Annotated in this window: 210 protein-coding genes, 1 tRNA gene, 1 pseudogene and 1 riboswitch (2 of these 213 only partly in view); of the genes and pseudogenes, 107 read left to right on the plus strand and 105 right to left on the minus strand. The window is 66.0% G+C overall.

Annotated features, from left to right (window positions below; genetic code table 11):
* The 3 genes from ACTIFP_RS00795 to ACTIFP_RS00805 form a co-directional block, all read right to left on the minus strand.
* A protein-coding gene (locus ACTIFP_RS00795) for a TonB-dependent receptor (protein ID WP_439566820.1) crosses the window boundary here: on the minus strand, positions 1-1,536 show its 5' portion. It extends 792 nt beyond the left edge of the window; 1,536 of the gene's 2,328 nt are visible here — the first part of the coding sequence; it begins with the start codon at positions 1,534-1,536; its stop codon lies beyond the left edge, outside the window.
* A gap of 122 nt (positions 1,537-1,658) precedes the next feature.
* Positions 1,659-2,087 (minus strand): hemerythrin domain-containing protein, encoded by a 429-nt coding sequence (locus ACTIFP_RS00800; protein WP_439566821.1) that lies wholly within the window; start codon positions 2,085-2,087, stop codon positions 1,659-1,661.
* A gap of 181 nt (positions 2,088-2,268) precedes the next feature.
* Positions 2,269-3,423: a hypothetical protein gene (locus ACTIFP_RS00805; RefSeq protein ID WP_439566822.1), complete on the minus strand. Its 1,155-nt coding sequence runs from the start codon at positions 3,421-3,423 to the stop codon at positions 2,269-2,271.
* 139 nt (positions 3,424-3,562) lie between these two features.
* Here ACTIFP_RS00805 and dcm point away from each other — a divergent pair, with 139 nt between their 5' ends.
* The 4 genes from dcm (at position 3,563) to ACTIFP_RS00825 (ending at position 7,152) form a co-directional block, all read left to right on the plus strand.
* Positions 3,563-4,828: a DNA (cytosine-5-)-methyltransferase gene (gene dcm, locus ACTIFP_RS00810; protein ID WP_439566823.1), complete on the plus strand. Its 1,266-nt coding sequence runs from the start codon at positions 3,563-3,565 to the stop codon at positions 4,826-4,828.
* Complete coding sequence (locus ACTIFP_RS00815; RefSeq protein ID WP_439566824.1) at positions 4,821-5,264, plus strand: very short patch repair endonuclease; 444 nt, start codon at positions 4,821-4,823, stop codon at positions 5,262-5,264. Before dcm ends, ACTIFP_RS00815 begins: the two co-directional genes overlap by 8 nt.
* 4 nt (positions 5,265-5,268) lie before the next feature.
* Positions 5,269-6,486 (plus strand): type II restriction endonuclease, encoded by a 1,218-nt coding sequence (locus tag ACTIFP_RS00820; RefSeq protein ID WP_439566825.1) that lies wholly within the window; start codon positions 5,269-5,271, stop codon positions 6,484-6,486.
* A gap of 249 nt (positions 6,487-6,735) precedes the next feature.
* On the plus strand, positions 6,736-7,152 hold the full coding sequence (locus ACTIFP_RS00825) for a PAS domain-containing protein (RefSeq protein ID WP_439566826.1): 417 nt from the start codon (positions 6,736-6,738) through the stop codon (positions 7,150-7,152).
* A gap of 113 nt (positions 7,153-7,265) precedes the next feature.
* Here the strand turns inward: ACTIFP_RS00825 and typA are convergent, their stop codons facing one another.
* The 3 genes from typA to ACTIFP_RS00840 form a co-directional block, all read right to left on the minus strand.
* Entirely contained in the window at positions 7,266-9,110 is a 1,845-nt protein-coding gene (gene typA / locus ACTIFP_RS00830) for a translational GTPase TypA (RefSeq protein WP_439566827.1), read from the minus strand.
* 96 nt (positions 9,111-9,206) lie between these two features.
* Complete coding sequence (locus ACTIFP_RS00835) at positions 9,207-10,208, minus strand: hypothetical protein (protein WP_439566828.1); 1,002 nt, start codon at positions 10,206-10,208, stop codon at positions 9,207-9,209.
* Complete coding sequence (locus tag ACTIFP_RS00840; protein ID WP_439566829.1) at positions 10,136-11,035, minus strand: tetratricopeptide repeat protein; 900 nt, start codon at positions 11,033-11,035, stop codon at positions 10,136-10,138. Before ACTIFP_RS00840 ends, ACTIFP_RS00835 begins: the two co-directional genes overlap by 73 nt.
* A 355-nt stretch (positions 11,036-11,390) precedes the next feature.
* On the opposite strand from ACTIFP_RS00840, the gene ACTIFP_RS00845 reads away from it, so the two are divergent.
* Genes ACTIFP_RS00845 through ACTIFP_RS00855 form a run of 3 tightly spaced genes read left to right on the plus strand, consistent with a single transcriptional unit; the run spans position 11,391 to position 14,306 of the window.
* Entirely contained in the window at positions 11,391-11,927 is a 537-nt protein-coding gene (locus ACTIFP_RS00845) for a GbsR/MarR family transcriptional regulator (RefSeq protein ID WP_439566830.1), read from the plus strand.
* Positions 11,914-13,302 carry a cytochrome ubiquinol oxidase subunit I gene (locus ACTIFP_RS00850; RefSeq protein ID WP_439566831.1) on the plus strand — a complete coding sequence of 463 codons (1,389 nt, stop codon included), beginning with the start codon at positions 11,914-11,916 and terminating at the stop codon, positions 13,300-13,302. Before ACTIFP_RS00845 ends, ACTIFP_RS00850 begins: the two co-directional genes overlap by 14 nt.
* Positions 13,299-14,306 (plus strand): cytochrome d ubiquinol oxidase subunit II, encoded by a 1,008-nt coding sequence (locus ACTIFP_RS00855; protein ID WP_439566832.1) that lies wholly within the window; start codon positions 13,299-13,301, stop codon positions 14,304-14,306. The genes ACTIFP_RS00850 and ACTIFP_RS00855 overlap by 4 nt, the downstream gene beginning before the upstream one ends.
* Before the next feature lie 18 nt (positions 14,307-14,324).
* On the opposite strand, the gene ACTIFP_RS00860 is transcribed toward ACTIFP_RS00855, so the two are convergent.
* From ACTIFP_RS00860 to ACTIFP_RS00870, 3 genes are all read right to left on the minus strand, one after another.
* The gene (locus ACTIFP_RS00860; protein ID WP_439566833.1) at positions 14,325-14,981 is read right to left on the minus strand and encodes a hypothetical protein; all 657 of its coding nucleotides are present in this window, start codon (positions 14,979-14,981) and stop codon (positions 14,325-14,327) included.
* Positions 14,982-15,090: 109 nt separating this feature from the next.
* Positions 15,091-15,648, minus strand: coding sequence for a D-Ala-D-Ala carboxypeptidase family metallohydrolase (locus ACTIFP_RS00865; RefSeq protein ID WP_439566834.1), 558 nt, complete (start codon positions 15,646-15,648; stop codon positions 15,091-15,093).
* 95 nt (positions 15,649-15,743) lie between these two features.
* On the minus strand, positions 15,744-16,394 hold the full coding sequence (locus ACTIFP_RS00870; protein WP_439566835.1) for a 5'-methylthioadenosine/S-adenosylhomocysteine nucleosidase family protein: 651 nt from the start codon (positions 16,392-16,394) through the stop codon (positions 15,744-15,746).
* 195 nt (positions 16,395-16,589) lie between these two features.
* Between ACTIFP_RS00870 and ACTIFP_RS00875 the strand changes: the two genes are divergently transcribed.
* The 5 genes from ACTIFP_RS00875 (at position 16,590) to ACTIFP_RS00895 (ending at position 22,044) form a co-directional block, all read left to right on the plus strand.
* Positions 16,590-17,549 (plus strand): bile acid:sodium symporter family protein, encoded by a 960-nt coding sequence (locus tag ACTIFP_RS00875; RefSeq protein WP_439566836.1) that lies wholly within the window; start codon positions 16,590-16,592, stop codon positions 17,547-17,549.
* 76 nt (positions 17,550-17,625) lie between these two features.
* On the plus strand, positions 17,626-18,837 hold the full coding sequence (locus ACTIFP_RS00880; protein ID WP_439566837.1) for a toxic anion resistance protein: 1,212 nt from the start codon (positions 17,626-17,628) through the stop codon (positions 18,835-18,837).
* A gap of 14 nt (positions 18,838-18,851) precedes the next feature.
* Positions 18,852-19,565 carry a hypothetical protein gene (locus tag ACTIFP_RS00885; protein ID WP_439566838.1) on the plus strand — a complete coding sequence of 238 codons (714 nt, stop codon included), beginning with the start codon at positions 18,852-18,854 and terminating at the stop codon, positions 19,563-19,565.
* A 64-nt stretch (positions 19,566-19,629) separates the two neighbouring features.
* Positions 19,630-20,256 carry a YqiJ family protein gene (locus ACTIFP_RS00890; protein WP_439566839.1) on the plus strand — a complete coding sequence of 209 codons (627 nt, stop codon included), beginning with the start codon at positions 19,630-19,632 and terminating at the stop codon, positions 20,254-20,256.
* 63 nt (positions 20,257-20,319) lie between these two features.
* A complete protein-coding gene (locus tag ACTIFP_RS00895) occupies positions 20,320-22,044 on the plus strand; it encodes a flotillin family protein (protein WP_439566840.1) in 1,725 nt (574 codons plus the stop codon).
* Between the two features lie 19 nt (positions 22,045-22,063).
* Here ACTIFP_RS00895 and ACTIFP_RS00900 read toward each other — a convergent pair whose 3' ends face one another.
* The 5 genes from ACTIFP_RS00900 to ACTIFP_RS00920 form a co-directional block, all read right to left on the minus strand.
* A complete protein-coding gene (locus tag ACTIFP_RS00900) occupies positions 22,064-22,387 on the minus strand; it encodes a hypothetical protein (RefSeq protein WP_439566841.1) in 324 nt (107 codons plus the stop codon).
* Positions 22,384-23,016 carry an RNA polymerase sigma factor gene (locus ACTIFP_RS00905; protein WP_439566842.1) on the minus strand — a complete coding sequence of 211 codons (633 nt, stop codon included), beginning with the start codon at positions 23,014-23,016 and terminating at the stop codon, positions 22,384-22,386. The genes ACTIFP_RS00900 and ACTIFP_RS00905 overlap by 4 nt, the downstream gene beginning before the upstream one ends.
* Positions 22,919-23,521 (minus strand): hypothetical protein, encoded by a 603-nt coding sequence (locus tag ACTIFP_RS00910; protein WP_439566843.1) that lies wholly within the window; start codon positions 23,519-23,521, stop codon positions 22,919-22,921. Before ACTIFP_RS00910 ends, ACTIFP_RS00905 begins: the two co-directional genes overlap by 98 nt.
* A 201-nt stretch (positions 23,522-23,722) precedes the next feature.
* Complete coding sequence (locus ACTIFP_RS00915) at positions 23,723-25,132, minus strand: FAD/NAD(P)-binding protein (RefSeq protein WP_439566844.1); 1,410 nt, start codon at positions 25,130-25,132, stop codon at positions 23,723-23,725.
* Positions 25,133-25,363: 231 nt separating this feature from the next.
* A tRNA-Gln gene (locus ACTIFP_RS00920) sits at positions 25,364-25,437 on the minus strand.
* Positions 25,438-25,593: 156 nt separating this feature from the next.
* On the opposite strand from ACTIFP_RS00920, the gene ACTIFP_RS00925 reads away from it, so the two are divergent.
* Together ACTIFP_RS00925 and ACTIFP_RS00930 are read left to right on the plus strand one after the other, a co-directional pair.
* Positions 25,594-26,898 (plus strand): FAD-dependent oxidoreductase, encoded by a 1,305-nt coding sequence (locus ACTIFP_RS00925; protein WP_439566845.1) that lies wholly within the window; start codon positions 25,594-25,596, stop codon positions 26,896-26,898.
* A complete protein-coding gene (locus tag ACTIFP_RS00930; protein WP_439566846.1) occupies positions 26,895-27,299 on the plus strand; it encodes a DoxX family protein in 405 nt (134 codons plus the stop codon). The genes ACTIFP_RS00925 and ACTIFP_RS00930 overlap by 4 nt, the downstream gene beginning before the upstream one ends.
* Before the next feature lie 97 nt (positions 27,300-27,396).
* Here the strand turns inward: ACTIFP_RS00930 and ACTIFP_RS00935 are convergent, their stop codons facing one another.
* The gene (locus tag ACTIFP_RS00935) at positions 27,397-28,668 is read right to left on the minus strand and encodes a dipeptidase (protein ID WP_439566847.1); all 1,272 of its coding nucleotides are present in this window, start codon (positions 28,666-28,668) and stop codon (positions 27,397-27,399) included.
* A 104-nt stretch (positions 28,669-28,772) separates the two neighbouring features.
* On the opposite strand from ACTIFP_RS00935, the gene ACTIFP_RS00940 reads away from it, so the two are divergent.
* The gene (locus tag ACTIFP_RS00940; protein ID WP_439566848.1) at positions 28,773-29,948 is read left to right on the plus strand and encodes an acyl-CoA dehydrogenase family protein; all 1,176 of its coding nucleotides are present in this window, start codon (positions 28,773-28,775) and stop codon (positions 29,946-29,948) included.
* On the opposite strand, the gene ACTIFP_RS00945 is transcribed toward ACTIFP_RS00940, so the two are convergent.
* Together ACTIFP_RS00945 and ACTIFP_RS00950 are read right to left on the minus strand one after the other, a co-directional pair.
* A complete protein-coding gene (locus ACTIFP_RS00945; RefSeq protein WP_439566849.1) occupies positions 29,945-30,541 on the minus strand; it encodes an HAAS signaling domain-containing protein in 597 nt (198 codons plus the stop codon). The two genes, ACTIFP_RS00940 and ACTIFP_RS00945, sit on opposite strands and share 4 nt — an antisense overlap.
* Positions 30,538-30,864, minus strand: coding sequence for a PadR family transcriptional regulator (locus ACTIFP_RS00950; RefSeq protein ID WP_439566850.1), 327 nt, complete (start codon positions 30,862-30,864; stop codon positions 30,538-30,540). The genes ACTIFP_RS00945 and ACTIFP_RS00950 overlap by 4 nt, the downstream gene beginning before the upstream one ends.
* Positions 30,865-30,939: 75 nt before the next feature.
* Between ACTIFP_RS00950 and ACTIFP_RS00955 the strand changes: the two genes are divergently transcribed.
* A complete protein-coding gene (locus ACTIFP_RS00955) occupies positions 30,940-31,572 on the plus strand; it encodes a hypothetical protein (protein WP_439566851.1) in 633 nt (210 codons plus the stop codon).
* Positions 31,573-31,584: 12 nt separating this feature from the next.
* Here ACTIFP_RS00955 and ACTIFP_RS00960 read toward each other — a convergent pair whose 3' ends face one another.
* Positions 31,585-31,899, minus strand: coding sequence for a metalloregulator ArsR/SmtB family transcription factor (locus ACTIFP_RS00960; protein WP_439566852.1), 315 nt, complete (start codon positions 31,897-31,899; stop codon positions 31,585-31,587).
* Between the two features lie 84 nt (positions 31,900-31,983).
* Here ACTIFP_RS00960 and ACTIFP_RS00965 point away from each other — a divergent pair, with 84 nt between their 5' ends.
* Genes ACTIFP_RS00965 through ACTIFP_RS00980 form a run of 4 tightly spaced genes read left to right on the plus strand, consistent with a single transcriptional unit; the run spans position 31,984 to position 35,271 of the window.
* Positions 31,984-32,943: an acyl-CoA desaturase gene (locus ACTIFP_RS00965; RefSeq protein ID WP_439566853.1), complete on the plus strand. Its 960-nt coding sequence runs from the start codon at positions 31,984-31,986 to the stop codon at positions 32,941-32,943.
* Positions 32,924-34,129, plus strand: coding sequence for a M20 metallopeptidase family protein (locus ACTIFP_RS00970; protein ID WP_439566854.1), 1,206 nt, complete (start codon positions 32,924-32,926; stop codon positions 34,127-34,129). Before ACTIFP_RS00965 ends, ACTIFP_RS00970 begins: the two co-directional genes overlap by 20 nt.
* Positions 34,126-34,371: a GlsB/YeaQ/YmgE family stress response membrane protein gene (locus ACTIFP_RS00975; RefSeq protein ID WP_439566855.1), complete on the plus strand. Its 246-nt coding sequence runs from the start codon at positions 34,126-34,128 to the stop codon at positions 34,369-34,371. The genes ACTIFP_RS00970 and ACTIFP_RS00975 overlap by 4 nt, the downstream gene beginning before the upstream one ends.
* Positions 34,372-34,398: 27 nt before the next feature.
* On the plus strand, positions 34,399-35,271 hold the full coding sequence (locus ACTIFP_RS00980) for an FkbM family methyltransferase (protein WP_439566856.1): 873 nt from the start codon (positions 34,399-34,401) through the stop codon (positions 35,269-35,271).
* Here ACTIFP_RS00980 and nadB read toward each other — a convergent pair.
* Positions 35,268-36,845, minus strand: a complete 1,578-nt coding sequence (gene nadB, locus ACTIFP_RS00985; RefSeq protein ID WP_439566857.1) for an L-aspartate oxidase — start codon at positions 36,843-36,845, stop codon at positions 35,268-35,270. The two genes, ACTIFP_RS00980 and nadB, sit on opposite strands and share 4 nt — an antisense overlap.
* A 73-nt stretch (positions 36,846-36,918) precedes the next feature.
* Here nadB and ACTIFP_RS00990 point away from each other — a divergent pair, with 73 nt between their 5' ends.
* Positions 36,919-37,740 (plus strand): endonuclease/exonuclease/phosphatase family protein, encoded by an 822-nt coding sequence (locus ACTIFP_RS00990; RefSeq protein ID WP_439566858.1) that lies wholly within the window; start codon positions 36,919-36,921, stop codon positions 37,738-37,740.
* A 4-nt stretch (positions 37,741-37,744) separates the two neighbouring features.
* Here ACTIFP_RS00990 and ACTIFP_RS00995 read toward each other — a convergent pair whose 3' ends face one another.
* Positions 37,745-38,665 carry an ABC transporter ATP-binding protein gene (locus tag ACTIFP_RS00995; RefSeq protein WP_439566859.1) on the minus strand — a complete coding sequence of 307 codons (921 nt, stop codon included), beginning with the start codon at positions 38,663-38,665 and terminating at the stop codon, positions 37,745-37,747.
* A gap of 112 nt (positions 38,666-38,777) precedes the next feature.
* Between ACTIFP_RS00995 and ACTIFP_RS01000 the strand changes: the two genes are divergently transcribed.
* The 13 genes from ACTIFP_RS01000 (at position 38,778) to ACTIFP_RS01060 (ending at position 51,045) form a co-directional block, all read left to right on the plus strand.
* A complete protein-coding gene (locus ACTIFP_RS01000; protein WP_439566860.1) occupies positions 38,778-39,338 on the plus strand; it encodes a DUF4402 domain-containing protein in 561 nt (186 codons plus the stop codon).
* A 140-nt stretch (positions 39,339-39,478) separates the two neighbouring features.
* Positions 39,479-39,676, plus strand: coding sequence for a zinc-finger domain-containing protein (locus ACTIFP_RS01005; protein WP_439566861.1), 198 nt, complete (start codon positions 39,479-39,481; stop codon positions 39,674-39,676).
* 124 nt (positions 39,677-39,800) lie between these two features.
* Entirely contained in the window at positions 39,801-40,355 is a 555-nt protein-coding gene (locus tag ACTIFP_RS01010; RefSeq protein WP_439566862.1) for a DUF4402 domain-containing protein, read from the plus strand.
* A 39-nt stretch (positions 40,356-40,394) separates the two neighbouring features.
* Positions 40,395-41,837, plus strand: a complete 1,443-nt coding sequence (gene tldD / locus ACTIFP_RS01015) for a metalloprotease TldD (protein WP_439566863.1) — start codon at positions 40,395-40,397, stop codon at positions 41,835-41,837.
* Between the two features lie 297 nt (positions 41,838-42,134).
* Entirely contained in the window at positions 42,135-43,358 is a 1,224-nt protein-coding gene (locus tag ACTIFP_RS01020; protein ID WP_439566864.1) for a hypothetical protein, read from the plus strand.
* Positions 43,359-43,451: 93 nt separating this feature from the next.
* Positions 43,452-43,856: a hypothetical protein gene (locus tag ACTIFP_RS01025; RefSeq protein ID WP_439566865.1), complete on the plus strand. Its 405-nt coding sequence runs from the start codon at positions 43,452-43,454 to the stop codon at positions 43,854-43,856.
* Between the two features lie 125 nt (positions 43,857-43,981).
* Positions 43,982-44,545, plus strand: a complete 564-nt coding sequence (locus tag ACTIFP_RS01030; RefSeq protein WP_439566866.1) for a DUF924 family protein — start codon at positions 43,982-43,984, stop codon at positions 44,543-44,545.
* Positions 44,546-44,585: 40 nt separating this feature from the next.
* Entirely contained in the window at positions 44,586-45,152 is a 567-nt protein-coding gene (locus ACTIFP_RS01035) for a pyridoxamine 5'-phosphate oxidase family protein (RefSeq protein WP_439566867.1), read from the plus strand.
* Positions 45,152-45,364 (plus strand): putative signal transducing protein, encoded by a 213-nt coding sequence (locus ACTIFP_RS01040; protein ID WP_439566868.1) that lies wholly within the window; start codon positions 45,152-45,154, stop codon positions 45,362-45,364. Before ACTIFP_RS01035 ends, ACTIFP_RS01040 begins: the two co-directional genes overlap by 1 nt.
* A gap of 128 nt (positions 45,365-45,492) precedes the next feature.
* Complete coding sequence (locus ACTIFP_RS01045; protein WP_439566869.1) at positions 45,493-46,197, plus strand: endonuclease/exonuclease/phosphatase family protein; 705 nt, start codon at positions 45,493-45,495, stop codon at positions 46,195-46,197.
* A gap of 299 nt (positions 46,198-46,496) precedes the next feature.
* The gene (locus tag ACTIFP_RS01050) at positions 46,497-46,835 is read left to right on the plus strand and encodes a P-II family nitrogen regulator (protein WP_439566870.1); all 339 of its coding nucleotides are present in this window, start codon (positions 46,497-46,499) and stop codon (positions 46,833-46,835) included.
* Positions 46,836-46,852: 17 nt separating this feature from the next.
* On the plus strand, positions 46,853-48,322 hold the full coding sequence (locus ACTIFP_RS01055; protein WP_439566871.1) for an ammonium transporter: 1,470 nt from the start codon (positions 46,853-46,855) through the stop codon (positions 48,320-48,322).
* 353 nt (positions 48,323-48,675) lie between these two features.
* The gene (locus ACTIFP_RS01060; RefSeq protein WP_439566872.1) at positions 48,676-51,045 is read left to right on the plus strand and encodes a TonB-dependent receptor; all 2,370 of its coding nucleotides are present in this window, start codon (positions 48,676-48,678) and stop codon (positions 51,043-51,045) included.
* A 229-nt stretch (positions 51,046-51,274) separates the two neighbouring features.
* On the opposite strand, the gene ACTIFP_RS01065 is transcribed toward ACTIFP_RS01060, so the two are convergent.
* A complete protein-coding gene (locus ACTIFP_RS01065) occupies positions 51,275-51,784 on the minus strand; it encodes a hypothetical protein (RefSeq protein WP_439566873.1) in 510 nt (169 codons plus the stop codon).
* The gene (locus ACTIFP_RS01070) at positions 51,781-52,155 is read right to left on the minus strand and encodes a VOC family protein (RefSeq protein ID WP_439566874.1); all 375 of its coding nucleotides are present in this window, start codon (positions 52,153-52,155) and stop codon (positions 51,781-51,783) included. Before ACTIFP_RS01070 ends, ACTIFP_RS01065 begins: the two co-directional genes overlap by 4 nt.
* Before the next feature lie 62 nt (positions 52,156-52,217).
* Between ACTIFP_RS01070 and ACTIFP_RS01075 the strand changes: the two genes are divergently transcribed.
* Complete coding sequence (locus ACTIFP_RS01075) at positions 52,218-52,757, plus strand: winged helix-turn-helix transcriptional regulator (RefSeq protein ID WP_439566875.1); 540 nt, start codon at positions 52,218-52,220, stop codon at positions 52,755-52,757.
* 89 nt (positions 52,758-52,846) lie between these two features.
* Here ACTIFP_RS01075 and ACTIFP_RS01080 read toward each other — a convergent pair whose 3' ends face one another.
* From ACTIFP_RS01080 to ACTIFP_RS01125, 10 genes are all read right to left on the minus strand, one after another.
* Positions 52,847-54,442: a GMC family oxidoreductase gene (locus tag ACTIFP_RS01080; RefSeq protein WP_439566876.1), complete on the minus strand. Its 1,596-nt coding sequence runs from the start codon at positions 54,440-54,442 to the stop codon at positions 52,847-52,849.
* Positions 54,443-54,617: 175 nt separating this feature from the next.
* Positions 54,618-55,532, minus strand: coding sequence for a sterol desaturase family protein (locus ACTIFP_RS01085; protein ID WP_439566877.1), 915 nt, complete (start codon positions 55,530-55,532; stop codon positions 54,618-54,620).
* Complete coding sequence (locus tag ACTIFP_RS01090; protein ID WP_439566878.1) at positions 55,525-55,932, minus strand: hypothetical protein; 408 nt, start codon at positions 55,930-55,932, stop codon at positions 55,525-55,527. The genes ACTIFP_RS01085 and ACTIFP_RS01090 overlap by 8 nt, the downstream gene beginning before the upstream one ends.
* Positions 55,929-56,363, minus strand: a complete 435-nt coding sequence (locus tag ACTIFP_RS01095; RefSeq protein WP_439566879.1) for a TIGR01244 family sulfur transferase — start codon at positions 56,361-56,363, stop codon at positions 55,929-55,931. The genes ACTIFP_RS01090 and ACTIFP_RS01095 overlap by 4 nt, the downstream gene beginning before the upstream one ends.
* Positions 56,364-56,408: 45 nt before the next feature.
* Positions 56,409-57,221, minus strand: a complete 813-nt coding sequence (locus ACTIFP_RS01100; RefSeq protein ID WP_439566880.1) for a sterol desaturase family protein — start codon at positions 57,219-57,221, stop codon at positions 56,409-56,411.
* Between the two features lie 77 nt (positions 57,222-57,298).
* Complete coding sequence (locus tag ACTIFP_RS01105; RefSeq protein WP_439566881.1) at positions 57,299-58,369, minus strand: helix-turn-helix domain-containing protein; 1,071 nt, start codon at positions 58,367-58,369, stop codon at positions 57,299-57,301.
* Between the two features lie 70 nt (positions 58,370-58,439).
* Complete coding sequence (locus tag ACTIFP_RS01110; protein ID WP_439566882.1) at positions 58,440-58,745, minus strand: UrcA family protein; 306 nt, start codon at positions 58,743-58,745, stop codon at positions 58,440-58,442.
* Positions 58,746-58,892: 147 nt separating this feature from the next.
* Complete coding sequence (gene recQ, locus ACTIFP_RS01115) at positions 58,893-60,668, minus strand: DNA helicase RecQ (RefSeq protein WP_439566883.1); 1,776 nt, start codon at positions 60,666-60,668, stop codon at positions 58,893-58,895.
* 128 nt (positions 60,669-60,796) lie between these two features.
* A complete protein-coding gene (gene ybaL, locus ACTIFP_RS01120) occupies positions 60,797-62,446 on the minus strand; it encodes a YbaL family putative K(+) efflux transporter (RefSeq protein ID WP_439566884.1) in 1,650 nt (549 codons plus the stop codon).
* Between the two features lie 172 nt (positions 62,447-62,618).
* The gene (locus tag ACTIFP_RS01125) at positions 62,619-63,548 is read right to left on the minus strand and encodes a LysR substrate-binding domain-containing protein (RefSeq protein WP_439566885.1); all 930 of its coding nucleotides are present in this window, start codon (positions 63,546-63,548) and stop codon (positions 62,619-62,621) included.
* 101 nt (positions 63,549-63,649) lie between these two features.
* On the opposite strand from ACTIFP_RS01125, the gene ACTIFP_RS01130 reads away from it, so the two are divergent.
* On the plus strand, positions 63,650-64,399 hold the full coding sequence (locus tag ACTIFP_RS01130) for a 3-oxoacyl-ACP reductase family protein (protein ID WP_439566886.1): 750 nt from the start codon (positions 63,650-63,652) through the stop codon (positions 64,397-64,399).
* A 59-nt stretch (positions 64,400-64,458) separates the two neighbouring features.
* Positions 64,459-65,058 carry an NADPH-dependent F420 reductase gene (locus ACTIFP_RS01135; RefSeq protein WP_439566887.1) on the plus strand — a complete coding sequence of 200 codons (600 nt, stop codon included), beginning with the start codon at positions 64,459-64,461 and terminating at the stop codon, positions 65,056-65,058.
* Between the two features lie 11 nt (positions 65,059-65,069).
* On the opposite strand, the gene ACTIFP_RS01140 is transcribed toward ACTIFP_RS01135, so the two are convergent.
* From ACTIFP_RS01140 to ACTIFP_RS01160, 5 genes are all read right to left on the minus strand, one after another.
* Positions 65,070-66,884, minus strand: coding sequence for an ABCB family ABC transporter ATP-binding protein/permease (locus ACTIFP_RS01140; RefSeq protein WP_439566888.1), 1,815 nt, complete (start codon positions 66,882-66,884; stop codon positions 65,070-65,072).
* A gap of 167 nt (positions 66,885-67,051) precedes the next feature.
* Entirely contained in the window at positions 67,052-67,201 is a 150-nt protein-coding gene (locus ACTIFP_RS01145) for a hypothetical protein (protein ID WP_171003853.1), read from the minus strand.
* A gap of 106 nt (positions 67,202-67,307) precedes the next feature.
* Positions 67,308-67,886: an LptA/OstA family protein gene (locus ACTIFP_RS01150; RefSeq protein ID WP_439566889.1), complete on the minus strand. Its 579-nt coding sequence runs from the start codon at positions 67,884-67,886 to the stop codon at positions 67,308-67,310.
* Positions 67,883-68,521 carry an LPS export ABC transporter periplasmic protein LptC gene (locus ACTIFP_RS01155; protein ID WP_439566890.1) on the minus strand — a complete coding sequence of 213 codons (639 nt, stop codon included), beginning with the start codon at positions 68,519-68,521 and terminating at the stop codon, positions 67,883-67,885. The genes ACTIFP_RS01150 and ACTIFP_RS01155 overlap by 4 nt, the downstream gene beginning before the upstream one ends.
* 15 nt (positions 68,522-68,536) lie before the next feature.
* Complete coding sequence (locus tag ACTIFP_RS01160; RefSeq protein WP_439566891.1) at positions 68,537-69,154, minus strand: ribonuclease D; 618 nt, start codon at positions 69,152-69,154, stop codon at positions 68,537-68,539.
* Positions 69,155-69,417: 263 nt separating this feature from the next.
* On the opposite strand from ACTIFP_RS01160, the gene ACTIFP_RS01165 reads away from it, so the two are divergent.
* Entirely contained in the window at positions 69,418-70,233 is an 816-nt protein-coding gene (locus tag ACTIFP_RS01165; RefSeq protein WP_439566892.1) for a cold-shock protein, read from the plus strand.
* Positions 70,234-70,396: 163 nt separating this feature from the next.
* Here ACTIFP_RS01165 and ACTIFP_RS01170 read toward each other — a convergent pair whose 3' ends face one another.
* Positions 70,397-71,287, minus strand: a complete 891-nt coding sequence (locus ACTIFP_RS01170; protein WP_439566893.1) for a LysR substrate-binding domain-containing protein — start codon at positions 71,285-71,287, stop codon at positions 70,397-70,399.
* A 149-nt stretch (positions 71,288-71,436) separates the two neighbouring features.
* On the opposite strand from ACTIFP_RS01170, the gene ACTIFP_RS01175 reads away from it, so the two are divergent.
* From ACTIFP_RS01175 to ACTIFP_RS01190, 4 genes are read left to right on the plus strand one after another with little or no spacing between them, the layout of a single operon-like run.
* Positions 71,437-72,063: a pyridoxamine 5'-phosphate oxidase family protein gene (locus tag ACTIFP_RS01175; protein ID WP_439566894.1), complete on the plus strand. Its 627-nt coding sequence runs from the start codon at positions 71,437-71,439 to the stop codon at positions 72,061-72,063.
* Between the two features lie 2 nt (positions 72,064-72,065).
* The gene (locus ACTIFP_RS01180) at positions 72,066-72,674 is read left to right on the plus strand and encodes a glutathione S-transferase family protein (protein WP_439566895.1); all 609 of its coding nucleotides are present in this window, start codon (positions 72,066-72,068) and stop codon (positions 72,672-72,674) included.
* Between the two features lie 11 nt (positions 72,675-72,685).
* Positions 72,686-72,907: a tautomerase family protein gene (locus tag ACTIFP_RS01185; protein WP_439566896.1), complete on the plus strand. Its 222-nt coding sequence runs from the start codon at positions 72,686-72,688 to the stop codon at positions 72,905-72,907.
* Positions 72,904-73,359 (plus strand): DMT family transporter, encoded by a 456-nt coding sequence (locus tag ACTIFP_RS01190; protein ID WP_439566897.1) that lies wholly within the window; start codon positions 72,904-72,906, stop codon positions 73,357-73,359. Before ACTIFP_RS01185 ends, ACTIFP_RS01190 begins: the two co-directional genes overlap by 4 nt.
* 7 nt (positions 73,360-73,366) lie before the next feature.
* Here the strand turns inward: ACTIFP_RS01190 and ACTIFP_RS01195 are convergent, their stop codons facing one another.
* From ACTIFP_RS01195 to ACTIFP_RS01205, 3 genes are all read right to left on the minus strand, one after another.
* Positions 73,367-73,771: a GFA family protein gene (locus ACTIFP_RS01195; protein WP_439566898.1), complete on the minus strand. Its 405-nt coding sequence runs from the start codon at positions 73,769-73,771 to the stop codon at positions 73,367-73,369.
* Positions 73,772-73,851: 80 nt separating this feature from the next.
* A complete protein-coding gene (locus tag ACTIFP_RS01200) occupies positions 73,852-74,544 on the minus strand; it encodes a helix-turn-helix transcriptional regulator (protein ID WP_439566899.1) in 693 nt (230 codons plus the stop codon).
* Positions 74,545-74,589: 45 nt separating this feature from the next.
* Entirely contained in the window at positions 74,590-75,033 is a 444-nt protein-coding gene (locus tag ACTIFP_RS01205) for a DUF6265 family protein (protein WP_439566900.1), read from the minus strand.
* An 83-nt stretch (positions 75,034-75,116) separates the two neighbouring features.
* Between ACTIFP_RS01205 and ACTIFP_RS01210 the strand changes: the two genes are divergently transcribed.
* From ACTIFP_RS01210 to ACTIFP_RS01225, 4 genes are all read left to right on the plus strand, one after another.
* Positions 75,117-75,803: a helix-turn-helix domain-containing protein gene (locus ACTIFP_RS01210; RefSeq protein ID WP_439566901.1), complete on the plus strand. Its 687-nt coding sequence runs from the start codon at positions 75,117-75,119 to the stop codon at positions 75,801-75,803.
* A gap of 86 nt (positions 75,804-75,889) precedes the next feature.
* Positions 75,890-76,786, plus strand: coding sequence for a DUF4189 domain-containing protein (locus tag ACTIFP_RS01215; RefSeq protein WP_439566902.1), 897 nt, complete (start codon positions 75,890-75,892; stop codon positions 76,784-76,786).
* 320 nt (positions 76,787-77,106) lie between these two features.
* Positions 77,107-77,817 carry an iron-containing redox enzyme family protein gene (locus tag ACTIFP_RS01220; RefSeq protein WP_439566903.1) on the plus strand — a complete coding sequence of 237 codons (711 nt, stop codon included), beginning with the start codon at positions 77,107-77,109 and terminating at the stop codon, positions 77,815-77,817.
* A gap of 70 nt (positions 77,818-77,887) precedes the next feature.
* The gene (locus ACTIFP_RS01225; RefSeq protein ID WP_439566904.1) at positions 77,888-78,385 is read left to right on the plus strand and encodes a cupin domain-containing protein; all 498 of its coding nucleotides are present in this window, start codon (positions 77,888-77,890) and stop codon (positions 78,383-78,385) included.
* A gap of 18 nt (positions 78,386-78,403) precedes the next feature.
* Here the strand turns inward: ACTIFP_RS01225 and ACTIFP_RS01230 are convergent, their stop codons facing one another.
* Together ACTIFP_RS01230 and ACTIFP_RS01235 are read right to left on the minus strand one after the other, a co-directional pair.
* The gene (locus tag ACTIFP_RS01230; protein WP_439566905.1) at positions 78,404-78,970 is read right to left on the minus strand and encodes a hypothetical protein; all 567 of its coding nucleotides are present in this window, start codon (positions 78,968-78,970) and stop codon (positions 78,404-78,406) included.
* A 220-nt stretch (positions 78,971-79,190) separates the two neighbouring features.
* Positions 79,191-80,114, minus strand: coding sequence for a hypothetical protein (locus tag ACTIFP_RS01235; RefSeq protein ID WP_439566906.1), 924 nt, complete (start codon positions 80,112-80,114; stop codon positions 79,191-79,193).
* 151 nt (positions 80,115-80,265) lie between these two features.
* A riboswitch (TPP riboswitch) is annotated at positions 80,266-80,377 on the plus strand.
* Between the two features lie 43 nt (positions 80,378-80,420).
* Between ACTIFP_RS01235 and thiC the strand changes: the two genes are divergently transcribed.
* From thiC to ACTIFP_RS01250, 3 genes are all read left to right on the plus strand, one after another.
* Positions 80,421-82,313 (plus strand): phosphomethylpyrimidine synthase ThiC, encoded by a 1,893-nt coding sequence (gene thiC, locus ACTIFP_RS01240; RefSeq protein WP_439566907.1) that lies wholly within the window; start codon positions 80,421-80,423, stop codon positions 82,311-82,313.
* An 83-nt stretch (positions 82,314-82,396) separates the two neighbouring features.
* A complete protein-coding gene (locus ACTIFP_RS01245) occupies positions 82,397-83,035 on the plus strand; it encodes a hypothetical protein (RefSeq protein ID WP_439566908.1) in 639 nt (212 codons plus the stop codon).
* A 19-nt stretch (positions 83,036-83,054) separates the two neighbouring features.
* Positions 83,055-83,333, plus strand: coding sequence for a hypothetical protein (locus ACTIFP_RS01250; protein ID WP_439566909.1), 279 nt, complete (start codon positions 83,055-83,057; stop codon positions 83,331-83,333).
* A 417-nt stretch (positions 83,334-83,750) separates the two neighbouring features.
* Here ACTIFP_RS01250 and ACTIFP_RS01255 read toward each other — a convergent pair whose 3' ends face one another.
* A complete protein-coding gene (locus ACTIFP_RS01255; protein ID WP_439566910.1) occupies positions 83,751-84,176 on the minus strand; it encodes a hypothetical protein in 426 nt (141 codons plus the stop codon).
* 217 nt (positions 84,177-84,393) lie between these two features.
* Between ACTIFP_RS01255 and ACTIFP_RS01260 the strand changes: the two genes are divergently transcribed.
* A complete protein-coding gene (locus ACTIFP_RS01260) occupies positions 84,394-84,921 on the plus strand; it encodes a 2'-5' RNA ligase family protein (protein ID WP_439566911.1) in 528 nt (175 codons plus the stop codon).
* A gap of 200 nt (positions 84,922-85,121) precedes the next feature.
* Here the strand turns inward: ACTIFP_RS01260 and ACTIFP_RS01265 are convergent, their stop codons facing one another.
* Positions 85,122-85,361, minus strand: coding sequence for a hypothetical protein (locus ACTIFP_RS01265; protein WP_439566912.1), 240 nt, complete (start codon positions 85,359-85,361; stop codon positions 85,122-85,124).
* Between the two features lie 307 nt (positions 85,362-85,668).
* On the opposite strand from ACTIFP_RS01265, the gene ACTIFP_RS01270 reads away from it, so the two are divergent.
* From ACTIFP_RS01270 to arr, 3 genes are all read left to right on the plus strand, one after another.
* A complete protein-coding gene (locus ACTIFP_RS01270) occupies positions 85,669-85,977 on the plus strand; it encodes a hypothetical protein (RefSeq protein WP_439566913.1) in 309 nt (102 codons plus the stop codon).
* A gap of 78 nt (positions 85,978-86,055) precedes the next feature.
* Positions 86,056-86,610 (plus strand): hypothetical protein, encoded by a 555-nt coding sequence (locus ACTIFP_RS01275; protein ID WP_439566914.1) that lies wholly within the window; start codon positions 86,056-86,058, stop codon positions 86,608-86,610.
* A 5-nt stretch (positions 86,611-86,615) separates the two neighbouring features.
* Positions 86,616-87,035, plus strand: a complete 420-nt coding sequence (gene arr, locus ACTIFP_RS01280; protein ID WP_439567282.1) for an NAD(+)--rifampin ADP-ribosyltransferase — start codon at positions 86,616-86,618, stop codon at positions 87,033-87,035.
* Here arr and ACTIFP_RS01285 read toward each other — a convergent pair.
* Positions 87,032-87,940 (minus strand): aspartyl protease family protein, encoded by a 909-nt coding sequence (locus ACTIFP_RS01285; RefSeq protein WP_439566915.1) that lies wholly within the window; start codon positions 87,938-87,940, stop codon positions 87,032-87,034. The two genes, arr and ACTIFP_RS01285, sit on opposite strands and share 4 nt — an antisense overlap.
* A 62-nt stretch (positions 87,941-88,002) precedes the next feature.
* On the opposite strand from ACTIFP_RS01285, the gene ACTIFP_RS01290 reads away from it, so the two are divergent.
* The 3 genes from ACTIFP_RS01290 to ACTIFP_RS01300 all read left to right on the plus strand — a co-directional run bounded on the left by ACTIFP_RS01290 (position 88,003) and on the right by ACTIFP_RS01300 (position 89,926).
* Positions 88,003-88,488: a nuclear transport factor 2 family protein gene (locus ACTIFP_RS01290; RefSeq protein WP_439566916.1), complete on the plus strand. Its 486-nt coding sequence runs from the start codon at positions 88,003-88,005 to the stop codon at positions 88,486-88,488.
* On the plus strand, positions 88,485-89,315 hold the full coding sequence (locus tag ACTIFP_RS01295; protein WP_439566917.1) for a ThuA domain-containing protein: 831 nt from the start codon (positions 88,485-88,487) through the stop codon (positions 89,313-89,315). The genes ACTIFP_RS01290 and ACTIFP_RS01295 overlap by 4 nt, the downstream gene beginning before the upstream one ends.
* 71 nt (positions 89,316-89,386) lie before the next feature.
* Complete coding sequence (locus tag ACTIFP_RS01300; protein ID WP_439566918.1) at positions 89,387-89,926, plus strand: 2'-5' RNA ligase family protein; 540 nt, start codon at positions 89,387-89,389, stop codon at positions 89,924-89,926.
* Positions 89,927-89,979: 53 nt separating this feature from the next.
* Here the strand turns inward: ACTIFP_RS01300 and ACTIFP_RS01305 are convergent, their stop codons facing one another.
* Entirely contained in the window at positions 89,980-90,876 is an 897-nt protein-coding gene (locus ACTIFP_RS01305; protein ID WP_439566919.1) for an arylamine N-acetyltransferase family protein, read from the minus strand.
* Between the two features lie 245 nt (positions 90,877-91,121).
* Here ACTIFP_RS01305 and ACTIFP_RS01310 point away from each other — a divergent pair, with 245 nt between their 5' ends.
* Positions 91,122-92,033 (plus strand): hypothetical protein, encoded by a 912-nt coding sequence (locus tag ACTIFP_RS01310; RefSeq protein ID WP_439566920.1) that lies wholly within the window; start codon positions 91,122-91,124, stop codon positions 92,031-92,033.
* Positions 92,020-92,568 (plus strand): hypothetical protein, encoded by a 549-nt coding sequence (locus ACTIFP_RS01315; RefSeq protein ID WP_439566921.1) that lies wholly within the window; start codon positions 92,020-92,022, stop codon positions 92,566-92,568. The genes ACTIFP_RS01310 and ACTIFP_RS01315 overlap by 14 nt, the downstream gene beginning before the upstream one ends.
* 2 nt (positions 92,569-92,570) lie before the next feature.
* Here the strand turns inward: ACTIFP_RS01315 and ACTIFP_RS01320 are convergent, their stop codons facing one another.
* From ACTIFP_RS01320 to ACTIFP_RS01355, 8 genes are all read right to left on the minus strand, one after another.
* On the minus strand, positions 92,571-92,999 hold the full coding sequence (locus ACTIFP_RS01320) for an OsmC family protein (RefSeq protein ID WP_439566922.1): 429 nt from the start codon (positions 92,997-92,999) through the stop codon (positions 92,571-92,573).
* Positions 93,000-93,046: 47 nt separating this feature from the next.
* On the minus strand, positions 93,047-93,379 hold the full coding sequence (locus tag ACTIFP_RS01325; protein ID WP_439566923.1) for an Mpo1-like protein: 333 nt from the start codon (positions 93,377-93,379) through the stop codon (positions 93,047-93,049).
* A gap of 41 nt (positions 93,380-93,420) precedes the next feature.
* Positions 93,421-94,110 carry an alpha/beta hydrolase gene (locus tag ACTIFP_RS01330; RefSeq protein ID WP_439566924.1) on the minus strand — a complete coding sequence of 230 codons (690 nt, stop codon included), beginning with the start codon at positions 94,108-94,110 and terminating at the stop codon, positions 93,421-93,423.
* Positions 94,111-94,182: 72 nt separating this feature from the next.
* Entirely contained in the window at positions 94,183-94,647 is a 465-nt protein-coding gene (locus ACTIFP_RS01335; protein WP_439566925.1) for a YaiI/YqxD family protein, read from the minus strand.
* A 13-nt stretch (positions 94,648-94,660) separates the two neighbouring features.
* Complete coding sequence (locus tag ACTIFP_RS01340) at positions 94,661-94,792, minus strand: hypothetical protein (RefSeq protein ID WP_439566926.1); 132 nt, start codon at positions 94,790-94,792, stop codon at positions 94,661-94,663.
* 79 nt (positions 94,793-94,871) lie between these two features.
* Complete coding sequence (locus ACTIFP_RS01345; RefSeq protein ID WP_439566927.1) at positions 94,872-95,630, minus strand: sulfite exporter TauE/SafE family protein; 759 nt, start codon at positions 95,628-95,630, stop codon at positions 94,872-94,874.
* On the minus strand, positions 95,627-96,355 hold the full coding sequence (gene ung, locus ACTIFP_RS01350) for a uracil-DNA glycosylase (RefSeq protein WP_439566928.1): 729 nt from the start codon (positions 96,353-96,355) through the stop codon (positions 95,627-95,629). Before ung ends, ACTIFP_RS01345 begins: the two co-directional genes overlap by 4 nt.
* A 307-nt stretch (positions 96,356-96,662) precedes the next feature.
* Positions 96,663-99,743 (minus strand): TonB-dependent receptor plug domain-containing protein, encoded by a 3,081-nt coding sequence (locus ACTIFP_RS01355; protein ID WP_439566929.1) that lies wholly within the window; start codon positions 99,741-99,743, stop codon positions 96,663-96,665.
* A 182-nt stretch (positions 99,744-99,925) separates the two neighbouring features.
* Here ACTIFP_RS01355 and ACTIFP_RS01360 point away from each other — a divergent pair, with 182 nt between their 5' ends.
* The 5 genes from ACTIFP_RS01360 (at position 99,926) to ACTIFP_RS01380 (ending at position 110,695) form a co-directional block, all read left to right on the plus strand.
* Entirely contained in the window at positions 99,926-100,258 is a 333-nt protein-coding gene (locus ACTIFP_RS01360) for a phosphoribosyl-ATP diphosphatase (RefSeq protein WP_439566930.1), read from the plus strand.
* A gap of 8 nt (positions 100,259-100,266) precedes the next feature.
* Positions 100,267-100,644, plus strand: a complete 378-nt coding sequence (locus ACTIFP_RS01365; protein WP_439566931.1) for a histidine triad nucleotide-binding protein — start codon at positions 100,267-100,269, stop codon at positions 100,642-100,644.
* A gap of 145 nt (positions 100,645-100,789) precedes the next feature.
* Positions 100,790-106,639: an alpha-2-macroglobulin family protein gene (locus ACTIFP_RS01370; protein WP_439567283.1), complete on the plus strand. Its 5,850-nt coding sequence runs from the start codon at positions 100,790-100,792 to the stop codon at positions 106,637-106,639.
* Positions 106,640-106,875: 236 nt separating this feature from the next.
* A complete protein-coding gene (pbpC, locus tag ACTIFP_RS01375; protein ID WP_439566932.1) occupies positions 106,876-109,011 on the plus strand; it encodes a penicillin-binding protein 1C in 2,136 nt (711 codons plus the stop codon).
* A 124-nt stretch (positions 109,012-109,135) separates the two neighbouring features.
* The gene (locus ACTIFP_RS01380) at positions 109,136-110,695 is read left to right on the plus strand and encodes an amino acid permease (RefSeq protein ID WP_439566933.1); all 1,560 of its coding nucleotides are present in this window, start codon (positions 109,136-109,138) and stop codon (positions 110,693-110,695) included.
* A 65-nt stretch (positions 110,696-110,760) separates the two neighbouring features.
* Here ACTIFP_RS01380 and ACTIFP_RS01385 read toward each other — a convergent pair whose 3' ends face one another.
* The 4 genes from ACTIFP_RS01385 to ACTIFP_RS01400 form a co-directional block, all read right to left on the minus strand.
* Positions 110,761-112,005 (minus strand): multidrug effflux MFS transporter, encoded by a 1,245-nt coding sequence (locus ACTIFP_RS01385; protein WP_439566934.1) that lies wholly within the window; start codon positions 112,003-112,005, stop codon positions 110,761-110,763.
* Positions 112,006-112,285: 280 nt separating this feature from the next.
* Entirely contained in the window at positions 112,286-112,585 is a 300-nt protein-coding gene (locus ACTIFP_RS01390; protein ID WP_439566935.1) for a hypothetical protein, read from the minus strand.
* Positions 112,586-112,611: 26 nt separating this feature from the next.
* Positions 112,612-115,497 carry a M16 family metallopeptidase gene (locus ACTIFP_RS01395; RefSeq protein ID WP_439566936.1) on the minus strand — a complete coding sequence of 962 codons (2,886 nt, stop codon included), beginning with the start codon at positions 115,495-115,497 and terminating at the stop codon, positions 112,612-112,614.
* Positions 115,498-115,597: 100 nt separating this feature from the next.
* On the minus strand, positions 115,598-117,754 hold the full coding sequence (locus ACTIFP_RS01400; protein ID WP_439566937.1) for an acylase: 2,157 nt from the start codon (positions 117,752-117,754) through the stop codon (positions 115,598-115,600).
* Positions 117,755-117,900: 146 nt separating this feature from the next.
* On the opposite strand from ACTIFP_RS01400, the gene ACTIFP_RS01405 reads away from it, so the two are divergent.
* The 3 genes from ACTIFP_RS01405 to ACTIFP_RS01415 all read left to right on the plus strand — a co-directional run bounded on the left by ACTIFP_RS01405 (position 117,901) and on the right by ACTIFP_RS01415 (position 123,708).
* Positions 117,901-119,475 (plus strand): leucyl aminopeptidase, encoded by a 1,575-nt coding sequence (locus ACTIFP_RS01405; RefSeq protein WP_439566938.1) that lies wholly within the window; start codon positions 117,901-117,903, stop codon positions 119,473-119,475.
* A 164-nt stretch (positions 119,476-119,639) separates the two neighbouring features.
* Entirely contained in the window at positions 119,640-122,219 is a 2,580-nt protein-coding gene (gene clpB, locus ACTIFP_RS01410) for an ATP-dependent chaperone ClpB (RefSeq protein ID WP_439566939.1), read from the plus strand.
* 22 nt (positions 122,220-122,241) lie between these two features.
* Positions 122,242-123,708 (plus strand): sulfotransferase, encoded by a 1,467-nt coding sequence (locus ACTIFP_RS01415; RefSeq protein WP_439566940.1) that lies wholly within the window; start codon positions 122,242-122,244, stop codon positions 123,706-123,708.
* Here the strand turns inward: ACTIFP_RS01415 and ACTIFP_RS01420 are convergent.
* Complete coding sequence (locus ACTIFP_RS01420) at positions 123,702-124,964, minus strand: aspartyl/asparaginyl beta-hydroxylase domain-containing protein (RefSeq protein ID WP_439566941.1); 1,263 nt, start codon at positions 124,962-124,964, stop codon at positions 123,702-123,704. The two genes, ACTIFP_RS01415 and ACTIFP_RS01420, sit on opposite strands and share 7 nt — an antisense overlap.
* A gap of 113 nt (positions 124,965-125,077) precedes the next feature.
* Here ACTIFP_RS01420 and ACTIFP_RS01425 point away from each other — a divergent pair, with 113 nt between their 5' ends.
* Positions 125,078-126,085 (plus strand): hypothetical protein, encoded by a 1,008-nt coding sequence (locus ACTIFP_RS01425; RefSeq protein WP_439566942.1) that lies wholly within the window; start codon positions 125,078-125,080, stop codon positions 126,083-126,085.
* Between the two features lie 67 nt (positions 126,086-126,152).
* On the opposite strand, the gene ACTIFP_RS01430 is transcribed toward ACTIFP_RS01425, so the two are convergent.
* The 4 genes from ACTIFP_RS01430 to xseA form a co-directional block, all read right to left on the minus strand.
* Complete coding sequence (locus tag ACTIFP_RS01430; RefSeq protein ID WP_439566943.1) at positions 126,153-129,113, minus strand: TonB-dependent receptor domain-containing protein; 2,961 nt, start codon at positions 129,111-129,113, stop codon at positions 126,153-126,155.
* A gap of 318 nt (positions 129,114-129,431) precedes the next feature.
* Entirely contained in the window at positions 129,432-130,373 is a 942-nt protein-coding gene (locus ACTIFP_RS01435; protein WP_439566944.1) for a M23 family metallopeptidase, read from the minus strand.
* Complete coding sequence (locus ACTIFP_RS01440; protein WP_439566945.1) at positions 130,370-130,582, minus strand: DUF2093 domain-containing protein; 213 nt, start codon at positions 130,580-130,582, stop codon at positions 130,370-130,372. The genes ACTIFP_RS01435 and ACTIFP_RS01440 overlap by 4 nt, the downstream gene beginning before the upstream one ends.
* Positions 130,583-130,658: 76 nt before the next feature.
* Positions 130,659-132,086: an exodeoxyribonuclease VII large subunit gene (xseA, locus tag ACTIFP_RS01445; protein ID WP_439566946.1), complete on the minus strand. Its 1,428-nt coding sequence runs from the start codon at positions 132,084-132,086 to the stop codon at positions 130,659-130,661.
* Here xseA and purD point away from each other — a divergent pair.
* Together purD and ACTIFP_RS01455 are read left to right on the plus strand one after the other, a co-directional pair.
* The gene (gene purD / locus ACTIFP_RS01450) at positions 132,085-133,362 is read left to right on the plus strand and encodes a phosphoribosylamine--glycine ligase (RefSeq protein WP_439566947.1); all 1,278 of its coding nucleotides are present in this window, start codon (positions 132,085-132,087) and stop codon (positions 133,360-133,362) included. The genes xseA and purD overlap by 2 nt on opposite strands.
* A 98-nt stretch (positions 133,363-133,460) precedes the next feature.
* A complete protein-coding gene (locus tag ACTIFP_RS01455; RefSeq protein ID WP_439566948.1) occupies positions 133,461-134,156 on the plus strand; it encodes a hypothetical protein in 696 nt (231 codons plus the stop codon).
* Between the two features lie 123 nt (positions 134,157-134,279).
* Here the strand turns inward: ACTIFP_RS01455 and ACTIFP_RS01460 are convergent, their stop codons facing one another.
* Positions 134,280-135,602, minus strand: coding sequence for a hemolysin family protein (locus tag ACTIFP_RS01460; RefSeq protein ID WP_439566949.1), 1,323 nt, complete (start codon positions 135,600-135,602; stop codon positions 134,280-134,282).
* 215 nt (positions 135,603-135,817) lie between these two features.
* Here ACTIFP_RS01460 and ACTIFP_RS01465 point away from each other — a divergent pair, with 215 nt between their 5' ends.
* Positions 135,818-136,507: an OmpA family protein gene (locus tag ACTIFP_RS01465; protein ID WP_439566950.1), complete on the plus strand. Its 690-nt coding sequence runs from the start codon at positions 135,818-135,820 to the stop codon at positions 136,505-136,507.
* A gap of 124 nt (positions 136,508-136,631) precedes the next feature.
* On the opposite strand, the gene ACTIFP_RS01470 is transcribed toward ACTIFP_RS01465, so the two are convergent.
* Genes ACTIFP_RS01470 through ACTIFP_RS01495 form a run of 6 tightly spaced genes read right to left on the minus strand, consistent with a single transcriptional unit; the run spans position 136,632 to position 140,766 of the window.
* Entirely contained in the window at positions 136,632-137,261 is a 630-nt protein-coding gene (locus ACTIFP_RS01470; RefSeq protein WP_439566951.1) for a MarC family protein, read from the minus strand.
* Positions 137,258-137,932, minus strand: a complete 675-nt coding sequence (locus ACTIFP_RS01475; protein WP_439566952.1) for a hypothetical protein — start codon at positions 137,930-137,932, stop codon at positions 137,258-137,260. Before ACTIFP_RS01475 ends, ACTIFP_RS01470 begins: the two co-directional genes overlap by 4 nt.
* A complete protein-coding gene (gene folD, locus ACTIFP_RS01480; protein ID WP_439566953.1) occupies positions 137,932-138,858 on the minus strand; it encodes a bifunctional methylenetetrahydrofolate dehydrogenase/methenyltetrahydrofolate cyclohydrolase FolD in 927 nt (308 codons plus the stop codon). The genes ACTIFP_RS01475 and folD overlap by 1 nt, the downstream gene beginning before the upstream one ends.
* Positions 138,855-139,136 carry a YggT family protein gene (locus ACTIFP_RS01485; protein WP_439566954.1) on the minus strand — a complete coding sequence of 94 codons (282 nt, stop codon included), beginning with the start codon at positions 139,134-139,136 and terminating at the stop codon, positions 138,855-138,857. Before ACTIFP_RS01485 ends, folD begins: the two co-directional genes overlap by 4 nt.
* 47 nt (positions 139,137-139,183) lie before the next feature.
* On the minus strand, positions 139,184-140,083 hold the full coding sequence (argB, locus tag ACTIFP_RS01490) for an acetylglutamate kinase (RefSeq protein WP_439567284.1): 900 nt from the start codon (positions 140,081-140,083) through the stop codon (positions 139,184-139,186).
* Positions 140,084-140,088: 5 nt separating this feature from the next.
* The gene (locus ACTIFP_RS01495; RefSeq protein WP_439566955.1) at positions 140,089-140,766 is read right to left on the minus strand and encodes a queuosine precursor transporter; all 678 of its coding nucleotides are present in this window, start codon (positions 140,764-140,766) and stop codon (positions 140,089-140,091) included.
* 116 nt (positions 140,767-140,882) lie between these two features.
* On the opposite strand from ACTIFP_RS01495, the gene ACTIFP_RS01500 reads away from it, so the two are divergent.
* From ACTIFP_RS01500 to ACTIFP_RS01510, 3 genes are all read left to right on the plus strand, one after another.
* On the plus strand, positions 140,883-142,232 hold the full coding sequence (locus ACTIFP_RS01500; protein ID WP_439566956.1) for a NupC/NupG family nucleoside CNT transporter: 1,350 nt from the start codon (positions 140,883-140,885) through the stop codon (positions 142,230-142,232).
* A gap of 105 nt (positions 142,233-142,337) precedes the next feature.
* Positions 142,338-142,952 carry a beta/gamma crystallin-related protein gene (locus ACTIFP_RS01505; RefSeq protein ID WP_439566957.1) on the plus strand — a complete coding sequence of 205 codons (615 nt, stop codon included), beginning with the start codon at positions 142,338-142,340 and terminating at the stop codon, positions 142,950-142,952.
* Positions 142,953-142,963: 11 nt separating this feature from the next.
* Complete coding sequence (locus ACTIFP_RS01510) at positions 142,964-143,284, plus strand: MliC family protein (RefSeq protein WP_439566958.1); 321 nt, start codon at positions 142,964-142,966, stop codon at positions 143,282-143,284.
* A 12-nt stretch (positions 143,285-143,296) separates the two neighbouring features.
* Here ACTIFP_RS01510 and ACTIFP_RS01515 read toward each other — a convergent pair whose 3' ends face one another.
* The 8 genes from ACTIFP_RS01515 to gluQRS form a co-directional block, all read right to left on the minus strand.
* Positions 143,297-144,439 (minus strand): epoxide hydrolase family protein, encoded by a 1,143-nt coding sequence (locus ACTIFP_RS01515; RefSeq protein WP_439566959.1) that lies wholly within the window; start codon positions 144,437-144,439, stop codon positions 143,297-143,299.
* Positions 144,440-144,467: 28 nt separating this feature from the next.
* Positions 144,468-144,956 (minus strand): hypothetical protein, encoded by a 489-nt coding sequence (locus tag ACTIFP_RS01520; protein WP_439566960.1) that lies wholly within the window; start codon positions 144,954-144,956, stop codon positions 144,468-144,470.
* A gap of 36 nt (positions 144,957-144,992) precedes the next feature.
* Complete coding sequence (locus ACTIFP_RS01525) at positions 144,993-145,859, minus strand: 3-hydroxyacyl-CoA dehydrogenase NAD-binding domain-containing protein (protein WP_439566961.1); 867 nt, start codon at positions 145,857-145,859, stop codon at positions 144,993-144,995.
* 160 nt (positions 145,860-146,019) lie between these two features.
* Entirely contained in the window at positions 146,020-147,006 is a 987-nt protein-coding gene (gene egtD / locus ACTIFP_RS01530) for an L-histidine N(alpha)-methyltransferase (RefSeq protein ID WP_439566962.1), read from the minus strand.
* A 1-nt stretch (position 147,007) separates the two neighbouring features.
* Entirely contained in the window at positions 147,008-148,288 is a 1,281-nt protein-coding gene (gene egtB / locus ACTIFP_RS01535) for an ergothioneine biosynthesis protein EgtB (protein WP_439566963.1), read from the minus strand.
* Between the two features lie 201 nt (positions 148,289-148,489).
* Positions 148,490-149,071 (minus strand): cob(I)yrinic acid a,c-diamide adenosyltransferase, encoded by a 582-nt coding sequence (locus ACTIFP_RS01540; RefSeq protein WP_439566964.1) that lies wholly within the window; start codon positions 149,069-149,071, stop codon positions 148,490-148,492.
* Between the two features lie 26 nt (positions 149,072-149,097).
* Positions 149,098-149,322, minus strand: coding sequence for an HIG1 domain-containing protein (locus ACTIFP_RS01545; RefSeq protein WP_439566965.1), 225 nt, complete (start codon positions 149,320-149,322; stop codon positions 149,098-149,100).
* A gap of 9 nt (positions 149,323-149,331) precedes the next feature.
* Positions 149,332-150,183, minus strand: a complete 852-nt coding sequence (gluQRS, locus tag ACTIFP_RS01550) for a tRNA glutamyl-Q(34) synthetase GluQRS (protein ID WP_439566966.1) — start codon at positions 150,181-150,183, stop codon at positions 149,332-149,334.
* Between the two features lie 184 nt (positions 150,184-150,367).
* On the opposite strand from gluQRS, the gene ACTIFP_RS01555 reads away from it, so the two are divergent.
* From ACTIFP_RS01555 to ppc, 3 genes are all read left to right on the plus strand, one after another.
* Positions 150,368-150,934, plus strand: a complete 567-nt coding sequence (locus ACTIFP_RS01555; RefSeq protein WP_439566967.1) for an HNH endonuclease — start codon at positions 150,368-150,370, stop codon at positions 150,932-150,934.
* Between the two features lie 141 nt (positions 150,935-151,075).
* A complete protein-coding gene (locus tag ACTIFP_RS01560; RefSeq protein WP_439566968.1) occupies positions 151,076-151,498 on the plus strand; it encodes a YbaY family lipoprotein in 423 nt (140 codons plus the stop codon).
* A gap of 63 nt (positions 151,499-151,561) precedes the next feature.
* Positions 151,562-154,240, plus strand: a complete 2,679-nt coding sequence (ppc, locus tag ACTIFP_RS01565) for a phosphoenolpyruvate carboxylase (protein ID WP_439566969.1) — start codon at positions 151,562-151,564, stop codon at positions 154,238-154,240.
* A 96-nt stretch (positions 154,241-154,336) separates the two neighbouring features.
* Here ppc and ACTIFP_RS01570 read toward each other — a convergent pair whose 3' ends face one another.
* The 4 genes from ACTIFP_RS01570 to ACTIFP_RS01585 form a co-directional block, all read right to left on the minus strand.
* Complete coding sequence (locus tag ACTIFP_RS01570; RefSeq protein WP_439566970.1) at positions 154,337-154,855, minus strand: hypothetical protein; 519 nt, start codon at positions 154,853-154,855, stop codon at positions 154,337-154,339.
* Positions 154,856-155,050: 195 nt separating this feature from the next.
* On the minus strand, positions 155,051-155,854 hold the full coding sequence (locus ACTIFP_RS01575; RefSeq protein ID WP_439566971.1) for an SDR family oxidoreductase: 804 nt from the start codon (positions 155,852-155,854) through the stop codon (positions 155,051-155,053).
* A 156-nt stretch (positions 155,855-156,010) separates the two neighbouring features.
* Entirely contained in the window at positions 156,011-157,129 is a 1,119-nt protein-coding gene (locus ACTIFP_RS01580) for an acyl-CoA dehydrogenase family protein (protein ID WP_439566972.1), read from the minus strand.
* Between the two features lie 3 nt (positions 157,130-157,132).
* Complete coding sequence (locus tag ACTIFP_RS01585) at positions 157,133-158,314, minus strand: acyl-CoA dehydrogenase family protein (protein WP_439566973.1); 1,182 nt, start codon at positions 158,312-158,314, stop codon at positions 157,133-157,135.
* Between the two features lie 172 nt (positions 158,315-158,486).
* Between ACTIFP_RS01585 and ACTIFP_RS01590 the strand changes: the two genes are divergently transcribed.
* The 10 genes from ACTIFP_RS01590 to ACTIFP_RS01635 all read left to right on the plus strand — a co-directional run bounded on the left by ACTIFP_RS01590 (position 158,487) and on the right by ACTIFP_RS01635 (position 169,801).
* The gene (locus tag ACTIFP_RS01590) at positions 158,487-159,344 is read left to right on the plus strand and encodes an SDR family NAD(P)-dependent oxidoreductase (RefSeq protein ID WP_439566974.1); all 858 of its coding nucleotides are present in this window, start codon (positions 158,487-158,489) and stop codon (positions 159,342-159,344) included.
* Positions 159,341-160,807: an MFS transporter gene (locus ACTIFP_RS01595; protein WP_439566975.1), complete on the plus strand. Its 1,467-nt coding sequence runs from the start codon at positions 159,341-159,343 to the stop codon at positions 160,805-160,807. The genes ACTIFP_RS01590 and ACTIFP_RS01595 overlap by 4 nt, the downstream gene beginning before the upstream one ends.
* Before the next feature lie 112 nt (positions 160,808-160,919).
* Positions 160,920-162,209, plus strand: a complete 1,290-nt coding sequence (locus tag ACTIFP_RS01600) for an acyl-CoA dehydrogenase family protein (protein ID WP_137751333.1) — start codon at positions 160,920-160,922, stop codon at positions 162,207-162,209.
* Between the two features lie 113 nt (positions 162,210-162,322).
* Positions 162,323-163,414 carry a Zn-dependent alcohol dehydrogenase gene (locus tag ACTIFP_RS01605; protein WP_439566976.1) on the plus strand — a complete coding sequence of 364 codons (1,092 nt, stop codon included), beginning with the start codon at positions 162,323-162,325 and terminating at the stop codon, positions 163,412-163,414.
* Entirely contained in the window at positions 163,411-164,487 is a 1,077-nt protein-coding gene (locus ACTIFP_RS01610) for a phosphotransferase family protein (RefSeq protein ID WP_439566977.1), read from the plus strand. Before ACTIFP_RS01605 ends, ACTIFP_RS01610 begins: the two co-directional genes overlap by 4 nt.
* Complete coding sequence (locus ACTIFP_RS01615; protein ID WP_439566978.1) at positions 164,484-165,260, plus strand: SDR family NAD(P)-dependent oxidoreductase; 777 nt, start codon at positions 164,484-164,486, stop codon at positions 165,258-165,260. Before ACTIFP_RS01610 ends, ACTIFP_RS01615 begins: the two co-directional genes overlap by 4 nt.
* Positions 165,260-166,063 carry an SDR family NAD(P)-dependent oxidoreductase gene (locus ACTIFP_RS01620; protein WP_439566979.1) on the plus strand — a complete coding sequence of 268 codons (804 nt, stop codon included), beginning with the start codon at positions 165,260-165,262 and terminating at the stop codon, positions 166,061-166,063. Before ACTIFP_RS01615 ends, ACTIFP_RS01620 begins: the two co-directional genes overlap by 1 nt.
* A gap of 10 nt (positions 166,064-166,073) precedes the next feature.
* Entirely contained in the window at positions 166,074-167,276 is a 1,203-nt protein-coding gene (locus tag ACTIFP_RS01625; RefSeq protein WP_439566980.1) for a serine hydrolase domain-containing protein, read from the plus strand.
* Between the two features lie 110 nt (positions 167,277-167,386).
* Entirely contained in the window at positions 167,387-169,420 is a 2,034-nt protein-coding gene (locus ACTIFP_RS01630; RefSeq protein WP_439566981.1) for a 3-hydroxyacyl-CoA dehydrogenase NAD-binding domain-containing protein, read from the plus strand.
* A gap of 153 nt (positions 169,421-169,573) precedes the next feature.
* Complete coding sequence (locus tag ACTIFP_RS01635) at positions 169,574-169,801, plus strand: hypothetical protein (RefSeq protein WP_439566982.1); 228 nt, start codon at positions 169,574-169,576, stop codon at positions 169,799-169,801.
* Between the two features lie 103 nt (positions 169,802-169,904).
* Here ACTIFP_RS01635 and mmsB read toward each other — a convergent pair whose 3' ends face one another.
* The 9 genes from mmsB to ACTIFP_RS01680 all read right to left on the minus strand — a co-directional run bounded on the left by mmsB (position 169,905) and on the right by ACTIFP_RS01680 (position 177,647).
* A complete protein-coding gene (gene mmsB / locus ACTIFP_RS01640) occupies positions 169,905-170,825 on the minus strand; it encodes a 3-hydroxyisobutyrate dehydrogenase (RefSeq protein ID WP_439567285.1) in 921 nt (306 codons plus the stop codon).
* Entirely contained in the window at positions 170,782-171,564 is a 783-nt protein-coding gene (locus ACTIFP_RS01645; RefSeq protein ID WP_439566983.1) for an enoyl-CoA hydratase-related protein, read from the minus strand. The genes mmsB and ACTIFP_RS01645 overlap by 44 nt, the downstream gene beginning before the upstream one ends.
* A gap of 87 nt (positions 171,565-171,651) precedes the next feature.
* Positions 171,652-172,710 carry an enoyl-CoA hydratase/isomerase family protein gene (locus tag ACTIFP_RS01650; RefSeq protein ID WP_439566984.1) on the minus strand — a complete coding sequence of 353 codons (1,059 nt, stop codon included), beginning with the start codon at positions 172,708-172,710 and terminating at the stop codon, positions 171,652-171,654.
* On the minus strand, positions 172,707-173,852 hold the full coding sequence (locus tag ACTIFP_RS01655; RefSeq protein ID WP_324070918.1) for an acyl-CoA dehydrogenase family protein: 1,146 nt from the start codon (positions 173,850-173,852) through the stop codon (positions 172,707-172,709). Before ACTIFP_RS01655 ends, ACTIFP_RS01650 begins: the two co-directional genes overlap by 4 nt.
* Positions 173,849-174,268 carry a RidA family protein gene (locus tag ACTIFP_RS01660; RefSeq protein WP_439566985.1) on the minus strand — a complete coding sequence of 140 codons (420 nt, stop codon included), beginning with the start codon at positions 174,266-174,268 and terminating at the stop codon, positions 173,849-173,851. Before ACTIFP_RS01660 ends, ACTIFP_RS01655 begins: the two co-directional genes overlap by 4 nt.
* Complete coding sequence (locus ACTIFP_RS01665) at positions 174,261-174,566, minus strand: I78 family peptidase inhibitor (RefSeq protein WP_439566986.1); 306 nt, start codon at positions 174,564-174,566, stop codon at positions 174,261-174,263. The genes ACTIFP_RS01660 and ACTIFP_RS01665 overlap by 8 nt, the downstream gene beginning before the upstream one ends.
* Positions 174,567-174,589: 23 nt before the next feature.
* Positions 174,590-175,159: a hypothetical protein gene (locus ACTIFP_RS01670; RefSeq protein ID WP_439566987.1), complete on the minus strand. Its 570-nt coding sequence runs from the start codon at positions 175,157-175,159 to the stop codon at positions 174,590-174,592.
* Between the two features lie 46 nt (positions 175,160-175,205).
* Complete coding sequence (locus ACTIFP_RS01675) at positions 175,206-176,144, minus strand: polysaccharide deacetylase family protein (RefSeq protein WP_439566988.1); 939 nt, start codon at positions 176,142-176,144, stop codon at positions 175,206-175,208.
* A gap of 60 nt (positions 176,145-176,204) precedes the next feature.
* Positions 176,205-177,647, minus strand: a complete 1,443-nt coding sequence (locus tag ACTIFP_RS01680) for an aldehyde dehydrogenase family protein (protein WP_439566989.1) — start codon at positions 177,645-177,647, stop codon at positions 176,205-176,207.
* Between the two features lie 141 nt (positions 177,648-177,788).
* Here ACTIFP_RS01680 and ACTIFP_RS01685 point away from each other — a divergent pair, with 141 nt between their 5' ends.
* The gene (locus tag ACTIFP_RS01685; protein ID WP_439566990.1) at positions 177,789-178,676 is read left to right on the plus strand and encodes a LysR family transcriptional regulator; all 888 of its coding nucleotides are present in this window, start codon (positions 177,789-177,791) and stop codon (positions 178,674-178,676) included.
* A gap of 117 nt (positions 178,677-178,793) precedes the next feature.
* On the opposite strand, the gene ACTIFP_RS01690 is transcribed toward ACTIFP_RS01685, so the two are convergent.
* Genes ACTIFP_RS01690 through ACTIFP_RS01705 form a run of 4 tightly spaced genes read right to left on the minus strand, consistent with a single transcriptional unit; the run spans position 178,794 to position 183,637 of the window.
* A complete protein-coding gene (locus ACTIFP_RS01690) occupies positions 178,794-180,119 on the minus strand; it encodes a mannitol dehydrogenase family protein (protein WP_439566991.1) in 1,326 nt (441 codons plus the stop codon).
* Positions 180,116-181,528, minus strand: coding sequence for a glucuronate isomerase (gene uxaC / locus ACTIFP_RS01695; protein ID WP_439566992.1), 1,413 nt, complete (start codon positions 181,526-181,528; stop codon positions 180,116-180,118). Before uxaC ends, ACTIFP_RS01690 begins: the two co-directional genes overlap by 4 nt.
* Positions 181,525-182,841 carry an MFS transporter gene (locus ACTIFP_RS01700; protein WP_439566993.1) on the minus strand — a complete coding sequence of 439 codons (1,317 nt, stop codon included), beginning with the start codon at positions 182,839-182,841 and terminating at the stop codon, positions 181,525-181,527. Before ACTIFP_RS01700 ends, uxaC begins: the two co-directional genes overlap by 4 nt.
* Before the next feature lie 19 nt (positions 182,842-182,860).
* Complete coding sequence (locus ACTIFP_RS01705; RefSeq protein ID WP_439566994.1) at positions 182,861-183,637, minus strand: 2-keto-4-pentenoate hydratase; 777 nt, start codon at positions 183,635-183,637, stop codon at positions 182,861-182,863.
* Between the two features lie 171 nt (positions 183,638-183,808).
* On the opposite strand from ACTIFP_RS01705, the gene ACTIFP_RS01710 reads away from it, so the two are divergent.
* Positions 183,809-185,290, plus strand: a complete 1,482-nt coding sequence (locus ACTIFP_RS01710) for a UxaA family hydrolase (protein ID WP_439566995.1) — start codon at positions 183,809-183,811, stop codon at positions 185,288-185,290.
* Here the strand turns inward: ACTIFP_RS01710 and ACTIFP_RS01715 are convergent.
* The gene (locus ACTIFP_RS01715) at positions 185,287-186,843 is read right to left on the minus strand and encodes a family 43 glycosylhydrolase (protein ID WP_439567286.1); all 1,557 of its coding nucleotides are present in this window, start codon (positions 186,841-186,843) and stop codon (positions 185,287-185,289) included. The genes ACTIFP_RS01710 and ACTIFP_RS01715 overlap by 4 nt on opposite strands.
* 133 nt (positions 186,844-186,976) lie before the next feature.
* Positions 186,977-189,847, minus strand: a complete 2,871-nt coding sequence (locus ACTIFP_RS01720) for a TonB-dependent receptor (protein WP_439566996.1) — start codon at positions 189,845-189,847, stop codon at positions 186,977-186,979.
* A 254-nt stretch (positions 189,848-190,101) separates the two neighbouring features.
* On the opposite strand from ACTIFP_RS01720, the gene ACTIFP_RS01725 reads away from it, so the two are divergent.
* From ACTIFP_RS01725 to ACTIFP_RS01735, 3 genes are read left to right on the plus strand one after another with little or no spacing between them, the layout of a single operon-like run.
* Positions 190,102-191,478, plus strand: coding sequence for a pectate lyase family protein (locus tag ACTIFP_RS01725; RefSeq protein WP_439566997.1), 1,377 nt, complete (start codon positions 190,102-190,104; stop codon positions 191,476-191,478).
* A gap of 2 nt (positions 191,479-191,480) precedes the next feature.
* Entirely contained in the window at positions 191,481-191,876 is a 396-nt protein-coding gene (locus ACTIFP_RS01730) for a cupin domain-containing protein (RefSeq protein WP_439567287.1), read from the plus strand.
* On the plus strand, positions 191,877-192,848 hold the full coding sequence (locus ACTIFP_RS01735) for an alpha/beta hydrolase (protein WP_439566998.1): 972 nt from the start codon (positions 191,877-191,879) through the stop codon (positions 192,846-192,848).
* 39 nt (positions 192,849-192,887) lie between these two features.
* Here ACTIFP_RS01735 and ACTIFP_RS01740 read toward each other — a convergent pair whose 3' ends face one another.
* The 4 genes from ACTIFP_RS01740 to ACTIFP_RS01755 all read right to left on the minus strand — a co-directional run bounded on the left by ACTIFP_RS01740 (position 192,888) and on the right by ACTIFP_RS01755 (position 196,943).
* On the minus strand, positions 192,888-194,414 hold the full coding sequence (locus ACTIFP_RS01740; protein ID WP_439566999.1) for a carboxylesterase/lipase family protein: 1,527 nt from the start codon (positions 194,412-194,414) through the stop codon (positions 192,888-192,890).
* Positions 194,401-195,414 carry a sugar kinase gene (locus ACTIFP_RS01745; protein WP_439567000.1) on the minus strand — a complete coding sequence of 338 codons (1,014 nt, stop codon included), beginning with the start codon at positions 195,412-195,414 and terminating at the stop codon, positions 194,401-194,403. The genes ACTIFP_RS01740 and ACTIFP_RS01745 overlap by 14 nt, the downstream gene beginning before the upstream one ends.
* A gap of 118 nt (positions 195,415-195,532) precedes the next feature.
* A complete protein-coding gene (gene kduD, locus ACTIFP_RS01750) occupies positions 195,533-196,288 on the minus strand; it encodes a 2-dehydro-3-deoxy-D-gluconate 5-dehydrogenase KduD (RefSeq protein WP_439567001.1) in 756 nt (251 codons plus the stop codon).
* Position 196,289: 1 nt separating this feature from the next.
* The gene (locus ACTIFP_RS01755; protein ID WP_439567002.1) at positions 196,290-196,943 is read right to left on the minus strand and encodes an RpiB/LacA/LacB family sugar-phosphate isomerase; all 654 of its coding nucleotides are present in this window, start codon (positions 196,941-196,943) and stop codon (positions 196,290-196,292) included.
* 210 nt (positions 196,944-197,153) lie between these two features.
* Between ACTIFP_RS01755 and ACTIFP_RS01760 the strand changes: the two genes are divergently transcribed.
* Complete coding sequence (locus ACTIFP_RS01760; RefSeq protein WP_439567003.1) at positions 197,154-198,206, plus strand: LacI family DNA-binding transcriptional regulator; 1,053 nt, start codon at positions 197,154-197,156, stop codon at positions 198,204-198,206.
* A 5-nt stretch (positions 198,207-198,211) separates the two neighbouring features.
* Here ACTIFP_RS01760 and ACTIFP_RS01765 read toward each other — a convergent pair whose 3' ends face one another.
* Positions 198,212-199,891, minus strand: coding sequence for a hypothetical protein (locus ACTIFP_RS01765; protein WP_439567004.1), 1,680 nt, complete (start codon positions 199,889-199,891; stop codon positions 198,212-198,214).
* Between the two features lie 32 nt (positions 199,892-199,923).
* Positions 199,924-202,536 carry a TonB-dependent receptor gene (locus tag ACTIFP_RS01770; protein WP_439567005.1) on the minus strand — a complete coding sequence of 871 codons (2,613 nt, stop codon included), beginning with the start codon at positions 202,534-202,536 and terminating at the stop codon, positions 199,924-199,926.
* Positions 202,537-202,901: 365 nt separating this feature from the next.
* On the opposite strand from ACTIFP_RS01770, the gene ACTIFP_RS01775 reads away from it, so the two are divergent.
* The 6 genes and pseudogenes from ACTIFP_RS01775 (at position 202,902) to ACTIFP_RS01800 (ending at position 214,418) form a co-directional block, all read left to right on the plus strand.
* On the plus strand, positions 202,902-204,083 hold the full coding sequence (locus tag ACTIFP_RS01775) for an efflux RND transporter periplasmic adaptor subunit (protein WP_439567006.1): 1,182 nt from the start codon (positions 202,902-202,904) through the stop codon (positions 204,081-204,083).
* Between the two features lie 6 nt (positions 204,084-204,089).
* Positions 204,090-207,279, plus strand: a pseudogene (locus ACTIFP_RS01780) (efflux RND transporter permease subunit).
* On the plus strand, positions 207,276-208,682 hold the full coding sequence (locus ACTIFP_RS01785; RefSeq protein ID WP_439567007.1) for an efflux transporter outer membrane subunit: 1,407 nt from the start codon (positions 207,276-207,278) through the stop codon (positions 208,680-208,682). The pseudogene ACTIFP_RS01780 and the gene ACTIFP_RS01785 overlap by 4 nt, the downstream one beginning before the upstream one ends.
* Positions 208,683-208,901: 219 nt before the next feature.
* A complete protein-coding gene (locus tag ACTIFP_RS01790; RefSeq protein ID WP_439567008.1) occupies positions 208,902-209,690 on the plus strand; it encodes an ImuA family protein in 789 nt (262 codons plus the stop codon).
* Positions 209,596-211,131: a Y-family DNA polymerase gene (locus tag ACTIFP_RS01795; protein ID WP_439567009.1), complete on the plus strand. Its 1,536-nt coding sequence runs from the start codon at positions 209,596-209,598 to the stop codon at positions 211,129-211,131. The genes ACTIFP_RS01790 and ACTIFP_RS01795 overlap by 95 nt, the downstream gene beginning before the upstream one ends.
* A complete protein-coding gene (locus tag ACTIFP_RS01800; RefSeq protein WP_439567010.1) occupies positions 211,128-214,418 on the plus strand; it encodes an error-prone DNA polymerase in 3,291 nt (1,096 codons plus the stop codon). Before ACTIFP_RS01795 ends, ACTIFP_RS01800 begins: the two co-directional genes overlap by 4 nt.
* Before the next feature lie 381 nt (positions 214,419-214,799).
* Here ACTIFP_RS01800 and ACTIFP_RS01805 read toward each other — a convergent pair whose 3' ends face one another.
* Positions 214,800-215,615, minus strand: coding sequence for a flagellin N-terminal helical domain-containing protein (locus tag ACTIFP_RS01805; RefSeq protein ID WP_439567011.1), 816 nt, complete (start codon positions 215,613-215,615; stop codon positions 214,800-214,802).
* 247 nt (positions 215,616-215,862) lie between these two features.
* Between ACTIFP_RS01805 and fliE the strand changes: the two genes are divergently transcribed.
* The 9 genes in view from fliE to ACTIFP_RS01850 are tightly spaced (at most 17 nt apart) and all read left to right on the plus strand, a layout consistent with a single transcriptional unit that may run on beyond the window.
* Positions 215,863-216,216 carry a flagellar hook-basal body complex protein FliE gene (fliE, locus tag ACTIFP_RS01810; RefSeq protein ID WP_439567012.1) on the plus strand — a complete coding sequence of 118 codons (354 nt, stop codon included), beginning with the start codon at positions 215,863-215,865 and terminating at the stop codon, positions 216,214-216,216.
* Positions 216,217-216,219: 3 nt separating this feature from the next.
* Entirely contained in the window at positions 216,220-217,878 is a 1,659-nt protein-coding gene (gene fliF / locus ACTIFP_RS01815) for a flagellar basal-body MS-ring/collar protein FliF (protein ID WP_439567013.1), read from the plus strand.
* A complete protein-coding gene (gene fliG, locus ACTIFP_RS01820; RefSeq protein ID WP_439567014.1) occupies positions 217,871-218,902 on the plus strand; it encodes a flagellar motor switch protein FliG in 1,032 nt (343 codons plus the stop codon). The genes fliF and fliG overlap by 8 nt, the downstream gene beginning before the upstream one ends.
* A complete protein-coding gene (locus ACTIFP_RS01825) occupies positions 218,895-219,491 on the plus strand; it encodes a FliH/SctL family protein (RefSeq protein ID WP_439567015.1) in 597 nt (198 codons plus the stop codon). Before fliG ends, ACTIFP_RS01825 begins: the two co-directional genes overlap by 8 nt.
* Complete coding sequence (locus ACTIFP_RS01830; protein ID WP_439567016.1) at positions 219,488-220,819, plus strand: FliI/YscN family ATPase; 1,332 nt, start codon at positions 219,488-219,490, stop codon at positions 220,817-220,819. Before ACTIFP_RS01825 ends, ACTIFP_RS01830 begins: the two co-directional genes overlap by 4 nt.
* The gene (locus ACTIFP_RS01835; RefSeq protein ID WP_439567017.1) at positions 220,816-221,262 is read left to right on the plus strand and encodes a hypothetical protein; all 447 of its coding nucleotides are present in this window, start codon (positions 220,816-220,818) and stop codon (positions 221,260-221,262) included. The genes ACTIFP_RS01830 and ACTIFP_RS01835 overlap by 4 nt, the downstream gene beginning before the upstream one ends.
* Positions 221,259-222,662 (plus strand): flagellar hook-length control protein FliK, encoded by a 1,404-nt coding sequence (locus tag ACTIFP_RS01840; protein ID WP_439567018.1) that lies wholly within the window; start codon positions 221,259-221,261, stop codon positions 222,660-222,662. The genes ACTIFP_RS01835 and ACTIFP_RS01840 overlap by 4 nt, the downstream gene beginning before the upstream one ends.
* 17 nt (positions 222,663-222,679) lie before the next feature.
* The gene (locus tag ACTIFP_RS01845) at positions 222,680-223,285 is read left to right on the plus strand and encodes a flagellar basal body-associated FliL family protein (RefSeq protein WP_439567019.1); all 606 of its coding nucleotides are present in this window, start codon (positions 222,680-222,682) and stop codon (positions 223,283-223,285) included.
* Positions 223,282-223,979: the 5' portion of a FliM/FliN family flagellar motor switch protein gene (locus ACTIFP_RS01850; protein WP_439567020.1), read on the plus strand. Its footprint extends 235 nt past the window's final position; 698 of the gene's 933 nt are visible here — the first part of the coding sequence; its start codon is at positions 223,282-223,284; its stop codon lies off the right edge, out of view. The genes ACTIFP_RS01845 and ACTIFP_RS01850 overlap by 4 nt, the downstream gene beginning before the upstream one ends.

Below are 223,979 nucleotides of genomic sequence, written 5' to 3' on the forward strand. Positions count from 1 at the left end.
GTCCTTCGCCTCGGTGCGCCCCGCCGCGAGGTTGCCGCGGACGATCGGGGTCGCCAGGTTGGTGACGCGCAGCCCCTTCCACCCGGCGTTGATCTGAACCTGTCCCAGGTCGAGCGTGTCCTGGACATGATATTGCAGCGTCTGGGTGTTGAAATCGAAATTCCACTGGGTTGCCAGCGGGTTTTTGGGGAATTTCAGGCTGCCGCGGCTCGGCGCCCCGACGGTGTCGGCGAGGCCATAGAAACGGCGCGCCTGATTGAAGTCATTATCCTCATACCACATGCCGATTTCGAACTGGTTGTCGCCCAGCGTGAACAGGCTGCTCGCGACGATGCCATAACGTTCGATGTCATATTCGGTGGTGCGGATCGTCATCGGCGCGCCGCCGGGGGTGACGACATAGGGGGTGAACCACAGCCCGCGCCCCTTGTTGCCATGATAATAGCCCATCGCGTTCAGCGTCCAATATTCGTTTAGCGGCGCTTCGACGCCAACCCCCGCGAGCCAGTCCTTGCGCAGCCCCGAGGCGTCGTAATAGGCGTCGTCGACCGTCGCGACCGGCGCCGGAAACGCCTCGCCGACCCCGGCATAAGGCGCCGTGAACACCGCGCCCAGCGGCAGCGAGCCATTGGCGACGCCGGTGTTGAACGCCGCGCGCGCCACCTGGTTCTGATAGACTTTGGCGACGCGAACCGCGGTGTCCCAATCCTTGGCAAAATTGTCCCACTGGTAGCCGAGCCGGTTGATCATCCCGGCGCTCAGGTCCTGATAGTCGTTTTCGGCGCGGTCCGAATAATTGACGAAGCCAAAGAATTGCCCGTCGCCGACCGGCTGGACGATCCGCGCGTTGACCTGATGCTGGCGCTGGACGCCGTCGCCCTTCCACTTGTCGGCATCCTGCCAGGCATAGCTCAGCGACAGGCGCGGGCCGTTCGCGCCGATCGCGCCGCTGTCGATCCGCACGAACGCGCGCTTGGTGTCTTCGCTGCCATAGGTGCCCGACGCCTCGACCCCGAACGCCTCGGCGGGTTCGCGTGCGAAAAATTCGATCGTGCCGCCAAGGTTGCTCGACGACGCGGCGCCCAGCGAACCCGCACCCTGCGCGACTTCGACCCGGCCGACATTTTCGCTGATGATCGCGCGGCTGATGTGCAGGCCGTTGTGGTTGCCATAGCTCATGTCGCCCAGCGGCACGCCGTCGAGCGTGAAGCCCAGCTGCTGCTGCGCGAAACCGCGGATCGAGATGCGCGACGACCATTCATAGGCGCCGAACGGATCGGCGGCCTGGAAATTCACGCCGGGCAGCTTGTCGATGGCTTTCAGCGGGCTGATCCCCGCCACTTCGAGCGCGATGTCGGCGGCGGCGATTTCCTGCACCTGCCGCGCCTGCCCCTGGCCGAGCACGACGATTTCCGCGACATCGCCGCCTTCGGCGGCGGCATCGGCGGCGTTTTCCGCCGCAAACGCCGGCGTCGCGGTCAGCGCCACGATCAAAGCGGGCCCAGCCCGCAGGCGGCTCCTGAACTTGTTGGTCATCGCATATTCCCCCTATCCCGCCGCCGAAATGGCGCGGTGGTCGCGGGGGCTTTAGGGAGGCGATATTGCTGCGCTGCGGCGAAGGCGTGACGCAGCGATGACGATAAAAAGAAGCTTCGGCGTCACGCCAGGTCGAGCTGCTCGGCGGCGGGATACAGATCGCAATTTTCGCGCTCGATCCGCATCCCCAGCACATGCATCACGGCCTCGGTCTCGCGGCAGAACCCCGGCCAATCCTCGGCGATCCGCTCGCCGGTCCATTTCGCGTCATAGGTCGCAAAATCCTGCGCGATATGCCCCATCTCGCGGACGAATTCGCCCGCCATCGCGACGACCTCCGGATTGCCGCTCGCTTTCAGCCGCGGATAAAGAACCCAGTCCTCGCATTTCAGGTGACGCAGCAGCGTGTCGCGCAGCATCCCGCGCACCGACGCGAGCTCGGTCGGGCGCGGCGGCTCGGGGTTGCGAACCAGATCCAGCAAAAGCTGCGACAGCGTCGCCAGCGCCGCATGTTCGGCGCGCAACCGTCGCATTTCGGGACCGATGGGCATCACACGCCTCTCTAAACTTGGTCCCTTCACCCCGCCATATGGGGCCGACATGAAAAGACGGTAAACGCGCATTATCCTTTATCGGCGCGAGCCGCACGCCGCCGCGGCGGCTTAGGCCATATCGATGCCGTCGCGGCCCGTGCGACCGACAAGCCTCCCTGCGGCAAAGCCATGCGGAGGATCACTCCGCACCCCGCGCCGCCTTCGCCTTGCGCGCCAGCCGCCACGAAGGCGGTTTGCGCACCGCCGCGATCCCGTCATCCACGGGCGCCGTCAGCGGCACCACCGGCACCGACCGCCCCTCGGCCTCGGCCGCCGCGATCCATTCGCGGTACACCTCGGGAACATCCGCCCCCGCCACCACCCAGCTCGCCTCGCCGCCGATGCGCGCCGCCGCATCATCACCGACGTCGGCATCGACCAGCCCCGGATGCATTTGCAGCGGCCCGCAATAGGGCGAGCCATGCGCCTCCAGCTGGACCAGCGGCACCGCGGGATCGTCGATCTGCATCGCCACCGCGTCCACATCGTCCTCGTTGATCGCCGCATCCATCGCGCGCTGCCGCGCCGCCAGCGCCAGCAGCGCCGCACCGATCTCGGCCTCCGCCTGCGCGTCGAGCGCCGCCCCCTCAAACCCCTCGATCAGCTGCGCGGCGGCGTCCTGTTGTCCGTGCGTGTCGAGCGAAGTCGAGACACCCCCATGGATCACCGTCCGCACCGTCGTCGTCGAAGCCTCGGCCACCGCCCCGGCGGCCCCACCCTCAATTCCGTTCGTGACACACGCCCCTGATCCGCTCGTGTCGAGCGCAGCCTGTCCCGAGCCTGTCGAGGCGGTCGAGACACCCCGCGCCCCAACACCACCCCCCGAACCGCCGCTCACCGCCCCCGCCGTCGCCCGCGTCGAAAAATAGTTGATCGTCGTGCGCTTGCCCCCCGCATCCTGCCCATAATGGCGCAGGCAGAACATCAGCAGCGCATCATTGTGGCGCCGACGAAAGCCGATCAACTTGCCCGCCACGAACACCGGCACCAGATAGCCGTCGATCGCGCGCTCGAACGCAATATCCTTCAGCCGCGCGACCCCGAAGTCGAGCGCCGCCTCCCACGCCCGCCGAAAGCTCTCCGCACCCGGCGCGCGCCGCAATGTATAGCAATTCGCCTGCGCCATATTGACTTGTCCCGCGGCGCGGCTGACCGACCCGGTATCGGCCAGCGCCGATATGAACGCCTTCTGCCGCTCGGGCGTCCACCCGTCGTGCCGGTACTTGCGCGGCACCGGCGTAAAGTCAGGCAGCGGCGGCCGCGCCTCCTTCGCGATCGGGGTGCGGTTCTGCATGATGTGTCCTCCTGTTGGCCAAACCGAACAGGATATGACGCAGCGGAGGAATGTAGGAAAGAGGTTTGTTTACATTTTGTTCTTGCGCTCTGGGACTCTTCCTGGCATTTTGCCAAAAATCGACCCAGAGGAGTGAAACATGATCGAAAACTTGTCTTTCCATGAGTTTCGGCAGCGCCTCGGCATGTCGGTCGATGAGGTGGCACAGGAACTGGAATGCGACATTAGCACCGTCTATCGCTGGGATCGGGGAGAAACGGCCCCAAAGGCGCATATCTATCGCTCGTTGGAAATGATCGACAGTCTCAAGCCTAAACCGGTTCAAGAAGCTCCGGCCGGTGATCTTTCCTTTCGTTTTATTGATCTTTTCGCCGGAATTGGCGGGCTAAGGATCGGATTTCAGGGCATTGGCGGCCACTGCGTTTTCACTTCCGAATGGGACAAGAATGCGCAGGAAACATATCGAAAAAATTTCAGAGACAATCATGAATTGCACGGCGATGTTCGGCAGTTCTCAGAAAATCCGGACCTGATCCCCGAGCATGACCTTTTGCTCGCCGGTTTCCCTTGCCAGCCTTTTTCCATTGCGGGAGTATCGAAGAAGAATGCGCTTGGCCGCCCTCACGGCTTTCTGTGCGATACGCAAGGAACTCTATTTTATGATACCGCCGAGATCATCAAGCATCACAGACCCAAGGCATTTGTGCTGGAGAATGTGAAAAATCTGGAAAGTCACGACGGCGGCAAGACATTCCGGACGATCATGAATGTGCTGGAAAACGAGCTGAAATATCATGTGCAGAAGCGCGTAATCAGTTCGGCACCTTGGGTCCCGCAAAAAAGAGAGCGCATCTTCATTGTAGGCTTCAGAGAGAAGACTGATTTCGATCTGCTAGGCTTGGAACTCCCCGACGCCGCCGACGGACCGAAGCTCGGCAGCATTCTGGATCGCCACGAAGATGTTGACCCGAAATATACGCTGACGCCCCGACTCTGGGAATATCTCCAGAAATATAAGGAGAAGCATAATTCAAAGGGCAATGGCTTCGGATATAGCCTTTTCGGTCCAAACGATGTCACTCGCACCTTGTCGGCGCGCTATTACAAGGACGGCTCAGAAATCCTTGTGGATCAGCCTGGAGAACGTCCTCGTCGACTGACGCCGACGGAATGTGCCCGGTTGATGGGCTTTGAGCGCGGCGAACGAACATGGAAAATTGGTGTGTCTGATACTCAGGCATATCGCCAGTTCGGAAATGCGGTCGTTGTTCCGGTGGTGGAGTTCTTGGCCAATGCCATGAAGCCGTATCTCGCCGCGGCGCTGTCCAACCGCAGAGAGGTGCCGGAAGAAGTTCCCGAGGCCGATTTTCAGCCGGATCGTGCGATGGCGGAAGCCAATGGCTGACATGGTTCCTCCGGAAGTGCGTAGCCGTATGATGGCCGGCATCCGGGGCAAGGATACCAAGCCTGAAATGATCATCCGAAAGGGACTTCATCGCTTGGGTCTTCGCTTTCTTGTCCACGATAAGCGATTGCCGGGGAAACCGGATTTGGTTTTCCCGAAATGGCGGGCAGCGATATTCGTGAATGGCTGCTTCTGGCACGGCCACGACTGTCGTCTTTTCAAATTGCCTTCAACGAGGACCGAGTTCTGGCGGAACAAAATCGCTACGAACAAAGAACGTGATGCAAACGCGCTACGAAAACTTGACGAAGCCGGGTGGCGCGTACTGTCCGTCTGGGAATGCGAAATCAAAGGCCGCTCGGCGGAAGAAAATGAATCCGTTTTGCAGCGCTGCAAGAACTGGTTGACCTCCAAGGCGGTTCCGGCGCACGAATAGTACAATGGAACGGGGGCACCTTTCAGAATATTTTTCCGGCATTGCCGTCAAGCGACTAAGCGCCGTTGAAACGCGACCTGCAACGTCGAACCAGCACGAGTTTAATGCATCTACAGAGCTGAAAAAACTGCTCGGCGAAGATGATCTGAAAGATATCTCCACCAAGTTTATCTGGATCGGGCACGAGCAGGAAGCGGTCGAAGCCGAGGGTTTTGTAACTTGGTATGACGCCCGTCGGAAACATCCGACCCGATCGGAACACCGTCTCTATTACTCCACCAATGATGTGACGGCGATGATGGACGAAGGCGACGCGTTCTTCCTCGCAAAACGCAAGGCAGAGGGCTGCCTGGTGATCATAACGCCGAGCGACAGCACAATGTACAACCAGTTGCTTTGGTTGTTCGGCGTTGATGTTCAGTCCGAATTTCAGTTCAGCTATCAGTCGGTCGGCGGAAATTCCGATGCGGCGCTCGATTTCGTAGCGCGCTTCATTCTCGAAGCTCTGGATATTGACCCGGAGGAGCCGGAAGGTCCCGATCTGGACCGGCTGATAGCCCCCTTTGGCCTTTTGATGCCCAAGGCACGGACGCTCTCCGATCTCGCCCGCTCATCCCTCGCATTGCCATTCATCCAGGATGCGCCCGACTTGGCGCTCATGAAATGGATGGAAAGGGAGGACCAACTGTTCCGGCGCCTCGAGCGCAAGATTGTAGCTGAACGGCTGCGCACCGGCTTCCAGAACAGCGATGGAGAGGATGTTGAAGGCTTCATTGCTTTTTCGCTGAGCGTACAGAATCGCCGCAAATCCCGCGCAGGTTTGGCACTGGAAAGCCACATTGAGGCGCTGTTGACCGCCTTTGGAATCAGTTATTCACGCGGCGCCGTTACCGAAAACGGGAACAAACCCGATTTCCTGTTTCCTGGCGCGACTCAATATGCCGATCCCGCTTTCGATGTTAATCGCCTTACCATGTTGGGAGCCAAATCGACGCTCAAGGAGCGCTGGCGCCAAGTGCTTTCGGAAGCCGAGCGCATCCAAGTCAAGCACCTGTTGACGTTTGAACCCGGCATCTCGCTGAAGCAGACGGCGGAAATGCAGGCCAAGCAATTACAGCTGGTTTTGCCTCGTGAACTTCACGCAACATATAAACCGGAACAGCAGCCTTGGCTTATGGATGTCTCCGACTTTATTCGCCTCGTTCAGTCCAGACAGAGCTAAGCACTCGGCACAATCTCCCGCCGTTCCCCCACCGCCAACTCCCCAATCTCCCACCCCCCGGTCCGCCACCTTACCAACCGCAGCATCGGATAGCCGCCCGCGACGGACTTGGCGGCCCAAGGCTTCGGTGATCGTCGTTCGATCCAGCTATCGCGCACGCTCCTGCGGTATCGCACCAGCGGCTCGCCGACGTTCACGATGACCTCCCACGTTGTTGCAGGCGCCAGCCATGCAAATTAGTCGGGCGGCATGACCCACAACCTGCCCCCCTCATCACCCGCCGACGATGCTGCGCAAGTGCTCGTCGATCACCAAGGGATCGTCCGATACTGGTCGGCGGGCTGTACGCGCATGTTCGGTCATTCAGGCGCGGTGATGGTCGGGGCGACGCTGGACCGCATCATCCCGCCGACGCTGCGCGCGGGACACCGCGACGGGCTGGCGGCGGCGATGGCGGCGCTCACGCTCGACCGCGATTCCCCGGTCGGCAACATCCCCGCGCTCCACGCCGACGGGACCGTGCGGCGGCATCCGTTCCGGCAGGTTCAGCTGTGCGACGCCTTTGGCGTCGGCACCGGGGCGGTCGTCACCTTCCTGCCCGCGACCGCACCCGGCGGCGGCAACGGGCTGCGCGACGTGTTCGATCTGCCTGACGGGGCGGGGTGATGCGCTGTCGCGAAAGGACGTCGTCCTCGGATACCGGTCACCCCCTGTAACCGTTCGTGTCGAGCGATCTCGCAAAGAAAAACCGGCGGCCTTTGGGGCCGCCGGTTTGTATCTTATGCCGCTTCCTTCTTGCGCGACGCCTTCTTGCGCTCGTGCGGGTCGAGCAGCGCCTTGCGGATGCGGATGTTCTTCGGGGTCACTTCGACCATCTCGTCATCGTCGATATAGGCGATCGCCTGTTCGAGCGTCATCCGCTTCGGCGGGGTCAGGCGGATCGCGTCGTCCTTGCCCGTCGAACGGAAGTTCGTCAGCTGCTTCGACTTCATCGGGTTGACTTCGAGGTCGTCGGGCTTGGCATTTTCGCCGATGATCATCCCCTCATAGAGCGCTTCGCCAGGCGAGACGAAGAGGATGCCGCGTTCTTCCAAGGGGCCAAGCGCGTAGGCGACGGCTTCGCCATTGCCGTTCGAGATCAGGACGCCATTCTTGCGGCCTTCGATCACGCCCTTGTACGGGCCGTATTTCTCGAACAGGCGGTTCATGATCCCGGTGCCGCGCGTGTCGGACAGGAATTCGCCATGATAGCCGATCAGGCCGCGCGACGGGCCGCTGAAGGTGATGCGCGTCTTGCCGCCGCCCGACGGACGCATGTCGGTGAGGTCGGCCTTGCGGACCTGCATCTTCTCGACGACCGTGCCGCTATGTTCGTCGTCGACGTCGATGACGACGGTTTCATAGGGTTCGGTGCGCTTGCCGGCCTCGTCCTCGCCATAGAGAACCTTCGGACGGCTGATGCCGAGTTCGAAGCCTTCGCGGCGCATCGTTTCGATGAGCACCCCGAGCTGAAGCTCGCCGCGGCCCGCGACTTCGAAGCTGTCCTTGTCGGCGCTTTCGGTGATGCGGATCGCGACGTTGGTTTCGGCTTCGCGGAACAGGCGGTCGCGGATCATGCGGCTCGTCACCTTGCTGCCCTCGCGGCCCGCCATCGGCGAATCATTGACGGCAAAGCGCATCGACAGCGTCGGCGGATCGATCGGCTGCGCGGCGATCGGGGTGCTGACGCTGGTATCGGCGATCGTGTTGGCGACGGTCGCCTGCGCGAGGCCCGCGATCGCGACGATGTCGCCCGCGCGTGCTTCCTCGACCGGAACGCGATCGAGCCCGCGGAACGCCAGCAGCTTCGACGCGCGGCCGGTTTCGATGACCTTGCCGTCCATGTCGATCGCGTGGATCGGCTGGTTGACCTTGACCGTCCCCGACTGGACGCGGCCGGTCAGGATGCGGCCGATGAAGTTGTCGCGGTCGAGCAGCGTCGCGAGGAAGGTGAAGGGCGCGTCTTCGGGCAGGCCCGGGGTCGGCACATGGCTGACGATCGTCTTGAACAGCGGCTCGAGCGTACCTTCGCGCGCATCGGGGCTGTCCGAGGCGAAACCGCCGCGGCCCGAGGCATAAAGGATCGGGAAATCAAGCTGTTCGTCATTGGCTTCGAGTGTCAGGAACAGTTCGAACACTTCGTCGAGCACTTCGGCGGCGCGCGCGTCGCTGCGGTCGATCTTGTTGACGACGACGATCGGCTTGAGCCCGAGCGCGAGCGCCTTGCCGGTCACGAACTTGGTCTGCGGCATCGGGCCTTCGGCCGCGTCGACGAGCAGGATGACGCCATCGACCATGCTGAGGATGCGCTCGACCTCACCGCCAAAGTCGGCGTGGCCCGGGGTGTCGACGATGTTGATCCGCGTCAGGTCGGCGCCCCCATTGTCCTTGGGCGCCCACTCGACCGAGGTGCACTTCGCAAGGATCGTGATCCCGCGTTCCTTTTCGAGGTCGTTCGAATCCATCGCACGTTCTTCGACGCGCTGGTTGTCGCGGAAGGTGCCCGACTGGCGGAACAGCTGGTCGACCAGAGTGGTCTTGCCATGATCGACGTGGGCGATGATCGCAATATTGCGCAAAGACATGCGGGATAAGCCTTGATGGAAGGGGGCAGCGCCCGAGGCGCCGCGAAACGCCGCGCCCCTAACAGAAGCGGTGCTGCGGCGCAACAAAATTGCCGTTCAATCGGGCGCCCGCGCGGGGGCCGCGAGGGCACGGCGGAGATAGGCCGGATCGTAGAGCGACGCGGCTTCGCGTTGGCGCAGCCGTGGCACCAGCTTTGCCGCAAAGCGCGCGTGCCATTGATCGAGCGCCGGGCGCCAGCCCGTATCGCCGTCACCAATGCGCGCAAGGTCGCGCGAAGCCGTCACCAGGTCGCGGCGAAGCGCGGCGTGGCGCGGCGCCGCGTACCGTTCGTCGATCAGCCCGAGCTGGTGCCGCGCCGCAGCAATCAACTGGCGCCGGAGCGCCGGATCAGCGGCGCCGGGCGCGCTGGCTGCCAAGAATGATTGATCGATCAACCGCAGCTGGTCGGCGAGTCGGCGCGGCTGCGGTCTGGCATCGGCGGCGGCACAGGCGCCGATCGTCCGCACATAGGCGGCGAGCGCATCGAGCATCGTCGGGCTTGGCTCGGCGCCCGAAAATTCCTCGACCACCAGGGTGCGGATGAAGCGCGCCAGATCGGGGCTGTCCGGCGCGCGCGACACCTTGCCCGGCATGGCGAGGTCGGGGATCGCGACGGGATCGAACCGGCCGTTGCTGCGCTGCGGCCCGAAAAAGCTGTTGGTGACGTCGGCGGTGCCGGGCGCACCCGACAGCTGCGGCATCAGGAAATGCGGATTGTCCCGGCCGCTGCGATGGCACGCGGCGCAGCTGAGCCCCGCTTTCGACGCCTGTCCGCCGAGCAGCGCCGGGCTGTTGAACAGCGCCTCGCCCGCGGCAATCGTTGCCGCCGGTGCGGGCGCATCGGCGCGCGGACATTGGCGCGGCTGTTCGGCCAGCATCGGCAGCGCGGCGCCGGGCGCGGTCCATTGCAGCGCCCGCGCGAACGGGGCTTCGCCGCGCGCGGCAACGGCGGCCGGAACCCCGACCGCCAGGACCAGCGCCGCGGCTAGCTGGCGGATGGCGCGGCCTCGGCGATCCAGCGTCGCAGCTCGTCGGCTTCGTAGCAGCCGAAGCCGCACAGCGCGTCGAGCCGCGCCAGATTGGCGCGCGCGCCGGCCAGATTGCCGCGTTCGATCTTCAGCTCGCCCTGATACTCCAGCGCGCCGCGATGGTCGGGCGCAACCGCCAGCGCGGCGCGATAATAAGCCTCGGCACGATCGAAATTGCCGCGTTTGCGATGCGCAAAACCAAGATAGGTCAGGATGTCGGGATGCGGCCCCGCGCTCCACAGCGCCGAATCGAGCAGGGCGATCGCCGCGTCATACCGCGCCTCGTTGATCAGCCCGACCGCGGTGACGTAGGCGCCATCGACTGCTGTCGTATCGGCCAGGCGCACGTCGGGATGCACGCGCGCCGACGATTGGGTGCCCGCCACGACCGCGGCCTCGATCGCCGCCGCCGCGCTCGCCAGCTTCGCCGCATCGGCGCAGGCGCCCGCACAGCTTGCATCCAGTGCCTTGATCGCGGCCAGCTGCTCCGCTGCGCGCTTGCCGTCGCCCGACCGCGCGGCGGCCACGCCAAGATCGCGGCGCGCCTCGATCAGCTTTCCATCATATTTGACCGCCGCGTCGAGCGGACGGATCGCCTTTTTATACTCGCCCGCGCCGAGCAGGCTGGCTCCGAGCATATATTGCGCCTGCGCGTTGCGCGGCACGACGTCGACAACCTTGCGAAAGGCGCCGGCCGCGTCCTTGAACCGGCCGGCCTGAAAGGCGGCGATGCCCTTTTGATATTCGACCGCGGGGTCATAGGACGGCGCCGACGCACTGGGCGCAGAACCGCCGCCACCGCCGCCGCCGCCCGCCGAAAAGGCAGGGGACGCTACCACCAACGCGGCCGTAAGCATCGAAACGCACAGACCAGATCCAACAGCGCGCCGCATCGCACCCTCCTTCAAGGAAGCATCGCAGCGGCACAGCCGGAAACGCCACCCGTCGCGCCGCTGCGGTTCGGCGGGCCTGACCGATCGGGACGCCGCAGGCGCCGGTCGATCGCCCGCGCAGACTACGCCGATTTGCGCCACCGGGCAATGACCACGCCGCTCGCGTCATTAGTTTCAATAATTATTGAAACTTTAGAAATCATGCTGTATCAACCCCGGCATGGATATGTCTCCCGCCCCCGATTCTCCAACGGCCTCCCCGTCCCTGCCGTTCCGGCTCTCCCCGCTTGCGCAGGCGTTTGTCCTGCATTTCGGCGAGATGGGAAGCCGCTGGGGGATCAACCGCACCGTCGGCCAGATTTATGCGATGCTGTTCCTCGCCGACGCACCGCGCCATGCCGAGGAGATTAGCGAGGCGCTGAGCCTGTCGCGCGGCAGCGTGTCGATGGGGCTGAAGGAGCTGGCGAGCTGGAACCTGGTCCAGCTGCGTCATGTCCCCGGCGACCGACGCGACTATTATGAAACGCCGCGCGACGTGTGGTCGATTTTCCGCACCCTGGTCGAGGAACGCAAAAAGCGCGAAATCGACCCGACGCTGACGACGCTGCGCACGTTGCTGATGGAGCCCGCGACCGACGCATCGGACCGTTTCGCACAGGAACGCATCGCGGCGATGCACGAGCAGATCGAGCTGCTCACCGACTGGTATGCCGAGATGCGGCGGCTCGATAATGAACGGTTGCTCCAGCTGCTGCGGCTCGGCGAGCGGGTGGTGAAGGCGCTCGAGTTTAAGGATCGCATGCTGGGGCGCGGCAAGGCGGTGGCGGCGACGGAGGCCGACAATGGACGCGCTTGACCCGCTGCTCCTCGCGCGCATCCAATTTGCCGCGAACATCAGTTTCCACATCCTGTTCCCGACGATCACGATCGCGCTCGGTTGGGCGCTGCTCGGCTTCAAGCTGGCATATAACCGCACCCGCGACGGCGCATGGATGGACGCGTACCGCCTGTGGGTGAAGGTCTTCGCGCTGAGTTTCGCGATGGGGGTGGTGTCGGGGATTACGATGAGCTTCCAGTTCGGCACCAACTGGCCGGGCTATATGGAAAAGGTCGGCAATGTCGCCGGCCCGCTGCTCGCTTACGAAGTGCTGACCGCCTTCTTCCTCGAAGCGGTATTCCTGGGGATCATGTTGTTCGGGTTCAGCCGGGTACCCAACTGGGTCCACACGCTGGCGACCTTGCTGGTCGCGGGCGGCACCACGCTGTCGGCGTTCTGGATCATCGTGCTCAACAGCTGGATGCAGACGCCAGTGGGTTACGAGATCCGCGATGGCGTTGTCCACGCGACCGACTGGTGGACGATCATCTTTAACCCGTCGATGCCGTACCGGCTGACCCATATGCTGATCGCCTCGGCGCTGACCGTGGCCTTCCTGATCGCCGGCATGTCGGCGTGGCGCTGGCTGAAGGACGGCGGCGGCGAAGGCGTGCGGCGGACGCTGAAAGCCGCGGTCTATGCCGCCGCGCTGCTGATCCCGGTACAGATTTTCGTCGGCGACCTGCACGGGCTCAACACGCTGGAGCATCAACCGCAAAAGATCGCGGCAATGGAGGCGAATTGGGAAACGCGCAGCCATGTGCCGCTGGTGCTGTTCGCTATCCCCGACGAAAAAGCGCGCACGAACCATCTGGAAGTGGCCGTGCCGTCGGGCGCCAGCCTGATCCTGAAGCATGAGGCCGCAGGCGTCGTGCCGGGGCTGAACGACTATGAAGGCAACCATCCGCCGGTCGCGCCGCTGTTCTGGGGATTCCGGATCATGGTCGGGATCGGCGTCGCAATGCTCGCGCTATCCTGGTTCGCGGCGTGGACGATCCGCCGCCGCGGGGTCGATGCGATGCCGCGTTGGCTGGCACGCGCGCTCGTCGCGATGACCTTCAGCGGCTGGGTCGCGACGCTCGCGGGCTGGTATGTCACCGAAATCGGCCGCCAGCCGTGGCTGGTCACCGGGGTGCTCAAGACCGCCGACGCGGTTGGCCCGGTGGGGAACGCAATGCTCGCAAGCTCGCTGACGCTGTACCTCGCCGTCTATGCGGTGTTGCTGACCGCCTATATCGCGGTGCTCTACCGGCTCGCGCGGCTGGGCAAGGCGGCACCCGAGGGCAAGCCGATGTTCCCGCTGCCCGGCGTCGCCGAAGGCCCGGCCGAGCCGCAATCGGAGGCGCCCGCATGACCCCGTTCGTAGACCCCTGGTGGCTACCCGTCATTTTTGCCGGGCTGATGGGGCTGTCGATCCTGCTCTATGTCATCCTCGACGGCTATGATCTGGGCGTCGGCATGCTGACGCGGTTGGAAAAGGACGAGAACCGCGACCTGATGGTCGCGTCGATCGGGCCGTTCTGGGATGCTAACGAAACGTGGCTTGTGCTCGGCATCGGACTGCTGCTGGTCGCCTTTCCCGTCGCGCACGGGCTGATCCTGACCCAGCTTTACCTGCCTGTCGTGCTGATGCTGGTTGCGCTGATCCTGCGCGGGGTGTCGTTCGAGTTTCGCGCCAAGGCGGCGCCCGAGCATAAGCAGCGCTGGGACCATGCGTTCTTTGCCGGATCGCTGCTCACCGCGCTGTGCCAGGGCTATATGCTCGGCGCCTATGTGCTGGGGTTCGACCAGAGCCTCGCCGCCGTCCTGTTCTGCCTGCTCGCCGCCTTGGGGCTGGTCGCCGGCTATGTCTTCGTCGGCGCATGCTGGCTGATCTACAAGGTCGAGGGCGATTTGCAGAAACGCGCGGTGCGCTGGGCCGAGGTCAGCCTGTGGGCCACGGCGTTGGCGATGGCGATCATCTCGATCGCGACGCCTTTGCTCTCCCAGCGGATCTTCGATCGCTGGTTCCGCCTGCCCGAGATCATCGCGTTGTTGCCGATCCCGATCGCCGCCGCGACCTTGTTTATCGGCCTCGCGATCTTCCTGCGCCGGCCCTTGCGCGCCAAGGACGAACTGTCATGGGTGCCGCTGGCGGTCGCGGGCATCCTGTTCGCACTGGGCTTTGTCGGGATCGCGTACAGCTTCTACCCCTATCTGATCGCCGACCGGCTCGACATCTGGCAGGCGGCGGCGAGCCCCGAATCGCTCAGCATCATCCTGATCGGCGCGCTGTTCGTGCTGCCGGTGATTTTGGGATATTCGATCCTGTCGCACTGGATCTTCCGCGGGAAAGCGACGCACCTCAGTTACGAGTGAGGTTCGATACGCCAGCGTTCAGGCGGGCAAATTTCCGACGCGTTCCAGCTCTGACCGGAGGCGCTGTGCGTCGAAGGCATGCTGTTCGAACATCCCGCCGCGTTCGACCCAGAACAGGAACAAATGCGCCGACCATTGGTTGGGGTTGGGCACCGTGCGACCGTGGCGCAGGTCAATGCCGCGATACAGCACCGCATCGCCGGGCTGCATTTCGACCGCCGCATAAGGCTCGTCGCCGAAATCGTCGACGCACGGCCCCTCCTCGGTCACCGGGACCGACCCGACCTGGAGCGGCCAGGGCACCCCCTCGCTGTAGGCCAGCGTCAGCGACACGCTGTGCTCGCACGACGGGCGATCCGAATGGACGCGGCAGATGTCGCCCTGCTGATAGATCCGAAAATAATTATAGCTGGGCAGGATGTCTGCCCCGGTAATCTCGCTGATGATCGGGGTGAGGCCCCACAGGAAGGTGGTGAGCGGCCGGTAGAAATGGCCCGATATATCGACCGTCTGCTGCCGCGACAGCGGATGCGCCTTGGCAAAGGTCTCGAAAGACTTGCCCGCACTCGCCAGATCGATCTGCAGCTGCTTGAACAGGTTCGACGCGACCTCCGGCGGGATCAGACCCCGGATTGTCGCATAGCCGTCTTCCCGATAATCGCCGTCAACTCGCATGGGGTCACTTACCTTGCTTTGGCCCCGTCCCGAAGCCTGATTCTCGTGAGGGTGATTTTTACAGCCGCGTCAATCCCCACCGTCGGTCGATATCGGATATTCGCCAAGTTCAGGATGACGGACCCGGCGGGTTCGTCGGGCAGGGTGACGAAACCGCGCGATAATCGGCCCCCCAGCGGCGGTGACCCGCCGTGTCGATGTGGAAGCGCGTCACCGGGTAGATGCCGAGGCCGACCCTGAAGCGCGCCCCCGTGCGAGCGTGGAGGGGGCAAAGTCTGGCGATCAGTTCTTCGCGCGACAGGTGCCATACCGGCATCAGGTCGAGCGCCGCGAAACGCAGGTGACGGCTTGCCCTTGCACCCTTGAAACAGACATTAGCGATCGGATCGCGATATCCCGACACAATGTGCACCGGACCTACCGCAGGGACGACATGATCGCGGACGTAACGCAGGGTGGGCACCATCGCGGACCACAGACGGCGGGGCGGGACCGCAAAGGGCTGGCCCGCTTCGCAGCGGCGCCAACGCGCATCGCTGCGCAATATATCTGCGAGTGGCAGCACGTCGCCGACGCCTTCGCTTTGAAGATAGGCATCAATCGCGTCGACATCCGATTTGGCATCGCCCATGCGCCATGCCGCGAAAAGGTCGATATCGCGTTCCACCCCGATTCGCGCGATGGGAGCAAACGACCGGGTCAGCAGGATGATCGTTGCGCCTGCCGCAACGGCAAGCAGAAGCACGGCGGCGAGCCAGCGCTTCACAGCACCGCTACCAGGCGCTCGATTTCGGCGGCCGCAGAGCGCGCCGCTCGGATCAAATTGGCCTGAAAATCGCCGCCGCTGGCGTCATTGGCGTCGTCGGTTACCGCCTTGATCGCGGCCCACGGTTTGCCGAACCGCGCCGCGGCCTGCGCCACCGCGCCGACCTCCATATCGACCAGCGTCGCGCCGAGCGATTTGAGGTCGGCGGCGGCATCCGGGCAGGCGACGAAGCTGTCGCCGCTGGCGATGCGCGCGTGGGGCAGGTCAAGGCCGGGGTCGGGCATCGCGGTAAAATGCGCCGCGCCGGCTTCGCCCATCGGCCAGTCCCCCGCGCGGTAGCGGCGGAAGGCGCCGGGATGGGCGGCACCATAATCATGTTGCAGCGCTTCGGCGATCCAATATGCGCCCGGCGCCGCACCGAGCGCGCCGCAGGTGCCGGTCATCAGCAGCATGTCGGCGGCGCGGCCGAGCAGGCCGGCGGCGAGCGCGGCGTTGACCTTGCCGAGACCAGAGGTGGCGATGGTGAGATGGTGGCCGTGCGCGGTGAGACGGCGGATGGGGATTGGGTCAGCATCAAGGGTGCCGATACCCGGAAATAGGGCGTCGGCTTCTTCGGACAGTGCGGCGAGGACCAGAATGTTGGGCATTGGCTCTATCTAACGCCCACCCCGTTCGTGTCGAGCGAAGTCGAAACACGCTGGCACGGCGCCATGTGTCCCTCGACTTCGCTCGGGACGAACGGGGTTGGTTAGGGAAAGTCGGCGACGATCCTCCCTGTCGCGCAGCGATGGGGAGGATCATATTCTTGCCAAACCGCCATCACCCCGCCATCGCTCCCGATCATGCTCGCCCGCATCTTCCCCGACCGCTTCGTCCCCATCCTGCTCGGCACGATCCTGCTCGCCAGCCTGCTGCCGGTACGCGGCGCCGCGGTTCCCATCGCGCAGGGGGTGTCGACCGCCGCGATCATATTGCTGTTTTTCCTGAACGGCGTGCGCCTGCCCCGCGACGAAGTGCTGCACGGCATCCGCAACTGGAAATTGCAGGGCAGCGCGCTCGCCTTTTGCTTTGGTTTCATGGCGCTGCTCGGCCTCGGTGCGCAGCTGGCGACCGCGGCGGTCCTGCCCGCCACGCTCGCGCTCGGCTTCCTGTTCTTCGGCATCCTGCCCTCCACCGTCCAGTCGGCGACCGCGGCGAGCAGCATGGCGGGGGGCAATGTCGCCGCCAGCGTCGTCGCGGCGGCGCTGCTCAACCTGATCGGCGTCATCGCCTCGCCGCTGCTGTTCGCGGCGCTCGCGGGCAGCGCGGGCGAAATCAGCGGCGCGGCGGCGCTGCGTATCGTCGCCATCCTGCTCTTGCCGTTTATCGTCGGCCAGTTCGCACAACGCTGGCTGCGGCCGTGGATGCTGGCGCACAAAGGGCTGACCATCGTGATGGACCGCACCGCGATCGCCGTCGCGGTCTATGTCGCCTTTTCGGCCGCGGTGGTCGCGGGCATCTGGGACCAGCTCGACAGCCGCGAGATCGGCGTCGTGTTCGGCGCCGTCGCGGTGCTGCTCGCGCTGGCGTTCGGCGGCGCCTGGGGGCTGGGCGCGCTGTTAAGGCTGGCGCGGCCCGACCGCATCACCTTGCTGTTTTCGGGCGCGCAGAAAAGCATCGCGGTCGGCGCGCCGCTCGCCGCGACGCTGTTTCCGCCCGCGATCGCCGGCATGGTGCTGGTCCCGATCCTCGTCTATCATATGGCGCAACTGATCCTGTCGGCGTGGATCGCCCCGGGGCTGAACAGGGCAAATCAAGTGTAATGCTTGAATAACACAGTGCTGCATGCCATATAGGCGGGCGACGCCTAACGCACTTGGGTGGCTGGAAGGAAGACGAATGAGCGAGCAGACCGCGACGGCAACCGCAACCGACGAGCTGAAGCTGACCCCGCCAGACCCGGTGCCGCTGGTGTCGCCCGAAAAGGCCGCCGGGCTTGTCCCATTGTCGGGCGAGCAGAAATCGAAGCTGGAGGAACGCGTCGACGGCTTTATCGACGACCTGGTCGCGCAGGACGTCAACTCGCCCGCGTTCGGGCAAAAGGTCGACCAGATCACCAACATGGGCCGCAAGGAAATGCTGGAGGCGGCGAACCAGTCGAACCGCTTCCTCGATCGGCCGATCAAGGCGATGGACCGCGACAGCGACATCGGCATGAACCTGATCGAACTGCGTAACACCGTCGAGCGGCTCGACCCGTCGGCGAACGGCAAGCTGATGTCGAAACGCGGGCTGCTTGACAAATTGTTCGGCAGCAGCGTCACCAATTATTTCGCCAAATATCGCAGCGCCCAGTCGCATATCTCGGGCGTCCTCACCGCCTTGGCCAACGGCAAGGACGAGCTGTTGATGGACAATGCCGCCATCGACGTCGAGCGCCGCAAGCTGTGGGAAGCGATGGGCAAGCTGGAGCAGATGGTCCACATCGCCCAGACGCTCGACGCCAAGCTCGAAGCGAAAGCCGAGGAGCTCGACGGCAGCGATCCCGCGAAAGCCAAGGTGCTGCGCGAAAACGCGCTGTTTTATGCGCGCCAGCGGACGCAGGATCTGCTCACCCAAATGGCGGTGACGGTGCAGGGCTATCTCGCGCTCGACCTTGTCAAAAAGAATAATATCGAGCTGGTGAAAGGCGTCGACCGCGCCAGCACCACCACCGTCGGCGCGTTGAAGACGGCGATCACCGTCGCGCAGGCGATGACGAACCAGAAGCTGGTGCTCGAACAGATCACCGCGCTCAACACCACGACCGCGAACATCATCGACGGCACGTCAAAGATGCTGAAGGACAACACCGCGCGGATCCACGAACAGGCGGCGTCGAGCACGATCCCGATGGAAACGCTGCAGCGCGCGTTCCAGAATATCTATGACACGATGGACGCGATCGACACCTTCAAGCTGAAGGCGCTCGACAGCATGAAGACGACGGTGGGTACGCTCGAAAGCGAGGTCGCGAAGTCGAAGGGCTATATCGCGCGCGCCGAGGGCGCGAGCCAGGCGCAGGCGAGCGTCGGCGGTGCCGACAGCCCGCTCGCGTCGCTCGAAGGCTAAGGCGTACGATGACGATGAGCGAAGTCGACAAGATCCGGCTTTCGGCAGAATCGGCGATCGAACGGTCGCGCGAACGCCGCCGGCCGATCGGCACCAAGAGCGTCGCGCTGCGCCGCCAGCATCTTTACAAGAAGCTGGGCCGGATGCTGATCGCGGGCGGGATCGTGCTGCTCGGCGCGGCGGTGTTCGGAGCGCTGATCCAGCCGCTCGGCTTTACCGGTCTGCTCGCACTCTTCATCCTGTTGATCGGGGTCGCGGTGCTCTTCGGACGCGCGCCCTTTCCCGAACCGCGGCAGGCCGATCTACCCAAAACCGATCTGAAACAGCTCGCGGGGCGCACCGAAATCTGGCTCGAAGCGCAGCGCCCGATGCTGCCTGCCCCGGCTCGCACGCTGGTCGACGGCATCGGGGTCCAGCTAGACCTGCTCGCGCCGCAGCTCCAGACGCTCGACCCGCAGGAGCCCGCGGCGGCGAACATCCGCAAGCTGGTGGGTGAGGATCTGCCCGAACTGGTCGCGGGCTATCAGCGCATCCCCGCGGGACTGCGCACCGAAGCGCATGCGGGGCGCACCCCCGACGAGACTTTGGTCGGCGGGCTCAAGATGCTTGAGGCCGAGATCGGCAGCGCCGCGCGCAATCTGGCGGCGGGCGAACTCGACAAGCTGGCAACGCGCGAACGCTATCTCCAGCTCAAATATCAGGGCATTGAGGGCGAGGACGCGGCGTAGCGCGTGCAGCGGCGCCCCGTCGCGTCGCTTGCCAAGCGGCGCGGGCGCAGCCACATAGACGCTGATGCTCGATCCGTTCCTCGCCACCGAAAATGTCGTTTTCAGCGCGGCGCTGCTGTTGATGCTGCTGATCGGCGCCGTCCAGGCGGTCGGTCTCGCCGGCGATCTGGACAGCGACCTGCATGCCGAAGCCGATGGCGATGTCGGCTTCGCCGATACGCTGCTCGCCTGGGCCGGGATCGGCCGGCTGCCTTTCCTGATGTGGCTGGTGATCTTTCTCGCGCTGTTCGGCGCGCTGGGGCTGGGGCTGCAACAGCTGATGGCGGCGCTCACCGGCGGACCCGGCACGAACCTGCTGATGGTGCCGTTGACCGCGATCGCCGCCGTCCCGGTGACCGGCGCTGCCACGCGGCTGGTCGCGCGCATTCTGCCGGGGCTGGAGACCACCGCGATCGAGCGCGACGAGCTGATCGGCCTTTATGCCGAAATCAGCATCGGAACCGCGAGCGTCGGCAATCCGGCGCGCGCAAGCGTGGTCGATCGGCATGGCCAAGCGCATCAGATCATGGTCGAACCCGACTCACATGATCAGCGCTTTCAGACCGGCGAGAAGGTGCTGCTGGTCAAGATCGAAGGCAATATATTCAAAGCCTTCACCCGCGGCGATTTCTATTTACCCCGGCTCGACTGACCCTAATGTCCGTGCCGGGGCTTCCAATCGCGGAAGCACGAATCGACAGCAACGGGTGGATTCATGATTGAAATCGCTATTTACGCCGGCATCGGGCTTGCCGCGCTCCTGATCCTGGGATTGATCGTCACGCGGCTCTATCATCGCGCGACCAAGGAAATTGCCTTTGTCCGCACCGGGTTTCGCGGCGAACGCGTCATCATGAACGGCGGCGCGCTGGTTTTGCCGGTGCTGCACGAAACGATGCCGGTCAATATGAACACCGTCCGGCTGGCGGTCGAACGCAAGAATGTCGACGCGCTGATCACGCTCGATCGCCTGCGTATCGACGTGAAGGCCGAATTTTACGTCCGCGTCCGCCCCGATGCAGGCGCGATCGGGATGGCGGCGCAGACGCTGGGGCTGCGCACGATGAACCCCGAAGCGCTCAAGGATCTGGTCGAAGGCAAGTTCGTCGATGCGCTGCGTTCGGTCGCGGCGGGGATGACGATGAACCAGCTGCACGAACAGCGCGCCGATTTTGTCCAGAAGGTGCAGCAGGTCAGCTCGAACGACCTGTCGATGAACGGGCTCGAACTGGAATCGGTGTCGCTGACCGGGCTCGACCAGACGTCGATCGAACATTTCAACGCCAACAACGCCTTTGACGCCGAGGGTCTGACGAAGCTGACCGAGCAGATCGAATTGCGCAAGAAAGCGCGGAACGACATCGAACAGGATACGCGCGTCCAGATCGAAACCAAGAATCTGGAGGCCGACAAGCGCAGCTTTGAAATTTCGCGCGACAATGAATTCGCGCGGCTGGAACAGGAACGCGAGGTCGAGATGCGCCGCGCCGCGCAGGCCGCCGAAATCGCCCGCGAGCAGGCCCAGCGCAACCAGGAGGCCGAAGGCGCGCGCATTCAGGCCAAGCAGCTGGTCGACGCCAAGCAGATCGAGGCCGACCGCGCGATCGAGGAAGCACGCATCGCGCAGGAACAGGCCATCGAACTGGCGCGGCAGGAACAGCAGATCCTGATCCAGAACAAGAGCCGCGAGGAAAGCCAGGCGCGCGGCGAAGCCGATGCTGCGCGTGCCATCGCCGTCGCCGCCGAGGAACAGGTCGCCACTGCGCGCGACACCGAGGTTGCCGAGCGTTCGAAACGCATCGAACTGATCGAAGCATCCAAGGAAGCCGAGCGGGCCGCGATTTCGGTTAAGGTCGAGGCCGAGGCGGAGAAAGAGGCCGCAGCGAATCGTGCCGCCGCGCTGCGGCTCGAAGCCGAGGGCCAGGCCGAAGCCGACAAGCTGCGCGCCGAAGCCGCGCGCATCCGTTTCGAGGTCGAGGCCGCGGGCCAGCGGGCAATCAACGAAGCCGCCAACCTGCTGTCGTCGGACCAGATCTCGCTGCAAACCAAGATGGCTTTGCTCAAGGTGCTGCCCGAGGTCGTGCGCGAGGCGGCCAAGCCGATGGAAGCGATCGATTCGATCAAGATCATCCAGGTCGACGGGATCAACCAGACGGGCGGCGGCGGAAGCGGCGGCGCGAATGGCGCAAATGGCGACAATGGCAACCTAGCCAGCAATGCCGTGTCGGCCGCGCTCGCCTATCGCGCGCAGGCGCCGGTGATTGACAGCCTGATGAAGGAACTGGGCTTTGACGGCGGTTCGCTCGACGCGCTGGTCAAGGGCGCGGCGGCGATGGAGCCGCACGCCTCGGCGGCGATCGCAGCGCCGCCCCGCGGGCGCAAGTCGCGACCGGCGGCGGCCGCGGCGCTCGAAACCGACGACAGCGAGGACGACGGCTGATCGGCAGCGCTGGCGCCGCTCAGGCGCTCCGCCAGCGCTGCACCCCGAACCACAGCAGCAGGACGAGCAGCAGCGGCGGCGCGAGACCCCAGTGTCCCGCCGCCGCAAACGGCGCCGGCAGCGGCGCCGCGGACAACAGCCACAGCGCCGCGAGCAGCGCCCCGACCGCCAGCGCCTCGAACCCGAAGCTGCGCCAGAAACGCGCCCGCGCGCGCGCATAGGCAGCGCGCGCATCGATCGCGCGCTCGACCTGGACGGTAAAGCTGCGGTCACCGGGCCGCGTCGGCGGTGCCAGCATCGCGGTCAGCATCGCATCGATGTCCGTCTGATTCGGGGCCGTCATGCGTCCGCTCCTTCGCCGATCATCTTCTGCGCCTTGGCGCGCCCGCGCAAGACCAGCGATTTGAGCGTGCCGAGCGGCACCCCCATAATCTCCGCCGCCTCGGCATGCGACCAGCCATGGCCAAAACACAGCGTAAGCGCGGCGCGTTCCTGCGGCGACAGCGCAGCGAGCAACCGGTCAGCGTCGATCGCCGCGTCGCTGGCGCCACGCGGATCGGTTGCGGTCGGCGCATCGTCGTCGCGGCCCGCCAGCGCCTCGCGCCGCTTTGCGGTGCGCCGCTGGTCGAGGAACAGGCGCCAGCCGATCCCCATGATCCACGCCGCATAACTCCCCTGCCCCCGAAAATCGTCGGCGCGCTGCCACGCGCGGACAAAGGCTTCCTGCGCCAGATCGTCGGCGTCGCACCCCGCGGCGCGGGCGAGGAAGGCGCGCAATCGTCCCTCATGCCGCAGCACGAGGAGCTGGAATGCGGCACGATCTCCCCCGGCAACCCGCTGGTTGAGAGCCCAATCTTCATCGGCGCCTGCCCCATCACGCAGCGGCGCGCTCCTCGGCAGCCGCGGCGCGCGCGAGGCGGCGGCGGACGAGGAGGGCGATGCCGACAAAGATCGGGAAGAGCGCGGCGCCAACCGCGGCGCGGATCAGTTCCTCATGCCCCTGGATCACCCCGAAACCCGCCATCGCCAGGCCGATCGCGATCAGCACCAGCGCGTTACGGTCGTCGCCCGGCGCGTCGGGGCTCTGGCCGCCGATATGTTCATAGGGCTTGTTGAGCTTTTCGATCAGCGGGCTGACCGCCTCGGACTTCGCCTCCAGCGCGCGGCGGATCGAACGGTGGAGCATCCACGCATGAAGCAGCCGCGCGAGCAGGAAAAAACCGACGATGAACAGCGCGACAAAGGTCGCATTTTCGACGAGGCGGAAAAAGCCGTCGCTGATCGCCACCAGTTCGGTGGTGGGCGGCGGCGCGGGGACCAGCGCGGCGATGTCGCGCGGGTCGATATAGGCGGCCACGTCGGCCGGATCGATCACCTGCGGCGGCAGCGTGATCGGCGCCGCGGCGGCCGCAGCAGCGGGCGGGGCAGCGGCAACCGGGTTGGCGGCGGCGGCCGTCGCGGCCATCAGATAATCCATCTTCTCTCTCCTGCATGCCGCATCGACATGGTGAAACACAGGCGGCGGCTTCGGGCAAGGCGGGGATGATCTGCACCGGGGAGCACATATTCAACCGCCGCGCAAAGCCGCCGCCCGGATCGGCGCGCGTCCGATCATCGACTGGACGGCGCGGCGGCCGCCGACGGATGCAGGAGCGAAGAAATTTTTCCGGCGCGCGGCCTAAAGCCCCTCGCCGCCCGTCCAATGGGCATTGACCAGGCGGCGCGCGAGCGCGCTCACCTGACCGCGGATGTCGGGGACCGCGACGACTTCCCACAGGTCGCCGCGCGTCATCGGCCCGATCGCCAGGATATGCTCGGACGGCTGACCCGCGGCGTCGACGACATGGCCGTCGCGATCGATGTCGAGCCCGAGCCGCAGCGCGTCGGGGCGGATCCGCCGCGCCGCGAGCAGGCGCTTCACCAGCGGGTCTGACGAGCGCAGCAGATCGCCCTGCGGTCCGGTGCAGTTGATCATCCGCGCCGCGCGCGTCGTCACCAGATCGGCCTCGCCGCGCGGCAGCCACGACACCGCGAGCGCATCGGGCTCGACCGCCACATCGGCGATCTTGCCGGCGCGAAAACGCAGCTGGCCCGACGCGACCAGCGTATCGATGCGGTCGGCGACCTCGGGTGCCAACCGGTGGCGGTGCACGTCCCAGAACGGCCGCAGGTGGCGCAGGAAGCGCGCGCGCTTGTCGGCGTCGGCGGCCGCCCACATCATCTGGGTGATCGGGCGGATCGAATCGACAACCAGCCGCCAGTCGCGGCTGTGCGCTTCGCCCCGCGCCCAGCGCACCAGTTCGGACAGGTCGGGCGCGGGCCGGGCGAGGACGGGCTTGGGGCGCGGCAGGCCATCGACATGGCGATGCGGGCGCAGCCCGCGCCGCGACAGCGCGGTGATCGGCCCTTCATGGCCGTGCGACGCCAGCCGCAGGATGACGTCGATCGCGGTCAGCCCGGTGCCGACGACCAGCACCGGCGCCTGCTTGCCCAGCCCTTCCTCGAACGCGCTGGCCCAGGGATCGGCGATATAGCGGTGCGACGGCAGCGGCGCGCCGGCGATCGCGGGCGGATCGTGCGGTGGCAGATTGCCGATCGCCAGCACCGCGCGATCGGCCTCGATCAGCCCGCCGTTGACCAGCCCGAGCGTGACCTGGCCGTCCTTCTCTTCGATATCGAGCACTTCATCGTCGACCAGCTTCAACCGACGCCCATAGTGCTCCATCGCCGCGCGCAGCGTTTCGCGCAGGTAGCGGCCATAGGTCGCGCGGGTGACGAACGCAGCCTCGCAGCCCAGCCCATGCGCCGCCAGCCAGTCGCAGAAATGGTCGGGCCGATCGGCAAAGGCGCTCATATTGCCGGCGCGAACGTTGAGCAGGTGCGACGTTTCGGTGCTGCTGTATGCGACCCCGGCGCCCATGCGGTGCCGATCGCGTTCGATCAGCAGCACCTCGACATCAGGCTGTTCGAGCAGGTTGATCGCGAGCAGCGTCCCCGAAAAGCCCGCGCCGACGATCGCCACGCGCGTCGCGGTGCGAAACCGCGGGCGCGGCGAAAGGAGCTGCGCCTCGATCAACGCGTCATCCATTCGATCCTGCCGATTGTAGCATCGAGCCGGTCGGGGATCGGGGCCAGGCTGGCCATGGGGAGACTCCTCTCGTCAGGCAGAACGGGTGAGTTCGGTCGATTCGGCATATGTCCCGAAACCCTCAAGTTAACTCAACTGTTATGATTGACAAGCAAAAGCGCGGCGAGCCGAACGAAACGCACGATCGGTCGCGCCGTCGGCGCGGCAGGCCTGTTCCAGCGATGGAAGGATTGGATGCCCCGCGAGGATTCGAACCTCGATAGGCGGTATCAGAAACCGCAGTCTTACCATTAGACGACAGGGCAATCGTGAGGCGGGCGCAATATGATTGCACGGCCGCGCTGTCAAGGCCGCTGTGCCCGCCCGCACAAGGTCGCTTGCCCTGCCGCATTTCGCCGCTAGCATCGCCGCATAACAGAAAGGGGCCGCGCGCCCGCGCGGACACCCGGAGGAGTGGGTTGATGCGTCATGTCGCGATCGTCGGGTCGGGCCCCGCGGGCTATTACACCGCCGAAACTTTGCAGAAAGCGGAGGATATTGCGGTCGATGTCATCGACCGCCTGCCCGTTCCTTATGGTTTGATCCGCACCGGCGTCGCCCCCGATCATCAGTCGATCAAGGCGGTGTCGCGGCGGTATGAGGGCACCGCGCTGGCCGACAATGTCCGCTTCGTCGGCCATGTGTCCGTCGGCAGTGATGTGACGATCGACGAGCTGGTCGAGCTATACGACGCGGTGGTGCTGGCGACGGGGGCGCCGAACGACCGGCCGCTGGGAATTCCCGGCGCCGACCTGCCCGGGGTGATCGGCAGCGCCGCCTTCGTCGGCTGGTATAATGGCCATCCCGATTTTGCCGACCTGAACCCGCCGCTGGGCGCCGCCGGGGTCGCGGTGATCGGCAATGGCAATGTCGCGCTGGACGTTGCGCGCATCCTGGCGAAGACCGCACAGGAATTTGCGGGCAGCGACATCGTCGCGCACGCGCGCGATCAGCTGGCGACCAGCGCGGTGCGCCATATCCACATATTGGGCCGCCGCGGCCCGCACCAGATCGCGATGACCCCGAAGGAACTCGGCGAGCTTGGCCATCTCGAACGCGCCAGCCCGCGCGTCGACCCCGCCGACCTGCCCCCCGAGGGCGATGACGCGCTGCTCGAACCCGGGATGCGCAAGTCGGTGACGCATTTGCGCAGCTTTGCCGCCAACCCCGTCGCCAAGCCGGTGACGATCGATTTCGACTTTTTCGCGATGCCGGTGGCGATCGAGGGCGCCAAAGACAATGGGGGTGCGGCGCAGCGGGTGCTCGTCGAGCGCACGCGGCTCGATGCTGACCTCAGCAGCCATGGCACCGGCGAGACCTATGCGATCGACGCGGGGCTGGTCATCAGCTGCATCGGATACCAGACTCCGCCGATCCCCGGCGTCCCCTATGAACATGGCCGCGGCCGCTTTGCCAATGACGACGGGCGGATCCTGCCCGGCCTCTATTGCGTCGGCTGGGCGCGGCGCGGGCCGTCCGGGACGATCGGCACCAACAAGCCCGACGGCGCGCGCGTCGCCGAAATGGTGCTGGAGGATGTCGGCCGCGGCGGAGGCAAGGCAGGGCGGCCCGGACTCGACGCATTGCTGGCGAGCCGCGGCGTGACGCCGGTCACCTTCGCCGACTGGCGGCGGATCGAGGCCGCAGAAGTCGCCGCGGCGCTCGACGGCAACCCGCGCGAAAAATTCGTCAGTGTCGAGGCGATGCTGGAAGCCATCGGTCGTTGAAAGACCGCGTGCGCACCGCGTTGCGCTGGCTGCTCGCGCTCGCTTATGGCTATGCCGGCTGGGCGCATCTGGTGCGGCCGACGCCCTTTCTGGCGATCACCCCGCCGTGGGTACCGCAGCCCGACATGGTCGTCGCCGTCACCGGGATGGCCGAGATTTTGGGCGCGATCGGGCTGATGATCCCGCAGATGCGCAAGGCGGCGGGCTGGGGGCTCGCGCTTTATGCGCTGTGCGTGTGGCCGGCGAATTTCCACCATGCGCTCGCCAATATCGCGATCGGCGGCGAGACGTTGAGCTGGTGGTACCACGGCCCGCGGCTGGCGCTGCAGCCTGCCATCATCTGGTGGGCGCTATGGGCGAGCGGAGCGGTCGAATGGCCGTTTGTGAAAGCCGCCAAATGACGTCGCCCCCGCGAAGGCGGGGGCCGCTAGCGGATATTGCCAAGCGCCGCTGCGTAAACCGGCAGCGGCGCCCGCCTTCGCGGGGGCGACGTGCGCCTTACTTCACCACCGGCGTTTCCACCGGCGGCTGCCCCTTCTGGCTCGCGGCATAGGCCTCGACCGCCTTCAGCACCCGCAGCATGTTGCCGCTGGCGATCTTTTCCAACTCGGCCTGCGAATAGCCGCGCCGCGCCAGTTCGGTGAACAGCGCCGGATAGCCCGCGACATCCTCCATGCCGACGGGCGCCGAATCCATCCCGTCATAATCGCCGCCCAGCCCGATATGATCGACGCCGATGCTTTTCTTGAGATGGTCGATATGTTCGGCGACCTGGGCGATCTGGGTCTTGGGCGCCGGGTTGGCGGCGTCCCACGTCTTGAGCGCCGCGGTGACCGCAGCGGGATCGCCCGAATATTGCGCCTTCAACCGTGCTTCGAGCGCGGTGCGGTCGAGCCCGTGCGCGCGCACCGCGGGATCGAGGAAGCCAGGCAGGAACACGACCATCACGATGCCGCCGTTCGCCTTGACCGCGGGCAACACGCTGTCGGGCACGTTGCGAGGATGGTCGTTGACCGCGCGCACCCCCGAATGGCTGAACATCACCGGCGCCTTCGTGGTTTCGAGCGCGTCGGCCATCGTCGCTTCGCTGACATGGCTCAAATCGACGATCATCCCGATCCGGTTCATCTCGCGCACCACCTGGCGTCCGAAATCGGTGAGCCCGTCATGTTTGGGCGCGTCGGTCGCGCTGTCGGCCCACGGCACATTCTTGCTGTGGGTCAGCGTCATATAGCGCACCCCCATGCCGAACATCTCGCGCAGCACGGCAAGACTGGAGCCGATCGACTGGCCGCCCTCGATCCCCAGCATCCCGGCAACCTTGCCCGCCTTCATCTGGGCTTGCAGTTCGCCGCTATTGGCGGCGAGCGACAGGTCATTCGGGTAACGCGCGATCAGACGCTTCGTCACGTCGATCTGCTCGATCGTCTGCTGGATCGCCTGCGGCTCGTTGGTGTTCGACGGCACATAGACCGACCAGAATTGCGCCCCGACCTGGCCCTTGCGCAGCCGATTGAGGTCGGTGTGCATCGCGATCCGCGGCGGGGTCGCATCGGGTTTGGCGGTGTCGGTCGTATCGACGAAATCGAACCCGTTAATCACATTGTCGACATGCGCGCGCAGCGCCCATGGCACGTCATTATGGCCGTCGAACACCGGCGCGCGCTTGAGTGCGGCTTCGGCGACGGCCTCGGGCGCTTTTTGCGCCGCGGCGGGGTTGGAGATGAGGGCGAGAGCGGCCAGGCCGGCGAGCAGGGAGGGTTTGTGCATGGAGCGCGACCTTAAGTCCTTGAGCGGATGACGCAAGCCCGCGGCGCAGGGTGCGCCCGAAACGTCGGCTTGACGTTTACGTCAACCACGCGCAGCATCGCGCCATGACAGCTTTCGACGACTGGCGCGCGCGCTCACCCTATTATGACGAAACCCATGAGGCGCTGGCGCAGAGCGTCCGCCGTTTCGTCAGCCGCGAGATTGCGCCGTACATTGATCGCTGGGAGGCCGAGGGCGAGTTGCCGCGCGAGTTGCACAAAAAGGCCGCCGACGCGGGCATATTGGGGCTGCGCTATCCCGAACAATATGGCGGACACAGCGAAGGTTTCGACAATTTCCACGGCCTTGTCCTGACCGAGGAACTCGCCGCGGTCGGCGCGGGCGGGCTCGGCGCGTCGCTGATGACGCACGGCATCGGACTGCCGCCGATCCTCGCGCTGGGATCGGAGGAATTGAAACAGCGCGTCGCGCCGCCGGTACTCGCGGGCGACAAGATCATCGCGCTCGGCATCACCGAAGCGGGCGGCGGCAGCGACGTCGCCAACCTCAAGACCACCGCGGTCAGGGACGACGACCATTATATCGTCAACGGCGGCAAGATGTTCATCACCAGCGGCATGCGCGCCGACTGGCTGACCTGCGCGGTGCGCACCGGCGGTCCCGGGGCGGCGGGCATCTCGCTGCTGCTGATCGACATGGACAGCCCGGGGGTCGAGCGCACCCGGCTCGACAAGATGGGCTGGCGGTGCAGCGATACCGCGGCGATCCATTTCAGCGATGTCCGCGTCCCCGCGACCAACCTGATCGGCCCCGAGAACGGCGGCTTCATCGGCATCATGCGCAATTTCAATTCGGAGCGACTCGGCATGGCGATGGGCTGCTGCGCCTATGCGCGCGTCGCGATGGCCGAGGCCGCCGAATGGGCGCAGCAGCGCGAAACCTTCGGCAAGCCGCTCGTTGGCCACCAGTCGATCCGCATCAAGCTCGCCGACATGGAGCGCCAGATCGAAGCGACGCAGGCGTGGGTCGACCTCTGCGCCTGGCAGGTCAAGACCGGCAAGGACCGCCCTGCCGACTTCGCGATGCTGAAGGTGCAGGCGACACGGATGCTGGAGGCCGTCGCGCGCGAGGCAGCGCAAGTGCTCGGCGGCGCGAGTTACATCACCGGCAGCAAGGTCGAACGCATCTATCGCGAGGTGCGGGTCAACGCGATCGGCGGCGGCAGCGAGGAAATCATGCTCGACCTGGCGGGTCGGCAATTGTTCGGCGGCAAGCGTTAGCTGGTAAGTCGCCGCGCGTAGCGGTCGAGGCGCGCCAGCTGCGCCATCAGCGCGCCGAGCAGCAACAGTTCGACCAGCGCCGTCGCGACGATCAGCGCATGCGCCGAATCGCCGCTCGCGCCCTGAAAGGCACGGACCAGACTCGCCCCGACCGACAGCGCCAGGCTTCCGGCGGCAAAGTGCAACCAGCGGCGCACCAACGCGATCCGGCGCCGCGACGCCATCCACCAGGCGGCGCCGATGCACGCCAGCGCCGCGAGCAGCCCGCCGCGATCGAACCAGGTCAGCGGATCGGCGCCGCCCGGAATGTCGAGGATGACGGTCCGCAGCCGCATCAGCAGCAAGGTCGCGCCGCCGAGCAACGCTGCGGCGACGCACGAGCGCCGCAGCCGATCGGGCAGCGCCGCCTCGGCATAGGCGCGCGCGATTTCGGCGGGGCGCCCAAAGCGGCGCACTGCAGCGGCCTCGCCCACCTGTTCGGCGGTGTCGCACAGATGCGATTCGATCTCGTCTCGCACCCGCCGCGACAGGCGCGGGTCAAAGGCGAGGACGTGATCGAGCTCGTCGAGATAGGTGGCGATCGGCCCGCTCATGCGCGGGCGCCCAGCACGCGGTCGATGCCGCTGGCAAAGCTCTGCCAGCCCGCGCGCCGCTCGATCAGCGACTGACGGCCCCCGTCGGTCAGCGCATAAACGCGGCGTTTGCGCCCGCCGTCGGGCTGGACCCAGCGGCTCAACAGCAACCCCGCAAGCTCGAGCCGGTGCAGCGCCGGATAGATCGTCCCTTCGGGCAGGTCGAAATGGCCGCCGCTGCGCGCGCGGATCGCCTCGATGATCGCATAGCCGTGCAAAGCCTCGTCGCCGATCGTGGCGAGCAGCACGGCATCGAGATGGCCCTTGAGCATTTCCGCAGACATGTCCGCAGTTTTAGCTTTGCAACGCTAGGTATGCAAGTTATACCTAGCAACACTAGGCTTTAAACGGAGGATGTGATGACGGCGACAACAACCACGGCGACAAATGGCTGGGCCGAGGGCTGGGGGCTGTTCTGGACGCTGACCGCGGCGCTGGCGGCGATGGCGCTCGGCTTCCTGTTCGTTATCGGCTGGGACACCGACGGTTACCGGATGGTGATCCGCACCACCGCGCGCACCTCGCTCGTCCTGTTCCTCGCCGCCTTTGCCGCGTCGGCCGCGTTCAAACTATGGCCCGGTCCCTTCACCCGCTGGCTGCGCCGCAACCGGCGCCAGCTCGGGCTGGGCTTTGCGATGTCGCACTTCATCCACGCGCTCGCGATCATCGCGCTGTGGCAGACCGACCCCGGCACCTTCTGGGGGCTGACCAACCCCAAATCGATCGTGACCGGCGGCACCGCCTATGTCTTCATCGCGCTGCTCGCCGCGACCTCGTTCGACCGCATGGTCAAGGCGCTCGGCCCCAAGGCATGGGGTCGGCTGCACTGGTGGGGCGTGTGGATCGTCGCGCTCAGCTTCATCTTCACCAACGGCAAACGCATCCCGGTGAGCGGCTGGTACGCCCTGCCGGTCGTGCTGGTCGTCGCGGTGATCGTCCTGCGCGTCATCGCAGGGCGAAAGCAGCGCCGGGCGGCGGCGCTGGTGACGTAGCCCGCAGCAGCGCTATTCGCTGCCGCGCTTGTCCGCTAGCGCGCGCGATTCGGCCTTGAGCGGCCGCGACACCGGGCAAACCTCCTGCACATAACCGTTGAGCACATTGGTCAGCGCGTCGGGTACCAAGCGATAAAAGACGAACTGCCCGCGCTTTTCGCTGGTGATCAGTCCGGCGTTTTCCAGCACCGACAGATGCTGCGAGACCGCCGGTTTGCTCATGTCGAAGCGCGCGGCGATGTCGCCAGCGCTGAGTTCGGCATGCGCCAGATAGGCAAGAATCTTGCGCCGCGGCGTCGATGCCAATGCCTGAAAAACCCGTTCCATGATGACCCAAATGGCGACGGACAGCGCCCTTGACAAGAGATTATATATTTAAGTAATTACTTATATTCTGTCAGGAGTCGAGCGATGCGCAACGATCAGGATCCCCATGCCGTCAATTTTCTGATCGATGAGCCTGGCCCCGATCCGCGTCGCGGCCGTGTGCGTGCCGACATGCCCAGCATCATCTGGAATGGCGGGATGGCCGTCATCGCGCTGGCCGCGGGACCGTTTTTCGTGGCGCCATCGACCATCACCCTGTTTTTGCTCACCACCGGCGCCGCGCTGCTGCTCGGGCACAGCATCGGTTACCACCGGATGATGATCCACGGCAGCTTTGCCGCGCCGCGCTGGCTGACGCGCACGCTGGTCTGGTTCGGCGCATTCGTCGGCATGGCGGGCCCCTATGGCATCGTCCGCGCGCATGACACGCGCGACTGGGCGCAGCGCCAAGCCGACTGCCACCCGTTCCTCGCGCACCAGACCCACATCGCCCGCGACGCCTGGTGGCAGATTTACTGCCGACTGGAGCTGGTCCATCCACCGCGCTTCGATTTCTCCGAACTCGACCGCGACCCCTTCTTTCGCTGGCTGGAAGCGACCTGGCGCTGGCAGCAGCTCCCCATCGCGTTGATGTTCTTCGCGATCGGCGGCTGGGGCTGGGTCGTGTGGGGTGTCGCGGCGCGTGTCGCGGTCGCCAACCACGGTCACTGGCTCGTCGGCCATCTCGCGCACAATCGCGGGCCGCAGCATTGGACCGTCGATGCGCATGGGGTGCAGGCGTTCGACGTCCCATGGGCGGCAATCCCGACGATGGGCGAGGCATGGCATAATAATCATCACGCCTATCCCGGCTCGGCGCGCATCGGCCTGCACCCGGGTGAAAGCGACTGGGGCTATGCGCTCATCAGGCTGCTCGAACGCGTCGGCCTGGTCTGGGATGTCCAGACGCCCGACACGCTCGGCAAACGCCCCGGATTGTCCGTGGTCCCTCGACACGCGCGCGGCTTGGCGCCACACTCGCCGCATGGACACGCCATCACATAGCTGGCCCGCCGCGGCCGAAACGCTGCTCGACGACCTTGTCGACCTCCGCCGCGCGATCCACCGCGAGCCCGAGCTTGGCCTGCAAAACCCCAAGACGCTGGCGAAGATCAAACATGCGCTCGCCGGGCTGCCGCTGGAGTTTCGCGAGGGGCCGTCGACGACGGGGTTGGTCGCGATCCTGCGCGGACCCGCCAACGGCCGCACCGTGCTGCTGCGCGGCGACATGGATGCGCTGCCGCTGGTCGAGGATACCGGGCTCGACTTCACCTCCGAAACGGCCGGCGCGATGCACGCGTGCGGGCATGACACGCATGTCGCGATGCTGGTCGGTGCGGCGAAGCTGCTGTGCGCGGCGCGCGATCGCCTGCCCGGCACCGTGATGTTCATGTTCCAGCCGGGCGAGGAAGGCCATCATGGCGCGCGCTTCATGCTGAACGACGGGATCATCGATCCGCTGCCCGACGCCGCCTTTGCGCTGCACATCATGCCCAACGCCCCGCACGGGATTTTTGCGTCGCGCGCGGGGCCGCTGCTTGCCTCGTCCGACGTGCTGTCGATCATCGTCAAGGGCGCGGGCGGCCATGCGTCGATGCCGCACGATGCGATCGACCCGATCCCCGTCGCCTGCGCGATCGTCACCGCGATCCAGACGATGGTGACGCGCCGCGTTTCGGTGTTCGACCCCGCGGTGGTGACGATCGCCAAGATCGCGGCGGGGACGACGAACAATATCATCCCCGAAGCCGCCGAGCTGCTCGGCACAATCCGCACCCTGTCGCCCGAACGCCGCGCCATGGTCGCGCGCGAGCTTAAACGCCTCGCCCCTGCGATTGCCGAGGCGCATGGCTGCACCGCCGAGGTCATGATCGACGAGGGTTTCCCGGTGACAATCTGCGACAGCCGTGCGGTCGCGTTCGGCCAGTCGGTGGTCGAGGCGACGTTCGGCGAGGCGGCGTGGCTGACGATGGACCATCCGGTCATGGGCGCCGAGGATTTCTCCTATGTCCTCGAAAAAGTCCCCGGCGCGATGTTCTGGCTCGGCGCGAGTGAGCAGGGCAGCGACTGGCGCGCCTGTTGCGGGCTGCACAGCAACCGCATGGTGCTCGACGAAAAGGTGATGGCGCGGGGCGCGGCGCTGCATGCGGCGCTGGCAGAACGGTTTTTGAACGAAGGATTCAACGCATGATCAACATCATCGGCGCCATCATCTCCGGCCTGATCATCGGCGCGCTGGCGCGCTTCTTTTATCCCTGCGCGGTGCAAATGGGATGGGTCGCGACGATCCTGCTCGGCATCGGCGGCTCGCTGCTCGCGGGTCTCGCCACCTCGCGCGGCCGCGGCGACTTTCACCGCGCCGGCTGCTTCGCCTCGGTTATCGGCGCGATCGTGCTGATTTTGGTCGGGCGGTTGCTTGGCGTCGGCGGGTAGCGGCCGGGACCGGGCGGGATCCATTTCATGGCAAATGCCATCGGGCATCTCGCGGCATGGGCCAGCCGCAATTACCCGTTCGAAAAGGGGCAGTGGCGGCTCGGCAGCCTGGCCTACGGGCTGCTGCCCGAAGCCGTGGTGCGATCGCAAATCCGCACCACCCGAACGCGGCACGGCTTTGCGATGCGGCTCGACCTTGGCCAGTTTGTCGACCGCACCATCTATTGCACCGGGGGCTGGGAACCGCTGGAAACGCGGGTCATCGCGGCGGCGCTGAAACCCGGTGACAGCTTCGTCGATGTCGGCGCCAATATCGGTTTCTTCTCGCTGCTCGCGCACCGGCTCGTCGGGCCGACGGGCCGCGTTCATGCGATCGAGCCGACCCCATCGACCGCCGACCTGCTCGCGCACAATATCGCGCTGAGCGGCGCGGGCGCGGGCGCGATTACCGTCCACCGCTGCGCGGCGGGCGACCGCGACGGTGCGGTCACCATGGTCGTCCACGACGCGGGCAATATTGGCAGCAACCATGTGTCGTTCGACGGCGCGGGCGCGGCGGTCCCGCTGCGCCGTCTCGACCAGCTGCTCAGCGGCGAGACGATCCGGCTGATCAAGCTCGACATCGAGGGCGCCGAAGCCATGGCGCTGCGCGGAGCCGGCGCGCTGCTCGACGGCGACACCGCGCCGGCGCTGCTGTTCGAATTTTCGCCCGACATGCTGCGCGGCATGGGCGACGATCCCGCGGTGCTGCTCCACGATCTGGAAGCCAAGGGGTACATAATCTATGAAATCCACCCTGACCGGCTGACCCCGCGCGACGACGCCATCCTTGATCGCGCCCAGACCTATCTGCTCGCGCTGAAACCCGGCGATGGCCTGCTCGCCGCGCTGGGCGGCTAGGGCACCAGCACCGTATCGACCGCCTGCGGCAGCAGGTCGGGATAATCGAGCGTGTAGTGCAGCCCGCGGCTTTCCTTGCGGTGGAGCGCGCTTTTCACGATCAGGTCGGCGCATTGCAGCAGGTTGCGCAACTCGATCAGGTCGGTGGTGACGCGGAAATGGCCGTAATAATCCTCGACCTCGCCCGTCATCATGTTGATCCGGTGCTGCGCGCGCTCCAGCCTTTTGGTCGTGCGCACGATGCCGACGTAATTCCACATGAAGCGGCGGATCTCGGTCCAGTTCTGCTTGATGATCACTTCTTCGTCGGAGTCCGTGACGCGGCTTTCGTCCCAGGGGCGGATCGGCGGCGGCGGCTCGAGCTGCTCCCAGCGCGCGATGATGTCCTTTGCCGCCGCTTCGCCGAACACGAAGCATTCGAGCAGGCTGTTCGACGCGAGGCGGTTGGCGCCGTGCAGCCCGCTTTCGGTGCACTCGCCCGCCGCATACAGCCCCGGCAGGTCGGTGCGCCCGGCAAGGTCGATCAAGATGCCGCCGCAGGTATAATGCTGCGCGGGCACCACCGGGATCGGCTGCCGGGTCATGTCGATGCCGAGCGTCAGCAGCTTTTCATAGATGTTCGGGAAATGCCCCGCGACGAAATCGGGATCGAGGTGGCTGATGTCGAGATGGACATAGTCGAGCCCCGAGCGCTTGATCTGGTCGTCGTTGGCGCGCGCCACGACATCACGCGGGGCGAGTTCGGCGCGCGCGTCATAATCGGGCATATAGCGGTGGCCGGTGACGGGGTGCTTCAGGATGCCGCCCTCGCCGCGCACCGCCTCGGTGATCAGAAAATTTTTGACGTCGAGATTATAGAGGCAGGTCGGGTGGAACTGCATCATCTCCATGTTCGACACGCGGCAACCCGCGCGCCAAGCCATCGCGATGCCGTCGCCGGTCGCGCCGCGCGGCGCCGTCGAAAACTGATAGACGCGCCCCGCGCCGCCGCTCGCCAGGATCGTCGCGCGGCCGACATGCGCGTGAACCTTCCCGGTCTTTTCGTCGAGCGCATAGACGCCCCAGACGCGGCCCGAGCCCGAATAGCGCTCCTCGTGGCGCCCGGTGATCAGGTCAACGCACGCCTGCCCGGGCATCAGCGTGATGTTCGGATGCGCCTCGGCGGTCTTGAGCAGCGCCGCCTGGACCGCCCAGCCGGTCGCATCGTCGACATGGACGATGCGGCGGTGCGAATGGCCGCCCTCGCGTGTCAAATGCAGCGCCTCGGCATCCTTGTTGAAGGGGACGCCCATTTCGACCAGCCGTTCGATCGCGCTCGGCGCATTCTCGACGACAAACTCGACCGTCTCGCGCCGGTTGAGCCCGGCGCCCGCGACCATCGTGTCGTCGATATGATTGTCGAACGTGTCGCCCGCATCGAGCACCGCCGCGATGCCGCCCTGCGCCCAGGCGGTCGATCCGCCGGTCAGCTCGCCCTTGGCCAGCACCAGCACCTTGCAATGATCGGCCAGCGCGATCGCCGCGGTCAGCCCCGCCGCACCCGATCCCACGATGATGACGTCGTATTCACTCATGGCGCCTCTGTTGCACAGCGGGCGGCCGCATGACAGGGGGGATCGATGGTCGCCGCCAGGGAGAATAGTCGTCATGCCTAAAGCCGAGCTTCAGCGGCGGACGCTGCTCGCCGGGCTGGCGGCGTTGCCGCTGGCGAGCTGTGCGACCACCCGCCCCACTGCCCCGCGCGGCCTGACCGTCGCCACCTTCAACATCTGGCACGATGCCGGCGGGCGATGGCCCGCGCGGCTGGTGCTGCTCGCTTCGGCGCTGCGCGCCGTCGGTGCCGATGTCATCGCGCTGCAGGAAGTGCTCGAAGACCAGCGCAAGGAACTGCCCAACCAGGCCGACACGATCGCGCGCCAACTCGGCTACCCCCACGTCCATTTCGTCGCGGTCGAGCCCGAGGGGGCACCGAAACGTTATGGCAATGCGATCCTGACCCGCCTGCCGGTGATTGAGGTCGCGCGGCACAAGCTGGCGCCGCTCGCCGATTCGCGCACCGCGATCCGCGTCCGGGTGCAGACCAAGACCGGGCCGGTCGACATCGTCGGCACCCATCTGGCGTGGCAGCCCGAGGCGGGAGCGGTGCGCGCCGAACAGCTCGCCGACCTGATCGCCTGGTTGCCCACCGACGGCGTGCCGCTGATCGTGCTGGGCGATTTCAACGCGCCGCTCGACGATCCGGGGCTGCGCGTCATGGGGCCGCCGCGCTTTGTCTCGGCGCTGCCGCCCGGGGCCGCGGCGACGACGCTCAACCCGGCGCGCGGGCACCAGCCGCGGGTGATCGACCATATCTTCGTCGAACCCGCAGCCTTTGCCGTCACCGAGGCGCGCGTCATCGGCGATCAGCCGGTCGGCGGCGAATATCCGTCCGATCATTTCGGGGTCGTGGCGCGCCTGACGCAACGCTGACAGGTCAGGCGGCGCGGCGCGTCAGGTTGAGGAAAACATCTTCCAGGTCGGCCTCGCGCGTCGACACATCGACGATGCCAAGCCCCATCGCGTTGACCGCGGCGAGTACCTCGCCGGCGTTCATCCGGTCCTTGTTGTAACTGATCGCCAGCCCGCGCTCGCCCTCGCGCTCGACCTTGTCGAAGGCGGGGTGCGTCGGCAGCGCCGTGACATCGGCATCGAGCGTCACCACGACAATCTTTTCGCGCGCCATATCGACCAGCTCGCGCGTCGGCTTGTTCGCGATCAGTCGGCCGTGGTTGATGATCGCGATCCGGTCGCACAGCTCCTCGGCCTCTTCCAGATAATGCGTCGTCAGCACCACCGTCACCCCGCGGTCGTTGAGCGACTGGACATAAGACCACAGCTGCTGGCGCAGTTCGATGTCGACCCCCGCGGTCGGTTCGTCGAGGACGATGATCGGCGGCGAATGGACCATCGCCTTCGCGACCAGCAATCGCCGCTTCATCCCGCCCGACAGGGTGCGCGCATAAGCGTCGCGCTTGTCCGACAGATGCACCGCGGCGAGCAGGTCGTCCGAAATGCGCTTAGCCCGCGGCACGCCGTACAGCCCCGCCTGATTCTCCAGCGTCTCATAGGGCGTGAAAAAGGGATCGAAGACGATTTCCTGCGGCACGATGCCGATCGAATATTTCGCATTGCGCGGATCGGCATCGATATCGAAGCCCCAGATGCTCGCCGATCCCGCCGTCTTGTTCACCAGCCCAGCGAGGATGTTGATCAGCGTCGATTTGCCCGCGCCGTTCGGGCCGAGCAGCCCGAAAATCTGGCCGCGCGGCACGTCGAAACTGACATTGTCGAGCGCCTGCTTGCCGCCGGCATAGGTTTTGGAGACGGCGTCGATGCGGATGGCGGCTTCGGTCATGGCCTGTGCCATAGCCGCGCGTCGCAACGTGTAAAAGCCCCCATCGCCCCGCGCGCTTTTGCCCAGCGCCGCGTTAACGCTATATTCGAAAATCGCCTTTAGGACCGGCGCTGTGAGGACCAGACACACCAATAACCCGCAGTTCGCGCTGCGCGGCGTCGCCGCCTGTGCGCTGATGATGGCCGCGGCCACCACGGCGCCGGCCCGTGCCCAGCAGACCGCGCCGGCCGAGGCCGAAGCCATCGTGCTGCGCCCGCTGTCCTTCTTCAAAGTCAACGACCTCGATTTCGGCGACATAATTCCGTCGGCGACCGCTGGAACGGTGACGCTGGCGCCCGACGGATCGCGCAGCCGCACCGGCGGCGTCACGCTCGCCGGCGACGGCGGCGAACCGGCGCGCTTTGCCGGGCTCGGCACGCTCAATCGCCAGGTCAATATCTCGCTCGGCTCGAACACCATCTGGCTCAACGGGCCTGGGGTGCGGATGCGCGCCCGCACCTTTGAAATCGGCAGCACCCCGACGGCGATCCTGTCGACGTCGCCGACGCGCTTCCGCATCACCTCGCCGCTTGGCAATTATAATTTCCCGGTCGGTGCGACGCTCGAGGTCGGCGCCAATCAGGCGCCGGGCGACTATAGCGGGACGTTCACGATCACACTCAACTATCTTTAGAGCTTCTGTGGGGGAAGAAGCGGCACCGGACGACCACCTATATTCGCGAGAATATTGGCCGGTGCCGCAAACCCACCCTGCCACTCCCTAGCGCAGACCCCGATTGCTCCCGCCCGCGGCGCTTGCTATGGGCGCGGTCGATGACCCAGCCCGCGCCCGAAACCATCCGCACCCCCAAGACCCGCATCGCTTGCGACGGCACCGGCGACGGGCTGGCCGACGCCGCGCTCGGCCATCCGCGCGTGTGGCTGGAAATCGACCCCGATGCGGGCTTTGCCGACTGCGGCTATTGCGACCGGCGCTTCATCCTGAGCGGCGGGGTCGCCGACAAAGGTTAAGCGTCGGCAGTATCGCCGACAAAGGCTGACCGCCGGGGCCAGACGTAAACGGCCCCTTTACCAACCCTGTGCATCAACGACTCATGTCCCGCTGGCATATCTGTGCCAGACAGGAGCAGAATCTGTGGGGATTCGAGGGACCAGAAACTGTCGGGATGCAATACGCGCCCTGACCATCGCCGCCGCCGCGGCGGGCGCGCTGCTATGCGCGCCGGTCCATGCCGCCGACACCAATGTCACCGTCAACGCTGCGGTCGTCCGCCCGAACACGCTGATCAAGACCGACGATCTCGATTTCGGAACCCTCGTCAGCGGCGCAACCGGCGGCACCGTCACCGTCAATCCGGTGACCAACGCGCGCGCATCAGGCGGCGGTGTCACCCTGGTCGGCACCAGCGCCCGGCGTGCGGTGTTCCAGGGCACCGGCGGCATCATCCTGATCACGGTGTCGGGCAGCACATCGGTGACGCTGGCGCGCGTCGGCGGCGGCGCACCCAGCATGACTGCAACGCTGGTCCGCGCCGCCAGCACCAGCGGCGGCGGCATCGCGCTGCTCGGCGGCACGCTGCTGCCCAGCGGAGTGCAGACCTATTATATCGGCGGCACCCTCACCGTCCCCGCCAACCAGCCGGCGGGCGATTACAGCGGCACCTTCACGCTGACGGTCAATTATCTCTGACCGCTGGCGCCGCGCGACGCGCGTGCCTATATCGGGCCAATGACAAGCCCGACCGATCCCCGCCGCTTCCTCTATCGCGCCGACGCGCTCGACCCCGATCTGGCGCAGGCGCTCGCCCGCGAGGCGCTCGCCAAGGCCGACGACGGCGAGCTCTATCTGCAATATCGCGCGACCGAGAGCTTCGGGTTCGACGACGGCCGCCTCAAGACCGCCGATTATTCGACCGACGCCGGGTTCGGCCTGCGCGCGGTGTCGGGCGAGATGACGGGGTTCGCCCACGCCAGCGACATCAGCGCCGGGGCGATCCGCCGCGCCGCCGAAACGCTGGCGCTGCTCGACCCCGCCAGCCAGCCGCACGCCGCGCCGCCGCCGCGCACCAACCGCCATTTGTATGACGAGGCGAACCCGCTCGACCTGATACCCTTCGCAAAAAAGGTCGCGCTGTGCCAGGAAATCGACGCCGCGGCGCGTGCGCGCGACCCGCGCATCGCGCAGGTGTCGGTCAGCCTTGCAGGCAGCTGGTCGGTGGTCGAGATCGTCCGCGCCGACGGTTTCCTCGCGACCGACATCCGACCGCTCGTCCGCCTTAACGTCAGCATCGTGGTCGAGGAAAATGGGCGCCGCGAAACCGGCACCTTCGGCCTCGGCGGGCGCTATATGTACGACCATCTGTTCGAACCGGAACAGTGGAACCGCGCGATCGACGAGGCGCTGGCGCAGGCGCTGGTCAATTTGCGCGCGGTCGATGCGCCCGCGGGCGAATTCACCGTCTTGCTCGGCCCCGGCTGGCCCGGCGTGCTGCTCCACGAAGCGGTGGGCCACGGGCTGGAGGGTGATTTCAACCGCAAGGGCACCAGCGCCTTTTCAGGCCGCATCGGCCAGCGCGTCGCCGCGCCCGGCGTGACCGTGGTCGACGACGGCGCGATGGACAGCCCGGTTGGCGGCGGTCGCCGCGGCTCGCTGAGCATCGACGACGAGGGTACACCGACGGGCGAAACGGTGCTGATCGAGGACGGCATCCTTAAGGGCTATATGCAGGACCGCCTCAACGCCCGCCTGATGGGCGTCGAACCGACCGGCAACGGGCGGCGCGAGAGCTTTGCGCACGCGCCGATGCCGCGGATGACCAATACGTTCATGAAAGGCGGCAACGACGATCCCGCCGAAATGCTCAGCCGCGTCAAAAACGGCATCTTCGCCAAGAGCTTCGGCGGAGGGCAGGTCGACATTGTGTCGGGCAAATTCGTCTTCAGCTGTACCGAGGCGTACAAGATCGAGAATGGCAAGCTGGGCGATTCGATCAAGGGCGCGACGCTGATCGGCGACGGGCCGAGCGTGCTGACCAAGGTCATGGGCATCGGCAACGACATGGCGATCGACGAAGGCATCGGCATCTGCGGCAAGGGCGGCCAGAGCGTCCCCGCGGGGGTCGGCCAGCCGACCTTGCTGGTCAGCGGGCTGACCGTGGGCGGGACGGCGTAAATTTCTTCTCCCTTGATGGGAGAAGGATACGCAGCCTTGCCGCGAAGCGGCTAGGCGGAGTTGGATGAGGGTGATGGCGCGTCCTTACACCATCATTTCAGGCCGAGACCGCACCCCCACCGCTGCGACTAGCCAGCAAGCTGCCAAGTCTCGCTGCCTCCCCCATCAAGGGGGAGGATTTAGAAGTGTGACGCACCTCACTTGGCGTGCCGCCTTCCCGCGCCTATAGTCCTCCAAACAGAAAAGAAATCGGGCCGCATTATCCGCCGGGTCTCCCCGGCAACAGGGAGGATATTCATGCGTTCGACTCTGCGTTTCATCTCCGTCGCGACCATCGCCGCGATGCTCGCCGCCCCCGGTTCGGCCCAGAAAAGCACCGGCCCCAAGGAACGTTATGAAATGGACGTCGCGACCGCGTCGGGCTTTGCCGCGATGGCGGCGGGCGGGCGCGGGGTCGGCAATGTCATGGGAATGATGTTCGGCGGCGGTCCCGACGGCAAGGTGGCGCACACGCTCGAACTGCGGCTGGGATCGACGCAGGCGCCGACCGCGCCGCCGGTGAAGGCCGATCATTTCTTCCTGCCGCAAGCCAAGCTCGGCAAGTCGGTGCCGCTGTGGGGGCCCGAACCCGGCAAGCCGCAACCGCGCGAGGACGGCAATGAAATGCCCCGGGATTTCGAGCGCCCCAAGGGCCGCCTGCTCTTGTTCTGGGGCTGCGGCGCCAAAGCGGGGCCGGGGCAGCCGGTGATCATCGACTTCGCCAAGCTTGCCGCGGGGCAGATGCCGCCGAACCTTTACACCACCACCGTACCGCGCATCCGCGAAGTGATGGCGTCGAACAGCAAATCCTATGCCGGGTGGCCGAACAGCAAATCGTCGAAACAGCCGCCATCGGGATCCTCGCTGCTCGGCGCGCACCGGATCGCGGGCAATGTTGGCCCCGAAATCAACTTCACGCTGGCGCAGGATTATATGGCCGCGCTCAACGCATCGACGACGATGCAGGGCGATGGGTCGGTGATGATCCGCTGGAACCAGCTGGTCCCCGCCACCGGCTATGTCGCCTGGGCCTTCGGCGGCATGGACCGCGGCAGCGCAGGCGGCGATATGGTGTGGTGGACGAGCAGCAACGCGCGCGAGTTTGGCGGCGGGCTGTGGGACTGGCTGCCGCCGGCCACCGTCGCCGGACTGGTGAGCAAAAGGGTGGTGATGCCGCCCGCGCAGACCAGCTGCGCGATCCCGGCCGAGGTCAAGAAAGCGTCAGGCGAGATGATGTTCGGCAACCTCAACGCCTTTGGCCCCGAGGCCAATTTTTCCTATCCACCCAAACCCGCGGGCAATGCGGTGTGGAACATCGACTGGACCGCGAAGGTGCGATTCCGGTCGCACACCAGCCTGCTGATCGGCGCTGATTTCGGCGGCATGGGGGGATCGGGTACCAGCACCAAACCCGCCGAACCGGCGAAAAAGAAGAAGTGCAAGGGCCCGCTGGGCATCCCGCTGCCCGACGGGGCGTGCTGAAGCCGCCGCGAACCGCGCTGAGTCAGCCCCCGTTCACCGGGGCTGGCGCAGGGTGACCGCCGGTAGGGTAATGAGCAAGACAGGAGTCGGACCATGAACCCACGTATTACCGCCATCATCGCCGCCGCCGCGGTCGCGGCCATGCCCGCCGCCGCACCCGCGATGGAGCGGCTGGCACCCGAAGACCGCCTCGCAAAGCTGCTTGAAGGGCGCGTCGCGGGGCAGCCGCAGGACTGCATCCCGCTGTCGATGGCGCGCAGCAGCCAGGTGATCGACGGAACCGCGATCGTCTATCGCATCGGCAGCACGCTGTGGGTCAACCGCCCCGAAGGCGGCGCCGATTCGCTGGACGACGACGACATCCTGATCACCAAGTTGTCGACCAGTCAGCTGTGCAGCATCGACACGATCCAGCTGCAGGACCGCGGCAGCAACATGTACAGCGGCTTTGTTTCGCTCGGCAAATTCGTGCCGTATCGGCGTGTGAAGGGCGAATAGCCGCATCCACCTCTCATCCGTAATCCCGGCGCAGGCCTGGATCTCATCGGCGCGTCCATGCGTTAGGTCGAGATCCCGGCATTCGCCGGGATGACGGATGTCTCTGGCTGAGGATTTGGCCGCGCGTGACGCAAAACAACACCCCGCCCACCGACTGGCCGCAGCAACTCCTCGCCTTCTGGTTCGACGCGCATCGCCAGGACGACTGGTACGGCGGCGGCCCCGATTTCGATGCAGCGGTGCGCGCGCTCGCGGGCGACTGGCACGAAGCCTTGCGGTCGCAACCCGCCGAAACCTTCCTAACCGATCCCGACACCGCGCTGGCCGCGACGATCCTGTTCGATCAGGTGCCACGCAATATCTTCCGCGGGGTCGCCGACGCCTTCGCCACCGACAGCCTCGCCCGCGCCACCGCGCGCGGGATCGTGGCAAAGGGCTGGGATCAGCATTGGCCCGACGCGCGGCGCCAATTCGCCTATCTGCCGTTCGAACATAGCGAGGAGATCGCCGACCAGCGCGAATCGCTGCGCCTCTTCGCGCAGCTCGCGGACCCGATGTTCCATGACTATGCGCAACAGCATTTCGCCATCATCGACCGCTTCGGCCGCTTCCCGCATCGCAACGCCGTGCTGGGCCGCGCGACCCGCCCCGAGGAGCAGGCAGCGGTGGAGGAAGGCAAGAATTGGTGATAGGGCGGGCGCGATCCCCTTCCCGGCGCGGAGCCCAGTCATGGCCGACTTTACCGACACGCTGACCGAAAAACATATCGCCTTCATCGAGAAACAGCCGGTCTATTTCACCGCGACCGCCGCCGCCGATGCGCGGATCAACCTGTCGCCCAAGGGCTATGCCGACAGCTTTCGCGTGTTGTCCGCGACGCAGGTCGCCTATCTCGACCTTGCCGGGTCGGGCAACGAAACCCACGCGCACCTTGCCGCCGATGGCCGGATCACCATCATGTTTTGCGCCTTTGATCGCAGCGCGCTGATCCTGCGCATCTATGGCCGCGGGCGCCCGGTGCTGCCGCAGGACGGTGAATGGAGCGCGCTTGCGGCGCATTTCACCCTGCTGCCCGGCACCCGCCAGATTTTCGTCATTGATGTGGAAAGCGTCCAAACCAGCTGCGGCTGGGGAGTGCCGATGATGGAGCTGCAACACGAGCGCGACACGCTGCAAAAATATCACCGCCAGGCCGACCGCGCGCTGTGGGTCGAAAAGACGCAGGGGCGCACCAAAAGCATCGACGGCCTGCCAACGCGCGCGACCGACCGTTTCATCGAAGGCGAGACTGCCTGATGCCGCTGGTCGAACTGGTGCGAATTCCGAACGGCGCCGAAGCCGAGCTGCTGCGCGGGCGGATCGAAAGCGCCGGGGTTCACGCGGTCTGCTTCGACGCGGGGATGAACATCGCCGAAAGCGTCGGGATGATGATCCCCGTGCGGATCATGGTGCTCGACGAGGATCTGGACGAAGCGCGGGCATTGCTGGCGGAATTTGAGGCGGGCTGAACGCAACCCATCTCCTCATCCGTTCGTCCTGAGCTTGTCGAAGGACCGTTTTTCCCTTTGAAAGGAAGAAGGACAGTGCTTCGACAAGCTCAGCACAAACGGATTCAAGGTCACGCCAAGACTCTCCCATGATCAAAGTTGCCAGTTACAATATGCGCAAGGGCATCGGGCTCGACCGCCGCCGCGATCCCGGGCGGGTGCTGTCGGTGCTGGGCGAGCTCGACGCCGATATCGTCGCGCTGCAGGAGGCCGACCGGCGTTTCGGCACACGCGCCAGCGCCATCCCGCCGCATATGTTCGACGAGCATAGCGATTATGTGCCGATCGGGCTGAGCGGACGCCCGCACAGCATCGGCTGGCACGGCAATGCGCTGCTGGTCCGCAAGGGCGCCGAGGTCGAGGAAAGCCACGCACTGCACCTGCCGACGCTCGAACCGCGCGGCGCCGTCGCCGCGACGATCCGCATCGGCGAGACACGATTGCGCGTCGTCGGCATGCACCTCGACATTTCGGGGCTGCGCCGCCGCCAGCAGGCGCGCGCGATCCTGAACCATGTCGCCGAGGGCGAAGACCTGCCGACGATATTGATGGGCGACTGCAACGAATGGCGCGCGACGGGCGGCTGCCTGCACGATTTCGGCGAGCGTCATCGGCTCGTCGACACCGGCCACAGTTTCCACAGCCGCCGACCGGTCGCCCGGCTCGACCGCATCTTCGCCTCGCCCGACCTTGAGGCGGTCGATGCCGGGGTGCATCGCAGCGCGCTGGCGGCGCGGGCGTCGGATCATCTGCCGATCTGGGCGCGGTTCAGGGCGGCCTCGAAGCACCCATAAAGCCCCTCCCCTTCAGGGGAGGGGTTGGGGTGGGGCCCCGAAACCTTGCGCCAGGCCTTGGCCCCCACCCGCTGCGACTAACGAACAAGTTCGTAAGTCTCGCTGCCCTCCCCTGAAGGAGAGGGCGAATTATTGCGTGCCCAAATTATAGGCAATCCCCTGCCTCGCCTGCCCAGCAAACGACCGATTATTCGTCCTACCCGACAAAAACCGTCACAAAATGTTAACTTTTCCGCACCGTGCGCAATCTGGCACGGCTGTTGCAGTGCAACATGGTGCTATTGGCAAAAGGGGGCATCATGAAATTGATCCTGGCAATCATTAAACCATTCAAGCTCGACGAGGTGCGCGAAGCGCTCACCGGCTTGGGTATCGCCGGCATGACCGTGACCGAGGTCAAGGGGTTCGGCCGGCAAAAGGGACAGACCGAAATCTACCGCGGCGCCGAATATGCCACCAACATGGTGCCGAAGGTGAAGATCGAGCTGGTCTGCAACGACGCACTGGCGCCGCGGGTGGTCGAAACGCTTCAGCAAAGCGCCGGCACCGGTTCGATCGGCGACGGCAAGATTTTCGTCCTCGACGTGGGTCAGGCGGTGCGGATCCGCACTGGCGAGACCGGAGAGGCGGCACTGTGATGACAAAGGGGGACAATATGACGTTCGCAAATAAATTTGCGGCGGGCGCCGGGGCCGCGGGCCTGTCGCTGTTCGCCGCGCTACCCGTCTGGGCGCAGGAAGCCGCGACCGCGGTGGCCGCACCGGCGGCGCCTGCTGCCGAAGCGGCGGCTCCCGCCGCTTTCGTGCCCACGGCCGAGATGGTGAGCAAGGGCGATGTGGCCTGGATGCTCGTCGCATCGGCTTTGGTGCTGATGATGTCGGTGCCCGCGCTGGCGCTGTTTTATGGTGGTCTTGTCCGTGCCAAGAATATGCTGTCGGTGCTGATGCAGGTGCTGACGATCGTCTGCGTCGCCGCGCTGGTCTGGTTCAGCTGGGGCTATTCGATGGCCTTCACCTCGACCGGCACGCCCTTCCCGACGCTTGTCGGCGGGCTCGACAAGGCGTTCCTCGCGGGGGTCGACGTCACGACCTTCGCCGCGACCTTCTCGAACGGGGTGTACCTCCCCGAATATGTCTTCGTGGTCTTCCAGATGACCTTCGCCTGCATCACGCCGGCGCTGATCGTCGGGGCGTTTGCGGAGCGCGTGAAGTTCACGCCGCTCATCATCTTCACGGTGCTGTGGCTAACGCTCGCCTATTTCCCGATCGCGCACATGGTCTGGTACTGGGCTGGCCCCGACTTCCTGCACGCCGCGCCGACCGACATGGGCCTGCTGTGGGGCTGGGGCGCGCTCGACTTTGCCGGCGGCACCGTCGTCCACATCAACGCAGGCATCGCCGGTCTGGTCGGCTGCATCGTGATCGGCCCGCGCATGGGCTATAATTCGGAACCAATGCCCCCGCACAACCTGGTCATGACGATGATCGGCGCCTCGTTGCTGTGGATCGGCTGGTTCGGTTTCAACGCCGGTTCGGGTCTCGAAGCCAATGCGTTCGGCGCGCTGGCCTTTATCAACACGCTCGTCGCCACCGCAGCCGCGGGCGCGACCTGGGCGATCATCGAGCAGATCATCCACAAGAAACCCTCGCTGCTGGGCGGCGTTTCGGGTGTCGTCGCCGGTCTGGTCGCGATCACTCCGGCGGCGGGCTTCGCCCACCCCGGCACCGCGATCCTGCTCGGTGCGGTCGCCTCGCTGGTCTGTTTCTTCTTCGTCACCACGGTGAAGAAGAAGTTCAAATATGACGACTCGCTCGACGTGTTCGGCATCCACGCCGTCGGCGGCATCGTCGGCGCGATCGGCACCGGCTTCGTCGCCAACCCGGCGTGGGGCGGCCAGGGCTGGATCGACTATACCGCGCCCGTCGCCAAGGCCGGCGAGTTCGACCTGACCGGCCAGGTGATGACGCAGATCTGGGCCGTCGGCACCACAGTGCTGTGGACCGGCGTGGTCAGCGCGGTGCTGTTCCTCGGCCTCAAATATACCATCGGCCTGCGCCCGTCGAAGGACGTCGAGCAGGAAGGGCTCGACCTCGCCGAACATGGGGAGCGCGCCTACAACTTCTGACGAGACAGGATACCCGCCGCCGCACGCTCTTTCTCCTTTCAAACGGCGGCGGCGGGATCCTCACCAGGTTCCTCCTGCGAACCACTGGCCGGGGTCTTGTCCCCGGCCATTTTTTTTGTGGCCCGAACGGCCACGGGCCGGGGTCTTGTCCCCGGCCATTATTTTTGTGGCCCGAACGGCCACGGGCCGGGGCCGATGCCCCGGCCATTTTTTATACTGTGGCCGCGGTGCAACATGTCGCGGCGATTTTTTGCGCAACATTCATGCGCCATTGCGAAATTGTTACAAAAGGCGCACCTCTCGCGGCGCGACGCGGCAAGATAGCCGCGCGCTTGTACAGAGAGGATATCACCATGCATGCTCGCACTATGCTGCTGGCCGGGCTTTCGACGCTCGCGCTGGCTACTATTGGCACGCCCGCGCTGGCCCAGGATGCCGGCGCCGAAGCCGACGACAGCAACATCATCATCGTCACCGCGACCAAGCGCGACGCCAATCTTCAGGACATTCCCTTCTCGATCAACGCCCAGACAGCCGAGGATATTCAGAAATCGGGCGCCGTGACGCTGGAAGACCTGTCGCGCAACGTCGCCGGGCTGTCGGTCCAGAACCTCGGGCCGGGGCAGAGCCAGGTGTCGGTGCGCGGCGTTTCCGCCGGCCAGGTCGTCCGCGACCAGCCCGGCGTCAAGGAACAGGTCGGGGTCTATCTCGACGAAAGCGTGATCTCGCTCTCGCTGTTCACCCCTGACATCGACCTCTACGACCTCAACCGCGTCGAAACGCTGCGCGGACCGCAGGGTACGTTGTTCGGTTCGGGTTCGGTCGGCGGCACCATCCGCTACATCACCAACCAGCCCAAGATCGGGGTGATGGAAGGCAGCGTCGAGGCGAACCTCAACCTCGTCGACGGCGACGACATCGGCGGCCACCTGAAAGGCGCGGTCAATATCCCGATGGGTGACAAGGCGGCGCTGCGCGCGGTCGGCTATTACACCCGCTACGGCGGCTTCATCAACGCCATTGGCCCGGCGGGCGGCGACGATGTCAACAGCGGCGAACGCTATGGCGGCCGCCTCGCGCTGACCTTCGAACCCAGCGACAATCTGTCGATCACCCCGCGCGTCATCTATCAAAAGATCACCGCCGACGGCTTCAACCGCCAGGAGATCCACAATCTCTATGGCAACCGCTTCACGACGACGCGGCCGCAGGTCATCTTTGACGAGCGCGAGCAATATCTGCTGCTGCGCGAAGGGTTCGAAGACGAAACGCTGATCGCCGACCTCAACCTCAATATCGGGCTGGGCGGCGCCAAGCTGACCTCGGTGACCAGCTATATCAACCGCGACATCCTGGTCAGCCGCGACGCCAGCGCGCTCACCGGATCGGTGTCGGTCGACCTTGGCTATCCCGCCGCGGGCGTGCTGCTGCCGTCGAACCTGGTCGATACCACCGACCTGGAAACCTGGTCGCAGGAATTGCGCATCGCGTCGGATAACGACAGCCCGTTCCAGTGGGTCATCGGCGGCTTTTATTCAAAGGTCGACCGCGTCTATGCCCAGCGGCTGCCGACCCCCGGCTATGACGCGGTGACCGACGCGACACTCGGCGCCGGCACCTCGGCGGCGACGCGCAACGGCTTCCCCGCCAACTCGCCGTACAACGCCGACCTGCCCTATGACATCAAGCAGTTCGCGATCTTCGGCGAAGTCAGCTACGACCTCAGCGACGCGTTCACCGCGACCGCGGGCGGGCGTTATTACGACTTCAAGGAAACGCGCAGCTTCAAATCGGGCGGGCTGTTCTCGAACCTCGACAACCGCACCGACAGCACCAAATCGAGCGGCTTCACCCCGCGCTTCCTGCTGTCCTATGATGTCAGCGACAGCGTGACGGTCAACGCCCAGGCGTCCAAGGGCTTCCGCCTTGGCGGGGTCAATGATCCGCTCAACCTGCCGCTCTGCACCCCCGCCGACGCGGCGCTGTTCGGCGGTTTCCAGGACTATGACGACGAAACCCTGTGGAATTACGAGCTGGGGATCAAGTCGCAGGGCCGCGGCTTCACCTTCAACGCCGCGGGTTTCTACAACGACATCAAGAACCTTCAGGTGACCCTCGACGCCGGCAGCTGTTCGTCGCGCATCGTCTTCAACGTCGACAAGGCGCATTCGATGGGGGTCGAATTCGAACTCGGGCTGTCACCCGCCGACGGGCTCGATTTCAACCTGTCGGGCAGCATCATCGAGGCGGAGTTCGACACCACCTTGCCCGGTGTGCTCGCCACCGCGACGGGGATTCGCGAGGGCAACCGCCTACCGTCGGTGCCGAAATTCCAGCTGTCGGCGTCGGGCAGCTATGAATGGCCGATCGGCGATACCGCTAACATGTATGTCGCCGCGTCGGTGCAGCATGTCGGCACCCGCTTTACCCAGCCGGCGGATCAGGAAAACAACCCGCGCACCTTTGTCCACGGCCTGCCGTTCGGCGGCGCGCCGGCGGGTTCGGCGACGACGGTCGACCTGCAATTGCCCGACTATCAGCTGGTCAACCTCAGCGCCGGGGTCGACTTCGACAACGGCCTGTCGCTGATCGCCTATGTCAACAATCTCTTCGACGAAAACGCCCTGCTGTCGTTCGATCGTGAACGCGGCGGCCGGGCGCGGCTCGGCTATACCGTCGGCCAGCCGCGCACCTTTGGCATTACCGCGCGCAAGACGTTCTAAGAAAAATGGGGCCGGTTCGGGTGCGAACCGGCCCCTTTATCCTGCACGCTGCACTGCACAATATTTAGGCAGCGCTGCCGCACATTTAGGCCTTCCCAACATGACATTAATATGGCATTCATTGCGTCAACAGTTTCAGGAGGGGAGAGCCTGAAAGGCTGGGCCGGGACGCAAGTCCCGGCCCTCTTTTTTTGTGCGCGACACAGGGCGCGCTAAAAAATGGATGATTTCAGGGTTTTCGCCGAAAACGCAGCGTCGCAAAGACGCGCCAGCTGCCATCATCCTGCAACACCGAATCGCTGGCCAGCAGCCGGTCGGGCGCTTCGAGGACATAGGTCGAGCGGCCGATTTCAACATCGGCGCTACCCCAGAAATTGACCCATTCCGAAACAGCCAGCCGCCCGCCAATCGGGCGCGTGCGGCCTGTGCTGTCGGTCCAGCTGCCGCGCACCCGGCCTTTGCCGTCGACGCGGTAAATTGCCTCCGCGCCGTAAGCGATGGCCGGGGTTCCCGGGATCGCCAGCTGGTAAATGAGCGCCGTCGCGCCGCCCTCTGCCGCTGGTTCGATTGCCAGCGTCGCGGTCGCCGCCCTGCCGAAGGCGGTTCCCTCGCCGACCCATGTCCCATGCCACGCCGCGAGCGACGGCGCGGGCGCCGCGGCGATAGGTGACGCCGGCTCGGTGGCGGCGGCCGGGGCCGCGATCGCCAGCAGCGCCGCCAGCCCCCACCGCACCGTCATGCCGCGATTTCCGAGCGCGAAAACATGAAGGCGTTGCCGTCGGGATCATAGAAGGTGATCAGTTTGACCAGTCCCGGGATATGCCGGATGTCGCCGTCCTGCCGTACCCCTTCGGCGTCGAGATGCGCTTTCGCCGCGTCGATGTCGGCGACCTCGAACACATTGGTCGCGCCGCCACCCTGCCCCACGCTCTCGACCTCGCTCAGCCCGATATTGACCCCCGCCATCGGGCTCGCGAGTTCGCACCAGCCGATCTCGTCGGCGCGGTAGAGCAATTTGCAGTGCATCACCCGTTCGTACCAGGCGATCGACGCGGTCATGTCGGTCACCCCCATCGAGCAGGTGAGTTCGGATCCGATTTCCAATGCCATCTCGCAGCCTCCCTTTGCCAATGCGCTTGCACCTATGGTCCGGTTTGTATAGTTACTTGTAAATGCCGTCAAGCACGCCCGATCCGCTGCTCGTCCAGCTCGGCAGCCACCGCTGGCTGGTGCCGCTGCTCGCCGATCTGGCGGCGCATCGCGGCGCACGTTTCGTCGAGCTGATCCACCGGCTGGCGCTGCCGCGCGACAGCCTGACGCGCACGCTGGAAGCCGCGGCGACAATCGGCTGGATCGCGCGCAACCCCGGCCACGGCCACCCGCTGCGCCCCGAATATATCTTGACCGAAGCAGGAGAGGCTGCCGCCGCGCGCGCCGCGATGATCGCCGCGGCGCAGGGCGCGGTCGGGCTGCCGCCGGGCGCCGCAACGCGCTGGGGATTGCCGCTGGTCGCCGGGATCGGTGCGGGTCACGACCGTTTCAACGCGCTGTCACGGCTGCTGGCGCCCGCCACCCCGCGCGCGCTGTCGCAGGGGCTGGCAGCGCTGGGCAAACACGGGCTGGTACAGCGCGACGTGCTCGATGGCCGGCCGCCAACGAGCCGCTATGGGCTGACGGGGAGCGGGCGCTTGCTGGCGGAGGCGTGTCTCTAAGTTCCGTCATCCCGGCGAAGGCCGGGATCTCTACCTCGCGGTTTTACGCACCGGCGAGATCCCGGCCTTCGCCGGGATGACGAGATCGATCAGGCCAAAGCCGCCTTCACAAAATCCGACGCGCGCTCGCCAATCATGATGCTCGGCGCGTTCGTGTTCCCGGACACCAGCCGCGGCATGATGCTCGCATCGGCGACCCACAGCCCCTCGACGCCCTTCAGCTTCAACGTCGGATCGACCACCGCACCAGCATCACTGCCCATCCGGCATGTCCCTACCGGGTGATAGACGGTGTCGGCGCGGCTGCGGATCAGGCCGTCTAGCGCGGCATCGTCGTCGATGTTCACCGGATGCCGGTCGCTCCCCACATAGTCCGCCAGCGGCGGCGCCGCGACGATGCGGTGCATCATCCGCACCCCGGCCCGCAAAGTCGCGATGTCGCGCTCGTCGGTCAGGAACCCCGGGTCGATCGCGGGCGCCGCGGCGGCATCGCGCGACACCAGCCGCACCGATCCGCGGCTTTCGGGGCGCAGCACACAGGCGTGGCACGAAAAGCCGTGCCCCTTCACCTTGGTCCGGCCATGATCCTCCAGCATCGCGGGGACAAAATGATATTGAATGTCGGGCGCGGGCAGGTCGGGCGACGATTTCCAGAAGCCGCCCGCCTCGGCGAAACAGGTCGTCATGATCCCGGTGCGCCTGAACCGATGCTCGACGATCGCCTTCACCATCCGCCAGCTACCCCCCAGACTGTCGCCAAGCGGCTCGGTCGAGCGGGTTTCCCAGCTCGACACATAATCGATATGGTCCTGCAGATCGGCGCCCACCCCGGCGCGGTCGACGACCACGTCGATGCCCTGGTCCCGCAAGTGCGCCGCCGGACCGATCCCCGATAGCATCAAAATCTGCGGGCTGCCGAACGCCCCCGCCGACAGCACCACCCCGCCGCGCGCGCGCAGCGTTTCGCGCCGCGACCCGCGGCGGATCACGACCCCCACCGCGCGCCCATTTTCGACCAGGATCTTTTCGACCAGCGCCTTTGTGCGAATGTCGAGGTTCGCCCGCCCGCGCAGCGGTTCGACATAGGCGCGCGCCGCCGACCAGCGTTCGCCGTCCTTCTGCGTCACCTGATACAGGCCGAAACCTTCCTGATGCGCGCCGTTGAAATCGGCGGTGCGCGGCAATTGCAGCGTCGCGGCGCTCTCGACAAAGCGGCGGCTGGTCACATTCGGCCAGCGCTGGTCCATCACATTGAGCGGCCCGTCGCCCCCATGAAACTCATCGCCGCCGCGCTCATTGCCCTCGCTGCGCTTGAACCAGGGGAGCACGTCGGCATAGCTCCACCCGGTCGCGCCCAGCGCTGCCCACTGGTCGTAATCGAATTGGTGGCCGCGGATATAGACCATCGCATTGATCGCGCTCGACCCGCCCAGCCCGCGCCCGCGCGGCTGGTATCCGGTGCGCCCGTTCAGCCCCGGCTGCGGCAGCGTGTCATAACGATAGTTTGACGATTTGGGGATGAACGGCATGAACCCCGGCGTCTTGACACGCACGATGTCGTTGGTCCCGCCCGCCTCGACCAGACACACCTTCCGCGTCCCATCTTCCGCAAGCCGCCCCGCCGCCGCGCTCCCGGCGCTGCCGCCGCCGATGACGATGATGTCGAACTGATCCCCAAGACTCATGCGCGCCGCTCCCCTCGCCACCGGTTCGGTGGTCAATCGGGACTTACATGAATGTCATTAGCAAGCGTGGCAAGCCCATACGTCGCCCCCGCGAAGGCGGGGGCCGCGATCAGCCTTGCTCAGCGATGAAGGCGTAAACCTCCAGCGGCCCCCGCCTTCGCGGGGGCGACGGAATTTACTCCGCCGCTTCCTCACTCGCTCGCCCCGCCGCCCAGCGCTCCTTGATCATCGCGCTCGTCGCCCGGCTGCCGTCGTGGCTCCAGCCGGGTTCGCGCCAGATATAGCTCAGCTTGTGCCGCCACGGCGCCGCCCACACATCCTTCGCGATCCCGACCCATTCATGCACCGCCGCCCACAGGATGTTGAAGCTGCCGAGCTGCTTGACGATGCCATAGCGCACCGGCTCGTCGTCGCGTTCGGGGACGAAGCTGCCAAACATCTTGTCCCAGATGATGAACACCCCGGCGTAATTCGCGTCGAGGTAGCGCGGGTTCACCCCGTGGTGGACGCGGTGATGCGACGGGGTGTTCATCACCGCCTCGAACCAGCGCGGCAGCCGCTTGATCGCCTCGGTATGGATCCAGAATTGATAGATCAGGTTCAGCCCGGCGCAGAAGAAGACCATCGCGGGCGGAAAGCCGATCAGGAACAGCGGCAGGCGGAAAATGAAGGCGATACTGATGAAGCCGGTCCAGGTCTGCCGCAGCGCGGTCGACAGATTATAATGCTGGCTGGAATGGTGGATGACATGGCTCGCCCAGAACCAGCGCACCCGGTGCGCACTGCGGTGAAAGACATAATAGGCGAGGTCGTCGAGGAAGAAGCAGAGGATCCACGCCCACCACCAGCCCTTGAAATCGATCCCGATGTCGAACAGCCGGTACTGGTGCAACCACACCGCAAGCCCGACCACGATCCCGCCGACAAGCGCGCTCGCGACCTGGCTCCCCGTGCCAAGCATCAGCGAGTTCAGCGTATCGCGTGCCTCGTACCGGCTTTTGTCGGCGCGCAGCGCGACGATCATTTCGGCGATCAGCAGCAGGATGAAGGCCGGGATCGCATAGGTGACCGGATCGGGCAGCTTATCCACAGTTGAGATCCCGCATCCGGCTCGCCCACATCCCCGCATCCTTCCCCAGTTGCAGCGTCACCGATCCGAAGGTCTTTTCGGGCATGGCCAGGGTCAGAAAATCCTTGTCGAGCCGTCCGACCGTCGCCGCATCGACAGGCCGACCAGCAAAGAAATTGCCGTGCGCACGCACCAGCATCATCCGTCCCTCGGCATTGCGGACGATGGCGGCAAAACCCGCGCGGTCGCGCGCGACCTCGATCCCGCGAAACCCGGCCTCGGCTTCTTCGGCGAGGCTGATCGCATGCGCCTCGTCGGCGATCCGCGGATCGGCGCCCAGCCCCATCTTGCCCACCAGCCACACGACAAACAGCACCGCGACCACCGAGCCGCCGAGCTGGATCAACTCGGCCAGCGTCACCGCTCGCCCGCCAGCGCGTCCAGCATCGGGCGCAGCCCCGACAGGTCATAACCCGCGCCCGCCGCCGCCGCGCAGATCGTATCGACATCGTCGCCCGCCCGCGCGCGCGCCAGCGCCCATAGATGGCTCGAACGCGTCCCCGACCGGCAATAAGCCAGCACCGGCCCCGTCGCCCCCGCCAGCACCGCATCGAGCGCGTCGAGCTGCGGATGGCTGAACCCGGCATGGCCGACCGGGATCGCCGCATAGGCCAGCCCTTCGGCGGCGGCGGCCCCGGCAATATCATCGCCCTGCGGCGCCTCGGGCTCCTCGCCGTCGGGGCGGTTGTTGACGATCATCGCAAAGCCCGCGGCCTTCGCCGCGGCGACATCCGCGATGCTGATCTGCGGGGCGACGCTATAGTCGGCGGACAGGGGTCGAAAATCGCTCATCGCCGCGATGTATAGGACGCGCCGTTTTACTGACAAGCGCGAAAGCTAGGCGGCCGCGGGCACGGCTTCGCGGTCGCGCGCCGCGGGGCGCGACACCACGTCGTGAAAACGCTCCGCATAATGCGGATGCTCGGTCCCCATCATGCGGTCCCACCAGGTGAAATAGAGCCCGTAATTGCGGTTGAAGCCGCCGCTATGGTGCAAATCATGGTGCGTCGTCGTGTTGATCCAGCGCGTCAGCGGGGTCGACAGCCACCAGCGCGGGTGCAGTTCGAACCCCGCATGCCCCATCGCGTTGCGGACGATCTGGAACAGGATCCAGCTCAGCATCACCCATCCGGGGGTCGCGACGAAGGCCAGCCAGATCGGGACGAACGCGATCATCACGAACGCCTCGGGAATGGCAAAGCTGTACGCCGCCCATGGCGTCGGGGTGATCGAGCGATGATGCGCGCGGTGAAAGATCTTGAACAGCCGGGGATGGTGCATCGCGCGGTGGACCCAATAGAAATAGGCATCGTGCGCAACAATCAGCGCCGCGAGCAGCGCGAGATCGCCCGCCCAGCCATAGCTGCCCTCGAACCGGTGCAGCACCCCGGTATCGACGCCCCAGATGATGAACGCCGACACCAGAGTATAGACCCCCACCGTCTGGACCGACTGGGCGAATTCACGGCGCTGGTCGGCCTGCGTCGCCTCGCGCGCCTGGATCTTGCGCGTCCGGAGCGCCGTGCGGCGCAGCCTCCATACGATCGCGGCGACCGCCGCCGCCGCGATCAGATAGCGCCCGAAGTCGAAGGCAAAGACGATCGGGCCTTTCGTGAGCAGGATCTGGAGCGGCGGAATGGCGTCGAGCATCGGAGCGGTCCTGGCGGTTGCGGATGCCCCGATAGAGCACGCCCGCCGCCTCCCCGCTCCGTAATCGTAGAAATCGGCTAGCCGATTTCGGAATCGCCCAGCCGCGCCGCCGCTGCGCGGGCGCGATAGGCGCTCGGCGTCATCCCCTCGGCATCGCGAAAGGCGCGGTTGAATGGGCCGAGCGACCCGAAACCGGCGTCGAGCGCGATGGTCAGGATCGGCACCTCGCCTTGCCCCGGATCGCCGAGCGCGCTGCGGATTTCGTCGAGGCGAAAGCCGTTCAGAAAGGCGGTGAAATTGCGAAAGCCCATTTCGCCGTTGATCGCACGGCGGACGCGATATTCGGGCTCGCCCAGCCGCGCGGCGAGCATCGCGATCGAAAAGCCTTCGGCGCGGTAGGCGCGTTCCTTGGCCATCACCGCGTGCAGCCGCTGCGCAAGCGGCGACGGCGCCGCGGCCGGCTCGGCGCGTTTGGGCAGCGGACCCGGCGCCGCGAACAGTTCGGCCAGCCGAAAGCGATACAGTCCGACCGATACGATGAAGGTGGCGATCACGATCGCGATCAGCGTCAGGGACCGCCCAAGGTCGAGGGCCGTATCGCGGTTCTGAAACATCTCGATAAAGGTTGCGAGCAGGATGAAGCCGCCGATCGCACAGACCAGCGCCGCGCGAAAGCCGCGCCGCGCCTCGATCAGGTCGTTGGCGCGCCCGCGCCACGCGATCCACATGCCCGCCACCGCAAAGGCGAACATGCCGATCCGCACCAGCACCCAGATTTCCTGACTGAACCAGCCGATGGCACCGATCAACGCGATCTGGATCAGCGGCAGCATCCCGAACGCCGCAACCAGCAGCCAGCTGCGCCAGCCGATCCGCTGCTGATCATCGAACCACAGCCGCACGAACAGCCAGAAAAAGGCAGGCACCATCACCGACAGCGCGTCGCAGATCGCATAGGGCAACCGCGCCGATCCCTCGGGCCGGAAGACCGGGACGAGCAGATAGGCGATGATCGCGAGGTTCATCGCGATGGCGACGCGCGCCGCGAGCACGTCGGCATGATCGCGCGCCAGGATTGCGATCCACAGCAGGAACAGCGCGATGGCGCCGCCACGAATCATCGGATCGAGGATCAGCAGCGCCGTCATCGCGCCGTGCTACTGCAAGCGATGCCGGGACGCCACCATCGGCGGCGCCCCAGGGATCGCGCCACGTCGTTCATTGCGCGGCGAGTTGCTGCGACTGGCGTGCGCGCAGCTTTTGCAGCGCCAGCCCGCGCACCGTGTCGCGGCACTGACGCGCCGCGCGGCGCGCCTTGACGGTCAGATGCTCGGTATCGTTGCGGCACGCCGCCTTCGCCGCGCGCGCAATCCGGCGCTGTGCCGTCGTCACGTCGGCGGGCGCGGCCAGATCGAGTGCACGCACATCGATGCGAACGGTCGTGGGGGCGTCGGACGCCTGTACGGTCGTCGGCAGCGCGACAAGACATGCCGCGGCGAGCGTGCGAAAGAGGGGAGAGCGCATGGTTATCGTCCTTTCGTTGGTCGGCGCCGCAAAGGCGAAGCGGCCCGATGAAAGGCGAAGTGGCGATGACGGCGGCGCCGGTCGCGCCGCGTTCCGAATTTGACTAGCCATTTGTGAAATCGATCAGGCGCGCGGCCGACCGCCGGCTCAAAAGTGCCGGATCACCGCCAGAAACGCGTCGCCCCACGCCTCGAGCTTTTTCGCGCCAACCCCCGGAATCGTCCCCATCGCGCCCAGCGTCGCGGGCTTTTCGGTCGCCATCGCGCGCAGCACCGCGTCGTGAAAGATCACATAGGGCGGCACATTGGCTTCGGCGGCAAGCTCGCGCCGGACGCTACGCAGCGCGTCGAACAGCGGATCGCCGACCGGGTTGGCGACCCCCGCGCCGCCGCGAACCTCGCGTTTGGTGCGCTTGACCGGCGGTTCGGCGATCAGCACCGCCGCCTCGCCCTTCATCATCGCGCGCGCGCTGGGGCCGAGCATCAGCCCGCCATGCTCGGTCGTTTCGAGCGCCTCGCGCGCGACCAACGTCCGCACCAGCGGCTTGATCAGCCGCGCCTCGTCGCCCGCAACGATGCCGAACACCGACAATTTGTCATGGCCGCGCTGGGCAATCCGCTCGTCGCTGCGCCCGGTCAGCACCGCCTCGATATGCCCCGCGCCATAGCTTTGGCCGGTGCGATAGACCGCGCTCAGCAGCTTTTGCGCGAGCACGGTCGCATCGACTTGGGCGGCGGGGTCGAGGCAAGTGTCGCAATTGCCGCAGCGGCCCGGCGGGCTTTCGCCGAAATGACGCAGCAGCTGCGCGCGGCGGCACTCGACCGTCTCGACCAGCGCCGCGAGCGCGTTCAGCCGCACCCGTTCACCCGGAACCCGCGCCTCGGGCAGCTCGGACAATCGCATCCGGGCCTTGGCGAAATCGTCGGCGCCCCACAGCATCATCGCCTCGGCGGGGTCGCCATCGCGCCCGGCGCGTCCGGTTTCCTGATAATAGCTTTCGATCGATTTGGGCAGCGCCGCGTGGGCGACAAAGCGCACATCGGGCTTGTCGATCCCCATCCCGAAGGCGACCGTCGCGGTGACGATACCGTCCTCCGACGCGACAAAATCATGCTGCACCCGCGCCCGTACCTCGGGATCGAGCCCGGCATGATAGGCGGCAACCGGCCGCCCCGTCGCCTTCGCCAGTTGCTCGGCCAGCCGTTCGGTGCCGCTGCGCGTCGGGCAATAGACGATCCCCGGCCCGGGGTTGGCGGCGATGAATTCGACCAACTGGCGCGCCGGGGTGATGCGCGGACGGATCGCGTAGCGGATATTCGGGCGGTCGAAGCCGGCGAGGATCAGCCCGTCGTCGGCAATGCCAAGCTGAACAAGAATATCCTCGCGCGTATGCTTGTCGGCGGTCGCGGTCAGCGCCAGCCGCGGCACCCCCGGAAACGCATCGAGCAACGGGCGCAGCAGGCGGTAATCGGGACGGAAATCATGCCCCCATTCCGAAACGCAATGCGCCTCGTCGATCGCGAACAGCGCCGGGCTCCGCGCCTCGAGCAGCGCGCGAAACCCTTCGCCAGTCGCGCGCTCGGGCGCCACATAGAGCAGGTCAAGTTCGCCGTCGCGATAGCGTTGCCGCGTCTCGGCGCCATCGGCGTCGACGCTGGTCAGGCTGGCAGCGCGGATCCCCGCCGCGCGCGCGCCGCGCAGCTGGTCGTGCATCAACGCGATCAGCGGCGACACGACGACGACGCAACCGTTCAGCGCGACCGCGGGCAGCTGATACGTCAGCGATTTGCCCGCCCCCGTCGGCATCACCGCCAACGTCCGCTCGCCCGCCATCACCCGATCGACGACATCGGCCTGCCGCCCGCGAAAGGCGTCGAAACCGAAGGTGGATTTCAGGAGGGGGAGAAGCGCGTCGGCGGACATTGTGGGTGGCGATAGGGCGGATGCGGAAGAGAGGGAAGCCCCATCCGTCGCCCCCGCGAAGGCGGGGGCCGCTGGCACCCTTGCGCTCCGCCGATAGCGGCCCCCGCCTTCGCGGGGGCGACGACAAGCTAACCCCGCGCCAGCAACGCCCGCTCGGCCATCCGCGCCGCGGTTTCGCGTTCGGCCATCACGACATGGTCGGCGCCGCGCCGCACCAGATCGTCGACCTCCTCGTCCGAATGCGCGCGCGCGACAATCACCAGCTTCGGATTGATCGCCCGCGCCCGCCGCACGATCGCCCCAGCCTCGACCCCCTCGGGAATCGCGATCAGCAGCGTCGCGGCGGCGTCGAGCCCCGCCTGGCGCAGGATGCTTTCCTTGGTCGCATCGCCGATAATCACGGTCGCGCCCGCGGCGCGCGCCGTCGCCGCCATGTCGCGCTCGTCCTCGATCACCGTCAGCCCGGCGCCGCGCCCGCAGATCAGGGTGCCGATATGGCTGCCGACGCGGCCGTAACCGATCAGCACCACGCCGGCGTTGCACGGCGCGGGCGCGTCCTCGCTTGCCGCCTCGACGTCTTCGGGCTCCTCGAACCGCATGCGCCTTACCGCGAGCGAAAACAGGATCGGGTTGACCAGGATCGACAGCAGCGCCCCCGCGAGGATCAGGTCGCGCCCCGTCTCAGGCAGCACCTCCAGCCCCACCCCCAGCCCGGCCAGGATGAACGAAAATTCGCCGATCTGCGCCAGGCTGACCGACACCGTCAGCGCGGTCTGCGAATTATGGCCAAACGCGCGGACCAGCGCAAAGGCGGCGAGCGATTTGCCGACGACGATGATCCCCACCGTTGCCAGCACCGGCCCCGGCTGCTCGACCAGCACATGGGGGTCGAACAACATGCCGACCGACACGAAAAACAGCACCGCAAAGGCATCGCGCAGCGGCAGCGTCTCTTCGGCGGCACGGCGGCTGAGCTGCGTTTCGCCGAGGATCATCCCGGCAAAGAACGCGCCGAGCGCGAACGACACATCGAAAATCACCGCGGCGCCAAACGCCACCCCCAGCGCGATCGCCAGCACCGCGAGCCGGAATAGCTCGCGCGACCCGGTGTGCGCCGCCCAGTGCAGCACCCACGGCAGCACCCGCCGCGCGATCACGAACATGAAGGCGCCAAAGCCGACGACCTTGACCAGCACGATCGCCGCCGACTGAAGCAGGCCCGCCCCATTCGCCCCGGCGCCGCCCTCATCGCCGCGCGCGCCGAACATCGCGGGGAGCAGGACGAGCGCAAGCACCATCACCAGATCCTCGACGATCAACCAGCCGACCGCGATCCGCCCCTTTTCGGTCTCGACCATGTCCTGCGCCTGGAGCGCGCGCAGCAGCACGACGGTCGATGCGACCGACAGCGCCAGACCGAACACCGCGCTGCCCGCGATCGACCAGCCAAGCCACAGCCCCAGCATCATGCCGAGCGCGGTCGCGACCGCGATCTGCAGGATCGCCCCCGGCACCGCGATCCGCCGCACCGCCAGCAGGTCTTTCAGCGAAAAATGCAGCCCGACCCCGAACATCAGCAGGATGACGCCGATCTCGGCGAGCTGCATCGCCAGCCCGGTGTCGGCGACGAACCCCGGCGTGAACGGCCCGACCAGCACCCCGGCAAGCAGATAGCCCGCAATCGGCGAAATCCGCAGCCGATGCGCGAGCGCCCCCATCAGGAACGCGACGCCCAGCCCGGCAACGATGGTGCCGATCAGGGAGGTGTCATGCGGCATGATCCATGCCTAGGGGGCGGGGGCGCGGGGGGTCAAGGTCGCGCCGCAGGAAAAGACGCAAGTCCGGCAATATCCTATGACCGGCCAAAATCACGCCACCCAGCCAATCGCGGGCGGTCAGGGAGAATCTGGAAGCGGCGTTCGGCGATCCGCCCACTTGGGATGCCGCGAGCTAGCCGATACTGCCCGCGAATTGCGCGGCGAGTTGCTCGCGCTTGAAATGATCGACGACCGTGTCGACAAAAGCGCGCGTCTTGGCGGGGAGCAAGGTGCGGCTGGCATAATAGAGGGTGATTGCCCCCGCGTCGCCGTACCAGCCAGGCAGCAGGCGGACGAGTGCCCCGCTGCGCAAATGCGGCAAGACGTCGGGCACCGCGAGCAGCGCCGCCCCCAGCCCCATCAGCGCCGCGCGCACCATTGGGGCGGGGTCGCTCATCACGATCGTTTCGCGCTGCGCGGCCGCCAATTCAGTGCCGACCGCGTCGCGCATCATCCATTGCCGTGTCCGCCCGTTGGTCGGAGATCGCATGACGATGCCGTCGAACGCAGCCAGCCCCGACGGGTCGGTCGGCAACGGTTTGCCCGCCAGATAGCCTGGCGCCGCAACCGCAACGACATGCAATGGCGCCAGCGGCCGCGCGATGATTGCGGGCGAGAGCTCGAAGCCGCCGCCGATCGCGGTATCGAAACCCTCGGCGATCAGGTCGACCTGCCGACTGTCGAAATGCAAGTCGGGCCGCACGCGCGGGTAGCGCGCGAGGAAGGGTGCCAGCACCGGCACGACATATTCCTGCCCAAAGGCCAGGCTCATGCTGACCTTCAGCGTCCCGGCCGGTTCGTCGCCCGCTTCCGCGACATCGGCGATCGCCGCCTGCAGCCCGTCGAGTTGACCACCGATCCCTGCCAGAAGGCGCTCGCCCGCCTCGGTCAGCGACAGCTTGCGCGTCGAGCGATGAAACAGCCGCGTGCCAAGGTTGCGTTCGAGCATCGCGACGTTGCGGCTCACCGCCGCCGGGGTCAGCCCCATCAACCGCCCCGCGCCGGAAAAGCTAGCGAGTTCGGCGCTGCGCATGAAGCATTCCAGGTTGGCGAGCGTTTCCATCTTCAATCATTCATTGAAATTTATTGCTCTGATTAGCGACTAATCATCGATGAATCCAGTCGCCATAACCGATCCATCACCCTTTGATGGAGTAAACCAGCATGACCACAACCCTCCCCCTCACCGGCAAGATCGCGCTCGTAACCGGCGGCTCGCGGTCGATCGGCGCCGCCATCGCGCTGCGCCTCGCCGCCGACGGTGCCGCCGTAGCGATCACCTACAATGGCTCGCCTGATCGCGCCGCCGATGTCGTCGCCGCGATCGAAGCCGTCGGCGGCAAGGCGCTTGCGATCCAGGCCGATGCCGGCGACCCCGTCGCGGTCCGTGCCGCCGTCAGGCAGGTCGTCGCCGACTTTGGCGCGATCGACATCCTCGTCAACAATGCCGGTATCGCGATCAACGCCGGCATCGAGGATTATGATTTCGCGGACTATGAACGCATGCTCGCAGTCAACGTCACCGGCGTCTTCGTCGCGACGCAGGAAGCCGCGCGCGCGATGACCGCGGGCGGGCGCGTCATCCATATCGGCAGTTCGATGGCGCGTTACGCCGCCTTCCCCACCGCCTCAGTCTATACGCTGACCAAGGGTGCGGTGTCGGGCTTCAACCGCAGCCTCGCCCGCGATCTTGGTCCCCGGGGCATCACCGTCAACACCGTGCTGCCCGGGCCGACCAACACCGACATGAACCCCAAGGACGGCCCCGTCGCGGCAATCGTCGGCCAAAATATCGCGATCGGTCGCTATGGCGAACCCGACGAAATCGCCGCCGCGGTCGCCTTCCTCGCGCGCCCCGAGGCTGCCTTTATCACCGGCGCCGAAATCATCGCCGACGGCGGCCTCACAGCTTGAACGCCACGAACCCGCCGCTCCCCATCGGGAGCGGCGACCTGCACCGAAAGGACAATCACATGAGCATCGGAATCATCGGATCGGGCGCCATCGGCACTGCCATCGCCACCATTCTGACCCGCGCCGGGATGGGCGCCGTCATCGCGAACAGCCGCGGCCCTGCCAGCCTCGCCTCACTGACCGCCGACCTCGGCCCGTCGCTCCGCGCCGTTACCGTCGCCGAAGCCGCGGCGCAGGACATCGTCTTCGTCGCGGTCCCCTGGACAAAGCTACCCAGCGCACTCGCCGGCCTGCCCGATTTCGCCAGTCGCATCGTCATCGACGCGAATAACCCGATCGAGGCGCCACTATTCAAGCCCGCTAACCTCGGCGGCCGCCTGTCGAGCGAGATCGTCGCTGACCTCGTTCCCGGCGCGCGCCTCGTCAAGGCGTTCAACCACCTGACCGCGCCGCTACTAGCCACTGACCCGCGTGCCGAAAGCGGCCAGCGAGTGTTGTTTCTGTCGGGCGACGACGATGCAGCCAAGGCGGAGGTCGCCGCGATCATCGCGCGGCTCGGCTTCTTCGCGATCGATCTCGGCGCCTTGGCGGTCGGCGGCAGACTCACGCAATTTCCCGGCGGCCCGCTACCGGCGCTCAATCTTGTCAAGTTCGGATAGGAAAGGGGGGACTAAACCGTCCCCTCCTCCACCTCGGCCTGCTGCCTTGCCCACATGTCGGCGTACAGCCCGCGCATCCGCAGCAGCTGGTCGTGCGTCCCCGTCTCGGCGACGCGGCCCTTGTCGAGCACGACGATCCGGTCGGCGCCGGTCACCGTCGACAGGCGGTGCGCGATCACCAGTGTCGTGCGCCGCGCCGCAATCCGCTCCAGCGTGTCCTGGATCGCCGCCTCGGTGCGGCTGTCGAGCGCGCTCGTCGCTTCGTCCAGGATCAGCACCGGCGGATTTTTGAGCAAGGTGCGCGCGATCGCGACGCGCTGTTTCTCGCCGCCCGACAGCTTCAGCCCGCGTTCGCCGACCTCGGTGTCATACCCCTGCGGCAGGATCGCGATGAAACCATCGATCGCCGCGCCCTCGGCCGCCGCCGCAATCTCGGCCGCGCTGGCGCCTTCGCGGCCATAGGCGATGTTGTACCCGATGCTGTCGTTGAACAGCACCGTATCCTGCGGGACGATGCCGATCGCGCCGCGCAGGCTGGCCTGCGTCACCGCGGCAATATCCTGATTGTCGATTATGATCCGCCCGCCCTGCGGGTCGTAGAAACGGAACAACAGCCGCGCGATCGTCGATTTGCCCGCGCCCGACGGTCCGACGATCGCCAGCGTCTCGCCCGCGCCGACCGCAAAGCTGACGCCGTTCAGGATCGTGCGGTCGCGCTCGTAACCGAACACGACATTGTCGAACGCCACCGCGCCGCCGTTCACCACCAGCGGCGGCGCGTCGGGGGCATCGCTGATCTCGGGCGGGGTGTCGATCAGGCGGAACATCGCCTCCATGTCGATCAGCCCCTGGCGGATGACGCGATAGACCATGCCGAGCATGTCGAGCGGGCGGAACAGCTGCGCGAGCAACGTGTTCACCAGCACCACGTCGCCGACCTGAAACTGTCCCTTTGACCAGCCCCACACGGTGTACGCCATCGCCCCCGCCAGCGCGGCGTTGGTGATCAGGCTCTGCCCGATGTTCAGCCACGCCAGGCTGTTCTCGCTTTTCACCGCGGCGCGCGCATATTGGTCGGCGACGTCGCGGTAGCGCGCCGCCTCGCGCTCCTCGGCGCCGAAATATTTGACCGTCTCGTAATTGAGCAGGCTGTCGACGCTGCGCCCGATCGTCAGCGTGTCGAGGTCGTTCATCTGGGTGCGCAGCGCGTTGCGCCAGTCGGTCACCTTGCGCGTGAAGATGATGTAGAGCACCACCATCAGCGCGGTCGCGCTGGCGAGCCCGAAGCTGAACTTGGTCCAGAAGATGATCAGCACCGCGGCGAGCTCGATCACCGTCGGCGCGATGTTGAAGAGCAGGAAATAGAGCATCGTGTCGATGCTCTTGGTCCCGCGCTCGATCACCTTGGTCACCTCGCCCGTGCGCCGCGCGAGGTGGAAACGCAGGCTCAGCGCATGGAGATGCGTGAAGGTCGCGATCGCGAGTTCGCGCGTCGCGTCCTGCCCGACGCGCTCGAACACGACGTTGCGCAGATTGTCGAAGAGCACCCCGGCAAAGCGCGCGCCAGCATAAGCGAGCACCAGCCCGATCGCGAGCGCCACCCCCGCCTGCATCCCCGGCGCCATCTTGTCGATCGCGGCGCCATAGAGGAAGCCCATCGACAGCTGCACGCCCTTCGACGCCAGGATGATGAGCCCCGCCAGGACGATGCGGACCTTGTGCTCGGTGTGCCCCGCGGGCCACAAATAAGGCAGGAAACGCTTGAGCGTCTCAAGAACCGGGGGTTCTTTGGCCGCGTCGGCGGAGGTGAGGGTATCGGGCGGCATGCGCGCCCCATGTAGAGGGGCGGGCGCGGAACGCCAAGCGAGTCTCGCGGTTCTTCGCCGTTCACGCTCATTCGTCATCCCGGCGAAGGCCGGGATCTCAACCGTACTTTAGAACGCGACGGCGAGATCCCGGCCTTCGCCGGGATGACGATCTAAACTGAGAAACGCTACCGCGACTCGCGATACCCCGCGTGGCGCATGATCCGGTCGATCAGGCGCCGTTCTTCGGATGTCGGGGTGGGGATGATCGCCGCGGGTGGTTCGATCCGGCGGCCGAACAACGGACGCCGCGGCGGGACAAGGGGAGAGAAACGCATCGGGGGCTCGCCTTCATTGCGCAGCGTCGCCCCCCGGCACCGCTATGGATCTGGTCCCTGCCTCCTTGGTGAAGGCGCGTGGTTGCAGATCGGTTAAAGGCGCTGGTTACTGTTTTCTTTCCGGTACCGTGAAGGTGCCGGTGACGCGCCCGCCGGTGCCGCCCGCGATCGGATTGCCGTCGGGACCGCGCGCCGCGCCGCGCCCGTCGACCGTCGCGCGGCCGCTGTTCAGGTCGATGACCAGCCGCCCGCCGCGCAGATTGTTGCCGCGCTGGCGCAGTTCGACATTACCGACCATCGTGATCAGGCGGCGGTCGAGGTCATAGATCGCGACATTGCCCGACGCGCGCTCGTCACCCTTGGTCACCACGACCCCGCCGGTCGCGTCGATCCGGTTCACGTCGGTACCGCCGCTGCGGGTGTATGCCGCCGTCAACCGTGCTGCGGTCAGCGTCAAACCCGCCTGATCAACCCGGACGTTGCCCGAAAAAATGGCGCGATCAGCACGATCTTGGACCTCAAAGCGATCTGCTCCGAACGTCACGGGCGCGTTGCTGTTGTGGTTGGCCAGGGCTTGCGCCTGCGCCGCGTCGCCGCCGGTTCCCGTTGACAACAGGGCCAAGCTGGTGAGCGAAAAGCCGACACCGGCCACCGCCACGCTTTTCATCAAAGATAGACGGTTCATTTGATCACTCCCTGATTGATCCGCAGCCGCGCATTTCCCTCCAGCCGCACGATCCGCCGGTCGAGATCGGCCGACAGGCGGTTGGCCGAAAACGTGCCAATGTTCAACGCCCCATCGACGCCGCCCTGTCCGGTCAGCGTTCGCGTCTTGAGGTCGATGGAGACATTGCGGGCATCGATACGATATCCGTTCGCACCCCTGACCTGAACCATGCCCGGCACCGCGACCTTTTCGGTTTCCATATTATAGGCGCTGTCGCGCGCGACGATCGTCGCCGGTCCGTCGGTCAGGCGGATCGCGCCCGACAGGTCGCTCATCCGCACGACGGGTTCGGCCGAACTTTTCTGCACCGCGCTGCCCGCGAGCAGGGCAAAGGGCTGGCCCTTGGCATCCTGGCCGCGATATTCTGCGCGGGTAACCTTCATCCGCTCCTGCGCCACCTCGACCTTGTCCTTGGCGAGCAGGAAGCTGACCTCGGCACGCTGGGTGAAGGGCGAAAAGACCAGCACCGCGGCGACCACCCCGATGACCAGCGGCAACCCAAAGCGCAGGATGCGCACGACGCGGTCGTGGCTCGACCCGCTTGCCGCCCACAGGCGGCGCATCGTGCGGTCAAGATCGGCGCGTTCGGACATCGTCGCTCCCGCGAATCAGCTGTGCGCGAAAATATCGACCTCGGGCCACCCGGCCAGGTCGAGCGCGGCGCGCGTCGGCAGGAAATCGAAACAGGCCTGCGCCAGGTCGGTGCGCCCCTCGCGCGCCAGCCGGACGTCGAGGATCTCTTTCATCGCGTGCAGAAAGCGCACGTCGCTCGCGGCATAGTCGCGCTGCGCGTCGCTGAGCTCGGCGGCGCCCCAGTCGCTCGACTGCTGCTGTTTCGACACTTCCTGACCCAGAAGTTCGCGCACCAGTTCCTTCAGCCCGTGACGATCGGTGTAGGTGCGGATCAACTTCGAGGCGATCTTCGTGCAATAGACGGGCGCGGTCACAACGCCGAGCGCCTGTTGCAGCGCCGCGATGTCGAACCGGGCAAAGTGGAACAGTTTCAACCGGTTGGGGTCGGTCAATATCGCCTTCAGCACCGGCGCGTCATAGGCGCTGCCCGGGGCGAAGCGGACGAGATGCTCGTCGCCCGACCCGTCGCTGATCTGGACCAGGCACAACCGGTCGCGCAGCGGGTTCAATCCCATGGTTTCGGTGTCGACCGCCACCGCACCCGGACCCAGCGCGCCCGCGGGCAAATCTTCTTCGTGGAAATATACCGTCATTGGCCCGCCTTAGGCGAAGCGGCGGTGCCGCTCAATGACTGGTTTTGGCGCTGCCAGCCCATCCGCCGCCAGCCCGCGGCAAAGCGCGCTTCGCCCGGCATCGCGGCGGTGAATTTTCCGTTCGCAGACGGCATATATTTAAGCTATATATTGCGCCGTTAGAGGCACGGGGCGAGTCTGTGCCCATGGTGAACTGCGTCCCCCGTCCGGCGCAAGGCGCCGATCATATGGGGTATGGACGAACCGAAAGCGACTATTAGACAATGAGTTTCAACAAGGATCGCCGCGGCCAGCGGGGGCGCGGCAAGCGCGATGATTTCGGCAATTTCGACAGCTTCGAACCTGCACCCTATGGCGGCGACAGCTATGGCGGCGGCAATCGTGGGGGTGGTTTCGGCGACCGCGGCGGCTTCGGCGGCGGTGACCGCTCGGGTGGCGGCGGCGGCTTTGGCGGCGGCGACCGCGGCGACCGCGGCGACCGCGGCGGCTTCGGCGGCGGCGATCGTGGCGGCGGCTTCGGCGGCGGACGCGGCGGCGGCATGCCGGCGCAGGTCGTCGGCGAGGGCAATGGCACGGTGAAATTTTTCAACGCCGCGAAAGGCTTCGGCTTTGTCGCGCGCGATGACGGCGGCGAAGACGTGTTCGTGCACATCAGCGCGGTCGAACAGGCGGGGCTCCAGGGGCTCGCTTCGGGCCAGCCGCTCGGTTTCACCCTCGTCGAACGCAATGGCAAGGTGTCGGCCATCGATCTGAAGATCGACGGCGAACCGATGCCGGTCGAAGAATTCGCTCCGCGTGCACGTGACGATCGCGGCCCCGGCGCAGCCCCGGGCGGCGCGCGTGGCCGGCGTCAGCTGACCGGTGAACGCACCTCGGGCACCGTCAAATTCTTCAACACGACGAAGGGCTTCGGCTTTATCGCGCGCGACGACGGACAGGCCGATGCCTTTGTCCACATCAGCGCGGTGCAGCGCGCCGGCATGGCGGGCCTCGACGAAGGCGACCGCGTCGCGTTCGACATCGAAGTCGACGACCGTGGCAAATTCGCCGCGGTGAACATCCAGCCGCATCAGGACTGATCGGCGGGACAGCGAAAACGAAAAGGGCGGCTCGCGGGCCGCCCTTTTTGTTTGTTTGGGTGGCGTCTGCTTTCGACCGGAAGCCGCCGCCGCCTTCGCGAGGGCGACGTTGGTGAATCGTCCGCTCCCTACCCCAAAGCCGCCATTCCACCTTTCGTCTACCTCACCCCAACCCTGCCACTCGCGCTCGCTCCCGCATCGCCTCAACGAACGCGCGCACCGCGGGCAGCCCGGCGCGCGACGGTTCGAACAGCAGGTGGACCGGCAGCGCGGGCGGCTGTTCCTCGGTCAGCAGCGCGATCAACCGCCCGCCAGCGAGCGCATCGGCGAGCTGGTAGCTCAGCAGATTGGCGATCCCCAGCCCCGCCTCGGCCGCCGCGAGCGCGCCATCGACGGTGTTGAGCACCAGCCGCGGCCTGGGGTCGAGCCGCCAGCGGCCGCTTGCCAATTGCCATTCGCCGGTCGCGCGCGGCCCCATCGTGCCGATCAGGTCATGCCCCGCCAGTTCGGGAATTGCCTGCGGCGCGCCGCGGCGCGCCAGATAGGCGGGGCTCGCGACCAGCATCTGGTGCACCCAGCCGATCCGCACCGCCTTCAATCCCGAATCGGCGAGTGCGCCGATGCGCACCGCGACATCGATCCCCTCCTCGATAATCCGCACGTTGCGGTCGATCAGCATCATCCGCACCATCAGCTCGCGGTGCTGCGCCATCAGGTCGCCGACGACGGGCAGCACGTGCAGCCGCCCGAACATCACCGGCGCGGTGATATACAGCTGGCCGCGCGGCTCGGCCGCCGCACCGCGCAGCTCGCGCTCGGCGCCCGCCAGATTGGCGAGGATGCGCCGCGCCTGTTCCAGAAACGCCGCCCCCGCATCGGTCAGCGCGACCGCGCGCGTCGAACGATGAAAGAGTATCGTCCCCAATCGCGCCTCGAGCGCCGCAATTCCGCGCGTCACCGCGGGCGGCGAGCTGTTCAGCTTGCGCGCCGCCGCCGCGAAACCGCCCTCGCCCGCGACCGCGACAAACATCTCCAGCGTCAGCAACCGATCCATCGATTATTCCAGTTTTAGGAATAGAGTTCTTCTACATGCACCTGTTATCACGATCGGCGCAACGATCTAAACAGGCCCGGCGAACGAAGCTGTCCCCTCTCGGTCTTCGTTCGCTCCCCCCGCCCCTCCCCCCGCGAAGGTTCGGCATCATGGCGCAAAATTACCGGCACACGCTGTTCAGCGACGACGTCAAAGCCCTGCAGGAAAAGCACGGCTCGCGCGTTTCCTATCTCAAGCTCGACGCCGGCGCCGACGGCACCCCCGACCGGCTGACCGCCAAGGAACTGGACTATATTGCGCTGCGCGACAGCTTTTACATGGCCAGCGTCAACGCCGACGGCTGGCCCTATATGCAGCACCGCGGCGGCCCGGCGGGCTTCCTGCGCCACATCGAAGGCAATCGCATCGGCTTCGCCGATTATCGCGGCAACCGGCAATATATCAGCACCGCAAACCTTGCGGCCAACGACCGCGTCTCGCTGTTCCTGATGGATTATCCGAACAAGGACCGGCTGAAGCTCGTCGGCCACGCGCACAGCGTCGAACTCGCCGACGATCCCGCATTGGTGACCTCGCTGATGCCCGAGGGGTATCGTGCGACGCCCGAGCGCGCCTTTCTGATCGACGTGCTCGGGTGGGAGTGGAATTGCTCGCAGCATATCACCCCGCGCTTCACCGAAGCCGAAATCGCCGCCGCAATCAAACCGATGGCGGCCGAGCTTAATCAGCTGCGCGCCGAACTTGCGGCGCTGCGCGCCCCCGCATCAGGAGAATGACGATGATCCAGCTTCACGGCACCCCGCGATCGGGCAACACGCACAAGGTCCGCATGGCGCTGACCTTCCTCGGCCTGCCATGGGATGAACAGCCGACCGACGCCGCGGCGCGGCAATCGGACGCCTTTCGCGCCCTGACCCCGATGGCACAGATTCCCTTCTTCATCGACGGCGACCTGCATTTGCGCGACAGCCAGGCGATCCTGGCCTATCTCGCAGCGCGCCATCGCCCCGGCGCCTGGGACGGCCATACCCCCGAAGAACGCGGCCGGATTGGCGTCTGGCTGTCGCACGCCGCCAATGAGATCGCCAATGGCCCCGCCACACTCCGCCTCGCGCGCCAGTTCGGCGCCGTGATCGCCGAGGATCAGGCGCAGGCGGTCACCGCCCGCATCCTGCCCGTCATCGAAGCACATCTGGCGACGCGCCGCTGGCTCGTCGGTGACCGGCTGACCATCGCCGACCTCGCCGCCAGCCCCTATCTGGCGCTGGCGGGCGAGGGCGACATCGACCTTGCCGACTGGCCGGCGATCGGCGAATGGACAGACCGGATCGCGGCGCTTCCCGGCTTTCCCGCCATGCCGGGCTGGCCTGTGCGCACCGCCAGCTAAGGAGCCTGCCGATGCCCTATGTGAACATCAAGATTACCCGCGAAGGGGCGACGCCCGAACAAAAGGCCGAACTGATCGGCGGGGTCACCGAATTGCTCCAGCGCATCCTCGGCAAGAACCCCGCCACCACGGTGGTGACGATCGACGAGGTCGATCTCGACAATTGGGGCATCGGCGGCCTGCCGGTCACCGAATTTCGCGCCGCGCAGGCGGCAAAGGCGCCGCCGCAATGACCAGCAGCAACGCGCCGACGTTCGCGATCATCATGCTGCTGACCGGCATCGGCATCCCGATCCTCGCGGCGCTCAACGGCGGGCTTGGCGCGCGGCTCGGCAGCCCGATGGCGGCGTCGATGATCCTGTTCGGCCTCGCCTTCCTGATCGCCACCACCGGCGCGCTGGCGACCGGGTCGGTCGGCCAGATCCGCTTTTCGTCCGACATCCCGTTTCATTTCTACTTCGGCGGGCTGTTCGTTGCCTTTTACGTGATCGCGGTGACCTTCATCGCGCCCAAATTCGGGGTCGGCAACGCGATCTTCTTCGTCCTCGTCGGCCAGCTGATCAGCGCCGCGGTGATCGACCATTTCGCACTGTTCGGCGCCGCGCGCTTTCCGATCGACGCCAAGCGCTTCGCGGGCATCGCGCTGATGGTCGCCGGGGTGTATCTGGCGCGGCGGACCGGTTGAGCCACCTCTACATATGCGCGGTGACCTCCGGCGCATTCCACCAGTTATTCCCCGCGCCGTCCATATGCTGGACCGGCAGCGCCGCCATCGCGGCGTGATCCAGATCGTCGAGGCACGCGATCGCCACCGACACATAGGCGCCGCCGATCTCCTCGACATAGCCATGGCCATAGGGCGCCACGCCGCACGTCGTGCAGAACAGGTGATGCACGCTCGACGATCCGAACTGATAGTCCGACAGCGCGGCGGGGTCGGTCAGCAGGCGAAAGGCGTCGGGCTTGATCTGCGCGCTCCAGCCGCGCTTCTTGGTACAGATCGAGCAGTTGCACTTGCCCGTCCCCGCCTCAAGATCGATGTCGGCTTCGAATTTGACCGCGCCGCAGTGGCACGAACCATGATGGGTCTTGAGCATCGAAAATCCTCCGGTCTGGCGCGCCGTCCGCCGGCGCTCTTCACCCGAAGATTCCTAGCCCACCCCCCTGACAGAAATTGTCAGGAGGATGCCTCAAGGCCGTTCTTGCGCCACCAATCGGCCATCAGCACCGCGCGCCGCCGCCCGTAACGTTCGTCGCCGATCCGTGCCGCGGTCACCCGGTCGATGCGGAAACTGCGGAAATCCTGGCGCAACAGGCACCAGGCGGCGATCACCTGCTTGTCCTCGAAATAGGCGAGCGCCGCGGGCCAGATCGCGCGCTCGGTGACCGCGCCGCGCTCGTCGGCATAGGCGATGTGCAGCACCTTTTCGCCGCGCATCGCCTCGCGCACCGTTGCCAGCAACGGCGCATTCGTTTCGCGCCAGCGGCTGCTCACCGGCCACAGCCCCGCCTCGTCGATCCGCCGCTTGAGCTCGTCCGGACTCGCCGCCGCGATCTTCGCCAGCGCCAGCCCCGCAGCCCGCGACAGCGATCCGTCCTGCCGCCCCTCGACCCAGCGCGCGCCGAGCACCAGCGCCTCCAGCTCGTCGGCGGTGAACATCAAAGGCGGCAGGAAAAATCCCGGGCGCAGCACATAACCGACCCCCGCCTCGCCCTCGATCGGCGCGCCTAGCGCGATCAGCGCCTGAATGTCGCGGTACAGCGTGCGCACCGACACGCGCTGCTCGTCGGCCAATATCTCGGCGGTCACCGGCCGCCGGCGGCGGCGCAGGCTGTCGATGATCGCGAACAATCGTCCTGTCTTGGCCATGCCACCCTCTCGCCTGCCGCGCCGTCGGCCCGGCATAGGGAGGTCTCAGCGGCGGCGAAAGGTCCAGCGCATCGGCTTCGACCCGTCGACCAGCGAAATCGTTGCGGTCATCGCATCGCCGTCGCGGACATAATGGATGCGCTGGGGATAATCATGCGCCGCATTCTCGAACGTCGCGCTCATGCCGTCGCGCCGCACCAGCGGGAACATGACCGGCGCCTGCCCGCCGGGTTGCGCAATATAGGCCGGGACGCCGTCAGCGCCCGCCTGCAGGCGCAGAAACTCGAACTCGCGCAAGCTGTCGCCGCGCCCCGAACGGCTGTGCCCCAGCATCACCCCGCCGCGCGGGGCGGTCCAGCTTTCCTCGGTCCAGCGGTCGCCCTCCTCGCGGCTCCACTGCCCCGCCATCCACGCGAGATCATCGACGCTCGCCGCTGGACTTGCGGCCGCCAGCACCGCCGCCGCCGCCATGGCCAAAATTGCTTTCATACCCGCCTCCTGTCGCACCCCGTCTGACAGCTTCGCCGCATGCCGTCTTGCACCGACACGACAATCATCGTCTAACCGCGGCGATGGACTATCGCGAGACCCCGCCGCCACCGCATCTCGCCGGGCTGGTCAAGGCCCGCTGGACGCTGACGGGCGAGGGCACGGCGGATCTCTGGGCCGAACAACAGGCAACCCCGGACGGCTGTGTCGAGATCATCCGCCGCATCCGCGGGCGCTCGCGCTGGGGCGGCGAGCAGCCCGCCTGCTTCGTCGTTGGACTGGTCGACCGCCCGCAGCCGTTCGAGATCAGCGGCGACGCGGCGTTTCAGGCGCTACGGATATGGCCATGGGCGTGGCGCCTGATCGGTGACATCCCGCTCGCCGCGCTCCACGGACGCTGGCAGGCCCTGCCCTGCCCCGATTTCGCCGCGATCGAAACCCGCCTGTCCGCCGCGACCGAACTGGGGCGGATCGGCACCGCGCTCGTCGCCGCACCGAGCGTCGCGGCGATGAGCGACGCCACCGGCATGAACCCGCGGACGCTGCAACGCTGGTTCGCGCGCCACGTCGGGATGCCCCCGCGCCGCTATCTGCAGCTGCTGCGCTTTCAGGGCGCGTTCGAAACCTTGCCCGGCGAAGCCAGTCTGGCGGGTCATGCCGCGGCGCAGGGCTTTGCCGATCAGGCGCATATGGCGCGCACCTTTCGCGACCTCGCGGGCGTCCCCGCAGGAACCGCGCGCCGCCGCGCGCGCGGACCGTTCCTGACCTGACGGTGCCGCGACACACCCGATCGCGACGATTGCACCAGTACACCGGCGGGTTGTGCGCAGCACCGGGCGGCTGTTATGCTGCCGCGATGTTCGCGCGTCTCGCTCTCGGCTTCGCCGCCGTCTTCGCCCTCATCGCGCTGCCGCAGCCCGCCGCTGCGGCCTATCCCTGCCCCGGCGGCCCCGGCCCCGGCGAGGTGCAGGTCGGTGTATCGGGGGGCAGCCATGGCGTTGCCGCGGTGCCGGTGTGCGAAAGCACCGGTGGCGGGGACAGCGGCGGGGGCGGCGGGGTCTATTATATCTATGGCGCGATCGCCTGGCATCCCCACGCCGACGATGTGTGGATGGATGGCAGCTACGACGGCGCCTACACCGCCGAACGCACCGCGCTCGCCGCGTGCAATCAGGCGATGGGTGGCGGCTGCTCCTCGGTCGGCGAATGGCACAATTCGTCGATGCGGATCATCCGCGACCGCAGCGGCGTGCTGTGGTCGGCATGGCATGGCGACGGCGGCGTCCACAGCAAAAAGGCGCTCGCCGAATGCAGCGCCAAACAGCTGCTGCCGTGCGAGGTGCTCGGCACCTATTCGTCAAGCAAGAACCGCCACTATCCGAAACCCACGGCGCGCAAGCTCTACGCCTTCGCTGCATGGGTCGAGGGGACCGAAGGGTTCGACAGCCGCCTCTATATTGCCAGCGGCCAGCGCGACCCCGCGACGGCCGAACGCCTCGCGCTCGATGCCTGCACCAAGGCGACCCGCCAGCGCTGCGCGATCCTTGCCTTCACCGGCAACGGCTTTATCCAGACCTACCGCCTCGGTACCAGCGACCAGAGCGCGACCGCCGAAACCAGCGCCAAGCGCGCCGGGCAGGCGGCGCAGGTCAATTGCAAGAAACGCAAGCAGGCCTGCACCCTTCAGCGCGTTTACGACAGCCGCATCCCGGGCGAATTCGTCCACGACTTCATGGCACCCGCGGCGCAATAGTACCCCGCGCCAGCTGGCCGCCGGGGCCGCAGCCACCTCAGAACCGCAACCGCCCCGCATCGGCAGGCTTCCGGTCGCCGCGCGGTCCGGCGACCCCGTCGCCCGTTGGCGAACGGCATCGGCCACTCCGAAACCGATATAATGACCCGGGTCTCTGGATCGGTTTTCATCGAACAACGGCCGCATATATAGACAACATCCTCCGGAACATAAAAATAATGATCCAAACGTGAAATAGAATTTCCCCCGAAAATCACTCAGGAGGTCGTGTGACTGTTTCAATAAAAGACCTGATCGAAGAATCTCTAGGCCATCGCGCTGTGAATCATCCCTATCTTGCCGCTCTGGATAATAATGACCTACCCGACACCGACTGGGCATTGCGCGATTTTGCCGACCATTACTACGGTTACTCGCTGCATTTCCCGCGCTATCTGACCACGGTGATTTCCAAACTCGAAACCCCCGCGCACCGTCACAGCCTGCTCCAGAATCTGACTGAAGAATCGGGGATTTACGACGACGAAGAATATGCCGAACTGGCCGCGGTCGGGGTCGAGCGCGAATGGATCGAGGGCATCCCGCACCCGCAATTGTTCCGCCGCTTTCGCGAAGCCACCGGCATCACCGCCCCCTATGTGCCCGAGGATGACGCGATCGAACTGGTGTGCTGGCGCGAATCCTTTCTGACCACGCTGACCCATGGCTCGGCCGCCGAAGCTTTGGGCGCGCTGGGCCTTGGCACCGAAAATATCGTCAGCACGATCTACATTCCCTTTGTGACCGCGCTCGCCCGCACCGATCTCCACCCGCGCGACACGGTGTTTTTCCCGCTGCACACCGCGGTCGACGACCATCATCAGGAAGCGCTCGAGGAAATCTCGCTGGCCTTTGCGACCACCCCGGCGGGCAAGGGCGATCTGCGCCGCGGGATGATCAAGGCACTGTCGCTGCGCTCGTCCTTCTGGGACTGGCTGTACGAACGCGCGCTGGCCCGCGCCGAACGTCCGGCCATGGCGATGGCCTTCTGAGCGCCTCCGCGCGGGGCCGGGCGGCGGTGCCGTCGCCCCCGGCCCCGCGCCCCAACAGGGACACACCCGCATGAACCCCGACCTGCTCACCCTCATCACCAACATCGAAGCGCGCCGGCCGCTCGCCGCCGACGCACCGGTCAGCGCGTTTCATGCCGATCCGGGCAACAGCCACCGTCAGATTTATCGCAACCGCAACGCCAAGCTCGGCATCGATTTTGCTGTCGACGTCCTCGATTTTCCGGGCACGCAGGCGTTCGATGCGCGCGTGGTGCGGATCGCGGCGGGGTGCAACAACGAGCTCCACAAGCACGCGCATGAATCGCTCTTTTACGTCATCAGCGGCACTGCCGAGGTGCGCATTGGCGAGGCCACGCTGACGTTGAACCCCGGCGGGCTCGCCTTTGTCCCGCGCTGGGTATTCCACCAGTCGAAAAACCTGTCGAAAACCGACGAGCTGGTGATCCTGGCGATCACCGATTTCGGGCTGACCAAGGCCGTGCTGGGCGATTATGACAAACGCACCCGGCTCGCCGCGGGCGGCGCCGATGTGCTCGACCACGTCTGACTAAACGCCGCGGCCCGATCAGGGCTGCGGCATCGGGTTGCGGACGTCCTCGACCAATTCCCAGCACGTCGTGGTCGGAAAAAACAGCAACGTCCCGCCGCCGCCGGTGGCGCGTACCAGCTCGCCCAGCCCTTCCTCCAGCTCGGGGGGCGGCGGGGTCTGATGCTTCTGGAAAATCCCCGGCAGCCAGTCGATGCGATGCCGGTTGTCGTTCGCCGTGTTGAACTCCAGCTGGACATAGGACAGGTCGCGCCACGACGCTTCGGGCTTGCGTTCGAAGCGGGCGGCCGATTCCGCCGTCACAAATTCATAGTCCATCGGCGCGATCGGAAACACATTCCGATCCAGATACGAACGGCGCGGTTGGGCGGCGCTTTTGCCCGTCACGCCATGGGTCACCGTCGCCGCGGTATATTTGTCGCGCACCGCCCACGACCCGCTGAACGCCCTGAAAAAGGACGGGAAGTCGACCGCGTTGCACGCACCGTCGGCCATTTCAAGGAAAAGCCGGTCGCTTTCGGTCATCGTCCGCGCCGGGGGGGTGGCGCCGTCCGCGGCGTCAGGCGTACGGGCCGCCTTGCTCACCGGCGGCGCCTCAGGGCTATCTGCCGCCCTGGTGGCCGCCGCTTCCTTACCACACGCCGTGCCACTGAGCAGCAGCAGTGCTGCGACAACCCCTGTACCGTACCGCATGTTTCGCCTGCCTCTTGTCATTCGCTTCATTCCCGATCGCTGCTGATTGCAGCACTTTGGACAACTTTACATCGGCAGGCCGCCGAACGCGTCGGCGGATCGCACCGGTGGTCTATGGCGTTTTCGGTCTGGCGAAATCATGCACGAACACCCCCGACTTGCGGCTGTCGAACACCGCCTGCAATTCGCACGACGTGGCGTTGATCTTCTTGCAATTCGCTTGCGCCGCTTCTTTCGCGCGCTGGGCTGAATTTTCTGCGGTGGAGCTGTCGTCGCTACCGTTCATCCGGTACGCCTGGATAAAGCCGTTTCCGGCGAACGTACTGGCTTCGCACGACCGCGATGTCGCATCGCTGCACGCCTTGATCGCCGCCGCAGTCGCTTCGTCGAGATTGCGATACCCGCTCGCGACATACAGTCTGGAATTATAACCATCCTCGACGCTGCCCTTGACCCACGCCGACGCGGCATAGGATTTGCGCACCGACGCGCCCGGCGACCGCCGGTTGGTGCTCGACTTGATCGTCGCGAACACCTCGCACGGCAGCAGTTGTTTCGCCGAACAATCGGCCATCACCTGCCTGTGATCGCTGCCGTCCCCGCCCATCCAGCTGTTGTAGAAAAATCCGTTGCGGTCGCGGATGATCGCCATCGACGAATTCCACCAGCCCTCCCCCTTGGAGCAGCCGCCGCCCATCACCTTGTTGCACGCAGCGATCGCGTTACCTTCGCCGGGATTTCTCGCGCCCGTGTAGTTGCCTTCGACCCACACATCCGCGGCATCGGGGTGCCAGACGAACACCGCATGCGTCGCCGCGGGTGCCGACGGCCCGGCGGGTGCCTCGCCGCTGTCGCCGCTGTCGTCGCGCACGCACAGCGGCACCGACGCGACGCCGTGGCCGCCCTGCGTCATCCCGACCACCCGCTCGCCCGGCCCGGCATAGGGACAGGTATAGGCCTGCGCCGCCGCCGCGGTCGGCCACAAGCACCAGCCGAGCGCGAGCGCCATCACCGGCCCAATTTGCCATAGATTCACCGCTCGTGTCATATCGACTCTCACATATAATTGATATGATTGACCATAATCGCATCTGTCGAAACGCAAAGTGCCCGCGATCACACCAGTACATCGCGGCGGCAATGCGCACCGCGCCGATGGACAGCGCGTAGCTTGCCGCCTATAGTCCCCCCCATCCCCGGGGAGCCGCGTCTGTGATGGCCGGTTGAGAGCGGAATAGACCGCGACCCGTTGAACCTGATCCGGCTAATACCGGCGGAGGGAGGGTCGGTATTCCATACGCGGAATCTCCGTCTTCGCTCCGAACATATGGAGCGACTGCACATGGCCGACATCGATTCCCGCCTCGACAAGGGCGCCGCCACCCCCATCGGCGTCACCACCGGACCCATTCGTGGCAGCCGCAAGATCCATGTCGCGACACAGACCGGCAGCGGCATCCGCGTCGCGATGCGCGAGATCGACCTCGACCCGCACAGCGGCGAGCCCCCCGTCCGCGTCTATGACACCAGCGGGCCCTACACCGACGCCAAGGCCACGATCGACATCAACGCCGGCCTGCCCGAGATCCGCGCCGACTGGATCCGCGGCCGCGGCGACGTCGAGGAAGTCACCCAGCGCGAGGTAAAGCCCGAGGACAACGGCCAGCTCGGCCCCGACCGCAGCGGCGGCGTCCCCGCCTTCCCCAACGTCCGCCGCACCGTCCTCCGCGCCAAGCCGGGGCAGAACGTCAGCCAGATGCACTATGCCCGCCGCGGCATCATCACGCCCGAGATGGAATATGTCGCCGAGCGCGAGAATCTCGGCCGCGCGCGCCTCGCCGAATATAAGCGCGACGGCGAAAGCTTCGGCGCGAGCATCCCCGACTATGTCACCCCCGAATTCGTCCGCGACGAGGTCGCCCGCGGCCGCGCGATCATCCCCAGTAACATCAACCACCCCGAGAGCGAGCCGATGGCGATCGGCCGCAACTTCCTCGTCAAGATCAACGCCAATATCGGCAACAGCGCGGTCGCATCCGACGTCGCGGCCGAGGTCGACAAGATGGTCTGGTCGATCCGCTGGGGCGCCGACACCGTCATGGACCTGTCGACCGGCCGCAACATCCACGACACGCGCGAATGGATCATCCGCAACTCGCCCGTGCCGATCGGCACCGTCCCCATCTATCAGGCGCTGGAGAAAGTGGGCGGCGTCGCCGAGGATCTGACCTGGGAAATCTTCGCCGACACGCTGATCGAGCAGGCCGAACAGGGCGTCGACTATTTCACCATCCACGCCGGCGTCCGTCTGCCCTACGTCCCCCTCGCGGCCAAACGCATGACCGGCATCGTGTCGCGCGGCGGCAGCATCATGGCGAAATGGTGCCTCGCGCATCACAAGGAAAGCTTCCTCTACGAACGCTTCGACGAGATTACCGAGATCATGAAGGCCTATGACGTCGCCTACAGCCTCGGCGACGGCCTCCGCCCCGGCAGCATCTACGACGCGAACGACGAGGCGCAGTTCGCCGAGCTCTACACGCTCGGCGAGCTCACCAAGCGCGCCTGGGCGCAGGATGTGCAGGTGATGATCGAGGGGCCGGGCCATGTCCCGATGCACAAGATCAAGGAGAATATGGAAAAGCAGCTCGAAGCCTGCGGCGAGGCGCCCTTCTACACGCTCGGGCCGCTCACCACCGACATCGCGCCGGGCTACGACCATATCACCAGCGGCATCGGCGCGGCGCAGATCGGCTGGTACGGCACCGCGATGCTTTGCTACGTCACGCCCAAGGAGCATCTCGGCCTGCCCGACCGCGACGATGTGAAGGTCGGCGTCGTCACCTACAAGCTCGCCGCCCACGCCGCCGACCTCGCCAAGGGTCACCCCGCCGCGCAGGTCCGCGACGACGCGCTATCGAAAGCGCGCTTCGAATTCCGCTGGCGCGACCAGTTCAACCTGTCGCTCGACCCCGACACCGCCGAGCAGTACCACGACCAGACGCTCCCTGCCGAAGGCGCCAAGACCGCACATTTCTGCAGCATGTGCGGCCCGAAATTCTGCTCGATGAAGATCAGCCAGGAAGTGCGGGAGTTTGCGGCGAAGCAGAACCAGCCCGCCGAGAATTTCATTGCCGCCGAGGAAGCCGAAAAAGGCATGGCAGAGATGAGCGAGTTGTTCAAAGAGACGGGGAGCGAGCTTTATATGGGTTCGGGTGGCAGGGAGCACGACTGAGGCTATCTAATCGCCCCCCATTTTTATATGGGATTCTCACCGACTCCTTGAGGCTCTATGCAGAACCTCAAGAGGAGCATCCGATGCAAAATATGTCTCATGCGGTAATGTCGCAGCGCGTAGAGCCTGCCGACAGTCCTGATGATTTTCCTACTCCGCCTTGGGCGACGCGCGCACTTTTGGAACACATCATAGATCATCAAGATACCAAGCAGATGCGCTGCTTGGAGCCGGCTTGCGGTGCAGGTCATATGGCCAAGGTTCTTGAGCACTATTTTTCAGAGGTGCAATCTTCTGACGCCCATGACTATGGATTCGGCGAAGTGCGAGACTTCTTGGATAGTGAGTACGCGCAGAATGAATTTGATTGGGTGATAACCAATCCACCCTTCAGATTGGCCGAAGAATTTGTAATTCGTTCATTGGACATCGCCAAACGCGGCGTGGCGATGTTAGTTCGAAGCGTTTTTCTAGAGAGTGTCGGTCGATATAACCGCCTCTTTCAACAATATCCTCCGTCCCTATTCGCCCAATTCGTAGAACGCGTACCGATGGTTCGCGGTCGTCTTGATGCCAAGGCAACTACGGCTACGGGCTATGCTTGGCTGGTATGGGAACACGGAAATACGAACCACCCGAGAGTAGTGTGGGTGCCACCTTGCAGGCGAGCACTTGAAAGACCGGACGATTATCCCAACATCCAATCCCGTTTCACTTGGTGAAACTGTTTTGGGAGGCCTTATGGCTAAAAATAAAATGACAATCCCGGAGGTTCGGGAACGACTTCGCGAACTTGCTGAGGAACACGGCATAGAAGAGCTGAATGAACTCGTCGATCAGATGTATCGGGAGTATAAAAATGGAAAGGCGCCGGTTCGCAGCCCGACCGTAACTGCTGAGATGGCTGAAGAAATTCGCCAATATGCGCGAGACAACCCTAATGCTCACCAGCAGGACATCGCTAACGTGTTTGGTGTGAATCATGGAAGAGTTTCAGAGGCGCTGAACCACGATCGTTGAACACTTTCTTTGACGTTCATCAAACAAAGCGGGTCCGCCGACATGTCGGCGGACCCGCCGTTGTTATGCGTAGCGGATCAATTTCCAAGTAACCGCTTGCCCCCCATAAGGCGGCATGCGGTTGCCCTTAGCAATCGGCGCGGTCGTGGAGGGAGCGGACAGTGATTGCCAAACTCCCGATTCAGGGCAGATCTCGCCAGTGCGAGCAGTAGTGCCAATTGGCTTACGCGTCATAGTGGTCATAATATGAGCCTTTCGCTCAAGACCGGCCCCCGACATCAAGGGGTTCGGTTGACTTGAAAACGGAGGCCCACTAGATTCCCGTACGCTTGACAAAAGCACGAGGTGGGATGCCTGCCTCCGGTTAGGGCCGCTGCTGATACAGCGGCCCTAATTCGTTGATTCTATTTACATTACCTAAAATGCTACATCATCATCCAAATCGTCCCAGCTTGCTGAATCAAAATTTGCCGACTCTGGCGCTTGCGACTCGCCTTGCTCTTTTGCCGCAAACCAGCGTCCATTGCGGTTGATCACTCTAGACTCTGCCTTCAACCGAGATAGCGTTGACGATACCGAAGCGTCGGAAGTCTGCCTTCCATCGCGGGTCAGGTTATCTGCCAGTTCTTTTGGGGTGCCGCCGGCTTCGCCGGCTTCCGCAAGCTTGTTCAAAACGCTTTGCTTCAAATCACCCGTGCCACGGCCGCTTTTACTAGCAACCGGCTGACCTTCAAGCACGCCAATCGCAGAATCGAGATCTCTAATGCGCGCCCGAAGCGTGCGGATATGCTCCGCAGCATCGTCTCTTTCGCGTCGAAGAATTTCTAATGCGCCGTTCACCATATCACGCCTAATCGAAGGCTCGCCGAGAGTCTATATGGCAAATGCAATTTGCGGCAAATTTTTTTGTTTGCGGCAAATTTGCCGCACGAACGTTTCACTCTTCCGACAGCCGGGCTGCTCCGGGATTGCGACGACAGTCCACTGAATCCCTAAATTCCGGGCCGGATGGTGCGGCCGCCAGTCGGCCTCACCACCACTCCATGCTACACTCCCACCCATGCGCGCCCGGAACCCCCTCTACGTCATGGCCAAGCCGCCGCCGGAGGTGCAGGCGGCGATCGCCGCGCTGCCGCGCAACGACCCCGGGCGCGGCCCCGAGCTGCTCCATGTCACGCTCATCTCGCTTTACGACCTGCACTATGCGCCGCCCGAGTGGCTGCCCGCGACCATCGCCGCGCTGGACGGCTTCGCCGCGGCGCCCTTTCCGCTCGCCTTCGACCGGATCGAGAACCGCAAGGCGGTGACGCTGCGCACGCGCGATCCGCTGGCCGAGGCGCGGGCGTTCCAGAAGGCGCTGGTGAACCATCTGCTCGCGCGAAAAGCGCCGATCATGGACGGCACCACCCCCGAACCGCACATCACGATCAACTATCGCGGCGACCGCCTGGGTTCTCAGACGTTAAACGCGCTAAAATTGCCGCCGATCGGCTGGACGGTGGGCGAAATAATCCTGATGGAAAGCATCGTCGGCAAGACCACCCATGTCGAACACGGCCGCTGGCCGCTGCGCGCGGGTGCGGGTTGAGGGAACAACGGTTCGAGAGTCGGGAGCGGGCGTCGCCACTCACACTGTCGACATCCCGGGCTTGAGCCCGGACCCGCCTTCCTTGCCATGCCCCAAGACAAGGCCGGCCCCGGATCAAGTCCGGGGTGACATATGGATATGGTTGCAGACGACGGCGCGGCCTGAGACCAGCGACCGGCCCGCACCCGCCGGACGCCCCCTCAACCGAACCGACGGCGAAACCAGCCGCGCTTTTTCGGCACCATCGGCGTCTGACCCGAAATCCGCACCAGATAATGGCCCAGGATCGCCGCTTGCTGCTTGGTCATCAGGACGCGGAACAGGTCGGGGTCGTGCTGCTTTGCCGCTTCCGAAGACTGCACGCTTTCGATCCGCAGCATGATGCGGTCGCCCGCATCATGATGGTCCCAGCCGACCAGTGCCCCAAAACTCTCGATCATCTCGCCCTGCCCTCCCGCTTTTCGCGCGACCGACGCCCACAACCCACGCGAGGCGTTTACCAGACCGTCGGCGTCCTGTCGTGTCAGGACGCCCGAATTTGCCCGATTTGCCCGCCCGCTGCACCGTCCGACCCTGTTTTTCACCGCGCGGGCCAGAAACCTCTTTCCTACAATTTATACATCTGCTTCACCGGTTTGGACGCTGTGGAGGCGCCGCTGGCCGCTTCCCCTCTGCCGCCGCCACCGCATCGCCACTGGGCTGAACTTTCCTGAACTTTGGCCGCTAACCCGCCCGCAAAGGCACCCCATGTCCCATCCCTCGAACATCGTCCATTGTTCCGGCCCCCACGATCCGCACGCGCTCGACGGTATTTCGGTGCGCCACCGCACCGGTGAACTCGACGTCCGCTGTCCGGTCTGCGCCGGCCATGGCCAGTGGAACAGCCAGATCGACCTTGTCAGCCACCGCTCGATCCGCGTCCCCTGCCCCAAATGCGACGGGCGCGGCTGGATCGAGACCGGGGCCGACATGGTCCCCAGCCACGACATCGCGCTGTCGCCCGACGGTCATCCGGTCTGGGTGGTGCGGCTCGACCCTTCCGACGACATCGAGTGAGTTTTGCGCCCCGCCGGGTCGACTCGCGCCCTCTCCCTCGATAGAATGACATCGGTTACCGACACAAGGAGAGCAGCGATGCGGAAACGGCTTTGGTTGATGGCAGGCGCGCTGCTGGTGAGCGCAGGGTGCGGCAAAGCGGAGGCGCCCGCGGACCCCGCAACCGCAGCCCCCGAAAAGGCGGTGCTCGCCGATGGCCCCGCCGCCGAGATCAGCGAAATCGCCGCCGCCGACCTGCCGCAGGGGGTGCGCGACGCCGTGCTGGCCAGGGCGCCGGGCATGACCATCGCCGAGGCCGAGCGCAAGGCGCGCGGCGGCATGGTCTTTTACGATGTCGAGGGGACGCGTCCCGACGGCAGCCCGGTCGAACTCGACCTGATCGAGGAAGCGGGCAAATACCGCGTCGTCGAGATGCAGCGCGACATCGCCTGGACCGATGCCCCCGCCCCCGTGCGGGCCGCCGCCGGCGCCGCGGGCGACGCCTTCACCCCGGCGCGCGTTATCGAAAGCACGCAGGAGGACGGGACCATCGTCTATGAACTCTTCGCGCCCGGCAAGCCCGACGAGCCCGCCGCCGAGGTGAACTGGAAAGACGGCAAGGCGGTGCTGCGCAGCGAGCGGAACGCATATTGACGCCGATGTCGGGCACCGCCCCCACCGGGCCCGATATGGGCGCGACCTTCTATCATGGCACCCGCGCCGACCTGAAAACCGGCGACCTGCTCGCCGTCGGCTGGGACAGCAATTATCGGGCAGCGCCGCTGGCGTGGATCTATTTCTCCGCCGCATTGGAGTCCGCGATCTGGGGCTGCGAACTGGCGGCGGGCGATGGCCGCGAGCGCATCTATGTCGTCCAGCCGACCGGCGACTGGTTCGACGACCCCAACCTCACCGACAAGAAATTCCCCGGCAACCCGACGCGCAGCTATCGCAGCCGCGCGCCGCTACGCATCGTCGGCGAGGTTGAAAGCTGGACGCCGCATGCTCCCGAAGTGCTTGCCGCGATGAAGGACAATCTCGCCCGGCTCCAGGCCGAGGGCGCGCCGATCATCGACTAGCCCGCCGCGGCGGGGCACAACGCGATGCTTTGCGTCCGCTGGTCGATCAGCAGCGCGAAATGCTGCAGCGCGTGCGCGCCGACGAGCAGTTCGGGATATTTTGCCGACACGCGCACCTCGACGTCGGACAGCATCGCGGCGCCGATGCGGAACGGGCCGTGCACGGTCGCGCGGCCGGTTTCGACGCTCGTGTTGGTCAGCCGTCCCGCGCCCGCCGCTTCGACCGGTCCTCCGCCGACGCGGTCGAACAGGCTTTGCGGCAACACAAAGGCCACGTTGGCGCCGGTGTCGAGATTGCCCTCGGCCATGGTATCGCCAATCGCGACGGGCACGCGGAACGCGCGGTCATAGCCGAGCACGCCCGCGCCGCCGCGCGTCAGGCCGGGGCCGCGGGTGAAGGTCAGCGTGCGCGCCGGATAATCGATGACGAGCAGCCCGTCCGCGAAGAATTCGCGGCCGATGATCCCGTCGAACCGCGCCTCGGCCGCCATCCGGCTACTATAATCGCGGGTGATGACCTCCAGATCGCGGCGCACGAAACCGCCGAGGTCGAGCGACGCAAGTCGTACCGTATCGACCTTCGCCGTCGCGACGCCGTCCGACGTCTCGCCCGACCCATGGACCGGCAGGCCAAGCCGCTGGACTAGGCTCGCATCGGCGCGGCCGATCCCGCTCGCGCCGGTGTCGACCGCAAAGGTAAGGGGTCCCTTTCCGTCGACGCGAGCCTCGACATAGATGCGCCCGTCGACGGTGCGGAAGGGCACGCTCAGCAGCCCACCGGAGCGCGCCGCCGACACCAGCGAACACGCGTCGGACTGCACCGCGGCACCCTGCGCCGGCGCGCCCGCGAACAGCAGCGCCGCCGCCGACGCCGCACCGCTCCACCCCCATATTCCTTCGATCATGCCAATCCCGTCGCATCAAAGTGAGTTGTCGTAATAATACACCAAGTCACCTATGGTCAATCTTGGAAAACGGCCATAAGTCGGGCGACGCGATTGCCGATTTCGGGAGCCTGCCGATGCTGACAACCCTGCTCGCCCTTGCCGCCGCGACGGCGCCGGCCGCATCCTCCGCCGACCTCGCCGCGATCGAGGCGACCTGCTTCGACTATGTCGACGGCCAGCTTGAGGGCGACCCCGAACGCGTCAGGCGCGCGCTGCACCCCGATCTTGCCAAGCGCCGCGTGCTCGGCGACACCCCCGACGAACGGCTCGGCCTGCAACGGATGAGCCGCGAGGAGCTGGTCGACCTCACCAGGCGCGGCGCGCTCAAGACGCCGAAGGCCGAGTGGAACCGGTCGTGCAAAATCCTCGACGTCGCGGGCAATACGGCGGCGGTGCGCGTCGAAACGCCATGGTTCGTCGACTATTTCCACATGGGCAAATTCGGCGAACGCTGGATCATCGTCAACGCGCTGTGGCACATGAAGCCGCGGCCCGCCGCGCCATGAAGGCGGCCTTCGCGCTCACCGCCGCGCTGCTGCTCTCCGCACAGGCCGCCCCCGATCCGCGCCGCCCGGCGCCGACGCTCGACCATCTGCCGCCCGACCTGCCCGCGCTCACCCGCCCCGCGGTGCTGATCGTCAGCAAGACCAACGGCTATCGCCACGACAGCATTGCCGAGGCGGTTCCGGCAATCGAAGCGCTGGTCAGGACGCGCGGCTGGAGCAGCTTTGCGACCGAAAATGCCGCGGTGTTCAACCCCGACAGCCTCGCCAAATTCGACGTCGTCGTCTTCGCCAACGCCAGCGGCGACATCTACACCCCCGATCAGCGCGCGGCGCTTCAGGCGTGGCTGGCGCAGGGCGGCGGCTTTGTCGGGCTGCACAGCGCGGGCGACGGCAGCCACCCCGACTGGTTCGTCAAGCTGCGCGGCAACGGCCGTTTCACCGGCCACCCGGGCGGCGCCGACCAGTTCCAGGCGGGTGATCTGGCGGTAACCGACCGCAGCCACCCCGCAACGCGGACCCTGCCCGCACGCTGGCACTGGACCGACGAATTTTACAGCTGGGACGCCGCCCCCGCCGCCGACGCGCGGATACTGATCCGGCTCGACGAGGCCAGCGTGCGGCTCGAACCCAAACTCCGCATGGGCAGCGACCACGCGCTGGTCTGGTGGCGCTGCGGCGGCCGCGCGCGCATCTTCTACTCGGCGCTCGGCCACCGCGCCGAGGCGTGGAGCGACCCCGACCACCTCCGGATGCTGAACGGCGCGATCGGCTGGGCGGCGCGCCGCGAAGGCACGGGCTGCGACGGATCGGCGGTCGCCGGGCCCTAGCTTTTGTTCTCTATTTGTTCTAATCACATGGTCAAACCTCAGCCGCCGATTCGTCATCAGGAGGACCGACCATGCCCCGCAGGATTTTCGCCCGCCGTCCGCTCTATCTGATGGTCAAGCCGCCGGCCGACGTCGCCGCGCGCATTCACGCCCTGCCACGGAATGATCGGCGCCGCGGCGCGGATCTGCTGCATATGACGCTCGCCGCCTTCGCCGATCTGGCCAAAGCGCCCGCGGGCTTCGTCGATCTGGTCGCCCGCGGGCTCGACGATTTCGGCGCGAATGCCTTCCCCATCGGCTTCGACCGGATCGAATGCCGCAAGACGACGACGCTGCGAAGCTCGGCGCCGCTTGCCGCGGCATGGGAATTTCAGCGGCAGCTTGCCGAATATTTTCAGCACCATGGCTTCAAACAATTCAACCTGCCGCCCGAACTGCACGTCACGATCAACTATCGCGGCGACACGCTCGGCAGCGAGGTCATCGCGCCGATCGAATGGACCGCCGCCGAGATTTTGCTGATCGAAAGCGTGGTCGGCGAAACGCGCCATGTCGTGCACGGCCGCTGGCCCTTGCCCGGCGGCGAACCCGGATATTGTCGCGCGGCTTAGGGTCCGCACTCAATGCCAGCGCCGTCGAGGCGCCCAAAAACGGAGTACGGACCCTAGCCCGCGATTTCCGCCGTCGCCGCGCGCTCGATCGCGCGGCGCCAGCCGGGTTCGGGGGTCAGCAGAAAAATGTCGCGCAGCGCCGCCTCGATCCCGTCGGCGGACAGATAGCGCTGTTCGGTGCGGCCATCGGCCCGGCGGATCGTCAGCCGGTTGTCGCGCAGCCCGTGCCGCGCCACGGCGGTGGTGCGCGCCGCGATCAGCTGGTGGCGGAAATGCGAATCGGGATGCTGCGACGTGTACCAGTTGCCGACCTCATAATCGATCGCGGGCGCCGCGGCCTCTTCCAGATCATAAAGCGTCCGCCATTCGCCCGCGATCTCGGCGGCGACGCGGTAGCCGCCCGGCTGCGGCGTGATGCGATAGGTCTCGTGCCGCGTCGGCTGCGCCGCGCCCGGGCGGTCGAGCGCGAGCGGCTGCGGCGGCACCGCCGAACCGAAACCGACGTCGGCGAGCCACGGCCGCCCGCCCAGCCGCACGCGCACCGTCATATGCGTGCGCGGCGTCGCGGGCGCATCGCCCGGCAGCATCCAGCGCACCCGCCCGATCAGCCCCTCGGCATCGAAGCCGAGCGCCAGCAACGCGCGCAGGAACAAGCTGTTCTGCTCGAAGCAATAGCCGCCGCGGCGACGCCCGATCAGCTTGGCCGCGACCGCCTCGGCGCCGATGTCGACGCCCTCGCCGGTCAGCGCGTCGAACGATTCGAACGGGATCGCGGCGATATGCGCCGCCTGCAGCGCGGCCAGCCCTTCGAGCGTCGGCGCGGGCGCGCCGCCAAGGCCGATGCGCGCCAGATAGGATGCCAGGAAAGATGCCGGGCCATCGGCGCTGTCGGACGCCGGGCGCGGATCGTCGGCATCGTCGGAAACGGGCGGCTGGCTGTCGTGCAACATCGGCAAAGGCTCCTCGCGAATCATCCGCCGCCGCTTATGAAAGCTGAAGCCCGGTTGAGATCAAGCGCCTTTGACCGCGTTGCTGTCGCCCGCCCGCTGGTCGGCGCGCGCCCGCGCCTTGTCGAACCTTCCATGACAGGTATATTGCTTCGGGCCATGATCGGGGCAGTCGGAGCACGAGCGCGGCCCGTCCCCGCGACCGGTCTCCGGCGCCGTGATCGTCGCCATTCATTGGGAGCCCGCCCATGCGTATAGCCCTGCTCGCCGCCGCCCTGCTCCCCGCGCCTGTCGCCGCCCAGGACAACACGCCAATCGTCGTCATCGGCCAGCGCGATATCGAACAACAGATCGAATCCTTCGTCGGTGCGCTGACCAAAACATCGCCGCGCGGCCAGATCGGCCGCTTTGAAACCGCGGTTTGCCCCGCCGCCTTCGGCATGGCCGACGCCCAGCGCGCGGCGGTCCGCGACCGCATCCGCGCCGTGGCCCAGGGCGTCGGGCTCGACGTCGGGGCAGCTGACTGCACCCCCAATCTGCTCGTCGTCGTCGCCGGCGACAAGACCGCGTTCATCAAGGCGCTGGGCAAGGACCATAATTACATGTTCGGCGACCGCACCCCGGCGCAGGTCCGCAAGATCGTCGCCGAACCCGGCCCCGCAACCGCGTGGCAGGTCCAGACGATAGTCAACGCCGACGGCCGGCCGATCATGAACGAGGGCGACCTGGCGATCAACCGTTCGACGCGCAATCCGTCGCGGATCGCGCCGCCGGCGCGGCCGACGTTCGTGGCGGCGGTCGTCGTCATCGAAGGCGCGGCGCTGGAGGGGCTGACGACCACCCAATTGGCCGATTACGCGGCGATGCGCACGCTCGCGCGCATCGAACCGGCGCGGATCGATGCCGCGGCGCCCGCGACGATCCTGCGCATCCTCGACGCCGCCGCCGACAGCGAGGTGCCAGTGACCCTGACCCAATGGGATTTCAGCTTTCTCAAGGGGCTTTATTCCATCCCCAACAATCTCTACGCCCCGTCGCAGCGCTCCGAAATCGGGCGCGCGATGGAACAGGAACTCGACCGGTCGGACGGCGGCGGCGCGCCGCGCCCGGGCGCGGCGCGCCTGGGTGAAGGGATGACGACCGACGATGGCAAGCGATGATGCTGGGAATATCGGCGCCGCGAAACAGCGGCTGGCGCTGGCGCTGCGCCCGCGGATCGCGCTCATCGGGCTGACCAGCTGCGCGCTCGCCTTTCCGGGCGATGCCGAGGACCGCATCGCGGTGACCGACCGCCTGCCGCACGCCGATGCCGCGGGACCGGGCGCCGAGGCATGGAGCGCCGCCACCGTCGCACTCGTCACCGCGCTCGACGCCGATCCCGACCTGCGCGCGCTGCGCCAGCGGCTGTTCGAAGTCGGCGTCGCCTCGGCGTTCGAGGGCGATCAGGACGACAGCGGGCTGTGGACCAGCCTGGTGCTGCGCTGCCCGCGCACCCGGCTCGCGGCGCTCGAAACGCTCGCCGCTGACGACGCCGGGATCGCGCGCGCCGAACGCCACGAAGTGTCGGCGCAATTCGCCATCTACATGCTGCGCAATCATCACCGCGACTGGCAGGCGAACCGCACCAAACTGCCCGACGTCGGCGAAAGCCCCTACACCCCGCCCGAGGAATGGAACCTGCTCGTCGGCACCTGACCCTAGTTTTCGAGGCTGTGCTCGAGGGTGATCTCGCAATCGAGCAGCTTCGATACCGGGCAGTTCATCTCGGCCTCCTTGGCGATCGCGGCAAATTCGTCCGCGTCGATCCCCGGCACCCGAGCGGTCAGCGTCAGCGCCGACTGGCTGATCTCGAAACCGCCCTCGACCTGATCGAGCGTCACCGCCGCCTGCGTCTCCAGCGTGCCGCCCGCATGCCCGGCGCGCGCCAGTCCGAACGACAGCGCCATTGTGAAGCACGCCGCATGCGCCGCGGCGATCAGCTCCTCGGGGTTCGTCCCCGGCACCCCTTCAAACCGGGTGCCAAAGCCATAGGGCTGCTGGTCGAGCACCCCCGATTTGGTCGTGATCGACCCCTTGCCCTCCTTGCCGAAGCCTTCGTAGCGGGCGGATGCGCGATTGACGGTCATGCTTGTGTCTCCTTGGCTTGGAAAGATTGAAACCGACGGGCGGTGCGTCAGCGCGCCACCCCCGCCTTGTCGAGTTCCGCCCCCAGCCGTCCGGTCAGCCACAGCCCCCACATCTTGAAATCGGCCGCCAGGCTCCACAACGGATAGGTAAAGGTCGCGGGCCGGTTCTTCTCGACCCCGAAATGCGCCGCCCACGCAAAAGCATAGCCCGCCAACGGCAAAGCGATCAGCCACGCCCAGCGCCCGCTCACGACCGCCGCCACCGCGATCAGCAGCACCAGGCTGGTTCCGACATAATGCAGCGCCCGCGTCGATGCCTTGCTATGCTCGCGCAGGTAAAAGGGCCAGAATTCGGCGAAGCTCATATATTGGCGGGGCATCGTCCGATGCTGCGCCTCAAAAGGATTCGGGTCAACCTCGGCTAGAGGCTGCGCGCCGCCTCGTCGATCAGCGCCGCAACCTCGACCGGCCGCGACGCCAGCGACGCATGCCCCGCGTCGAGCGTGACAATCTTGCGCGCGTTCAGCCGATCCGACATCGCGCGCTGGTTCGCGGGGTCGATCATCCGGTCGGCGCTCGAAATCTGGTACCAGCTCGGTTTCACCTTCCACGCCGGGTCGCTGATCGTATCGCCAAAGGTCGACGCCAGCGGCGCCTTTTGCGTCACCGCCATCACCAGCGCTTCGTCGGCACTGACATCCTGACAAAAGCTCTCGTGAAATTTGTCGGCCTTGACCCACAAATAGCCGTCGCCGTCGGGCGCCAGGTTCGCCGCCCCCGCGGGCGGGTGCTGCTGGGTGAGCGCGCCGGGACTCTCGCCCGTGTCGGGGGCAAAGGCCGCGATATAGACCAGCCCGGCGACATTCAGGGCCGTCCCCGCCTCGGTAATCACCGCCCCGCCATAGCTGTGCCCGACGAGCAGCACCGGGCCGTCGGCTTGCGCGACCAGCTGGCGCGTCCGCGCCGCATCGTCGGCGAGCGAGGTCAGCGGCAGTTCGACCGCCCGGATGCCGCGATGCCCCAAGCGGTCGAGCTCGACGATCGCCTTGGCCCAGTGCGCCGCGCCGCCCCAGAAACCGTGGACCAGGATAATCGAAGGAAGCTTGGCCATGTCGCGACTCCTGCAGCACCGGGGAAGCTGGCCGAAGATACCATGCCGCGCCCATGCCTGCAGCAGCAAAGATCAACCGCCGCCGCGCTTCAGCCGCACCAGCGCGCTGTCCAGCGCCTGCAGGAATTGCGAGCGGTCGGCCTTGGTGAACGGCGGCGGGCCGCCCATCCCCTCGCCCATCCCGGCGCGCAAATCGGCCATGATCGCGCGCGTCGCGATCGCCGGGCCGATCGACGCCAGGGTGAAGGGCTTGCCATTGGGACCAAGCACCACCGCCCCCGCCTTCAGCGCCCGGTCGGCGAGCAGGATGTCGGCGGTGATCACGATGCTCTGCGCATCGGCGGCTTCGGCGATCCAGTCGTCGGCGGCGTCGAAACCGTCGGACACCACCACCCGTTCGATCAGCGGATGCTCGGGCATGCGCAACCGGCTGTTGCTCACCACCTTCACGGCCACTTCGTGCCGCCAGGCGACGCGGTAAATCTCGTCCTTCACCGGACAGGCGTCGGCATCGACCAATATCGTCGGGGTAGGCATAGCGGCGGTGCGGTTACTTCTTCATATTGTCGAGGCCCACGACCACCCCGACCTTGGTCGACGGATTGCTCGCGTTCGCCTTCTTCGGCTTCTCGGCCTTGGGCTTGCGGACTTCGCGGTTCGTTTTCTTCTGGCCTTTGGCCATGGTCAATACCTTGAAAGGGCGACGGGCGCCTGTGCCCATCGCAGCGCAGCCTACGCGCTTTGCCGCCGCAAGTCGCCCCTTATCCCGCCAGCCCGTCCCACATCAGCTTCGCGCCGAGCACCACCATGAGCAGGTAGATCAGGACATAAAAACGCGCGCCGTCGATCCGTTTCAGCCAGCGCACCGTGAGCAAGGTCGACACGATCGCGAGCGGCATCAGCAGCGCCGCGGCGACCAGCACCTCATGCGGAAAGGCGCCAAGCGCGATATAAGCGGGCACCTTGATCCAGTTGATCGCCGCGAACAGGATCGAACTGGTGCCGACGAACACCAGATGCGGCAGGCGGCGCGGGGTCACCCACATCTGGAACGGCGGCCCGCCGGCGTGGGCGATCTGGCTGGTGAAGCCGGTGGCGACCCCGAACAGGCTGCCGACCCAGCCGGGCGAGGTCGATGCCGCAACCACGCGCCCGCCGCGCTCGACCCACAGCCGATAGAGCCCGAACGCCAACGTGATCGCACCGAGCGCCGCCATCAGCTTCGCTTCGTCGACCCGCTCGGCATAAAAATAGCCTGCCGCGATGCCGAGCGCGGCGCCGGGCAGCATCCACCCGATGATCCACCCGTCCCACGTCTTGCGGAACGACCAGACGCTGACGACGTCCTGCACGATCAGGATCGGCAGCAGCAGCGCGGCGGCCATCGTCGGCGGCAACACCAGCGCGACGAGCGGCGTCGCGAGCGCCCCGACCCCCGACAGCCCGCCCTTGGCCAGCCCGAGCAGGATCACCGCCAGCGCCAGCACCGCGAGCGTCAACGGGTCGCTGAGCAAACTCATATAACCGCAGCGTCCGGCTCTTCAGGCAGCGCCCAGTCGATGGCCCCGCGCCCCTGCGCCACCAGGAAATCATTCGTCTGGCTGAACGGCCGCGACCCGAAAAAGCCGTTGTGCGCCGACAGCGGCGAGGGATGCGGCGCGCGCAGCACCAGATGTGGGCTGCCCGCGCCCAGCCTCCCCTCCTTCAGACCGGCGACATTCGCCGCCTTTTTCTGCGCATGGCTGCCCCACAGGATGAAGACCTTCGGCGCCGGATCGGCAGCGACCGCGGCAACCACCGCGTCGGTGAATTTCTCCCACCCCTTGCCCTGATGCGACGCCGCCTGCCCCGCTTCGACCGTCAGGCAATTGTTGAGCAGCAGCACGCCTTGTTCGGCCCAATGCTTCAAATAGCCGTGCGATGCGCGGGGAATGCCGAGGTCACTCTGCATTTCCTTGTAGATATTGACCAGGCTCGGCGGCACCCGCACCCCCGGCTGGACCGAAAAGCACAGCCCATGCGCCTGCCCCGGCCCATGATAGGGATCCTGCCCGAGGATCACGACGCGGACATCCTGCGGCGGTGTCGCGTCGAGGGCCGCAAACCAGTCGCGCGGCCGCGGGTAAATGACCTTGCCCCTGTCGCGCTCGGCACCCAGAAACGCCTTGAGCGCCGCCATATAGGGCTGTTCGAACTCGCCGCCTACCGCTGCGAGCCAGTCGGGATGCAATTTGACCTCAGCCATGCCCGCGCTTCACCAGAGCGGTAGCCCGTTGTCTAGCTTTCTGTTGGCGACCGAAAGCCGCCCCATCCATCATCGTCACCCCGGACTTGAACCGGGGTCCATGACTTCAGTGCCGAAACGGATCCCGGATCAAGTCCGGGATGACGAGGGTCAGCAAACGACCGGAACCAGCCGTCGCCCCCGCGAAGGCGGGGGCCGCTGGAGGGTTACGCAGCGGCGCAGGAAAAGGCTGATTGCGGCCCCCGCCTTCGCGGGGGCGACGATTAGGGGCGAAAGTCCGCTCCTCACCCCAAAACAGACTTAACCGCTAAATCTTCCCCCGCACGCTCAGGAAAAACCGCCGCCCCAGATAGTCATATTGCGTCCCGAACGCCGGTGCCTGTCCGATCACCGGCGGCGTCGCGGTCACCACCGTCGACACCCGCGGCGGCGGGGTGTCGAACAGGTTGGCGACGCCCAGCGTGATCCGGAACCGCTCGGCAACATCGCGGCTCAGCGACAAGGAATGATAGAAGGTCGCAGGCACGCTCACATCGGGGCAGAATCGCCCGCCGGGGCGGAAGCCCGAGGTCCGGCATGCATCGCCGCCCTGCGCGCGCAGCAGGTCGCCCTCGTTCGACGCGGCGCCGGTGACGTCGAGCCCGTAGAAGAGGGTCCAGCCGCCCTTCATCCAGCCAAGGTTGAAATCGCCGACCCATTTCGGATTGCCGATCTTGCCATTGTCGTTGACCTCGGTGCCGGGAAACAGCGCCACCTTGTCCTTCACCTGCCACGTCATCTGCGCCCGAAACGCCAGCGCGCCAAGGTTGCCCAGATCCTGATCGACCGCGAGCGACAGGTCGACGCCGCGGTTCCGCTGGCGGCTGATGTTCACGTAACGGTCGGTCACCGCCGCGACGCTTTGCGTATCCGGCCCCGCCGTCGTCGACCGCGTGAACAGCCCGCACAGCGGTTCGTCGGCAACCGCCGAGTCATAACAGCCGCGCAGGATGTTGCCCGCGCCGAGCAGGGTGATCTCGTCCCGCACCTCGATGTCGAAATAATCGACCGCGAGCCGCGTCTTTAGCCCGCCCCACAGCGCCCCCGACAGATCGGGGGTCAGGATCACCGACACCGTTTTGGCGGTCGATGTTTCGGGTTTGAGCGCGCCGATCCCGCCGCCCGACATGATCGTTGCGGGGCTGACGCCGCCAGCAAAATTGGGTCCGACGCCGTCGGCGGCGCAATTGTCGAAGATGCGCTGACTGATCGCCCCCGCGGCGAGCCGCGCTGCGGTGCGGATGCACGGATCGATGTCCTGCTGGCCCGCGAAGCCCGTCTGATTTTCCAGGAACAGCTCGAACAGCGCCGGGGCGCGGAACGACGTGCCCCAGGTGCCGCGAAAGCGCAGCCAGTCGGTGACCGCCCAGTCGGCGCCGATCTTCCACGTCGTATCGCTGAAGCGGTCCTGCACCCCGTCGCGGCGGGTGGCTTCGACATGGGTATAGCGCGCGGCGCCCGACAGCGTCAGCCGCTCGATCATCGGCACGCCGTCAAGCAAAGGCACTTCGATTTCACCGAACAGCTCCTTCGCCACGGTGCGCCCCGCGGTAATTCCCGAGGTGGTGAAATTGGCGACATTGCCCGCCAGCGTCGCTTCGCCCGGGGTGTCGTCGATTTCGTCGCGGCGGATCGTCGCGCCGAACGCCGCCCCGACCGGCCCGGCGGGCAGGGTGAGCAGCTTGCCGGTGAGCAGCGCCTCGGCCGAAGTCTGCTTGAACAAGGTTCGCCCGGTTTCGCGGCCCATCAGGAAGGCGCGCTCGGCGGGGGTGAAGTCGCCGCGCAGCACGCGCGGGTCGGTAAAATCAATGTCGATGCACGGCACGCCGCGGATCGCGGTCGTCGTGCCGACGCACGATCGCGTCCGCAGGGTCTGCGACGCGAGCGCGTCCTGATAGATCACGTCCTGCGTGTAACGGGCATCCGAACGGCTGTGCTGGCCGTGGACGTCCCATTTCCAGCCGCCGCCAAACGTGCCGCGCAACCCCACCACACCGCGATAATAGTCGACATCGGCCGCGCTTTGCGATTTCACCAACACGCGCGGGCGCAGGATGATGTTGCCGCCGAACTCGCCGTTGAACGGGTCGCCCATGTCGAACGGGTCGCAATTGTTGGCGGCGGGGTTGCAGAGGAAAAAGGGCAGCATCGACGCGCCGGTGAACTGGTCGAGCGTCAGCACCTGAAAGCCGGTGTTGCGCGACTTGCGATTGCTGAACAGCGCCTCGCCATAGAGGGCGATGCCGTCGGTGACGTCATAGGCGGCATCGGCGAAGGCGCTGATCCTGCTCACGCCCGAAAATACATCGGAATCCTGTTCGACCGGCTCGAATTTGTTGAGCGCGCCGGTCGACGGGCCGTCAAAATTGAGCCCGAAGAAATTGGCCGGGCCGAACACCCCGATCGGATTATAGGCGTTCAGCGGGATGCCGACGCCCGCGAACTCGGCGCCATATTGCCCGGCAAAGATCGTCTGCCCGTTCGGCGCGATCAACCCGGGGCCAAAGGTCGGAAAGCCGGTCGGATCGACCCCGGCAAAGTCACCAAAGACGATCGCATTGCCCAGCGTGCTGCTGCACGCCGGACGCCCGGTGCGAAAATCGACGATGTCGGCGCGGCTGCCATCGGCCTCGCGCTTCAGATATTCTTCCGAGCAGAACAGGAAACCGCGGTCGCGGCGGGTCAGGTTCTGCTGGCGGAAATAATCGACCGTCGCGAAAATATGCCCGCGGTCGAATGTCTTGCCGAAACTCGCATCGACGCCATAGCTTTCGCCGCCGCCATGCTGCGTGATCGACGAAAAGCCGCCACCTTCAAAGCCGTTCAGGTCGTTGCGGGTCAATATGTTGACCACGCCTGCCACGGCATCCGACCCATAGATCGACGAGGCGCCGGTCTTGAGCACCTCGACCTGGCGGACGACCGATAGCGGCAGGACGTTGAGGTCGAAAGGGGCGACCGAGCCGCGGATTCCCGCCGGACCCGCGCGCCGACCGTTGATCAGCACCAGCGTCCGCTCGGCGCCGAGGCCGCGCAGCGACACCGTCTGCACATCATTGCCGCCATTGGCGATGACGCGGTTCGACAGCGCCGAGGTGATCTGGATCGACCCCTGCGCCGCGGGTGCCGATTGCAGGATGTCGGCCAGCTGGACCTGGCCCTGCAGTTTCGCCGCTTCGACGTCGATGACCTGGATCGGGTCGGCGCTGGTAAATTCGCTTTTCGCGATCCGCGAACCGGTGACGACAATGTCATCTTCGCCGGTCTGCGCCGCGGCGGGCGCTGCCATCAAGGCGATGACCGAGGCCGTTGCGGCCAGAAACACCTGGGGGCGGGTGTCTGATTTCATGATATTTTTTCCGAACTTTAGAGTTGATCTCGCCCCCCGGCGCAGAAAAAATACCGCGATCCGCGTTTCGATATGGTTACCGGCGCCTAAAAATTTGCGCGTGCGTCGTTCGCGCCACACCCCGTCTCGGCTTGTCGCCGCGCCCCCGCGCCGCTAGTCACCCTCGCAAAGGGAGCGCGCGGATGAGCAAGGCAATGGGTGAAGCGCTGGGGCGGCTCGAGGCGGTGATCCACGACCGGCTCGCCGCGGGCGAAGCCGAAGCCTCTTACGTCGCCAGCCTCGCCGCCAAAGGCCGCGGCAAGATCGCGCAAAAGCTGGGCGAGGAAGCCGTCGAGGCGGTGATCGCCGCGGTCAGCGAGGACGACCCGGCGCTGATCGGCGAAGCAAGCGACCTCGTCTTCCACCTCGCGATCCTGCTCGCCGAACGCGGCCTGACGTGGGACGCGATCGCCGCCGAACTCGGCCGCCGCCACGGCACCTCCGGCCACACCGAAAAAGCCAGCCGCCAGTCCTAGGAGCCCCCATGCCGATCGACGCCACCCAGCCCTATGACGACAGCAACATCTTCGCGCGCATCCTGCGCGGCGAGCTGCCGTCGAAGACCGTGTACGACGACGAATTCGCGCTCGCCTTCCACGACATCAACCCGCAGGCGCCGCTCCATATCCTCGTGATCCCCAAGGGCGCCTATGTCAGCTGGGACGATTTTTCCGCGCGCGCCAGCGACGCCGAAATCGCGGGTTTTGTCCGCGCTGTCGGGCAGGTCGCGCGCGATCAGGGACTCGTCGCCCCCGGCTACCGCCTGCTCGCCAACACCGGGCTCGACAGCCACCAGGAAGTGCCGCACCTCCACGTCCATATCTTCGCCGGCCAAAAGCTCGGCCCGATGCTCGCACGCTGATGTTTCGCGGCCGTCTATGACCGCCGTCACAGCCGTTTCCTGAAACGCGGCTAACCGTTCCCGGTACGCGGCGACGGGTGGACAGCAGCCCCTGTTTCCAGCAGGATAGAAGCGCGGGTTCAGGCGGGGAGACGGTGCGATGAAAATGCGGTGGCAAGGGCTCGCGGCGCGGTTCGCCGGCAAAGCGAAACTAGCGCTGATCCTCCCCCTTTCACTCGCGATGGCGGCGACCGCAACCGCCGACACCGTACCGCAAGTCACCCTCGCCACCCCCGGCAGCAGCGGCACCGGCGACGGCACGATCACCCGCTTCACCCTGCGCTTTTCCGAAGACATGGTGCCGCTCGGCGATCCGCGCGCCGCCGCGCCCGCGACCAACGACTGCAAACTCCCATCGACCAGCCGCTGGGTCGACACCCGCACCTGGGTGCTCGAATTCGACAAACCGCTCCCCGGCGGGCTGCGCTGCCATGTCGAGCTGCGCGCCGGGCTGAAGACCGCGCGCGGCGTCGCCGTCGCGGGCAACGAACGCTTCGCGCTCGACACCGGCGGCCCCTCGGCGCGCGCCATCCTCGCGGGCGGCATCTATGACGGGATCGAGGAAGACCAGATCTTCCTCGTCGCCACCAATGTCGCCGCCGACCGCGCCTCGGTCGGCCGCTTCGGCTATTGCGCGGTCGACGGCATCGGCGAAAAGATCCCGCTCGACGTCCTGCCGCGCGGCACCGCGACCGAGATCCTGACCGGGCTGGGCGACGCCAACTGGTCGCGCCAGTCGTTCACTTATGACGCCGGATTGCCGCTGCGCCTGCCCGCCGCGGGCGCCGACCGCGAGGCGGCGCTCGACCGCGTCGTCCCGGTCAAATGCCGCCGCCCGCTGCCCCCGGGGCGCGAGATGGCGGTCGTCTGGGATGCCCGCATCGCGCAGGCCGGGGTGCCGGGCCGCACCGCCGGACGCGACCAGCGCTTCGATTTCGACGTCCGCCCCGCCTTCACCGCCAAAATGTCGTGCAGCCGCGTCAATCCGCAGGCGGGTTGCAACCCGGTCAAGGATGTGACGCTCAGCTTCGCCTCGCCGGTCGCGCGCGACGCCGCGCTCGCCGCGACACTGACCACCGCCGACGGCAAGCGCCTGACCCCCAAGGTCGACGACGACGACAAGAATGACGCCTACCTCACCAGCGTACGCTTCGCCGGTCCGCTGCCGCAGAATGTCGACGCGACGCTGATCCTGCCCGCCGATGTCACCGACCAGAGCGGCCGCAAGCTGCAGAATCAGTCAAATTTCCCGCTGAAATTCCACATCGACCGCGCCCCGCCTTTGGTCAAATTCGCCGCCGAATTCGGTATCCTCGAGGCCGGCGAGGGCGGCGTCCTGCCCGTCACCGTGCGCGGCGTCGAAGGGACGATGGTCAGCAAGAACCTCAAAATGCCCGCCACCGCGCTCCGGGTCGGCGACGACGATGTCGCGATCGCGCGCTGGCTGAAACGCGTCGATGACGCCGACGACACCGATTATCGCGAGGAAAAGGACCGCACCGGCAAGGAGATCCGGGTCAATTACACCGGCACCAGATCGGTGTTCGCCGATGCCCCCGCGGGCGGCGAGCGCCGCGACCTGCAACTGACCCCGCCCGGCGGCGGCAAGCAATTCGAAGTCGTCGGCATCCCGCTCGGCGAAAAGGGCTTCCATGTCGTCGAAATCGCCAGCCCCGAACTCGGCGCCGCGCTGCTCGGGCGCAAGGCGACGCGCTATGTCGCGACCGCCGCGCTCGTCACCAACATGGCGGTGCATTTCAAATGGGGCCGCGAAGGCTCGCTCGCCTGGGTCACCGCGCTCGATACCGGCCTCCCCGTCGCGGGCGCCGAAATCCGCGTTTCGGACAGCTGCACCGGCCGCCTGCTCGCGCGCGGTACCGCCGACAAGGCGGGCCGCCTCGCCTTTGCCGGCGGACTGCCCCAGCCCGAAACCTACTCGAGCTGCGAGGAAAAGCCCGACCCGACCAAGAGCGAGGGCCATGCGCTGATGGTCTCGGCGCGCTCGGGCGACGATTTCAGCTTCACCTTGACCGATTGGGGCAGCGGCATCCGCCCCTATGATTTCGACCTCCCCTATGGCTGGTCGGAGCGCGAGGATATTCTCCACACCGTCTTCGACCGCTCGCTCGTCAAGGCGGGCGAAACCGTCCATATGAAGCATATCCTGCGCCGCCCGGTCGGCACCGGCTTCATGACGCCGCAGCCGCTCGCGGGCAAATTGCGCCTCGTCCACCGCGGCTCCGACACCGAATTTGAAATGTCCTTCGCGATTGCCACGAGCGGCAGCGGCGACAGCGTGTGGAACGTCCCCGCCTCGGCGCCGATGGGCGATTATGAACTCGTGTTCGTCACCAAGGACAAGGATGGCGAGGACAAGACGATCTGGTCGGGCCAGTCGGTCAAGGTCGACGAATATCGCCTGCCGACGATGAAGGCGACCGTCACCGGCCCGAAAACATCGCCGGTGCGCCCGGCGTCGGTGCCGCTGGCGCTGTTTGTCGGCTATCTCTCGGGCGGCCCCGCCGCCAACATCCCCGTCGAACTGCGCACCAACTTCCGCTCCAGCTGGTCGCCGCCCGAAGATTATCGCGACTGGGATTTCGACGGCCAGCCGGTCAAGGAAGGCGTGATCCAGCTCGACGACAGCGGCGAGGAACCCGCCGCCGACCTGCCGCTCGCGCGCTCGGTGCCGCTCAAGCTCGACGCCAATGGCGCTGCCACGACCAGCGTCGCGGTCGACCAGCCGATCACCGAACCGACGGTGATGGCGGTCGAAATGGATTATGAGGACGCCAATGGCGAGACTTTGACCTCCAGCCGCCGGATCACCCTCTACCCGTCCGCAGTCCGCCTCGGGCTCAAGACCGACGGCTGGCTGATGCGCGACAATGATCTGAAGCTGGGTTTCATCGCGCTCGACCTCGACGGCAAGCCGATTTCGGGCCAGCGCGTCTCGGTCGCGCTCTACAACCGCGAGATCATCACCGCGCGGCGCCGCCTGATCGGCGGCTTCTACGCTTATGACAACCAGATGCGGACGACGAAGCTCGCCGCCAGCTGCACCGCGACGACCGACAAGCTCGGCCGCGCGCGCTGCGCCATGGCACCCGGCGTCTCGGGCGAGGTCACCGTCGTCGCAACGACGCTCGACGAGGGCGGCAATGAAGCGCGCGCGGTGCGCTCGGTCTGGCTCGCGGGTGACGACGACTGGTGGTTCGGCGGCGACAATGGCGACCGCATGGACGTCATCGCCGAAAAGCCGCGCTACGCCGCGGGCGACACCGCCAGCTTCCAGGTCCGCATGCCCTTCCGCGAAGCGACCGCGCTCGTCACCGTCGAACGCGAAGGCGTGCTCTCCAGCTTCGTCGTGCCGCTGAAAGGCACCAATCCCGTCGTCAAGGTCAAGCTGCCCGCGACCTACGCCCCCGACGTCTATGTCTCGGTGATGGCGGTGCGCGGGCGCGTCACCGGCAACGAAAGCTGGTTCCGCCAGATGAAGCGCGCGGTCGGTTTCAAGATCGAGAATAGCGAGGGCGCGCCGCCGACCGCCTTGGTCGATCTCGCCAAGCCGAGCTACCGCATGGGCATCGCGCGGATCAAGGTCGGCTGGGAAGGTCACCAGCTCGGCGTCAAGGTCAAGGCCGACAAAGCGAAATATTCGGTTCGCGAAACCGCCAAGGTCGCGATCGAGGTCAAGACCCCCGGCGGCAAGGCCCCCAAAAATGCCGACGTCGCGTTCGCCGCGGTCGACGAGGCGCTGCTGCAGCTCGCCCCCAACGAAAGCTGGGAATTGATCGAGGCGATGATGGGGCAGCGCACCCTCGACGTCCTCACCTCGACCGCGCAGATGCAGGTCGTCGGCAAGCGCCACTATGGCCGCAAGGCGCTCGAACCCGGCGGCGGTGGCGGCGGTGACCTGTCGGGTCTGACCCGCGAAGATTTCCGCCCGGTGCTGCTGTGGAAGGGCAATGTCCCGCTCGATGCCAAGGGCCGCGCCACCGTCGACGTGCCGCTCAGCGACAATCTCTCGGGCTTCCGCCTCGTCGCGATCGCGACCGACGGATCGCAATATTTCGGCACCGGCGAAACCACCGTCCGCACCGTGCAGGATCTCGGTATCTTTGCCGGCATGCCCGAACTGGTGCGCACCGGCGACACCTATGATGCGCGCTTCACGCTGCGCAACGGCACCGATCAGCCGATGGAGGTCACCGCGACCCCGACGCTGTCGCCCGCCGTCGCGACCGCGCCGCCGCTGACCGTCACCATCCCCGCGGGCGGCGCGGTGCCGATCAGCTGGTCGATGACCGCTCCCGAACAAACCGGCCCGATCGAATGGACGGTCGAGGCGGTGGCGAAGGGCGGCAAGCAGCGCGACCGGCTGGTCTTTGCGCAGGTCGTCGAACCCGCGGTGCCGGTCGAAACCTGGGCCGCCAGCCTGTTCCGCGTCGGCCCCGGCACCACCCTGCCGATCGGCATCCCCGCGGGCGCGCTGCCCGGCGGCTATGTCGATGTCGCTCTGGCAGGAACGCTCGCGCCGCCCTTGTCTGGCGTGCGCGACTATATGGGCGTCTATCCCTATAACTGCTTCGAACAATCGACCTCGCGCGCGATTGCGCTCGGCGATCTTGGGCGCTGGCAGGCGCTCGCCGACGCGATGCCGACCTATCTCGATAACGACGGCCTGCTCCGCTATTGGCCGAACGAACGGATGGAGGGGTCGATCGAGCTCACCGCCTATGTCCTCGCGGTCACCGCGGCGAACGGCTACGCGATCCCCGAGGCGTCGAAGGCCAGGATGATCAAGGCGCTACAGGCGGTCGTCGAGGGACGGCTGACCCGCAAGGGTTATGGCCCCTATGACATCCGCCCCGTCCGCATCGCGGCGCTTGCGGCGCTCGCACGCAACAATGCGTCGAGCGCGCAGCTGGTCGCCGCCAACGACGTCGCGCCGATCGACATGGCAACCGGCACGCTCGCCGACTGGCTCGTCGCGATCGAACGCACCCCGGGGGTCCGCGGCGCGCCTGCCCTGCGTACTGCCGCCGAAGCCGAGCTGCGCAAGCGGCTCGTTTACGAAGGCACCCGCCTCGACCTCGTCGACGACGCCCGCGCGCCCTGGTGGATGATGACCAGCGGCGACGAAATGGCGATCAAGGCCCTCGAAGCCGTGCTCGGCCGCAAGGGGTGGGAGGATGACGCGGGCAAGCTGATGGTCGGCGTCGCGCAGCGCCAGCGCAAGGGCCATTGGGACACCACCCCCGCCAATGCGTGGGGCGCGGTCACCGTCCGCCGCTTTGCCGACCTGTATCCGGCGAGCGCGATCACCGGCGTCACCAACATCAGCCTCGCGGGCGCCACCGCATCGCAAAGCTGGCCGCTGCCCCCAGAATCGTCGGCCGAACCCGTCTCGCCGCTTCGCGTCGCACTGAACGCGGCAACGATGAGCCTGAAGCACGACGGCACCGGCGCGCCCTGGGCGACGGTCAGCGTCAAGGCCGCGGTGCCGCTCAAGGAACCGCTCAACGCGGGTTACCGGATCAAGCGCTCGGTCAGCATCGTCAAGGCGGCGAACAAGGATCGCCTGACCCGCGGCGACGTGATCAAGGTGCGGATCGAGGTTGTCGCGGCTGCGGGCCGGACGTGGGTTGTGATCAACGATCCGGTCGCCCCCGGCGCGACGATCGTCGGCAACCTCGGCGGCCAGTCCGAAATGCTCGCCGATCAGGCGGGCGGATCGGGCGCGCAGCCGAGCTATGTCGAACGCGGCCGCGACAGCTGGCGCGGCTATTTCGGCTGGATGCCCGCGGGCACCCACGCGGTCGAATATGTCGTGCGCCTCAACGGCTCGGGCCGCTTCTCGTTGCCGCCGACGCGGGTCGAGGCGATGTACTCCCCCGCGATCCGCGGCCAGTGGCCGAATGGCACATTGACAGTGGCGAGTGTGGGGTCGTGATCCCTACGCCCGCTCCAGCCCGTCCCCGTCATTGCGAGCGGAGCGAAGCAATCCAGAGCGGCTTGTCACACCCTGGATTGCTTCGCTCCGCTCGCAATGACGAGATGATTGACGGCATGACCACCCCTAATTGGATCGTCATCCCGGCGAAGGCCGGGATCTCGACGGCGCGCTTCAACGCCACGGTGAGATCCCGGCGTTCGCCGGGATGACGGAACGTGGATAGTCAATCTCCAGTGCGCCGCTCTTGGCGTGACGCCTTCGCCTGGCTCGCCCTCGCCCTGCTCATCCTCACCACCGCCGCGCACCTGCTCACCCGCCCGCCCCCCATGCCCGCCTACGCCGCCGTCCGCGCCGACTGGCAGCCGAGCGAAGCGTGGCTCTATGACCGCGACGGCCGACTGCTCGACAGCGAACGCGTCAATTTCGAGCGCCGCCGCCTCGCTTGGGTGCCGCTCCAGGACATCAGCCCCGCGGTTCGCGCTGCGGTGGTGAAAGCCGAGGACCGGCGCTTCTGGTCGCACCGCGGGGTCGACTGGCTCGCGGTCGCCAGCGCGATCCGCGCGCGCCTGACGTTGGGGGGGACCGGCGACCGCTCGCGCGGCGCGTCGACCCTGCCGATGCAACTTGCCGCCTTCCTCGACCCCAGCCTCGCCCAACCGGGCCAGCGCGACTGGCGCGCCAAGCTCCGCCAGATGCGCGCTGCGCAGGCGCTCGCTTCCGACTGGACGCACGAGCAGATGCTCGAAGCCTATTTCAACCTCCTGCCCCTGCGCGGTGAGGCGCAGGGCATCGGCGCGGGCGCGCAAAGCCTGTTCGGCAAGAAACCCGCCGACCTGACCCGCACCGACGCTGCGCTGTTCGCAGGCCTCCTCCCCAATCCTGCCGCGGGCGCCGAGGCGCTCGGCCGCCGCGCCTGCCGTGTTGCCCGAACCAAAGACTGCACCGCGATCCGCGCCGCCGCCGCAACCCTCGTCTCGGGCGAACAGGCCGCGCGCTTCGACCCCGCGCTCGCCCCGCACCTCGCGGTTCGCCTGCTCGACCAGCCCGGCAAGCGCGTCACCACCACGATCGACCGCCGCATCCAGACCGCTGCCATCGTCGCGCTGCGCCGCCAGCTCGCCGGGCTCGGCGCCGACCGCGTCCGCGACGGCGCCGTCGTCGTGCTCGACAATGCCACCGGCGAGGTGCTCGCCTATGTCGGCGGGGTCGGCCTCAAATCGACCGCCGCCTCCGTCGATGGTGCCAATGCGCGGCGGCAGGCGGGCTCGACCTTGAAACCGCATCTTTACGCGCAAGTGATCGAGCATGGCTGGCTCACCGCCGCGTCGATCCTCGACGACAGCCCGGTCCAGCTCGACACCGCCTCGGGGCTCTATGTCCCCAAAAATTACGACCACAGCTTCAAGGGACCGGTCAGCGTCCGTCACGCGCTCGCCTCATCGCTCAACGTCCCCGCCGTCCGCGCGCTCGTCATCGACGACGTCCAGCAGTTCCGCGACCGCCTCTGGGCATTGGGCTATCACGGCCTTGTCGAGGACGGCGAATATTACGGCTTCAGTTTGGCGCTCGGATCGGCCGAAGTCTCGCTGGTTGAACAAGCCAACGCCTTCAGAACATTCGCAAATCTTGGAAAGTGGTCGCCGGTCACCTTCGACGCTACGCGGCACCTTCGCAACCTTCCGCCGCGCCAGATCGTGGGCCCCGCCGCCGCCTTCATCGTCGGCGACATCATGGCCGACGCCGCCGCCCGCACCGACGCCTTCGGCGCCGACAGCGCGCTGCGTCTCCCCTTCTGGGCCGCCACGAAGACCGGTACCTCGAAAGGCATGCGCGACAATTGGTGCATCGGCTACTCGGATCGCTTCACCGTCGCCGTGTGGGTCGGCAATCTCGAGGGCGATTCGATGCGCGCCGTCTCGGGTACCTCGGGCGCCGCGCCCGTCTGGCGCGACGTCATGCTCGCGCTCCATGCCGGAAACCCCGGCAAGGCGCCCGCGATGCCCGAAGGCGTCGAGGCGCGCCAGATCGCGCTCCCCGGCACCCGTGAACCGCCACGCCGCGAATATTTCATGGCCGGCACCGCCCAAACCGAAATGGCCGCCGCGCCGCAAGCCGCGCGCCGCCCGCGCATCACCAGTCCGGTCAGCGGCAGCGTCTATGCGCTCGACCCCGACATCCCGATCGACCGCCAGCGCCTCGCGGTGACGGTCAGCGGCGCCGTCGCCGGCTACCGCCTGATCCTCGACAAAAAACCATTGGGCGACGCCGACGCCGGTCAGCAGATCCTGCCGCGCCCGGGCAGCCATATGCTGGCGCTCGTCGATCCGGGCGGGCGGATGATCGACCGGGTGCGCTTTACGGTACGATAAGCGTGCGTGGACCTGCGACAAAAGCGCCGCTGGCCCCCTGAAATTAAGTTGCGCTGGCGCGCGGAGCGGCTAGTCTGCGCAGCCTGGAGACGGACGGCAACCAGCCGCCACAAGGGGACAATTTATGCTTTTTAACCGGGTAAAACCGTTAGATGCCATTTTGGCGACAGCCGAAAAGAAATCGCTTCATCGAACATTGGGCGCTTTTCAGCTGACGCTGTTCGGCATCGGCTGCGTCATCGGCACGGGCATTTTCGTGCTGACCGCCGCGGGCGCGCAGAAGGCCGGTCCCGGCCTTATGCTGGCCTTTGCCATCGCCGGCCTGATCTGCATCCTCGCCGCGCTTTGCTACGCCGAAATCGCCGCGATGATCCCCGTCGCTGGTTCCGCCTATACCTACACCTATGCGACAATGGGCGAGGTGCTTGCCTGGACCGTCGGATGGGCGCTCGTTCTCGAATATGCCGTCGCCGCGTCGGCGGTGTCGGTCGGGTGGTCCGGCTACCTCAACGGCTTGTTGCTCGAATTTTTCGGCTTTCAGTTCCCCGCGGCTCTTGCGGGTGCACCATTGGCGCTGGGCGGCATCGAGGGTGGTATCATCAACCTGCCCGCCGTGATCATCGCGCTGCTCGTCACTTGGCTGCTGATGATCGGCACCACCGAAAGCGCGCGCGTCAACGCCATTCTGGTGGCGATCAAGGTTACCGCGCTAACCGCCTTCATCGTGCTGACGCTGCCCAGCGAAGCGTTTTCGACCGATAAATTCAATCCCTTCCTGCCCGCAGGTATCTTCGGCGGCTTTGGTTCGGGCCTCGGTGCCGTCGGCGCCGCGGCGACGATCTTCTTCGCCTATGTCGGCTTCGACGCCGTTTCGACCGCAGCCGAGGAAACCAAGAACCCGCAGCGCAACGTCCCGATCGGCCTGATCGGCTCTTTGCTCTTCTGCACCGTCTTTTACATTTTGGTCGCGGCGGGCGCAGTCGGCACGATCGGCGGCCAGCCGATCATGGGCCCGAACGGCGTGCCCTTCCCCGCCGGTTCCGAAGAACTGGCACGCCAGTGCGCCACCTTTGCCGCCAACGAACTGCCGCTCGTCTGCTCGAATGAGGCGCTCGCGCATGTGCTGCGCCAGATCGGCTGGTCGGGGGTCGGCAATATGCTCGGCATCGCCGCATTCGTCGCGTTGCCGTCGGTCATCCTGATCCTGCTGTTCGGCCAGACCCGCGTCGCATTCGTGATGAGCCGCGACGGCTTGCTCCCCGAATCGTGGAGCAAGGTGCACCCCAAGTGGAAGACGCCGCATGTCATCACTGCGATCACCGGCATCGTCGTGGCGTTCGCCGCAGCGTTTCTCCCGGTCGGCAAGCTCGCCGACATTGCCAACGCGGGTACGCTTTATGCGTTCATGATGGTCGCTGTCGCGGTGATGATCCTGCGCAAGACCGCTGCCGACACGCCGCGTGCGTTCAAGACGCCGGCCCTGTGGCTGATCGGCCCGCTGACGGTCGCCGGGACGGTGTTCCTGTTCCTCAACCTGCCCTATGAGGCCATGATCGTGTTGCCGGTCTGGGCCTTGATCGGCCTGGTCTTCTATTTCCTCTACAGCCGCAGCCGCAGCCATCTGGGCCGCGGGATTGTCGAGGTGCATGAGGATGATCTGGAACCGCACGCGCCGATCAACTGACGCATAAAGCGCCGCCAATCCAAAGGGGCCGTCCCGGCAATTCGCCGGGGCGGCCCTTTTCTTTGTCAATAGGGGGTCTTGGGCGCGGTGCCCGGGCGGGTGAACAATTTGCCGCGCTCGGCCCACAGCACTAGCGCCAACCCGACCGCCGCGCTGATCAGAAAGGCGTAGGCCAGTGGCAGCGTCGTGCCGTCATATTGCTGACCGATCAGCGCGCCGACGGTCGCCGCGAGCAGCGTCTTGGCAAAGCTTTGGTACGACGAAGCGACCCCCGCCATATGGCCGAAATCCTCCATCGCGATCGACCCGAAATTGCTGCCGATAAAACCGATCAGGCCGATGTTGACCATCATCAGCGCGGTGAACATCACCAAAGTCTCGGCGCCGCTCAGCGCCGCGGCGATCTGGGCGATCGACGTCGCCATGAACGCAAACACCGCGGTCTGCGACACGCGCCGCGCACCGAACCGCTCGACGATCGCGGCGTTCGAGAAGTTGGCGATCGCGATCCCCACCGCGACGCAGGCAAAGATCAGCGGGAACCAGCTTTGCGCGCCGAACACCTCGTCGATGATCTGCTCGCTGCTGTTGAGATAGCCATAGAGCGCGCCCTGCATCATCCCCGACGCGATCATATAGCCCGCGGCGCGGCGATGCCGCGTCACCGTCGCCCAGCCCGATACCATCGTCCGCCAGTCGAGCGGGCGAACGTCGGCGGGGTCGAGCGTTTCGGGCAGGCGGCGCAGCCACGCCAGCATCACCAGCCCCATCGCCGCCAGAACGATGAAGATCGCGCGCCAGCCAGCAATAGCCGCGACCCCGGCGCCGATCGTCGGCGCGATGATCGGCACGATCATGAACACCAGGAAAATCAGCGACAGCCGCTTCGCCATCGCATCGCCCGCGAACAGGTCGCGGATGACCGCGACGACGATAACCCCCAGCGCCGCGCTGATCAGCCCATGGCCAAAGCGCAGCGCCAGCAACATCGGAAAGCTCGTTGCCAAGCCGCAACCGATCGAAAACACGACATAGGCGAGCAGCGCCGGAACCAGCACACCCTTGCGCCCGAACCGGTCGGCGAGCGGGCCATAGATCAGCGATCCAAAGCCGATTCCGAGCAGATAGAGCGAGATGACATATTGGCGATCATTGGCAACCAGCACGCCCAGCCCTTTGCCGATCGCGGGCAGCGCCGGCAGCATCGCGTCGATGGCGAGCGCGTTGAGCGCCATCACCATCGCCATCATGACCACCATTTCGCGATCACCGGGCAGGCTCCGCTGCGGGGTTTGGGCCGGTTTGTGCATCGCAGCAGCCTATGCGCCGATGCCCGGGCTTTGAATAGCCCTTTGCAACCGAAAAGCTATGCAAGACAAAGCGGCGCGCCGCGCGAGAGGGCGGGTTCGCGTGGCGGGAAACGAGCAGTTGTGACCATAATCTTCCCGGTCGCGAAGCGATGGAGAGGTGGCAGCGCGAAGCGCTGACGGAGGGGCCATGACGCGACGTTGCAAGGCCGCTCCCCTCCCTCAAATGAAAAAGGCCGCCCCCAAACCGGGAGCGGCCCTTCCTGTCACAACGGCCCGGAAATCAGCCTTGGCGGGTGCCGGTCATCGCCATCGAACCGAACGCACCGGCCTTGATCGTGCCGGTCAGCGCGTCGCCGTCGATCGTCGCTTCGCATTCGAGCGTCATCGGCATCGGCACCTTCATGTTCATCGTCCAGCTCAGCTTGTTGCCGTCGACCTTGCCGTTCTCGACGTCGAGCGCGCCCATCGCGCCGGCGTTCGAACCGGTGAAGCTGCCGCCGTCGCTGGTCACGGTGAACACCGATTTCTGGTCACCCATTGGCGACTTGGTAACGCAATCATAGCTGCCATCTACGGACATCGAAGCTCTCCTTACTGAAATCAATGTTAGTTAATTGGAGTCGCTGTTTCCACCGCCAGACCCAATCCGTCAAGCTGCGGTTTGACGACCGCCGCATCGCCGACGACGACATAGACGAGATCGTCGGTGCTGAGCGCCTTGCGCGCCGCGGCATCGATTTCGGCGGCGGTCATCGCCTCATAGGTGGCGGGCAGCGTTTCGTAATAAGTGTCGGGCCGCGAAAATTTGACGATGTTGCGCAGCCCGGCGAGCACATCGGCCGAGGTTTCGAAGCTGCCCGGCAATTCGCGCACGCTGCCGTTGACGGTGCGCTCCAGCTCTTCCTTGGTCACGCCCTTGTCGGCGAGGAAGCTCTTGAGGTCTTTCTGCAACTCCTTGATCGAATCGCCGGTGCGGTCGGCCTGCACCGGGGCGACCGCGATCCAGCTCAGCCGGTCGGTTTCGCCCGAAATGCGGCTGCGCACGCCATAGGACCAGCCCTTCGTCTCGCGCAAATTGGTGTTGAAGCGCGACAGGAAATTGCCCCCGAAAATATCGTTCGCGGAACGCAGGACCTCCAGCTTGTCGCCGCCCTTGGCATCGAGCACCTTGCCCGCCAATATTATCGATTGCGGCGATTTGGGGCGATCGAAGAACAGGATGCGCGGCTTGGGCGCCGGGATTGCGATATCGAAATTCTTCACCGGCTTGGCGGTTTTCGGCGCCTTCCACTGGCCCAGCGTCGCATCGAGCTGTTTCTTCACTTCGGCCAGCGTCGTGTCGCCGACGACGAACACGCGCGCATTGTCGGGGCGAATCCAACCGCTGTGGAACGCCGCGAGCTGGTCGCGCGTCGCCGTCGTCACCGCCTTGGCATCGCCCAGACCCGACGGCGGAATGCCATACGGATGGTCGGCGCCATAGAGCATCGGCGCCATCAGGCGCGAGGCGATGGCGTTCGGGTTGTTAAGCTCGGCCTTCAGCCGGTTCAGCTGTTGCGCGCGCACCCGCTCCAGCTCCTTGGCGTCGAACGCCGGGTTGCGAATATAGTCGGCGAGCAGCGACAGCGAGGCGCCGAGATTGGGCTTCAAGGCAAACAGGCTGAACACCGTTTCGTCGGCATTGGCGGTCGCGTCGATCTGCGCCCCCAGCCGTTCCTTCGCTTCGGCAAAGGCGATCGAATTGAGATTGGTCGTGCCTTCGTCCATCAGGCTGAGCATCAGCGATTGGGTGCCCAGCGCGCTGTGCGGATCGGCGGCATAGCCTGCGTCGAAGCTGACCGCGACATTGACCGTGGGCACCGTCGTGCGGCGCGCGAACACCACCTCGACCCCGTTCTTGAGCTTGGTGCGTTCGATGGCCGGAAAGTCAAGCGCGGTAAGATCGGCAACCGCGGGCAATTGCGAGCGATCGGCGATCGAAGCCGCGGCGCCGATGCCGGTGTCGGGACCGATGTCGCCGAGCACCGGGTTCCAGTAACGGTCGGGCGCGACCGCTTCGGTCATCTTGCCCGCGGTGACGGCGCCGCCGCGATTCTCGCCGCCCTCGGTGCGTTCGCCGGGGGTGTAGGTCAACGAAAAGGCCGGGCGCGCCATCCATTTGCGCGCCACCGCGGCGACCTGTTCGGGGGTCGATTTGGCCATCCGATCGAGCTCGACCTTATAATAGCCCGGATCGTTCGAATAGAGCGCGCCTTCGGCCAGCGTCACCGCCTTGCCGCCAAAGCCGCCGACCGATTCCAACCCCGCGATGGTGCCGCCCAAATAGCTCGCCGCGGCGCGTTGCAGTTCGTCGGCGGTCGGACCGGTCGCAAGGAATTTGGCGATTTCTTCGTCGAGCTTCTTGCCGACCGTCGCCACATCGCTGCCCGGCTTCACATCGGCCTGGACGATCAGGATGCCGGCATCCTCAAAGGTCTGGGCAAAGGCCGCGACGCTGACCGCGACCGGATCCTTGCGAACCATCGCATTGTCGAGCCGCGACGACGACAGCCCGCCGAGCACCGCGGTCGCCATCTGGAGCGGTACGCCGTCGGCGTCGTTGAGCCCGGGGATCGCCCACATGCGATAGATGCGCGGGGTAGGGATCAGATCCTTGACCTCTTTCGCGAGCGGCGCGGGCAGCGTCGGCACCGTCACCTGCGGCATCGTCACCGCGGGGCCGCGCGGAATGTCGCCGAACCACTCCTGCACCTTGGCTTTCGCAGTCGCGACATCGACGTCGCCCGCCAGCACCAGCACCGCATTGTTCGGGCCGTAATTGTCGGTGAACCATTTTTTCACGTCGGTCAGGCTCGCCGAATTCAGGTCGGCCATCGAACCGATGGTGCTGTGGTGATAGGGGTGGCCCGTCGGGAAGAGATTTTCGAAAATCTCGTAGCGCAGCAGGCCGTAGGGATTGTTGTCGCCCTGACGCTTTTCATTCTGAACCACGCCGCGCTGGTTATCGAGCTTTTCCTGCGTCACCGCGCCGAGCAGATGCCCCATGCGGTCGCTTTCGAGGAACAAGGCACGGTCGAGCGCGCCCGTCGGCACGGTTTCAAAATAATTGGTGCGGTCGACGTTGGTCGTTCCGTTGCTGTCGGTCGCGCCGACCTGTTGCAGCGGTTCGAAAAAATCGCCGGGGGCGTTTTCCGACCCGTTGAACATCAGATGTTCGAACAGATGGGCAAAGCCCGTCTTGCCCTTCGGTTCGTGCTTCGACCCGACGCGGTACCACACCGACACCGCGACGACCGGCGCCTTGCGATCCTCGTGCACGATGACGCGCAGCCCATTGTCGAGCGTGAAGGCTTCGTAAGGAATGTCGACCGCCTTCACCAGATCGGCGATCGGTGCCGGATCGGCAGCCTTGGCCTTGGCGAGCGCGGGGCCGGCGGCAACGAGCGACGTGGTCACCGCCAGAGCAAGGGCGAAACGATGGAAACGGGGCATGGGCATCCTCTTGGATAACGGACACAGGCATGATGCGCCTGCGCGCGACCGCGTGCCGGACGGCACTGTATCAACGGTTTAGGGCAGCCATTCGCGGCTTTCAAGGCCGATAGAAACGCGCCCCGCTGGCCTTCAGCGCCGCCGGATCGAACAGCACGGGTTTCAGCTGGTGGCGCACGAACAACGGCGCCTGATCATTGTAATGCGGGCTCTCGGGCCGCGTTGTCGCCGACCCGAACGGCTGGATCGATTCCGAGCGGACCCGGCCCGCGGCGTCCCACGTGATGAACATGATGAAGCTGTCGCCGTGGCGCACCTTCAACCGCCCGTCGGGTTCGGCATCCCACAGCGTCGAGGCGCGCACCGTATCGTTGCCGCCGTCGAGCGGCAGGTCGATGCGATAAGCACCCTCGCCATGGCGCAGCCGCAGCACCGTGCCGAGCCTGGGGTCAAGCGTACCGAAATGCTCCTGCAAATGCGCCACCGCCTCGGCCAGCACGGTGCGCGGATCGGGACCGGCGCGGCGCTGGTAATGGCTGCCGTTCGCGGGGCGCAGTAGCATCAGCGCCAGCGCGTCGCCCTTCCCCTTGCCGTCGAGGTTCCAGTCCCAGCGGCGGAGCAGGTTCTGCGCATCGACCAGCGCCGGATCATCTTTCACATCCAGCGCGAGCAGCCGGTCCATCCACGCCTTGGCGTAACCAGATCTGGCATAAGCGGTGTCATATTTGATCGCCTTCAGCCGCGCCTCGTCGATCTGGCCCGACGCTTCGAACAGCTCGATCAGCCGCGTCGCGCGGTTGGTCATATCGTCCTCAACCCCGAGCAGCGGCGAGAAAGCCGCGGCGTCGAGCTCGTCGCCCGGCCCCGCGGCGACCCACGGGGTGTTGTTGGCATTCATCACATAGCCCGATCGCGGATTGACCAGCGCCGGGGCGCGATCGAACGGCAGCGTCTTCGTCCACAGCGCCGCCGACCGGTCGCCCGGCAGCACCCCGCGCCAGTTGAAGCCGTCGGGCCGATCGGGGAACATCGCGTTGTAGAACAGGCCGATATTGCCCTTCGCATCGGCGTAGATGAAGTTGGTCGCGGGCACGCCCTGCCCCGCCATCGCGGCGCGCCACTCGGCAAAATTCTTCGCCTTGTTCAGCCGGTAATATTGGGTGACCATCGCCGACTGGTCGAAGCCGGCGTAACGGATCGCAAAGGCGCCCTTGTCATTCTTGACCACCGGGCCATGGATCGATCGATAAATGGTGCGCGGCACCGGCAGCACGAACGGGCCGAACTTCACCTTCAGCCACACGCGCTTTTTCTCGAGCGGTCGCCAGGCGCCGTCGTAGCGATATTTCTCGCCGCTTTCGTCGAGAACAAGTTGATAGACGTCGATCAAATCGGGGCGATTGACCGTGTTGGTCCAGCCAAGATGCTTGTTGTGCCCCAGGAAGGGATAGGGCGATCCGGGAAAATTGGCGCCCGCAAAATCCCACCCCTCTTGCGAATGGACAACCAGTTCGTACCAGGCGACACCGCCCGTCCACGGCTGGTGCGAGTTCGATACCAGCCGCGTCGCACCGTCGGTCGAACGCGCGGGCGCGACCGCCATGGCGTTCGATCCATTGGCCGCGGGATCGCTGCCGACCGGCGTGTCGGCGCGCGGGACGATCTTGCCCGTCGCGTCGAGTGCCGGGCCGCCTTCGCGGTGCATGTCCTTGCCCTCGACCAGCTGGCCGAGCACCGAATCGAGACCAAAGAAAAAGGGCGAACGCAGCACGAAGCCCGCGACGACATCCTCTCCGGTCACCGGGAACAGCCCCGACAGGCGGACCTCGCCTGGATGCTTGGCGGCATAATGATTGAGCCCCGCGGCATAAGCGGTGAACAGCGCTTTCACGTCGGCGGGCAGGCGCGGCCAGTCGCGCGCGGTGGTCGCACGCACGTCGAGCAGCGCCTCGGCATAATCGATCTTCGCGCCGTCGGCCCCCAGCATCGCCCCGGCACGGCCGCGCGTCATCGCCAGCACTTCCTGCAAGGTCGCGAAATCATCCTCGGCGTGCGCGTAGGCGACGCCATAGGCGACGTCGGCGTCGGTCTTGCCAAAGATGTGCGGCACCCCGAATTTGTCGCGCGCGATGCGGACGTCCTGCGGCTTGAACAGTGGCGCTTTCGGCGCTTCGGCGGTCAGCGGCTCCCACAGCGCCAGCGACGCGGCAGTGACGACGAGCAACAGAAGGAATCCCAGCAAAATCCGTCGCAGCATCTCTGGTCCTCATTCATGCGCCCGTTCCGCGACTGTCTGACCGCCATGTCGTCCGATGGCAAGCGACTGTCGTTCGTCGAGCCGAATTTGCCATCGGGCGCCGTGCGGCTATGCAAGGTGCCATCGCTTTAACCGGGGAATTTCCTATGTATCGCAAAAGCCTGCTTCTTGCCGCCTGCCTGTCGTTCACCTTCGTACCGCCCGCCGCCGCGCAGATGGTGACCGGGTCGGGCGTCGTCCCATCGACCGCCGCGAACAGCGCCGAGCGCGCGATCGGCTTTGCCGCGAGCGCCCCGGCGGGCGGCGCGCTGGTGATTTTGATGACCGACGCGACGTTGCCGCCGCTGGACGGCTTGGCATTCAGCCCCGCCGAGCGCCAGGCGGTGACCGCAGCGATTGCGGCGGCGACGTTCGAGGGCAAGGCCGAATCGACGCTGTCGCTGCGCGGGATCGGCGCGCATTCGCGCATCCTGCTCGTCGGCACCGGCGCGACGCCAACTGCGCTCGCGCTCGCCGAAGCGGGCGGCAAGGCGGCGCAGGAGCTGAAAAGCGAGGCGCAGCCGGTGACGATCGCCGGGGCGTTTGGCGATGCGTCAGCCGCCGACGTCGCCTATGGCTTCGCGCTCGGCCAATATCGCTTCGACCGGTACAAGACCGCCGACAAAAAGGCGCCGCCGACCGGCGCCGTCACCGTTGTCGGCGCCAATGCCGCGGCCGCCGAAGCCGCCTTCACCGCGCGCTGGAAGCCGCTGACCGATGGTGTCCGCCTGTCGCGCGACCTCGCCAACGAACCCGCGAACGTCATCTACCCCGAAAGCTTCGTTGCCCGGGTGCGCGAGGCGTTTGCGGGCACCGCCGGGGTCAGCATCGAGGTGCTCGACGAAGCGGCGATGCGCAAGCTCGGGATGGGGACGATCGTCGGCGTCGGCCAGGGCAGCCCGCGCGGATCGCGCCTGATGCTGGTGCGCTATCGCGGCGCGAATGCGCCCGCGGCGCCGATGGCGTTCGTCGGCAAGGGCATCACCTTTGATTCGGGCGGCATTTCGCTGAAACCCGGCGCGGGCATGTGGGATATGAAGGGCGACATGTCGGGCGCCGCCTCGGTGATGGGCGCCGTCCTCTCGCTCGCCAAATCGCGCGCGCCCGCGCATGTCGTCGGGGTTGCGGCGCTCGCAGAAAATATGCCCGACGGCAATGCCCAGCGCCCCGGCGACGTCACCCGCACGATGTCGGGCAAGACGATCGAGATGCTGAACGCCGATGCCGAAGGGCGTCTCGTCCTCGCCGACGCCAATGAATATGTCGCGCAGGCGTACAAGCCGCGCGCGATCGTCAATATTGCGACGTTGACCGGCGCCATCGTCGGCGCGCTCGACGACCAATATGCCGGGCTGTTCGCGCGCGATGAAAAGCTCGCCGCCGCGCTGCTGACCGCCGGGACGGTAAGCGGCGAGGAATTGTGGCGGATGCCGCTTCACAAGAATTTCGCCGAAAAGATCAAGTCGGACATCGCCGACATCCGCAACATCACCCCCAACCAGGGACCGGGCGCCAGCATCGGGGCGCATGTCATCGGCTATTTCGTCGACGAGGCGACGCCGTGGGCGCATCTCGACATCGCCGGGGTGAACCAGGCCGACAAGGCATCGTCGCTGGTCCCGAAGGGCATGTCGGGCTTTGGCGTGCGCCTGCTCGATCAACTGGCGCGCAGCGGGGAATAGCGATCTCTAATCCCGTTCGTGTCGAGCGAAGTCGAGACACCCTGAAGGCGCATACAGCCGATGGGCAACTCGACGTCGCTCGATGCGAACGGGAACTGCGAGGAAGCCCTTGTGTTGCCAAATAGCAACACTATCTTGCCGGACAGGAAAGGGGCTTATCCTCCATGAACCTCGAGAAATTCACCGACCGCGCCAAGGGCTTTCTGCAAGCCGCGCAGACGATTGCGATCCGCATGAATCATCAGCGGATCAGCCCCGAGCACATCGCCAAGGCGCTGCTCGAAGACAGCGAAGGCATGGCGGCGGGGCTGATCGCCAAGAGCGGCGGCGATGCTTCGCGCGTGGTCGCCGGTATCGACGCGCTGCTCGCCAAGGTGCCCGCGGTGTCGGGATCGGGTGCGCAGGCCACCCCCGGCCTCGACAATGACGCGGTGCGCCTGCTCGACCAGGCCGAGCAGGTCGCAACCAAGGCTGGCGACGGCTATGTCACCGTCGAGCGGCTGTTGCTCGCGATGGTGCTTGCACCGGCCACCCCGGGCGGCAAGGCATTCGCCGATGCCGGATTGAAGGCCGACGCCCTCAACGCCGCGATCAACGACCTGCGCGGCGGCCGCAGCGCCGACACCGCGAGCAGCGAAGACCGCTACGACGCGCTCAAAAAATATGCCCGCGACCTCACCGAGGTTGCGCGCGAAGGCAAGCTCGACCCGGTGATCGGCCGCGACGAGGAAATCCGGCGCACGATCCAGATCCTCGCGCGCCGCACCAAGAACAACCCGGTGCTGATCGGCGAACCCGGCGTCGGCAAGACCGCGATCGCCGAGGGACTTGCCCTCCGCATCACCAATGGCGACGTCCCCGACAGCCTGAAAGATCGCCGCCTGCTGTCGCTCGACATGGGCGCGCTGATCGCCGGCGCCAAATATCGCGGCGAGTTCGAAGAGCGGCTGAAGGGCGTGCTCGACGATGTGAAGGCCGCCGAGGGCGAGATCATCCTGTTCATCGACGAGATGCACACGCTGGTCGGCGCGGGCAAGGGCGAGGGCGCGATGGACGCGTCAAACCTGCTCAAGCCCGCGCTCGCGCGCGGCGAGCTCCATTGCATCGGCGCGACGACACTCGACGAATATCGCAAGCATGTCGAAAAGGACCCCGCGCTGCAGCGGCGCTTCCAGCCGGTGTTCGTCGGCGAGCCGACGGTCGAGGATTCGATCTCGATCCTGCGCGGGCTCAAGGAAAAATATGAGCTGCACCACGGGGTGCGGATCACCGACGGCGCGATCGTCGCCGCGGCAACGCTGTCGAACCGTTATATCTCCGACCGTTTCCTCCCCGACAAGGCGATCGACCTGATGGACGAAGCCGCGAGCCGCATCCGCATGGAGGTTGAATCGAAGCCCGAGGAGATCGAAACGCTCGACCGCCGCATCATCCAGATGAAGATCGAGGAATCGGCGCTGTCGAAGGAAAGCGACGCAGCATCAAAGGACCGGCTCGCGACCCTGCGCGCCGATCTCGCCAATCTCGAACAGCAGTCGGCCGAGGTCACGCAAAAATGGCAGGCCGAGAAGGACAAGATCCACGCCGAGGCGAAGATCAAGGAAGCGCTCGACGCCGCGCGCTCGGCGCTCGATCAGGCGCAGCGTGCCGGCGATCTCGCCAAGGCGGGCGAGCTCAGCTATGGCACCATCCCCGGCCTCGAAAAGCAGCTCGCCGACGCGGAAGCCGCGGCGGGCAATGCGATGCTGCGCGAAGAAGTCACCGCCGACGACATTGCCGCGGTGGTCAGCAAATGGACCGGCATCCCCGTCGACCGGATGATGGAAGGCGAGCGCGAGAAACTGCTCGCTATGGAATCGACGCTCGCCCAGCGCGTCATCGGACAGGACGAAGCGGTGCGTGCGGTCTCGACCGCCGTCCGCCGCGCGCGCGCCGGTTTGCAAGACCCCAACCGCCCGCTCGGCTCGTTCCTCTTCCTCGGCCCCACCGGCGTCGGCAAGACCGAGCTCACTAAGGCGCTCGCGCGTTTCCTGTTCGACGACGACAATGCGATGGTCCGCATCGACATGTCCGAATTCATGGAAAAGCACAGCGTTGCGCGGCTCGTCGGCGCGCCGCCAGGCTATGTCGGTTATGAGGAGGGCGGTACCCTGACCGAAGCCGTTCGCCGCCGCCCCTATCAGGTGGTGCTGTTCGACGAAGTCGAGAAGGCGCATCAGGACGTGTTCAACATCCTGCTCCAGGTGCTCGACGACGGGCGGCTCACCGACGGGCAGGGGCGCACGGTCGATTTCACCAACACGCTCATCATTCTGACCTCGAACCTGGGCAGCCAGGCGATCGCCGCGCTGCCCGACGACGCGCCGGTCGAACAGGCCGAACCCGCGGTGATGGAGGTGGTGCGCGCGCATTTCCGCCCCGAATTCCTCAACCGGCTCGACGAGATCGTGCTCTTCAACCGCCTCGCACAGCAGCATATGGGCGGCATCGTCGATATTCAGGTCGCACGCGTCCAAAAGCTGCTCACCGACCGCAAGGTCATCCTTGACCTGACCGATGCCGCGCGCGCGTGGCTCGGCCGCGTCGGCTACGACCCCGTCTATGGCGCGCGGCCGCTGAAGCGCGCGGTGCAGAAATATCTGCAGGATCCGCTTGCCGATCTGATCCTGAAAGGCGAAGTGAAGGACGGATCGACGATCCGGGTCGACGAAGGCGACGGCGCGCTGAAGCTCACGCCGGCATAAGTGCGGTTGGGGAGCGGTTCGCGTGGATGAGGAGTGGGCGCGGCTCGATGCCGCGGCGGGGCGGAGCATCGGACAGGGGCGCTACGCCGACGCTGCGGCGCTGCTGCGGCAGGTGATCGCGCGGCGGCCGGACCATCCCGACAGCTGGTTCAACCTTGGCTATGTGCTGCGCCAGACGCGCGCCTATCCCGACGCGCTCGAAGCCTATGCCGAGGCGCTGCGCCGCGACGTCTCGGCGCCCGAAGCGGTGCACGTCAATCGCGCCGCGATCCTGTCCGAATATATGGAACGCAACGACGAGGCGGAGGCCGAGCTGCGTGCCGCGGTCGCCAAAAATCCGAAGTTCCTGCCCGCCTGGCTCAACCTCGGCGGGCTGATGGAGGATGTCGGCAAAGCCGATGCTGCCGCCGACGCCTATCGCAAAGCGCTCGGCGTCGCGCCAGGCAACGGCCGCGCGCGCGCGCGGTTGGCGGCGATCCGCGTCCACAAGGGCGACACCGGCGGCGCGATCCGCGATCTCGAGCAACGCTTGCAGATCGGCGCCGACAGCCAGGACGATGTCGCCGAACTGCTCTTCGGCCTCGGCCATGCGCTCGACGCGGCGCGCCGCTATCCCGAAGCCTTTGCCGCGATCACCCAGGCGAACCGGATCAACGCCGCGATGCGCCCCGCGCCGCGCCGTTACGATCGCGCCGCGCAGGAACGGCTGGTAGACGACCTGATCGCCGCCTTTCCTGCGCGCCCGGGCGGCCCATTGGCAGTCGACGGACCCGAGATGCTATTCATCTGCGGCATGTTCCGGTCGGGCTCGACGGTGATCGAACAATTGCTCGGCCGCCACCCGTTGGTCCGGATCGGCGGCGAGCTCGAACTGATCCCGACTATGGTGCTCGACCGGCTGACGCCCTACCCCGCGGCGCTGCAAAGTCTGACCGATGACGATGCACGCGCCCTGCGCGATACCTATCTGCATATGGTCACGACCAACTTCCCTGGCGCGCTTTATGTAACCGACAAACGGCCCGACAATTTCCTGCACATCGGGCTGATCAAGACGCTCTTTCCTGCCGCCCGGATCGTGCACACCGAACGCGCGGCGCTCGACACCATCCTGTCGCTCTATTTCATGAATTTTGCCGAGGCGATCAACTACACCGACCGGCTGGACGATGCGGTGCATTATTTCGCCCAATATCGCCGACTGATGGCGCATTGGCAGGCCATTTTCGGCGATGATATTCAGACGATCGCCTATGACCGGCTGGTTCAGGCGCCAGCGACGGTGATCGCCGACGCCTGGGCGGCGCTCGGCCTGCCCGCCGCCGACGGCGACCCGAACGCCGAACGGGCCGCGCCCGTCATCCGCACCCCGAGCAACTGGAATGCGCGCTCGGCGATTCATGGCCAGTCATCGGGGCGCTGGAAAAATTACGCCGCCGAACTGGCGCCGGCTCGCGCCGCTTTGGAGGCGATGGGCGGCGGTTATTGACCGCGCGTGGTCAGGTCGAAGAACCGCGCCAGCAGATCCTGTTCCGCCGCGTCGAGATAGGGGTTCCACACGTCGAGGATCAGCACGATGCGCGGCTCGTCGCTGCGGTTCCACGCCTCATGCTCGATCGTATCGTCGAAGGCAAAGGCTTCGCCGACCCGCCATTCGCGCGTTTCACCCCCCACCCGAAAGCTGCATCCGGGCGGCACGACCAGCGGCAGGTGGACGATCGCGCGCGTATTGGTGACGCCGGTGTGCGCGGGAATATGCGCGCCGGGTTTCAGGATGGAAAAAAAGGCCGACGGCGCCTTGCCCGGCACCCGGTTCTGCGGAATCGCATCGAGCGCCGCGGCGGTTTCGGGGCAAAGCGCACAGACCGCCTCGTTTTTCACGCCATATTCCCACAGGAAACAGGCGCTCCAGTCGAGCGAATGGTCGAGCGCGCTCCATTTATTCTCGGGCGTTCCCGAATCCTGCCGGACATAAGGGCGGATCGCCGCATTCCCCTTTGCGAGCAGCGCCAGCGCTTCGTCCCTGATCGCCGCACTGCGTGCCTCGAACGCGGCAAACCAGGGGAAATGCGACCGGTCGAAAAACTCGTCGGCGGGCAGAAACGGATAATAGAGCCCCGCGCATTCATTCTGATAGACGCGGCGGCGGCCCAGGCAATGGTCGATGCAGGCACTGAAACGCCGCGCCGCCGGTCCCATCGCTGCCATCTGCGCGCCCAGCTCGGCTTCGACCGCGACCGCGAGCGCACCATTATGCTGTTCGATAAAGGTCTGTCCGTGCCGCAGCGCCTCCTCGACCCGCGGCGGCCGCTCGCTCATCGCATTCGCCAGCTGGACGACATGGCTCCACGCCTGCGCAGCGGCGACCGCTTCGCCCAGCCGCTCATGCAGTTCGGCGGTGCGGAGCAAAGCGATGAAATGCCGCCGGTCGATGTCGAGCGCGGCCTGCAACGCCCGCCGCTCGCCTTCGTCATCGCCCGCGGCGCGGCACGCGGTCGCGAGGTTCAGGCAGAGCGCGGGCTCGCCGGGGTCGGCGGCGCTGGCAGCAGCAAAGCTCGCCTGCGCGGCGGCGAAATCCTGATCGGTCAGCGCGCGCATGCCGCGGGCGTTGTGCAGCCGCGGGTCGCCAGCGCCGCTCTGCAACGCGGCATCCAGAATCGCGCGCTCGCCCGCCGCGTCGCCGCGCTGCCGCGCCTGCGCCGCCGCGGCCAGCGTCTCTTCGATATTTCGGGTGGCTGTGGTCATAGCATCGGCTAATCCACAAGGCGCGCCAGTGCAAGGCGCAGCCGGTGGTTGAAGCCGGCGCAATATGGTTGCAGATGACAAGCGGATGCCGATTGGAAAGGAACGCGCGCACCATGATGACAGCGGAGTGGCTCGCGCACCGTTATGACGAGGGGCAGGACGCCGTCCACTTCATCGAAGCGCCGCGCGCACTGCGCCGCTCGGTGCCCTTTCTGACCGACGAATATCTGAAGCCCGCCGCCCCCATTATCATGAAGCGCACCGACGCGCTGGCCGATGCCGCCATCGGCGCGGAGGGCGATGCGGCGACCCATTTCATCTTTCATTCGGCCTATTGCTGTTCGACCCTGCTCGCCCAGGCGTTCGACAATCCGGGCGTGTCGCAGGGACTCAGCGAGCCGCAGATATTGAACGACATGGTCGGCTGGCGGCACCGCGGCGGCAGTGCGGCGCAGATCGGGATGGTAACCGACGGCGCGCTGCGCCTGCTCGCGCGTCCGCTCGTCCCCGGCGAGGCGGCGATCATCAAGCCATCCAATATCGTCAACGGCCTCGCCACCGCGCTGATGACGATCCGCCCCCAGGCCGCGGCAGTGCTGGTGCATGCGCCGCTGCGCCTGTTCCTCGGCTCGATCGCCCGCAAGGGCATGTGGGGCCGCCTGTGGGTGCGCGAACTCTTGTCGCGCCAGTTGGCCGAGGGGCTGATCGACCTGGGGTTCGAACCCCGCGATCATCTGCTCCATACCGACCTTCAGGCGGCGGCCGTCGGCTGGCTGGCGCAGCACCGGCTGTTCGCCGACATGGCGCAAAAATGGCCCGACCGGGTCCGCACGATCGATAGCGAGACGCTGGTGGCGCGGCCTGCCGAGACGATGGCGGCGCTCGCTCGCCTGTTCGACGTCGCGCTCGACGACGCAAGAATTGCGACCGTGGTCGCGGACATATTTGCCCGCGATTCGAAAAGCGGGCGGGCGTTTGCGAGCGGCCAGCGCGCATCCGACCAGTCGGCAGCCGAGGCCCTTCACGCCGACGAGATTGAAAAGGTCACCGCCTGGGCAGAAGCCGTTGCCGAAGCCGCCGGTGTCTCGATGCAACTTCCGTTGCCGCTCCTGACCGACTGATCCCCGACCAGACAAAAAAAAGGGCGACCCCATCGGGGCCGCCCTTCTTTTTTTGCCTATCGTCCGATCAGAACTTCAGGCTCGCCGTCGCCGAGTAGCGACGTCCGATGGTGTCGTACAGCGACGGGTAAGTGTTGCCGCCGTTGAACGACGTCGAACCCGCACTCGAACCCACGATCGGGGGCTGCTTGTCGAAGATGTTGAACGCGGACAGGGTCAGCTGGAAATTATCCGTGACGCTGAACCGCGCGGTCAGATCGAAGTAATCATAGGCCTTGATCCGGTTGAAGTTGATCTGCTGACCGGCGAGTGCGTAATCCGCGCCGGGCGCATTGGTGATCGTGCCGCTGAACAGCGGCGGCAGACCGGGCTCGTACTGCAGGCCATCGATGTGCCGCCACAGCAGCGAGACGTCGATCTTGTCAAAGACCAAGGTGGTGCGCTGCGTCCAGGTGAACTGGGGCGTCGGCGAACCGACCGAGAGGCCGGTGCCGCTCGCCAGGCCGGTCGAGACGCCGCAGTTGACGCTGTAATAGCCGACGCATTCGCGCAGACGGCCACCCGGGCGCGAACGGAACTGCGAGTGGAACACATAGTTGCCGTTGAACGACAGGTTCAGGCCGATATCGTCGGTGATGTCGGTCTTGAAGTTGACGTTCAGGTCGATACCGTCGGTCTTGAGCAAGCCGGCGTTCGACAGATTGCCCGGCAGACCCGGGATCGGGTTGGTCGCCGTCGATGTACCGCTCAGGCGGCCGTTGGCACGGTTGCGCTGGATCGCGAGACAGTCGGCGCTCGTTGCCGAGGCAGCCGTAACGCTCCCGAAGCAGAACGCGATCGAGTCACCCGGTGCGGCGCTGGTGATCGCGTCTTCGACCTTGATGTTATAATAGTCGAGCGTCACCGTCAGGCCGGGGACAATATCGGCCGGCTGAATGACGACGCCGAAGGTGTAGGTCGTCGCCTTTTCGGGCTTCAGATTCGGATTGCCACCAATGGTGATGTTGGCCTGGCCCGCCGCCGGGTTCTGGATCGCACCGATCGAGGCCGCCGGAGCGCCTTGCGCGATACAGACCGCGGTCAGATTGGCATTGCCGACCGGTGCCGCGCCTGCGCACGGATCGATCAGCAGGTTGGTGAGGCCAACCGCCACCGGCGCGAACAATTCGCCGATGTTCGGCGCACGGATCGCGCGCTGATAGTTGGCGCGGAACTTGATGTCCTCGATCGGCGCCCAGTTCGCACCGAACTTGTACGTTGTCGAGCTGAACGTCGGGCTGTTCGGGGCATCGACCTTGTAATCCGAATAACGGATACCGGCTTCGACCGACAGTTCCTGGAAGAAGGGCTTGTCTTCGACCAGCGGCGCGATGATTTCGCCGAACGCTTCATAGACCGAGAAACCGCCGTCGATCGGCAGCGTCGCGCCGCCCGAACCACCAAGTTCGCCCGGAATCTGAGCGAGGTTGTCGGGGATGCGCTTCGCGCCATATTCGCGGAATTCACCGCCGACCGCGAAGCCGATCGGGTTTTCCGACGCACCCGTGGTGAAGCCGAAGTCGCCCGACAGCACGCCATGGACCTGCGCCAGCGTGGTCACGGTCGAAATCGTGCTGGTCACGCCGCCGATGAACGCCGCCTGTGCGGGCGTGATGCTGCCCTGCGGACCGAACAGGTTGAGCGGCACGCAGCCGTTCGCGGTGTTGGTGCAGGTCGTCGTGTTGGTTGCCTGCAGCGCCTGGGCGACGCGCGAGTTCGACACATAGTTGCGCAGAACCTGGTCGGTCTCGCTTTCACCATAAGCACCGTAGATGTCGAGCACCAGATTGTCGGCCGGCTTGTAGCGCGCGCCCACCTGAATATCGAACACGTTGGTCGTATATTCGTTGATACGCGGACCGACTTCGACCGAACGGCGATAGACGAGGGCGTTGGCAAGGTCGGTCGTGTTGGCAGCGGTACAGGGTCCGGTCGGCCCCTGACGGCCGGCGACCGCGGTGTTGAAGTCGGCCAGCGCGCACAGCTGCGAGCGAATGCCGTCGTTGAGGAACGGGTTGCTCAGCGGGATGTTCAGGTTGTTGCCGAACACACCCGACGCTGCGATAATCGAGCTCGTCGTGGTCTTCGAGAACATGCCACGCGCGTAAACTTCGACCGAATCGGTAACTTCATAGTTCGCTTTGCTGAACAGGTTGAAGCGTTCGAACGGCGTCACATAAACGTTGAACGGGTTGAAGTTGAACAGGCTGTACTGCGGCACCAGCGCCGAGCCGGCCGGGTTGATCTGCTGATTCTGACCTGGCGAGCCGGCAAGGCCAAAGCTGGTCGGCGAAGCAGTCGGCGAGTCACCGCCGGCCACCCCGTTGTTCGACGCGAGCACGAACTTGCCGAAACCACGGCTGCCGAAGAACAGGGGATCGGCTTCCTGATAACCAACGGCCAGCACGGCGTTGCCGCGGCCGTCGTCGAAGTTCGCACCGAGCACGAGGTCGGCGCGGAACGAGGCGGTATCGCCCTGCTCGCTGATCCCGGTCTGAACCTGCAGGTCCATGCCGGCGAAATCGCGGCGGGTGATGAAGTTGACCACACCCGAAACCGCGTCGGCGCCATAGGTCGTCGACGCGCCACCGGTCAGCACATCGACGCGCTCGACGAGCGCCACCGGAATGAGGTTAAGATCGACGATGCCGTTGAAGTTGAACGGAACCGGCCGCGCGCCGTCGAGCAGCACGATGTTGCGGTTGGCGCCAAGGCCACGAAGGTCGACGCGGCTCGCGCCGATCGTGCCGTTATTGACGCCCGAACCCAGGTTCGGGGTCACGCCGGGCGTTTCGCGCAGCAGCTGTTCGGCGTTGCTGGCCTGGCGAAGCGAAACTTCGTCGGCGCCGATCACGGCGACGGGCGACGAACTTTCGAGATTCGGGTTACGAATCAAAGTGCCGGTCACGACGATTTCGGAATCCGTAGCGGTGTCTTCGACCGCCGCGTCCTGCGCATAGGCAGGTGCCGAAACGAGGGCGATGCTCATGACGAGCGGCGCGGCGCCTAGCTTCAGCTTGGAATATTGGGTTTTCTTCACAGTGCAGTCCCTTGCTACTGATGGATTAAGATACCCGGGCCCCTGACACGACAGCATATAGCCGACGTGAAAAACGCCCCGATAGCGTGCGGGATGATCCTTCCGCCGGGGTGAGTAAAGGAATTTTCCGGACTAATCCGCCGTTTCACGCGGCATTGTGATGTATTTGCAACAACCGTGACATTTGGCGAAATACAATATGCCGCGGCACAACATCGGCGACATATTGTTTCATTGGATACGAATTCAGCCGCAGCACATCGTCGCTCAGCCGGTGATGGGGCCCGCCAGCTGGGCCGGGTCGAGGCGCGCATCGCGCCACTTCAGCCCCCAGTGCATATGCGGTCCCGTCGCGCGTCCGGTCTGCCCGACCGTGCCCAGCGCCTGCCCCTGCACCACCCGGTCACCGACCCGGACATCGAGCCGCTGACAATGGAGAAAGGCGCTGGTCAGCCCCATCCCATGATCGACGATCAGCAGATAGCCCTCAAGCGTGAACGGCACATCCGCCGCCAGCACGACGACGCCGTCGGCGGGGGCGACAAAGGGCGTTCCCGCAGGCACCGCGATGTCGGTGCCGCTGTGATAGGCGCCGGGTTTGCCCTGATAGATGCGCTGCGATCCGAAAAACCCCGACAGCCGCCCGGTCACCGGCCAGCGAAAGCGCTGTTTCCAGCCGTCGGAAGCGACTTCGCGCCCGCGCGCCGCGGCGATCTGCGCGAGTTCGGCGGGGCGGCGGCGTTCGAAATCACCGTCGTTCGCGGCGCTGCCGCGATAGGGGGCGTTGATGTGCTCGAGCCGCCATGTTCCGGACGCGACAACCAGGTTGCGGACAACTTGCCGCCCGTCGGCGACGGTCGCAACCAGCCGCGCATTAGGCGCGGCGTCGCGATCAAACGCGATCAGGAAACCGCCATCCGCGGCTATGGGAATCGCCTTTCCGTCGAGCGTCAGGGTTCGCGTGCGATCAGGCACGACGCCGAGGAGCACGCTGCCTTGCTGCGCCCTGACGATCGGGCCCCGAAAGACAAAATCCCCCAATATTGCCGCTGGTCGCGGCACCGATACCATCGGCTGCGGCGACCGCGGCGGCGGCGAAGGCACTGGTGCAGCGCCGTCGCGCGAGCCCGCCGACGGCACGCAACCCGCCGCGACGACCAGCAAGGGCAGCGCCGCGGCCTGGTGAATTCCGAACCGCCGAAAGCTCATGCCCCGCGCGCGGCGTCCAGTGCGGCCTGCACCGAAATGGCGGCGGTGGCGTAGGGTTCCTGCCGCACCACCGACCAGTAGCGCAGCTCGTCGAGCCCGATCGGCGCGCCCGTCACCGCGCACAGCACATGGTCGCCGGGCGCCAGGACACGAAAGCCATTCGGTCCATATTGCAGGCGGGCGAGGCGGTTGCGGCTGGCGATCAGCATGATTCAGGTTCCGTTCGAGGGTCAGTGATTGCGGCCACCATAGCAGCCGGGCGCGGCGGGGCCACCCCCGGCGACGTCAGAACAGCTCGCCTTGCCCTCTTTTGGGCGGCGGCGCGGGCGGCTTGCGCGCGGGACGCGGCGACGACGTGGGCGGCGGCGCATCGCCAACGGCAATCACCACCGGCACTTCGCCATCGGCGAACTGCAACCGCAGATGCCCGGTATCGCGCGCGCGATCCGCGCTGGTCACGATCGCCCCGCCGGCATCGCGCACCATTGCATAGCCGCGCGACAGCAGCGCACGCGGGTCGAGGCTGTCGAGCAGCCGTCCTAGCCCTTCGAGCCGCGCGCGGTCGCTGTCCCAGCGCCGGGCGAGCAGCGCCGGGCGCAGCGCCGCGCCGCGCGTCGCCAGCCGCTCCGCAACCATCGTCAGCCGCTGCCGCTGGCTGCGCGCCAGCCGGTCGCCGCTGTCGTCGAGCCGCTGCCGCTGCGGCGCATACAGCGCCTCGCGCCGCGGCAGGTGGCGCGCCAGCGCGGTCAGCCGTTCGCCCGCCAGTGCCCGGTGCCGGGTCGCCGCCGCGATCATCCGCCCGCCCCATGTCGCCAGTTGCGCCTGCAATTCGGCGCGCACGGGCACTGCCATTTCGGCCGCCGCGGTCGGGGTCGGCGCGCGCACGTCGGCGGCATAGTCGGCCAATGTCGTATCGGTTTCGTGTCCCACCGCGCTGATCGTCGGGATGCGGCATTCGGCGATAGCGCGCACGACGACCTCTTCGTTGAACGCCCACAGATCCTCGATCGACCCGCCGCCGCGCGCGACGATGACCAGGTCGGGCCGCGGCACCGCGCCGCCGCGTTCGAGTCCGTCGAAACCGCGAACGGCATGGGCGACCTGCGCCGCGGCGCCGTCGCCCTGCACCAGCACCGGCCAGACGATGACCCGCGTCGGGCAGCGATCAGCCAGCCGGTGCAGAATGTCGCGGATCACCGCGCCGGTCGGCGAGGTGACGACGCCAATGACGCGCGGCAACACCGGCAGCGGCTGCTTGCGCTCGCGGTCGAACAGCCCCTCGGCCCCCAGCCGCGCCTTGAGCTTTTCGAACAGGAGCATCAACGCACCCTCACCCGCGACCTCGAGCGTATCGACGACGAGCTGATATTTGGAGCGCCCCGGATAGGTGGTGAGCTTGCCGGTTGCGATCACCTCGATCCCGTCCTCGGGCCGGAACGCCAGCCGCCCCGCCTGCCCCTTCCACATCACCATGTCGATCAGCGCATTATCGTCTTTCAGCGCCGCGTAGAAATGCCCCGACGCCGCGCGCTTCGCTCCAGACAATTCGCCGCGCACGCGCACCCGCGCAAAGCCATCCTCGACCGTCCGCTTGATCGCCGCCGACAATTGGCTGACCGACAGCGGCGGGACATTGTCGCCGGGCGCCGCCTCGGCTAACAGCCGCGCCGCGGGGTCGGTTTCGGACGCCGGATCGGGAAAAGGGACTGCCATGAATATCCTGCTGGTCGGATCGGGGGGCCGCGAACATGCGCTCAGCTGGCAGTTGGCACAATCGCCAAGCTGCGCCAAGCTCTATGCCGCCCCCGGCAATCCGGGCATCGAAGCGCATGCCGAATGCGTCGCGATCGCCGCCGATGATCTGGATGGCCTGATCGCGTTCGTCCAGGCCCACGCGATCGATTTCGTCGTCGTCGGCCCCGAAGCGCCGCTCGTCGCCGGGCTCGCCGACCGCCTGCGCGCGCTGGGCATCGCGGCCTTCGGCCCGGGCGCCGCGGCGGCGCAGCTTGAAGGGTCAAAGGGCTTCACCAAGGATCTGTGCGCGCGCGCCGACATCCCGACCGCCGGCTATGTCCGTTGCGCCAGCGCCGACGACGCGCTTGCCGCGCTCGGCGGCTTCAGCATCCCCGTCGTTATCAAGGCCGACGGTCTCGCCGCGGGCAAGGGAGTCGTGATCGCCGAAACCCGCGCCGAAGCCGAAGCCGCGATCGCCGACATGTTCGACGGCGCGTTCGGCAGCGCGGGTGCCGCGGTGGTGATCGAGGAATTTATGACCGGCGAGGAAGCGAGTTTCTTCGCGCTCTCCGACGGGACCGACGTGATAGCGTTCGGCAGCGCGCAGGATCATAAGCGCGTCGGCGACGGCGACGTCGGGCCGAACACCGGCGGCATGGGCGCCTACAGCCCGGCGCCCGTCCTGACCCCCGACCTCGAAGCGCAGGTGATGGACCGCATCATCCGCCCCACCGTCGCGGCGCTCGCGGCCGAGGGCACGCCCTATGTCGGGGTGCTGTTCGCGGGGCTGATGCTGACCGACGCGGGGCCGAAGCTGATCGAATATAATGCGCGTTTCGGCGACCCCGAATGCCAGGTGCTGATGATGCGCTACGTCGGCGATCTCGCCGCTTTGCTCTGCGCCGCATCGACCGGCGCGTTGGCCGGTGCCACCCCGCCTGCCTTCGCCAGCGACTATGCCCTGACAGTCGTCATGGCCGCGAACGGCTACCCCGCCACGCCGCAAAAGGGCGGCGCGATCCATGGCATCGCCGATGCCGAAGGCGGCGGCGTCCGGGTTTTCCACGCTGGCACCGCGCGCGAGGGCGACCAGATCGTGGCCGCGGGGGGCCGCGTCCTCAATGTCACCGCGACGGGACGCACCGTCGCGCAAGCCCAGGCGCGTGCCTATGCCGCGGTCGACAAGCTCGATTTCGCGACCGGCTTCTGCCGCCGCGACATCGGCTGGCGCGAAGTCGCGCGCGAGGCGCGCTAAGGGGCTGGCGCAAAGTCGTGCGCGAGGCCGAGTGAGACTGGGTGGACGCGGCGCGGCGGCGCGCATAGGCTGAACGAAAAGCAGGAGCGGAGGCAGATATGACGTGGCTTCAGGAAAATTGGATCATCGCGGTCGTCGGTCTGGTCGTCGCGGTCGTGCTGCTGTGGTTCCTCTTCGGCCGTAAGACGGGCGAAACGACCGAAACGCCGGTCGCCCCACCCGCCGATCCGCGCAAGCCGCTCGAACCCGCCAAGCCCGACATCATTGCCGCCGAACCGGCGCGCTTCAAACCGATCGAACCGGCGCCCGCCCCCGTTGCTGCGCCATCCCCGGTCCCCGAACCCATCGCAGCGCCGCCGCCTGCCCCCGAACCGGCACCTGAATCGGCCGCAGAACCCACTGTGCCGCCGGAATCGGTTGCCGAAGCCCCCGTCCCCGCCGAAGCCGCGCCACCCGAGCCCCTGCCCGAGCCAGCACCGGCACCCGCGCCGGCGTCCGAACCTGTATCGGCACCCGCCGCACCTGCACCGCCCCCGGCCGCGCAGGCCGACAATCTGCAATTGCTGAAGGGCGTCGGACCCAAGATGGTTGGGCTGCTGAACGGCCTTGGCGTGACCAGCTTCCAGCAGATCGCCGCGTGGACCGACGCCGACGTCGCCGCGATCGACCCCCAGCTCGGCGCCTTTCAGGGCCGCATTGCGCGCGACAATATCGTCGACCAGGCGGGCTATCTGGCGCGCGGCGACAGGCCGGGGTTCGAAGCGAAATATGGGGCGCTTGGCGGCGAGCTCTGAGGGCCGCTTGCGAGGACAATAGCCGTCGTCCCCGCGAAGTTGGCGGCGGCCCTCGGTTTCGGCGGCAAGGCGGGAATAGGGCGCTTGCGGCCCCCGCCTTCACGGGGGCGATGCTGCACCGGCCTAGTCTTCGGCGGCATCCTTGGGTCTGGACAGCTCGGTGACCAGCAGCTTGTCGATCTTGCGTCCGTCCATGTCGATGATCTCGAACCGCCAGCCCTTGTCGGTGAAGCGTTCGCCTTCCTTCGGCAGATGCTTCAGGATCGCCAGCGCATGGCCGGCGGCGGTCGCATAGTCGCGATCCTCGCCCAGTTCGATCCCCAGCCGCTCGGCCATCTGATCGGCAGGCATCGACCCCGCGATCAGCAGACTGCCGTCGGCGCGTTCGACGACGAACGGTTCGCTGCCGATATCCTGGTCCGACGCAAATTCACCGGCGATCGCGGCGAGCAGGTCGGCGGGGGTCACCAGCCCTTCGAAATGGCCATATTCGTCGTGGACGAACAGCATCGGCACATCCGCGGCGCGCAGCGCCTCGAGCGCGTCCATCGCGTCGATCTGGTCGTGGATGACCTTGGCGGAGCGCATCAATTGCTCAAGGTCGAGCGCTTCGCCGCGGAACAGCGCCGCGGCAATGTCGCGCGCCTGCACGACGCCGACGATGTCGTCGACCGACCCGCGCGCGACCGGCAGGCGGCTGTGCGGGGTTTCGACCAGCTTGTCGCGCACGCCGCGGGCATCGAGCGCGATGTCGATCCAGTCGACATCCTTGCGCGGCGTCATCACTTCGCGCACCGGGCGGTCGGCCAGCCGCACGACGCCCGAAATGATCGCGCGCTCGCTTTCCTCGATCACCCCCGATTTCGACGCCTCGGCGACGATCAGATGCAGTTCCTCGGCGGTCACCCGATCTTCGGATTCGCGGTTGAGCCCGAGCAGGCGAAAGACCAGCGCCGAACTGCGGTCGAGCAGCCACACCAGCGGCGCCCCGATTTTCGACAGCCACAGCATCGGCAGTGCCATGAAAATCGCGATCGGTTCGGGCGCGCGCAGCGCAAATTGCTTCGGAACCAGCTCGCCCGCGATCAGCGAGAAATAGGTGGTGACCGCGATGACCGACGCGAATCCGGCGGCCAGCGCGGTTTCGTCGTCAAGACCGAGCAGCGCCTGCAACCGGTCGCCGACAGGGCCGCCCAGGCTGGCGCCCGAATAGGCACCCGCGAGAATACCGATCAGCGTAATGCCGACCTGCACCGTCGACAGGAAACGCCCGGGGTCGGCAGCAAGCTGGCGCGCGACCGCAGCGCCGCGGCTGCCGCGTTTCTCCGCCGCCTGAAGGCGCGGCGCGCGCGCCGACACGATCGCGAGTTCGGACATCGCAAAGACGCCATTCAAAAGGATCAGGACGGCGATGATCGCCACGTCGGACCATGGGAAAGGGGTCATTGGGCGGTCGTGCGGCGCATCAGCGCCCGGCCCCTGTCAGCGTCGGTCATGGCGATCCTATAGGGCAAAGCCGCCGCAATGCACAATGGCGACTGAACGGCCATCTCAGCCCCGGTTCAGCCGCGATGGTGGAACCAGATCGTCGGCCGTATGTTATCGGCATGAAGGTGGCGCGCGCAGGACCAGTTGCGGCCGCCGAATAAAGGGAGCGACCAATGAATATCAGAACGATCAAACTCGCTACGCTGGCGACCATCAGCGCCGTGGCGCTGACCGGCTGCGTCACCGACCCCGAAACCGGGAAAAAGCGTATTTCGAACGCCGCGATCGGCGGCATCGGCGGCGCGCTCGGCGGCTATCTGCTCGGTGACCTCATCGGCGGCAAGAACAGCCGGACCGAGGAAATCGTCGGCGCGGGCATCGGCGCGGTCGCTGGTGCGGGCGTCGGCTATTATATGGACGAGCAGGAAAAGAAGCTGCGCCAACGCACCGCAGGCACCGGCATCGACGTCGAACGTCAGGGCGACCAGCTGGTGCTCAACATGCCCGGCGACGTGACCTTCGATTACAACAGCGCGCTGGTGAAATCGCAGTTCCGCAGCGCGCTCGACAATGTCGCCTCGACGCTCGCCGAATATCCCAGCACCTATATCGACGTCTATGGCCACACCGATTCGACCGGCAGCGACAGCTACAACCAGGGCCTGTCCGAACGCCGCGCGTCGTCGGTCGCCGACTATCTGGGCGGCCGCGGCATCCAGCGCGCGCGCATGGCGACGATGGGCTATGGCGAATCGCAGCTGAAATGTTCGCCCGAACGCGGCGAGGCCGATTATCAGTGCAACCGCCGCGTCGAAATCCGCATCGCGCCGGTGACGCAGGCCGACGTCAACGCCGCAAGGTAAGCCTGCCCAAAATGAACAAACTGTGTGCCCCCGCGAAGGCGGGGGCCCATCACCGGTCGGCGCCATTTTGAACCGGCAGGAGATGGGCCCCGCCTTCGCGGGGATAAACGGCTTATTTCCCGACTTAACCCAAACTCGGAAAGCTCGCTTTCAGCCCGTCGATGACGAACTGCGCCGCGAGCGCCGCCAGCAGCACGCCGAGCAGGCGCGTGATCACCGCCTCGCCCTTGTTGCCGATCAGCCGCATCAGCGGCCCCGCCGCGAGCAGCGCACCGAGCGTCAGCAGCAGCACGAGCAGTAGCGCGCCGAAGATCACGAACGCGCGGTCGAGCCCGTTGTTCTGCGCCACCAGCAGCATCACCGACGCGATCGATCCCGGCCCGGCGAGCATCGGCATCGCCATCGGGAACACCGACACATCCTCGATCTCGGGGGTCGCCATCACCTTTTCGGCGCGCTGTTCGCGGCGTTCGGTGCGCTTTTCGAACACCATGTCGATCGCGATGATGAACAGCATGATGCCGCCCGCGATGCGGAAACTGTCGAGGTCGATGTGCAGGAAGCTGAGCAAGGCTTCGCCGAACATCGCGAAAAAGACGAGGATCAGCCCCGCGATCAGCGTCGCGCGGATCGCCATCGACCGGCGCTGCGCGGCGCTCGCGCCGGTGGTCAGGCTGGCATAGATCGGCGCGCAACCCGGCGGGTCGATGACCACGAACAGCGTGACAAAGGCCGAGATGAACAGGTCGATCATGGCTGTTTAGGCGCCGCGACCTGATCGTCGATGACGGTTTCCATCCCCTTGCCGTCCCACAGCCGGATCGTGACGCGGCGCGAGCGGTCGGGGCGCACCGTCGATGTCCAGCTCAAGGTCTGGTCGGGCGACAGGCCGACTGCCATGTCGTCGCCTTCGCCGCCCGCCTCGATCGGCACCGCGGGGCGCGATCCGCACACCGCCTGTTTCGACGCGATGAAGTCGGGCGCTTCGCGCGAGGTGGTCAGCGCATCGCCATGGTCGAGGATCCAGTCGATCTTGCCGCTCTTGGGATCGCGCAGCCACACGGTGCTGAAAAATCCGTTCGCCGGCCCCTTCTGCCACGCGCCGGTCGTCGCCCCCGCGTTGCCGTCGCAGCTGACATAGACCGCGTGCGGTTGCCACTTCACCGACTCGGCGGGGTCGGCCTGCGTCTTCAACCAGTCGCGCGCCTTCACCCGCTGCGGCACGAACATCACCGCGTCGGGATGCGATGTTTCGCGAAACGCGGTCCACTGGCCTTTTTCCTGCGCCAGCCGCGCAAAACCGATTTCGGCGGCGATAAAGGCGCTCGGGTTCGCCGCCAGCGGCCGATTGCGAAGCTCATCCTGCGGCCCCGCGCACGCGGCGAGCAGCGGCAGGGCGAGCGCGGAGAGCAGCAAAAGGCGCATCAAAATCCTTTCGGATCGGCCAGCCCCGCACGGCGGTGCGCGGCGACGAGGGTGTTGCGAAGCAGGCAAGCGATGGTCATCGGCCCGACCCCGCCCGGAACCGGGGTGATCGCATCGGCGACCGCCGCGACCTCGGCATAGTCGACGTCGCCGACCAGTCGGCCTTTGGTTTCGCCCTCTGCCGGGGCAAGCCGGTTGATGCCGACGTCGATGACGACCGCGCCCGGCTTGATCCAGTCCCCCTTGACCATTTCAGCGCGCCCGACCGCGGCGACGACGATGTCGGCGCGGCGGACCAGCGCGGGCAGGTCTTTGGTGCGGCTGTGCGCCATCGTCACCGTGGCGTTGGCCCCAAGCAGCAATTGTCCCATCGGCTTCCCGACCAGGATCGAGCGGCCCACCACAATCGCGTCCATGCCCGACAGGTCGCCGAGCCGGTCCTGAAGCAGCAGCAGGCAGCCATAGGGAGTGCACGGCACCATACCCGGTATGCCCAGCGCGAGCCGCCCGGCGCTGACCGGGGTCAGCCCGTCGACATCCTTGTCGGGGTCGATCGTCGCGACCGCCGCCTGTTCGTCGAGATGGCCGGGCAGCGGCAGTTGCAGCAGGATACCGTCAACCGCTGCGTTGGCATTAAGCTCCGCCAGCAGCCCCTCGACCTCGTCCTGCGTCGCGGTGGCGGGCAGGCGATGCTCGAAACTGGCCATGCCCGCGGCAACCGTCGCCTTGCCCTTTGAACCCACATAGACCGCGCTTGCCGGATCATCGCCGACCAGCACGACCGCCAGCCCGGGCGCGCGTCCGGTCGCGGCCTGGAACGCTGGCACCACGTCGGCGATCCGCGTGCGCAGCGCGGCGGCAAACGCCTTGCCGTCGATCACCCTCGCGATCTGTTCGATTGCCGCTATGCCGTCCCGTTTATTCAACCGAACTGCGCCAGATATTTGAGCACCGGACCGCGCAGGATGACGATGATCATGATCACTAACATCGGAGTCAGGTCTAGCCCCCCAAAATCCGGCATGATGCGTCGAAAAGGCCGATACAGCGGCTCGGTAATTCGGTCGAGCATGTCCCACAACTGACGCACGAAGTCATTGTGCGTGTTGATGACGTTGAACGCGATCAGCCACGACATCACCGCCTGCGCGATGATGAAATACAAGATCACCGTCAGCAGAATGTAAGCAATCTCGACGAACATGGGAATCAAGGTTGGTCTCCGCCAAAAATCATTACTAGCTCGCCCTCTTAGCGGTGAATCAGCGTGCCCGCACCCCTTGCGGTGAAAATTTCGAGCAGCATCGCGTGCGGAATGCGCCCGTCGAGGATGACCGCCGCCTCGACCCCGGCATCGACCGCGGCGACGCAGGTTTCGACCTTGGGGATCATCCCGCCGGTGATCGTCCCGTCGCCCTTCAGCGCCGCGATCGCGGTCTGGTCGAGGTCGGTGAGCAGTTCGCCCGCCTTGTCGAGCACCCCGGCGACGTCGGTGAGCAGGAAGAAACGCTTGGCGCCAAGTGCCCCGGCGATCGCCCCCGCCATCGTATCGGCGTTGATATTATAGGTGGCGCCGTCGGCGCCCAGCGCGACCGGCGCCACGATGGGGATGAAATTATCCTTGGTCAGGTTGATCAGAATCGTCGGGTCGACCGCCACCGGCTCACCGACAAAGCCGAGGTCGACGTGGCGCTCGATCCCCGAATTGGGGTCGGGCTCGGTCCGCTGCACCTTTTCGGCGACGACCAGATTGGCGTCCTTGCCCGAAATGCCGACCGCGCGGCCGCCCAGCGCGGCGAGCCAGCCGACAATTTCCTTGTTGATCTTGCCCGCCAGCACCATTTCGGCGACCTCGGCGGTCGCCGCGTCGGTGACGCGCAGCCCGCCGACAAAGGTCGATTCGATCCCGAGCTGCTTGAGCATAGCGCCGATCTGCGGCCCGCCGCCATGGACGACCACCGGGTTGATCCCCACCGCTTTCAGCAACACGACATCCTCGGCAAAATCGCGCTGCGCCTCGGCATCGCCCATCGCGTGGCCGCCATATTTGATCACGAACGTCTCGCCGGCATAGCGCTGGAGGTACGGCAGCGCTTCGACGAGCGTTTCGGCCTTGGCGAGCAGGTCGGGCATTTTCGACGGGTCGGTCATCGTCATCATCCGCCGTTCTTCGCGTCGAGACTGCGTCCCAGTGCGACCAACCCGGTGATCACGAACGGGATGACCAGCACCGACAGCGCGACCTTGGCGAGCATCTGGCCGCCCATCAGATTGGCGATCGGGAAGACGCCGTAAAAGGCGATGGTGACGAACAGAAGGGTATCGACGATCTGGCTGAGCGCGCTGGCGATCGCGCCGCGGATCGCGAGCCAGGTCGTGCCGGTCCCGGCGCCTTCGCGCCCGCGCAGCCTGGAAAAGATGGTGACGTTCAGGAACTGCGACGTGCCATAAGCGACGATCCCCGCCGCCATAAGGCGCGGGGTCTGGCCCAGGATCATTTCGAACGATGCCAGCCGCGCCGGGTCCATCTCGGGCGCTGCCGGGAGCGAATAGACCAGCGATGTCAGCATGATCGACATCACCAGCGGGACAAAGCCCCACAGCACGAGTTTGTTCGCGGTCGATTGGCCCTGCAGTTCCGACACCGCGCTCGACAGCGCGACGAGGATCAGGAACGGGAAAATCCCGGCCTCGACCGCCAGCCCCCCGAACAGGGCGACCTGCTTGTTTCCCAGCACCCCGGCGAGCACGACCATGCCGCCATAGATGATGGTGAAAAGGAAGAGCGAAGGCGAGAGCGTGCGCGGCAGCGCCGTCGATGTGGTGTCGGTCATGCCGCCCGATAGTCGCTTTTGGCGGCGCTGGAAAGATGGGCGGAGCAGCGGCACTTGCCCCACCGCCAAAGCCCGCTAGACAAGGCGCAACAAACTTGCGGGGGACGCAATAACATATGGAACGCCTGATTGGTCTGGTCGGTATCGTCGCCTTGCTGGCGATTGCGGTGCTGTTTTCATCGAACCGCCGCTGGATTCGCCTGCGCGTCGTCATTCCGGCCTTCCTGCTCCAGGCCGGATTTGCCTTGCTGGTGATCGGCACCCCATGGGGCCGCGCCGTCATCCAGGCGATGTCGAATGCCGTGTCGAACCTGCTCGGCTATGCCAAGGCGGGGACCGATTTCATCTTTGGCCCGCTCGCTTCGCCCGAAATCGGCGCCAACAGCTTTGCCATCGCCGCCCTGCCCGTCATCGTCTTTTTCGCCTCGCTGATCTCGATCCTCTATTATCTCGGCATCATGCAGCTGGTGATCAAATGGGTCGGCGGCGCGATCCAGAAAATCACCGGCATCACCAAGGTCGAAAGCCTCGGCGCCGCGGCGAACATCTTTGTCGGCCAGTCCGAATCGCCGCTCGTCATCCGCCCCTATCTCGCCGGGCTGACCCCGCCGCAGCTGTTCACGATCATGACCGTCGGTATGGCCGGGGTCGCGGGGACGATCCTCGGCGCCTATGCCAGCATGATCGGCGAACAATTGCTGCCCTATCTGCTCGCCGCCAGCTTCATGTCGGCACCGGGCGGTATTTTGATGGCCAAGATCATGATGCCCGACGATCCCAAGGATCTGGGCATCGAACCGGTGATCATGCCCGAGGCGAGCCATGACGAGGAAAAGCCCGCCAATATCATCATGGCGGCGGCGCAGGGCGCGCAGACCGGGGTCAAGCTGGCGGTGGCGGTCGGCGCGATGGTTCTCGCCTTCGTCGCGCTCGTCGCACTCGCCAACGGCCTGCTCGGCGGTATCGGCGGCTGGCTGGGCTATCCCGACCTGTCGTTCCAGGCCGTGATCGGCACGCTGTTCCGCCCGGTGATGTGGCTGATGGGCGTACCGTGGGACGAAAGCGCGGTGGTCGGCGGGCTGTTCGGCAGCAAGATCGTGCTCAACGAATTCGTCGCTTTCATCGACCTCGGCAAGGTGCAGGGCGACATGTCGCTCGCCGCGGTCGCGATCGCCACCTTTGCGCTGTGCGGCTTCGCCAATTTCAGCTCGATCGCGATCCAGATGGCGGTCACCGGCGGGCTGGCACCCAACCAGCGCCCGATGATCGCGCGGCTGGGCCTGAAAGCCCTGCTCGCGGGCAGCCTGTCGAACCTGATGTCGGCGGCGCTCGCCGGGCTGATGCTGGGGATTGCGCCGCCCGTCGCCCCGCCGCCCACGGCGCCCGTGGCAGTCGCCGCCCCAGCAGAAGCCCCCGCCGCGGCGGCACCGGATGCGGCGGCGACCGCGCCCGCCAAGGCCCCCTGACTCGCCGCTCGCGGCGCTTGGGAGAATTTGCAAGCCCACCTCGAATGGCGTAAACTGCTGACCGAAAACGAATCCCGGGTCGCGTTCGCCAGCAGGGAGTTTGCCATGAAAATCGCATATCGTTTGTCGATCATCGCCGCCGCTGCAGCGTCGATAGGCGCAGCTGTCTTCGCCACCTCCAGCGCCCAGGCTCCCGAAGACCGCATGTATCGGCCGCCCGAGGCGACGATCTATCGCGACGCGGGGTATCGCGGCCCCGCGGTGTTCATCGGCGAAGCCAAGCCGAACCTCGGTCTCGCCTGGCCGGTCAATTCGGTGCGCGTCGCCAGCGGGCGCTGGGAGCTGTGCGAAAAGACCCGCTTTCGCGGCAATTGCCGCACCGTCGAGCGCGACACGCCGATGCTGAACAGCATCCTGCGCGGGCTGACCATCCAGTCGATCCGCCCGGTGGGCAGCGGGGGTGGCGGTTGGAATCCCAACCCGCCCGCCAACGATCAGGTCGCGCGCGGCAATTTCGCCGAATTCCATACCCAGCCTGCGACCGGCAATTACCGCGTCCTTGCCTGCATCGGCGGCTCGTCCACCGCGGCCTGCGCAGCGCGGTCGGCGGACAATTGGTGCCGCACGATCGGATGGAACGGGTCGGCGCGCGAGCATATGGAAACCGTCGGTGGCCGCGAATATCTGGCCGACGTGCTGTGCGTCCGCTCGGGCTATTGAGGGAGGATGCGATGCACGCGATAAAATTCGCCGCGCTGGGCGGCGGCGCGCTGCTGCTGTCCGCCTGCATGTCGGTCGGCGGGCCCGGGGTCAGCACCCATTATGAATGCGATCGCGGCACCCGGCTGAAGGTCGACTTCATGGGCGACCGCGCGCTGGTCAGCGTCAACGGCGGCCGCGGCGAGGCGATGCGTTCGACACCGGCGGCGAGCGGCGCGATCTATGAAAATCGCGCCGGCTGGCGGCTGCACACCAAGGGCAATGAGGCGATGTGGAACACCGCGCTGCGCTCGGCCCCCGAAAGCTGTCGCCAGGTGGTGGTGCCGCGCTGAATCGCTGCCGGGTCAAAGGTCCATCTTGGCCAGCGCGGCGCGGACTTCGCCGACGAACAATTCGGGCTGTTCCCAGGCGGCAAAATGGCCGCCGCGGGGCAGCTCGTTCCAGTGGACGATATTTTTATAGCGCCGTTCGGCCCAGCGCCGCGACAGCCGCATGATTTCGTTGGGGAACAGACTGCAACCCGTCGGCACCAAAATCTCGCCCGCCGCAAAATTGCGAAAACTGTGCCAATAGAGCCGCGCCGACGAGGCCGCGCTGGCGGTCAGCCAATAGAGGCTGATCGTGTCGAGCATCGCATCCTTTGGCAGCGCCTGTTCGGGATGGCCGCCGATCGACTGGCCGCCCGGCTGGTGCCCGCAATCGGTCCAGCCGTGGAATTTTTCGGCGATCCACGCCATCTGGCCGACCGGCGAATCGGTGAGCGCATAGCCGATCGTCTGCGGCCGCGTCGCATGCTGGGTCGAATAGCCGCTGTCCTTCGCCTGATACCAGCCGAAGCGCGCCAGATAGAGTTGCTCGGCGTCGGTGAGGTCGCTCATCAGGTCGGGCGGGGGCGCCCCAACGACCATGTTGACGTGGATTCCGGCGCAATGATCGGCGTGATTCATGCCGATCGCACAGGTCACCGCACTGCCCCAATCGCCGCCCTGCGCGAAATAGCGATCGTAACCGAGCGCGACCATCAGCGCGTCCCACGCCGCGCCGATATGCTCGACGCTCCATTTGGCCTCGGCGGGTTTGCCCGAAAAACCATAGCCTGGCAGCGATGGCACCACGAGGTGATAGTCGGCTGACAGCGGTTCGATGACGTCGAGGAATTCGAGCACCGACCCCGGCCAGCCGTGGGTCAGGATCAGCGGGCGCGCGGCGGGGTTGACCGAGCGGATATGGATGAAATGCACGTCGAGCCCATCGATCGTCGCAAGATAATTGGGCAGCGCGTTCAGCCGCGCTTCGACGCGGCGCCAGTCATAGCTGCCCTGCCAATAGGCGGCGAGTTCCTGCGCATAAGCGAGCGGGATACCCTGGTCCCAGTCGCCGACGGTTTCCTTTTCGGGCCAGCGGGTGCGCGCCAGCCGCTGGTTCAGGTCATCGAGCGCCGCCTGCGGCACGTCGATCGCAAAGCTGCGGATATTGGCAACGTCCATGCAAATCCCCTCCCTTGCCGTCCGCGAATCAGGGGCGCGCCGGCGCCTTGCAACCACGTTCCAGCCCGACACCTTTCAGGAAACCGCGGCGGACTGTTCCGGCATAAACAGCCAGCGCATAGCGCCGCCGTTCGGCATTGGCGCCGGTGACTTCGCCGATCAGGCCGCGAAAGGGAATGATCGACCCCGCGACATTACCGACCACCCGGCCAGCGGTTTCTTCGCGCTTCTTGGCGCGGTCCTTGTCGACCTGTTCATTGACGTCGGGGCCCAGCACGGTGCCGAGTTCGTTGATTTCGCCGATGATCGCGGCGCATTTGCCGAGACCGGCGAGCGAATAGGGGCTTTCCTGAATTGCCAGCAGTTTGGGCGGAATCTCTTTTCCGTCGAACGGCTCGGTCACCGAATTGGCGGTGTCCTTGATCGTCGAATCTTCGGGCGCGCCTTGCTGGGCATAAGATGTCGCCGAGGCGGTCAGCACGGCGACCGACAATGTTGCAAGAATTTTCCTGTGCATATCACGCCTCCTTGCGGCCCCTGACCGCATCACATGCTAACGCGTCGGAACGGGTTCGGCTCCCGTCCAGTCGTAAAAGCCGCGGCCCGCCTTTTTGCCGACCCAGCCCGCCTCGACATATTGGACGAGCAGCGGCGCGGGGCGGAATTTGGGGTCGCCGGTGCCGCTGTGCAGCACCCGGATGATTTCGAGGCAGGTGTCGAGCCCGATGAAATCGGCCAGCGTGATCGGACCCATCGGATGGTTGAGGCCGAGGCGGCAACCGGTGTCGATGTCCTGCATCGTCGCTACCCCTTCGCCCAGCGCGAACACCGCTTCGTTGATCAGCGGCATCAGCACGCGGTTGACGATGAAGCCCGGCGCGTCGTTGGCGTGGACGATTTCCTTGCCGAGGCCGCGACCGAACGCCTCGACCGTCTGCAGCGTCGCGTCGCTGGTGGCGAGGCCGCGGATCAGTTCGATCAGCCCCATCACCGGCACCGGGTTGAAAAAATGAACGCCGATAAAGCGCGCTGGATCGGGCGACGCCTGCGCCAGCCGGGTGATCGGGATCGAGCTGGTGTTGCTGGCGAGGATCGCGGTCGCCGACAAATGCTGGCCGACGCTGGCAAAGATCGCGCGCTTGATCTCTTCGCGCTCGGTCGCCGCCTCGATGACCAGATCGGCGGGGGCGAAGGCGCTGTGATCGGCGACGGGGGTGATGCGGGCGAGGAGCACGTCGGCGTCGCTCTGGGTCAGCTTGTCCTTGGCGACGAGGCGACCGAGCGCCTTGGCGATCCCCGCCTTGCCCGCTTCGGCGCGCGCCAGATCGATGTCCGATAGCAGCACGTCATGGCCCGCGCCCGCCGAAACCTGGGCGATGCCTGCACCCATTTGCCCTGCCCCGATGACGCCGACGATCATATTTTTATTCTCCAAAACTCTTGAAGCCCCGTCGTCATCCCGGCGAAGGCCGGGATCCGGCCGTTTCCGTAAAACGCGCTGGCGGGATCCCGGCCTTCGCCGGGATGACGATTTGGTGGTTGCCCTACGTCATCGATCGCCTCGGTCAAGAGGCAGCACATCAAGGGGCCGAGCGAAAGGCGGTTGCTTCGGCGAGGATCAGGGCAAAGGTAGGGTCGGCGTCGTCCCAGGTCGCAACCGGGGTCCAGCCGCTCGACCGGAGCAGCAGGTTCGCGTCGCGCGCGCCATATTTGTGGCTGTTCTCGCTGTGGATCGTCTCGCCCGCCGCCATATGATAGCGACGCCCGTCGACCGTGAAGTCCATGTCGCACGCGGCGACCAGGTGCATTTCGATCCGCGCATGGACATCGTCCCAGACGGCGCGGTGGGTGAAGTTTTCGACCGGAATGTCGCCGCCGAGCTCGCGGTTGATCCGTTCGAGCAGGTTGAGGTTGAACGCCGCGGTGACCCCCGCCGGATCGTCATAGGCGCGTTCGAGCACCCCGACATCCTTGATCCGGTCGATACCGATGAGCAGCAGCGACCCGTCGCCGAGCGCGCAGCGCCAGTTGCGCAGCAGGTCGATCGCGGTGCGCGCGACCATATTGCCGATCGTGCTGCCCGGGAAAAAGCCCAGTTTGGGCAAGTCGGCAATTTCGCGCGGCAGTTCGACGCGCTGGGTGAAATCGGCCTCGACCGGATAGACCGGCAGACCGGCAAAGCGCGCCGCGAGCGTACGCGCGCTGTCGCGCAGGAAATCGCCCGAAATATCGACCGGGACATAAGCGGCGGGGGCGATCGCCGCGAGCAGCAGCGGGGTCTTGGTCGAGCTGCCCGAGCCCAGTTCGATCACCGCCCGTCCCGGCCCGATCGCCCGCGCCAGATCACCGGCATGGCGGGTCAGCAGGTCGGTTTCGCTGCGCGTCGGATAATATTCGGGGAGCGCGGTGATGTCCTCGAACAAGGCCGACCCGGTCGCGTCGTAGAACCAGCGCGCCGGGATTGCCTTTTGCGCCTGCGCCAGCCCGGCGTGGACATCGGCGCGAAACGCGATGTCGACCCCTGCGGTATCGGCATCGACCTGCCGAAGATTGCGAACAACGCCCATGTCAAAGATCCTTGGCCAAACGCACGCCGGTGAATTGCCAGCGCTGGTGGGGGTAGAAAAAATTACGGTACGAGGCGCGCAGATGGCCGCGCGGGGTCGCGCAGCTGCCGCCGCGCAGCACGAACTGGCCGCTCATGAACTTGCCATTGTATTCGCCGACCGCGCCGGGCGCGGCGCGGAAGCCGGGATAGGGGCGATAGGCGCTGCCGGTCCATTCCCACACGCTGCCGAACATCTGTTGCAAGCCGGCGTCAACGACCGCCGCGGCGGGCTGCACCGGCCCGGCGGCATCGAGTTGCTGGCCCGAGGCCGGATCGAGCGTCGCCGCCGCGGCCTCCCATTCGAACTCGGTCGGCAGGCGCGCGCCCGCCCAGCTGGCGAAGGCGTCGGCTTCGAAAAAGCTGATGTGGGCGACGGGCGCGACGGGGTCGATCGCCCGCCAGCCCGCCAGGGTGAACTGGCGGTCGCCGTCCCAATAGGCGGGCGCGTCGATGGCTTCCGCCTGCACCCACGCCCAGCCGTCGCTGAGCCACAGCGAGGGCGTGTGATAACCGCCGTCGGCGATAAATTGTTGCCATTCGCCATTGCTGACCGGGCGGCTGGCGAGCGCGTGCGGGGGCAAAAGCGCATCGTGCTGCGGGCCTTCACAATCGAACGCAAAGCCGTCGCCATGATGGCCGACCGCGACCACGCCCGCCTTACCCTCGACCCAGTTCATGGCGGAAAACCGCCGGGCTTCACTCGCGATTGCCGATTCTGCATTCCACGCCGCCGGGCCGAGCGGATTTTGTGCAAAGAGATGTTTGAGGTCGGTGAGCAGCAATTCCTGATGCTGCTGTTCGTGCTGGATACCGAGTTCGACCAGCGCGTGCGCCGCGGGCGGCAAATCGGGCAGCGCCGTCTGCACCGCGGCATCGACATGCGCGCGCCAGATGCAGATTTCATCGAGCGACGGGCGCGTCAGCAACCCGCGCTGCGGCCGCGCGTGCCGCGGCCCTTCGGCCTCATAATAGCTGTTGAACAGATAGGCGTAGCGATCGTCGAACGCGCGATAGCCCGGCAGATGGTCGCGCAGGACGAAGGTTTCGAAAAACCATGTGGTGTGCGCGAGATGCCATTTGGCGGGCGAGGCGTCGGGCATCGACTGCGCGCTGGCGTCGGCATCGGACAGCGTGGCGACAAGGTCGATCGACAGGCGGCGGGTCGCCGGAAACCGCTGGGTCAGCGGCACGCGCATACCGACCATTGGCGCATAGAGCGAAGCGTCGGTTTGGCTGGCCATGATAAGACAATCCCCCGCTGTGCGATTCGGTTTCGCTTGAGACAAGAATATGGTTACGGCGGCGGAGGATTTCAAGAACGTTTAGAGAACAAAGTTCGTCGCCCCGCAAAGGAAGCCCACTGGCCGCTCGCTCAGCGGCAGCGACCGAGCGCGATGGCGGCCCCGCCTACGGCGGCGCTTCGAAATCATACGGTCCCGAGCCTAGCGCGTCGCGCCGGGCTTCCACAGGATGTCGCCGCCCGCCGCCGCGTTCAGGCGGCGCGTCAGCACGAACAGATGGTCGGACAAGCGGTTGAGATAGGTCAGCGCGAGCGGGTTGAGGTCGCGCTCGCCGCCCGCCGCGACCGCGGCGCGTTCGGCGCGGCGGGTTACCGCACGGGCGAGGTGCAGCCGCGCCGCGGCATCGGTGCCGCCGGGCAGGATGAAGCTGCGCAGCGCCTCCAGATCGTCGTTCATGCGGTCGATCTCGTCCTCCAGCCGCGCAATCTGGCTGGGGACGATGCGCAGCGCCATGTCGTGCGGGCCGAATCCGAACTGGATGTCGGCGGGGGTGGCCAGGTCGGCGCCCAGGTCGAACAGCTCGTTCTGGATCCGCGCCAGCATCGCCGCAGCGTCGCTGGCGGGGTCGAGCGCGGCGGCAGCGATGCCGATCGCGCTGTTGGCTTCGTCGACGTCGCCGACCGCCGCCATCAGCGGCGCCGATTTGGCGATCCGCGATCCGTCGACCAGCCCGGTGGTGCCGTCGTCGCCGGTGCGGGTGTAGATTTTGTTCAGCTTGACCATGTATCGAGGCTTGCGCGGCGGCCCGATCAGCCGCCCGCGGCGAGCAAGCCGATCAGCACGATCAGGATGATGGTGATCGCCTGCCATTTGACGCGCGCCATCATCATCTTGTTCTGCATTACCTGATTCTCTTGCGCGGTGCCGTCCATCGCGGCGCGGTGGCCTTGCGAGAAATAGAAAAGCCCGCGCGCGAGCGAGAAGAGCACGAAGCCGGCGGCCACGACGACGCCGATGATCAGCAGGATGTTCATGGCGCCAATCTAGGGCATCCGCAGCGAATATCCAGTGGGAAGCCGTTGCCCAAGCAAATCGGCCGCCAGGGCCCGGCCATCGACGCCCCCATCGCGCAGCACCGCGAGCGATGCCGCGGCGTCGCGCTTGGCGAGCCGCTGGCCGCCGGCGCTGCAAACGAGCGGATGATGGTGATAGAGCGGGGTCGGCAGGCCGAGCAGCGCCTGAAGCAGCCGGTGAACGTCGGTCGCAGCGATCAGGTCGGCGCCGCGGACGACATGCGTCACTCCCGTCATGGCATCGTCGAGGGTGCTGGCGAGGTGATAGCTGGCGGGGGCATCCTTGCGCGCGATGACGATGTCGCCGTGCGCCAGCGGGTCGGCGGCACGCATCCCCTGCCCCTGCTCCTCCCACGCCAGATCGCCAGCGATCGCTAGCGCGCGGGCGGTGTCGAGGCGCCAGCAATGCGGCTTAACGACCATCCGCCGTTCGCGCTCGGCTTCGGCAAGATCGCGGCAGGCGCCCGGATAGATCGCGCCCGACGGGCCGTGCGGCGCCGACAGACTGGCGGCGATGTCGGCGCGGGTGCAGAAACAGGGATAGACAAGGCCGCGGGCACGCAAGCGGTCCAGCGCAGCGGCGTAATCGCCGAGCCGCGCCGACTGGCGCAGCGGTTCGCCATCCCAGCCGAGGCCGAGCCAGGCGAGGTCGGCGAGCGCTGCGCCGACATAGGCTTCGCGCGAGCGGCTGCCGTCGATATCGTCGATACGGATCAGGAATTTGCCGCCCGCGGCGCGCGCTGCATCATGCGCCAGCACCGCGCTATAGGCGTGCCCCAGGTGCAGGTCGCCGGTCGGGCTGGGCGCGAAACGGGTCAGCATCGATTGGGTAAAGACTCCATATACTGTGTCAGCATCATCGGATTCCTTCCATATCTTGCGGCAGATGCCCCCTTGACGTCAGAATCTGATGCGGCATGTAATACGCATGTCACTTGGGGAAGGCAGTGGCGCGCCATCCACTTCGCAAGGTGGCGCTCAGCAACGGGGGCAACGTTTCAAAGCCATGTTCCATCCCGATCTTGTCCGGCATCCCGATAATTGTCCCGCGCTTGTCCTGAATGCCGATTATACGCCGCTCAGCTATTATCCGTTGAGCCTGTGGCCATGGCAGACCGCGGTCAAGGCGGTTTTCCTCGACCGCGTCACCATCGTCGAAAATTACGAGCGCGAGATTCACTCGCCGACGAAGACGATGCCGATCCCCAGCGTCATCGCGCTGCGCCAATATGTGAAGCCGTCGCAGCACCCGGCGTTCACCCGCTTCAACCTGTTCCTGCGCGATCGCTTCGCGTGCCAATATTGCGGGTCGGGCAAGGATCTGACCTTTGACCATGTCGTGCCGCGCCGGCTCGGCGGGCGCACGACGTGGGAAAATGTCACCACCGCCTGCGCCCCGTGCAACCTGAAAAAGGGCGGGCGGACGCCGCAGCAGGCGCGGATGCCGATCTATCGCCAACCGTGGCGCCCGACGAGCTGGCAGCTGCAGGACAATGGCCGGGCGTTCCCGCCGGGGTATCTGCACACCAGCTGGATCGACTGGCTGTACTGGGATGTCGAGCTGGAGGGTTAGGCAGCCACGCCTGTTTGGGCTATGCCTTTGGTTCCCGTGTCCCTGCGAAGGCAGGGATCCATCTCCTGCCGGTTCCATTTTGCACCGACCGGTGATGGGCCCCTGCCTTCGCAGGGGTTCATGGTTTGCAGGAAGAAGATCATGCTCCGTATTGCCGCCATCGCCGCCATCGCCGCCGTCGGCCTTGCGCTCGCCGCCTGCGCGACCACCGCCCCGGCCGAACAATCGATCAATGTCACCGGCAGCATCACCTATCGCGAGCGCATCGCGCTGCCGCCGAGCGCGCAGATCGAGGTGCGGCTCGACGACGTCAGCCTGGCCGACGCCCCGGCGCGCAACCTGGCGCGGCAGGCCTTCGCCGCCGAGGGCAAGCAGGTGCCGTTCGCCTTTGCTTTGACCGTCGACAAGGCCGCGCTCGACCCGCGCCACAGCTACGCCGTGTCGGCGCGGATCACCGATGCCGACGGCAAGCTGATGTTCATCACCGATACGCGCAACTCTGTTGCGTTCGAGGGCGGATCGACGGTCGATATGGGAATGCTTACCCTGATCAAGACGAATTGATCGAACAAGGCATAGCTATGCGCTGCTTGACGTAGGCTCTGCTGCGGTGCAGCAATCCCGCGCATGGGCCCGCCGATCCAGATCTCGCAGAATCCCGACATCCGCTATCTCGGGCGGATCCTGGGCGACGTCATCCGCGCTTACGGCGGCGACAAATTGTTCCGCCAGACCGAGTATATCCGCTCGTCGAGCGTCGACCGGCACCGCGGGATCGCGGGGGCCGAGGCGATCGATCCGGGGCTCGATGCGCTCAGCCTCGACGACACGATCGCCTTTGTGCGCGGTTTCATGCTGTTTTCGATGCTCGCGAACCTCGCCGAGGATCGGCAGGGGGTCGCCGCCGAGCCTGAAGCGACGGTCGCCGCCGCGATCGAAAAGCTGAGGGGCGATGGCATCGACGGCGACGCGATCGCGGCGCTGCTGAGCGCCTCGCTCGTCGCGCCGGTGCTCACCGCGCACCCGACCGAGGTGCGGCGCAAGTCGGTGCTCGACCACAAGAACCGCATCGCCGAGCTGATGCTGCTGCGCGATGCCGGCGCCGACGAGACGCCCGAGGGCGATGTCGTCGAGGATGCGATCCGGCGGCAGATCGTGCTGCTGTGGCAGACACGCCCGCTGCGCACCGAAAAATTGTTCGTCGCCGACGAGATCGACAATGCGCTGACCTATTTGCGCGACGTCTTCCTGCCCGTCGTGCCGAAACTCTATGCGCGCTGGGAAGCCGAACTGGGGACGCGCCCCGCGAGTTTCCTGCGCGTCGGCAGCTGGATCGGGGGCGACCGCGACGGGAATCCCTTCGTCACCGCCGAGACGATGGTCATGGCGACCGGGCGCAACGCCGCCGCGGTGCTCGGCCATTATATCGACGCGGTCCACCATCTCGGCGCCGAGCTGTCGGTGTCGGCGAGCCTTGCCGCGGTGCCCGAAGCGGTCGAAGCGCTGGCCGAGGCGAGCGGCGACACCGCGCCGAGCCGCCGCGACGAACCTTATCGCCGGGCGCTGTCGGGCATTTATGCCCGGCTGTGCGCCACTTATGCGCAGATCGTTGGCCGTGCGCCGCCGCGCCCTTCGGCGCTAACCGGCGCGCCCTATGCCACCCCGGCGTCGCTTCGCCGCGACCTCGTCACCATCGCCAACGGCCTGTCGGCGAACAGCCAGGGCCAGTTTGGCGGCATCGGTGCGCTCGGGCGGCTGATCCGCGCCGTGGAAGTGTTCGGGTTCCACCTCGCAACGCTCGACATGCGGCAGAACAGCGCGGTGCACGAACGCGTGCTCGCCGAGCTGCTCAAGGTTTCGGGGGTCTGCGCCGACTATCTGGCGCTGGACGAAGAGGCGCGCGTCGCGCTGCTCACCGCCGAACTGCAAAGCGACCGACCGCTCGCCGCGCCCTGGCACCAGTGGAGCGACGAGACCGCGGGCGAACTCGCGATCGTCCACGCCGCCGCCGACATTCGCGCCCGGCTGGGCGGCGATGCGATCTGCCAGTGGATCATCAGCATGGCGCAGACCTTGTCCGACCTGCTCGAAGTCCATGTGCTGGCGCGCGAAGCCGGATTGTGGCGTAGCGGCGCGGCGGCGGGGCAGAGCAATCTGATGGTGGTGCCGCTTTTTGAAACCATCGCCGACCTCGACAAGGCGCCCGACATCATGGCGCGCTATTTCGCGATGCCCGAAATCGGCTCGCAGATCGGCGCGCGCGGGCATCAGGAAGTGATGATCGGCTATTCGGATTCGAACAAGGACGGCGGTTATCTGACCTCGACCTGGGGATTGCATCAGGCGTCGCAGGCGCTGACTCCGGTGTTCGAGGACGCCGATACCGCGATGCAATTGTTCCACGGCCGCGGCGGCGCGGTCGGGCGCGGCGGCGGCAGCGCCTTTGCCGCGATCCGCGCCCAACCCGCGGGCACGGTGCAGGGGCGCATCCGCATCACCGAACAGGGCGAGGTGATCGCCGCCAAATATGGCACCGCGGCGAGCGCGGCGACCAATCTGGAAGCGATGGTGTCGGCGAGCCTGCTCGCGAGCCTCGAGCCCGAGGCGCTGAGCGGCGCCGACGCGGCGCGCTTTACCGCCGCGATGGACGCGCTGTCGGACAGCGCTTTCGCCGCCTATCGCGGGCTGGTGTACGACACGCCGACGTTCAAGGATTTCTTCCGCGCGATGACCCCGATCGCCGAAATCGCGACGCTGAAGATCGGGTCGCGGCCGTCGAGCCGCACCAAGTCGAGCGCGATCGAAGATCTGCGCGCCATCCCCTGGGTGTTCAGCTGGGCGCAGGCGCGCGCGATGCTGCCCGGCTGGTACGGGACGGGCGAAGGCTTTGCGGCGTTCGCGGACAAGGCGCTGCTCGCCGATATGGCGCAGGGCTGGCCGTTTTTCGCCGCGCTGCTCGGCAATATGGAGATGGTGCTGGCGAAATCCGACATGGGGATCGCGGCGCGCTACGCCGAACTCGCCGGGCATATCGACGGACATGAGGCAATCTTTGGCCGCATCCAGGGCGGGTGGAACCGCGCGCATGACGGGCTGCTCGGCATCACCGGCCAGACGCGGTTGCTCGAGAAGAACCCGGCGCTCGAAGCGTCGATCCGGCTGCGCCTGCCTTATATCGAGCCGCTCAACCTGCTCCAGATCGAACTGATGAAGCGCCACCGCGCCGGCGAAACCGACCCGCGGATCGCCGAGGGCATCCAGCTGACGATCAACGCGATTGCGACGGCGCTGCGGAATAGCGGTTAATATCCGTCGCCCCCGCGAAGGCGGGGGCCGCTAGCGTTTTACGCAGCTAGGTCGGGACAAGCCTACAGCGGCCCCCGCCTTCGCGGGGGCGACGGCTTATTTCGAAACGATCACCACCTCACCCTTGGCATTCGCGCCATCGGGGACGAAGCTGATCGTGAAATCATCGCCATCCTTGTCGGTGCCGCGCAGCGTCGTGCCGGCGCGTTCGACCTGGATGTTGCGCTTGGCGAATTCGGCGCCCATCCAGTCGGCAGCGACCTTGGGCGCGGCGGGTGAGCTGAAGCCGAATTTCACCGTCGCGGTATCGGCGCCATTTTTGTCGCTGGCGTTGATGTCCATCTGGTCGATCTTGCTGCCGGGATAGAGTTTCACCCCGTCGATGTCGAAATCGGTGTTGATGTCCATGTCGCCAAGATCGGGGATGTCGAGGTCGATATTGACCCCGTCGCCGCCGATCTTGATCTTGCCGCCATCTTTGCCCGAACTGATCTGGACCTTGCCGCCGCCATCGCCGTCGGCGTTGATCGAAATATCGGGGCTGTCGGCCGCCTTCTCGTCCTGCCCGCAGGCGGCGAGGAGCATCATCGGGGGGATCAGATAAGCAAGACGCATGGCACATCTCCTTGGTGCATTAGTTATATAATACACCTTGGCGATTGGCGAGTCAACTTCGTCCTACCCCTCCCCTTCAGGGGAGGGCAGCGAGACTTACGAACTTGTTCGTTAGTCGAGCGGGTGGGGACCAGCGGCCCTGCGCCGCCTGACAGGCCCCACCCCAACCCCTCCCCTAAAGGGGAGGGGCATAGGTCAGGCGTCGATGCTCGTCCGCAGATCGCCATGCACCAGCCCGCCGTCGACGGTGATCGTGTCGCCGACCACATAGTCGCCCGCCTTCGACGCGAGGAAGATTGCCGCCCCGGCCATGTCCTCGGGCACGCCGATGCGCTTCACCGGGATGCTCTGCGCGACCGCGTCGCCATGATCGCGCGCGGCCTTGTTCATGTCCGACTGGAAGGCGCCGGGCGCGATCGCGGTGACCAGGATATGGTCATGGACCAGCCGCGCCGCGAGCCGCTTGGTAAGATAGAGGATCGCGGCTTTCGACGCATGATAGCTGTAGGTTTCCCATGGGTTGAGCCGCTGGCCGTCGATCGAGCCGATGTTGATGACCTTTGCGGGCCGCGCGTGCGAACCGCCCGCCTTGAGCAGCCCGTGCAACGCCTGGGTCAGGAAAAAGGGCGATTTGACGTTGATGTCCATCACCTTGTCCCAGCCCGCCTCGGGGAAACCCTCGAACGGTTCGCCCCACGCGGCGCCGGCGTTGTTGACGAGGATGTCGAGGCGTTCTTCGCGCGCTTCGAGTTCCTTGGCGAGCGCACGGCAGCCCTCGACGGTTGCGAGGTCGACCGGCAGGCCGATGACCTTGCCCGGATAGCGCGTTTCGAAATCGGCGACGGCTTCCTCGATCTGCGCCGTCTTGCGCGCCGAGATGTAAACGCGCGCCGCGCCCGCGGCGAGATAGCCCTCGACGATCATCTTGCCGATGCCGCGCGAGCCGCCGGTGACGAGGGCGATGCGGCCGTCGAGGCCGAACATGTCATTGAGGTTCATTGGTGGAGGCTCCTTAAAGCCGCTCCCCTTCAGGGGAGGGGTTGGGGTGGGGGCTCGCAGCGTAGCGCAAGGCCGACGGCCCCCACCCGCTGCGACTAAGCCAGCAAGCTGGCAAGTCTCACTGCCCTCCCCTGAAGGGGAGGGCGTAAGCACAAATCAATAGCCGTTCATGCGCGCGACTTGGTCGATGTGGTAATGCACATCGCCCATATATTCGGCGAGCGCACGGTCGCGTTTCATGTACAGGCCGATGTCATATTCGTCGGTCATGCCGATGCCGCCGTGCATCTGCACGCCTTCGCGCACCGCGAGATTGGCGGCGCGACCGGCTTTCGCCTTGGCGACCGAGACCATCAGCCTGGCGCCCTCATTGCCCTCATCGAGCAGCTGCTGCGCCTTCATCACCGTGGCGCGGGCAACTTCCATCTCGCCATAGAGATGCGCGGCGCGGTGCTGGAGGCCCTGGAACTCGCCGATCAGCTTGCCGAACTGCTTGCGTTCCTTGAGGTAATTGACGGTCATGTCCATCGCGCCCTGCCCGACACCGACCATCTCGGCGGCCGCGCCGGCGCGCGTCGCGGCGAGCAGCGCGTCGAGGATGTCGCCGCCGGCATCGACCTCTCCGATCACCGCGTCCGCATCGACCTCGACGCCGTCGAACGTGACATGGCTCGCCAAGCTGCTGTCGACGAGACGCCGCGGATCGGCGGTGAGACCCTTCGCATCCTTCGGGACCGCGAACAAAGTAATGCCACCGTCGGTCTTCGCCGCGACGATGCTGGTGTCGGCAACATGGCCGTGGAGAACGAAGCTTTTCTTGCCGTCGAGACGGAAGCCGTTGCCGGCGCGCGTCGCGGTCGTCGCGATGCGGTCGGGGCGGTGCTTGGCGCCCTCGTCGATCGCGAGCGCGACGATCGCCTCACCCGATGCGATCGCAGGGAGCCAGCGGCCCGCCTGCGTGCCGCCCGCCTTGGCGAGCGCGGCGACCGCGCCGACGCTGGTCGACAGGAAAGGCGACGGGGTCAGGTTGCGGCCGATTTCCTCGAGCACGATGCCCGCCTCCATATGCCCCATGCCGAGCCCGCCATGCGCTTCGGGAACGAGCATGCCAGGCAGCCCCATTTCGGTGAACTGCGCCCAGAGGTCGCGCGAGAAGCCGGTGGCGTCGGCGCTGTCGCGGAGATTACGCAGGTGCGAAACCGGCGCCTGTTCGGCCACGAAGGGCGCGACGCTGTCCTTGAGCATCGCCTGGTCTTCATTGTGATACAAAGGCATGGATCAGGCTCCGGGCAGGTCGAGGATACGCTTGGCGATGACGTTGAGCATGACTTCGCTCGTCCCGCCCTCGATCGAATTGGCCTTGGTGCGCAGCCAACCGCGCGCCCTTGCGCCGCCCTTGGTCTCTTCGCTGTCCCATTCCAGCGCTTCGCTGCCGCCGCCCGCCATCACCAGTTCGTGGCGGCGCTTGTTGAGCTCGGTGCCTACATATTTCATCATGTTCGACGATGCCGGGTGCGCGCGGCCCGTCTTCCACATGTCCATGAAACGCTCGCCCATCGCACGGTAGGCAAAGACATCGACGTCGAACGCCGCCATTTCGGCGCGCAGGATCGGGTCGTCGAGTTCGCCCGCCGCGTTCTTGCCAAAGGATTTCGCGAACGCGCCGCCGATGCTGACCATGTCGCCGCCCGCGCCGCCGCCCGAGATCATCTCGCGCTCGTGGCCGAGCAGATATTTGGCGACGTCCCAGCCGCGGTTGATTTCGCCGATGAACTGGGTCTTGGGCACTTCGACATCGTCGAAGAAGGTTTCGCAAAACGGACTGTTGCCGCTGATCAGCAGGATCGGCTTGGTCGTGACCCCCTTGCTCGCCATATCGAAGAGCATGAATGTGATGCCCTGATATTTGTTCGCCTTGTCGGTACGGACGAGGCAGAAGATCCAGTCGGCCTTGTCGGCGTAGCTGGTCCAGATCTTCGACCCGTTGACGACCCAATGATCACCCTTGTCTTCGCCGAAAGTTTGAAGCGAGACAAGATCGCTGCCCGAGCCGGGTTCCGAATAGCCCTGGCACCAGCGGATTTCGCCGCGCGCGATCGGGTTCAGATATTCGACCTTCTGCTCCTCGGTGCCGAACTGCAGCAGCGCGGGGCCGAGCATCCAGATGCCGAAGCTGTCGAGCGGCGAGCGCGCGTGGATGCGCTTCATTTCCTGTTTGAAGATCTTGGTCTGCTCGGGGGTCAGCCCGGCGCCGCCATAGGCCTTGGGCCAGTCGGGAACGGTATAGCCCTTTGACACGCAGGCTTCGAGCCACTGCTTCTGGGCATCGTTTTTGAACACCCAGTTGCGCCCGCCCCAGCACACATCGCCTTCTTCGCGGATGGGCTCGCGCATTTCGGCGGGGCAGTTCGCCTCCAGCCAACCGCGCACTTCAGCGCGAAAAGCGTCCAGATCGCTCATGTTTCAGGCTCCTCTTCCTGCCCCAAATCTAGGAGCAGTCGGCTGCTTTACGCAAGCGTCAACTTGGGGAGCCCGACCTGCCGTTACGGCGCCGTAGCGTCGGTTTGACCGCCGTTGACGCGTCACCTTTGGCGCCTAAGCTAAGTGGCAAAAGAAAACGGGAGAATGGGTCATGCGATTCGCGGGCAAGATTGCCGTCGTCACCGGAGCAGCGTCGGGAATCGGCAAAGCCACGGTTTTGAAACTCGCGAGCGAAGGCGCCCATGTCTTTGCCGCCGACATCGACGAGGCGGGCGGCCGCGCCCTCGCTGAACAGTCGAACGGCAAGATCGATTTCGTCCGCTGCGACGTGACCAAGCCGTCGGATATCGAGGCTTTGATGGACACCGCCGCCGCCAAGGCGGGGGGGATCGACATCGTCTTCAACAACGCCGCGGCAGGCGGCGACCGCGCCCCGATCGACGAAATCACGCCCGAAGGCTGGGACCGGACGATGGATCTGGTGCTGAAATCGGTCGCGATGGGCATCCGCTATGCGAGCCCGCATATGAAAGGGCGCAAGGGCGCATCGATCATCAACACGGCGAGCGTTGCGGCGCTGGGCGCGGGTTATTCGCCGACCGCCTATGCCGTCGCCAAGGTCGGGGTGCTCCACCTTAGCAAAGTCGCGGCGACCGACCTGGCGCGCTATGGCATCCGCGTCAACGCGATCTGCCCGGGCTTCATCAACACCAACATCTTCACCGCGTCGCTGGAGGTTCCCGACGCGATGAAGGATCAGGCCAATGCGATCATCGCCGGGATGAGCGCGCAGGCGCAGCCGGTGGCGCGCGGCGGCCAGCCCGACGACATCGCCAATGCCGTCGCGTTTCTGGCAAGCGACGAATCATCGTTCATGACCGGCACCCATTTGCTGGTCGACGGCGGACTGACGATCGGGCAGCGCCACGCCTGGGATCCCGAATCGCCAGGCATGTTCGATGCGCTGGTCGCGATGGAGGAAGCGGCCAAGGCCGGAGCGGCCGCGTGACCACAGCGGCGACGACCGCCGCCGTTCCGCGCCCCGAAAAACTCCCCGTGTGGCTGAAGGCCACGCATGGCCTTGGCAGCATCGCCTATGGCGTCAAGGACAACGGTTTTTCGACCTTTTTGCTGCTGTTCTACAATCAGGTCATCGGCCTCGACGCCGGGATTGTCGGGACCGCAATCATGGTCGCGCTGATCGCCGACGCCTTTGTCGATCCGGTGATCGGCGAGCTCACCGACCGCACCCGCAGCCGCTGGGGACGCCGCCTGCCATGGCTTTATGCGGCGCCGATTCCGCTCGCCATGGCGTGGATGCTGCTGTGGAGTCCGCCCGAAATGAGCGATGCGATGACGATCGCCTGGCTGATCGGCTTTGCCATTATCGTCCGGTCGCTGGTGTCGATGTGCGAGGTTCCCTCGGTGGCGATCGTCCCCGAACTGTCCGCCGACTACGACGAACGCACCGTCGTGATGCGCTATCGCTTTCTGTTCGGCTGGGGCGGCGGGTTGTTGATCCTGTATCTTGCCTATCGCTGGTTCTTCGCCGGATCGCTGGGGCTGGTCGATCCCGCAGGCTATTTCCCCTATGCGCTGACCGGCGCGCTGCTGATGGCGGGCGCGGTAATGCTTTCGGCGGTGGGCCAGCATCGCCGCATCGCGGTATCGAATCTCGACCAACCGCGGCCCACCGCAAAACTCAGCCACGTCCTGCGCGACATGCGCGAGACGCTGTCGAACCGCGCCTTTCTGTGGCTGATCTTTGCCGCGCTGTTCGCCTTTATCAATCAGGGCATCACCTTTTCGATGACCAATTATCTGCTTGGCTTTTTCTGGCAGCTCAGCGGTGACGAGATGGGCGACTATGTCTTTCTGCTGTTCGCGACGATGGTTGCCGCCTTCCTGCTGGTCGCGCCGCTGTCGGCGAAATTGGGGAAGCGGGGCGGCGCGATCCTGGCCGGGGCGATCGCGCTGATCGTCAACAGCAGCATGTATCTGGCGTGGATTCAGGATATTTTCCCGGGCCTGCCCGGCAAACCCAGCGTCGCGGTGTTTTTCGCGATGGTATTCGTCGGCAACACATTTTCGATCATCCTGATGATCCTGTCGTCATCGATGATGGCCGACGTGGTCGAGGCGTCGCAGGGCGAGACCGGCCGCCGGTCGGAGGGGCTGTTCTTCGCCGGATATTTCTTCATGCAGAAATGCGCGACCGGTATCGGCATCTTTCTTGCGGGACAAATCCTGTCTTTCGCCGCGTTTCCGGCGAGCGCCAAACCGGGTGAAGTCGGCGACGCGGTGCTGGGCAATCTTGCCATCGGCTATATGGTCGCGATCCTGATCATCGGCACGCTGGGGCTGATCGTGATGCGGAAATTTCCGATCTCGCGCGCCGATCACGAGGCCCGGCTGGCGCTGCTCGACGATGCGGCACGCGCCGAGCCCGACGCCAGCGGCGCGCATCCGTAACGGAAAATGTCGGTGCGCGACGGAATGAGGTAATAATCGGCCCGCAGGGGTTGGCAAAACAGGACGAATCGGTCCAAAGGCTTACGCGAACGTAAACGGAAAGGATGCTCAGATGGATTTCGATCTCACCGACCGGCAGACCCATTGGCGCGATCGGGTGCGCGAGTTTATCGAGCGCAAGGTCCGCCCCGCGGTGCCGACGTACAAGGAACAGGACAAGGCGGGCGACCGCTGGAAGGTTATTCCGATCGTCGAGGAACTGAAGGCCGAGGCCAAGGCCGCGGGCATCTGGAACCTGTTCATGCCGCCGCGCAGCGCCGCGCATCATCATGTCGACGAGACGATCGAATTTGAAGGCCCGGGCCTGACCAACCTCGAATATGCGCTGTGCGCCGAGGAAATGGGGCGGATCGGCTTTGCCAGCGAAGTGTTCAACTGCTCGGCGCCCGACACCGGCAATATGGAGGTGTTCCACCGTTACGGCACGCGCGCGCAGAAAGAGAAATATCTGCTGCCGCTGATGAACGGCGAGATTCGGTCGGCGTTTCTGATGACCGAGCCTGCGGTCGCGTCGTCCGATGCGACCAATGTCGAGTGCCGGATCGAACGCGATGGCGATGATTATGTCATCAACGGCACCAAATGGTGGTCGTCGGGCGCCGGCGATCCGCGCTGCAAGGTCGCGATCGTGATGGGCAAGACCGATTTCGCCGCCAAGCGCCACGCCCAGCAGTCGATGGTACTGATGCCGCTCGACGCCCCGGGCGTCACCATCCTGCGCCACCTGCCCGTGTTCGGCTATGACGACGCGCCGCACGGCCATATGGAAATCGAGCTGAAAGATGTTCGCGTCAACGCCGAGGATGCGATGCTGCTCGGCGAAGGCCGCGGCTTCGAGATCGCGCAGGGGCGGCTTGGCCCGGGGCGTATCCATCATTGCATGCGCACGATCGGCACCGCCGAGGAAGCGATCGCCAAGATGGCCAAGCGGCTGCAATCGCGCGTCGCCTTTGGCAAGACGATCGCCGAATATAGCATCTGGGAACATCGTCTGGCGCGCGCGCGCATCGACATCGAAATGACGCGGCTGCTGTGCCTGAAGGCGGCCGACATGATGGACAAGGTCGGCAACAAGGCCGCCGCCGCCGAGATCGCGATGATCAAGGTGCAGGCGCCGAACATGGCGCTGAAGATCATCGACGATGCGATCCAGGCGCATGGCGCCGCGGGGGTGTCCGAAGATTTCGGCCTTGCCAACGCTTATGCCCATCAGCGCACCCTGCGGCTCGCCGACGGTCCCGACGAAGTGCATGAACGCGCGATCGCCCGCATCGAATTCGCCAAGCACAGCGCGGCGAGCGAGCCGGGCTTTTCGTCGGGCGACATCGGGGCGTCGCGTTAACGAGCAATGACCCGTTTGTGCTGAGCTTGTCGGAGCACCGTCCTTCTTCACCGCGCAAGAAAGAACGGCCCTTCGACAGGCTCAGGGCAAACGGCGAGAGAGGGTAGTTTCCTATGACCAAAGCCGCGATTCTGATCGAACCCGGCAAGCCGCTGTCGATCGAGACGGTGCAGATCGCCGATTGCGGCCCGCACGAGGTACGCATCCGCACTGCCGCCTGCGGGCTGTGCCATTCGGACCTGCATTTCATCGACGGCGCCTATCCGCATCCCCTCCCTGCGATCCCCGGCCATGAAGCCGCAGGTATCGTCGAGGCGATTGGCAGCGAAGTGCGCACGGTGAAGGTTGGCGACGCCGTCGTCACCTGCTTGTCGGCCTTCTGCGGGCATTGCGAGTTTTGTGTCAGCGGGCGCATGTCGCTGTGCATGGGCGGCGACACGCGGCGCCCCGTTGGCGCGGCACCGCGCATCACGCGCCCCGACGGCTCACCCGTCAACCAGATGCTCAACCTCTCGGCCTTTGCCGAAACGATGCTGGTCCACGAACATGCGTGCGTCGCGATCGACCCCGAGATGCCGCTTGATCGCGCCGCGGTGATCGGCTGCGCGGTGACCACGGGCGCGGGGACGATCTTCAACGCGTGCAAGGTGACGCCGGGCGAAACGGTCGCAGTCGTCGGCTGCGGCGGCGTGGGTCTGGCGACGATCAACGCCGCGAAGATCGCGGGCGCGGGGCGGATCATCGCCGCCGATCCGGTGCCCGAAAAGCGCGCGCTGGCGATGAAGCTGGGCGCGACGGACGTCGTCGACGCGATGGAAGGCGATGCCGCAAAGCAGATCCTCGAGATATCCAAGGGCGGCGTAGACCATGCGATCGAGGCGGTCGGGCGTCCGGCCTCGGCGAGCCTCGCGGTCGCGTCTCTCCGCCGCGGCGGCACCGCGACGATCCTGGGCATGATGCCATTGTCGGAGAAGGTCGGGCTCAGCGCGATGGACCTGCTCAGCGGCAAGAAATTGCAGGGCGCGATCATGGGGGGCAACCGCTTCCCCGTCGACATCCCGCGCCTCGTCGACTTCTACCTGCGCGGGCTGCTCGACCTCGACTCGATCGTGGCCGAGACGATCCCGCTCGAACGCATCAACGAAGGGTTCGACAAGATGAAGAAAGGCGACACCGCACGGTCGGTGATCGTTTTCGACCAGTGAGTACGCCGCCGATCGACGCGCAAAAGGCCTTTAGCGGCACCGTCGCGCCCGAGGGCGCCGATGTGCTCGACGAGGCGAAGCTCACCCAGTGGATGGAGGCGAATGTCGAGGGTTTCCAAGGCCCGCTGACGCAAAGCAAATTCGCGGGCGGCCAGTCGAACCCGACGTACAAGATTTCGGCGCCGTCGGGAAATTATGTCCTGCGCCGAAAGCCCTTCGGCCCGCTGCTCCCCTCGGCGCACGCGGTCGACCGCGAGTATAAGGTGCAGGCGGGGCTCCATAAGATGGGCTTCCCCGTCGCGCGCCAATACGGGCTTTGCACCGACGACAGCGTGGTCGGCAGCTGGTTTTATGTGATGGGCATGGTCGATGGGCAGACGATCTGGGACGGCGCCATGCCGGGATCGACGCCGGAGAACCGCCGCGCGACCTATGAGGCGATGATCGACACGCTCGCCGCGCTGCACAAGGTCGATGTCGAGGCGGCGGGGCTGTCCGATTTCGGCAAGCCGGGCAATTATTTCGGCCGGCAGGTCGATCGCTGGACCAAGCAGTACAAGCTCGCCGAGACCGAGACGATGGACGAGATGGAGCGGCTGATCGCCTTTTTACCCGCCACGCTCCCCGAACAGACGCGCACCAGCGTCGTCCACGGCGATTACCGCATCGACAATATGATCTATGCCAAGGACCGGCCCGAGGTTCTGGCGGTGCTCGACTGGGAACTGTCGACCTTGGGCGATCCGCTCGCCGATTTCACCTATGTCGCAATGGCGTGGGTCACCGAGAATGGCGGGCGCTCGGGGGTGATGGATCTCGACCGCAAGGCGCTCGGCATTCCCGAACTCGACGAGATGGTCGAACGCTATTGCGCCGCCACCGACCGCGACGGGGTGCCCGACATGAACTGGTATTTCGCCTATAATTTCTTTCGCCTCGCCGGGATCATGCAGGGGATCAAGAAGCGCGTCATCGACGGCACCGCTTCGTCCGCCCATGCCAAGGCGATGTCGGAGCGCGTTCGGCCGCTCGCCGAACGCGCGTGGGACTTTGCACGAAAGGCCGGCGCATGAGCCTGTTCGACATGAGCGGCCAGGTCGCGCTGATCACCGGATCGTCGCGCGGCATCGGCAAGGCCACGGCCGAGGCGATGGCCGAACAGGGCGCGAAGGTCGTGATCTCGAGCCGCAAGCAGGATGTTTGCGATGCGACCGCGGCCGAGATCAATGCGCGGTTCGGCGACGGCACCGCGATTTCGGTCGCCGCCAATATCTCGTCGAAGGACGACCTCCAGAACCTCGTCAACGCGACGCGCGCCGCCTTCGGCAAGATCACCGCGCTCGTCTGCAACGCCGCATCGAACCCCTATTATGGCCCCGGCCTTGGGATCAGCGACGATCAGTTCCGCAAGATCATGGACAATAATATCCTGTCCAACCACTGGCTGATTTCGATGGTCGCGCCCGAAATGCTCGAACGCGGCGAAGGGTCGATCACCATCATCAGTTCGATCGGCGGGCTGAAAGGATCGCCGATCATCGGCGCCTACGGGATTTCGAAAGCCGCCGACATGCAGGTCGCGCGCAATTTCTCGGTCGAGTTCGGGCCCAAGGGGGTGCGCGTCAACTGCATCGCGCCGGGACTGATCCGCACCGACATGGCGCGCGCGCTGTGGGAGAATGAAGAGAATCTGCGGCGCTCGACCGCGGCTTCGACCTTGAAGCGGATCGGCGAACCGCACGAGATCGCGGGCGCCGCGGTCTTCCTCGCCAGCAAGGCGGGGGCATTCACCACGGGCCAGACCATCGTCTGCGATGGCGGCGCGACGATTTCGGGAGGCGGATAATGGGCGCATTGGACGGCAAGATCGCGATCATCACGGGCGCGGGCAGCGGCATCGGCCGCGCGAGCGCGCTGCGCTTCGCCGCCGAGGGCGCGAAGCTGGTGCTCGGCGACAAGACCGCGGCGGTGCATGAGACGGCGCAGCTGGTGAAGGACGCGGGCGGGGAAGCGGTCGCGCTGGAGATCGACGCGGGGGTCGAAGCCGATGTGGCATCGATGGTCGCGACCGCGAAGGACAGCTTCGGCGGCCTCGATATCGCCTTCGCCAACGCCGGGATCATCGGCGACATGGGCGGCATCTTCGATTTCGATCCTGCCGCCTGGGCCGAAACGCTGCGCGTCAACCTGATCGGCCCCGCGCTGATGGTGAAGCATGCGGGCAAGGCGATGGTCGATCAGGGCCGCGGCGGAGCGATCGTGCTGACCGCGAGCGTCGCGGGATTGAATTCGGGCGCGGGTCCGGGCGCCTATTCGGCGTCGAAGGCGGGGGTGATCAACCTCGCCAAGACCGCGGCGCAGCAGCTGACCACCAGCGGCGTGCGCGTCAACGCGATCTGCCCCGGCCTCACCGAAACGGGGATGACCAGGCCGACCTTCGATTATGCCAAGGCCAAGGAGGTCACCCACAAGCTGGGCCAGCTCAACCCGCTGAAGCGCGCCGCGCAGCCCGAGGAGCTCGCCAATGTCGCGCTGTTCCTGGCGAGCGATCAGGCGAGCTATGTCAACGGGCAGGCGATCGCGGTTGACGGCGGGCTCACCAGTTCGCATCCGGTGACGCGCCAGCTGCTTGGCCAGACTTCGCATTGACAGGATAGCCATGGGTCACGGTTTTGACACGGCGCGGCTGGACCGCATCCCCGCCTTTCTAGAGGCCAAATATGTCGGCCCCGGCCGTCTGCCGCATGCGGCGACCCTGGTGTCGCGGCGCGGCGAGATTGCGCACCTGTCATGTATCGGCGACGCCCGGCCCGGTGCGGCGCTGAAGGACGACGCGATCTTTCGCATCGCCAGCATGACCAAGCCGATCACCAGCATCGCATTCATGATGCTGGTCGAGGAAGGCAAGGTCGCGCTGTCCGACCCGCTGGTGAAGTTCTGCCCCGAGTTCAAGGACACCGGCGTCTTCGTCGCGGGCGGCGGCAATGTCCCGTTCCTGACCCGACCGCCGGTGCAGCCGATCCGCATGGTCGATCTGCTCCGCCACACATCGGGACTGACCTATGGCTTTCAGGAGCGCACCCCCGTCGATGCCGCGTACCGCAAGGCGCGGATCGACGATTTCGATGCCGATTACACGATGGACAGCTTCATCGAGGGGCTGGCGAAAATCCCGCTCCAGTTCGACCCCGGCGCGCACTGGAATTATTCGATGGCGACCGACGTACTCGGCGCCGTGGTCGAGCGGATCGAGGGCAAGCCGTTCGCGCGGGTGTTGCAGGAGCGCATCTTTGGCCCGCTCGCTATGGTCGATACCGGGTTCAAGGTGCCCGCCGAGCAGCAGCACCGGCTGACCGACTGTTACGCCTTCGATCCCGTGGCCAAGATGAAGCCCTTCGACAGCGGCGACAAAAGCCGCTGGGCAAAGGATCGCAGCTTCCATTCGGGCGGCGGCGGGCTGGTTTCTACCCTTGCCGACTATCACCGCTTCTGCCTGATGCTGCTCGGCGGCGGCGTGCTCGACGGCGTCCGGATTGTCAGCCGCAAGACGCTGGAATTGATGACCGCGAACCACCTGGTCGGCGGCGGCGACCTGGTCCAGCACAGCGTCGGCATCTTTTCGGAGGCCGAAAATGCCGGGGTCGGCTTCGGCCTCGGTTTTGCGGTGAACGAAAGCCCGGCGCAGACGATGACCCCCGGGTCGGCCGGCGATTTTTACTGGGGCGGCATGTTCTCGACCGGCTTTTTCGTCGATCCGGTCGAGCAAATCTGCATGGTGTTCATGACCCAGCTGATGCCCTCCTCCACCTATCCCGTGCGGCGCGAGGTCAAGACATTGGTCCACGCTGCGATTGACGATTAAATTGAGAATCCATCCCCGTTCGTGTCGAGCGCAGTCGAGACACGCGAAGCGCAGCGCTAGACGCTTCTCGACTTCGCTCGAAGCGAACGGAATCATTTAAGGAGCCTGAAATGTCCGAAGAAACCCCTATTTCCGTCACGATGGAAAAGGATGGCGAGGTCGCCGTCATCATCGTCAACAATCCGCCGGTGAACGCGCTGAGCTGGCACGTTCGTCAGGGCCTTGAGGATAATTTCGCCGCCGCACTGTCCGATGACAGCGTCAAGGCGATCGTGCTGCGCTGTGCCGGCGCGACCTTTATCGCGGGCGCCGACATCAGCGAATTCGGCAAGCCGCCGCGCGGTCCCGATTTCAATGCGGTGCTCAACAGCATCGAAGCGGCGTCGAAACCCGTCGTCGCGGCGATCCATGGCACCGCGCTCGGCGGCGGTCTGGAAACCGCGCTTGTTTGCCATTACCGCATCGCCGTTCCCTCGGCGAAGCTCGGGGTACCCGAGGTCAAGCTCGGCCTGCTGCCCGGCGCCGGCGGCACCCAGCGCCTGCCGCGCGTCGTCGGGGTCGAAGCCGCGGCGACGATGACCTCGACCGGTGATCCGCTGCCCGCATCCAAGGCGAAGGAGCTCGGCCTCGTGGACGCGCTCGCGGGCGAAGACAGCCTGGCCGCCGACGCGATCGCCTTTGCGCGCGCGAAGATCGCCGACGGCCCGCGCCCGACGCGCGAACGCCCGGTGTTCGGCGACGTTGCGGTGATCGAACAGCTGAAGGCCGCGAATGCCAAGCGCTGGCGCGGCTTCGAGGCGCCTTACGCCAACCTCGCCTGCGTCGAGGCGGCCACGCGGCTGCCGTTCGAGGAAGGCCTCGCCTTCGAGCGCGAGCAGTTCATGAAGCTGATGTTCGGCAGCCAGTCGGCGGCGCAGCGCCATATCTTTTTCGCCGAACGTCAGGCGGCGAAGATCGACGGCCTGCCCAAGGATACCGCGCTGCGCGACATCAAGAAGGTCGGCGTCATTGGCGCCGGCACGATGGGCGGCGGGATTTCGATGAATTTCCTGCAAAAGGGGATTCCGGTGACGATCGTCGAGATGGCGCAGGACGCGCTCGACCGCGGCGTCGGGGTGATCCGCAAGAATTACGACGCGTCGGCCGCCAAGGGGCGTTTCAAGCCCGAGCAGGTCGACCAGATGATGGGCATCCTGACCCCGACGCTCAGCCTCGAAGATCTCGCCGACTGCGACCTGATCATCGAAGCCGTCTATGAAAATATGGACGTCAAAAAGGACATCTTTGGCAAGCTCGATAAAATTGCGAAGCCCGGCGCAATTCTGGCGTCGAACACCAGCTATCTCGACGTCGACGAAATCGCGACCGCGACGAGCCGCCCCGGCGACGTGCTCGGCATGCACTTCTTCTCGCCCGCCAACGTCATGAAGCTGCTCGAGGTCGTGCGCGGCGAAAAAACCGCGCCCGATGCGCTGGCGACCGCGATGGCGATCGGCAAGAAGATCGGCAAGGTCGCGGTGGTTGCGGGGGTGTGCGACGGCTTTATCGGCAACCGCATGCTCAAGCCGCGCCAGATCGAGGCGATGAACCTGCTGATGGAAGGCGCCACCCCGGCGCAGGTCGACAAGGTCCATGTCGAATTCGGCATGCCGATGGGGCCGTTCCAGATGAGCGACCTGGCTGGCGTCGACATCGGCTGGCACCGCGACCCCAACCGCATCGAAAGCATCCGCGACGCGCTGTGCGCCGAAGGCCGCTGGGGCCAGAAAAAGCAGGCGGGCTTTTACGATTATGACGAAAAGCGCCAGCCGTCGGAAAGCGCGCGCGTCGCCGAACTGATCGAGGAGTTTCGCGGCAAGACCGGGACGCAAAAGCGTGAGATCACCGACCAGGAAATCATCGAACGCACCCTGTATCCGATGGTCAACGAAGGCGCGCTGATCCTGTCCGAAGGCAAGGCTCAGCGCGCGTCGGACATCGATGTCGTGTGGATTTATGGTTATGGCTGGCCGGTCTATCGCGGCGGCCCGATGTTCTGGGCCGGGCTGGAAGGCACCGACAAGATCGCCCAGGCGCTGGAAAAGCACGGGTTCGAGATCGCCCCGCTGCTGAAAGAAAAGGCGGCGGCGAAGAGCGGCTTCTGAACCCGCTTTCGAATACTATCAGCAGGCCGTCTGTCCCGGTACGGGGCAGGCGGCCTTTGCTTTGGCCTGCCATCGCCGCGGGCGCGACCAGATAGTTGCGATTCAGGGTTAAAGCGCTGGCAACATCTGCCGTTACGGCAGAGCATGATTGCCATGTCGTTCTTCGCCCTGTTGCTGCTCACCGGCAGCGTTCCGGTCGCCGCCCCGCTGGCGGCGGCGCCCTCGAGCGCGGTTGCGGTAGCGCGCGCGCGAGTCTTGGCGCCCGCCGAGGTGCGGCGCGTCGATGGGCGGATCGAGGTGCGGACGGGCGACCGCCGCGCGCCGACGCAGGTGCATCGCGGCGCGCGCAAGGATGGCGGCGAGACGGCGGATTTCTACTAGAACGAATTGATTGCCGTTCGTGTCGAGCGAAGTCGAGACACGCCAGCACAGCGCCAGACGCATCTCGACTTCGCTCGATGCGAACGGCAGTGGGTCGATAGTCTCAGCCCTGCAACGTTTGGATGATTGCTGAAAAGTCGCGGCCATCCTTGTCGGCCGCAACAAATGCCTCGTACAACTCGCGCGCCTTGGCCCCCATCGGCACCTCGGCCCCGACGCTGGCCGCCGCCTCCATCGCAAGACGCAAATCCTTGAGCATCAGCGCCGCGGCGAACCCGCCCTTGTAATCATTGTCCGCGGGGGTCGTGGGACCGACCCCGGGGAGCGGCGCGTAGCTGGTCAGCGACCAGTTCTGGCCCGACGATACGCTGGCGATGTCGAAGAATTTCTGCGGGTCGAGCCCCAGCTTGAGCGCCAGCGCGAGCGTTTCGCACGTCGCGACCATCGACGCGCCGAGCAGCATGTTGTTGCAGATCTTCGCGCCCTGCCCCGCGCCCGCGTCGCCGGCATGGATCACCGCCTTGCCCATTTTCGCAAGGATCGCTTCGGCGCGCGCGAAACCTTCGCCGGTGCCGCCGACCATGAAGGTCAGCGTCCCGGCATTGGCCGCCGCGATGCCGCCCGACACCGGCGCGTCGACCGCGACAAGGCCTTTGGCGGTCGCTGCCTCGATATTCGAGCGCGCCGTCGCGACATCGATGGTCGAGCAGTCGAGCAATAGCGTGCCCGGCGCCGCATTGGGGAACACATCGGCCTCATAGACCGAGGCGACATGCTTGCCCGCAGGGAGCATCGTTACCACCGCGTCGGCGCCGGTGACCGCCTCGATCGCCGATGCGGCGCGCGAACAGCCCGCCGCGACCGCGCGAGCGAGCGCCTCTTCGCTGAGGTCGAACGCACGGACCTCATGCCCTGCCTTCGCCAGGTTCGCGGCCATGCCGCCGCCCATATTGCCGAGTCCGATGAATGCGATTTTCATGTCAGCGACCCTTCCACACGCCTTCGCGTTTCTCGATGAAGGCAGCCATGCCTTCGGCCTTGTCCTCGGTTGCGGCGAGGATCTGGAACAGGCGGCGTTCGTAGATCAGCCCCTGATCGAGCGTGGTTTCGAACGCGGCGTTGACCATGTCCTTGTTCACCATCGCGGCCATCGGCGGCATCGCGGCGATCGCCGTCGCGGTCTTCACCGCTTCGTCGACCAGCGTCTCATGCGGCACCACGCGCGCCACCAAGCCCGACCGTTCGGCCTCAGCAGCGTCCATCATCCGGCCGGTCAGGCACATTTCCATCGCCTTCGCCTTGCCGATCGCGCGGGTCAGCCGCTGCGACCCACCCATGCCCGGTGCGACGCCCAGCTTGATTTCGGGCTGGCCGAATTTCGCCTTGTCCGACGCGATGATGAAGTCGGCCATCATCGCGAGTTCGCAGCCGCCGCCAAGCGAAAAGCCGTTCACCGCGGCGATCCACGGCTTGCGGACCTTCTTCACAAAATCGCCCGTCCATTTCGAGAAGAAATCTTCGAGGTAGAAATCGGAGGCAGGCTTGTCGGCCATTTCCTTGATGTCGGCGCCCGCGGCGAAGGCCTTGTCGCCCGATCCGGTGAGCACGGCGCAGCGCTGGCCGGGGTCGGCCTCATAGGCGGCGAAGGCCGCGATCAAATCGTCGAGCACCTGGCTGTTCAGCGCGTTGAGCGCCTGCGGGCGGTTGAGCGTCACCAGCGTGACGGCACCGCGCGTTTCGACGAGGAGGGTTTCGTATGTCATTCTCATGATCTCCAGATATTCGTCATGCCGGACCTGATCCGGTATCCATGACCGCGTGCACCCCGGATCAAGTCCGGGGTGACGAAGCTAAGTGAGCGGGGTCCATGTCTCGTTTTCAGGCAAGGGCGCAAAGATGGCGTCGATCCAGTCGTCGGTCACCGCCTCCGGCGTCGCCGGATTCCATTGCGGGCTGTTATCCTTGTCGATGATCAGCGCACGCACGCCCTCGAGGAAATCGTGCATCTGAACGACGCGGCTGCCGATCGCATATTCCTGCGTCATCTGCGCCGCGAAGTCGTGCATCTCGCCGCCTTCCTTCAATTGGCGGAGCGCGACCTTGCACGTCTGCGGCGATTTGCTGTGCAGCGCCGCGAGTTCCTTTGTCGCCCATTCGCCGCCATCGGCTTCGAGCGCGGCGAGGATGTCCTCATAGGTATCGCTGGCGAACAGCCGGTTGATCTTGTCGATCTGATGCGTGATCGCGGCCGGCGGCGCGGTGACCGCCAAATCGCCCAGGATGCCGCCGATCCGGTCGGGATGCGCGGCGATGCGCTCCTTCGCTTCGGCCAGATGTTCGGACGGCAGATAATGGGTCGCAAGGCCGAGCGCGAGGCAATCGGCGCCGTCGAGCCGCGCCCCGGTGAGCGCGAGGAACACCCCGACGCGGCCTTCGAGACGTGGGAGGTACCAGCCGCCGCCGACATCGGGAAACAGCCCGATGCCGGTTTCGGGCATCGCAAAGCGGGTATGTTCGGTTGCGACGCGATATTTGGCCGGCTGCGAAATCCCGACCCCACCGCCCATTGTGATGCCGTCCATGAAGGCGACGATGGGCTTGGAATAAGTGAAGAGCAGGTGATTGAGGCGATATTCGGTGTGGAAGAATTGGCGCGCTTCGGTGCCATCCTTCGCGCCGCTTTCCGCGAGCATGCGGATATCGCCGCCGGCGCAAAAGCCGCGGCCCTCGCTATGGTCGATGACTACCGCCTCGATGGCGTCGTCGCCCTGCCATTTCACCAGCGCGCCGATCATCGCTTCGCACATCGCAAGGTTCAGCGCGTGGATCGCCTTGGGGCGGTTGAGCGACAGGCGGCCGATACGGCCGTCGGTTGAAATCAGGACATCGTCTGTGGTGGTGGGGGTCATTGGCGCAGCAGGTCCCTTCCGACGATCATCCGCATCACCTGATTGGTGCCCTCGAGGATCGAATGGACGCGCAGGTCGCGCCAGAAACGCTCGATCGGATAGTCCCTCAAATAGCCATAGCCGCCGAACAATTGCAGCGCGTCGTTGACGATCTTGCTGCCATTGTCGGTCGCCAGCCGCTTCGCCATCGCCGAAAAGCGCGACTTGTCGGGGGCGTTGGCGGTGACCTTTGCCGCCGCCATATAGAGCAGCGCGCGCGCGGCTTCGAGATCGGTCGCCATGTCGGCGAGCATGAACTGGGTGTTCTGGAAATCGGCGATCGGCTGGCCGAACTGTTGGCGGTCCTTGGTATAAGCGACCGCTTCGTCGAGGCAGCGCTGGGCGCCGCCCAAGGAGCAGGCGCCGATGTTGAGGCGCCCGCCGTCGAGCCCTGCCATCGCGAAGCGGAAGCCGTCACCCTCGGCGCCGACGAGATTTTCGACCGGCACGCGGCAATCCTCGAAAATTACCTGCGCGGTCGGCGAAGCATTCCAGCCGAGCTTTTTCTCGGGCGCGCCGAAGCTCAGACCCGGGGTGTCCTTTTCGACGACAAGGCAGCTGATCCCTTTCGACTTTTCCTCGCTGGTGCGGACCATGCAGACATAGATGTCGTTATAGCCCGCGCCCGAGATGAACTGCTTGGTGCCATTCAGCACATAATGGTCGCCGTCCCTTTTTGCGGTCGCCTTGAGCGCCGCGGCGTCGGACCCCGAACCCGGCTCGGTCAGGCAATAGCTGGCGATCTTTTCCATGCTGACGAGGTCGGGCAGAAAGCGCGCCTTGATCTCGGCGCCGCCGAAGCGATCGATCATCCAGGTCGCCATATTGTGGATCGAGACATAGGCGCTGGTTGCGGGGCAGCCATAGGCCATCGCCTCCATGATCAGCGCCGCCTCCATCCGGCCGAGCCCGATCCCGCCCGATTCCTCGGCGACATAAATGGCGCCGAAACCCAGCTCACCCGCCGCCTTCCACACGTCGACGGGGTAGTGATGCTTCTCGTCCCATTCGGCCGCGAAGGGGGTGATGCGGTCGGCGGTGAATTTGCGCGCCATATCCTGAATGGCGAGCTGGTCGTCGGTAAGCTGGAACTGGTCGGTCATACGCTCTTCCCGATGATGATGGCTTCGGCTTCGATTTCGACTTTCCACTCGGGGCGGATCAGCGCGGGGATTACGAGCATTGTCGAAGCGGGGCGGATGGCCCCGAACACCGTGCCATGCGCGCGGCCGACCAGATCGGCATCGGCAGCATCGGTGATGTACATGCGGGTGCGCACGACATCGGCGAAGCTGCCGCCGAGCGCGTCGAGCGCTTCGCCGATGATCGCCAGGCAGCGCGCGGCCTGCACCCCGGCGTCGCCGGGGGTCGATGTTCCATCGGCTTCGATCGGCGCGCAACCCGCGACGTCGATGCGGTTGCCGACGCGAACCGCGCGGCTGTAGCCGTAGATCGGCTCGAACGGTGAGGCCGAGCTGTGGTCGCGGCGGCTGGCCCCGCCGATGCCCGCCTCAGCCACAGCTGACCCGCTCGATCTTGAGCGCATCGTCATAGGACGCGGTCAGACGGTCGGGGCGGAAATCCATCGTCACCGCGGTGCGCGGCGGCACCCAGCGCAGGGTGCGCGCACCGCTGCCCTTGAGCAGCTGCGCGCCGACGTCGGCGGTCGCGGTCTGGCCGATCAGCGATTGCACCGCATCGGCGTTACATACGGCCTCGGCCGGCGGCGACGGCGGCGCGGTTTCGGCGGGAGCCTCGCCGGCGGCGCACGCCGCAAGCGGTAGCGCGGCGGCAAGGGCCAAGATGCGAATGTCCATTGTGAGTCTCCCTTTCAAAACCATCAGGCGCAGCGGGTATAGCGCATCGGACCGGCCGCGGCACCCTCGCCAGCACCAGCTTCGCCATAGTCGCGGCGGATCAGCGTCTTGCCGCCGTCCGCGAGGTCGAACAGCATCAGGCGGTTCCATTCGATGCCCTCGCCGCTGAACTTGTAATCGGCGACGATGCGGCGCGGATCGATTTCGCGGATTCGCGCGAGTTCGCCGTGCGATTCGTGAAAGCGCAGGTTCGCGGCGTCGATCACCAGCGCGGTCAAGTCGGTCCCGGGGCGCTTGGGGCAATCGCTGGCGTCGAGCGCCCAGCGGCCGCGAATCGCCGCGGGGATCGCCTTGGCACCGCTCCCGATGCCGGGTTCGGTTCCGGTCAGCGGCGGTTCGGACGGATCGGGTTCATAGCCGCGATCCTCCTCCCAGCGCGCCATCGCGTCGGGATCGGCCGCCGGAGCCGCCGCCGCGGGCGGTGCGGTCGCCGCAGGCGCGGCATCGTCCTGCGGCGACGGCGGCGCCTTGTCCTCGCCGCCCCCGCACGCGGCCAGCATCAATATCGCGGCGGCAGCCATATATCGCGTCATCATCGCTCTCCTTTGCAGGAGGAATGCCTGGCCCACCGTGCGGGTTTCATGGCGCGTCGCCTTCGCCCAACACCTCGGCGCGAAATACCGCGGTAGCGAGCGCGGTATCGTTATAGCGATACCAGCGCGGCGCGGGGAGGCCGGCTTGCCAGGCCAGCGCCTCGGTCAGCGTCCCGTTGGCCGCGGGGGTGTCGGGCATCAGCTGCCCGATCGGGTCCGCATAGGCCGCATCGGCGCTGACGACGGTCCAGCCGTCCGCTCGCAGCGCGCGGACGAGGTCGCCGATGTACAACGCCGCAAGGTCGGTTTCGTGGAGCAGCAGCATCTGCACCGGCTGACGGCCGATAACTTGCTGCATCAGCCCGTCGGCATAGTTTGCCGCCTCGACATGCCAGGTCGCATACAGGGCGCCGAGTGCCTTGCGGTCGATCACCTTGCCCGCTTTCGTCGCCTCGCGCGTCAGGTTTTCGAGGTGCCAGTCCGACGATTCGGCGGTGACATAGCCGTTGCGCAACCCGCGTTCCGCCAGCCCGGCGCGCAAGGCGTCGCGCTTGGCCTTGTCCTTGCCGCCCTCGTCGAGATAGGGGAAGCGAAACCAGGGGCGATAGCCGGGGCGGCCCTTCAGCCAGGCTTCGGCCGTATCGATGTCGGCGAGATAAGCGGCGGTTTCGGTCGTGCTGAGACGCGGGTGGCTGTAGCTGTGGTTGGCAATAACATGGCCCGCGGCGACATAGGCGGCGATGCGCTGCTCGCCGCCGACACCGTCGCCGTCGCCGATCGCGCCCGGATTGACGAAGACGACCGCCTGCGGCGCTTTTACGTCTTGCAGCTCGGCGATGATGCGCTGCGTCCGCTCATCGGGCGTGAAGAACGCGCCGGACCTGCGCGGCGCGTCGTCGAACGACAGCGCAATGCGTTTCTGCGCCGCCGCCGGCATCGGCAGCAGCAACAGGATCAGCAGGGGAAGCAGCAGCAGCCGGAGCAAGCGATCAAGCCCGGGCCGGGATGACGAAGCGAGTGCCGCCGTGTTGGGAACCGCGCACCCTTATCCCAACCGCGCGATGACATCGCCGAACAGCGCCTCGTCGCTCGGCAAGGTCTTCGGCGTGGCGAGCGGCTTCGACACCCAGGTTTCGTTGATCAGGTCGCGCCAGGTGATGTTGTTGTTGGTGCCGTTGCCGCCCCAGCTGCCGCAGCCGAGCGAAAATGTCTGGCGCATGCCGTTCCACAAATTGCCGCTGTTCGATGCCGATTGCGGCTGGTTGACCATCACCCGGCTGGTCCGCGTCGCATTCGCCAGCTTCATGATATTGGCATCGGACTGCGAATAGATACCGCAGCTATGCCCCTGTCCCTGATAGGATTGAATGTCGTTGGTCAGCTTGATTGCATGGTCGATGTCCTTGGCGCGATAGAGCGCCATGGCGACGGTCATCTTCTCGCCCGAGAATGGATGGTCGGGGCCATAGCCGGTTTCGGGAATGATGAAGAATTGCGTGCCTTCGGGAATATCGAAACCGGCGAAATCGGCAATAAACTGCGGCGGCTGCGCCACGACCTTGGCGTTGATATGGCCGTCGGTCCACAACACGCTCTGGAACTTTGCCTTCGCCGTATCGTCGAGGACGAAACCGCCTTTTTCGATCAGCTTGGCCAGCATCGCGTCGTAGATCGCATCGACGAGGATGACGCTGTTGTCCGACGAGCAGGACGCCGCGAGATCGAGCGTCTTCGACATCCGGATTTTCTCGGCCGCGTCGTCAAGGTCGGCGGTTTCGTCGACGGTGATCACCGCATTGCCGACCCCGACGCCGAGCGCCGGAGTGCCGCTGGAGTAAGCGGCGGTGACCATCGCGCCGCCGCCGGTGGCGAGCACGCGGTCGCACTGGATCATCAGCTCGTTGGTCTTGTTGACCGACGGCGTGTCGATGCTGATCACCAGATCGGCGGGGGCGCCCATCTTGACGATCGCCTCGCGCATCAGGTCGCAGATCAGCTTGTTGGTCAGCTTGGCACGCGGGTGCGGCGCGACGATGATCGAGTTGCGGCCCTTGACCGCCGAAATCGCCTTGATCACCGGGGTCGCCTCGGGGTTGGTCGAGGGCGATAGCGCACCGATGACCCCGACCGGTTTGGCGATCTTGACGATATTGCGCGCCTTGTCTTCCTCGATGATCCCCACCGACTTGTCGTCGATGATGTCCATCAAGGTCGCGCGCGTCTTGCGGAAAATCTTGAGATATTTGCCGTCGTAATTGCCCAGCTGGGTTTCGTCGACGGTGTGCTGGGCGATCATTTCGGCAACGCCCGGCTTGGCCACCGCCCACACCATCGCGCGGATCAGCGCGTCGACCTGTTCCTGGCTGTAGTTTTCGATCTGTGCCTGCGCGGCGCGCGAACGCGCGATCAGCGCGGCGATTTCTGCGGCTTCCGCCTGGGCCACGGTGTCGTCGCCTTGGGCGCGGTCGAGGGTTGCTGCCTGAGCCATGCTATCCACTCCATATTGCACGCTTCGTCATCAAGAATCGGGGCGTCGATCGTCGCGGGCGTGCTCGCGGCAATCATAACCGCCAAGCGGCGGCGCACGCAACCAATGGACATGCAGCCTAGAACTGCATATTTGCAGGTCATGGATTGGGATAACCTGCAAATTTTCCTGACGGTCGCGCGCCACGGCACCCTCGCCCGCGCCGCGCGGATGCTGAAAGTCGATGCGACGACGGTCAGCCGGCGCGTCGGCAGCCTGGAAAGCGCGCTGCAACAGACCTTGTTCGAACGCGCGCCGGGGGGATTCGTGCTGACCGCGGCGGGCCGCGCGCTCGTCCCGCATGCCGAGGCGATGGCGGCGGCGGCGGCGCGTATCCACGCTGCCGAGGGGGGTGGATCGGCGCTGTCGGGGCAATTGCGCGTCAGCGTCTCCGAAGGTTTCGGCAACAGCTTCATTGCGCCGCGGCTCGCGGGCTTTATTGCCACACACCCCGAACTGGAAATCGACCTCGTCGCCTCGTCGGGCTTTCTCAATCCCTCGCGGCGCGAGGCGGATATGGCGGTGCTGCTCGCGCGCCCGCGCAAAGGCCCGCTGATCACGCGCAAGCTGTCGGATTACAGCCTCGGCCTCTACGCCCCGGCGGATCGGCCCGACTGGCAGGAAGCGGTCGCCGCCGCGCCGCTGTCGCGCGCGGGCATTCCGGTGATCGGCTATATGCCCGACATCCTTTATGCGCCCGAACTCGACTATCTGGGCGAGATCGAGCCGGGGCTGCGCGCCAATGTGCGATCCTCGTCGATCCTGGCGCAGCGGCGGATGATCGCCGGCGGCGCGGGGGTCGGCGTGCTTCCCTGCTTCCTCGCGGCGGGCGATCCGGCGCTGGTGCGGGCGCGTCCAGAGCAGGTCATCGGCCGCAGCTTCTGGCTCGCGCTCCACCGCGACGTCGCGCCGCAGCCGCGCATCCGGGCGTTCATCGACTGGCTGGATGGGGAGGTGCGCGAGAGCCGCGGGTTGCTGGTTCCGGGTTAGAACGCCGACATTTCCATAAATGACCACCGTGCCCCTGCGAAGGCAGGGGCGCATCTCCTGCCGGTTCAAGGTGGCACGCACTGGTGATGGATCCCCGCCTTCGCGGGGACACGGCGGCTATTTAACTTCCGGTCGCCACACCGAGGCGATCAGGCCGCCCTCGCCGAACAGCCTGTCCATCGCATCCGGCCCCGCCGCAGCTTCACGCAGTTGTTCCGCCAGCGGATCATCGATCGGATGATCGCTCCGCAGGAACGCAATCCACGCCGCCACCGCCACCTCAAGCGACGGGCAACGTGCCCCGCGTTCCTGATGCCATGCCAGCGTTTCCAGCCAGCGCTGGGGAATCTTCTGGCTGCCGTCCATCGCGATCTGGATCAGCCGATGGTGCAGCGCCGGATTGGCGAAACGGTCGAGCAGGGCGTCGGCATAGGCGGACAGATCCTGCCCTGGCGCGGCGTCGATCGTCGGCGCGGCTTCATCGCGCATCAGCCGTTCGATAATCGGGCGGACGGCGGGATCGGCAATCGCCTGATGGACATAGTCATGCCCCCGCCCCAGCCCGATATAGGCGAGCGCCGAATGCGCACCGTTGAGCATGCGCAGCTTTGCCGTTTCATAGGGCGCGACGTCGGCGACCAGCGCGGCCCCGGCCGCTTCCCAGCGCGGGCGCGGGCCGGCAAAATCATTCTCGATCACCCATTGGCTGAAGCCTTCGGTGACCACCGCCCCCTCGTCGCGCGCGCCGAGTGCCGTCTCGACCGCCGCACGGTCGCCGTCGGTCGTCGCGGGAACGATACGGTCGATCATCGTTGCGGGGCAGCGGCATGCGCTGTCGAACCAGCCGACAAGGTCGGGGTGCTCCGCGGCAAGATAGTCGCGCATCAGGCGGCCCAGCACCGCGCCATTGCTCGCCAGATTGTCGCAGCTGAGCAAAGTCAGGCCGGGCAGCCCGGCCGCCCTGCGCGCGGCAAGACCGGCGCCGACAAAGCGGTAGAGGCTGGACGGCCCTTTCGCCGCCGCAAGGTCGAGCGCCCCGTCGGCCCCACGCAGATATCCCTTCTCGGTCACCGTGAAGCTGACGATATGCGTTGTCGGCGCGGCGATGGCATCGATCACCGCTTGCGAATTTTCGGACGCGACGAGCACCTGCTGCACTGCGCCGACCAGAAGCAATTGACTGCCCTGAACGCCGCGCGTGCTGACCGTGTAAAGCCCGTCCTGCGGGTTCAGCTGCGCCGCGACGTCGCCCGAACGCAGCGACACGCCGACGATACCCCAGTTGCGGTCGCCCGCGGTCATCGCGTCGTCGGTATAGACCGCCTGATGCGCGCGGTGGAACGCGCCGATTCCGATATGGACGATCCCCGCGGCCTGCGCCGCGCGGTCGTAGCCCGGCGCCTGCACCGACGCCGGGAGGGGCGTGTCGCGGCCAAGCCTCACAGTCTGTAGGCCGCCTTGGCGAGATTGTAGCTGAGGTCGGCGGCGAGCTCGGCCGCCTCCCATTCTTCCATCCGGTGTTCGGCGACGAGCTGCGCGAGAAAGCCGCAGTCGATGCGGCGCGCGACGTCGTGGCGCGCGGGGATCGACAGGAAGGCGCGGGTGTCGTCGTTGAAACCGACACTGTTGTAGAAACCCGCGGTCTCGGTCATCTGATTCCGGAAGCGCCGCATCCCTTCGGGGCTGTCGTGGAACCACCAGGCGGGGCCGAGCTTCAATGCCGGATAATGACCCGCGAGCGGCGCCAGCTCTCTCGCGTAGCTTGTCTCGTCGAGGGTGAAGAGGATGATCGTCAGCGCGGCGTCATTGCCATATTTGCCGAGCAGCGGACGCAGCGCATGGACATAGTCGGTGCTGGTGGGAATATCGGCGCCCTTGTCGCGGCCATAATGGTCGAACAGCCAGCGATTATGGTTGCGGAAGGCGCCGGGGTGGATTTGCATCACCAGCCCGTCGTCGAGGCTCATCCCTGCCATCACCGTCAGCATGTGGGCGCGGAACAGCTCGGCATCGGCGGCGCTCACCTCGCCGCGTGTGACGCGGGCGAACAAGGCCTCGGCCTCGGTCCTCGTGAGGTCCGCGGTCGCCGCGGTCGGGTGGCCGTGATCGGTCGACGTCGCGCCCATTTCCGCAAAGAAGCCGCGGCGGTTGCGGTGGGCGGCGAGATAGCCGGCGTAGCTGTACGCATCCTCGCCCGACAGGTCAGAGAAGCGCGCAAGATTAGCGTAGAAACCCTCGAATTCGGGATCGACGACCGGGTCGGGGCGATAGGCGGTGATGACGCGCCCGCCCCACTCGCCGCTGGCATTGGCGGTGCGGATCACGCCGTGATGCTCAAGCGTATCGAGCGGGCTTTCGGTCGTCGCGATCACCTCGATCCCGAAGCGGTCGAACAAGGCGCGCGGGCGGAAGGCGTCGGTCGCCAGTGCTTCGGTAATGCGGTCGTAGTAGAGATCGGATGTCGCCGCATCGAACTGCACGTCGATCCCGAACGCTGCGGCGAACACCCAGTCCATCCATATTCGCGACGGGGTGCCGCGGAACAGGTGATAGCGTTCGGCGAACAGACGCCAGCTCTCGCGCGGATCGGCATCCGGGTTGCGGATGCCCAGCGCGTCGAGCGAGACGCCCTGCGAATAGAGCATCCGGAACACATAATGGTCGGGGTGGAGCAGCAGTTCGGCGGCGTTGCCGAACGGCGCATTGCCCGCAAACCATGCCGGATCGGTATGCCCGTGCGGGCTGATGATCGGCAGGTCCGCGACTTCCGTGTAAAGCCGCCGCGCGATGGCACGCTGGTCGGAATCGGACGGGAACAGCCGGTCGGGGTGCAGGATCAGCGGCCGGGTCATGCGGGCGCCGTCTCGCTTTCGACGCGCACCGGCGCCAGCTTCGGGCTGAGCAGGTGGACCGCGAACACCGCGAGGAAATAGACCGTCGTGCACGCGGCAAAGATCAGCGTGTAATTGCCCCCCGTCGCATCGAGCACCAGCCCGGTCGATTTCGCCATGATCATCCCGCCGACGCCGCCCATGAAGCCGCCGAGGCCGATCACCGACCCGACCGCGCGTTTGGGGAACATGTCGGGCGGGATCGACAGGATCGTCGACGAGAACGCCTGATGCCCGGCGAGCGCGATGCCGATCAGCACCACTGCGAGCCACATATTGTCGAGACCCGTCACGAACAGCAACGGCAGGACGCAGCAGCCCGCGCCGATCATCGTGATCTTGCGCGCAAAATTGACGCTGTGGCCGTTCTGGATCAGCTTCGACGACACCCAGCCGCCGACGATGCTGCCGACGTCGGACAGCAGGTACATGATGATCATCGGCAACAGCACGACCTTGAGGTCGACGTCATAGGTGCTGCTGAAATATTTGGGCAGCCAGAACAGCATCAGGAACCACACCGGGTCGGTCAGGAATTTGGCGATCGCAAACGCCCAGGCTTCGCGCTTGGTGACGATTTTCGACCAGCCGAGGCGCTCGACCTGTTCGGGCGGATCATGTTCGATCCACGCCAGCTCGGCCTCGCTCACCTTGCCGCTTTCGCGCGGGTTGCTGTAGAGCCAGAGCCAGAGCACCAGCAGAACGACGCCAAAGGCACCGCTGTAGATAAAGGTCTGGCGCCAGTCGAATCCCATCCAGACCATGAACAGCCAGATCGTCGGGGCGGTCAGGATCACGCCGATGGTGGTTGCGCTGTTGACCCAGCCGATCGCGTAGGAGCGTTCCTTTTGCGGGAACCATTCGCTGCTGGCGCGGACGACCGACGGGAAATGCCCCGCCTCACCCACCCCCAATATGACGCGCGCCGCCATGAACGACGCGACCGACCCGGCAAAGCCATGTGCGACATGGCCGATCGTCCAAATGGTGATCGCGATGCTGTAACCGATCTTGGGACCGAAGCGGTCGATCAGCCAGCCCATGAGCAGAAAGCCCATCGCATAGGCGGCCTGGAAGGCGGTGACGATGTTGCCATAGTCATTCTCGCTCCAGCCGAGCTCATCGCCGAGAACCGGCGCGAGCAGACCGAGCATCGTGCGGTCGATATAATTGACCGTCGTCGCGGCAAAGAGCAGCGCGATGATCAGCCAGCGGTAACGACCCGCCCGCGGCACCGGCAGCGCCGTCCCTCCGTTCGCATATGCCTGTGCCATCATTCTCTCCCGTTATGGTTTAGTAGCCGGTAATCGAGCAGCCGACGCGGATTTTTCCGTCGAACAGCGCTTCGGCGCGTTGGCCCACCGCAATTTCGTGCACCCCGGTGATCGCGCCCGCCGACACCCAGGTGCCGGGCGCGATGGTGATGCCGCGTGCGCGCAGGGTGCGGATCAGGAACAGCGCCGATCCGAACGGCCCGTCGAGCATGGCTTCCATCGTCGCCGCGCCCACCGACACGCCGTCGATCGTCATTGCGACCGGCATGGTGATCAGGTCGCGCTCGCGCCAGCCGGGGATCGGCGGTCCCAGCACCAGCCCCTTGTTGTTGCCATAGTCCGACGCGGTGACCGCGGGGCCATGGCGGTTGATGTCGGGAAAGGGCGAGCTGGCGATTTCGATCCCGGTTCGCACCTTGGTGATGCAGTCGCGGATCGATTCGATGTCGTGGTCGCGATCGCCGACATCGCCCAGACAAAGCAGCACTTCGGCCTCGGCCGCGGCAAAACCGCCCGCATAGACCGGCATGGCGGCGCCGTCGGCCGCGATCTCGTCAGCAAAAATGGGCCCGGCGATGCGCTCGCCGCCAAAGCGCTCGACAAGTTCGGGGGCGATCCGCCCAACCTTCCAGCCGCCGATCCGCCGACCGTCGAAACCGATCGCCGCGCCCTGGATCGCATAGGCGTCGGCCATCGTTTGCGGCATCTCGCCCGGATACAAGGTAAGCGGTGTCTTTTCGGCGCGAGCGGCCAGAAACGCGCGGGCGATATTTTCTTGTTCAGGGGTTGCCAGCATCTTTGTGATTTCCCTCTTCCGCGAAACCGTCTAAGAGACACCGGTGTCAAAAGCAAGCGAATAGCTGGCGACGATGAGAAAATGACGGCTTTTGGCGGCAGCCGAGCCGCATGTGGGTCGCGCGGAAGGGGCAGCGATCAGGGCGTCGCGAACGAGGGTGGAAAACGACAGATGACCGATGCGATCCGAATCCATGCGGCTGACAACGTCGCCACCGCGCTCGCCGACCTGGCGGCGGACAGTCTGGTCGCCGTCGGCGCGCAGCGGTTGACCGTCGCCGAGCCGATCTTGCGCGGGCACAAGCTGGCGCTGGCCCCGATCGCGCGCGGCGCCAGCGTCATCAAATATGGCTTCCCGATCGGCACAGCGACCGCCGACATTGGTGTAGGCGCGCATGTCCATAGCCATAATCTGGCGACCGCGCTCACCGGTCGCGACGACTATGTCTATGCGCCGCCGCTTGCCGCCCCGCCGCTCACTCCGCCCGCGCACGGCTTCATGGGCTATACCCGCGCCGATGGGCGCGTCGGGACGCGCAACGAGATATGGATCCTGCCGACCGTCGGCTGCGTCGGCAATCTGGCGGCGCGCGTCGCCCGGATTGCGGGCGCGCGCCACGCCGGGCGCGTCGATGGCATCCAGGCCTTCAAGCATCCATTCGGCTGTTCGCAGCTCGGCGACGATCTGGGCCACACGCGCGGGCTGCTCGCCGCGCTGGCGCAGCACCCCAATGCGGGCGGCGTGCTGATCGTCGGGTTAGGCTGTGAGAGCAACCAGCTCACCGCGTTGCTTGATACCATCCCGGCGAGCCGCCGCGGCCATATCCGCACTTTGTCGGCGCAAGCGGTCGACGACGACGAAGCCGCATGCCTGATGCTTGTCGACGAGCTGGTCGAAGCGTGCGCCGAGACCCCGCGCACGCCCACCCCGCTGTCCGCACTCACACTTGGGGTCAAATGCGGCGGGTCCGACGGATTGTCGGGGCTGACCGCCAATCCGCTGGTCGGGCGGATGGCCGACGCCGTTGCCGCGGCCGACGGCAAGGTGATCCTCACCGAAATTCCCGAAATTTTCGGCGCCGAACAGCTGCTGATGGACCGCGCGGTGTCGCATGACGTCTTTGACCGGACGGCGCAGCTGGTGCAGGATTTCAAGGCCTATTTCACCCGCAATGGCGAGCCGGTGAGCGAGAATCCATCGCCGGGCAACATCGCCGGCGGGATCACGACGCTCGAGGAAAAATCGCTCGGCGCGGTACAGAAGGGCGGCCAAGTTCCGCTGGTCGATGTCCAGCGTTACGGCGGCGAGGCGGCACTGCCCGGGCTGACGTTGCTCGAGGCGCCGGGCAACGACGCGGTCTCGTCGACCGCGCTGACCGCCGCGGGCGCGACGATCATCCTGTTCACCACCGGCCGCGGCACCCCGCTCGGCTTCCCGGCGCCGACGCTGAAAATCGCCTCGAACCACGAACTGGCGGCGCGCAAGACGGGATGGATCGACTTCGACGCCGGGATGGTAATCGGCGACGGTTTCGATGCGGCGTCGGACGCACTGCTTGACCTGATCGTCGCCACCGCTTCGGGGCAGCCGACCAAGGCCGAAGCCAATGACGAACGCGACATCGCGATCTGGAAATCGGGCGTGACGCTTTAACCCAGCGCGCGGAAGGTGAAATTGCGGAACCGCGCCTCGCCCGCTCCCGCCGAATAAAGACCGGGACGCAGCATCAGGAACCCGCCGCGAACATTGTGGTGATACCCTGACACCTCCATGCCGCGGTCGAAGCGGACCCAGGTCTTCCCGCCGTCGCCGCTGGTGTCATAGGTGATGATATGGCGGTCGTTGGTGACGCGCATCCGCATCCTGCTGCCATGCGGGTTGGTCGGGCGGGCGCGTTCGATACCATATTGGTGGGTGACGAATCGCTCGCCATCAAAGCCAAGGCCGCAATAGAGCTTCTCATCGTAGAAAAGGATCAGCCCCGCCGTCCCGCCGGGCGCGACCTCGATATCGCATTCGAAGCGATAGGCTTGGTCGCCCGCGATCAGCAGCAAGGGCGACGAATCGACCGGCGCCTTGCCGCGCGCGATCAGCATCAGCGCGCCATCTTTGACCCGCGCGCGGCTGCGCTCGTCGGGAGCGGGCTTGAAGAAATTCCATTTCGCGCCGAGCGCCAGCGTGCTGAAATCGTCCGACAGCGCCATACCGTGCGGACCCGCCACGCCGCCCTTCGGCTTGGCGATCGGCTGCGACAGGTCGCTGCCGGTCATCCGGAACCAGCCGTCGTCGGTCCATTCGATCGGGTCGAGCAACGCCTGTCGGCCCAAGGTCCAATAGCCATTCTCATACCCGTGATAGACGCTCCACCAGTCACCCGCCGGGCCCTCGACCAAGGTCGCATGGCCGCGCGACCACCATTTTTCGGCCGCCGAAGTGGTGCGGACGAGCGGGTTCGCGGGGCAATTTTCCCACGGCCCATGGATCGATTTCGACCGCGCGGCGATCACCATATGGCCGGTGGGCGGGCCTGCGGTGCCGCCGACCGCGGTGATCATGTAATAATAGTCTCCATGCCGCGTGATCTTTGGCCCTTCGGGAGCAAAGCCCTCGACCACCCAGTCGGCGGGGTAGCGCCACGGATCATAGACATGTTCGGGTTCGCCGACGCGGCTGAGCCCGTCGTCGGACAGGCGGACGCGGTCGCCGCCCGAGAGGAACAGCCAGCGTGAGCCGTCTTCGCCGACCGCATGGCCGGGATCGATATGATGCGGCAGATCGAGATCGACCGGATCGCTCCATGGCCCCTCGATCTTGTCGGCCCAGATCACCCAGCTCGTGTTCGGACCCTTGGTCGGGATGTAGAGGAAATAGCGCCCGCCATGCTTGCACAGCTCGGGCGCCCATACCGAGCCGATATTGCGGGTGAGCGCGGGGCCGATCGGGCGCCAGTTCACCAGGTCGCGCGAATGCCAGATCACCAGCCCAGGATAGGAGTCAAAGGTCGAAAAGGTCATGTAATAGTCGGCGCCGTCCTTCAGGATCGACGGGTCGGGATGGTCGCCGGCCATGATCGGATTGAGGAAGCGTCCGTCGCCGAGATCGGCCTGACGTTGGCCGTCGAAGCCTTTTGCCCATGGCGGTACAGCGGCGGCTGGCGGCTTCGACTGAGCCGTCGCCGCGCCCGGCAGCGCAAACCCACCGATCATCGCGCCGGCCAGCCCCGTCCCGGCAAGCTTCAGCATATCGCGGCGATCGGTCACTTTGCTCTCCTCGAAAAAAGAAAGGCCCGGCCCCCGCAAGCGAAGACCGGGCCTCACCGGGACTAACCTTTATGACGCGTCAAATCTTGACGCGCGCGCCGAACAGGAAGGTGCGGCCGAAATGATTATTCTCGTAATTGCGGTTCGCGTCGATGTCGGTGAAGCGATAGCGATATTCGTCAGTCAGATTGATGCCCTCAACCGACAATTCGATATTGTCGGTGATCGCGTAGCGCATCGACGCATCGACGTTGATCGTCGAACCATAGCCTTCAAACACGTTCCCCGTGCCGCTGTTGGCGTCGGCGTAGCGGCTGCGATAGCTGATCGAGGCGCGGGCGCTGAACTTGCCGTCGTCATAATAGAGCGTGCCGTTATAGGCGCGCTTCGACAGGTTGAAGAGCGTGCCGTTGCGGATCGCACCGACATTGGCGCCGCCGGGAACGACCGACGGCCCTGCCACCGAATAATCGGCGTTCGAGTCGATGAAGGTCGCGTTGACGATGCCGCCAAAGTTCGAAAGGAAGCCCGGCAGGAAGCTGAACGGCGCCTGCAGCGACACTTCGACGCCCTTCAGGCTCGCGCCCTCGCCATTGCCGATCGAGTTGATCGTCCACAGCTGACCCTCGGGGTTGATCGCCGCGGGGCTGCTCGGCGGAATGATCGACGTCGGCAGACCGGTCGAGGCAAAGGTGCCGCTGGTCGTTGTCGCGACCGGGAAGCTCGCAATATCCTTTTTGAACAGCGCGACCGAGAAAATCGACTGCGGCGCAAAATACCATTCGAACGCCAGGTCATAAGCGGTGGCGCGGAACGGATCGAGGAAAGGATTGCCGTAGTTGATCCGGTAGTTGAAGCCGTCGACCGTCCCGCCCGGGGTCAGGTTGCCGAGCGTCGGGCGCGTCATCACATCGGCGACCGCGGCGCGGATGATGATGTCTTCGTGCGGGAACAGCGCCAGGTTCATCGACGGCAGCCAGTCTTCATAGCTGCGTTCGACGGTCACCGCGGTGCCGCTGCTGATCCCGCTCGACGTCTGGTCGGTGTGGACATAGCGGATGCCGGCGTTGAGCGCATACTCAAGCCCGCCCAGCTCGCCCTTGGCATCGAATTGCAGATAGCCGCCGGTCACCTCTTCGCGCACGCTGCGGTTGTTGCCGGCGTCGAGTGCAGGGGTGCGGTTGTAAAGCCCGGTGAAGGCGGTTCCGGCTTCCAGATTGGGAACGAGCCATTCGGTGGTGGTCCCCGCGGGCTGCCCCGCCTTGCCGAGCGTGAACAGCTCGGCCAGCGACGACGTCACCGGGAAGCCATAGATGGCGGTCGGGCCGAACGCCGACGACGGCGAACAGGTCAGCGTGCCGAGAACGCGGTCGACCCCGCCATTGCCGCACACCACGGTGTCGCGGGTGAAGGCGATGCTGCTGAAATCGAAGCGGCGATAGACGCCGCCCGCCTTGACCGTGAAACCCTCGGTAACGTCCCATTCGGTGCGCAGCTGCGCGGTGCGGAACTTGTTTTCGACCTCGGACGGGCGGTCACGGATTTCGGCGAGCTGGAAATTGGCCGGGTTGGTGACGCTGGTGCCAAAGGTCAGCACCGGGTTCGCCATGTCGGTGTAATCGTAGCGATAGCCCTGCGCGTCGCGGTCGTCGAACACGAGCGTGGTTTCAAGCGGGATCGACGCGGTCGATTTCGACAGGCCGCCAAGCAGGGTGAAGCGGAAATTGTCGCTGACGTCCTGATCCCAGCTGCCGCCGAACTGATAAAATTCGGTCTTCGCCTGGCGCAGATAATGTTCGGTGCGGACCCACGCGTCGTCGAGCGTCGCCGAGATCATATTATTGTCGCCGTCGATCACATAGTCCCGGACGTTGATCGAGCGTTCGTTGCTGCGCAGCAGCACCTCGCCCCAGCGCTCGCGGCGCTGGTGCTTGAAGCTGGAGAACAGTGCATCGAGCGAAATCTTGGTCGCGTCGGTCGGCGCGAACTGGATCGATCCGGTGACCCCCAGCCGCTTTTTGTCGTGCGCGATCTCGCCATAACGCGGGATGCGCGGGTGAAAGGCGAGCGCCACCTGGTCGCAAGCGGCGACGCGGCTGTTGGTATAGACGCCGCCCGAATTGGCGACGCCGATGCCGCTGGTCGCGGTGGTCGTCCAGCACGGCGTGCCGTTGACCGAATCGAAGCGCGCCTGCGCCCAGCGCACCGTATTGTTGCCCAGCTCGAGCGTCTTCTGGTCCGAATAGGCGGCCGATACGGCAAAGCCGAGCGTGCCGGCGTCGTTGACCCAGCTGAGCAAACCGGCAACGCGCGGGCCGACCTTGTCCGACAGGTCGTTATAGCTGCCCTGCGCCGACAGCGCCGCGGTGAAGCCGCTCTTGCCCGCCAGCGGGTTGCCGGTGTTGAGGTCGACGACGGCACCGAGCGAGCCTTCGTCGAGTTCGGCCGACGCGGTCTTGTGGACGACGATCGAGCTGAACAGTTCGGAGGCAAAGACGTTGAAGTCGAACGCGCGGTCACGGTTGGCCGAGGCGCCGTCGGTCGAGGTCGCGACGGTTTCAAGCCCGTTGACGCGGACGCGGGTGAATTGTGAACCCAGGCCGCGCACCGTGATCCCGCGGCCTTCGCCGCCGTCGCGCTGGATGGTGATGCCGGGAATACGTTGCAGCGATTCGGCGAGGTTCTGGTCGGGGAATTTGGCGATGTCTTCAGCAACGATCGCATCGACTGCGGCGACCGATTCGCGCTTGACGTCGAGCGCCTTGTCGAGCGAGGCGCGGAAACCGGTGACGACAATTTCGTCTTCGGTCGCGACTGCTTCGCCGACCGTTTCAGCCGCGGCTGGATCCTGGGCGTAGGCCGGCGACACCGCCAGCGCGGCAAGCGAAGCGCCGCACGCCAATTTGGTCAAAGCGCGAAGGCCCCGCGTTGCATGAATAGCCATTATCATCCTCCCTTGATCGGCCGCCCTTCTCGCTTTGGCAAGAAATGACACCGGTTACTTTGCAAGACCAGACAAATCGGCGCGATCGCCTGGTCGGAAATTTTCGAGAGTGATGGCGGGGCCGTCGTCGGTTGCGACTGGCCCGGCAATAACCCTCTCCCTTGGACTATTTTCTCGTTGACCGATTGGGGTAACCGGTGTCAGGAAGATAGAGGGATTGGATCAACCGTGTCAATACCCCAAAGAAATGGAGAGACGGGATGCCCAAAAAGCCTTGGCTGGCCGCGCTTTTGCTGACGTTTGCCGTGCCCGCAAGCGCGGCGCTTGCCGTCGATGCGGCGCCGCTGGCGTTCCCCGGCGCGGTCGGGCCCGCCGCGCACACCGTCGGCGGACGCGGCGGTCAGATCCTGCGCGTGACGACGCTCGCGCCCGACGGCCCGGGATCGCTGAAGGCGGCGATCGAAACCCCGGGGCCGCGCATTATCGTGTTCGAGGTTGGCGGCGTCATCGACATGGGCCGCACGACAATCAGCATCACCCATCCGTTTCTGACGATCGCGGGGCAGACCGCGCCCGGACCGGGGATCACGCTGATCCGCACCGGCATCGACGTGAAGACGCACGACGTCGTGATCCGCCACCTGCGCATCTACACCGGGGTCGATGGCCAGCCGAAACGCAGCGGGTGGGAGGCCGATGCCTTTGCCACCGTCGCGGCGCACAATGTCATCGTCGATCATTGCACGCTCATGTGGGGGATCGACGAAAATATGTCGGCGTCGGGCCCGCGCTTCACCGGCAAGACGGTGGCCGAATGGCGCGCGGGGACGAGCCGCAACATCACCTTCTCGAACAACCTCGCCGCCGAAGGGTTGGCCGATGCGAGCCATCCCAAGGGCGAGCACAGCAAGGGATCGCTGATCCACGACAATGCGACCGGCATCGTCTTTTACCGCAATGTCTGGGCGCATAATGTCGAGCGCAACCCGCTGATCAAGGGCGGCGCACAGGCACTGATGATCAACAATCTGATCTATAATCCCCAGCACCGTGCGGTGCATTACAACCTGATGAACCTCGAATGGGTCGGCCAGCCCTATGTGACCGGCGAGATTACCGCGGTCGGCAATGTGATGCGCGGCGGCAACGACACCGATGCGAGCCTGCCCTTCCTCATGCTCGGCGGCGACGGTGACCTCGCCTATTATGGCAAGGACAATCTGCTCGTCGATCGCCACGGCGCGGCGCTGCCCGAGTTCGGCCGCTATGGCGAAACGCAGGCAAAGCTGATCCGCGCCAAGGCGCCGCTCGCGCCGCTCGCGGGCTACAAGATCCTGCAGGTGCGCGATGTCGAAACATCAGTGCTCGCCAGCGCCGGCGCGCGGCCATGGGCGCGCGACGCCGAAGAAATTCGGGTGCTGTTTTTCGTCGCCGAAGGGCGCGGCGAAGTGATCGACGACGAGAAGGAGGTCAGCGCATATCCCAAGGTTAAGGAGGCGGTGCGCGCGCGCTTTGTTGAGGGCGACTGGGATCTGGCGACGATGGAGCCGCGATCGGGGCTGTACCCCGGCCAGACCGCGCCGATGCCGCAGGAAATATTGTCGCCGCGCGATCGCGCTTCGCGGACGGGCCAGTGACGATGTGGCTCGCCGCGCTGCTCCTCACCGGGGCCGACGCGCCTGCGATGATCGTGATCGACGAGGCGGCGACGGTGCGCGAAGAACCGTCGCCGCACGGCGCGATCGGTATGTCCACCGCCCACCGGATCAGCGATGCGATCCCCGCGCCGCGCAGCTTCGAATTCCGCAAGCGTGCGCTGCATGTCGGCGCCGCGATCGGCATTCACCCGATCGACCATGACGAGATTTATTATGTGCTGTCGGGCACCGGTATCGTCCATTCGGACGGCGCAGAAAAGGAGCTGAAGGCGGGAACCGCGGCGTGGCTTTACAAGGGCGCACGGGTCGGCATCCGCCAGACCGGCGGCGAACCGTTGGTGCTGATCATCGCCTATCCGAACAAGGCGGCCAAGTAGATGCCCATCGATCGGCGCAACTTGCTCACCGCCAGCCTCGCGCTGCCGTTCGCGAGCGCCGCGGCGCAGGCGGCGTGGACGCGGCCCGCCGGGCTTGTCCCCGACGCGAGCGTCGCCCTCTGGCCCGCGGGTCGTTTGACGCCGCCGCCCGGCCTGGTCGAACAAATCGTCCAGCGCAGCGACGATCCGAACGCCAGCGACCGCATGCTGCAAGGCGTCAGCCGCCCGCGACTCGACATCTTCCGCCCCACCAAGCCGAATGGCGCGGCGGTAATCCTCGCCCCCGGCGGCGGCTATCGCTATGTCGTGATCGACAAGGAAGGTTATGAACTCGCGCGCTGGTTGAAGGAGCGCGGCGTCACCGTCTATGTCCTGTTTTACCGCCTGCCCGGCGACGGCTGGACAAACGGGTCCGACATCCCCCTCACCGATGCGCAGCGCGCGATGCGGATCGTTCGCAGCCGCGCCAGGCTCGACGGTATCGATCCGGCGCGCATCGCTTTCGGCGGCTTTTCGGCGGGCGGGCAGGTTGCGACCAGCCTGCTCACGCGCTTCGACGCCAGCGTTTATGCGCCGGTCGATGCCGCCGATGCGCTGTCGGCGCGTCCCGACGCAGTCGCGGCCATCTATCCCGTGGTGTCGATGGATCCGGCGATCGCGCATGCGGTGAGCCGCGAGAAACTGATCGGTGCGAATCCCGATGCCGCGCGCGAGAAACTTTATTCGCCCGAACGCAACGTCCGCGCCGACCAGCCGCCGCTGTGGCTGCTCCATGCCGAGGACGACAGCGTCGTCAAGGTCGCGAACAGCGTTCGCTTGCGCGAGGCAACCCGCGGCGTCGGTGCGCCATGCGAGGCGCATTTCTTCGAGCGCGGCGAGCATGGTTTCGGGCTGATGAAAACCGCGGGACTGCCGGTTGCAATCTGGCCCGACCTGCTGTGGAACTGGCTCGGGTCGCACGGGATCATCTAACCAATCCGTCATCCCGGCGATTGAAAGGGCGAATGCTCTTCAGCTACCCGGCTGAATATACGGCACCCGCGCGAACAGCTCGCGCTCCCACTTCCGCGGATCATTTTCAACCCGGCTGTCGGTATCAAACACCATCGTCTGCCGCCGCTGCAAATCATAGGCGGGCCAGCCCGGATCGCCGCTACGCGCAAAACGGACGAAAGCGTCCATCAGCCTGTCGCTCATCGCCTGTTGTGCCGCCGTCGGATCGGGAATCGTCCCGAAGCTGAGCCCGATGTCGTCGGTGTGTTTGGCAGCCTCGAAATCGAGCTGATAGACGAACGCCGGGGCGCCCGCGCGTGCGCGCGCCTCAGCCTCTTCGATCTGCCCGCGCCAGCTGCGCGCCGCGGTGACGATGCGGTGGAACAGGTCGAGCGGTGCAGCCCGCGGATAGCGCGCGCGGAACTGACCCACGACCCATTCGGGATGCGCGTCGATGCGCATTTCGGGCGCAATCCGCGCGGCGAGGTTGTCGAAATTGAGCCCTGCAAGCTGCTTGCCGTCGGGTGCATAAAAGGCGCGCGTCTCCAGCACCGTGTTGCCGAGCATCATCGGGATGCCGTTCGATTGCGGCGCGGCGTCGGGCCAGAAGGGGTGGCGCACGAGGTGCCGCATGTCGAGCACCGGCCCCATATACACTCCGCCGCCGAGGATCGGATCGGTTGCCGCCAGCGCCGCGATGATCTGTTCGACCGGCGCAGCGGCGGGATCGACGCCGTCGCCCAGCTTCGCAAGGAACGCCGCGGCGCGCTTCGTCGCGTTGAGCGGACCCGAGGCGGTGACCTGCTGCCCGCTCATCGTGATCGCCTTGTGGAACAAGCCCTTCGCCGCGGGTATCGCCATCAGCGTCGCGATCTTGGCGCCGCCGCCCGATTGGCCGAACAGCGTGACATTGGCGGGGTCGCCGCCGAACGCCGCGATATTGCGGCGGACCCATTGCAGCGCGAGGATCAGGTCGAGCTGCCCCGCATTGCCGCTGTCGGGAAAGCGCGGGTCGAGCCGCGCGAGATAGAGATAGCCGAGCGCGTTGAGCCGATGGTTGACGGTGACGACCACGACATCGCCGCGCGCGGCCAGCATCGCGCCATCGTTGACCGGATCGGTGACGCTGCCGGTCGAATAAGCGCCGCCGTGGAAATAGACCATCACCGGGCGCTTGCGCTTATCCGCAGCGCCGGGCGTCCAGACGTTGAGGAACAGGCAATCCTCGCCCTGCGGCTGGTAGCGTTCGCCCGCCTGCGGACAGGCTGGGCCGAAATTGTCGCCGTTCAACTGCTCGGCCCTGGTCACCGCAACCGGCGCCGCAAAGCGCGCGGCGCGGGCGTAGCGGATGCCGGTGAAGGCCCAGGCCTGGCCGTCCGAACCAAAGTCGCGAAAACACCCCGACCGGTAAGCACCGTCAGGGGCTTTGACGCCGCCAACATGCGTTATCGGCATAAAAATCTCGGCCTTGGCGACCGCGGGCGAAAGCAGCGACGCCGCGCTGGCGGCGAGCAAGCCGCGCCGCGTCAGCTTAGCGCCGGACATCCAGCCCGCCGCCGTGGAAGGCATCGATATCGGCCTGCCCAAAGCGGCTGGCGTCGCCGGGCAGCGAATGTTTGAGCGCGGTGAGCGCAAGGCCGCTGGCGGCCATGGCCCGCGCATCGCCGCCCGCCAGATGCGCGTGGAGCACCCCGGCGGCAAAAGCGTCGCCGGCGCCGATGCGGTCGACGATGCCGGTGACGTCGATCTCGTCGGTCTGGTGGCCGCCGCCGCGCAGATCGACGCGTGCCGCGATGCGGTGGTGATCGGCGGTGACGGTGTGGCGCGCGGTCGACGCGATCAGTTTGAGATCGGGGAAAGCGGCAAAACCCGCTTCCGCCGCGTCGCGCCGCCGATCGGCGCCCTCGCCCGAAAAGTCGCGGCCGAGGACGAGCGACAGGTCGCGGTGATTGCCGAAAAGAATGTCGGTGAGTCCGATGAGTTCGGACAGGACCGCGCGCGGGTCGCTGTCCCACGCCTCCCACAGCATCGCGCGGTAATTGCCGTCGAAGCTGACGGGTACGCCGAGCCGCTTTGCCGCCCGCGCCGCGGCCAGTGCCGCTGCGGCCGAACGCGGCCCGAGCGCGGGGGTGATGCCCGACAGGTGGAGCAAGCGCGCTCCCGCGAGCAGCGTGTCCCAGTCATAATCGTCGGCAGCGGTCGCCGCAAAGCTCGACCCGGCGCGGTCATAGACGATTTCGGACGACCGCAGCCCCGCCCCAACGCTCAGGAAATACAGCCCCATACGCCCGGGGCCGCTGGTGACCGCAGCGCAGTCGACACCGCCGCCGCGCACCGCCGCAACCGCGCCGCGGCCCAGCGCATTGTCCGGAACATGGCTGACCATCGCACAATCATGGCCAAGATGCGCGAGGCCGATCGCGACATTCGCCTCCGCCCCGCCGACGTGGAGCGCCAGCGACGGCGACTGCATCAACAGCTCGTTGCCCGGCGCGGTCAGGCGGATCAGCAATTCGCCGAAAAAGACTAGCTTGCCTTGCGCCATCCTCACTCCGTTCGCCGCCTATGCGGTTTGTATCTCAACCGTCGCCCTGAGCTTGTCGAAGGGCACTTCTCGGATAGGCGCCCTTCGACAGGCTCAGGGCTACGGTGATTATTTCAGCCTAGCGCGCGAGCCAGCCGCCGTCGACGGCGAGGATATGGCCCTGCACATAATCCGACGCCGATGATGCCAGGAACAGTGCGGCACCGCCGATGTCGCTGGGATCCCCCCAGCGCCCCGCCGGGATACGCTCCATGATCTGGCGGTTGCGCGTCTCGTCCGACTGCAACGCCGCGGTGTTGTTCGTCGCGATATAGCCGGGCGCGATCGCGTTGACCTGCACGCCCTTGGCCGCCCATTCGTTCGCGAGCAGTTTGGTCAGCCCGCCGACCCCCGATTTCGACGCGGTATAGCTCGGCACACGGATGCCGCCCTGAAAGGTCAGCATCGAGGCGATGTTGATGATCTTGCCCGATCCGCGCGCGATCATGTGCTTTCCCGCCGCCTGGCAGAGGAAGAACAGGGTCTTGAGGTTGGTGTCCATCACCGCGTCCCAATCGGCCTCGGTGAAGTCGACCGCGTCGGCGCGGCGGATAATCCCGGCATTGTTGACCAAGATGTCGATGCGCCCAAATTCGGCGAGCACCGCATCGACCAGCGGCTGCACCGCGCCGACACTCGACAGATCGGCAGCGAAATTTTCGCCCTTCCGGCCAAGGGCGCGCACCTTGCCGACCGTTTCGTCGGCGGGCGAACGCCCCGCGGCGGCGATGTCGGCCCCCGCTTCGGCGAGTGCGAGTGCGATACCCTGCCCGATGCCGGTGTTGGCGCCGGTCACGAGCGCGACCTTGCCCGTTAGGTCGAACAGTCCGGTCATGTCAGGCGAGCGCCCGCTCCGCGGAAACGCTCTTCAGATAGGCGCTGATCGCGTCGTCCTGCGAATTGGCGTAGAAATACTCTGCGAACTTCTCGCCCGCGATCGCCGCGCGCAGCAGATCCTGATCGACCGTCTTCAGCACCGTGAGCATGTCGTTGCACGACGCGGCTTTCAGATCCTTCAAGATGCCGCGGTTCGTCCGCATGATTTCGGCGCGCTCCTTGGGATAACCAAGACCGCGCTCGCCATCGAACAGCTTGCGATAGACGTCCTGCAAATTGAGCTCGGCCGCCCAGCCGAAGCCCTTGGCATAGGGCATCGACATGGCGTTGCCGTCATTGATCTGCCCGAACAGAAAGGCGTCGGTCGGATCGATCACCAGGCCGCAAAAAACGCCCGGCATCGCGTTGCACGCGAGCATCGAACCCATGCCGGTGCCGCAACCCGTCACCACAAAATCCGCGGCCTTCGAATTGAGCAGGATGCCCGCCAGCAGCCCGTTCATGACGTAGGTCAGCGACGCCGTGTCGTCCGCCGAATACATGCCGTAATTGAACACCTCATGGCCCAGCGGCTCGGCGACAATGGTCAGCGCGTCGTGGATGATGGCGTTTTTGGCGGCCTGGCTGTTTTCGGTGATCAGCGCGATCTTCATGATCCGGTTCCTTTGCTGGTTTTGCGACAAGCTAGTCATTTTGGTAACCGGTGTCAATATCGCCTTGCCTCGGGACCAGCAGCTGATCTGGACACCGGTATCAGTTTTCGCCAGATGGCGGTTGTCGCGGTTGATTTCGGGGCGCCGAACGCCCATCACAAAAGACGAATGGCGGGACAGCGACCCGAACCCGCAGAGGATAAGACGCATATGACGGCACAGAAAAAGGGGGCGGGCGGCAAGCAGCCGACGATCAACGATGTCGCCGCGCTTGCCGGGGTATCGAAAAAGACCGTCAGCCGGGTCATCAACCGCTCCGAATTCCTCACCGAAAAGACGCGCAAGGCGGTCGAGCAGGCGATCGAGACGCTGGGCTTTGTCCCCAATCCGCAGGCGCGCGCGCTGGCGTTCCGGCGCAATTTCCTGATCGCGCTGCTCCACGACAACCCCAATGCGCAGACGGTGCTGAACTTTCAGCAGGGCGTGCTCGACGCGATCAAGGACAGCGATCTGGCGCTGCTCGTCCGCCCGGTCGATCGCGGGTCGGACGGCCTGCTCGGCGACGTTCGCACCTTCCTTGAAAAACAGCGGCCGATCGGCGCGCTGCTGTTGCCGCCGATCTCGGAGAATGACGATCTTGCGGCGCTCTGCGAAGATCTGGGGGTGCGCTATGTCCGCATCGGTTCGGCGCCGCTCGACGATGCCAAGCATTGCGTGTCGTCGAACGACCGCGAAGTCGTCGCCGAGGCGGTGCGCGCACTGATCGCACTGGGCCATCGCCGCATCGGCTTTGTGCGCGGGCCGGTCGGCTTTCGCTCCGCTGCCGAGCGTGAAAAGGGGTTCATGGAGGCGTTGGCCGAGGCCGGGCTCGACCTGCCTGCGGCGCTCAACGCGCCGGGCAATTATCGCTACACCGCCGGGATCGAGGCGGGTGAGGCTTTGCTATCGCTGCCCGAGCCGCCGACCGCGATCTTCTGTTCGAACGACGAAATGGCCGCCGGGGTGATGAGCGTTGCGCACGCCAAGCGCATCGATGTCCCCGGCGCGCTGTCGATCATCGGTTTCGACGACAGCCCGACCGCGACGCATATCTGGCCCGCACTCAGCACGGTGCGCTGGCCGATCCGCGAGATGGGGGTGCGCGCCGCCAAGACGCTCGTCCCTGACTTCCTGCCGCTCGCGACGAAAGTCGATGAGAGCGATAACGGGGTGCTGAACTCGACCTTCATCCAGCGCCAGTCGGTCGCGCCGCCCAAGTCCTGAGGCGATCAGCGCCGCCGCCGGGCGAGCTGATAGTCGTACAGCGACGGCGCCGCGGCGACCGCCTGCCCGGTTCCCGCGATATAGGGTGCCGGGGTGTAGCGCACGTCGATCGCGCGGTTGGCGTGCAGCCCGACGATCCGTTCGCCCGGCCCCTCCAGCCCGCTGGTAATCCGCACCATTGCGTCGGCGGGGACGCTGTCGGGGATCACCAGCCGCGCGTTCCACAAGGTGTTGTAAAGGCCGTGCCCCGGCTTCCAATAAGGCGCACCGCCGCCGACCCACAATTGATATTCCCAGCCGGCCTTCGCCGGTTTCGGATCGATGTGCATCACGATCTGGTCGAACAGATTCTGATGGTTCGACCCGCTGTGCTGATCGATGATCGCGTCGCGGGTCACAACCGCGCGCAGGAACACCGACCGCGTCGAGCGGGTGTTGACGCTGAGCGGATGGATCACCGGATTTTCAACTTTCAGATCCTTGACCAGCGCATTGTGCACCGCGCCGACATGCACCGAATAATGGGCGCGGCGGTCGCCGGTGGTGGTGACGTCGGCGATGGTCAAATTCGCGGCATTGTCGGTCAGGATGCCGCTGTCCGACCGGTCGATCACCAGATCCTTGATCCAGCCGTCGAACACCCCGGTCATATAGATGCCGTTATATCCCTGCTCCAGATGATGGCCGAACGACGGCGATTCGGGAAATTGCAGCCGCAGATTCTGGATGCCGACGTTGGTCAGATGTTTCCACTTGGCGAGCACTGCGGGCTGATCGGCGCGGACGTCGTGGAGCAGCGGGTCGCCCAGCGTCACTATGCGCCCGCGGATCGCCGCAATGCGCGTCATCTGCGCGACCACCGGGCGTTTCGGCGAGGTCCAGTGATGCGATCCGATCGGCAGGTCGGTGTCGCCATAGAGCGACTTCAAAATCTGGCTGCGCGGGCCATCGACAGAAAACCATTGCAGCTGCACGACGTCGCCGACCCGCAGCTTCGCGGGATCGTCGACGGTCAGGGCGCGGCCAAATTGCTTCCCCGATACGCCATTGGCCAGCAGCGGGTCGCGAACATCCTTGCTGCCGTCATACGACACCGGCCGGGTCGCTTCGGGCCGGACAACGATCATCCCCCCGGCCCAGCTATATTCGGTGAACAGATAGTCGATATTCTGCTCGGGCTCGACCTGCTGCTTCTTCTCGCGCACCAGATAGTCGCGCAGCTCGTCGAAATCGCTGCTGTTATCGATGATCTTGAGCGGGCGCGGGAACCACAGCTCGCTGCCGCCCGGGCCGCTGCCCGCGCCATCGAGAACAATGTCGCTGCGCGTGATCCGCAGCACTTCGGTGATCTGCGTCCGCCCTTTGGGAAAACGCAGCGTCACCTTGCCCGGCACCGCATTCGCCGCCGCCAGCGCGCGCAGCACCGCCTTGGTGTCGTCGAGCCCGTCGTCGGCAACCGCGCCATGGTCGGTGACATCGACGATCGTCCCGCTATCGGTGGGGATCGGCGCAAGGCCAAAGCCATAGCCGGCATAGCTGAAATCGGGCAGCGGGTTCGCCGCCGCCACCGTGCGGTCGGACAAGATGGCGGGCAGCTGCTGCGCTTTCGCATAAACCGGAACCGCCAGCATCGCGCCGAGCAGCCATCCCGAAACAAGGCGCCTGCGCCGCTTCCCCGACATCATCACTGTTTCACTCCTGCGACCCGGCCGATATTTCAAAACTTCGCCCGCGCGCCGATCGAAAAGCGCCGTTCGGACAGGGCATAGCTGTTGAGCGCCGTCGGGTTGAAGTTGCTATATTCGGTGGTCGCCGATTTCTTCGGCATCAAATTCTGCGCTTGCAACGACAATGCGATATTCTTCGTAATATCGATGCCGATCTGGGCGTCGAGCTGCGAGCGCGAACCCACGAAGCTCGGCCGTCCTTCGGAAAATTCGAACACCGCCTCGTCGCGATAGTTATAGGCGAGGCGCGCCGAGAACGGGCCCTTTTCATAGAGGCCGACCAGATTATAGCTGTTCTTCGACACCGCGACCAAGGGGAAACCGGCATTATCCTCCGAATCCGAATAGGTGTAGTTGGCGATGATGCCAAAGCCGTCGAACGGCGAGGGCAGGAAGTCGGCGAACTGCTGGATGCCGATTTCGAACCCCTTGATCTTCGCGCTCGCCAGATTTTCGGGTCGCGAAAAGGTCAGCTCGCGTCCCTGCGGGTCGAGATTGGTATCGACCCCGGTGGTGACGAAGCTGGCGATGAAATCCTTCACATCCTTGTAAAAGACCGCGCCCGAGATCAGCGAGGTCTTGCCCATATAATATTCGAAGCTGATGTCGGCCTGGGTCGAGATCGGCGGCTGGAGATTCACATTGCCGCCGGTGACCGACAGGTTGGTCGCGTTGAAAAAGGTCGATGGGGCAAGGTCGGCGATCGACGCGCGCTGCATCGTCTGCGACCCCGAAATGCGGATCAGGAAATCGTCGCTGATGTTGAACGCGACGTTCGCGCTGGGCAGCACATTGGTATAGCGGTTCTTGTCGGTCACCAGCGTGCTGACCGTCCCGACGTTGACATAGCTGTCGACCGACAGCCGCGTGCTGGCGATCCGCACCCCGGCGTTGGCGCGGTACGGGATGCCGGCAATCTCGCCCTCACCCGACACCATCAGATAAGCGGCGAGTGTCTTTTCGCTGAAATCATAGTCGCGCTGCAAATTGGGGAGCAATGTCGATTTGTCGTTCGGGTCGGGGTTGGGCTGCGCCGCCTGCGCGCGGTTGAAGACATAGTCGAAGGTCGGTGCGGTGCTGAGGAAGCTACGCGGGAAAGTACCGGGCAGATCGGACAGGAAATCGCCAGCGTTGACGAGCCTCAGATAGGGTTCGATCTCGGTCCGCGTCGGGGTTACCTGGCTGCGATAGGCGTTCGACAGCGCGTGCAGGTCGGTATAGCGTAGCCCGGCGGCAATCGTCACGCCGCCGGCGGTTTCGTAACTAACGTCGAGCTTGCCTGTCCATTCCTCGAGCAGACCGATCAGCCGGTTGCTGCGCACACCGTTGGTCGCGGGATTGTACGACGCATAATTGGTCGGGTTGAACGGGCCGGTCAGCGTCAGCGACGGGATTGTCGTATCGCGGAAATCGAACGCGCCGGGGACCAGCGCGGTCGCCTGCAGCGTGATGATCTGGATCGTCTGGTCGATCGTGCCCTTGCTGTAATAGCCATCGGCCTCGATCGTCAGCCCGTTGTCGCCTTCATATTTGCCGTTGAGGCCATAGAGGAAGCTCTCGGTCGGTTCGTTGCGGATCTGGCCCGCGGTGGTGACGGTTCCATTGGCGTTGCCCGCGACGACGACGCCGTCCTCGACCACCCGGTTGGTGACCGGATTGGTGCCGGTGGGCAGGCGAAAGGCAAAAAAGTCCTGCTTCCGGCCAGTGGTCAGCTTGGAATAAAGCGCATCGGCGGTGACCGTGAATTCGGGGGTGACCTCGAACTGGACCGCGCCGTTCAGCCCGAGCCGCGAGCGGTCGACGGTGAACTGTTCATATTGCAGCAGTACCGGGGTCTGGAACACCCCGCCGCCCGTCCCGGTGTAGGTGCGGTTCAGGAAATTGTTGCGCTCGAAGGTCTGCGTCGTCGAGGTCCGCTTCTGATATTCGCCCGCGATCATGATGCCGATCCGGTCATCGGCAAATTTGGTCGTCGCAAAGCCGGTGATCGCGGGTTCGAACTTGTCCGAATTTTCCGAATAGACCCCCTGGACACGCAGCGACGCGGTCGGCTCCTTGAAGCTCAGCGGTTTGGGGGTTACCAGGTTGACCGTGCCGCCCAGCCCGCCTTCGGCCTGACTGGCGAGCGGCGATTTGCGCACCTCAAGCCGCCCGAACAGGCTGGAGGGTACCGAGTCGAGGCCCGACGAGCGGCCCAGCTGGTCATTTTCGGGCGGCGACAGCCGCGCCGACCAGCCGAGCAGGGTGCGGCCATCGACCTCGACGCGCACCTGTTGCAGGCCGCGGACCGACACCGACTGGCCTTCGCCAAAGACGCGGGTGATCTGGACGCCGGTGACGCGCTGCAGCGCCTCGGCGACATTGGCGTCGGGCAGCTTGCCGACATCCTCGGCGGTGATGACGTCCATCACCTGCTCGGCGTCGCGCTTGATGTCGGCCGCCTGTTCCAGCGAGGCGCGAATCCCGGTGACGACGATCGCCTCCTCCTCTGCCGGTGCCGCCGTGTCCTGTGCATAAGCCGGCGATAGCGCCATCACCGCCAGCGACGCGCCGCTCGCCAGCCTGGCCAACACCCGCGCGCGCTGCTTTGCCCGAAAAGCCATTGTCATCCTCCCACCTCGCGGCAGGCCGGTTCGTGCGAACCGCCTGCCAAGAATAATCCGGAGGGTTTGCCGCCCCGCCGCCGCCTTCGCGGTCGGCCGCCACGCACCCTCGCCTGTCATTGGTTTCGTTGCCGATATGGGTAACCGGTGTCACGAATGATGGAAGACTTGCCTCGCTCCTGTCAAGCGTTAATTGTATGACAACTGCACTATTTGTATGACAACTAAAAGAAGTGCTGTGGCGAGAGAAAATTGTCGTAATTTGTCGCAAATCCCGCATTGCGCTTGCATGCGCCAATCCAATGAGTTGAATAGGCGCGATTCCTCCCCCGCCTGCGCGGCGTGTCGATACGAGAACAACCATTATGCTGGAGAAAAGGTCGCTGTTGCTGGCCGGATTATGGTGTGCCGCGACCCTGTCGCTCGGCGCCTGTTCGGGACAGGATAACGCAGACAAGAACGGCCGCGGCGCGCCGCAAGTCGGCTTCGTCGTCGTCAAGGTCGAACCGGTGCCGGTAACCACATCGCTGGGCGGACGTACCGTCGCGTTCGAGACCAGCGAAGTGCGGCCGCAGGTCAATGGCCTGATCCGCCGCCGCCTGTTTACCGAGGGCGGTTTCGTTCGCGCCGGCCAGCCGCTCTACCAGATCGACGCCAGCCTCTATCAGGCCGCGGTCGACCAGGCCGCCGCCAACCTGGCCAGCGCCCGCGCCAGCGCGCAGGCTGCCGACGAGCGCGTCCGCCGTTTCGCCCCGCTCGCCAAGATGCAGGCGATCGCCGAGCAGGATTATACCGATGCGCTGGCCGCGGCACGCGTCGCGCGCGCAGCGGTCGCGCAGAATGGCGCGGCGCTGGAAACCGCGCGGATCACCCTGCGCTATGCGACGATCACCGCACCGATCAGCGGCCGTATCGGCCGCAGCCTCGCCACCCCCGGCGCACTGGTCAGCGCAAGCCAGGCGAGCCCGCTCGCGGTGATCCAGCAGACCGACCCGATCTATGTCGACATGCAGCAATCGAGCGCCGAGCTCACCACGCTGCGCCAAGCGCTCGCCAGCGGCGGCGTCGCCGCGGGCAGCACGTCGGTGCGGCTGCGGCTGGAAGACGGCAGCGCCTATGGCTTTGCCGGGACGGTTCAGTTTTCCGACATCACGGTCAGCGAAGCGACCGGCACCGTCACGCTGCGCGCGCGTTTTCCCAACCCGCAAGGGGTGCTGCTGCCCGGCATGTTCGTGACCGCGCTGTTCGACCAGGCGATCAACCCCCGCGCGATCCTGGTACCGCAGGCGGCGCTCCAGCGCGATTTCGACGGGTCGGCGTTCGTCTATCTGGCGGGCGCGGACAACAAGGCGGTCCGTCGCAAGGTGACCGCCGATCGCACGACCGGCGCCAATTGGGTCGTCACCGACGGGCTGAAAGCGGGCGAGCGCGTCATCACCCAGGGGGTCGGCAATCTGAAACAGGGCGCGCCGATCACCCCGGTTCCGGCCAACAGCGTGCAGCGGGTGGGGGCGCCCGCGGCCAAGACAGCAGAAAAGAGTCCATAGCCCCCCATGTCCCGCCTGTTCATCAACCGTCCCATCTTTGCCTGGGTGCTGGCGATCATCGTGATGCTGGGCGGGATCGGCGCGCTGTTCGCGCTGCCGATCGAACAATATCCCGACATCGCCCCGGCGCAGGTCAATATCCGCGCCAGCCATCCCGGCGCCTCAGCCGAGGCGATCGAGAACAGCGTCACCCAAGTGCTCGAACAACAGCTGACCGGCGTCGACGGGCTGCTCTATTTCAGCTCGCAATCGAGCTCGCGCGGGCAGGCGAACATCACCGCGATTTTTGCCAAGGGGACCGATCCCGACATCGCGCAGGTCCAGGTGCAGAACAAGATCCAGTCGGCGATCTCGCGCCTGCCGGCGCAGGTGCAGCAGCAGGGCGTGCGCGTCACCAAATCCAATTCGGACACGCTGCTGCTCGTCGGCGTCTATGACGAGACCGACACGCGCGCCAATGCCGACGTGTCCGACTTTATGACGTCGAACATCCAGGATCCGCTGTCGCGGGTCGAGGGGGTCGGCGACGTCAACATCTTTGGCGCCCCGCACGCGATGCGGATCTGGCTCAACCCGCAGCGGCTCGCCGCTGTGGCGCTAATGCCGAGCGACGTGATCGCCGCGATCACCGCCCAGAACAGCGAGGTCGCCGCGGGCGAGGTCGGCGGCCTGCCGTCGCCCGAGGGCCAGATGCTCAACGCCACGGTCACCGCCCAGTCGCGCCTGCAAACCGTCGAACAGTTTGAAAATATCGTCCTCAAGACCGAGTCCGACGGATCGAGCGTACGGATCAAGGACATCGCGCGGGTCGAAATCGGCGCCGAAAGTTACGCGGTCATCAGCCGCATCAATGGTCACCCGGGCGCCGGCATGTCGATTTCGCTGTCGCCGGGATCCGACGCGCTGGAAACCGCCGACCGCGTCAAGGCGCGGATGGAGGAACTCGCCGCCGATTTCCCCGACGGCCTGGCCTATAGCTATGCCAATGATTCGACCGCCTTTATCAAGCTGTCGGTCAGCGAAGTGCAGAAATCGCTGTTCGAGGCGATCATCCTCGTCATCCTGGTCATGTTCGTATTTCTGCAAAGCTGGCGCGCCGTCCTGATCCCGGCGATCGCGGTGCCGGTGGTGCTGCTCGGCACCTTTGCCATTTTCTATATCGCTGGGTTCAGCATCAACACACTGACCCTGTTCGGGCTGACGCTGGCGATCGGGTTGCTCGTCGACGATGCGATCGTCGTGGTCGAAAATGTCGAGCGCCTGATGGAAGAAAATCCGGGGATGTCGGCGCGCGACGCGACGATCCAGTCGATGAAGGAATTGCAGGTCGCGCTCGTCGCGATCGGGCTGGTGCTGTCGGCGGTGTTCCTGCCGATGGCCTTTTTCGGCGGTTCGACCGGGGTCATCTATCGCCAGTTTTCGGTCACCATCGTGTCGGCGATGGCGCTGTCGGTGCTCGTCGCACTGATCCTCAGCCCGGCGCTGACCGCCACGCTGCTCAAACCCAAGACGCATGGCGAAGCCCATAGCGGCGGGCGTTTCCCGCGCGCGCGCGCTGCTCGAACGCGCCAAGACCGGCTTCAACACCCGCTTCGACCATATTGTCGAACGCTATGTCGGCAGCGTCACCAAGGTGGTCGATCGCAAATGGCTGTTCCTGGGGATTTACGCGATCATCCTGGTCGTGCTGGCCGTCCTGTTCCTGCGCCTGCCCAGCGGCTTCCTGCCCGGCGAGGACCAGGGGCGCGTCCAGGTCCAGTTCCGCCTGCCCGCCGGCGCGACCCAGGCACGGACGCTCGAGGTGCGCGACGCAGTCGAAAAATATATGCTGACCCAGGAAAAGGCGAATGTCGGGACGTTATTCCTGATCGCCGGCGGCGGCGGCGGCGGCGCGTCGGGCCAGAACACCGGCCAGGGTTTCGTCAACCTGACCCATTGGGACGATCGCGAGGGCGACGAGAACACTGCCGACGCGATCGCCGAACGCGCGCGCAAGGCATTCAGCGGGCTGCGCGATGCGCAGGTGTTCGCACTGGTTCCGGGCGCGGTGCGCGGGCTGGGCGACAGTTCGGGCTTTACCATGCAGTTGCAGAATCGCGGCGGGATGAGCCGCGAGGATTTTGCCGCGGCGCGCGACCGCCTGCTCGCGATGGCCAATGCCAACCCGAAGCTGATCTCGGTGCGCCTGAGCGATTTGCCCGATGTCGCGACGCTGAAAATCGACGTCGATACGCAGCGGCTGACCGCCTATGGCATCAACAACAGCGACGTGAACGCGACGCTGGCGACCGCTTGGGGCGGCCGTTACGTCAATGATTTCATCGACGAAGGCCGCGTCAAGCGCGTCTATGTCCAGGGCGACGCGCCCTATCGCGCCAAACCCGAAGACCTGTCGCAATGGTATGTGCGCTCGGCCGATGGCGAGATGTCGCCCTTCTCGGCCTTTGCCCGCACCGGCTGGGCGACGACGCCCAGCAGCACCTCGCGCTTTCAGGGGGTGCCCGCGTTTGAAATCTCGGGTCAGCCGTCGCCGGGCACCAGCTCGGGCGAAGCGATGGACGAAATGGAAGCGATGGCGGGACAGATCGCCGGGACCAGCGTCGCCTGGTCGGGGTCATCGTTCCAGGAACGGCTGTCGTCGGGACAGGCGCCGTTGCTCTATGGCATCTCGCTGCTCGTCGTCTTTCTCTGCCTCGCGGCGCTTTACGAAAGCTGGACGATCCCGCTCGCGGTCATCCTAATCATCCCGCTCGGGCTGATCGGCGCGGTCTGCGCGGTGTCGCTGCGCGGGCTGGAAAACGACGTCTATCTCCAGATCGGCCTGCTCACCACGATGGGACTGGCGGCGAAGAACGCTATCCTGATGATCGAATTCGCCGAACAGGAAGAACGCAAGGGCAAGCGCGTGATCGAGGCGGCGATCGCCGCGGCGCGCATCCGCCTGCGCCCGATCTTGATGACCAGCTTCGCCTTCATCTTCGGCGTGCTGCCGCTGGCGATTGCGACGGGCGCCGGGGCGAACAGCCGCGTCGCGATCGGCACGTCGGTGATCGGCGGCATGCTGACCGCCGCCTTCCTCGCGATCTTCTTCATCCCGCTGTTCTTCGTCCTCGTCCGCCGCGGGGTGCGCGACGGCATCGCCGCGGTTCGCACGCGCTTTGGCAAGGGTAAAGGCGCCGCCGAGGTGCCGGCATGATCGGCACGCGCGCCCTGCTGCTCGCGAGCACGCTGTTGCTCGTCGGCTGCTCGCTGGCGCCCAAGACGGTGCTGCCGACGCCGCCGGTGCCGCAAAGCTGGCCGGTCGGCGACGCCTATCTGCTGCAAAGCGAGGCGGCGCTGCCGATCCTGTCGTACCAAAGCGTCTTCACCGACCCGCGCCTCCAGGCGCTGGCCGCGCAGGCGCTCACGAACAACCGCGACCTTCGCGTCGCTTATGCCAATGTCGCCGCGGCGCGGGCGCAGGCACGCGTCACCCGCGCCGGGCAGTTCCCGGAAATCGGGATCAGCGGCGGGGCAGGTTATTCGGACGGTAGCGGCACGAGTGGCAGCGGCGACTTCTCGCTGCGCGGCGGGGTCACGGCGTTCGAACTCGACCTGTTTGGCAAGCTCGCCAATCTGGCCGAGGCCGACCGCAACCGCGCGCTGGCGACCGAGGCGGCGTCGCGCACCGTGCGGCTCGCGCTGATCGCCAATCTGGCCGAAGCCTGGGCGATCTATGGCGCCGACCGCGACCTCTTGAAAATCGCCGCGGACACCGCCGCCAATGCGCGCGAAAGCGTGCGGCTGACCAAGGCGCGGCTCGACGGCGGCGTCGCACCGCGCACCGACCTGCGCCAGGCCGAACAGATTCTGGCCACCGCCGAGGATGCGATCGCGGCGCAGACGAGTGCGCTGGCGCAGGACGAGAACCTCATCCGCCTGCTCGTCGGCGGCGATGTCGACCGCGCGCAGCTCCCCGCGAGCCTCACCGAAGTCACGCCCGCGGTCGTGGGGCTGCCCGCGGGGGTCAGTTCCGAAATCCTGCTCCGCCGTCCCGACGTGATCGAGGCCGAATATGGCCTGCGCGCCGCCAACGCCGACATCGGGGTCGCGCGCGCGCAGCTGTTCCCGTCGATTTCGCTGACCGGGCTGCTCGGCTTTGCCAGCAACGCGCTGTCCAGCCTGTTCGACAGCGGATCGTTCAGCTGGTCGGCAGGCGGCGACGTCACCGCGCCGATTTTCGACGCCGGGGGCCGCCGCGCCGGGGTCGCAGTGAGCGAGGCGCAGCGCGACGCCGCGCTGGCGGGCTATGAAGGCGCGATCCAGACCGCGTTTCGCGAGGTCGCCGACGCGCTCGCGGTGCAGGGCACGATCGCCGAACGGACACGCGCCGCCGCAGCGAACACCGCCGCCGCCGCCGACACCGCGACGCTCACCGACGCGCGGTACAAGGGCGGGGTCGACAGCTTTCTCGCCAGCCTCGACGCGCAGCGCAGCCTGTATGCGGCGCGGCGCAGCGAAATCGCGACCCAGCTGCTGCTCGTCCAGACCCGCATCGCGCTGTTCCGCGCGCTGGGCGGGGATAGCGGGGCTGGAGCTGAAACTGCGCCGCCTCGCTGAGAATATTTCGCACAAAGACACAAAGCCACGAAGAGGTCGTGCTTACCGCGAAGCGGCTTTCCTTCCCAGCATAGCCGCCAGCCGCACCAGCGCAGAGGTTATGGGCCGGTCGGCCCGAACCAGCCTCTTCGTGTCTTTGTGTGAAACAAATTGGCGCAAGGCCCGATGCCTTGACAAACGCCGACTCAAAAGCGCTAATAGAACAAATCAGGAACAAATATGCGCGAGTCGTCTCAACCTCTCGCCGGGCTGCGGAGGCGCATTGCCCGGCTGGCCGCCAGTGGCGGCCCAGCAAGCCGTCCGGCCGCAGGCTGGCTGGCGACGGGGCATGACGCGTTCGACGCGGCGATCGGCGGCGGGCTGATGGTCGGGCGCACGCATGAATTTTTCGCCGCCGACGCGTTCGACGGCGCCAGCGCCGCGGCCTTTGCGGCGCTGCTTGCCCTGCGCAATAGCGGCGATGCACCACTCTTGTGGCTGCGCACCGTCGATGCCGGACGCCGCACCGGGCATATCTATGCCCCCGGCATCGCCGAACTCGGCGGCGATCCCGACCGCTTGCTGTTGATCGAGACCGCCGACCCCAAAATCCTGCTCGCCTGCGCCAATGATGCCGTGCGCTGCGCCGGTTCGGCGGCGGTGATCGTCGAAAGCTGGGGCAAATTTCCCTTGCTCGACCTGACCGCGGGGCGCCGCCTGACGCTTGGCGCGCGCGATGCGGGGACGACGCTGTTGATGCTGCGCCTGAATGCCGCGCCGACGCCCAGCGTCGCCGAAACGCGCTGGAGCATCGTCGCCGCGCCGTCGCGCGCGCTGGCCGCCGACGCACCGGGAGCGCCCGCTTTCGACCTTGAACTGCTGCGCTGGCGCGGCGGCCCTGCCGGAACGCACTGGCGACTCGATTGGGATAAAGATGAGCAAATTTTCCGGGACGCGGCGCTATCTGGCGCTGTTCTTCCCCTGGCTGCCCGCCGAGCGGTTCACCCGTTCGGCGCCGAAGCCGCCTGACCTCCCGCTCGTCTTTGCCGAGAAGCAGCGCGGGGCGCTGCGTCTCGCGAGCGTCGATGCCCGCGCGCAGGCGCTCGGACTTCGCGTCGGCATGCCGCTCGCCGACGCGCGGGCGCAGGTGCCCGACCTTGCCATCGTGCCGCACGATCCCGTCCTCGACCTGCATTGGCTCGACCGGCTCGCGCAGGGCTGCACGCGCTACACCCCGCTCGTCGCGCTCGATGCGCCGGACGGGCTGATCCTCGACATCACCGGCTGCACCCATTTGCCGGGCAGCGAGGCGGCGCTGATCGACGACATCGACCGGCGGCTGACCCGGCTTGGCATGACCCTGCGCCATGCGCTTGGCCCCACCGCCGACGCTGCGCGCGCGCTGGCGCGCTATCAGACGCGCCCGGCCCCCGACGAAGCCACCGCAATCCGCCGCCTGCCCGTCGCCGCGCTCGAACTCGAAGCCGAGGCGACGACCGCGCTCGCCCGCGCCGGGCTCAAGACGATCGGCGACCTCGCAAGCCGGCCGATGGCGAATATCGCCGCGCGCTTTGGCGCCGACGCCGCGACCGCGCTACGCCGCCTGCTCGGCGATGCGCCCAGCCCGCTCGATCCGCGCGTCACCCCGCCGCCGGTCGCCACCGAACGCCGCTTTGCCGAACCCGTTGCCAGCATGCCCCACGCGACCCAGATCCTGACCGAGCTGGTCGATGAGGCGATCGCCCAGCTTGCCGAACGCGGCAAGGGCGGGCGCCATTTCCGCGCCACCTTTTTTCGCAGCGACGGCTTGGCGCGCAGCATCGAGATCGAGACCGGTCAGGCGACGCGCGACGCGGGGCTGGTCATGCGTCTGTTCGCCGAACGGATGGAGGCTTTGCGCGATCCGCTCGATCCGGGTTTCGGCTTCGACATGATGCGCCTCGCGGTGCCGCGGCTCGAAGCCCTCGCCGCGACCCAGCTCAAACTCGAAGGCGGGGAGGTGCGCGCCGCGGCGATGACCGATCTCGTCGACCGGCTGGCGACGCGGCTCGGCCGCAGCGGAGTCCGCAAATTCGTCGCTGCCGACACCCATATCCCCGAACAGGCGCAGCTCGCCTTGCCCGCGATCGACGCGCCGCCCGCGCTGCCCTGGCCCGCCCCCGACCCCGGCGAACCGCCGCTGCGCCCCTTCTATCTCTTTGATCCGCCGCAGGTGATCGAGGTGATCGCCGAGGTGCCCGACGGCCCGCCGCACCGCTTCCGTTGGCGCCGCGCCACCCACGCGATCCGCCGTTACGAGGGGCCGGAACGGATCGCGAGCGAATGGTGGCGCCGCCGCGACAATGCCGGGCTGACCCGCGACTATTACCGCGTCGAGGACGACCGCGGCCGCCGCTACTGGCTGTTTCGCCACGGGCTGTACGACGAAAAGCCCGACCCGCGCTGGTATATCCATGGGCTATTCGCATGACGGGCGAACCCGAACCCGGCCCCGAAACCGGCTTCGCCGAACTGGTCGCCGCAACCAACTACAGCTTCCTGCGCGGCGCTTCGCACCCCGCCGCAATGGTGGCCGAGGCGCTGGCGCTGGGGATGACCGGCATCGGCATCGCCGACCGCAACAGCGTCGCGGGAGTGGTACGGGCGTGGGCCGGGCTGCGCAAGTTGCGTGAGGATGCCGCGGAGGAAGGAATCGAACTTCCGCCATTCAAACTCGTCGTTGGTGCTCGGCTGGTCTTTGACGACGGCACGCCCGACATCATCGCCTATCCGACCACGCGCCATGGCTGGGGCCGACTGACGCGGATGCTGACCATCGGCAACCGCCGTACCACAAAGGGCGATTGCGTGATGAAGCTCCAGAATCTGCTGATTCACTGCGAGGACATGATCCTGATCGCGATCGCGTCCGAGAAGGATGAACCCGTCCTGCGCCGCTTGGCCGAGGTTGCACCGGGCTCGCTATGGCTGGGTGCGACAATGCCAAGAAGCGGCAGCGATCGCCGCCACCTCTCCCAGCTAGGCGCCTTGGCAGACCGCCTTGGCATTCCGATGCTCGCGACCAACGACGCGCTTTACGCGACGCGCGAGCAGCGCCCGCTCCACGATGTCATCACCTGCATTCGCGAAGGCACGAACCTCAGCGATGCCGGCCGCCTGCTGCGCGCCAATGGCGAGCGCCATTTGAAGTCGCCGCAAGAAATGCGGCGCTTGTTCCGCACCCGTCCCGAAGCGGTCGACGAAAGCGAGAATATCCTTGGCCGCATCGCCTTCTCACTCAGAGACCTCGAATATGAATATCCGCACGAGCCGGTCCCTGAAGGCTGGGAGCCGCAGAGTTGGCTTGAACATATGGTGATGGAGGCTGCGACCAAGCTTCATCCGGGCGGATTGCCCGAACGTTGGCAGGAGGTGCTCGACGAGGAGCTCGGCCTGATCAGCAAATGCAAATTCGCTTGCTACTTCCTGACCGTCCACGACATCGTCAATTTCGCTCGCACACAAGACCCGCCCATTCTGTGCCAAGGACGCGGCTCAGCAGCGAATTCGCTCGTCTGCTACCTGCTCGAGATCACCTCGATCGACCCCATCGCCAACAATCTGCTCTTCACGCGCTTCCTGTCCGAGGAACGGCGCGAGCCGCCCGACATCGACGTCGACTTCGAGCACGAGCGGCGCGAGGAGGTCATGCAATATGTCTATCGGCGCTACACGCGGCGACGCGCGGGCATTGCCGCGACGGTGATCCATTACCGGCCGCGTAGCGCGGTCCGCGAGGTTGGAAAGGCACTGGGGTTCAGCGAAGATGTCACCGCACGGCTCGCCGATACGAGTTGGGGCAGTTGGGGCAGCGAAATGCCGGTCGAGCGCTTTATCGAAGCTGGGCTGGATCCCGCGCAGGACGATATTGCACGGCTGCAATGGATCGTCGCGCAACTGCTTACTTTCCCGCGCCACCTGTCGCAGCATGTCGGCGGCTATGTGCTGACCGAGGACCGGCTCGACGAGACGGTGCCGATCCACAATGCCGCGATGGAGGACCGCACCTTCATCGAATGGGACAAGGACGACATCGACGAACTCGCCTTGATGAAGGTCGATGTGCTCGCGCTCGGGATGCTGACCTGCATCCGCAAATGCTTCGACCTGATGCGGCTCCACAATCTGGGCGATCACAATCTAAAATCGGTCCCGGAAGAGGATCCGGTCGTCTATGACATGCTTTGCAAGGGCGACAGCATCGGCGTCTTTCAGGTCGAGAGCCGCGCGCAGATCAACATGCTGCCGAGGCTGCGTCCGCGTGAATTCTATGACCTTGTCATTCAGGTCGCGATCGTCCGACCGGGCCCGATCGAGGGCGACATGGTTCACCCATATCTGAAGCGCCGCAATGGTGAAGAAGCAGTGGACTTTCCTTCCCCTGCACCGCCCCATGACCCCAAGGAACTTTACAATCTGCTTCGCAGGACATGCGGCGTCCCCCTGTTTCAGGAACAGGCAATGAAGCTCGCCATTGTTGCCGCCGAATTTACCCCTGATGAAGCCAATGGTCTGCGCCGTGCAATGGCGACCTTCAGAAATGCCGGAACGATTCATCAATATAGGGAAAAGATGATCGGGGGAATGGTACGGCGCGGCTATGAAGCCGATTTCGCTGCTCGCTGTTTCAAGCAGATAGAGGGCTTCGGTAGCTACGGCTTTCCCGAGAGCCACGCCCAGTCGTTCGCCAAACTCGTCTATGTGTCGTCGTGGCTGAAATGCCATCACCCCGCGGTCTTCACCTGCAGCCTGCTCAATTCGCAGCCGATGGGCTTTTATGCCCCCGCGCAATTGGTCCGCGATGCGCAGGAGCATGGGGTCGAGGTGCGCGCGGTCGACGTCAACGCCAGCGATTGGGACAACGGCCTTGAACCCTGCACCGACGGCAGCCTCGCACTGCGGCTCGGGCTGCGGCAGGTCGACGGGTTTCGCGAAGCGTGGGCGATGCAGATCGCGGCGGCGCGGACCACGCCCTTTACCAGCGTTGAGGAACTCGCTCGCCGGGCAAATTTGCCTTCGCGCGCGCTGCGCTTGCTGGCTGAGGCCGATGCCTGCCGGTCGATGGGGCTCGACCGGCGACCGGCGCTGTGGGACGCGCGCCGCGTTCGCCAGGGGGTGCTGCCGCTGTTCGGCGCCGCCGAAACCGACGAACTCGGCGCCGAAGAAGACGCGCAGCTGCCCCCCACCCCGCTCGTCGAACAGGTGCTGACCGATTACCAGACGGTGCGGCTGTCGCTAAAGGGCCATCCGATGGCGTTTCTGCGCGATGATTTCGCACGCGAGGGGGTGCTGAGCGCAGCGCAGGTCACGGCAGCAAAGAACGGCTCGATCGTCCGCACCGCGGGGGTCGTGCTGATCCGTCAGCGCCCGGGCAAGGGCAATGCGATCTTCATCACGCTCGAGGATGAGGGCGGGGTCGTCAACATCCTGCTGTGGGCGCGCCATTTCGAACGCTATCGCCGCGCCGTCATGGCGTCGCGGCTAATGCTGGCCGAGGGTGAGGTGCAGCGGAGCAAGGAAGGCGTCATCCACCTAATGGCGACGCGCATCGTCGACCGGACGGCGATGCTCGATACGCTGGGCGACGGGCGCGAGATACACCCCGAGCTGTGCCGCGCCGACGAGGTCGCGCATCCGCAGCTGCCGCGCGGCTATGCCGCCAGGCATGGCCATCCGCGCGACGTCCGCATCCTGCCCAAGTCGCGCGATTTTCATTGAGGCGGGCGGCCCTGAACCGCGCGATGATATTTTCAAAGTTCAGTAAAGTTCAGCCCTATGGCGTTCCCATTTAGGGCCATGATGTGCCGACCGCACCCGACGATCGAGGCACCTGCAGTCGGCAAGCGACCGCGTTGATCCACCGGTGGAAGGATCCGGAACCCAAGCTGGCACAGTAGAAAAAAGTAGGAAAGGCTTATTTGAGCGGCGGTGCCAGCCTTCGCCGGGGCGACGCCTGCGTCTGGTCAAAAGCCGCCTGAGCGGCACCAGCGCCAGGGTAGGACAGACAAAAAAGTTGATGCCCCGGCTGTGGGGGCCGGGGCATCGGATCAGGCTATCTAAGGGACCAACCGAATATAGCCTGAAAGTCGTTCGCGGATGTTAGCCGCGAAGCAGGTTCATCACGCCCTGCGAGCTCTGGTTCGCCTGAGCGAGCATCGCGGTCGAGGCCTGCGACAGGATCGAGGCCGCTGCCAGCTTCGTCGATTCGGCCGAGAAGTCGGTGTCTTCGATGCGCGACTTGGCGCTTGCCAGATTCGTGACGGTCGACGTCAAATTGTCGACAGCCGATTCCAGGCGGTTCTGCTGGGCACCAAGGTTGGCGCGCTGCGTCGCAACCGTCTGGATCGCCGTGTCGAGCAGGCCGAGCGCCGTACCGGCACCGCCCGCGGTCGACAGGTCGACCGCGCCGACGGCAAGACCGGTGGCGGTCAGATCGCCGATCGCGATGTTGACCGTCTGGCCCGACGCCGTGCCGGTCTGGATGTCGATGCTGGCGCCGCCCGACAGCAGGTTCGTGCCGTTGAAGGTCGTACGGGTGGCAATGTCACCAATCTGCGACAGCAGCGCGGTGACTTCGGTCTGGATCGCGGTGCGGTCAGTGGTGCCGTTGGTGCCGTTGGCCGACTGAACTGCCAGTTCGCGCATGCGAACCAGGATGTTCGAGATGCCGCCCATCGCGCCTTCGGCGGTCTGCGCCAGCGAGATGCCGTCATTGGCGTTGCGAACGGCCTGCGTCAGGCCGCGGACGCTGGCGTCCATGCGGGTGGCGATGGCGAGGCCGGCGGCGTCGTCCTTCGCGCTGTTGATGCGCTTGCCGCTCGACAGACGTTCCATCGCCTGCGACTGGGCGCGTTCGGCAACACGCGAATTATTCTGGGCGCGAAGCGCGCTCACATTGGTGTTGATGACAGTCATTGTTGTTCCTTTCCGGCCTCGATGGCCATTCCCGTGATGTGAGGGCTCGAGGAGCGGTCACGGAAAGCAGTAACGACGGGCGGCAGCGGCGCTTAAGCCCGCGCCGTCAAAAAAATGCCGAAGCTTGTCCGCGGCGACCAGCCTAACAATTCAACCATCTGAAAAACATCGATTAAATCTTTTGGCATGGCCTTTGCATTGTTCTTTGCGTGCGGCGCACCGCTGCGAGCAGGACGGATGAAAAGCAATGAGCACGATTGACCCGAGCCGGCTGCTGCAGATGCGCAGTTCGATCCTCAATCAGAACCAGGCGCTGCAACGCGCCGCCGGACGCGGCGGCATTGGTGGGACCGAGGGCGGTGTCGATGGCGCCGGGGGAACCCCCGATTTCGGCGCCGCGATCAACAACGCGCTGCAACAGGTCAACGCCCAGCAGTCGAAGGCGAGCGCGATCACCGAATCCTATGAGCGCGGCGACACCCACGACATCGTCAGCGTGATGATCGAGCGGCAGAAAGCCTCGCTCGGTTTCGAAACCACGTTGCAGGTCCGCAACAAGCTGTTGTCCGCGTATCGCGACATCATGAACATGCCGGTCTAACCCATGGCCGACACCCAGATCCTCACCCCGGTTGACGACGGCCATGCGAACCGCCTGCCCGCCCCGGCATTCGGCAACCGCCTCGCCCCGCTCACCGGTTTCGTCCGCCAGCCGGCGGTGCAGCGCGCCCTGCCCGCCGTCGCCATGACCGCCGCGATCGGCATCGCCGCGCTCGCCTATTTCACGATGCAGGCAGCACCGCAGGCGCAGTTGTTCGCCGGGCTCGACGACAGCGACAAGTCGGCGGTCGCCGAGGCGCTGCAGACGCAGGGCATCGCGCACAGCATCGATGCGGCCACCGGCGCGCTGACGGTCGATGCCGACAAATTGCACCAGGCGCGCATCGCGCTCGCCGGACAAGGCCTGCCCAAGGCGGCGCCGAGCGGCGACAGCCTGATCGCCGCGCTGCCGATGGGATCGAGCCGCGCGATCGAAGGCGAAGCGCTGCGCTCGGCGCGCGAGGCCGACCTGTCGCGCACGATCGAGACGATCGACGCGGTCAAAAGCGCGCGCGTCCATATCGCCGCCGCCGAACCCAGCCTGTTCGTCCGCGAAGACAAGCCCGCCACCGCATCGGTGATGCTGACGCTGCAGAACGGCCGCTCGCTCAGCGACGGCCAGGTACAGGCGATCCGTTTCCTCGTCGCCTCGTCGGTTCCGGGCATGAACGCCGATCAGGTGTCGGTGATCGACCAGCGCGGCGCGCTGCTGTCCGACACCGCATCGGGCAGCGACATGAAGGCGTTCCAGTTGCAGGTACAGGTCGAGGATCGTTTCCGCCGCGCGCTCGACACTTTGCTCGGCCCGATGCTCGGCGCCGGCAACTATAGCGTCGAAGTTCACGCCGACGTCGATATGTCCGAAAGCCAGGCGACACGCGAAAGCTTTCCCGAAAACGACCGCGCGATGACCAGCGAACAGATCACCCGCACGGTCAGCGGCGCAGGCACGCCCCCCGCGGTCGGCATCCCCGGCGCGCTGTCGAACCAGCCGCCGCAGGCGACCACGGTCACCGCCAACGCCCCCGCCCTCACCCCGGCGACGGGCGCGACGGGCGAAACTGCAAGCAATGAAAATGCCGCGCGCGCCTTTGAGGTCGGCCGCGAGATTTCGGTCACCCACTCGCCGCAGGGCAAGCTGCGCCGCGTTTCGGTCGCCGTCGCGCTCAATCAGGGCAAGAAGGCGCTGACCCAGGCCGACATGACCAAGATCGACACGCTGGTGAAGGGCGCGGTCGGGTTCGACGCGGCGCGCGGCGACGTCGTTGCGATCAGCCAGCGCCCCTTTGTTCAGGTCGCCGCCGAAGAACCCGCCTTTTACGATCAGGCCTGGTTCCTGCCGCTGGTCAAACAGGTCGGGGCGATCCTCGCCGCGCTGCTCGCCTTTCTGTTCATCGGCCGCCCGCTGATCCGCGCCGCCAAGGCACGCGCCGCCGAACGTGCCGAACGCAATGCCGCGCTGGAGGAAACGCTGCTCGCCGCGACCGACGGCCGCCCGGCGCTCGCCAGCCCCGCCGCGGGCCGCGAAATCACCCTCGAAATGATCGAACAGGCGCCAAGCTATGAAACGCGCGCCAATCTGGTCCGCGCTTTCGTCCGCCAGGATTCGGCGCGTGCCGCGCTCGTCGTCCGCCAGCTGATGCAGGAGGGCGCCCGTGCCTGACGCCGCCGAAACCATGGCACCGCCGGCAAAGCCCGCGATCGAGGGATCGGCGGCTGCTGCGATCCTGCTGATGCTGCTCGACGAAAATGAAGCCGCAACGATCCTGAAGCATCTCGATCCCGACGAAGTGCGCCAGCTGGCCAAGGCGATGTTCGACACCGCCAACGCCAGCGAACAGCAGATCGGCCAGGCGCTCGATCGTTTCGTGGTACGCAGCCGCGACGTCAGCGCGCTCGCCATCGGTGCCGACACGCGCATCCGCACCGTCATCAATCAGGCCGTCGGCAACGTCCGCGCCGACAATATCCTGGCCGCGGTCGCCCCGCAGCGCAGCGCCGCGTCGCTCGAAATCCTCCGCTGGATGGATGTCGAAGCGATCAGCGGCCTGCTCGCCGCCGAACATCCGCAGGTCGGCGCGCTGATCCTGTCGGTGCTGATCCCCGATGTCGCGGCGCGCGCGATCGAAACGCTCGACGAAATCCTGCAGGCCGATCTGGTGCTGCGCGCCGCGCAGCTGACCTCGGTCCCCGCCGCGGCGATCGAGGATCTCGAATCGGTGCTCGCCAGTGCCAATGTCGACGGCCAGCGCGTCGCCAAACAAGCGATCGGTGGCCCCAGCGACGTCGCCAAGATCATGAAGAAGATGCCCAAACAGCTCAGCGAACGGACGATCCGCGCGCTCAAGAAGACCGACAAGCTGCTCGCGCAGGCGATCGAGGAAGAAATGTTCATCTTCGAAAACCTCCGCGATCTCGACAAGAAGAGCCTGGGCGCGGTGCTGCGTTCGGTCGATGCAGCGCAGCTCGCGATCGCGCTCAAGGGCACCGACGAGGACATGGTTGATCTGTGTCTCGCCACCATGTCGAAGCGCGCGTCGGAAACGATCCGCGACGAAATGGCCGAAATGACGATGGTCAAGCGCGCCGACGTCGACGACGCGCAAAAGAGCGTGATGACGATCGTCCGCCAGATGGCGGCATCGGGCGAAATCATGATCGCCGGCGGGGGCGACGATTATGTCTGATCGCACCGCTGAAACCGGCTTTGCTCCCGTCCCGCTCACCCAGGCGATGGCGCGTCACGGCGGTTTTCGCCCGCTCGCCTTCACCGGCGCGCGCGAAACCGATGCGGCGCCGGGTCAAGCGGCGCAGGCCGACCTCGACGACCCGTTCGCGCGCGGCCTGGCCGAGGGTCAGCGCATCGCCGAAGCCGCCTTTGTCGCCGAGCGCCACCAACTGCTCGCGCTGCTGGCCAATGCCGAAGCGTTGCAGGACGAACCGAGCGAGGAACTCGCGCAGCTGATCGCGCGCACCGTGGAGCGGCTGGTGCATCAGATCGTCGCCGACGCGCCGATCGACGCCGCATGGCTTCAGGCGCAGGCCGAAACCGCCGCGGCGCTGGTCGCCGACGCCGACAAGGCGCGCACCCTGTGGGTCCATCCCGACGATGCCGCGCTGCTGACCGATTGCCCGTTGCCGCTGGCGCTCGAAAGCGATCCGGCGATGATGCGCGGCACCGTCCGCATCGAAACCTCGACCGGCTGGATCGAACATGGTCGCGCCGTCTATCTCGACGAATTGCACGCGGCGCTGGGCGAAGGATCGCCCGCATGACCCGCCGCCTCGCCCTCTCCGCGCAGCAGCTGCTCGACCCGATCGACCTCGCGAACGCCAGCCCACGCCGCATCGGCACCCTGGTGTCGCACGAAGGCATCATGCTCGAAGTGTCGGGTTTTCCGCAGCCGCTGGGCAGCAATGTCCGCATCAAATCGGCGACGGGCGAGTATGTCTATGGCGAAGTCGTCGGCTTTCGCGGCCAGAGCAGCCTCGTCCTCCCCTTCGACACCAATATGCCGCTGGCCACCGGCGCACCGGTCGAACCGCATGGCGCCAGTTCGATGGTCGCGTGCGGCAAGGCGCTGCTCGGCCGCATCATCGACGCGCAGGGCAATGCGCTCGACGGCCGCCCACCGATCAAGTCGCAGTTCCAGTGGCCGCTCGCCGGGCGCAAGGTCAATCCGCTGCGCCGCGGCCGCGTCACCCGCCCGCTCAACATGGGTGTCCGCGCGATCAACGCGCTGCTCACCGTCGGCGAAGGCCAGCGCGTCGCGATCATCGCCGGTTCGGGCGTCGGCAAATCGGTGCTGATGGGCCAAATGATCGCGGGCACGGAATGCGACGTCATCGTCGTCGGGCTGATCGGCGAACGCAGCCGCGAGGTCAGCGATTTCGTCGAAACCAAATTGCCCCCCGAGGTGCGCAAGAAAGCGGTGGTCGTCGCGGTTCCCGCCGACCACCCGCCGCTGCTCCGCCTGCGCGCCGCGATGCGCGCCACCGCAATCGCCGAGGCGTTTCGCGCCGACGGTAAAAAGGTGCTGCTGCTGATCGACAGCCTGACCCGCGTCGCGCATGCGCAGCGCGAGATCGGGCTGACATTGGGCGAACCGCCGACGATGAAGGGCTATCCGCCGTCGGTCTTCGCGTTGATCCCTTCGCTGTGCGAACGCGCCGGGATCGACCGCGAAACCGGCGGATCGATCACCGCGCTCTACACCGTCCTGGCCGATGGCGGCGACATCGACGACCCGGTCGTCGACAGCGCGCGCGCGATCGTCGACGGCCATATCATCCTGTCGCGCCAGCTCGCCGAACAGGGCGTGTACCCCGCGATCGACGTCGCAAGGTCGCTGTCGCGCACGATGGTCGATTCGGTCGATCCCGACCATGCCGCCGCCGCCGCGCGCTTTCGCCAACTATGGTCGGCCTATGAAGAGAATCGCGATCTGATGCTGATGGGTGCCTATGTCGCCGGCGGCGATCCGGTGCTCGACACCGCCATCGCGCGCCACGCCGACCAGCTCGCTTTCGTGACCCAGCCCGCCAAGGCGCAGGTCGATTTCGACATTTCCCGCCAAACCCTGATTGAAGGATATTCCGCATGACCGCCCGCACCGCACGCCGCAAACGTATCATCCGCGTGCGCACCGTCGAACATCAGATGGCCGAGGCCAATCTGGCGCGGGCCAATGGCGAACTCGCCAGCCTGGTCGAACTCGCCAAGCGCCTCGAAACGCTGCGCGTCGACCTGGCGATGGCCAAAGGCGCGGTCGCTGGCCGCGCGCTCAACACGATCGGCGAGTTGTCGATGCGGCTCGACATCGCGCAGGAAAATCTGACCGCGCCGTTGGCGGGTGCCAGCGCGCGCCGCGACCAGGCCGGGGTGCTGGCGCAAAGCGCGATGGCCAAGGAAGAATCGGCCGTCCGGCTGTACGAACGCAGCCGCAAGTCGGCCGAAGCCGAGGCCGAACGCCGCCGCGACGCCAACCGCCCGCACCGCGCGCGCGGCGGCATGCGCCTGCGCCTGATCGAAGGCGGCGCGGCATGATGGGTGCAGCCTCCCTCCCCATGCCGCAGGCATCGACCCCCGCGGGCTTCGCGGCTTTCCTGAGCACGATCGGCCAGACGCCGACGGGCAGCGGCGAAGACGGCGGGTTCGAACAGCTGCTCGCCGCAGCGCCAATGCCCGCCGCAGCGGCGGTCAAAATCGCGCCGACGACGCCCGTCGAGGGCAAACCCACGGCCCCGGCCATTCCGGCCGCGGTGACCGGCGCAACGCCGGTCGTGACGCCGGCGACCGCTACACCGGTGGCCGCGACAAGCGGTGCGATCGCCGCAGCCGTCGATACGCCCGTCGTGCCGACCAAAGCGACCGAAACCAGTGCCGCCATTGCCGCCGACGCCGATGCAGCCGCTACGTCGGCCGCGCAACTGCTGATTGCGCTCAATGGCAACGCTTCCGCACCGCAGCCGAAAACCGCCAAGGTCGCTGAACCGAAAACAGACACCGATACCGAGGTCTCCAGCGCGCCCGAGGCCGGTGCCCCTGCCGTCACCGCCGACCCCGCCGAAACGACCGCGCCAGTCGCCAGCAGCGCTACCGTAACCCCCGACCCGGCGGCGACGCCGTCCGCGGTCGTCGCTGCGATGCCCGTCGTCGCTGCGATCGTCACGCCGCTTGCCGCCAAGCCCGTCAAGGCGGGCGAAGCGGCCGCGATCCCGGCGGGCGATGCCGCCCCCGCCGCGGAAATCATGCCGACCGCAACGTCGGTCAGCCAACCGCGCCCCGCCGCTGCCGGGCCCGACGCCCCGACCAGCGACGCCGCGCCGATCGCCGCCCCGGTGACCGGCAAGCCGCGCGCGATACCGGCGCTGCCGATCGCCGCCGCCGGAACCGAAGCGTCGGCCACCAAGCCCGCCGAGGCCGCGCCGTCGATGACGATCCAGTTTGCCCAGCCCGCGGCACTGACGGCAACCCTGTTCGCAAGCGCCACGGCACCGGCCGCGGTCACCGAACGCGTGCTCGACCTCGCCAGCGACGGCGCCTGGATCGACCAGCTCGCGCATGACATCGCCGCGACCAAGTCGGACAATGGCGACATCAGCTTTCGCCTGATGCCGCGCCACCTCGGTCGTCTCGACGTCGCGATGCTCATGGGCGACGAGGGCGTATCGCTGAAACTGGACACCCAGCATGAGGCGGCGGCGACCATCGTCACCGCCGCGCAGGGCCGCCTGGTCGACGACCTGCGCCAGCAGGGCGTGCGCGTGACCGGCAGCGAAGTGACCTGCACCCCGGGGGACAGCGGCCGCCAGATGCAGGGCCAGTCGCAGGGTCAGGGCCGCGCCGCGCCGCATGACGTCAGCCATCTGATCGAAACCGTTACCGAGCGCGCCAAGGCGCGCGATCCCGAAGAGGCCGCCGACCGCCGCGGCCGCTTCGCCTGACCACAAAGGGTAGAAGCATGAGCAAGGATAAAGACGAAACCGCGCCCAAGAAGAAGGGCAAGCTCAAGAAGCTGCTGTTCATCAGCGTCGGCGCGATCACGCTGATCGGCGCGGGTGCGGGCGCCGGCATCTATTTCGGCGCGCTGTCGGCGCACGAGGCCAAACCCGAGGATCATTATCCCAAGCTGGTCGTGCGCAGCGAAGGCGAGGAAGCCCCCGCCGCCGAAGGCGAGGACAAGGAAGCCGCGCCCAAGGTCGGCACCGTGTCGGTGCCCAACGACAAGTTCAAGGTCGACCCGCGCAAATATGAAATCACCTATTACCCGATCACCGACGCGTTCACGACGAACCTCGCCGACGGATCGGGCTTTCTGCAGGTGGGTATCAGCCTTTCGACCTTCTATGACGGCAAGGTTATCAATAATATCAAACGGCAGGCGGTGCCGATCCGCTCGGTCGTGCTTATGGTGCTCGCCGAACAGGATCCGGCGCTGCTCTCGACATCGCAGGGGAAACAACGACTGCAGCGGCAATTGACTGCTGCGATCAACGATGTGCTGCGCGAGAAAGAAGGTTTTGGTGGTGTCGACAATGTCTATTTCACGAGCCTGGTGATCCAGTGAGCGTTCGCGAAAAATCCGTCAAAGCCGTGAAGCCGCCCGCCGCCCCGACCACCGAGGCGGCCGACGCCAAGGCGTCGCTGCTGCTGCGCAAGGCGGCGGACAGCTATGCCTTTCCGGCGCTCGACAGCGTCGCGGTCCAGTTTGCGCGCAGCCTGCGCGACCTGATCCGCGCGCTCGGCGTTCCGGCGATCCAGGTCGAGCGCGCCGGCGGCGAAACGATCAGCTTCGCCGACTGGAGCGCCTCGGCCGCCCCGGCGCTTTTCTGGCGCTATCACGCGCCGCCGCTGAAGGGCCCGGTGCTGCTCGCCGCGCCGCGGCCGTTGCTGCTCCAGCTCGTCGACATCTTCTATGGCGGCAAGGGCGGCCTCGCCGCCGAACGCGAAGAGCTGACCGATGCCGAAGAACGCTTTGCCGCCCGGCTCGGCCGCGACATGGGGCTGCAACTCGCCGCGGCATGGGGCGACAAGCTGGCCATGGAGCCCGAACTCGACTGCGTCACCGGCGATCCCGCCAAGCTCGCCGCGGTACGCGCCGACGACGAATTGTTCGTGCAGCGCTTCATCCTGCGCGGCGCGCCGTTCGAAGGGCGGACGATCGCCTGCGCCTATCCGCTCGCCGCGCTGCGCGGCATCGCCGGGGCCGAACCGGCACCCGAAATGCCCGGCGCCGCCGATCCGGTGTGGGCGGGCGCGCT

The sequence above is a fragment of the Sphingopyxis sp. genome, from assembly GCF_051861155.1.
Classification (GTDB): domain Bacteria; phylum Pseudomonadota; class Alphaproteobacteria; order Sphingomonadales; family Sphingomonadaceae; genus Sphingopyxis.

What these genes read in the sequence shown, in the direction of transcription:
- ACTIFP_RS00800 (WP_439566821.1), bottom strand. Translation starts at nt 2,087, where the DNA reads ATGCCCATCGGTCCCGAAATGCGACGGTTGCGCGCCGAACATGCGGCG.
- ACTIFP_RS00805 (WP_439566822.1), bottom strand. Translation starts at nt 3,423, where the DNA reads ATGCAGAACCGCACCCCGATCGCGAAGGAGGCGCGGCCGCCGCTGCCT.
- dcm (WP_439566823.1), top strand. Translation starts at nt 3,563, where the DNA reads ATGATCGAAAACTTGTCTTTCCATGAGTTTCGGCAGCGCCTCGGCATG.
- ACTIFP_RS00815 (WP_439566824.1), top strand. Translation starts at nt 4,821, where the DNA reads ATGGCTGACATGGTTCCTCCGGAAGTGCGTAGCCGTATGATGGCCGGC.
- ACTIFP_RS00820 (WP_439566825.1), top strand. Translation starts at nt 5,269, where the DNA reads ATGGAACGGGGGCACCTTTCAGAATATTTTTCCGGCATTGCCGTCAAG.
- ACTIFP_RS00825 (WP_439566826.1), top strand. Translation starts at nt 6,736, where the DNA reads ATGACCCACAACCTGCCCCCCTCATCACCCGCCGACGATGCTGCGCAA.
- typA (WP_439566827.1), bottom strand. Translation starts at nt 9,110, where the DNA reads ATGTCTTTGCGCAATATTGCGATCATCGCCCACGTCGATCATGGCAAG.
- ACTIFP_RS00840 (WP_439566829.1), bottom strand. Translation starts at nt 11,035, where the DNA reads ATGCTTACGGCCGCGTTGGTGGTAGCGTCCCCTGCCTTTTCGGCGGGC.
- ACTIFP_RS00845 (WP_439566830.1), top strand. Translation starts at nt 11,391, where the DNA reads ATGGGAAGCCGCTGGGGGATCAACCGCACCGTCGGCCAGATTTATGCG.
- ACTIFP_RS00850 (WP_439566831.1), top strand. Translation starts at nt 11,914, where the DNA reads ATGGACGCGCTTGACCCGCTGCTCCTCGCGCGCATCCAATTTGCCGCG.
- ACTIFP_RS00855 (WP_439566832.1), top strand. Translation starts at nt 13,299, where the DNA reads ATGACCCCGTTCGTAGACCCCTGGTGGCTACCCGTCATTTTTGCCGGG.
- ACTIFP_RS00860 (WP_439566833.1), bottom strand. Translation starts at nt 14,981, where the DNA reads ATGCGAGTTGACGGCGATTATCGGGAAGACGGCTATGCGACAATCCGG.
- ACTIFP_RS00870 (WP_439566835.1), bottom strand. Translation starts at nt 16,394, where the DNA reads ATGCCCAACATTCTGGTCCTCGCCGCACTGTCCGAAGAAGCCGACGCC.
- ACTIFP_RS00875 (WP_439566836.1), top strand. Translation starts at nt 16,590, where the DNA reads ATGCTCGCCCGCATCTTCCCCGACCGCTTCGTCCCCATCCTGCTCGGC.
- ACTIFP_RS00880 (WP_439566837.1), top strand. Translation starts at nt 17,626, where the DNA reads ATGAGCGAGCAGACCGCGACGGCAACCGCAACCGACGAGCTGAAGCTG.
- ACTIFP_RS00885 (WP_439566838.1), top strand. Translation starts at nt 18,852, where the DNA reads ATGAGCGAAGTCGACAAGATCCGGCTTTCGGCAGAATCGGCGATCGAA.
- ACTIFP_RS00890 (WP_439566839.1), top strand. Translation starts at nt 19,630, where the DNA reads ATGCTCGATCCGTTCCTCGCCACCGAAAATGTCGTTTTCAGCGCGGCG.
- ACTIFP_RS00895 (WP_439566840.1), top strand. Translation starts at nt 20,320, where the DNA reads ATGATTGAAATCGCTATTTACGCCGGCATCGGGCTTGCCGCGCTCCTG.
- ACTIFP_RS00900 (WP_439566841.1), bottom strand. Translation starts at nt 22,387, where the DNA reads ATGACGGCCCCGAATCAGACGGACATCGATGCGATGCTGACCGCGATG.
- ACTIFP_RS00910 (WP_439566843.1), bottom strand. Translation starts at nt 23,521, where the DNA reads ATGGATTATCTGATGGCCGCGACGGCCGCCGCCGCCAACCCGGTTGCC.
- ACTIFP_RS00915 (WP_439566844.1), bottom strand. Translation starts at nt 25,132, where the DNA reads ATGGATGACGCGTTGATCGAGGCGCAGCTCCTTTCGCCGCGCCCGCGG.
- ACTIFP_RS00925 (WP_439566845.1), top strand. Translation starts at nt 25,594, where the DNA reads ATGCGTCATGTCGCGATCGTCGGGTCGGGCCCCGCGGGCTATTACACC.
- ACTIFP_RS00935 (WP_439566847.1), bottom strand. Translation starts at nt 28,668, where the DNA reads ATGCACAAACCCTCCCTGCTCGCCGGCCTGGCCGCTCTCGCCCTCATC.
- ACTIFP_RS00940 (WP_439566848.1), top strand. Translation starts at nt 28,773, where the DNA reads ATGACAGCTTTCGACGACTGGCGCGCGCGCTCACCCTATTATGACGAA.
- ACTIFP_RS00945 (WP_439566849.1), bottom strand. Translation starts at nt 30,541, where the DNA reads ATGAGCGGGCCGATCGCCACCTATCTCGACGAGCTCGATCACGTCCTC.
- ACTIFP_RS00950 (WP_439566850.1), bottom strand. Translation starts at nt 30,864, where the DNA reads ATGTCTGCGGAAATGCTCAAGGGCCATCTCGATGCCGTGCTGCTCGCC.
- ACTIFP_RS00955 (WP_439566851.1), top strand. Translation starts at nt 30,940, where the DNA reads ATGACGGCGACAACAACCACGGCGACAAATGGCTGGGCCGAGGGCTGG.
- ACTIFP_RS00960 (WP_439566852.1), bottom strand. Translation starts at nt 31,899, where the DNA reads ATGGAACGGGTTTTTCAGGCATTGGCATCGACGCCGCGGCGCAAGATT.
- ACTIFP_RS00965 (WP_439566853.1), top strand. Translation starts at nt 31,984, where the DNA reads ATGCGCAACGATCAGGATCCCCATGCCGTCAATTTTCTGATCGATGAG.
- ACTIFP_RS00970 (WP_439566854.1), top strand. Translation starts at nt 32,924, where the DNA reads ATGGACACGCCATCACATAGCTGGCCCGCCGCGGCCGAAACGCTGCTC.
- ACTIFP_RS00975 (WP_439566855.1), top strand. Translation starts at nt 34,126, where the DNA reads ATGATCAACATCATCGGCGCCATCATCTCCGGCCTGATCATCGGCGCG.
- ACTIFP_RS00980 (WP_439566856.1), top strand. Translation starts at nt 34,399, where the DNA reads ATGGCAAATGCCATCGGGCATCTCGCGGCATGGGCCAGCCGCAATTAC.
- nadB (WP_439566857.1), bottom strand. Translation starts at nt 36,845, where the DNA reads ATGAGTGAATACGACGTCATCATCGTGGGATCGGGTGCGGCGGGGCTG.
- ACTIFP_RS00990 (WP_439566858.1), top strand. Translation starts at nt 36,919, where the DNA reads ATGCCTAAAGCCGAGCTTCAGCGGCGGACGCTGCTCGCCGGGCTGGCG.
- ACTIFP_RS00995 (WP_439566859.1), bottom strand. Translation starts at nt 38,665, where the DNA reads ATGACCGAAGCCGCCATCCGCATCGACGCCGTCTCCAAAACCTATGCC.
- ACTIFP_RS01005 (WP_439566861.1), top strand. Translation starts at nt 39,479, where the DNA reads ATGACCCAGCCCGCGCCCGAAACCATCCGCACCCCCAAGACCCGCATC.
- tldD (WP_439566863.1), top strand. Translation starts at nt 40,395, where the DNA reads ATGACAAGCCCGACCGATCCCCGCCGCTTCCTCTATCGCGCCGACGCG.
- ACTIFP_RS01020 (WP_439566864.1), top strand. Translation starts at nt 42,135, where the DNA reads ATGCGTTCGACTCTGCGTTTCATCTCCGTCGCGACCATCGCCGCGATG.
- ACTIFP_RS01025 (WP_439566865.1), top strand. Translation starts at nt 43,452, where the DNA reads ATGAACCCACGTATTACCGCCATCATCGCCGCCGCCGCGGTCGCGGCC.
- ACTIFP_RS01035 (WP_439566867.1), top strand. Translation starts at nt 44,586, where the DNA reads ATGGCCGACTTTACCGACACGCTGACCGAAAAACATATCGCCTTCATC.
- ACTIFP_RS01040 (WP_439566868.1), top strand. Translation starts at nt 45,152, where the DNA reads ATGCCGCTGGTCGAACTGGTGCGAATTCCGAACGGCGCCGAAGCCGAG.
- ACTIFP_RS01045 (WP_439566869.1), top strand. Translation starts at nt 45,493, where the DNA reads ATGATCAAAGTTGCCAGTTACAATATGCGCAAGGGCATCGGGCTCGAC.
- ACTIFP_RS01050 (WP_439566870.1), top strand. Translation starts at nt 46,497, where the DNA reads ATGAAATTGATCCTGGCAATCATTAAACCATTCAAGCTCGACGAGGTG.
- ACTIFP_RS01055 (WP_439566871.1), top strand. Translation starts at nt 46,853, where the DNA reads ATGACGTTCGCAAATAAATTTGCGGCGGGCGCCGGGGCCGCGGGCCTG.
- ACTIFP_RS01060 (WP_439566872.1), top strand. Translation starts at nt 48,676, where the DNA reads ATGCATGCTCGCACTATGCTGCTGGCCGGGCTTTCGACGCTCGCGCTG.
- ACTIFP_RS01065 (WP_439566873.1), bottom strand. Translation starts at nt 51,784, where the DNA reads ATGACGGTGCGGTGGGGGCTGGCGGCGCTGCTGGCGATCGCGGCCCCG.
- ACTIFP_RS01070 (WP_439566874.1), bottom strand. Translation starts at nt 52,155, where the DNA reads ATGGCATTGGAAATCGGATCCGAACTCACCTGCTCGATGGGGGTGACC.
- ACTIFP_RS01075 (WP_439566875.1), top strand. Translation starts at nt 52,218, where the DNA reads ATGCCGTCAAGCACGCCCGATCCGCTGCTCGTCCAGCTCGGCAGCCAC.
- ACTIFP_RS01080 (WP_439566876.1), bottom strand. Translation starts at nt 54,442, where the DNA reads ATGAGTCTTGGGGATCAGTTCGACATCATCGTCATCGGCGGCGGCAGC.
- ACTIFP_RS01095 (WP_439566879.1), bottom strand. Translation starts at nt 56,363, where the DNA reads ATGAGCGATTTTCGACCCCTGTCCGCCGACTATAGCGTCGCCCCGCAG.
- ACTIFP_RS01100 (WP_439566880.1), bottom strand. Translation starts at nt 57,221, where the DNA reads ATGCTCGACGCCATTCCGCCGCTCCAGATCCTGCTCACGAAAGGCCCG.
- ACTIFP_RS01105 (WP_439566881.1), bottom strand. Translation starts at nt 58,369, where the DNA reads ATGACGGCGCTGCTGATCCTCGATCCGATGATTCGTGGCGGCGCCATC.
- ACTIFP_RS01110 (WP_439566882.1), bottom strand. Translation starts at nt 58,745, where the DNA reads ATGCGCTCTCCCCTCTTTCGCACGCTCGCCGCGGCATGTCTTGTCGCG.
- recQ (WP_439566883.1), bottom strand. Translation starts at nt 60,668, where the DNA reads ATGTCCGCCGACGCGCTTCTCCCCCTCCTGAAATCCACCTTCGGTTTC.
- ybaL (WP_439566884.1), bottom strand. Translation starts at nt 62,446, where the DNA reads ATGCCGCATGACACCTCCCTGATCGGCACCATCGTTGCCGGGCTGGGC.
- ACTIFP_RS01125 (WP_439566885.1), bottom strand. Translation starts at nt 63,548, where the DNA reads ATGGAAACGCTCGCCAACCTGGAATGCTTCATGCGCAGCGCCGAACTC.
- ACTIFP_RS01130 (WP_439566886.1), top strand. Translation starts at nt 63,650, where the DNA reads ATGACCACAACCCTCCCCCTCACCGGCAAGATCGCGCTCGTAACCGGC.
- ACTIFP_RS01135 (WP_439566887.1), top strand. Translation starts at nt 64,459, where the DNA reads ATGAGCATCGGAATCATCGGATCGGGCGCCATCGGCACTGCCATCGCC.
- ACTIFP_RS01140 (WP_439566888.1), bottom strand. Translation starts at nt 66,884, where the DNA reads ATGCCGCCCGATACCCTCACCTCCGCCGACGCGGCCAAAGAACCCCCG.
- ACTIFP_RS01145 (WP_171003853.1), bottom strand. Translation starts at nt 67,201, where the DNA reads ATGCGTTTCTCTCCCCTTGTCCCGCCGCGGCGTCCGTTGTTCGGCCGC.
- ACTIFP_RS01150 (WP_439566889.1), bottom strand. Translation starts at nt 67,886, where the DNA reads ATGAACCGTCTATCTTTGATGAAAAGCGTGGCGGTGGCCGGTGTCGGC.
- ACTIFP_RS01155 (WP_439566890.1), bottom strand. Translation starts at nt 68,521, where the DNA reads ATGTCCGAACGCGCCGATCTTGACCGCACGATGCGCCGCCTGTGGGCG.
- ACTIFP_RS01160 (WP_439566891.1), bottom strand. Translation starts at nt 69,154, where the DNA reads ATGACGGTATATTTCCACGAAGAAGATTTGCCCGCGGGCGCGCTGGGT.
- ACTIFP_RS01165 (WP_439566892.1), top strand. Translation starts at nt 69,418, where the DNA reads ATGAGTTTCAACAAGGATCGCCGCGGCCAGCGGGGGCGCGGCAAGCGC.
- ACTIFP_RS01170 (WP_439566893.1), bottom strand. Translation starts at nt 71,287, where the DNA reads ATGGATCGGTTGCTGACGCTGGAGATGTTTGTCGCGGTCGCGGGCGAG.
- ACTIFP_RS01175 (WP_439566894.1), top strand. Translation starts at nt 71,437, where the DNA reads ATGGCGCAAAATTACCGGCACACGCTGTTCAGCGACGACGTCAAAGCC.
- ACTIFP_RS01180 (WP_439566895.1), top strand. Translation starts at nt 72,066, where the DNA reads ATGATCCAGCTTCACGGCACCCCGCGATCGGGCAACACGCACAAGGTC.
- ACTIFP_RS01185 (WP_439566896.1), top strand. Translation starts at nt 72,686, where the DNA reads ATGCCCTATGTGAACATCAAGATTACCCGCGAAGGGGCGACGCCCGAA.
- ACTIFP_RS01190 (WP_439566897.1), top strand. Translation starts at nt 72,904, where the DNA reads ATGACCAGCAGCAACGCGCCGACGTTCGCGATCATCATGCTGCTGACC.
- ACTIFP_RS01195 (WP_439566898.1), bottom strand. Translation starts at nt 73,771, where the DNA reads ATGCTCAAGACCCATCATGGTTCGTGCCACTGCGGCGCGGTCAAATTC.
- ACTIFP_RS01200 (WP_439566899.1), bottom strand. Translation starts at nt 74,544, where the DNA reads ATGGCCAAGACAGGACGATTGTTCGCGATCATCGACAGCCTGCGCCGC.
- ACTIFP_RS01205 (WP_439566900.1), bottom strand. Translation starts at nt 75,033, where the DNA reads ATGAAAGCAATTTTGGCCATGGCGGCGGCGGCGGTGCTGGCGGCCGCA.
- ACTIFP_RS01210 (WP_439566901.1), top strand. Translation starts at nt 75,117, where the DNA reads ATGGACTATCGCGAGACCCCGCCGCCACCGCATCTCGCCGGGCTGGTC.
- ACTIFP_RS01215 (WP_439566902.1), top strand. Translation starts at nt 75,890, where the DNA reads ATGTTCGCGCGTCTCGCTCTCGGCTTCGCCGCCGTCTTCGCCCTCATC.
- ACTIFP_RS01225 (WP_439566904.1), top strand. Translation starts at nt 77,888, where the DNA reads ATGAACCCCGACCTGCTCACCCTCATCACCAACATCGAAGCGCGCCGG.
- thiC (WP_439566907.1), top strand. Translation starts at nt 80,421, where the DNA reads ATGGCCGACATCGATTCCCGCCTCGACAAGGGCGCCGCCACCCCCATC.
- ACTIFP_RS01245 (WP_439566908.1), top strand. Translation starts at nt 82,397, where the DNA reads ATGCAAAATATGTCTCATGCGGTAATGTCGCAGCGCGTAGAGCCTGCC.
- ACTIFP_RS01250 (WP_439566909.1), top strand. Translation starts at nt 83,055, where the DNA reads ATGGCTAAAAATAAAATGACAATCCCGGAGGTTCGGGAACGACTTCGC.
- ACTIFP_RS01255 (WP_439566910.1), bottom strand. Translation starts at nt 84,176, where the DNA reads ATGGTGAACGGCGCATTAGAAATTCTTCGACGCGAAAGAGACGATGCT.
- ACTIFP_RS01260 (WP_439566911.1), top strand. Translation starts at nt 84,394, where the DNA reads ATGCGCGCCCGGAACCCCCTCTACGTCATGGCCAAGCCGCCGCCGGAG.
- ACTIFP_RS01265 (WP_439566912.1), bottom strand. Translation starts at nt 85,361, where the DNA reads ATGATCGAGAGTTTTGGGGCACTGGTCGGCTGGGACCATCATGATGCG.
- ACTIFP_RS01270 (WP_439566913.1), top strand. Translation starts at nt 85,669, where the DNA reads ATGTCCCATCCCTCGAACATCGTCCATTGTTCCGGCCCCCACGATCCG.
- ACTIFP_RS01275 (WP_439566914.1), top strand. Translation starts at nt 86,056, where the DNA reads ATGCGGAAACGGCTTTGGTTGATGGCAGGCGCGCTGCTGGTGAGCGCA.
- arr (WP_439567282.1), top strand. Translation starts at nt 86,616, where the DNA reads ATGTCGGGCACCGCCCCCACCGGGCCCGATATGGGCGCGACCTTCTAT.
- ACTIFP_RS01285 (WP_439566915.1), bottom strand. Translation starts at nt 87,940, where the DNA reads ATGATCGAAGGAATATGGGGGTGGAGCGGTGCGGCGTCGGCGGCGGCG.
- ACTIFP_RS01295 (WP_439566917.1), top strand. Translation starts at nt 88,485, where the DNA reads ATGAAGGCGGCCTTCGCGCTCACCGCCGCGCTGCTGCTCTCCGCACAG.
- ACTIFP_RS01300 (WP_439566918.1), top strand. Translation starts at nt 89,387, where the DNA reads ATGCCCCGCAGGATTTTCGCCCGCCGTCCGCTCTATCTGATGGTCAAG.
- ACTIFP_RS01305 (WP_439566919.1), bottom strand. Translation starts at nt 90,876, where the DNA reads ATGTTGCACGACAGCCAGCCGCCCGTTTCCGACGATGCCGACGATCCG.
- ACTIFP_RS01310 (WP_439566920.1), top strand. Translation starts at nt 91,122, where the DNA reads ATGCGTATAGCCCTGCTCGCCGCCGCCCTGCTCCCCGCGCCTGTCGCC.
- ACTIFP_RS01315 (WP_439566921.1), top strand. Translation starts at nt 92,020, where the DNA reads ATGGCAAGCGATGATGCTGGGAATATCGGCGCCGCGAAACAGCGGCTG.
- ACTIFP_RS01320 (WP_439566922.1), bottom strand. Translation starts at nt 92,999, where the DNA reads ATGACCGTCAATCGCGCATCCGCCCGCTACGAAGGCTTCGGCAAGGAG.
- ACTIFP_RS01325 (WP_439566923.1), bottom strand. Translation starts at nt 93,379, where the DNA reads ATGCCCCGCCAATATATGAGCTTCGCCGAATTCTGGCCCTTTTACCTG.
- ACTIFP_RS01330 (WP_439566924.1), bottom strand. Translation starts at nt 94,110, where the DNA reads ATGGCCAAGCTTCCTTCGATTATCCTGGTCCACGGTTTCTGGGGCGGC.
- ACTIFP_RS01335 (WP_439566925.1), bottom strand. Translation starts at nt 94,647, where the DNA reads ATGCCTACCCCGACGATATTGGTCGATGCCGACGCCTGTCCGGTGAAG.
- ACTIFP_RS01340 (WP_439566926.1), bottom strand. Translation starts at nt 94,792, where the DNA reads ATGGCCAAAGGCCAGAAGAAAACGAACCGCGAAGTCCGCAAGCCCAAG.
- ACTIFP_RS01345 (WP_439566927.1), bottom strand. Translation starts at nt 95,630, where the DNA reads ATGAGTTTGCTCAGCGACCCGTTGACGCTCGCGGTGCTGGCGCTGGCG.
- ung (WP_439566928.1), bottom strand. Translation starts at nt 96,355, where the DNA reads ATGGCTGAGGTCAAATTGCATCCCGACTGGCTCGCAGCGGTAGGCGGC.
- ACTIFP_RS01355 (WP_439566929.1), bottom strand. Translation starts at nt 99,743, where the DNA reads ATGAAATCAGACACCCGCCCCCAGGTGTTTCTGGCCGCAACGGCCTCG.
- ACTIFP_RS01360 (WP_439566930.1), top strand. Translation starts at nt 99,926, where the DNA reads ATGAGCAAGGCAATGGGTGAAGCGCTGGGGCGGCTCGAGGCGGTGATC.
- ACTIFP_RS01365 (WP_439566931.1), top strand. Translation starts at nt 100,267, where the DNA reads ATGCCGATCGACGCCACCCAGCCCTATGACGACAGCAACATCTTCGCG.
- ACTIFP_RS01370 (WP_439567283.1), top strand. Translation starts at nt 100,790, where the DNA reads ATGCGGTGGCAAGGGCTCGCGGCGCGGTTCGCCGGCAAAGCGAAACTA.
- ACTIFP_RS01380 (WP_439566933.1), top strand. Translation starts at nt 109,136, where the DNA reads ATGCTTTTTAACCGGGTAAAACCGTTAGATGCCATTTTGGCGACAGCC.
- ACTIFP_RS01385 (WP_439566934.1), bottom strand. Translation starts at nt 112,005, where the DNA reads ATGCACAAACCGGCCCAAACCCCGCAGCGGAGCCTGCCCGGTGATCGC.
- ACTIFP_RS01390 (WP_439566935.1), bottom strand. Translation starts at nt 112,585, where the DNA reads ATGTCCGTAGATGGCAGCTATGATTGCGTTACCAAGTCGCCAATGGGT.
- ACTIFP_RS01395 (WP_439566936.1), bottom strand. Translation starts at nt 115,497, where the DNA reads ATGCCCCGTTTCCATCGTTTCGCCCTTGCTCTGGCGGTGACCACGTCG.
- ACTIFP_RS01400 (WP_439566937.1), bottom strand. Translation starts at nt 117,754, where the DNA reads ATGCTGCGACGGATTTTGCTGGGATTCCTTCTGTTGCTCGTCGTCACT.
- ACTIFP_RS01405 (WP_439566938.1), top strand. Translation starts at nt 117,901, where the DNA reads ATGTATCGCAAAAGCCTGCTTCTTGCCGCCTGCCTGTCGTTCACCTTC.
- clpB (WP_439566939.1), top strand. Translation starts at nt 119,640, where the DNA reads ATGAACCTCGAGAAATTCACCGACCGCGCCAAGGGCTTTCTGCAAGCC.
- ACTIFP_RS01420 (WP_439566941.1), bottom strand. Translation starts at nt 124,964, where the DNA reads ATGACCACAGCCACCCGAAATATCGAAGAGACGCTGGCCGCGGCGGCG.
- ACTIFP_RS01425 (WP_439566942.1), top strand. Translation starts at nt 125,078, where the DNA reads ATGATGACAGCGGAGTGGCTCGCGCACCGTTATGACGAGGGGCAGGAC.
- ACTIFP_RS01430 (WP_439566943.1), bottom strand. Translation starts at nt 129,113, where the DNA reads ATGAGCATCGCCCTCGTTTCGGCACCTGCCTATGCGCAGGACGCGGCG.
- ACTIFP_RS01435 (WP_439566944.1), bottom strand. Translation starts at nt 130,373, where the DNA reads ATGAGCTTTCGGCGGTTCGGAATTCACCAGGCCGCGGCGCTGCCCTTG.
- ACTIFP_RS01440 (WP_439566945.1), bottom strand. Translation starts at nt 130,582, where the DNA reads ATGCTGATCGCCAGCCGCAACCGCCTCGCCCGCCTGCAATATGGACCG.
- purD (WP_439566947.1), top strand. Translation starts at nt 132,085, where the DNA reads ATGAATATCCTGCTGGTCGGATCGGGGGGCCGCGAACATGCGCTCAGC.
- xseA (WP_439566946.1), bottom strand. Translation starts at nt 132,086, where the DNA reads ATGGCAGTCCCTTTTCCCGATCCGGCGTCCGAAACCGACCCCGCGGCG.
- ACTIFP_RS01455 (WP_439566948.1), top strand. Translation starts at nt 133,461, where the DNA reads ATGACGTGGCTTCAGGAAAATTGGATCATCGCGGTCGTCGGTCTGGTC.
- ACTIFP_RS01460 (WP_439566949.1), bottom strand. Translation starts at nt 135,602, where the DNA reads ATGACCCCTTTCCCATGGTCCGACGTGGCGATCATCGCCGTCCTGATC.
- ACTIFP_RS01465 (WP_439566950.1), top strand. Translation starts at nt 135,818, where the DNA reads ATGAATATCAGAACGATCAAACTCGCTACGCTGGCGACCATCAGCGCC.
- ACTIFP_RS01470 (WP_439566951.1), bottom strand. Translation starts at nt 137,261, where the DNA reads ATGATCGACCTGTTCATCTCGGCCTTTGTCACGCTGTTCGTGGTCATC.
- ACTIFP_RS01475 (WP_439566952.1), bottom strand. Translation starts at nt 137,932, where the DNA reads ATGCGCCTTTTGCTGCTCTCCGCGCTCGCCCTGCCGCTGCTCGCCGCG.
- ACTIFP_RS01485 (WP_439566954.1), bottom strand. Translation starts at nt 139,136, where the DNA reads ATGTTCGTCGAGATTGCTTACATTCTGCTGACGGTGATCTTGTATTTC.
- argB (WP_439567284.1), bottom strand. Translation starts at nt 140,083, where the DNA reads ATGACCGACCCGTCGAAAATGCCCGACCTGCTCGCCAAGGCCGAAACG.
- ACTIFP_RS01495 (WP_439566955.1), bottom strand. Translation starts at nt 140,766, where the DNA reads ATGACCGACACCACATCGACGGCGCTGCCGCGCACGCTCTCGCCTTCG.
- ACTIFP_RS01500 (WP_439566956.1), top strand. Translation starts at nt 140,883, where the DNA reads ATGGAACGCCTGATTGGTCTGGTCGGTATCGTCGCCTTGCTGGCGATT.
- ACTIFP_RS01505 (WP_439566957.1), top strand. Translation starts at nt 142,338, where the DNA reads ATGAAAATCGCATATCGTTTGTCGATCATCGCCGCCGCTGCAGCGTCG.
- ACTIFP_RS01510 (WP_439566958.1), top strand. Translation starts at nt 142,964, where the DNA reads ATGCACGCGATAAAATTCGCCGCGCTGGGCGGCGGCGCGCTGCTGCTG.
- ACTIFP_RS01515 (WP_439566959.1), bottom strand. Translation starts at nt 144,439, where the DNA reads ATGGACGTTGCCAATATCCGCAGCTTTGCGATCGACGTGCCGCAGGCG.
- ACTIFP_RS01520 (WP_439566960.1), bottom strand. Translation starts at nt 144,956, where the DNA reads ATGCACAGGAAAATTCTTGCAACATTGTCGGTCGCCGTGCTGACCGCC.
- ACTIFP_RS01525 (WP_439566961.1), bottom strand. Translation starts at nt 145,859, where the DNA reads ATGATCGTCGGCGTCATCGGGGCAGGGCAAATGGGTGCAGGCATCGCC.
- egtD (WP_439566962.1), bottom strand. Translation starts at nt 147,006, where the DNA reads ATGGGCGTTGTTCGCAATCTTCGGCAGGTCGATGCCGATACCGCAGGG.
- egtB (WP_439566963.1), bottom strand. Translation starts at nt 148,288, where the DNA reads ATGGCCAGCCAAACCGACGCTTCGCTCTATGCGCCAATGGTCGGTATG.
- ACTIFP_RS01540 (WP_439566964.1), bottom strand. Translation starts at nt 149,071, where the DNA reads ATGGTCAAGCTGAACAAAATCTACACCCGCACCGGCGACGACGGCACC.
- ACTIFP_RS01545 (WP_439566965.1), bottom strand. Translation starts at nt 149,322, where the DNA reads ATGAACATCCTGCTGATCATCGGCGTCGTCGTGGCCGCCGGCTTCGTG.
- gluQRS (WP_439566966.1), bottom strand. Translation starts at nt 150,183, where the DNA reads ATGCTGACCCGTTTCGCGCCCAGCCCGACCGGCGACCTGCACCTGGGG.
- ACTIFP_RS01555 (WP_439566967.1), top strand. Translation starts at nt 150,368, where the DNA reads ATGTTCCATCCCGATCTTGTCCGGCATCCCGATAATTGTCCCGCGCTT.
- ACTIFP_RS01560 (WP_439566968.1), top strand. Translation starts at nt 151,076, where the DNA reads ATGCTCCGTATTGCCGCCATCGCCGCCATCGCCGCCGTCGGCCTTGCG.
- ppc (WP_439566969.1), top strand. Translation starts at nt 151,562, where the DNA reads ATGGGCCCGCCGATCCAGATCTCGCAGAATCCCGACATCCGCTATCTC.
- ACTIFP_RS01570 (WP_439566970.1), bottom strand. Translation starts at nt 154,855, where the DNA reads ATGCGTCTTGCTTATCTGATCCCCCCGATGATGCTCCTCGCCGCCTGC.
- ACTIFP_RS01575 (WP_439566971.1), bottom strand. Translation starts at nt 155,854, where the DNA reads ATGAACCTCAATGACATGTTCGGCCTCGACGGCCGCATCGCCCTCGTC.
- ACTIFP_RS01580 (WP_439566972.1), bottom strand. Translation starts at nt 157,129, where the DNA reads ATGCCTTTGTATCACAATGAAGACCAGGCGATGCTCAAGGACAGCGTC.
- ACTIFP_RS01585 (WP_439566973.1), bottom strand. Translation starts at nt 158,314, where the DNA reads ATGAGCGATCTGGACGCTTTTCGCGCTGAAGTGCGCGGTTGGCTGGAG.
- ACTIFP_RS01590 (WP_439566974.1), top strand. Translation starts at nt 158,487, where the DNA reads ATGCGATTCGCGGGCAAGATTGCCGTCGTCACCGGAGCAGCGTCGGGA.
- ACTIFP_RS01600 (WP_137751333.1), top strand. Translation starts at nt 160,920, where the DNA reads ATGGATTTCGATCTCACCGACCGGCAGACCCATTGGCGCGATCGGGTG.
- ACTIFP_RS01605 (WP_439566976.1), top strand. Translation starts at nt 162,323, where the DNA reads ATGACCAAAGCCGCGATTCTGATCGAACCCGGCAAGCCGCTGTCGATC.
- ACTIFP_RS01615 (WP_439566978.1), top strand. Translation starts at nt 164,484, where the DNA reads ATGAGCCTGTTCGACATGAGCGGCCAGGTCGCGCTGATCACCGGATCG.
- ACTIFP_RS01620 (WP_439566979.1), top strand. Translation starts at nt 165,260, where the DNA reads ATGGGCGCATTGGACGGCAAGATCGCGATCATCACGGGCGCGGGCAGC.
- ACTIFP_RS01625 (WP_439566980.1), top strand. Translation starts at nt 166,074, where the DNA reads ATGGGTCACGGTTTTGACACGGCGCGGCTGGACCGCATCCCCGCCTTT.
- ACTIFP_RS01630 (WP_439566981.1), top strand. Translation starts at nt 167,387, where the DNA reads ATGTCCGAAGAAACCCCTATTTCCGTCACGATGGAAAAGGATGGCGAG.
- ACTIFP_RS01635 (WP_439566982.1), top strand. Translation starts at nt 169,574, where the DNA reads ATGTCGTTCTTCGCCCTGTTGCTGCTCACCGGCAGCGTTCCGGTCGCC.
- ACTIFP_RS01645 (WP_439566983.1), bottom strand. Translation starts at nt 171,564, where the DNA reads ATGACATACGAAACCCTCCTCGTCGAAACGCGCGGTGCCGTCACGCTG.
- ACTIFP_RS01650 (WP_439566984.1), bottom strand. Translation starts at nt 172,710, where the DNA reads ATGACCCCCACCACCACAGACGATGTCCTGATTTCAACCGACGGCCGT.
- ACTIFP_RS01655 (WP_324070918.1), bottom strand. Translation starts at nt 173,852, where the DNA reads ATGACCGACCAGTTCCAGCTTACCGACGACCAGCTCGCCATTCAGGAT.
- ACTIFP_RS01665 (WP_439566986.1), bottom strand. Translation starts at nt 174,566, where the DNA reads ATGGACATTCGCATCTTGGCCCTTGCCGCCGCGCTACCGCTTGCGGCG.
- ACTIFP_RS01670 (WP_439566987.1), bottom strand. Translation starts at nt 175,159, where the DNA reads ATGACGCGATATATGGCTGCCGCCGCGATATTGATGCTGGCCGCGTGC.
- ACTIFP_RS01680 (WP_439566989.1), bottom strand. Translation starts at nt 177,647, where the DNA reads ATGGCTCAGGCAGCAACCCTCGACCGCGCCCAAGGCGACGACACCGTG.
- ACTIFP_RS01685 (WP_439566990.1), top strand. Translation starts at nt 177,789, where the DNA reads ATGGATTGGGATAACCTGCAAATTTTCCTGACGGTCGCGCGCCACGGC.
- uxaC (WP_439566992.1), bottom strand. Translation starts at nt 181,528, where the DNA reads ATGACCCGGCCGCTGATCCTGCACCCCGACCGGCTGTTCCCGTCCGAT.
- ACTIFP_RS01700 (WP_439566993.1), bottom strand. Translation starts at nt 182,841, where the DNA reads ATGGCACAGGCATATGCGAACGGAGGGACGGCGCTGCCGGTGCCGCGG.
- ACTIFP_RS01705 (WP_439566994.1), bottom strand. Translation starts at nt 183,637, where the DNA reads ATGCTGGCAACCCCTGAACAAGAAAATATCGCCCGCGCGTTTCTGGCC.
- ACTIFP_RS01710 (WP_439566995.1), top strand. Translation starts at nt 183,809, where the DNA reads ATGACCGATGCGATCCGAATCCATGCGGCTGACAACGTCGCCACCGCG.
- ACTIFP_RS01715 (WP_439567286.1), bottom strand. Translation starts at nt 186,843, where the DNA reads ATGATCGGTGGGTTTGCGCTGCCGGGCGCGGCGACGGCTCAGTCGAAG.
- ACTIFP_RS01720 (WP_439566996.1), bottom strand. Translation starts at nt 189,847, where the DNA reads ATGATAATGGCTATTCATGCAACGCGGGGCCTTCGCGCTTTGACCAAA.
- ACTIFP_RS01725 (WP_439566997.1), top strand. Translation starts at nt 190,102, where the DNA reads ATGCCCAAAAAGCCTTGGCTGGCCGCGCTTTTGCTGACGTTTGCCGTG.
- ACTIFP_RS01730 (WP_439567287.1), top strand. Translation starts at nt 191,481, where the DNA reads ATGTGGCTCGCCGCGCTGCTCCTCACCGGGGCCGACGCGCCTGCGATG.
- ACTIFP_RS01735 (WP_439566998.1), top strand. Translation starts at nt 191,877, where the DNA reads ATGCCCATCGATCGGCGCAACTTGCTCACCGCCAGCCTCGCGCTGCCG.
- ACTIFP_RS01740 (WP_439566999.1), bottom strand. Translation starts at nt 194,414, where the DNA reads ATGTCCGGCGCTAAGCTGACGCGGCGCGGCTTGCTCGCCGCCAGCGCG.
- ACTIFP_RS01745 (WP_439567000.1), bottom strand. Translation starts at nt 195,414, where the DNA reads ATGGCGCAAGGCAAGCTAGTCTTTTTCGGCGAATTGCTGATCCGCCTG.
- kduD (WP_439567001.1), bottom strand. Translation starts at nt 196,288, where the DNA reads ATGACCGGACTGTTCGACCTAACGGGCAAGGTCGCGCTCGTGACCGGC.
- ACTIFP_RS01755 (WP_439567002.1), bottom strand. Translation starts at nt 196,943, where the DNA reads ATGAAGATCGCGCTGATCACCGAAAACAGCCAGGCCGCCAAAAACGCC.
- ACTIFP_RS01760 (WP_439567003.1), top strand. Translation starts at nt 197,154, where the DNA reads ATGACGGCACAGAAAAAGGGGGCGGGCGGCAAGCAGCCGACGATCAAC.
- ACTIFP_RS01765 (WP_439567004.1), bottom strand. Translation starts at nt 199,891, where the DNA reads ATGATGTCGGGGAAGCGGCGCAGGCGCCTTGTTTCGGGATGGCTGCTC.
- ACTIFP_RS01770 (WP_439567005.1), bottom strand. Translation starts at nt 202,536, where the DNA reads ATGGCTTTTCGGGCAAAGCAGCGCGCGCGGGTGTTGGCCAGGCTGGCG.
- ACTIFP_RS01775 (WP_439567006.1), top strand. Translation starts at nt 202,902, where the DNA reads ATGCTGGAGAAAAGGTCGCTGTTGCTGGCCGGATTATGGTGTGCCGCG.
- ACTIFP_RS01785 (WP_439567007.1), top strand. Translation starts at nt 207,276, where the DNA reads ATGATCGGCACGCGCGCCCTGCTGCTCGCGAGCACGCTGTTGCTCGTC.
- ACTIFP_RS01790 (WP_439567008.1), top strand. Translation starts at nt 208,902, where the DNA reads ATGCGCGAGTCGTCTCAACCTCTCGCCGGGCTGCGGAGGCGCATTGCC.
- ACTIFP_RS01795 (WP_439567009.1), top strand. Translation starts at nt 209,596, where the DNA reads ATGAGCAAATTTTCCGGGACGCGGCGCTATCTGGCGCTGTTCTTCCCC.
- ACTIFP_RS01800 (WP_439567010.1), top strand. Translation starts at nt 211,128, where the DNA reads ATGACGGGCGAACCCGAACCCGGCCCCGAAACCGGCTTCGCCGAACTG.
- ACTIFP_RS01805 (WP_439567011.1), bottom strand. Translation starts at nt 215,615, where the DNA reads ATGACTGTCATCAACACCAATGTGAGCGCGCTTCGCGCCCAGAATAAT.
- fliE (WP_439567012.1), top strand. Translation starts at nt 215,863, where the DNA reads ATGAGCACGATTGACCCGAGCCGGCTGCTGCAGATGCGCAGTTCGATC.
- fliF (WP_439567013.1), top strand. Translation starts at nt 216,220, where the DNA reads ATGGCCGACACCCAGATCCTCACCCCGGTTGACGACGGCCATGCGAAC.
- ACTIFP_RS01825 (WP_439567015.1), top strand. Translation starts at nt 218,895, where the DNA reads ATGTCTGATCGCACCGCTGAAACCGGCTTTGCTCCCGTCCCGCTCACC.
- ACTIFP_RS01830 (WP_439567016.1), top strand. Translation starts at nt 219,488, where the DNA reads ATGACCCGCCGCCTCGCCCTCTCCGCGCAGCAGCTGCTCGACCCGATC.
- ACTIFP_RS01835 (WP_439567017.1), top strand. Translation starts at nt 220,816, where the DNA reads ATGACCGCCCGCACCGCACGCCGCAAACGTATCATCCGCGTGCGCACC.
- ACTIFP_RS01840 (WP_439567018.1), top strand. Translation starts at nt 221,259, where the DNA reads ATGATGGGTGCAGCCTCCCTCCCCATGCCGCAGGCATCGACCCCCGCG.
- ACTIFP_RS01845 (WP_439567019.1), top strand. Translation starts at nt 222,680, where the DNA reads ATGAGCAAGGATAAAGACGAAACCGCGCCCAAGAAGAAGGGCAAGCTC.